Source organism: Branchiibius hedensis (assembly GCF_900108585.1).
GTDB lineage: Bacteria > Actinomycetota > Actinomycetes > Actinomycetales > Dermatophilaceae > Branchiibius > Branchiibius hedensis.
This window is the reverse complement of the sequence record NZ_UESZ01000001.1, coordinates 2,921,658-3,149,088: the sequence shown is the minus strand read 5'-3', so window position 1 is coordinate 3,149,088 and position 227,431 is coordinate 2,921,658. Positions and strand designations below refer to the sequence as shown.

The following is a 227,431-nucleotide window of genomic DNA, read 5'->3' as shown; positions in this document are numbered from 1 at the left end:
GGTGGGCCGGCGCCGCGCAGTCGACACCTACAGTTGGCGGGCCGTGGCGCGGCAGACGGTCGCGCAATACCTCGCGGCGATCTCGGCGCAACAGGGGAGTTCACGATGATCACCATCGACTACGACACGTTCGACGTGCAGCCGGGGATGAGTTTCCTGGACGTGGGTGCGGGCCAGGGCCGACACTCGTACGCCGCGCTGCGCCGGGGTGCCAACGTCACCGCCTTCGACATGAACGAGGCCGATCTGGCGGATGTGAAGTCGATGTTCGGGGCGATGGAGCTCGAGGGGGAGGTGCCTGCAGGGGCTTCTGCGACAGTGCAGCACGGGGATGCGCGGGCGATGCCGTTCCCTTCCGAGTCTTTCGACCGGGTGCTCGCGTCAGAGATCCTGGAGCACATCCACGAGGACGAGGCCGCGATCGCCGAGATCGCTCGCGTGACCAAACCCGGCGGGCGGGTCGCCGTCACCGTGCCGCGCAACTGGCCCGAGCAGGTCTGCTGGAAGCTGTCCGATGAGTACCACGAGGTCGAAGGCGGCCACATCCGGATCTATCAGGCCAGCGACCTGGTCGCAAAGCTCACGGCAGCCGGGCTCACGCCGTACAAAACGGAGCACGCGCACGCCCTGCACGCGCCGTACTGGTGGCTCAAATGCGCGGTCGGGCCGGACAACGAGAACTTCGCCACGCGTGGCTATCACAAGCTGTTGGTGTGGGACATGATGAAGGCGCCCGCGCTGACCCGGGTCAGTGAGCGGGTGTTGAACCCGGTCCTCGGCAAGAGCTTCGTCGTCTACCTGACCAAGCCGTGACCTTCGCCGTCCCTGGTGTGCTCAGCACCGAACAGGTCTGTCGCACAGGGGAGTTCATCGCCTCTCTGCAGACTGCCGACGGCGCGATCCCGTGGTTCGAGGATGGTCACGTGGATCCGTGGGACCACATCGAATCGGCGATGGGACTGACGGTCACCGGTCACCTGGTGCAGGCGGCGGCGGCGTATCAGTGGTTGATCGACACGCAACGGCCGGATGGGTCCTGGCCGATGTCGGTGCGCGACGGTGTGGTGCTGGACGCGGCTGCGGACACCAACCAGTGCGCCTACATCGCGGTCGGAGCGTGGCACTTCTACCTGGTGACCGGTCGGATCGACGCGTTGACGTGGATCTGGCCAACGGTGGAGAAGGCACTGAACTTCGTGGCCCGTGCGCAGCGACCCGACGGCGAACTGGCCTGGGCGGCAGGGGAAGACGGTGGTTTCGTCGACGGCGCTCTGCTCACCGGGTGTTCGAGTGCGTGGCAGGCGTTGCGCTGCGGTGAATTGATCGCGCACGCAGTGGGAGTGGACCGACCGCGGTGGCGCTGGTCGGCGAACGTGCTGGCCGAAGCGATCTGCGAGCGACCGGCAGTATTCCTGGACAAGTCGCGGTTTTCGATGGATTGGTACTACCCGGTGCTGGCGGGGGCCTTGCGCGGGCCTTCGGCGGTTTCGCGGCTGCGCGACTCGTGGGAGCGCTACGTGATGGCGGGCGAGGGCGTGCGCTGCGTGGACGACGAGCCGTGGGTGACTGCGGCGGAGACCGTCGAGTGTGTCGTCGCGCTGGATGCGATCGGTGAATCTGACTCTGCTTTGGAGCTTTTCGCCGATATTCAGTCACTGCGTGATGAGCAGACCGGTGGCTACTGGACGGGACGCAACGTGGTGAACGACCAGGTGTGGCCCGTGGAGCAGACCTCGTGGACAGCGGCTGCGATGGTGCTCGCCGGCGACGCACTGGTCGGTGCGACCGGTGGCGCCTCGTTGTGGCGGGACCTGGGGCTCGGCCCCTCGGCCGACCGGGGCAGGGAGGCGGTGAGTTGACCGACATGGTGCCTGCATCGTTGCCGGCGGAGGTGGCGACCGCCGTTGCCAACACCAAGGGGTTCATGCCGCAGGACGAGGGAGAGGCGTTGCACGCACACGCGCTGCGGTCCTCGCCGGGCACGTGGTTGGAGATCGGGACCTACTGCGGCAAGTCGACGCTGATCCTCGCCGACGCAGCCCGTCGATCCGGATCGTCGTTGGTGACCGTCGATCACCACCACGGCTCGGAGGAGAACCAGCCCGGCTGGGAGTGGCACGACACCGCCATGGTCGATCCGGTGTCCGGCCGGCTGGACACGCTGCCGACCTTCCGGCCGGTGCTCGACTCGGTGGCGGACGTCTGCAGCGCGGTTGTCGGCTCGACCCAACAGGTCGCGTCGTGGTGGGCATCGCCGCTCACACTGCTCTTCCTGGATGGCAATCACACCGAGGAGACCGCCCAGCACGATTACGCGGCCTTCGCGCCGTTCGTGGTGCCCGGCGGGACGCTGTTGGTGCACGATGTCTTCCCGGACCCGGCCGACGGTGGGCAGGCGCCGTGGCACGTGGTGCAGCGGGCGTTCTCCGAAGGTTTCGTCGAGATCGCGCAGCACGGCTCGCTGCGGGTTCTTCGCCGCACCTGACGCTGCTTCTTCTGCTTGCAGACTGCTAGCATGAAGTACATGGCGACCCTCTATGTGCGCGACGTGCCCGACGAGGTTGCAGAGACGCTCAAGCGACGAGCAGCAGCCCAGGGCACTTCTTTGTCGGTTTACGTAGCAACCGAACTGGTGAAGCTTGGCGCCCGGCCCTCCAACGATGAGGTCGTCGCCCGGCTTCGTCGCCTCGATCGCTCCGCAGCGCCCTCCTCCTCCGAAATCGTCTCGGTGATCCAGGCCGCGCGGAAGTGATCGTGGTTGACGCCTCCGCGATGGTGGAGGCGTTGGTTGGTCGTGCGCCGGACGATCAGTTGCTTGACCTCCTCGCCGGGGATCTGCATGCTCCCTACCTGCTCGACGTTGAGGTCCTCTCGGCGCTGCGTGGCCTCGAGCTGGCGAACAAGATCCCGGCGGCGGTCGCTGCCGTGGCGAAGGCGACGTTCTTCGAGTTCGCCGTGACTCGATACGAGACCGAGCCCCTCGCGGAGCGCATCTGGCAGTTGCGGCGTCAGTTCACCGCCTACGACGCGTCGTACATCGCGCTCGCCGAGGGTCTGGATGCGTCGCTGCTCACGTGTGACAAGAAGTTGGCCGGCCGCGGTCACACCGCGCTCGTCGTGGTCTGCTGACTTCTAATGACTAGATGCGTGGTGTCGGGAGACAGGACACTAGGTCGGTGACGAACGAGACGGGCGCTTTAAGTGGGATCGTGGTCGCGGACTTCGGCCGGGTGCTGGCGGCGCCGTACGCGACGATGCTGCTGGGCGATCTCGGTGCCGACGTCATCAAGATCGAGCGCCCCGGCACGGGCGATGAGACGCGCGGCTGGGGGCCGCCGTACACGCCGGATGGTCGCTCGACGTACTTCGAGGCGATCAATCGCAACAAGACCTCGCGCGCGCTGGACCTGAAGTCGGACGCCGACCTCGCCGCCGCCCGGGAACTGGCCGAGCGCGCGGACGTCGTCGTACAGAACTTCCTGCCCGGCACGATGGAGAAGTTGGGGTTGGGGTACGACGACCTGCGGCTGGTCAATCCCGGCGTGATCTATTGCAGCGTCAGCGGATTCGGCCAACAGTCGACCTCGCCGGGTTACGACCTGCTGATCCAGGCGACCGGCGGCCTGATGAGCGTCACGGGGCCCTCACCCGATGAGCCGACGAAGGCCGGGGTGGCCCTGATCGACGTACTCACCGGGGTGCACGCAGCGGTGGGCATCATCGCGGCGCTGTTCCACCGGGAGCGCACCGGGCAGGGGCAGCGGGTCGACATCGACCTGATGAGTACGTCGCTCGCGACCTTGGTCAACCAGGCGTCCGGTTACCTGCTGGCCGGGAACGTGCCGCGTGCGATGGGCAACGCTCACCCGTCGCTCTCGCCGTACGACGTGTATCAGGCCGCCGACAAACCGATGGTGATCGCGTGTGGCAATGACGCCCAATTCCGTTCTCTGGCAACGGTGGTCGGTGCCCCGGAATTGGCCGATGATCCTCGCTTTGTGCGGAACGTCGACCGGACGGAACATGCCGGGGAATTGACCGAGCTCCTCAACCAGCGGCTGTCAGGACGCGCCGCGCAGGAGTGGTGCGAGGCGCTCGCCGCGCAGCGGATCGCGGCCGGGCCGATCAACAACGTCGCCGACGCGTTCGCCTACGCCGAGTCGATGGGGCTCACGCCGGTGCAGGACTGCGCCGGCACGCCGGTCGTCGCCAACCCGATCAACCTGTCGCAGACGCCGGTGACCTACCGCCTCGCACCACCGAAATTGTCAGATAACTGATGCGCTGGTGGCGGCGACGTGGCCTCGCCAAAGCGGCGCGATCGGCGTACGAGCGGCTCGAACCGCATGTCTACTACCCCGGTGCCGATCGACCCGATGCGGACACTGACGATATCGAACGAGCGATGAGTCTGGCCTCGATCCAAGCTGACCTGGTGGGCACGTCGCCGAACGATGTCGTGAGTAGCGTTGCCACGCGAATCGCGGTCATCCGCAAGTTGTCCGCCCTCGGTCGGCCACTTGCAGAAGGCGCGGAGAAGCAGGCTATTCGCGACGCTGCCCTGGACCTCTACGAGGCCGATACGTCGGTAGCGTGGATCGTGCTGAACGCGCAATTGGGCGAGGCTTTGGCGGCGCCCTTGGTTGCCAGTTGGCTGGCTGGGCAGATTCCACCAGACAGCACTGATCCGCGGTCGGCAGGCGACGCGGAGGTACGCGAGCTGCTCGCTGAAACCTTCGCCGACGCTGCTGTCACAGACCTTTCGGCGCGGGAACAGTCTGACCTCGTGCTGGGCGAGCCGGTGCTGAGCACGGATCGCGCCGACCGATGGATCCAGAAGCTCGTCGACGATGTCTGGTCCGGCGAGCCGCAGCGGACGATTCCCGAAGTGAGCCGCAGGGAGCTGCGCGATCAGCTACTCCGTCGTTTCGGTACCTGACCAGTTCTCGTCGAGTGGTGGCTTACGGTGGCGCGGATCGTGCTGCGGGTGACCAGTTCGCGTCGAGTGGTGCCTTACGGTCGCTACAGCGCACCGTCAGGCGTCGGTGGAGCCGTTCGCCTGCTGCTCGGCGATCTCGGCGTGGATCTTGTCCATCGGCAGGTTGCGGACCTGCTCGATCACCTCGGCCAGCGCCCGCTGCGGCAACGCACCCGAGTCGGCGAAGACGAGGACACCTTCGCGGAACGCCATCACGGTAGGGATCGAGGAGATGTTCAGCGCGCCGGCGAGGTTCTGCTGCGCGTCAGTGTCGACTTTGCCGAAGACGATGTCGGAATGCTGCGCCGAGGCGGCCTCGAAGACGGGGCCGAACTGACGGCACGGACCACACCAGGTCGCCCAGAAGTCGACCAGCACGATGTCGTTGTCGTTGATGGTTGACGCGAAGTTCTCTTCGGTCAGCGTGGTCGTGGCCATGGCCCTGCTCCTCGTATCTGCAGTCAAAACTTCTCGCTCTTGTTCAACGTGTTCTCGCGGCAAAGATTCCCCCACATCGGCCGCACAGTGTCCGCCCAGCGGAATCACCTTTGGCTCATGCGTGGATGGCATGGTGAACTATGGGCATGTCTTCGACCGCCACCTATACCGCGATGCGCCTCACCCAGCGCGCCGCGATGTGGCATCGCTGTCGCGTTTGAGCACATCCGCTCACGTCCGAACAGCCCGGGTCCACCGCCCGGAACCCCAACCCACGAAGGCTTCACACGAAATGTCCACACCCTCGGTTTCCTCGCTCGGTATCCGTGACTTCACGGCCGAGCAGCTGATCCGGATTGCGCGCCTGTTCGCCTCCGACGACAGCCACGCCGGCCAGGTCGATCTGACCGTGACCGAGCGGCAGCGGATCTCCCTGGACTCCAACGCGCACCTTGAGGTCTGGTTGATGGTGTGGCCGGTCGGGTCGACCACCGGGTGGCACGACCATGGGCAGGCCGCCGGAGCGTACGTCGTGGTGACCGGTGAGCTGATCGAGGAGTCCCGCCGGGGTGGCTCGGTGGGCGACTTGTTGCTGGAGAAGGGTGACGAGCGGGCCTTCGGGGCGGGCCACATCCACAACATGACCAACGTCGGGGACACCCCTGCGTTGACCGTGCACGCCTACTCCCCGGGCCTGACCGAGATGACCCCGTACGAGTTGGTCGACGGCCGATTGGTGCCGGTCAACCCCTAAGCACTAGGCTGGCGGAGGCCGCGCGCCCCGTTCTGCAGCGCACGCGCCTTTGCGATTCATCCCGTCGATGCCACTGTGACGCGCTCGCACCCGCGAGGAACCGCGCCGGGCAGAACCGACCGCATCACCCTGTTCTTTCGGAGAACCTTTGTCACTCAGTACTTCTGCACGTCCTGCTGCCCAGAAGGCAACAACCTCGTTCGGCGCGCTCGGCGTGCCGGCCCCGTTGGTCGAGGTCCTCACCACCGCGGGCATCACCCAGCCGACCCCTATCCAGACCGCGACCCTGCCGGACTCCCTGGCCGGGCGCGACGTGCTGGGCCGCGGCCGTACCGGCTCCGGCAAGACCTACGCCTTCCTGCTGCCTCTGGTGGCGCGGTTGGCGGCCAGTTCCGGTCGACGTACGCCGAAACGCCCCCGGGCGCTGATCCTGGCCCCTACGCGGGAGCTGGCTACCCAGATCGACGAGGCGCTCGCGCCGCTGGCGGCGAAATACCGTCTGACCTCGCGCACCGTCTTCGGCGGCGTCGGTCAGGGCCCGCAGGTCAGTGCGATTCGCAGCGGTGTCGACGTCGTCGTCGCCTGCCCGGGCCGTCTCGAGGACCTGATGGGGCAGGGTCATGTCGATCTGTCGGCGGTCGAGATCACCGTGCTCGACGAGGCCGACCACATGGCCGACCTCGGCTTCCTGCCCGGTGTCCGCCGGATCCTCGCCAAGACGCCGCAGCGCTCGCAGCGGCTGCTCTTCTCGGCGACGCTCGACTCCGGCGTCAACCAGTTGGTGAAGGCGTTCCTGCACCAACCCGTTACGCACGAAGCCGATTCGGCGCAATCGCCGGTGTCCGCGATGAGCCACCACGTCCTGCACGTGGCCGACAAGGACCACCTGCCGGTGCTGACCGATCTGGTCGCCGCTCCCGGACGCACCGTGGTCTTCACCCGGACCAAGCACCGGGCCAAGAAGCTTGCGCGTCAACTGAATTCGATCGGCGTACCCGCAGTTGAGTTGCACGGCAACCTTTCTCAAGGTGCGCGCACCCGCTCGATGGACGCGTTCCACTCCGGCGCCGCGCAGACCTTGGTCGCGACCGACATCGCCGCACGCGGCATCCACGTCGACGACGTCGCGCTGGTGATCCACGCCGACCCGCCGGTCGAGCACAAGGCCTACCTGCACCGTTCCGGACGTACGGCGCGTGCGGGCGCCCAGGGCACCGTCATCACCCTGATGACCGACGACCAGGTGCGCGACGTGCGGGACCTGACCCGTCAGGCCGGCATCAAGCCGACCACCACTCGGGTCACCGCGGAGCACCCGCTGCTGCGCGAACTGGTTCCCGGGGAGCGGACGTTCGCTGAGCCGTCTGCGGTCTCACCGGCTGCCGCACCCGCTCAGGCGAGTGCCGGCGGCAACCGCGCGTCGGGCTCGGGCAACCGCTCCGGTGGTGGCCGCTCGGGTGGCCGCGGACGTTCTCACCGCTCCTCGGCTCAGTCCGGCCGATCGGCGTCCGGCCAGTCCGGGCGTTCGGCGTCCGGCCAGTCCGGGCGTTCGTCGTCGGGCCGCACCGCAAGTAGTTCCGGGAGCGGCCGTTCCGCCCAGCCGGCCACTCGCCGGTCGGGTGCAGCGGACTTCTCTGCGCGCCGCTCCAGCCGCGCTCGCTGAGCTAGCCCTACGCGGCCGGCTTGCTGATGTCGGCCACGGTCGCCTCGAAGCCCCGCACCAGGTCGTCGGCCTCAACCCAGAGGCTGCGACCTGGTGCGCCGGCTCCCATCGAGATCCGGCGGCCGACGATGCTCGAGTCGGCATAGACCGGCCAGTTGCCTTCTGCGCCAAACGGGGTGATGGTGCCGCGCGCGTATCCCGTTGCTGCGAGGGCGTCGTCGGCGTCGGGAAGTCGAAGCTTGTTGACCCCGACGACCGCTCGCAGCTTGGCCCAGTCGATCTGTCGGTCGCCGGGCACCAGGACCAGCAGGTAGTCACCGTCGTGTCGTTTCAGCACAAGGGTTTTCACGATGTCAGCGGTGCTGATGCCTTGTGCGTCGGCCGCCTCCTGCAGTGAGTTGGACGGCGGTCGCTCGATGACCTCGATGGCGATACCGCGATCGACGGCGTCCTGTTCAGCTCGGGAGAGATCGCTCATGGGGCCAGTATGCTTCGCGACGTCAGCCCCCGACCGTTGCAGCAGGTGAAAATGACCGACCACACGCACGCCCAAGTGCACCGGATCCGGCGCATGAGCGGCCGCGACCCCCACGAAGAAGGCCGCGTCTCCAGCCCGCTGGAGTTGCTCTTCGACCTCACCTTCGTGATCGCGGTCGGGGTCGCGGCGACCTACCTGGCCGAGGTCACCGCCGAGGGCCACATCCTGCCCGCGCTGCTCGGCTTCGGTTTCGCGACCTTCGCGATCACCTGGGCCTGGATCAACTTCACCTGGTTCGCGTCAGCGTTCGACACCGACGACTGGGTCTACCGCGCCATGACGATGGTCCAGATGGTGGGTGTCGTCATCCTGGCCCTGGGCATCCCGGCGATGTTCCAGTCGATCGAGGAGGGTCACCACCTCGACAACCGGGTGATCGTCGCGGGGTACGTCGTGATGCGCGTGGCGATGATCTCCCAATGGTTACGGGTGGCCAAGCAATCGCCGGAGTACCGGGCGACGGCGCTGCGCTACGCCAAAGGGGTTGGTCTGGCGCAGATCGGCTGGGTTGTTGTCGCGATCGTCGAACTGCCGCTCGTCCCGACGTTGTGCCTGACGACGGCGCTGACCGTCTTCGAGATGCTGGTCCCCGGCTGGGCGGAATCGACTGCCAAACCCACCCCGTGGCACCCGCACCACATCGCCGAGCGCTACTCGCTGTTCGCGATCATCGCCCTGGGCGAAGGACTGGTCGGCACGATCGCCTCGTCCACGGGCGTCCTGGGCGGTGAGCATGGTGGCCACTGGACCTGGGATGCGGTGGCCGTCGTCATCGCCGGAGTCGGCCTGACCTTCGGACTGTGGTGGATCTACTTCATCAACCCGTTCGGCAAAGTCTTGGAGCACCGGCCGCAGTACGCCTGGCTCTTCGGCTACGGCCACATCATCGTCTTCGGCTCGATCGTCGCCGTGGGTGCCGCACTGCACCTGGCCGGGCTCTACGTCGAGCACCACACCGAGTTGTCGGCGACCCAGGTCATCACCTTCATCGCGGTCCCGATCGCGATCTACATCGTGTCGATCTACGTCATCCACCTGGCCCTGCTGCCGGTGTGGTCCTGGCTCTACGCCTGGATGATCGCCTCGGCGCTGATCGTGTTGGGTCTGGCCATCGTGTTGGCGGCGGCAGGAGTGTCCGTCCCGGTGTGTCTGCTGATCGTGATGGTGGCACCGTTCATCCAGGTCGTGGGCTACGAGTGGCGCGGGCACAACTTCCAGCAGCAGGCCTTGGACGAACTATCGGATTAACCTTGCTGGATGGCTGAAGAGCTCGTCACGTGCGACATCGCTGATCAGATCGCCCGGGTGCACCTGAACCGTCCGAGCAAGCTCAACTCGCTCACGCTGCCGTTGCTGGCGCAACTGGTGCAGACTGCGCAGCGGCTGCGCGCTGATCGTTCGGTGCGGGCCGTCGTCCTGGCCGGAGCCGGCGACTCCTTCTGCGCCGGACTCGATTTTGCGTCGGTGGGCAAGGACCCCAAGAAGCTGTACCTGGGCTTCGTGCCCAACCCGATCCGCGGCACCAACCGCTTCCAGGAGGCCTGCTGGGCATGGCGCCGGCTGCCAGTGCCGGTGATCGCGGCGGTCGAAGGACACTGCTACGGCGGCGGGATCCAGATCGCGCTGGCCGCGGACTTCCGAATCACCCACCCGGAGGCGAAATGGTCTGTCCTGGAGGGTAAGTGGGGCCTGATCCCGGACATGACCGGGGTGCGCTCACTGTCCGAGCTGGTCGGGGTCGAGACGGCGAAGCGCTTGACGATGACCGCCGAGGTGATCACGGGCGCCCGCGCGCACGAACTCGGGTTGGCCGGCCAGGTCAGCCTCTCGCCGTACGACGATGCGCTGGCCCTGGCGCACCAACTCACCGAACGCTCCCCGGACGCCCTCGCCGCCGCCAAGCGGCTCTTCGACAAGGCTGGTGGGGTATCCCCGCGGCGACTCTTCGCCGCCGAGCGGCGCGAGCAACTGCCGCTTCTGCTCGGACGCAACCACAAGGCTGCCCGGGTGGCCGGCCTCAAACGTGAGACGCCGACGTACGCCGATCGCGCGCGTCGATGAGTGATGCCTGGCAACAGCTGAGCACCCGAATCGTCTACGACAACAACTGGATCCGGGTTGTCGAGGACGAGGTGATCCGACCCGACGGGTCGCCGGGGATCTACGGGGTGGTCGAGTTGCAGCATCCGGCGGTGTCGGTTGTCGCGATGACCGATGACGACGACGTGCTGCTGGTCGAGATGGACCGCTACACGGTGGGTAAGACCTTGGAGGTCGTCGCCGGCGGCACCGACGGGCAGGCTCCGGAGGTCGCGGCGGCCCGGGAACTGCTGGAGGAGACCGGCGTCGTCGCCCGGACGTGGCAACGAGTGGGGGAGTTCAACAGCCTCAACGGGGTCTGCCGCGCGTGGACGACGGTGTTCCTCGCCACGGATCTGACGAATCCGCCGCAGGAGATCTCCGATCACCAACTCGGCGAGGGCATCAGCGCGGTGCTGCGGGTGCCGTGGCCCGCGGTGATGCGCCTGATCGGCGACGGCACGATCACCGATAGCGAGAGTCAGTCGTCACTGATGCTCGCTGCCGTAGCGCTGGGCCGCGTGGGGTAGGTAGGTGCCACGGTGTGAAGGTCGACCAGCGGCTCGCCGGCGACTTCGGCAGCCTCCGACCCGAACATTGCGGCCGTCATCTCCCGATCGACGTAGGGCGTTGGGTACCAGTTCCGCTCGACGAGCTGCGTGGCGCTGAAACCGAAGTGGTCGCCGAGCCAGCTGACCGCGGGCTGTGCGGCAGGTAGGAGGGTTTCGCGCGGTAACTGTCGGGCTGCCGTTCGTGACACCTTCGCGAGCATCCGCGTCACCCCGGTCTGGGAGACACCGAGCTCCAGGGCCAGCTGCTCGTGAGTAACGCCCGTCAGGCTGGCCGCCTTGACCAGCAAGATTCGTTGCAGCCGGGCGACCTCCGCGGACCAGACGACGGATTCGTACTCGCGTCGCCAAGCGGGATCGGCACCACGCGGCATCCGGCCATCTCACAGCAACAGTGGTGTCGCGGGAGCGCGCGGCGTGGGCCGCTGTGGATAACCGGTTGGGGGCAGACTGCTGTCGCGGGCGCGACGACCAGCAACCGCAGGTTCGCGACCCCAGGTAACCGGCGGGGGCAGACTGTTTTCGCAGGCTTCATGACTTCGAGTCATGAAGGCGGCGAAATGAGTGTCCCCACTCCAGGGCCGCGAGGCCGATGGCGGCAAACTAGGGGATCAGACCGGAGCCGGAGCTCCACGGGAAGTTGATCCACCGGTCGGTGGCCTTCCAGGAGAAGTCCGGCGAAATGATCGTGGTCGGCTTGCTGTAGATCACCGCAGTGCGGATCTCGCTGGCGTGCGGTTGCAGCAACTCCACGACCAGGGCCAGCGTCTTGCCCGAGTCGACGACGTCGTCGACGATCAGCAGCTTCTTGCCGGCCAGAGCACCGGTGTCCAGCAGCGGTTCCAGCACGACCGGCTCGGGCAAGGTCTCCTCGATGTCGGTGTAGAACTCGACGTTCAACGTCCCGGCCGCCTTCACCTTCAGCGCGTAGGCGATCGCTCCGGCCGGGATCAGTCCGCCGCGGGCCACGGCGATGACCAATTCGGGCACGAAACCGGAGCCCTCGATGGCCGTAGCCAACTCCCCGGACGCTTGCCCGAACAGGTGCCAGGTCAGATTCTCGCGGTCATCAGAGGTGTCGGACACGCGCTCACGGTATCCGCAACTGGGCCTCGACCGCGCGGTGGTCACTGCCGTTGGCCGGCAGCACCGACACCTCGTGGGTCTGGACGCCACGCAGCAAGACGTGATCCAACCGGATCAGTCCGACGCCAGCAGGCCAGGTGAAACCGAACCCGAACGACGAGCCGCGCGCTTCCGGAGCGGCCGCGGACAACTCCTGGAACGACGGATCCGTCGAAGCGGCATTGAAGTCGCCCATCATCACGATCCGCTGGGATGGATCGGCTCGCACGACGGCGCTCAGATTCGCCAGCATCAGGTTGCGGTCGGCGAATTCGTTCCAGCGCACCGAGGCCATGTGCACGACGTAAACCCGCACCGTCCCCGACGGCGTGGCGACGTCAGCCCGGAAGGCGCGCGCCCAGGAGAACCCCAGGCTCATCGCCCGGGTGTTGCTGATCGGGTACTTGCTCCACAAGCCGACCGTCTGGATCGCGTAGTGGTAGCGGTACCCGCTCAGCGTGTCGGTGATCGAGGTCCGCTGCGTCGGGGTGAACTCCTGCAGCGCCACCAGATCGGCGTTCTGTGCGGCCAGGTTTCGCACCGTGGCGACCGTGTCCGGGTTCTCCGCCTGCACGTTCTGGCTGATCACGCGCAGGTTGCTGGACGAGGCGAGATCCCGGGCCGGCAGCAGGTACGGCGCGCACACCGCGAACCATGTCCCGGCCGCGACCAGCGCGGCGACGACCGCGACGATGCTGCGCCGGGCGGCCGCCCAGACCACCAGCACCAGTACAGGGATCCACAGCCAGGGCAGGAGCGTCCCGAAGACGTTGGTGATGCCACCGCGGTGCGGCAACTGGCCGTGCAACGCCACCACCAGCGCAAACAGCAGCGCGAGGATCGCGCACACCCACGCGGTACGCCGCGGCCGGGCCGGGTCGAAATCCTCCGGCAACCGCCGGGGCTGGGTCTCGATCGGGCTGGTCATCGCTCGATTCTCCCAAGGGAAACTGTGGCTGACCCCCATAGAATCGCGGCCATGGACTTCTACAACAGTTACGCGCACGGCTTCGCGCGGGTAGCTGCGTGTGCCACCCCCACCGCGATTGCGGACCCTGCCACCAACGCGGCCACGGTGATCGCACAGGCGCAGGAGTGCCACGAGAAGCACGTCGCCGTGGCGATCTTCCCCGAGCTGACCCTCTCCGGCTACGCCATCGACGACCTGTTGCTGCAGGACCCGCTGCTCGACGCGGTCGAGGCAGCCCTGGCTGACATCGTCGCGGCCAGCAACGACCTGCTGCCACTGCTGGTCATCGGCGCCCCGCTGCGGCACGGCAACCGGCTCTACAACTGCGCAGTCGTCGTACACCGCGGCCACATCCTGGGCGTCGCGCCGAAGTCCTACCTGCCCAACTACCGCGAGTTCTACGAGAAGCGACACTTCGCCGCAGGGGACCTGATCACCGGCCAAACCCTCACCTTCGGCGCCGGGGCGCCCGATCGGCGTACGTCGATCGCCGGACTTCAGGTGCCGTTCGGCACCGACCTGCTGTTCAGCGCGAGTGACCTGCCCGGGCTGGTGCTGCACGTCGAGGTGTGTGAGGACATGTGGGTGCCGGTGCCGCCGAGCTCGGTCGCGGCGCTCGCGGGTGCGACGGTCATGGCCAACATCTCCGGGTCGCCGATCACGGTCGGGCGAGCCGACGACCGGCACCTGTTGTCGCAGGCGCAGTCGGCAAGATGTCTGTCGGCATACCTGTATGCCGCTGCGGGACAAGGGGAGTCGACGACAGACTTGTCCTGGGACGGCATGACGATGGTCTACGAATGCGGTGGCCTCCTGGGGCAGACCGAGCGTTTCCCGGAGGGTCCGGTCGCCACGATCGTCGACATCGACCTGGACCGGATCCGCCAGGACCGGTTGCGCGATGGCTCGATCGACGACAACGCGCGGACATACGCCGATTGGTCCGGGACGTTCCGCACCATCGACTTCGAGGTCGCGCCGCCCGCCGGCGACCTGGGCCTGCTGCGGCAGATCGACCGCTTCCCGTTCGTGCCGGACGACCCGGCCCGGATGGCCCAGGACTGTTACGAGGCCTACAACATCCAGGTCTCCGGCCTGATGCAGCGGTTGCGGGCGATCGGTCAGCCGAAGGTGGTCATCGGGGTGTCCGGTGGTCTGGACTCCACGCACGCACTGATCGTCGCCGCACGGGCGATGGACAAACTGGGCCGGCCGCGCTCGGACATCCTGGCCTTCACGATGCCCGGCTTCGCGACCGGATCGACCTCCAAGGGGTTCGCGCACGCGCTCGGCGAAGGATTGGGGGTCACCTTCGAGGAGTTGGACATCAAACCCGCGGCGCGGCAGATGCTCACCGACATGGGGCACCCGTTCGCTGGGGGTGAGCCCGTCTACGACGTGACCTTCGAGAACGTGCAGGCCGGTCTGCGCACCGATTTCCTCTTCCGGATCGCCAATCAGCGCGGCGGCATCGTCCTGGGCACCGGCGATCTGTCCGAACTCGCGCTCGGCTGGTGCACCTACGGTGTGGGCGACCAGATGTCGCACTACACGGTCAACTCCGGCATCCCCAAGACCCTGATCCAGCACCTGATCCGCTGGGTGGTGACCGAGAAGTTCTTCGACGAGGCGGTCGGGCAGACGCTGGCCGGCATCGTCAACGCGGAGATCTCCCCCGAGTTGGTCCCCGCCGGCGAGGACGAGAAACCGCAGTCGACCGAGGATGCCATCGGGCCCTACGCGCTGCAGGATTTCAACCTCTATCACGTGCTCCGGTACGGATTCCGGCCCAGCAAGATCGCCTTCCTAGCGTGGCACGCCTGGCACGACCCGGCCCTGGGTGATTGGCCGGAGGGGATGCCGACCGATCGGCGTACCGGCTATGACCTGGAGACCATCACGCACTGGCTGGAGGTCTTCATCAAACGGTTCTTCGCCTTCAGCCAGTTCAAACGCTCCGCCCTGCCCAACGGGCCCAAGGTGGTGCACGGGGGCTCGCTGTCCCCGCGCGGCGACTGGCGAGCGCCCTCCGACGGCAACGCGGCCGTCTGGCTGGCCGAGCTGCACGAGGCCGTCCCCCGCTAGCGACGTGCTGTCCACAGGGACCGCCGCCAGTGTCGGTGCTGGCGCCTACCCTGGGTTTCATGGCCGGATTCGCAAGCACCCTGCGTGCGGCGAAGTGGTTGACCCGGCTGACCCCCGAGGACGTGCGGCGGTCCGTGCACCCCTTTGCCTACGAGCGTGGGGTCGGTTACGCCGACTCCGAACGAGTGATCGCGCTGTACGGCGAGCCGACCCGGTTGACGGCTCTGGTCGCCGGATCTGAGGCCACGCCGTACGCGGTCATCGTGGACGTTCGCGACGTCGGCCGTGGTCGCGTGAGTTGGACGTCGCGGTGTTCGTGTCCGTTGGAGACCGACTGCAAACACGTGGTCGCAGCCCTGCTGACCGCGATCGAGGTCATCGCACCGGAAGCGGCGCCACCACCGGCCCCCGATGCGTGGCGGGGGCGCGTCGAGACCTGGGTGCGTGAGGCTGCTTCCCAGGCCGAGGACAAGGTTGCGCTCGGGCTGCGGTTCGCGGTGACGTCCGGCCCGCGGGCGGGCGGTGAACTGATGGTCCTGCTGACGCCGACCCGGATGGGCAAGACCGGTCGGTGGCACAAGGAGGTCCGCTGGTCCGATATCGAGTACGACGCGTCGCGGGTCTACAACGCGACGCAAGTCCGGGCGCTGGTGGAGTTACGCAATCGCTTCCGCAACAGCAACGCATCGCGGTACGTCTATGGCGACACGATGATGCTGCAGTTCGCGGACGCCCCGGTGTGGCGCGCGTTGCAGGCGGTCGTCGACGCCGGGGTGGCGTTGGTGCCGGGATACCAGCAGGACTTCCCGATCCGGTTCGAACTGCGCGAGCGCGAGCCGCGGGTGCAGGTGCAGCGCGACCCCGACGGTGGCATCGAGTTACACGCGCAGCTCGATGCGATCGCCGGCGGCCGGTTCATCGGTCAACCGATGCATGCGGTCCTCGCCTATGACGACGACCAGGGCCTGCAGATCCTCGGCTTCGGGGCACCGGTCAGTCCGATCGTGGACGCCCTGATCCGCGACGGGTCGCTGCGGGTGCCGGCAGGCGATGCCGACGAATTCCTGCACGTCTACTACCCGCGGCTGGCTCCGCGCATCGAAACCGCCGAGCCGATCGAGGGCGAGATCGAGCAACCCGAGCCGCTGCGGTTGCGTCTCACGCTCAGTCCCGCGCCGGGTGCGGCCGACGCTCCGCCCCGGATCGGCGTCCGAGCGCACATGTTCTACGCCGGGCGGTTCGCTGAGGAGGTGAGTCTGGAGCACACCTCGATGCGGCGGGACCGGCCGATGGAGCGGGACCTGATCCAGCGGCTGATCCCCGTGTTGCAGCCACTGGGTCTGCTGGAGACGGTGGGCGGTCTGGGCTGGTGGCCGCGCGCCGAGCATGTGCTGTCCGATGAGGCGGCACTGTCCTTGATCGCTGATCTGGAGGACCTGCGCGCCCACGAGGATCTGCTGCTGGAGTTGTCCGGTGAGTTGCCGGTCTTCGAAGAGGCCGGTGCCGATCCACTGATCGAGATCGCCACCCACCAGGACCCCGACGACCCGGACTGGCTCAACCTCATGGTGACCATCACCATCGACGGGGAGTCGGTGCCGATCGGTCCGCTGATCAAGGCGCTCGCCCAGGACAAGGACGTTCTGGTCCTACCGTCGGGCACCTGGTTCACCCTCGACAAACCGGATCTGCTGCGGCTGCGGGACCTGCTGGCCGAGGCGCGCGAGATCGCCGACCGACCCAGCGGCGTCGCGATCAACCGCTATCAGGTGGGGTTGTGGGAGGAGTTGGAGCAACTGGGTGTGGTCGACGAGCAGGCGTTCGCCTGGCAGGCCACCGTTGCGGCGCTGCGCTCGCGCGGCGTCGACCTCGAGGCCACACTGCCGGACGGGCTGAAGGCCGAACTGCGGCCCTATCAACACGCCGGCTACGCCTGGTTGCACACGTTGTGGACGGCCGGTTTGGGCGGGGTGCTGGCCGATGACATGGGTCTTGGTAAAACCCTGCAAACCATCGCGTTGCTCGAATACGCCCGCGCTGCAGGGGATCTCGATGACAAACCCATCCTCGTGGTCGCGCCCAGTTCGGTCGTCGGCACGTGGGTCTCCGAAGCTGCGAAGTTCGCACCGGATCTGCGCGTCGTGCCCGTGGTGCAGACCAGTGCGCGACGCGGCGGCCAGGCCCTGGGTGATCAGATCAGCGGCGCGCACGTCGTGGTGACCTCGTACGCCGTGCTGCGACTGGACGCCGAGGCCTTCCACACCCTGTCGTGGCGGGGACTGGTCCTCGATGAGGCGCAGAACGTCAAGAACCACCAGAGCAAGACGTTCCACGCGGCCAAGCGGGTCGGCGCCCCGTTCACCCTGGCGATCACCGGCACCCCGTTGGAGAACTCACTGATGGATCTGTGGGCGATGTTCGCGCTCGCCGCGCCCGGGCTCTACCCACGGCCGGAGCAGTTCATGGCGATCTATCGCAAGCCGATCGAAAGCGGGGAGAAACCGGAGCGCCTGGACCAGTTGCGTCGCCGGATCCGGCCGCTGATGTTGCGGCGAACGAAGTCCGAAGTGGCAACTGACCTGCCGGACAAGCAAATTCAGGTGCAAAACATCACGCTCGGGACGAAGCACAGCACCATCTACCGGCGGCACCTGCAGCGGGAGCGCCAGCGCATGCTCGGCCTGCTGGAGGACCCCGAGGCCAACCGGATCGCCATCCTCGCCGCGTTGACGAGACTTCGGCAGCTGGCCCTGGATCCGAGTCTGGTGGATCAGGAGTACGCCGCCCGCGAGTTGCCGGCCAAGCTCGCCTTTCTCGTCGAGCAGATCCAGGAGGTCTCTGCCGAGGGCCACCGGGCATTGGTGTTCAGTCAGTTCACCCGCTTCCTCGGTCGCGCGCGAGACGCGCTGGAGAACGCCGGTCTGAGCACGGCGTACCTCGATGGGTCGATGACCGCCAAAGCCCGCCAGAAGGAGATCGACGGTTTCCGCGCCGGCGATCAGGCGGCGTTCCTGATCTCGCTGAAAGCCGGCGGCACCGGCCTGACCCTGACGGAGGCCGACTACGTCTTCGTGCTCGATCCGTGGTGGAACCCGGCCGCCGAGGCGCAGGCGATCGACCGGGCGCACCGCATCGGGCAGGACAAGCCCGTCACCGTCTACCGGTTGGTCTCCGCGGAGACCATCGAGGAAAAGGTGCTCGCCCTGCAAGAACGCAAACGCGATCTCTTCACGCAGGTGGTCGACGACGGCGGTGCGCTCAGCGGTGGACTGACTGCGCAGGACCTGCGCGGCTTGTTCGAGTAGGAACCTACGGATGAGAAGGTTTCTTTTCTACGGAAGTAGAAATGTGCTCCGGGTCACGTCTACAGTCGGCGCATGGCTCTCTTCTCCCACGAACGTTCCTACGCCGGCGCCCGCGTCCTGCTGACCGGTGGCTGCTCCGGTCTCGGGCTCGAACTGACCAAGCTGTTTGCCGCCGACGGTGCCCGCGTGTTGGTCGGCGACATCCACGAGCAAGCCCCCGAGGGTGTGCTGCCCGCGGGAGTCGAGTACCGCAAACTCGACATCCGCAGTGACGAACAGTGGGAAGAGACCCGCAACTGGATGGAAGCCAACTGGGGCGGCATCGACGTCCTGGTCAACAACGCCGGCATCGCGGCCGGCGGTCGCCTCGATGTCGAGGGGATGGACAACTGGCAGCGAATCGTCGACGTGAACCTCCTCGGCGCGGTCCGTGGGATCCGCACGTTCGTCCCGTTGATGAAGGCCCAACGCTCCGGTCAGATCATCAACACCGCCTCGTTGGCCGGCTTGGTGCACGCGCCCGCGATGGCCTCCTACAACGCGGTGAAGGCGGGCATCGTGGCCGTGTCCGAGACGGCCCGTTGGGAGCTGGCGCCGTACAAGATCTCGGTCTCGGCGATCTGCCCGTCGTTCTTCCGCACCAACCTGCACCACTCCCTGGAGGGCAAGGACGTGGAGATGGAGCAGACCGCGGTCAACCTGATCACCAAGGCTCCGCGCGGAGCGGCGCAGGTGGCGGCCACGGCGTACAAGAAGGTGAAGCAGGGCAAGTTCATCGTCATCACCGACCCGGACGGTCAGATCGCCTACTTCGGCAAGCGCTACTCGCCGCTGGTCTACAAGGCACTGATGCTGCAGGCAGGCCGTCGGGTGGGCTCGGGGAAGACTCCGGTGCCCCCGATCATCGACAAACTGCAGTCTCTGGGCGCGAAACGCTGAGCACATCGCTGCTGGTCAGACGCCTTTGCCGGGGCTAGTACTGGCGGTTACCAATCCGTATCTTCTACAGTGGTAGAAACGTGACTCACGTCACGAGGACCGCTGCCTCAATCCTTCCGCTGCACCGATCTCGAATCCGAGGAGAAGCCCATGTCACTGGCTACGGAGTTCCGGACCTCCATTGACGACGACGACTTCCTGGCCCGGCTGCTCAGTTCCAGCGAGCAGTTGTCCTATGACCCCGACAAGGAGATCGACTGGGCGGCGCCGCTGGACCCCACCAAGTACGGCTTGAACCCGGAGTGGAGCACGCTGTACGGGACACCGCTGTGGGACAAGATGTCCGAGCAGCAACGGATCGACCTGACCCGTCACGAGGTCGGCTCGATCATGCAGATCGGCATCTGGTTCGAGATGATCCTGCAGCAGATGATCATCCGTGATCAGTACCTCAAGGAGCCTGCCGGTCACGAGTTCCGCTTCGCCCTGACCGAGATCGCCGATGAGTGCCGGCACTCCCTGATGTTCGCCAAGACCTGCGAGAAGATGGGCATCCCGCACTACACGCCCGACCCGGTGTCCAAGGAATTGGCCCGCGGGTTCAAGGCGGTCGCCTGGGGTGAGAACGCCTACGGCGCGATCCTGGTCGCCGAGGAGATCCTCGACGTCATGCAGCGGGACTGGATGCGCGGGGAGAACGTGTTGGACGAGGTCCGCACGACCAGCAAGATCCACGTCGTCGAGGAAGCCCGGCACATGGGCTTCGCCCGGCACGAGATCCGCGAGCGGATGGAAGGCACCTGGGCGCCGCGGCAGATGCTCGCCGCGAAGGCGATCTCGATCGTGGCCTTCGTCATCGTGAAGAACCTGGTCAGCAAGGACGTCTACGAGAACGTCGGGCTGGACCGCAAGGAAGCGCTGCACGCGGTGAAGCACAACACCCATCACCAGAACCTCATGCGGTTGTCCTGCATTCACTTGATGGACTTCCTCAACGAATGCCGGTTGATCACGCCGATTAGCACGCCGTGGTACCGCGCCGTGCACATGCTCTGATCCGTACTGGCCCGAACAGAAAATCCCATGGCTTTCGTTATCACGCAGTCCTGCTGCGCGGACGCGTCGTGCGTCTCCGTGTGCCCGGTCAACTGCATCCACCCGACACCCGACGAGCCGGACTTCGGCACCACCGACACGCTGTACGTCGATCCCGCGGTCTGCATCGACTGCGGTGCGTGCGCGGACGCGTGCCCGGTCAAGGCGATCGTTCCCGCCGACATCCTGCGCGGTGACGCCCGCAGGTTCATCGACATCAATGCGCAGTTCTATGACACGCCGCGCGATGAAACCGCATGGACCGCACCGTCCTTCACCCACTCGATGGACACCGACGGCGAACCACTGCGGATCGCGATCGTCGGCTCCGGGCCGGCTGCGTCGTACACCGCGCGGCACCTGCTGACCACGACCACCTGCGACGTGGCGATCTTCGAGCGTCTGCCGATTCCCGGCGGTTTGCTGCGCGAGGGGGTTGCCCCTGATCACGGCAGCACCAAAGCCATGGCCAGTGCCTTCCGCTGGGTGTACGCGCACCCGCGCACCTCGACGTACTTCAATGTGGAAGTCGGCAAGGACATCAGCCTGGCCGAGTTGCGGCAGCGCTTCCACGCCGTCATCTACGGAGTCGGCGCGCGCGGAGCCAACACGGTCGGCTTCGTGGGCGAGGCGGACCCGGCGGTCGTGCACGCCGGCGATGTTGTCGGCTGGTACAACGGCCGCCCGAGCGAGCCCGGGGTTGCGCCCTTCGCGATGCCGCTGGATCGAGAGCGGGTCGTCGTCATCGGCAACGGCAACGTCGCCCTCGACGTCGCACGGACGTTGCTGGCTCCGGTCGAGTCTCTGGCGAACACCGACATGCCTGCCGGTGTCGTGGAGCAGTTGCGACACAGCAAGGTTCGCGAGGTCGTGGTGCTCGGGCGGCGGGCGCCGAAGTTCGCCGCGTTCACCCGCCCGGAGTTGCTGATGCTGCCGGAGACCGCCCGCTGCGACGTCGTGATCGAGGACCGGCCCGGAATCCGCGAGGAGATCGCCGAGCTCACCGAGGTGCGGCACCAGGTGCTGGCCTCGCTGCCGGTGGTGCCGATCGATCTGACCTCGCCTCCGGCGCCGGGCAAGCGCATCGTGCTGGGTTTCGACACGACCATTGCGCAGGTCGTGCAGGGGCAAGTCAGTTTGCGGCGCACCCAGGACGCCGCCGCCGGCGACGGGATGCCACCGCAGGAGTTTGCGATCGGTGCGGCGACCGTCGTTCTCGCCAATGGGTTCCGAGTGCTGCCGCAGCCCGGCCTGCCCTATGACGAGGTCACCCACCGCATCCCCCAGCAGGACGGGCGGGTCATCGACCCGAGCACCGGCACGCCGATTCCCGGCGTCTACCTGGTTGGGTGGACCAAGCGTGGCGCGGTCGGTGGACTCGGCAAGAACCGTCTTGACTCCGAATCGACCATCAACGCGGTGCTGGAAGACGCCAACGCGGGCCTGCTGAAGAAGCCGACGATGGGCTGGTTGGCCTTCCGGCGGCTGATCAACGGTCGCACCGATGTCGTCACCGCTCGCCGGGCACTGCACGTGCTCGACCGCGAGGAAAAAGCGGGCCGCAAGGTGGGTCGCCCCCGCGAGAAGTTCGTGTCGACCGATGAGTTGCTGGCCGCCTCCCGTCTGTTGCCCCGACGGGACCGTACGCCGATCGGCTGAGGGGGGTGCGTCGACAATCGCGACGGTCACCCGGCGATCAGGTGTTGCTCTGCGGTCCGATCTGGCCGTTCTGGTTGGACTGACCGTTCTGGTTCGACTGGCCGTTCTGGTTGGACTGGCCGTTCTGGTTGGACTGACCTTGTTGGTTCTGGTTGCCGCCGAAACCGCCGGTGCCACCCCCGGGAAGGTGCCGCCACCGAAGCCACCGCCACCACGCCCACCGAACTGGTTCTGCGTCGTGCCCTGGGGGACGGCGGCGGCTGCCGCGATTGCGCCGGTTGCTGACAATCCGATGGCCAGCGCGGCCACGACGGCGGTCTTCTTGCCCGACCACCGACTACCCCGACCATCACCCGCGGGCTCCGTTGTCGCTACCTGCGGTGCGCCGGCTGCCGGCGGGACGTACTGCGCGGCGTACTGCGGAGCGTTTGGGTCGGGTTGGACGTACTGGGCCGCGTACTGCGGAGCGTTCGGGTCGGGTTGGGGGTACTGGGCCGCGTACTGCGGAGCGTTCGGGTCGGGATGGACGTACGGCGCGGCGTACGTCGGCTGCCCGGTGGTCGGCTGGGGCTGGGGGGTTGGTTCGGGCGTGGAAGGGTACTGCGGCTGGCTCATCGGCGATCCTCTCGCGACTCGGGGACGGGCTCTTGCGGCCAGGTAACCGTGGCCAGCTGTGGTGTTGCTGTGGTCCCCGTAGCCCGCGGCAAAGAGTGGAATTGCGGGTGTCACGGCTCACATCGGCGGCCATAACGACCGTCACAGGAATCCCAAAGACTCGACCGCCACCGTCGTTGGCATGGAGACCGCAACCCCGACGCTGCGCAGCACCGAGCAGGCTGCCCCGGCGTCCGCACACTTCTGGACGCGGAAGGTGGACGTTGACCCGACCACCCCGCGGACCTCCCGGCTGACGCGCCTCGTGCGCGGACCTGAAGAAGACCCCCGTTGGGCCCGGCCCGCACTGCTGGCGCTGCTCGCCGCCACTGCCGTCTTCTACTTCATCAACCTGACCGCGAGCGGCTGGGCCAACTCGTTCTATTCCGCTGCGGTGCAGGCAGGTTCGTCGAACTGGGAGGCCTTCCTCTTTGGTTCCTCCGACGCTGCCAACTCGATCACCGTCGACAAACCGCCGGCCGCGCTGTGGATCATGGCGCTGTCGGTGCGCGTGTTCGGGTTGAGCTCCTTCTCGATCCTGATGCCGCAGGTGCTGATGGGTGTGGCGACGGTCGGCGTCCTCTACGCCACCGTGAAGCGATACTTCGGCCCCGCGGCCGGTCTGCTGGCCGGTGCTGTGATGGCGTTGACGCCCGTCGCGGTGCTGATGTTCCGCTTCAACAACCCCGACGCCTTGCTGGTGCTGCTCATGACGCTGGCCGCGTGGGCCACGATGCGCGCCATCGAGAAGGGTTCGATCAAGTGGATGGTCTGGGTCGGGGTGTTCCTCGGCTTCGGCTTCCTGACCAAGACGTTGCAGGTGTTCCTGGTTGTGCCGTTCCTCGGGATCGCCTTCCTCGTGTGCGCGAACACCACGCTGCGCCGCCGGATCATCGGCAGCCTGGCGGGTATCGCCGCAATGGTCGTCTCAGCCGGTTGGTGGGTGGCCATCGTTGAGCTCACCCCGGCGAGCATGCGGCCGTACATCGGCGGCAGTCAGGACAACTCGTTCCTGTCGTTGACCTTCGGCTACAACGGATTCGGTCGGTTGTCCGGCAACGAGACCGGCTCGGTCGGCGGCGGTGGTGGTGGCACCGGCGGCGGAATGTGGGGTGAGACCGGCATCTTCCGGATGTTCAGTGACTCCACGGGTGGACAGATCTCGTGGTTGATCCCCACGGCCCTGGTGCTGCTGGGCGTCGGGCTCTTCCTGCGCGGCCGTAAGCCCCGCACGGACCTGAGACGGGCCGCCTACCTGATCTTCGGGGGCTGGCTGATCGTCACCGGACTGACGTTCTCGTTCATGGCGGGCATCTTCCACGACTACTACACCGTTGCGTTGGCGCCGGCAATCGCCGCCTTGGTCGGCATGGGCGCCGTCGAAGCCTGGGAACGTCGTACGTCCCCGATCGGCTCGATCACGCTGGCGGTGGCAACGGCCGCGGCCGCTGTCTGGTCCTTCATCCTGCTGAGCCGCACCACGGAGTACGGCGACTGGCTGCGGATCGGGGTCCTCGCAGTGGGCATGGCCAGCGCCTTCCTGATGCTGGCGCTGAACTGGCTGCACCGCAAGGCAATTCCGCTGGTGCTCGCGGGTGCGGTGGTTGCCGGCTTGGCCGGCCCCGCGGCGTACAGCGTGACGACGGTGAGCGAGGCGCACACCGGCTCGATCGTGACCGCTGGCCCCAGCACCGGAGGTATGGGCGGCGGCATGGGTGGTGGCCGCGGCGGTATGGGCGGCGGCCAGGCACCGGGTGGCACGACCGGCGGCACCGGGACTCAGCAGGGCCCCGGCGGTACGACGGGGCAGGCGCCCGGCGGCGGGACCGGCACCCAGCAAGGACCCGGTGGTACGACGGGTGGCACCGGTGGCGGCACCGGCACCCAGGGCGGTGGCGGGATGGGCGGTTTGCTCAACTCGACCACTCCGAGTACTGAGGTTGTCGCTGCGCTGCAGGCGAACGCCAGCAAGTACACCTGGGTAGCGGCAGCCATCGGCAGCCAGAACGCTGCGGGTCTGCAACTGGCGACGCAGCTCCCGGTGATGGCGATCGGCGGCTTCAACGGAAGCGACCCGAGCCCGACCCTGGCGCAGTTCAAGGCCTACGTCGCCGAGGGCAAGATCCACTACTTCTACGGATCCTCGACGGGAGCCGGCTCCGGCAGCGGAAGTTCGATCGCTTCCTGGGTCGCCGCCAACTTCAAGAAGGTCACCATCGGTGGTTCCACCTTCTACGACCTGACGCAGCCCACGTCGACTAGCTCGACAAGCTCGTCGAGCACCTCAACCACCTGATACGGAAGGTGAATCTGATGAAGCGACAGTCGAATTCAGTGGGCAGCGGAGTCACCGTGCTCGATGTGGTGATCCCGGTCTACAACGAGCAGGAGCAGCTCAGCGACAGCGTCCGGACGGTGCACGCGTACCTGAGTGAGCAGTTCGCCTATCCCTTCCGGATCACGGTCGCGGACAACGCTTCGACGGACGGGACCTTGCACATCGCCCACCAGGTGCAGCGCGAGTTGCCCGGGGTCCGCGTGGTGCACCTGGACCAGAAGGGCCGGGGTAGGGCGCTGAAGCAGACCTGGCTCGGCTCGGATGCGTTGGTGCTGGCGTACATGGACGTGGACCTGTCCACGGACCTGGATGCGCTCGCACCGCTGGTCGCCTCGCTGATGTCGGGTCACTCCGATGTCGCGATCGGCAGCCGGTTGGCGCGGGGTGCGAACGTCGTGCGCGGAGCCAAGCGGGAGTTCATCTCACGCAGCTACAACCAGTTGCTGCGCACGGTGCTGCGGGTGCAGTTCACCGACGCGCAGTGCGGCTTCAAGGCGATCCGCGCCGACGTGGCCCGCGAGTTGCTGCCGCTGGTGAAGGACACCACGTGGTTCTTCGACACCGAGATGCTGGTGCTGGCGCAGTGGTCCGGCCTGCGCACGCACGAAGTCCCGGTCGACTGGTACGACGACCCGGACAGTCGCGTCGACATCCCGCAGACGGTCAAGGACGACCTGGCCGGGGTGTGGCGGTTGCTGCGGACGCGCTCGCAGTTGCGACCCGCGTTGAACCAGATTCGCGGATCGATGGGACGCGGCCGGTTGCTGCCCGTGCAGCCCGCCGCACCCACCACACTGCCGGTGGCCGTCGGTCACTAGCGGCTGCCGGTGGAGCGTTTAACCCCATAGGTAGAAGTCGAAGGTAGACTTCTACCTATGGGGTTGAACATCAAGAACGAGCGTGTTCACGAACTCGCTAAAGAGGCGGCACGTCGTACTGGCCGCACGCAGACAGGTGTCATCGAGGTCGCCCTGGAAGAGTTCCTTGCGCGCACGGAGGCTGAGCAATCGGCCGAGGCACGTCGGCGGCGTGCTGAAGAACTCATCGCCGACCTGCAGTCGATGTATGCCGGTCAGGACCTCTCGACCGACTTCTTGTATGACGACGAGACCGGTCTGCCGGCGTGATCGTTGATACCTCAGCCCTCGTTGCGGTACTCAAGGCCGAGGCTGGGTGGGAGCGGATAGTTGCAACTGTGGAGGCGGCGCCGAGTCTGCTGATGTCCGCAGCTACGTACGTTGAACTCGGGATCGTCGTTGATCGCCGAGGGGGTTCCGCGGGTACCAGGCGGGCAGACAACCTGCTTCGTTCGTGGCGGGTTGAGGTGACGGATGTGACAGTTCGGCAGGCCAATATCGCCCGCGCTGCCTATCGAGACTTCGGCAAGGGCACCGGGCACCCCGCCCAGCTCAACTTCGGAGACTGCTTCGCCTACGCGCTGGCCGTCGAGCGAGACGAGCCACTGCTCTTCGTCGGCGACGACTTCAGCCACACCGACGTTCGCGTAGCTCCGCTATAGCCTCGGCAGCGGCGGCAGCGGCAATTCGTAGAGCCACGGCTCCACGATGCGTCCGACCGGGTGCCCGGTGAAGGTCTGCGCGAACTCCACGAACTCCTGCGTCGTGGCGTTGCTGCCCTTGAACCGGTCGATCCAGCCGGCCAGCAGCGCGAAGAACGACTCGTCGCCGATGGCCGCGCGGATCGCGTGCACCGTCAACGCCCCGCGTTTGTAGACCCAGTCATCGAAGACCTGCTCCGGCCCGGGGGCGGCCAGCAGGTGCCGAGGAGTCTTGCCGGACAACTGTTTCCAGTGCAGCGCCGCCTGGTCCTGGGTCGAGCCGTGGCCGCATTCCTGGGACCACAGCCACTCGCTGTAGCACGCGAAACCCTCGTGCAACCAGATGTCCTGCAACCGCGCCAGAGTCACCGCATTGCCGAACCACTGATGCGCCAACTCGTGCGCGATCAGCCGCTGGCTGTCCCACCGGCGATCCAGCAGGTTCGATCCGAAGATGGACAACGACTGCGCCTCGAGCGGGATCTCCAGTGAATCGTCCGTCACCACAATGCGATACGAGGGGAACGGGTACGGCCCGAAGCACCGGGTGAACAGTTGCATCATCGCGGTCTGGTCGGCGAACGCCCGGTCGAACCGGGTCCGCAGCGCAGGCGGCACCACGGCGTACGTCCGGGTGGGTCCGCCGGTGACCTCGTGCTCGACGTACCGGCCGATCTGCACCGTCGCCAGGTAGGGCGCCATCGGCTCGGTCTGCACGTAACTCCATGTCGTCTTCGAGCCGTGCCGGCGCACCCCGGTGCGTGAGCCGTTGGCGACCACGAAGTACGCCGAGTTGCAGGTGACGTTGATCCGGTAGGGCGCTTTGTTGCTGGCCCGGTCGTTGCACGGGAACCAACTCGGTGCCCCGCCGGGCTGCCCGGCGACCAGGACGCCGTCCTCGAGTTCCTCCCAGCCCGCTTCGCCGACCTTGTCGCGCACGACGCTGGGCACGCCGCGATAGGCGACCGTGAACGTGACCCGATCATCCACCCGAAGCGGCGAGGACAACCGCAACCGCAATCGGTTGCCGTCGTGCCGATGCCGCTCCAACTTCACCCCGGTGATCTTCACGACCTTGAGTGCGTGCAGATCGAGCGTCAGGCCGCGCAGGTTGTCCTGCAGGGCGCGGATGGTGAGGGTGGCGCGACCGGACAGGTGGTTGTTCTCGATGGCGTAGTCGAGGTCCAGGTCGTATCTGGTGACGTCGTACGTCGTGTCGCCGTGACCCGGCAGGTAGGGATCAGCCGACGGCATCAGTCCTCCGCCCACGGGCCGATCGGGTTGCCGACCCAACGGGTTTTGTCCGGGACGGATTCCCCACGCATGACCAATGACACCGGACCGACCGTAGCGTGCCGACCCAGCCGCGCGGCGGGCAGGATCACCCCGTGGGGGCCGAGTGTCGCGCCTTCGGCGAGTTCGACGGTGTCCAGTGACAGGACCCGGTCGTGGAAGAGATGGGTCTGCACGACGCACCCCCGGCCCACGCTGGCACCTGCCCCGAGCCGGATCAGATCGGTCTCCGGCAACCAGTAGGTCTCGCACCACACGCCGCGCCCGATCCGCGAACCCATCGCGCGCAACCACAGGTTCAGCACCGGGGTGCCCGCGACGCAGCGGGCCAGCCAAGGCGCGGCCAGCATCTCCACGAACGTGTCGGCCAGTTCGTTGCGCCACACGAAGGAACTCCACAGTGGGTGCTCGCCGGCCCGCACCTTGCCGATCAGCAACCATTTGGCCAGTACGGCGAGTGCGGCCGCGACCAGTCCGCCCACCATGAGCAGTGGGCCGAGCAGGACGACCGCCCACGCCCAGCCAAGGTGCTGCTGCACTGCCCATGCCCCCAGCGCGACGCCTGCGGCCAACGCGAAGGCCAGCAGCCACGGCACGATCCGGCACACCTCGACCAGTGATCGCGCGACCTTCAGGCGGGTGGCCGGTGCGTAGGTGCGGGAGGAGTCACCTTCGTCGGCGTGCCGGCGCAATTGCATGGGCGGGCTGCCGATCCAGGACGTGCCGGACGAGGCGTGTTCCTTGCGTCCGGGAGCAGCCGAGAGTACGGCGACCAGCCCCTCCTTGGGCACCTTGCGCCCCGGGGCGGTCATCCCCGAGTTCCCGACGAAGGCCCGCTTGCCGACCCGGGACTTCTCGGTGCGCAACCAGCCGCCGCCGAGTTCGTAGGGGCCGATCAGCGTGTCGTCGGCCAGGAACGCGCGCTCCCGCACGGTTACCAGCTTCGGGATCATCAGCACGGTGGAGGCTTCGACCTCGTCGCCGATCTTCGCGCCGAGCGCGCGCAGCCAGGAGGGAGTGAGGGCGCTGGAGTAGATCGGGAAGAGCCAGCCGCGGGCTTCGTCCATCGTGCGCAGCGTGCCCCAGGCGGCCAGCGCGTGCCAGGAGTGCACCGGGTGGTGGCCGGGTGCGACGCCGGTGCCGAGGAAACGGACGAGCAGCCAGATCAGCAGGGCCAACACGATGATGCCGGTCAGGCCACCGGCCAGCAGCGCGGGGACCGCCATCGCCGCCAGCGAGCGATCCCCGACCACCGCGATCGCGACGCCAAGGCCCGCGACCGTTGCCACGACGGGCAGGAGGCTGATGACGATGGCCAGGACGCCGTACGCGATGGACCACAGCGGGCGGTGTGGTGGATGCTCGTCGGACCACGAACCGCGCGCTTTGCCCGACCGGCGGGCGGGTGCGCCACTCCAGGCCTGATCAGCCGGCACCGTCCCGAAAACGCCTGATCCTGGGGCGATTTCGCTGCGTCGACCGACGTCGCACCCGGGGACCAGCATCGAGCGGGTGCCGACCCGTGCATCACGGCGCACGGTGACCTGACCGATGTGGATGCGGTCGCCGTCCATCCAATGACCGGACAGGTCGACCTCTGGCTCAATCGAGGCACCACGGCCGACGTGCAGCATGCCGGTGACTGGCGGGATGGAGTGCAGGTCGGCATCGCGACCGATCCGGGCGCCCAACGCCCTTGCGTACCAGAGCATCCACGGGGCACCGGACAGTTTGGTGGCGCCGGTCTCGTCGGCGATCCGCTCGGCCAGCCACAGCCGCAGATGGACCTTACCGCCGCGCGGATAGTTGCCCGGCTTCACTCCGAGCAGCACGATGCGGATCAGTCCGACCGCCATCGCCATCCGGCCGAGGGGGGTCAGGAAGAGTGCCCACATCACCAGGACGAGCCAGCCGGAGGGTCGGGGTACGTCGATCGGCACGTGGCCGGCGACCAGCCAGCAGCCGAGCAGCAGCCAGGCGGCCCAGCGCAGTCCGGCCAGCCAACGGGTCCCGAAGAGGGCGAGTTGCTGCCCGGCCTGCGACTTCAGGGGAGTTGGTCGCACGGGTTTGCTGCGCAGCTGTGCGCTCGCGGACATCGAATCGAGCCGGGTGGCAAGCGATTCCACGGTGGGGTAGTCGTAGACGTCGGCGACGGTGATCTCGGGGTAGGTCTCCCGCAGCCGGGAGACGATCTGCGCCGCGGACAGGGAACCGCCGCCGAGGTCGAAGAAATCGTCGCTGGGTGAGCCGACGACAGCACCCAGCACTTCCAGCCACTGGTCGGCGACCTGTTGCTGGGAGGGAGTCAGTTCAGCGGTGCCGTCGGACTCGGCGCGCAGGGTTGCGACCGGCCAGGGGAGCGCGTCCCGGTCGATCTTGCCGGAGGTGCGAGTGGGTAGCGTGTCGACCTGCGCCAACCGCGGGACCATGGTCGCGGGTAGTTCGGCACGCAACCGGGCCATCGCGGCCGAGAGGTCGAAATCGCCTGCGACGGTGATGTATCCGACCAGGATCTTCGCGCCGGCGTCGGTCTGTCGGACTGCGGCCGCACCGCCGGCGACTCCGGGCAGCGCGGTGAGCGCCGCATCGACCTCGCCCAGTTCGATGCGGCGGCCACCGAGTTTGATCTGGTCGTCGGCGCGACCGGCGAAGAGCAGTCCGGCTTCGTCTTTGATGACGACGTCACCTGAGCGGTAGGCGCGATCCCAACCCAGGGTCGGCATCGCGGCGTACTTCTCAGCGTCCTTGGCTGGATCGAGGTAGCGCGCCAGGCCGACACCGCCGATGATCAACTCACCGGACTCGTGCTCGGGCACCGGATGCCCCTGTGCGTCAACGGCTTCCAGATCCCAGCCGTCCAAAGGCAGGCCGATCCGGACCGGCCCCTCGGCGGTCAACTGCGCGGCGCACGCGACGACGGTCGCCTCGGTGGGGCCGTAGGTGTTCCAGATCTCCCGGGTGGCGGTCGCGTAGCGGGCGCCGAGTTCGGGTGGGCAGGCCTCGCCGCCGAGGATCAGCAGGCGCACCTTGTCCAGGGCCTGCGCGGGCCACAGCGCCAGCAACGTCGGGACCGTGGAGACGACGGTGATGTCGTTGGCGACCAACCAGGGGCCGAGGTCCATGCCGCTACGCACCAAGGAGCGGGGCGCTGGGACCAGGCACGCGCCGTACCGCCAGGCCAGCCACATCTCCTCGCAACTGGCGTCGAAGGCGACGGACAAACCGGCCATGACCCGGTCGTCGGTGCCGATCGGGTGGCCCTGCAGGAAGAGGCGGGATTCGGCGTCGACGAAGGCGGCGGCGTTGCGATGCGAGACGGCGACACCCTTGGGCAGGCCGGTCGAGCCGGAGGTGAAGATGATCCAGGCGTCGTCCTCGACGGCAGGGGCGAGCACTTCGGGTCTTGCGTCGGCGGTCCGCAGGACAGTGAGCGCGAGGTCTTCGGTGAGGGTGGCGGCGACCCCTGCCTCGCCGAAGACGGTGACGGCCCGCTCGTCCGGGTCATCGGCGTCCACCGGGACGTACGCCGCGCCGGCCAGCAGGGTGCCGATGATGGCGATGTAGAGGTCGGTGGTTCCGGAGTTGATCCGGATGCCGATGCGGTCGCCGGGGCCGATACCTGCCTGGGCGAGTTGTTCGGCCAGCGCAGAGGCGGTTTCGAGGAGCTCGGCGTAGGTCAGGACCGTGTTGCCGCTGTCGATCGCGGGGGAGTCGGGGCACTCGGCGGCGGTCTCGGTGAAGATGTCCACCAGCGTCCGCGGCGGTGGGGCCAAATCCCCCGGCGAAGGGTCACGCGATCCTCCTGGCGTCGTACGGCGGCAGCGACTCCAGTCTTTCACCGCTGCCCCCGCTGATGCCGCAGGGTCCGCGAAGCGGGCAGGTCAGCGTCGCTGATTCGGGAGGGATTCAGGATGTGGGAGCCGTTTGCTGGGCAAACGGCTCCCACATCCTCGATTGCTCCCAGAACGGCGGGGCTTAGCCGTCGATGCGCAGGGCCGGGGGCTGATCGATGTCGGCCCGCGTCGCCACTCGGCTGAGGAGTTCGGTGACATCTCGATGAGCCTGCTCCGCGCCATCCGGTCCGTCGAGCATTGAGGCGGTGGAGCGCTGGATGATCGCGGTGATGTGGTGGGCGTAACGGCGGACGGTGTATGACTGACGCAGCGGCTTGCCGAAACCGCCGTCCCATCGCCCGCTGATCTCCAATACGCGGACCGGCGATTCGCGCCACCAAGTGGCCCAGCCGGGATCAGCGTCAACATGTCGCAATAACCGTTCCAGCGTGCGTCGGTATCCCCGGGGCATGCCGTTAGTCATTCCGTGACCGAGAAAGATGATCTCGTGCGGCTGCTCCGGAGCTGAGCGACCAACGCCAAGGACGGATAAACCGAGACCGGAGTTAGTGAGGGGCCTTGCTGACCCTGGCGGATCCGGCGGCCACACCGCGTCCGGCTCTGTCGGTATCAGCTGCGGCAGTGTCCACTGCACGGTGGCAGATCGGGAGTTGAACAGGCCCACCGACGGCACCGCCTCGATGGTCTCCGCGTTTGTCCATCGCAACGTGCGGGCGGAGCGTTGGAATCCTTCGATCGTGCTGAAGCTGGGGACTGCCGCAGAGCGAAGACTTTGACCTGTTTGGACGTCGACCACCTCCAGGATGGCCACGCCGAAGCCGTTGTCCTGCAGGCTGAACCGCAGCCGGGCTTGGTGCTTCCGACCGCGCGACATCTTCCAGGGGCTGTCCCAGGCGAACTGATAGCGATCAGCGATCACGGCAGCGTGCGCCTCGTTCAGCTGCTCGACATCCCAACCTCGTGCCTCACCCAGTCGCAGCATGCCGCCGTGCACGGTTTCGAGGACAAGCGCTGCACGATGGTCCATATCCAATGTCCTCGCATCCGGTGGCAGAGTCACCCTGCCGGACTCAAACTCGCTCGGGTCGACCGACATTGCCACTTCGGCATTGCCCGGATCGCCCTGCTCGATGAAGAAGCGCACACTGCTCGTCCGGTTGTAGATCTCCAACTCGCGCAGCGCCTGGCTGTAACGCTCGCACACGCGCCGTGAGGTCCGGGCGAAGGCATCGCACTCGGGTTCGCCGGGGTCCCATGGCCCAGTCTCCGGTCCGGTTGGTGGCCAGAAGTGCACGTCCCGAAGCAGCGCCATGTGCGCCAGGCTAGTCAGCCGGCAGTACCGGCGAGGGCGGGTGAATGGCGTACCCAGCGCAGTCAGTGGAGGGACACCCGTTTTGAGGGCTTCATGACTTCAAGTCATGAAGCCCTCAAACACTGTCCGCCTTCCGCGGGCTGTTTCCCGCGATATGGCAAGCGGGCAGGTCAGCCGTCGATGCGCAGGGCTGCGACCACCGGCACCGTCGTTGCGCGGCGGGCGGGCGGCAGCGCCGACACCAGCACCAAGACGACCCCAACGGCGGCAACGGTGGCGAGGAAGGTCCAGGGCGTGCCCCATACGAAACCGGTGGTCTGGAAACCGATGACGGATTGTGCGCCGATCGATCCGAAGAAGACCCCCAGAATCAATCCGAAGAGGACGGCGGTACCGGCCAGGGCAGCCGACTCCCGGGTGATCATCGAGCGGATCTGGCTGCCGGTGAAACCGACCGCGCGCAGCAGACCGATCTCCCGGCGGCGCTGGATCACCGTCAACGACATGGTCGAGATGAACCCGATCACCGAGATGACGCAGGACACCACAACGATGCCGGTCATCACGCTGCCGATCATGCTGAGCAACTGGTGGGCCAGTTCTCGGTCGGCGGGGGTGAGTTGGGTCCACCCGTCGACGGCCTTTTGCAACGCACCCATCCCGGAGGCGATCGTGGTGATGATCGCGACGCCGATGACCAGACCCATCGTGGAGCGGGTGGTTCGCTGCGGGTCTAGGACCGCATTGCGCCGCGCGATGCGGCTGGCGGGGGTCGATCCCAGCGCCCGCCCGCTGGCGGCGACCAGCCAGGGCACGACGTACCGCGCACCGATCAACAAACCGGTCGTAAAGGTGGCGGCGCCGAGGAAGGCGACCAGGAAGCCGATCCCGGCGTAGTGCTCACCGAGGTAGGCAGCGCCGAGCAGGAAGACCACCCCCGCAGCCATCACCAGCAGCGCGAAAGCCTTGCGCAAGTGTGACTCGCGACGGGTCGAGGCGGTCGGGGCCGAGACCCCGGTCATCGCCTCGGCCGGGGTCACGGTCAGCACGCGACGGGAGCCGCGCCAGCCACAGATCAACGCCACGATGGCGATCACGGCGATCGGGATGACCAGGACGACGCTGGTCAGCGGGTAATCGCGAGATGGCAGGGTGCCGCGGGCCACCAGCACGACCCGTGCGGCGGCGGTGATCGCGACCCCGAGAGCCGCTCCCCCGAGGGCAGCCACCAAGCCGATCAGACCGGTGGATCGCATCACCACCCGCCGCAGGTCAGTGGAACGGGCGCCGAGCAGTCGCAGCAACGCCAACTGCCGCAACCGGCCGGCCAGGACGGTGTCGACGGCGTTGGTGATGACCACCGCCGCGACGTAAATCGCGACGAGGTTGAAGACCAACGAAGCGATCTGCAGGGTGAAGGCCAGGTTGCCCGGGTTGTTGCCGAGCGTGGCCAACACCGCACTGGCAGAAACCAATACGCCGGCGTAGAGGCCGCACAGCGCGGCGACCAGGCCGATGGTGCCGAGGTCCCGGCCGGAGCCGAGGACGAGTTCGCGTTTCATGCTGCACCGACTTCCAGATTCACCATCAACCGGGCGATCTCCGTGGCGGGCATCGCCGGGTAGTCGCCCGCGATCCGGCCGTCGGCCACGACGAGGATCCGATCGGCGTACGACGCGGCGACCGGATCGTGGGTGACCATCAGGATCGTCTGGTGGTACTCCTGCGCGGCAGAACGCAGCAGCGCCAACACTTCCCGCGAGGTGCGGGTGTCCAGGTTGCCGGTGGGTTCGTCGGCGATGACCAGGTGGGGACGTACGGCGAGTGCCCGGGCGATCGCGACCCGCTGCTGCTGACCGCCGGACAACTCCGCGGGCCGGTGGGTGATCCGGTCCTTCAGACCGAGCACCTGGGTCAAGTAGTCGATGCGCTCACGGTCCTCGATACTCGGGGTGCGACCGGCGAGGTCGAAGGGCAGCAGGATGTTCTCGCCCGCGGTCAGGGTCGGGACCAGGTTGAACGCCTGGAAGATGAAACCGATGTGGTCGCGGCGCAGTTGGGTGCGCCGGTCGTCGGACAGTTCGTGGAACGGCTGACCGGCCAGCCACACCTGACCCTTGCTCGGATTGTCCAGTCCCGCAGCGATATTCAGCAGGGTGGACTTACCGGAGCCGGATGGGCCCATGATGGCGGTGAACTGGCTGGGGGCGATGTCGAGGCTGATGTCGGTGAGGGCGGGGACGGCACTGGACCCATCGCCGTACCAGCGATCGACGTTGCGCATCCACAGGACTGGGGGCAGTTGTTCGGTCATGTCTACGACGGTATGAAGCGCGGCCCTCATCGCGCGTCGGTCGCAGGGCGGGTCTTGGGTACATCTGTGGGCGTACATCTCCGGTTGCGACCCTTGGATGCGCGCAAGTCAACGCACGACACGCCGAAATAGGATTTTCGTAGGTCCTTGCCAGTTTTTACTCAGGCGTGTGTCACAGTTCGTCTGCGCCGGGGTCTGTCCGAAACTTTGTGTAAGTGGCTTGGCGTGACGTCCCTGGCTTTGGCTGGGGCGGAAGGAAGATCGCGTCATGTCTGATGAGCAAGCGCATGGTGAGTTGGTGGCGAGGTCGTCGGCCGAGTCGGTTGACGTTGATGATCTGGCGCAGCAGCTGGTCGCTTCGGCGGTCGAGCGGCAGGTCGCTTTGACCGGTGAGGGTGGGTTGTTGACGACGCTGACGCGGCGGGTCCTGCAGGCAGCCCTGGAGGCCGAGATGAGCGCCCACCTGGGGTATGACAAGCACGCGGTCAACGGCCGCGATGGCGGCAACTCCCGCAATGGCTCCAGCCCCAAGACGGTGCGCACCGAGATCGGGGACGTGCAGATCCAGGTTCCGCGGGATCGGGCCGGCACGTTCGAACCGCAGATCGTGCCCAAGCACCAGCGCCGCCTGGCCGGGTTCGATGAGGCCGTGATTTCGCTGTACGCGAAGGGCATGACCACCGGGGACATCGCCGCTCACCTGTCCCAGGTGTACGACACCGATGTTTCCCGGGACCTGGTCTCGCGGGTCACCGACCAGGTCCTGGGTGACATGAAGGCGTGGTCGGCGCGTCCGTTGGACGCGATCTACCCGGTGATCCTGATCGACGCGATCGTGCTGAAGGTCCGCGAAGGGACGGTCGCGAACCGTCCGGTGTATGTGGCAATCGGTATAGACCTCAACGGTTTCCGCGATGTCCTGGGGTTGTGGGTCGGGCCTTCGGGTGGGGAAGGAGCTAAGCAGTGGATGAACATGCTGTCGGACTTGAAGAATCGTGGCATCCTCGATGCGTGCATCGTGTGCTGCGACGGCCTCAAAGGGTTGCCCGAGGCGATCACGGCGACCTGGCCGGCCGCCACGGTGCAAACGTGTGTGGTGCATTTGGTCCGCAACAGTCTGCGGTACGCCTCCAAGAAGTACTGGCAGGCCATCACCCGCGACCTCAAGCGGATCTACACCGCCCCGTCGCTGGCGGCGGCCGAAACCGAGTTCGAGACCTTCGCGCAGCAGTGGGAACCGCTGTATCCGGCGATGGTGCGGATGTGGCGCAACTCCTGGACCGAGTTCATCCCGTTCCTGGACTTCCCTGTCGAGGTCCGCAAACTGATCTATACGACCAACGGGATCGAGTCGTTGAACGCCCGGTTCCGGGCAGCGACACGTCGACGGGGCCATTTCCCGGACGAGCAATCCGCGTTGAAGGTGCTCTACCTCGCGGTGTTGGAGCGGCAGAAGAACCGACCCAACCCCACCGGGCAGATCGCCGGCTGGAAGAACATCCTGAACGTACTATCCATGACCTACGGCGACCGCCTAGGTCTGAACTAGCCGATGCCACTTACACAAAGAATCAGACGGACCCTCGCCGCAACTATTATGTGCCCCTTCATAGGGAGCGGGGTACTTGAGCGATTTCTCTTCGCTGTTGCCGGCAGGAGAAAATCTGGATACTAGCCTCAAAATTTCCTGCGACCAGCAGACAGGAGGCCATCGTGGATAGGTGATCTGTTGTTGACAAGCTCGCTGTCGCCTGCCGGTGTGAGTCCGGTCCGGGTAGCCGCCAGGAGGCCCGGTAGCAGGCTGGCGGTGTCGGAGGGAAACCTGCGGTGTCGAAGCCCAGCGTCGAAAGCCCTTCAAGGGGGAGCGACTGAGCCCTGATCCACCGTTGTTGATCTGAACGTTCTGATTGTGTTGCCGTGCAGGGGGTTTCGGGTCGGGGCGTGCGAAGCTCGCCGGTCTGCCCGGCTCTTCCACTGGTGTCCTGGTGTAGCGCCCGGTCGGGCTGGGTGGTCAGATCGTTGCTGGTGGGGGTGGGCCGGGTCGCGGTCGCGGTGTCCCAGAGCGCTTCCCAGGCCGGTGTCCACGGCCAGCGCACGGGTAGGTGCAGGATCAGTGGCCGCCCGGTGGTCGCGATCAGGGCGGGCAGGTTGATGATCCCTGGCCCTTACGGTGGCCCACCGCGTCAGACGCATGCAGGAGGCGATGGCGGTGGCGCGGGCGAGGTTGAACGCGATGACCGCGCACGCGACCCACGCTGCGTTCGCGGTGTACTTGCCGCTGGGTAGGTGCGCTAGGGGCCCGTTCTTCAGTTCGGCGATGACTTGCTCGATGATCGCGTGGTCGCGGTGGCGCTGATCGGCCTCGATGATCTGAAGCCGGGAGTTGGTGATGAACGCGTGATGGCGGTATGTCGCGAATAGTTCGCCCTGGGCGGTTCGATCCCCTGCCAGGGGTTGGATCCGTTGGACGCGGCGCACGATCAACCGGCAGGCCACGTGCTGGTCTTTGGTGCGGGAGGTGAACGCGGTGAACGGCACCTCCGCGACCTCGGCATCACTGACCCAGACATCTTGTTCTTCGTGGTAGACCGCGTTCGGGTACTGGATCGGCGTCCACGCATCGTCGGCGATGGAGGCGATCGCGGCCGCGACGGCCGGGTCCATTCGGGCGGTCACGGAAAACCAGGCCCGGCCCCGGATCGCCGCACCCACGAACGCCCACCCGTAGTAGGCCGAGTCCGCCCTGGCCAGGACCTGTTACTGGCGATGGCGATGCTGTTCTTCTCTTCGCGTTCGGTCAGGACTTGGTAGAGCAGTTCGGCGCCGCGTCGGTCCAGTTCCATGTAACCCAGTTCGTCGATGATCAGCAGGTCGACCCGCCCGTAGCGGGCCATGGTTTGCGCCAGGACTTTGTCGTCGACGGCTTCGACGAGTTCGTTCACCATCGGCCGGGGTGCAGGCGAGCAGTGGAGGACGCAGTGACCGCTCCGTCCCGCCGGGCGCCACCATCGCCTGCACGGAGATATATGCTCAGTTATATTGACTGCGGACATAGGAGCAGAACGTGGCCATGACCAGCGTCGACCTGGACCCGGGGCTGCTCGAGCGCGCCCGGCAGCTGACCGGTGAGAAGTCCAACCGCGCCGTGCTCGACCTCGCACTACGCCGACTGATCGCGTCGAAGCAGAAGGGCGCGATGATCGACGGCATTGCCGAGCTGACGGACCTGCCGGCCGAGCTCGGCGCTCCCGTCGTGCCGCCGGCCACGTGACGGACTACCTGGTAGACAACTCGGTCTGGGCGAGGCTCGCGACGGGCGACCCCGGCATCACGGCCCGGCTGCGGCGAATCGAGCGCACGCCCTCGGACCTCTTCGTGACCTGCCCTCCCCAGGTGCTCGAGTTCTGCCACAGTGCCCGGGCTCCTGAGGAGCATGCTCGGTACAGGGAGGGCATCACCCTTGGCTTCCCGCTCGAGCGCGCCCCGGACGAGAGTCTGGTCCTGGATCTGCAGGCAGCGCTGTGGGGAGCCGGCCTGGTCCGCGCCGCCGGGACCGTCGACCTCCTGATCGCCGGCTACGCCATCGCCAACGACGCCACTGTGCTGGCCGCCGACCACGACTTCGACTACATCGCCCGCGTGAGCGACCTGCGGCACGAGTACGTCGCGCCGTCTGGCTGACATCGAAGGTCGGAGATGCGGCCTCGCGCGGCGGGGAGGAAAGAGAACAGGTCCGCGCCTCATCGCGAGAACATCAACTCATCAATCCGTGCTCGTAGGCATAGACCACCAACTGCACGCGGTCGCGGGCGCCGAGTTTGGTCAGGATCCGCGAAATATGCGTCTTCACCGTTGCCTCTGAAAGGAATTCGGCCGCGGCAATCTCGGCATTCGACAACCCTTTGGCCGCCTGCAGCAGGATCTCGCGTTCCCGGGCGGTGAGCGCCTCGTACTCCGGCCCCGGGGTGGCGCTGCGAGTCCGGAAGCGGGCGAACAATGCCCGCGTCGCGCCGGCGGCAACGACCTGGTTGCCCGCGGCGACCGAGCGGATCGAGGCCAGCAACATCTCCGGCTCGGCGGACTTCAGGACGAATCCACTGGCTCCCGCTTCGATCGCTGCGACCGCTGACTCGTCCTCATCGAACGTCGTGAGCACCAGCACCTTCGGCGCCGCCGCCCCGAAAGACTCGTGCAGCAAACGCGTCGCGGTGACTCCGTCAACGCCCGGCATCCGGACATCCATCAGGATCAGATCGGGCCGGGTGGCGCTGACGAGCTCGGGCACCTGCGCGCCATCGCCGGCCTCGCCGACCACCTCCAGATCATCCTGCGACGAGATGACCATCGCGATGCCGGCCCGGAACAGCGCCTGATCGTCCACCAGAGCGATGCGGATGCTCACGACTTCTCCTCCGGGATGAAAACGTCCACCTGCCAACGAGTTCCGGCATCGGCAGGTTCAGCCCGCATCATCCCGCCCGCAGCGACGACGCGCTCGCGCATCCCACGCAGACCGTGTCCATTGGTGCCGACCGGTCGGGCTCCCGCGGAATTGGTCACGCTCAGCCGGTAACCGTCGCTCCAGTCTTCGCGCACCCGTACCGGTGTGCGCAGATCACCGTGCTTGAGCGCGTTGGTCAACGACTCGGTCAGGACCCGGCTGGCAGTGGCCGTCAGCTGGGGGTCCGCACTCGGCGTACCCTCCTGGGTCACTTCCAGGCTCACCCCCGCATCGCGCAGTCGTTGGATGAGCGCATCGGGTTGGTCGAGGGTCAGGGGCGCGTCGGAGTCGTCGTCCCGCAGCCGACTGAGCAAGCCGCGGATGTCGGTCATGGCGGAGCGCGCGGTCTCCCCGATCACTGAGAGCGCCTCTTCCGCGCGGTCGGGGTCGGTACGCAACAGGTAGCGAGCGCCATCGGCCTGCGCCGCAACGACCGCCCACGAGTGGGCCACCACATCGTGCATGTCCGAAGCGATGGCGATCCGCTGCTGCTGCTGGGTGACCAGATCGCGCAACCGTCGCTCCTCGGCGCTCTGCAACTCCAAACCGATCCGATCACGGACCACCTGACGGCTCTGGTAGCGCAGGTATCCGGTGACCCAACCACCGAAGACGACCAGCGCGGTCAGGCCACCCAAGATGGCCCCGGCGATCAACCGGTGGGTCAGGTCGGTCGCGACCGCGGGCGGAGCGCCGCCCTGGACGGCGATCCAGACTGTTGCCACCACGACCGCGACCGTGCAGGCGATCAGTCCGAATCGACGTACGGCGCGATCCCGGTGCGCGCCGAGGCGGAAGGCGATCAGGGCGTAGCCGAGGTCCGCGACGTAGTTGATGTTGCCGTCCGCGACCTGCCAGATCGCCGCGATGATCGCCAAGGCGACGCTGGCCGCCAGCCAGCGCCGACGGATCGCAAGCGCGACCCCGAGCAGGATCGCGGCCGGCCAGGAGTGCAGGCCGTTGACTGCGGTGATGGCGATCGGGACCAGGCCGATCGCGATGTCGATGGCCCAGCCGCGTTTGGTGAGCGGCGCGTCCTCACCCCAGGGGTCGACCTGGAGGGTGCTGGTCATGTGCCTAGTTGTAGTGCCCCGCCAGGTTGGGTACGCGGTCTGCGGGTGAGCCACCTTTGAGCGCGGTGTGTGCGCGGTGGTGATTGTAGATGTGCAGGAAGTCCTCGTACGCGGCGGCGCGTTCGGTCTCGCTGGTGTAGGGGCGGGCGTAGGCCCACTCCTCGGTCAGGGTCCGGTTGAACCGCTCGACTTTCCCGTTGGTTTTCGGGGTGTAGGGGCGGGTGCGTTTATGGGTGATCCCATGGTCCTGCAGCATGTTCCGGAATAGGTGGGAGCGGTAACAGGACCCGTTGTCGGTCATCACCCGGTCCGTGGTGATCCCGACCTGCGCGAAGTGCGCCACCGCCCGTTGCATGAACGCGGTCGCGGTCTCCTTCTTCTCATCGGCCAGGATCTCTGAGTAGGCGTACCGGGAGTGGTCATCGACCGCGTGGTGCAGGTAGGCATACCCCCGCCCACTGCTGGAGGTAGCACGGGAGTTAGCTTTCCCCGCAGCGCGGCCATGGACCCGGTGTCCACCCCCATCGGGGATGCGGCCCAGCTTCTTGATGTCCACGTGGACCAAATCACCCGGGGCGTCGCGTTCGTAGCGCACCACCTTTCGACGACCGGCCCGTACCGGGGCACCAGTGGCCGGGTCCGTCCAGGACAACCGAAGACACCGGTACCGGGTCAGGATGCGGTGCACCGTGGCCGGATTCATCCCCAGGTGGTAGGCGATCCGGGCCGGCCCCCACCGCCGCGAAACCCGTAACCCCAGGACTCGCCGTTCCCGGCGCCTACTGGTGCGGTGCGGACATGACTGGGGCCGGCTGGGACGATCGCACATCCCCGCCGCACCATGCTGGCGGTACCGGGCCGCCCAGCGGTGCGCGGTGGTGACCGAGACCCCGAACCGGTCTGCGGCCCGCCGCAACGGCCACCCATCGTCCACCACGCACCGCGCCAGGCGCAGGCGACCAGTCGCAGAAAGCGGGGCATTAGCGTGGACCATGAGGACCTCCGGGTTTGGGGATGTGTTTGCTTCGTCGCTTCACACCTCACCCGGAGGTCTTCCTCAAGTCACGCCGACAGGCCGAGAACCGTTCCTAACGTCCCGGGGCAGTACACCTAGTGTGCGTGGGCGGTCGACTCGTGGTCCGCGTGGCTGACCGGTTCGACCTGGAAGGTGGAGTGCTCGACGTCGAAGTGGCCGGCGATGCACGCCTGCAACTCATCGAGCAGTCGCGCGGAATGCCCGTCGCTGAAGCACTCGTCCTCCACCACGACATGCGCCGACAGTGCGGGCAGACTGGAGGTCACCGTCCACACGTGCAGGTCGTGGACGCTGACGACGTGCTCCGGCTCCAGCAGGTGCGCAGTGACATCGCGTAGGTCGACCTCGCTGGGGGCGGCCTCCATGAGCACCCGGCCGCTGTCCCGGGTCAGTGCCCAGCCCGCGCGCAGCATCAGCGCGACGACCACCAGGGAGGCGACGGCGTCGGCCCGCATCCACCCGGTGAGCAGGATGACCAGGGCCGCGATCGCCGTCCCGATGAAGCCGTAAAGATCGGTGAGGACGTGCTGGTAGGCGCCTTCGACGTTGAGGCTGCTGCGGTTGGCGCGCGCCATGGACGCAGCCGCAGCGATGTTGACCACCATGCCGACGAGGGCGACGACCAGGACCAAGCCGCCGGTCACCTGGGGTGGGTCGATCAGTCGGCGGATCGCTTCGAAGCCCAGGATCACCGCGAGCACGAGCAAGGTGATGCCGTTGCCGGCGGCCGACAGGATCTCGGCGCGCTTCCAGCCGAACGTCCACTTCCCGCGGGCCGGTTGCGCCGCCAGGTGCATCGCCCACAACGCCGCGCCGATGGCCGCCACGTCGGACAGCATGTGGGCGGCGTCGGAGAGCAGGGCCAGTGATCCGGAGATGAAAGCGGTGATGACCTCACCGATCATGAACGTGCTCAGCAGCGCCAGGGCGATCCACAGGTAGCGGCGATCGGCGTCGGCGGAGATGGCGTGCGCGTGCCCGTCGTGACTATGCGCCGGGGCGGCTTCGGTCGCGCCGTGGGGGTCGGCACCGGAGCACACGCTCATGGCTCGAGTCTAGGTCGCCCTCGCCCCGTGAGTCCCGTCCGGTTCGCGGGGGCGCCCCGACCAACTGCTGGCGGTTTCGTCACTTGTCGAGGTCATCTCGGCAGATCAAGCCACGATTGCTGGCGGTTTCGTCACTTGTCGAGGTCATCTCGGCAGATCAAGCCACGATTGGTGGCAGTTTCGTCAGTTGTCTGGTTCGGCAGGCGGCTGAGCACCCGCCGCCTCGTCGCGTGCGGCCCAGTCCAACAACCTCTCCAGCCCGTACGCCGTGTCGTCGATTCCCGCGGTCAGGTCACCGACCGACGCATAACGTGCGGGCATCGTGGCGATGGTGAAATCGTCCGGCTCGGCGTCCTCTATCTCCGACCACAGCAGCGGCGCAGACACCGTGCCCCGTGGATTGCCCCGCACCGAATACGCGGCCGCCATCGTGTGATCGCGGGCGTTCTGGTTGTAATCGACGAAGACCACGTCGGAGGGCCGGTCCTTGCGCCACCACGTCGTGGTCGTCTCCGACGGGGCCCGGCGCTCGACCTCACGACCGAAGGCGAGGGCGGCGCGGCGTACGTCAGCAAATCCCCAGTCCGGGCGGATCCGGACGTAGATGTGCAGCCCGTTGCCCCCGGAGGTCTTCGGGTAACCCTCGATCCCCAACTCGGACAGCACTTCGTGGGCGACGGCGGCCACTCGGCGTACGCGAGAGAAGGGGCAGTCCGGCATCGGGTCCAGATCGATCCGCCACTCGTCCGGCGCCTCGACGTCGAAGCGGCGGCTGTTCCACGGGTGGAACTCCACCGTCGACATCTGCACCGCCCAGATCACGTCGGCGATCGAGGTGACGCACAACTCGTCCGCGGTGCGGTTCCAGCGGGGAAAATGGATCTGCACGGTTTCTACCCACGGCGGCGCGCCGGCGGGCAGCCGCTTCTGGTGCACCTTCTGCCCGCTGACCCCGGTCGGGAAGCGGTGCAGCATGCACGGCCGGTCGCGCAGCGCGCGCACGATGCCCTCGGAGACCGACAGGTAATACTGCGCCAGATCGAGTTTCGTCTCGCCGCGCATCGGGAAGTAGACCCGGGACGGGTTGGACAGCCGCACCGACTGCTCACCCGCGCTCACCTGCACGGACGGACTGGCCATACCCCGCACCGTAGACCTGCGACGATGACGACGTGCCAGCCAAACCACCCCGGACGCTGTTTTCGGTCGACGCGGTCTTCCCCAAGTTGATGCTGATGTGCACCTCGGCCATCGGCGGGATGTTGCTGGGCGTCGGGGTCCTGGTGGGCGCACTGGTCGTTCTGGGTCGGGCATCCGGCCCGTCGACCACCTTCATGTGGTGGTGTATCGGGCTGGGGATCGCCCTGATGGTGACCTCCCGGCTCCTTTTCGGCCGGTTCCTGCGGAGCTATCTGGGCGACCCCGAGCGCGGCTCTGTGGACTAGTTACCCATCGGTAGTGTGACCGGGGTAACCTTGCCGCAGTTTTCCCGGCCACGAGAGGAAGCCGCAATGGCTGCAGCCACCACCGTCCGCCAGAAGATCCACGTGACCGACGTTGCGAAGGGTTTGATCGGGATGGCTCCCGACCTGGGAACCCTCACCCGGGAAGGACCGGGGCTGCTGCTGCGCAAGCCCACGGACAAGATGTCGGTCGGGCGGATGTTCGAGAAGACCGCCGCCAAACACGGCGACCGGATCTTCCTCAAGGGCGAGGACCACGTCACCTTCACCTATGACGCCGCGAACAAGCGGGTCAACCAGTACGCGCACGTGCTGAAAGAAGACTACGGCGTCCGCCGGGGTGACGTCGTCGGGATCATGGCGCACAGCCAGGTCGAATACATCCTGATGCTGCTGGCCGCGGTGAAGCTCGGCGCGATCGCCGGTTTGCTCAACTACAACCAGCGCGGCGACGTCCTCGCGCACAGTCTGGGGCTGCTGAACTCCAAGGTGCTGTTGCTCGAAGACGGCATGCAGGAGGACCTGGCGACCGCTGGTGACGTCGGCGCGGCCCAGAACGTCCTGACGATGCCCGACCTGGCCAAACTGGCTCGCGAGAAGGGCGTGACCAACCCGCCCGACTGTGCCGCGACCGTGGCCAAGGAGCAGGCGTACTACATCTTCACCTCGGGCACGACCGGCATGCCGAAGGCGTCGGTCATGAGCCACTTCCGCTGGTTGAAGTCCTACTCCGGCCTGGGTGCGCTGGGCGTCCGGCTGAAGTCCAGCGACACCATTTACTGCCCGCTGCCGCTCTACCACAACAACGCCGTCACGGTGGCGCTGAGCTCGGCGCTGGTCAACGGCTCGGCGTTCGCCGTGGCCAAGAAGTTCTCGGCCAGCAAGTTCTGGGATGAGTGCATCAAGTACGACGCGACCGCCTTCGTCTACATCGGCGAGTTGTGCCGTTACCTGTTGGCGCAGCCGGCGAAGCCGGTCGACACCCAGCACAAGGTGCGGGTCATCGTCGGTAACGGGCTGCGCCCGGACATCTGGCACGAGTTCCAGGACCGCTTCAAGATCAAGCGGATCGCCGAGTTCTACGGCGCGTCCGAGTGCAACATCGCCTTCATCAACGCCTTCAACATCGACCAGACCGCCGGCACCTGCCCGTTGCCGTTCACCGTTGTCGAGTACGACCCGGAGACCGGTGAGGCCAAGCGCAACGAGAAGGGCCGCTTGATCAAGGTCAAGCACGGTGGCACCGGGCTGCTGTTGGCCAAGGTCAGCTCGCGGGCGCCCTTCGACGGTTACACCGATCCTTCGGCGACCGAGAAGAAGCTCTACCGCAACGCGTTCAAGGACGGTGACACCTGGTTCAACTCCGGCGACCTGGTGCACAAGCAGGGCCACCTGCACGTCTCCTTCGTCGACCGGTTGGGTGACACCTTCCGGTGGAAGGGTGAGAACGTCGCGACGACCGAGGTCGAGGCCGTGCTGGGTCGCGCACCCGGGATCGAGGAGTGCACGGTGTACGGCGTGGCCGTGCCCGGCACCGACGGCAAGGCCGGGATGGGTGCGATCGTGTTGCGCGAGGGTGACAGCTTCGACGGCGAGCAGGTGGGTAAGGCGCTCACGAGCGGACTGCCGGCGTACGCCGTGCCGCTCTTCCTGCGTGTCGTGGACTCCCTGGAACACACCTCGACCTTCAAGAGCCGCAAGGTGGAGCTGCGGGAGGCCGGGTACGGCGACATGGAGCACGAGGTCGTCTACGTGCTGACCGACGGCAAGTACGAGCCGTACTACCCGCAGTACGCCGCGGACGTCGCCGCCGCGAAGTACCCGCGGATCTGAGTTCAGCCGACGGCGGTTCAGATCCTGCGCAGTCGACCGCTGGAATCGGCGGCCAGGGTGATGGCAGCGTCGCCGACCACGGGAAGCGCGGTCGGCGACGTTCCCGCCACGTAGTGCAGCGTGGTCGGCCGGACACCGGCGGCCTCTGCCTCCGCAGCGGGGATGGCGGCGGTACCGATGAGCGCGACCGCTGCGGTGGCACACACCGCGCGGGCCGTCCGGCCGCCGCGACGACGACCGGTCGGCACCTTTGCCGTAGAAGGAGTGTGGGCGAGGGCTGGGTAACTGGTCATGGGACCAGCCTGGTGAGGGTCACTGTCACCCGTCTGTGTGGTCGTTGTGCTGACTGGAAGACTGACCACATGCGGCTATTCCTCATCCGGCACGGTCAGACGACCGCGAATGTGGCCCACGAACTCGACACGGCATTGCCCGGTGCGCCCCTGACCGAGCTCGGCCGCGAGCAAGCGGCGAACCTGCCGATTCGATTGGGGCAGGAGCGTTTTGACGGAGTCTGGTGCTCCCGCGCGCAACGCGCCCAGGACACCGCCGCAGCATTGGCGGCGGCACAAGGCCTGGTGCCGCAGGTGATGCCTGGCCTGCACGAGATCCAGGCGGGTGCCTGGGAGATGTCCGTCGACCGCACCGACTGGCTGACCTACCAGGCGCTGCTGGCGCAATGGATCCGAGGCGACCTGCAACCGCCGGTACCCGGCGGCGAGAGTGGGGCGGACGCCGTAGCCCGCTTCGACACGGACGTCGCCGTGATCGAGGCACAGGCACCGCGTCAGGCCGCGATCGTCGCCCATGGCGCGATGATCCGTCTGTGGACAGCGACCAGGGCCGTCGACGCCGACCCCGACTTCGTGGTCAACCACCCGCTGAAGAACACCGGGTACGTCGTGCTGGATGGCAACCTCGCCGACGGCTGGTCACTGCAGGAGTGGTCAGCGGCGTAACCTGCCTGCGTGACGGTCACATGGCAGGCAGCCGACCAGTACGCCGATCTGATGGGTCTGCGGGTGCGTTACCGCACGTGGGGCAACCCACACGCCAGCACGACGTACTTGCTGGTGCACGGGCTGGGCGGTTCGTTGGAGAACTGGGGTCTGGTCGCGCCGTACCTGGCCGATCACGACGGATACGTCTACGCGCTGGACCTGGCCGGTTTCGGGCAGACCGTCCCGCAGCATCACCGGCAAGCCCGGGTGGGCCGCAACGTCGAACTGGTCGAGGAGTTCCTGCGCTCGGTGGTGGGGCGTCCGGCGGTGATCGCCGGAAACTCGATGGGCGGTCTGATCTGCCTGCGGGTGGCCGGCCGGGCCAGGGTGCCGATCGGCGGTGCGGTGCTGGTGGACCCACTGATCCCACTCAGCCCCCGCCACCGCCCGCACCCGCTGGTGGCCGCGGCGTTCACGATCTACACGGTGCCGGGGGTCAACAAGGCGTTCCTGCGGATGCGGTCCGGGGAGGAGCACCTCGAGAACAACGTGCACGAGGCCCTCAAACTGGTGACCACCGACGTGGATCGGATCGACCCACAGGTGCGGACCGCGCATCTGGAGGTCGCGCGGGCGCGGCTGGGCCAGACCGGGACCGCGGAATCGTTCCTCGCGGCGGCCCACACGACGCTGCTGCACGGGCTGCGTCGGCGCGACTACACCAAACACGGTCGCTCGATCGCGGCGCCGGTGCTGTTGCTGCACGGCGACAAGGACCGGCTGATCAACGTCGGCACGGCTCGTGATCTGGCCCGACGCCACCCGGACTGGACCTACATCGAGGGTGCCGGGATCGGGCACACGCCGATGCTCGACCAGCCGGAGTGGGTCGCCGACAACATCCGGGAATGGGTCGGGGATCTGCCCGCCACCGGTTGACCCGATTTGGCCGTGCACCGGTCGTAATTGCATGGTGGTAGCCATGAGTAGTTCCGCACGGACCGTTCGATTCCCGGCTTTCGTCGCCGCGGCTGCTGTTAGCGGGCTGGCACTGGCCGCCTGTTCCGGCGGCTCCGACAACGCCTCGACGGCAGCGCCCACCACCTCCTCGCCGACCTCGACGACCGCGTTGGAGAGCACCACGTCGACCCCGAGTGCGACCACCACGAGCACGCCCCCGCCGACATCGACGACCACCGCAACGTCGCCGTCCACGACGCCGAAGCCGACGGCGACGACCTCGACCACCCCGCCCCCGTCGACCGCGTTCATCAACGCGTGCGTCACGGCGAACTCCAAGCTGAACACGGTGGTGTCGCAGTGGAACGCCGCCGTGTCCAGCGGCAACAACAGCAAGTTGGACGCGGCCGCGAAGAACTTCACGACCACCGCGACCCAACTGCTGGCCCTGCGGCAGGGCGCGGGCGATCGTCAGTTCAGCCTCAAGGTCCAGGACATTGCCAGCGAATTGGGCTCCATGGCCACCGCCCGCAAGAACAACAAGACGGTGACGACCACGGACTTCAACGCCAAGGTCACCGCACTTCGCACCTACTGCCAGTCGCGGCTGAAGGCCTGACCTCAGCCCTCAACGGTTCGGAGTCGATCCCGCGCCGTGGCCAGCGCCGCTTCGGCGTCGGCGTGACGCTGCTGCGCCGCCGTCAATTGCTCGGTGGCTGTCGCTAATTCGTCCTCAGCGGTGGACACCTGCCTTCGCAGTCGCGCCAGTCGTGCGGCGGCGCGGCGATCCGGTTCTGCTGGTCGGGGGTCGGCGACGACCTCCTGAGCGGGCGCCGCTGCGCTCCACCGGGCGACGGCATCGCTGAGATCGACCTCGCCGAAACCGCTGTAGCTCAAGGCCTTGGTCAAGCGGCCGCTACGGAGCGCGGCTGCCGCCGCCGGGTCGGCCAACGCCGCTGTGGCCGTGGCCACGACTTGCTCGCGCAGGCCGCCTGCGGGTTGTCCCAGGGCCTCCAACAGACGGTTGATCGTGGCCGTCCGCTCGTTCGACAGATCGCGCATCGCCACTGCGTCAACCCGTTGCTGGGCCTCGCGCAGGCGCTCGCCGAGCTCGCACACCTGCGCGATGACCGGGTCATCGGCCAACCGGTTGAGGGCGACGGCGGCCGCGGTTGGTCGCCGAAGGGCTTTGACGTCATCGGCCGCCTCGCTCTGGCCGGCGCTGCGCAGCCGCTTGGCCAACGCGTCGCGCTCCGGAACGAACCGCTCAACCGGGCCGGCGAAGAGGGCGGCGACGGATGCAGTGAGGTCGGTCATCCTCAGCTCCCGTCGCAGATTAGGTTGATCACATCACACGTTGCGCGCCAAGGGAGTCCCGCGATGGCTACACAAGAATTCGATGTCGTTGTTGTCGGTGCGGGACTGGCCGGTCTGGTCGCCGCCGCAGAGGCCGTGGCCGCCGGCCGCCGGGTCGCCGTACTCGACCAGGAGAACGCCAAAAACCTTGGTGGCCAGGCGTTCTGGAGTTTCGGCGGCCTCTTCCTTGTCGACACCCCGGAGCAGCGCCGGATGGGGATCAAGGACTCGTTCGACCTCGCCTGGCAGGACTGGCAGGGCAGTGCCGCCTTCGACCGGTTGGACGACGAGGACTCCTGGGCGACGAAGTGGGCGCGGGCGTACGTCGAGTTCGCCGCCGGTGAGAAACGCGCCTGGCTGAAGGAGCGGGACATCTCCTTCGTCCCCCTGGTCGGCTGGGCCGAGCGCGGCGATGGCCGCGCGGACGGGCACGGCAACTCGGTGCCACGTTTCCACATCGCCTGGGGCACCGGAACCGGTGTGGTGAAACCGTTCGCCGACCGCACGCTGCAGGCGGCCGAGGAGGGCCGGCTGACCTTCCTGCACCGGCATCGCGCGGATGAGCTGATCCTCGAGGCGGGTCGCGTCGTGGGGGTGCGGGGCGCCGTACTCGCACCGGACGATCACCCACGCGGCGAACCCAGCAACCGGGACGTGGTCGGCGACTTCGAGGTGCGCGGTGGCGCGGTCGTGCTCACCACGGGCGGGATCGGCGGCAACCACGAGTTGGTGCGGCACTGGTGGCCGCAGCGGCTCGGCACCCCGCCGGCGTCGATGATCACGGGAGTCCCGGCGTACGTCGATGGTCGGATGTTGCAGATCGCCGAAGAAGCAGGGGCGCGCACGGTCAACCGGGACCGGATGTGGCACTACACCGAGGGGATCGCGAACTGGGACCCGATCTGGCCGCAACACGCGATCCGGATCCTGCCCGGCCCGTCGTCGATGTGGTTCGACGCGCTCGGGCGGCGGCTGCCGTTCCCCTGCCTGCCCGGGTTCGACACCCTCTCGACGCTGCGGTATCTGAGGACGACACCGGACATCGCGGCGTACGACCATTCGTGGTTCATCCTGACCCAGAAGATCATCGAGAAGGAGTTCGCGCTGTCGGGTTCGGAGCAGAACCCGGACATCACGAACAAGGACTTCAAACTGCTGCTGTCCCGGGTCAAGAGCGGCGCGCCCGGGCCGGTCGAAGCGTTCAAGAGCAAGGGCGCGGACTTCGTCGTGGCGGACTCGTTAGAGGAGTTGGTCGCCGGGATGAACAAGCTCACCGATGAGCCGCTGTTGGATCCGGCCGACATCCGGCGGCAGGTCGAGGCGCGCGATCGGGAGATGGTCAACGGATACAGCAAAGACGCCCAGGTCACGGCGATCCGCGGTGCGCGCCACTACCGCGGCGACAAACTGGCCCGGGTCGCCTCACCCCACGCGTTGCTCGACCCCAAAGCCGGCCCACTGATCGGCGTGAAACTGCACATCCTGACCCGTAAGTCACTCGGTGGTCTGCAGACCGACCTGCAGTCGCGCGTGTTGCGCCCGGACGGTTCGGTCTTCGACGGACTGTTCGCGGCGGGCGAAGCGGCCGGGTTCGGTGGCGGCGGCGTCCACGGGTACAACTCGCTGGAAGGCACGTTCCTCGGTGGGTGCATCTTCTCGGGCCGCGCTGCCGGGCGGGGCGCCGCCGGCTGACCGGCGTCAGGTCGTCGCGTGCTCGATGCTGTCGAGCAGGGCATTGACGGTGGCTTCGAAGATCTCGCGGTCCTCGACGGCCAGCAGCTCTGTGGCGTGCTGGCGGGCCGCGGGATACTCCGGAGCGCGCCACAGGGCGGAGATTCCGGACCAGGCGACGGCGTCCTTCGCGCGCTGGTCAGGATCCAACGACGCGAGGACGGCGTTCATCCCCGACAAGGACAGCACCGCATCGCCGAACATCCGGTAGTAGAGCACCACTTGCTCGCGGGGCAGGCCGGTCCGGGTCAACGCATCCAGAATGAACTCGACCAATTCGCGCTCGGTGGAACCGCCTGTGGTGCGGGCGAATCCGAGGCTGAACGTCGCCGGGTAGTGCGTTGACAGATCCCAGGTCGCACGGGCCAGCTGCCATAGGCGGCCGCGCCAGCTTTCGTCATCCGCGACCGCGTGAATCGCCTCGGTGAGCGCTTCGGTGACCCGCTCGTAACAGGCCAGCACCAGGTCATCCTTGTCCCGGAAATGCCGGTAGAACGCCGTGGCGTCGACCCCGAGTTCGGCGCCGAGCCGGCGCATGCTGAGGGCGCCAGGGCCATCGCGCTCGATGACCTCGACCGCCGCGGCCAGGATCCCGTCACGGGTCAGGGCCGGCGTGCGGCTGCGTCGCTCCGTGTTCGCCTTCGGCACGTGGTTCCACTTCCCTCCGACTTGATGCCGTCAGGAAACTCTAAGCCGCGAATGTTGTCAACACCGTTGACAACAGCGTTGGAGCTGTGTTTTCTTTCCAGTCATGCAGCTCACAGTGCTTCGCGGTGGCGCGATCTTCCGGGCCGACGCGGCCACCTCCTGGGCCACTGCGATCGCCTTCGCCGGCGACCGGATCCTGGCCGTCGGTGGCGATGAGGAAGTCCGCCCCTACCTCGATCGGGCCGACGATGTCGTCGACCTGGAAGGACGGCTGGTCACCCCCGGTTTCGTCGACGCCCACGTGCACCCGGTGCAAGGCGGACTCGAGCGCGCCCGGTGCGACCTGTCCGCCGCTGACACCGCCGCCGAGTACTACGACCTGATCGGCCGCTACGCCGCAACCTGCACCAGCGCGTGGATTCTCGGCGGCGGCTGGTCGATGGCGGCGTTCGAGCGCGGTCGCCCCGATCGCAGCATCCTGGACACGCTGGTGCCGGACCGGCCGCTCTACCTGCCCAACCGGGACCACCACTCTGCCTGGGTGAACGCCCGTGCGTTGGAGTTGGCCGGCATCGATGCGCGTACGCCGGACCCCACCGGCGGGGTGATCGAACGGGACGCCGCGGGTCAGCCCAGCGGCCTGCTGCACGAGAAGGCGATGGCCCTGGTCGAGGCGTTGGTGCCGGCCGACACCGTCGATGACCTGGCCCTGGGACTGCGCGAGGCGCAGCGCTATCTGCACTCGGTCGGCATCACCGGCTGGCAGGACGCGATGGTGCAGCACCGGGGCGAACCTTCCCTGCACGACGCCTACCTGCGCGCCCAGGACGAGGGCTGGCTGACCGCGCGCGTCGCCGGCGCCCTGTGGTGGGAGGCCGCTACCACCGACATCGCGGCCGAGGTCGCGCACCTGAGCGCCATCCGCCAGCAGGCGTGGGCCGGTGCGAATCGGGCGCTCGCCAAGGAACGGCCGATCCGCTACTCACTGCCGCACGTCAAGGTGATGCAGGACGGCGTCATCGAGACCGAGACGGCCGCGATGATCGAGCCGTACCACGACCGGTGTGGTCACGCCGGGTCCGAGAGCGGGTTCAGCTTCATCGACCCGGAGGTCCTGAAGGACGTGGTGACCGCGCTCGACGCCGCCGATTTCGACGTACATTTCCACGCCCTGGGTGATCGAGCGGTGCGCGAGGTCCTCGATGCGGTGGCCGAAGCCATCGCCCGCAACGGCACGCGCGACCACCGTCATCACCTGGCCCACCTGCAGGTCGTCGACCCCAAGGACCTCTCCCGGTTCCGCGAGTTGGCCGTCGCGGCGAATCTGCAGGCGCTGTGGGCCTGCCACGAACCACAGATGGACCAGCTGACCATTCCGCTGCTGGGTGCGGACCGTTCCGCCATCCAGTACCCGTTCGGCGATCTGCTGCGCGACGGGGCCACGTTGGTCATGGGCAGCGACTGGCCGGTCAGCAGCCCCGATCCGTGGGCGGCGATCCACACGGCGGTCAACCGGATCGACCTGTCCGCGCCGGAAGGCACGGCGCCGCTCGGCAAGGACCAGGGTCTGCCGCTGGCAACCGCGCTGACCGCCTACACGGCCGGATCGTCCTGGATCACCCGCTCCACCGATCGCGGCACGCTGGCTCCCGGTCAGGGCGCCGACCTGGTTGTCCACGACCGCAATCCGTTCGCTGCCGACGTCCGGCAGATCGGTGCCACCCGGGTCCAGCGGACCTACGGCGCCGGCGACCTGCTCTACAGCGCCGAATGACTCCGCCCGTTTCATACCGAAGGATCCCAGCCATGTCCGATCGCAGCTTCACCTCCCGCGCCGCCGCCCGCCGTGCGACGGCGGTTGCCGGCGGACTCACCTGCGCCGCAGTCGTTCTCGCCGGGTGCTCCGGCACGTCATCGAGCAACGGCAGCGGCGGACCCTCCGGGCAGGCGGTCTCCACCGTGACCGCCACCAAGTACACGACGGGTACGGCGACGGCGTCGCTGGCTTCGGTCACCTGGTACGGCGGCTACCGGCCGGTGCTCTCGCTGGACCCGATCGTGCTGGCGGACTACCCGGAGGAGACCGCCATCCCGAACATGTGCGAGCCGCTGGTGCGAGTCGAACCCGACTATCAGCTCAAGCCGGGCCTGGCGACCAGCTTCGGTTTCAAGGACGACACCCATTACGTCATCACGATCCGCAAGGACGTGAAGTTCTGGGACGGCACGACGATGACCGCGCAAGACGTCGCCTACAGCCTGGGCCGCAACCTGGATCCGGCCATTGCGTCCAACTACTCCGGTGCCTTCGCGGCGGTCAGCAAGATCGAGGTGACCGGCCCCGACCAGATCACCATCACCACCAAGCATCGTGCCAACACCCTCAGCAACGCGCTGGCCACCCTCGGGGGAGCAGTCGTCGAGAAGAGTTTCGCGCAGAAGGCGGGTCGCAACTTCGGTTCCCCGTCGACGGGTGTGATGTGCACCGGTCCTTACAAGTTCACCTCCTACGACGGCACCAGCACGTTGGTCATGACCAAGAACGCCAACTACTGGGATCCCTCGCGCGCGGCGCACGCGAACACCTTCACGTTCGCCTATCCGGCCGACCCCACCGCACTGGCCAACGGTCTCACCTCGGGCAAGATCGACGGCGCGCTGACCCTGCCGAGCAACCTGGTGGCCAAGCTGCAGAACGCATCGGACGGGAAGCTGTTCGTGGGCGGTGAGGGGTCGACGCCGATCAACGTCGACTTGCTCTTCACCAAGTCGACCGGTGCGTCGACGAATCCGCAGGTGCGGCAGGCGTTGTCGAAGATGCTCGACCGGGCAGGGATCGCGAAGGCGGTCTTCGCCAGCACTGCCGACCCGCTCTACAAGGTCTCCGGCCCCGGGGTGTGGGGTTATGCGAAGGACACCTTCAAGGCGGCCTACGAGAAGTACGTCGCGCCAGCCGATCCGGCGGGGGCCAAGAAGCTGGTCGAGCAGTCCGGGGTGGGCTCCACGCCACTGGTCTTCGCCTACGCGGCCGGCGACAGTGAGAGCACCCAACTGGCGACGATCGTGCAGCAGGAGGCGCAGCAGATCGGGCTGACCATCACCTTGAAGGGGTTGCCGAACCAGCAGTACGGATCGCTCTTCTCCGATCCGAAGGCGCGTGAGCCCTACGACTTCATCCTCACCAAGAACTACGTCGAGCTGCCCGATCCGCAGCCGTTGGACCAGCTGATCGGCGGTCGCGAGGGCAACATGAACTTCAGTGGTTACAACGTGCCTGCCGTCGACGAAGCCCTCGACATGGCCGACCAGCAGACCGATCCGCAGGCGCGGGCGAAGTACGTGCTCGTGGCCGAGGAGCACCTGGCCGAGGGGCTGCCGGCGATTCCGATCGTCCAACCGCGCGCTCTGGTCTTCGAGAACAGCCGGCTGACCGGAACCACTCTCACCTTCTCGTACATGACCTCGCCGTGGGCGGCCGCGGTCGGCGGTAAGTGAGCCGCTGATGCGCCGGTTCCTGATCCAGCGACTCGTCGGCGTGGTGATCACGCTGTTCGTGGCGAGTCTGCTGATCTACCTGAGCGTCTACCTGTCGCCGGGTAGTCCCGAGCAGGTGCTCTTCGGCTCACGGCCGCCGTCGCCGCAGGTGCAAGCGCAGGTGCGCCACTACATGGGTCTGGATGAGAACGTCTTCCTGCGTTACTTCCACTGGCTCGGCAACGTCCTGCAGGGCAACCTCGGGACCTCGATCATCACCCAGCAACCGGTCGCCGATCGGATCTCCCACCCGGCCCAGATCACTTTGTCACTGGTCTCCTACGCCGCGTTTCTGATCGTGGTGTTGGGCATCGGCACCGGACTACTCGCCGCACTGCGACCGGGTTGGGTCGATTCGACCATCACCGCCGTGACCTCGGTGGCCACGGCGCTACCAGCCTTCGTGGCGTGCGGCGTGCTGACGTATGTGTTTGCGGTGCAATTGAATTGGTTCCCCAGCTACGGGCTGGGCGAGGGCGCGATCGGCTGGATCCATGGCCTGACGCTCCCGGCGGTGGCGCTGGCGATCATCGCCAGCGGGCTGGTCTCGCGGGTGTCGCGTGCCTCCGCGCGGCAGGAACTGCGCTCCGACCACGTGCAGAACGCGGTCATGCGGGGGATCAGCCGGCCGCGGTTGATCCGCAGTCACGTGCTGCGCAACGCGGCCGCGCCGATCGTGACGGTGACCGGTCTGCAGATCGCCGGCCTCGTCGCCGGAGCGGTGGTGGTGGAGCAGGCGTTCGGGCTCGGCGGCCTCGGTGAACTCTTGATCAGCTCCGTCCAGCAGAAGGATTTCCCTGTGGTGCAGGCGGTTTCGTTGATCATCGTGGCGGCCTTCATCGTGCTCAACCTGTTGGCGGACGTGCTCTCGGCGATGCTCGACCCACGGACGCGGAAGGTGGCCACCACGTGAGTGCAATTCCAGTGGCAGTCGGCACTCGGCGTACCTTCCTGACCGTCGGCCGCCCCGGCTGGGGCTGGCCGGGTGGTGCGCGGCCGGTTTCCTGCTCCTCGTGACGACCATGGCGATCTTCGCGCAGCTGTTGGCTCCGCACGACCCGGAGGCCACGGACCTGATGTCGATCTATCAGGGACCCAGTGCCCAGCACTGGCTGGGGACCGACGGCACCGGGCGGGACATCGCCTCGCGGTTGATGTTCGGTGCCCGTACGGCGCTCGCCGGCCCTGCGCTGATCATCGCCTTGTCGCTGGTCGCCAGCGTTCCCTTGGCCCTGGTGGCCGCATGGCGCGGCGGGAAGACCTCGTTCCTGATCAGTCGGCTGTTCGACATTCTCTTCGCCATCCCCGGGATCCTGTTGGCGATTCTGGCCGTCGCGATGTTCGGCACCGGCCTCACGGCGGCGGTCTGTGCCCTGGCCATCGCCTACCTGCCTTACACCGGCCGGGTGGTGCTGGCTGCCGCGCACCGGGAGCGATTCCTGCCCTACGTGCGGGCCCTGGAGGTGCAGGGCCATCCGGCGTCCCGGATCACGATCCGGCACATCCTGCGCAACCTCAGCCCGCTGATCGCCGGTCAGGCGACCGTGGCCTTCGCCTACGCGCTGATCGACCTCGCGTCGCTGTCCTTCCTCGGTCTGGCCGTGCAACCGCCAACGCCCGACTGGGGCGTGATGGTCAGCGATCGCGACGCTCTCCTGCAGGGGCATCCCATGGGCGTCATCTCCGCGGCGGTGATGATCGTCCTCACCGTCCTCTCGCTGTTCACCCTCAACACCGCGACGTCCGGGGAGGACCTGTGACCGACCCGCTCGTCGAGATCGACAATCTCGGGCTCACCATCGGTGGCCAGCCGGTGTTGCGTGGGGTCAGCCTGAGCGTCGCCACCGGTGAATCTCTCGGCCTGGTAGGCGAATCCGGCTCCGGCAAGTCGATGACCCTGCGGTGTCTGACGCGGCTGCTGCCCCCGGGCGCGAGAGCGACCGGCGAGGTGCGGTTGGCTGGCACGGACGTGCTGGGACTGCGGGAGCGGCAGCTGCGCGCGCACCGCCAGTCGATCGGAATGGTGTTCCAGGATCCACGGACGGCCATCAATCCGCTGCACACCGTTGGTAGCTACATGGTGGAGCGCGCCAAGGACAGTGGTTCCGGACTGCGGGACGCCACCGACCGGGCGCTCGATGTGTTGCAGGCGATGGGGATCTCCGATCCGCAGCGACGAATGGATCAGTACCCCTTCGAGTTGTCCGGTGGCCTGCTCCAGCGGGTGATGATCGCCTCGGTCGTGATGGAGCAGCCGCGGCTCATCCTGGCCGACGAGCCGACCACCGCACTGGACGTGACGACGCAGGCGGAGGTGCTGAGGCTGCTGGACGGCCTGCGGGAGAAGAACTCTGCCGCAATGATTTTCGTCACCCACGACCTCGATCTGGCGGCAGCGGTGTGCGATCGGATCGCCGTGATGTACGGCGGTCGGATCCTCGAGGTCGGCCCGGCAACGACCCTTCCCGACGCGGCCGTCCATCCCTACACGCGCGCGCTACTAGCTGCGCGTCCACCGTTGACCCACCGGCTCGAGACGATCCCTACCGTCCCTGGCGTTCCGGCCCCGGCCGCCCGCACTGGCGACGGCTGCCCGTTCGCGGCGCGCTGTCCGGTGGCGTTGCCGGTGTGTTCCGAAACGCTGCCCGGGATGGAGACGGTTGGCTCGTCACAGGTCCGCTGCCACCGGGCGTCCGAGGTGCAGTCCGGTGCCCTCGATGCCGAACTGCCGCTACGACTGGAGTTGCAATGACCCGTGATTCGGTCCTGATCGTCGAGCAGCTGACCAAGCGGTACGCCGACTTCACCGCAGTGGCGGACGTGTCGTTCACCCTCGGACGGGGTCGGACCCTCGCCCTGGTCGGCGAGTCGGGTGCCGGCAAGTCGACTATCGGGGCCGTCGTGACGGGGCTGACGAGCGCCACCTCGGGCCGCGTGGAACTGGTGGCGGAAGCGGGAGCTGCCGATCGGCGTACTCGACGGGGCTCGCGACTGCAGTTGGTCCCGCAGGATCCCTACTCGACCCTCGATCCCCGGCAGAGCATCGGCAGCGCCCTCGATGAGGCGGTCACGTTGGCGGGACGCATGAGCCGGGCCGACCGGTCTGCCCGCACCACGCAACTGCTCGACCTGGTGGGATTGAGCAGCGAGCACGCGCGTTTGCTGCCCCGGTCGCTGTCCGGGGGACAGCGGCAACGGGTGGCCATCGCTCGCGCACTGGCGGCTGACCCGGACGTCCTGGTGCTGGACGAGGCGGTTTCGGCCCTGGACGTCTCGGTGCAAGCGCAGGTGCTCAACGTGTTGAACCGGGTCCAGCGGGAATCGGGCACCGCCTACCTGTTCATCACGCACGACTTCGCCGTGGTGCGGCAGATTGCCGATGAGGTGCTCGTGCTCAGGGGTGGGCGAGCCGTCGAGTACGGCAGTGCCGACCAGGTGCTGGGTGCTCCCGAAGCGGCGTACACCCGGTCCCTGCTGGACGCCACGCCGCGCCCCGGCTGGCGACTGCCCAGTGCGGGGTGAACCGCGCAGCGCCTGTGGGTGATCTGCCCGTGGCAGGATCGGGGGTATGAATCAGCGGCCCCGTCGGGCGTCGGACGATGTGTCCTTCGGAATCAAGGTTGCGGCGCTGTGGTCGGTGTGCCTGCTGACGATCATCGCCTTCCTGATCGCGTTGGTGTGGCTGCTCAACTCCATCTCCCTGGTCACCATCACGGTGACCATCGCGATCATGATCACCGCGCTGCTCCAGCCTGCGGTCGCCTGGTTGGATCGGCGCGGCCTGCCGCACGCGGTGGCCGCGATCGTGGTCTACATCGTCGGCATCGCGTTGCTGGGTTTGGCGTTGTGGTTCGTGATCTCACAGATCGCGCAGTCGCAGACGAATATCGGCCAGCAACTGACCGCGTCCATGACCACCATCCGTGACTGGCTGGTCAACGGTCCGGTCCACATGTCGTCCAGCGAAGCCGACAAGTACACGATCCATCTGGGTCAGACGATCGGGCAGTACAAGAACCAGATCGCCTCCGGAGCCTGGGAGAGCGCCAACACCGCCATCGGCATCGTCTCCGGAGCGGTCTTCACCCTCTTCGCCGTGCTGTTCGTCCTGCTGGACAACGGCAAGATGTTCGGCTGGTTCGTGAAGTTCTTCCCCGACGACACCGAGGGGTATGTGTGGGCCGGCGGTGCCGCCGCCTGGCGCACCCTGACCGCCTACATGCGCAGCCTGGTGCTGCTGGCCGCCGTCAACGCCGTCGCGATGGTGCCGGTGATGATGATCGCCGGACTTCCGCTGGTGGTGCCGCTGGCCGTGCTGCTCTTCATCGGTTCGTTGGTGCCGATGGTCGGTGTCCTCGTCGCCGGAGCCGTGGTCGTCCTGATCGCTCTGGTCACCAAGGGCATCACCACGGCCATCGTGGTGGCCATCATGCTGGTGCTGATTGTGCAGCTGTTCGGCAACCTGCTCAACCCGGTGATCCTGGGCAAGGCCGTGGACATCCACCCGTTCGCGATCCTGGTCGGAGTCACCGGGGGCACGTTGCTCGCGGGGGTCTTCGGGGCCTTCGTCGCGGTGCCGTTCATCGCCGTGGTCAACAACGCCATGCGAGCGATGCGTGAGTTCAACCAGGGCAAGATCGATCCGTTGATCGAGGGCCACGTGCCCGAGGAAATCGCCGAGCACCCGCCGGTCGTGCCACACGGGCAGGAGCATCGCCTGCCCGGGCCGGACCCCGCGTGACCCAGCCGTCGCGCACCCGGGCGGCGGGCCTGCGGCTCTACCGCTGGCTGCCGTCAGTGGTCACGGCACCGATGGTGCACCTGGTGACGCCGTCCTTCACGATGGGGGCGATCGCGGTCATCGAACACGGCGACCGGATCCTTGCACTGCGCCAACTGCACCGCCGGGGTCTGTCCCTGCCGGGCGGATTAGTCGACCGGGGCGAAACGCCGCAGCAGGCCGTGGTGCGGGAAGTGCTCGAAGAGACCGGTCTGCGGGTCACCAGCGGCGCGGTGTACGCCGTGTCCGTGGCCACCCGCCGCCGCCAGGTCGACGTGATCTTCCGGATCGTCTGCGACACCGAGCCCACGATTCGCCCGGCCAGCGAGGCCGTGTCCTACGAGTGGGTCGACCCGTCGACGTGGGACCCCCAACTGGCCGACAAATCAACGCGACGGATCCTCAAAGCGCTACACGCGGCGTACGGCGATCCAGGCCCGGGCAGGGTGCTGACCGACTGATCCGGCGCTATAGATACTGGCCGGTGGAGTGACCCGGCTCGGCGGCCGGGGGTGGGGTCGAGCCCGGCGGCAGACCGCGGCGCATGGCCTGCAACTGCGCCTGCGCGGCCATCTGCTGGGCCACGATCGCGGTCTGGATGCCGTGGAAGAGGCCCTCGAGCCACCCGACCAACTGGGCTTGCGCGATCCGCAACTCCGCGTCGCTGGGTGACTCTTCGTTGAACGGCTGGGCGATCCGGTCCAACTCCTCGACGAGCTCGGGGGCCAGACCGTCCTTGAGTTCGTTGATCGACTGCTCGTGGATCTGGGCCAGGCGCTTGCGGCCGGCTTCGTCCAGCGGCGCGCTGCGCACCTCCTCCAACAACTGCTTGATCATCGAGCCGATCCGCATCACCTTGGCCGGTTGCTCGACCAGGTCCGCGGGGCTGGTGGGTTCATCAGTTCCGGTCGGCTCCTCGTTGGGGGCGACACCCATGCCGTTCTCGGTGACCACGACCACCTTGTCGTCGTCCTGGTGCACGACGCCGGAAACGGCCTGCTGCTCGTTGTCGGTCATAAGAGCCATCTTGCCGTCTTGCTGGACCGCCCTGAGTGCGTGGGTAACGCGGACGTTGACAGAATGTTGACAATATTGTTCAGATTACCGGACAACCGCGCGACGAGGAGATCCAGATGGCTGGCGATACCAGAGTGCAGGACGAGATGCGCCAGGCGATCCTGCGAGGGGACTTCGCGCCCCGGCAGCGGCTCGTCGAGGCGGAACTGTGCGACCAGTTCAACGGTGGGCGATTCGCGATCCGGTCCGCGCTGCAGGCTCTGGAGGCCGAGGGTCTCATCGAACGGCAACCAAACGTAGGCGCCCGGATCCGCGAGGTGCGCCTCGAAGAGGCGGTGGAGATCAGTCAGATCAGGATGGTGGTGGAGGGTCTGGTCGCCCGCCTAGCCGCGTCACAGGTAGACGCAACGCAGATCCGGCACCTGAAGGACATCGGAAAGCGGATGCGGTCCGCAGTGCAAGCGGGGGAGCCGACGATCTACAGCAACCTCAATGCCGAATTGCACCAGTCGCTCCGCGACATCGCCCACCACGAGACGGCGAATCGAATCATCGCCCAACTGCATGCCCAACTGGTGCGCCACCAGTTTGCACTCTCGCGGGTGCCCGGGCGTTCTTCTGTGTCGCTCGTCCAGCATTTGGACATCATTAAGGCGGTCACCGCCCGCGACCCCGACGGTGCAGAGGCGGCGATGAGGGCCCACATCGAGTCCGTGATCGAGGCGTTGCAGGGCATGGCGGGTGCCGGTTAGAGATAGCGACCCTCAGCGTGCCGAGCGCGAGTAGACGAAATTAATCTGCATTTCGTCTACAACATTGTCACCAATCCTGTTACGGTGTGAGCCACGTCTCCCAACGTGGGCAGGCGCCGGTATCGAGGAGGAACCCAATGGATGGGTTGTCAGGTGTGCAGGTGACGCGTCGAGGTGTGCTGGGCGCAGTTGCGGCTGTCACTGGCGCTGGGGCGCTCGCGGCGTGTGGTTCGAGCAGTGATTCGTCCGGGGCGTCCGGTTCCGGATCCGCTGGGACCACCGCTATCACGGTCGGGGTCATCCCCATCGTCGACGTTGCCCCGATCTATCTCGGAGTCAAGCAGGGATACTTCAAGGCCGAGGGCCTGGAGGTGAAGCTGCAGACCGCCCAGGGTGGTGCGGCCATCGTCCCCGCGGTGGTCAGTGGCCAGTACCAGTTCGGTTTCAGCAACTCGGTCTCACTAATTCTCGCCAGTTCGAAAGGCCTGAAGCTCAAGGCAGTAGCCGAAGGCGTATCCACTACGGGCGTCAGCGGCAAGGACTTCGGTGCGGTGGTTGTGAAGTCTGGCAGCTCGATTACGAACGCCAAGGATCTCGAGGGCAAGAAGATCGGTGTCAACACGCTCAACAACATCAACACCACGACGATCAACAAGGCGGTCCGCGATGCTGGTGGCGACCCCAGCACCATCAAGTACACCGAGCTCGGCTTTCCCGACATCGTGTCGGCCGTCAAGAAGGGTGACATCGATGCCGGGCAGGTGGTCGAACCCTTCCTGACCACGGCTGAGTCGCAGGGTATGACTCAGGTCGTCTCGAATTACGTGGCCACCGACCCGAACCTGACCGTGGCCATGTACTTCACGTCCCAGCAGTACGCGCAGCAGCACGCCGATATCGTCGCCAAGTTCACGACCGCGATGAACAAGTCGCTGGAGTATGCCAACAGCAACGGCGACGCGGTGCGGGACATCCTGTCGACCTACACCGACATCGACAAAGCCGTGCTTGCCAAGATCACCCTGCCCAAGTGGCCCACCGAGATCAACGACGACTCGATCTCGTTGCTGGCCGACCTGGCGGTCACCGACAAGTTGATCACGTCTAAACCCGACTTGAGCACTTTGCTCCCGTCGTGACCGGCTTAAGCGTAGGAGCGATCCCCTGCGCGGTAGGCACATTCGACTCCCTGAGGAGTAATGGGTGAGTACTCTGCAATCCCCACCGGCGTCATCGACGACGAAGGCATCCGAACCGGTCCGCCGACAGCGCGGTGGCGAGAACCGCTGGACGAACGCGAGCCTTGGCTTGGCCGGTGTGCTGGTCGTCATCGCGCTGGAAGAACTGCTGACCCGTACCGGCGTCATCGACCCCGACTACCTGCCGCCGTTCACGACGATTCTGCAGAGCCTCGGCGAACTGCTGAAGGACCCCGACTTCTGGCAGTCGTTCGCCCAGACCCTGCGCGGCTGGGCAATCGGGCTGGCGCTCGCGATGATCATCGGCGTGGCCGCCGGCCTAGTCATCGGCAGTGTCCCGGTGCTGAAGGAGTTCACCGCCTCCACCATCGAGTTTCTGCGACCCATTCCGTCGGTCGCCCTCATCCCGCTGGTTGTCCTGATGTTCGGAACGAGCCCGCAATCGTCGATCGTCCTGGTCGTCTACGCCGCTGTATGGCAGGTGCTGGTGCAGGTGTTGTACGGCGTGGCCGACGTCGATCCGGTCGCCAGGGACACCGCCCGTTCCTACCGGTTCTCACGGCTGACCACCGCGCGGACGGTGGTGTGGCCGACCGCACTGCCCTACGTCGTCACCGGGTTCCGACTGGCCGCCGCGGTGGCACTAGTGCTGGAGGTCACCGCCGAACTGGTCATCGGGGTGCCGGGTCTCGGCCGGGACATCGGGGTGGCCCAGTCGTCGAACGCCGTCGCGAAGACCTACGCGCTCGTGATCGTCGTCGGACTGATCGGGCTGGCGATCAACCTGGCCGCCCGGCTGGTCGAGCGGCGCGTGCTGTCGTGGCACCCGTCGGTGCGCAGGTTCGCGGCATGAAGCCGGGTAGCGTGAGCCGGCGCGTGCTGGCGGCCGTCGCACTGCCGATCGTCCTGATCGCGCTGTGGTGGGTGCTGACCGCCAACAGTACGAGCTTCTTCTGGCCGCCGCTGAAGGACATCCTGCAGGCGTTCCCCGACACCTGGAACGCCGACCGCTGGATCAACGACGTCGTGCCGAGCTTGACTCGGCTCGCGACCGGCTACGCCATCGCCGTTGTGGTGGGTATCGCTCTGGGAGCCGCCATCGGTCTGTCCCGGTTCGTCCGCGCCTTCACGGAACCGACCCTGGAGTTCTTTCGCGCGATTCCACCCCCGGTGCTGATCCCGGTGATCGCCCTGTTCACCGGCTACACCGGTTCCGTGTCCAAGATCGTGACCATTGCTCTGGGGTCGTTGTGGCCGATCCTGCTGAACACCGTTGAGGGAGTCCGCGGCCTGGACCCGGTGTTGATCGACACCGCGACCAGTTACCGCCTGGGCTTCTGGCGACGTATGACGTACGTCGTGCTGCCCGGAGCCAGTCCGCGCATCTTGGCTGGGGCGCGGCAGGCGCTGTCCATCGGGGTGATCCTCATGGTCATCAGCGAACTGTTCGGTGCCACAAGGGGACTGGGCGCAGCGATCGTGCAGTTCCAGCGCAGCTTCGCCGTCCCTCAGATGTGGACCGGGATCATCCTGCTCGGCGTGATCGGCTTCGTGCTGTCGCTTGTCTTCCGGGTAGTCGAAAACCGTTTGCTGGCCTGGTACTTCGGCCAGCGGAATCTCGAACGAGGAGCTTGATGTGACCAAGGAAACTCCGGCCCTGCGATTGGACCGGGTTGCGAAGACGTACCAGAGCCGCACGCGAACCGTCGAAGCGATCCGCGAGCTGACACTGTCCGTTGGCAAGGGAGAACTGGTCTGTGTCGTGGGGCCCTCCGGGGCTGGCAAGACGACGCTGTTGCGGTGTATTGCGGGTCTTCTCGAGGTCAGCTCCGGAGTCATAGAACTGGACGGGCAACCCGTTACCGGGCCTCCCGCCGGGATGGCTGTGGTCTTCCAGGAGTACGGCCGCAGTCTGTTTCCGTGGATGACCGTGCGCCAGAACGTCGAATTGCCGCTTAAGGAGAAGGGGCTCGGCAAGAGCGAGCGCAAGGCGGCCGTGGATTCGGCACTGGACGCAGTGGGGTTGGCCGATAGCGGAGATGCCCACCCTTGGCAGCTGTCCGGCGGCATGCAGCAGCGGGTGGCGATCGCCCGGGCGGTTGCTTATGAACCGAGCGTGTTGATCATGGACGAGCCGTTCGCGGCGGTGGACGCCCAGACGCGGGCCGATCTGGAGGATTTGGTGCGGTCCTTGTGGCGGCGGCTCGGGGTGACGGTCCTCTTCGTGACCCACGACATCGACGAGTCGGTCTACCTGGGGGAGCGGGTGTTGGTGCTGTCGAACCGGCCGACCGTTCTGATGGAAGACGTGCTGATCGATCTTCCGGAGGAGCGCAACCAGCTCACCACCCGATCCGACCCGAGATTCGGTGAGTTGCGTGGCCGGATCTGGGATCTGGTGCAGCGGGCCAAGAAGGGACAACGACCCGACTCCGAGGCCGATCGAGTGGTTCACGAAGCCGGCCGGGCGGAGGCGGTGTGACTGCCGACCAGCCGGTGATCCTCACCGATCCGCCGCGGGCGCAGCAACTCGTCGTCAACCAGCTCGCGACCATGGGAGCCGCCACCGTTCACGAGGCGATGGGCAGGATCGGTGCGCTCGGGCCGGACCTTCGGCCGATCCAGACCGGTGCCCGGATAGCCGGAAGTGCGGTGACGGTCCGGTGCTGGCCGGGCGACAACCTGATGATCCACGCGGCCGTGGAGCAGTGCGGACCCGGTGACGTGCTCGTAGTGGCAACGGCCGCCCCGTCGACTCACGGGATGTTCGGCGATCTGTTTGCCACGGCGCTGCGCTACCGCGGGGTGATCGGCCTGGTCATCGACGCCGGTGTGCGCGACACCGCCGATCTGCGGGAGATGGGGTTCCCGGTCTGGAGCCGCCACGTGAGCACGGAGGGGTCGGTGAAGGCGACGCCGGGCTCGGTCAACGTCCCTGTGGTGGTGTCCGGTCAGTCGATCGACGCCGGCGACATCATCGTGGCCGATGACGACGGTGTGGTCGTGGTCCGACGTGAAGCAGCCTCCGCGACCCTCGAGGCAGCCAAAGCCCGGGTCGAAAAGGAAGCCTTGACGCGCGCCGCGTTCCTACAGGGTGAGCTGGGCCTGGACCGGTATGGCCTGCGACAGACCCTGGCCGACCTTGGTGTGACGTACCGCAGCTACGGCGACCACCACGCGACGGAGCAGAGGTGACTGGCGTCCCGTGCGCCCTCATGCGGGGCGGAACCTCCAAGGGCGCGGTGTTCCTCGCCGATGATCTGCCCTCGGATCCCGTCGCGCGCGACGCACTGCTGCTGCGCATCATGGGCAGCCCCGATGTGCGCCAGATCGACGGACTTGGTGGCGCGCATCCGCTGACCAGCAAAGTGGCGGTGGTCAGTGCGGCAACCGACGACGATGCGGACCTGGACTATCTGTTCCTGCAAGTGGCGGTCGACGAGGCGGTGGTGTCGGCGTCACAGACCTGCGGGAACATGCTGGCAACGGTGCTGCCGTTCGCGGTGACCAGGCAGCTGTTCCCTGCCGGCGACCCGCATACAGTCGCGCGGGTCCGCTTCGTCAACACCGGGGACATCGCCCGGATCCGCGTCGACACCCCGGGCGGCGAGGTGACCTACGACGGGTCCACGCGGATTTCCGGCGTGCCAGGGTCGGCAGCGCCGGTGGTCGTTTCACTGGCGAGGGCCGGCCGTCCGTTGTTGCCTACCGGTCGGCCGATCGACGTTGTCGATGGTCTGCAGGCCACCCTCGTCGACGCCGGAATGCCGTCGGTCCTGGTGCGGGCCGACGATCTGGGAGTCAGCGGCGACGAACGTCCGGCAGACCTCGAAACAGCCGCGCGGCTGACCGACAGGGTAGCTCGGATCCGCGCCGAAGCGTTTGCTCTCATGGGCCTGACGGGCAGGCCGGAGACCACGACCACGCCGAAGATCGTGCTGCTGTCGGCACCGAAGGAGGGTGGCGTGATCAGCACCCGCAGCTTCATTCCCCACCGGGTGCACCAAGCCATCGGGGTGCTCGGGGCTGCCAGCGTGGCGGCGGCCGTCCGCACACCGGGAACCGTCGCAGCGCAGCTGGCGCGCTCACCGGATCGGGGTGAGGAGTTACGGATTGAGCATCCGACGGGATTCCTTGGCCTGTACGTGGAATCGGTGCCGGAGGAAGCCGGTGTAGTCAGATCCATCGAGGTGGTGCGCACCGCACGGCTCATCATGTCGGGCACGGTCTACCCCGCGCCGCTCAGAACCACTGATACGAAAGGACATTCATCATGAGCTCACCCCGGGGCCAGATCGCCCATCTCGGGTACGCCGAGCTTCGGACTCCGGACCTTGACGGCACCGTGTGGTTCTTCGAGAACATCCTGGGAATGACGACCACCTACCGCGACGACTTGACGGCGCACGTGCGCACGTTCGACGACTACGAGCAGACCAGCATCGTCATCCGGAACGCAACCACTTCAGGCATCGGCCGGCTCGGGTTGCGGTGCACCAGCGACGAAGCACTCGACGCACGGGTGGCCGACCTGGTGGCGGCTGGACGGGAGGGTCGCTGGGAGGACGGATTGGCCGGCACCGGTCGGACCTTTGTGACCAGCGATCCAGACGGTCACGAGATCGCGCTGTACTTCGACACCACCTGGTACCAAGCGCCGGAGGAACTGCGGCCGGGTCTGAAGAATCAACCGCAGGCCAAACCCAATCGCGGGGTCGGCGTACGGCGCTTCGACCACATCAACTTTCTGGCCTCCGACGTCGAGGCAGCCGCCAACTTCCATACCGAGCTACTCGGCGCCAGGGTAACCGAGCAGATCCAGATGGACGACGGCCGGATCGCCGCCCGGTGGATGACCTATACCAACAAGTCCTACGACGTCGTCTACACGGAAGACTGGACCGGCAGCAACGGGCGCCTGCACCACCTTGCGTTCGCCACCGAGAACCGCGAGGACATCCTGCGGGCGGCCGACCTGTGTCTGGACAACGGCGTGCCGATCGAGACCGGACCGCACAAACACGCGATCCAGCAGACGTTCTTCCTCTACGTTTTCGAACCGGGTGGCAACCGGATCGAATTGTGCAATCCGCTGACCCGGTTGGTGCTAGCCCCCGACTGGAAGGTCGTCACCTGGACGGAGGCTGAGCGGGCCAAGGGGCAGGCGTGGGGTCTGAAGACAATTGAGTCGTTCCACACCTACGGCACCCCACCGCTGGAAAGCGCCAAGGATTTCACGTACACCCCGGGCATCTTGTTGTGAGGGCAGTCGCGCTGATCGGTCTCGGCGAGGTCGGCCGGGTGTTCGCCGAAGAATTGCGAAATGAAGGTGTTGGCGAGCTGCAGGTGTGGGACACCGCCTTCGTCGATCCAGCCTCCCGTGCGAGTCGCAACGCGGCCGATCTCGGTCTGGCGCCCGCACCCTCTGCTGCGGCTGCCGTGACCGGGGCCGAGCTGGTCATCTGCGCAGTCACCGCCGCCAACAGCGTTCCGGCCACCGAGGCCGCTGCACCCGGCCTGGCGCCCGGGAGCTTCTTTGTCGACGTTAACTCCAGTTCCCCGGCGCACAAGCAAGAGTCCTTCGCGGCTGTCGAAGCAGTCGGCGGGCGGTACGTCGAGGTGGCGCTCATGTCGCCCATTCAGCCCCGTCGGCTCCGGTCACCGTTTCTCCCTGGCGGCCCCTACGCGAACGAATTCCTTGAAGCGGCGGCCCAACTCGGAATCGATCACGCCTCGGTCGCGTCGCAGGTGGTGGGGCGGGCGGCCGCTACGAAACTGTGTCGTTCGGTCGTGATCAAGGGGATGGAGGCGCTGGTGACCGAGTCCCTTCTGGCCGCTCGCCGATACGGCGTCGAGCGCGACGTGTTGGACTCATTCTCCAATCTGTTCCCCAAACCGGACTGGGACGAGTTTGCCGGGTACCTCATCTCCCGCACGATCGAACACGGCCAGCGGCGCAGCGAAGAGATGGCGGAGGCGGCGCAAACCGTCGCCGACGCCGGTGTCGCGCCGACGATGACGACGTCGACGGTGATGCGCCAGGCGTGGGCAGCAGACCGCGTCGACCTCGACGACCCGACCGATGTGATCCGGCTGCTGGACGCGATCCTGACCACGCTCGGGCTGAACGACGAAACACTGAGATTCCCGGAACCAGAGCACGGGCGGCCGACATGATCATCGATTGTCACGGCCATTACACGACGGTGCCTGATGCACACACGACGTGGCGGGCCGAACAGCTCGCGGCGCTGGCGAGCGGGACACCTCCACCGCCGTACCCAGGCATCACCGACGACGAGATCCGGCACTCGATCGAGGCCAACCAGTTGCGATTGATCGCCGAGCGCGGATCCGACCTGACGATCTTCTCCCCGCGAGCCTCCGCAATGGGCCATCATCAGGGTGATCTGGACAGCAACGATCAATGGGCGCAGGCGTGCAACGACCTCATCGCCCGGGTCGTCGACCTGTTCCCGGGCAGGTTCGCGGGGGTCTGTCAGCTGCCGCAGTACCCCGGCGCCGGGTTGCACCGTGCGGTCGCGGAGCTCCAACGGTGCATCGACCTGGGCTTCGTGGGCTGCAATCTCAACCCGGATCCCAGTGGCGGCCACTGGACGTCACCGCCGCTGACCGATCGGTACTGGTACCCGGTCTACGAGCGGATGTGCGAGCTCGACGTACCCGCGATGATCCATGTGTCGGCCAGTGACAACCCGGCCTTTCACGCCACCGGGGCGCACTATCTGGCGGCGGATACCACGGCGTTCATGCAGTTGCTCGAAGGGGACCTATTCACCGACTTCCCGGATCTGCGACTGATCATCCCGCACGGCGGTGGCGCAGTCCCCTACCACTGGGGCCGCTATCGCGGCCTCGCGGACATGCTGGGTAAGCCGCCGTTGACCGAGCATCTGATGGGTAACGTGTACTTCGACACGTGCGTCTACCACCAGCCGGGCATCGACCTGCTCACCGAAGTCATCGACACCGGCAACATCCTCTTCGGGTCGGAGATGGTGGGAGCGGTGCGTGGGATCGACCCGATGACTGGGCACTACTTCGACGACACGCGCCGCTACATCGAATCCGCCGCTCTCACCGACCGGCAACGAGCGGAGATCTTCAGCGGCAATGCGTTGCGCGTGTATCCGCGACTGCCCACGACAATCCGCTGACGACATTGGCCGCGCTTGGTGCGTGAACAGCGGCCCCACCGGCCTCACTGGCCGGCCGGGGTGCGACCGAGAAGGCCTGAGAACAAGGAACGGCACCCGCCCGGCACAGGCCGGGCGGGTGCTGTCTTGGCGGACGATCAGACCTGTCGCGTCAACCAGGTCGACTTAGGCCGGCACACCAGGCTCACCCCGTCGACGGTGCAGGTGGTCTGGTAGCCCTCGGAGAAGAGTCGCTGACCGACCCAGCGGTAGTCGGTGCCGGTCAGCACTCTCGGGGTGTATGCCACGAAGTTCTTCGCATCGTTGGTACTGCCCTTACCGGTCCACCGCACCTGCTGCGGGTACGGATAGACCGGCCGGGTCATGGTCACCGCACCACTGGTCTGGTCGATGCGAGACGCGATGATCTTCGTGGGTGTCCTGCCACTCTCCGTCCACGCCATGACAGGGGTCAGGACGTCGAACTGGTTGGGTCCTTCGCCGCCGCCGCAGTGTGCGACACCCGGGAACAGATATAGCTTCACGAACGAGTTCGCCCGCACCGTCCCCATCGTCTTCTTGACCGCGTCGTAGTAGGCCAGGGTGTTCTGCGGTGAGATGTGCTGGTCCTCCCAGCCGTGCCACAGCAGCAGCTTTCCGCCACTGGCCTGGAAGCCGGTCAGGTTCGGATCGAGGGAGGCCTCATAGCTGGAGGACTGCACCGCCTTCCAGAACTCCTGCGTCGTGAACTTGAAGTCGGTCAGCTGCAGGTTCGGGTTTTGGTTGTTCGGATCCACGAGGTAGCGCAGGTAGGACAAGGCGAAGTTCGCGCTCATCGGTGTCTGTCCTTGCGCCGACGGAACGAACAGTGTCCAATCCAGCTCCGAGCCCCACTCGTGGGCGATCGCGGGTTCGAGTCGGGTGCCCTTCTTGTCCGTCGCGCCGTTGTGCAGTCGCCACACCACCCCGGCCTCGGCTTTGGTGAGGCAATTGGCGGTCTGACCCTTCGCGCACACCAGTGAATACGGATCGAAGTTGCACTGAGTCGGGTTCTGCAAAAGGCCATCCTTGACGCCGTCGATGCCGTCGCACTTGGCGAGAACCGCGGCATGGATGATCGGCAACTTGTCTGCCAGCAGGATGAACTTGCCGCTCGAGTCGAGGTTGGTCAGCACGTTCCAGGCGTGGTGGATCGTGTTCTGCACCGCCATGTTGTTCGCCGGTGCGCCTGCCGCGATCCCGTCGAAGTCGTCGGGGTAGCGCTGGGCTTCCATGAGCGCTTCGCGACCACCGTCGGAGCACCCGTCGAAGTAGGAGTAGGCCGGCGCCTTGCCGTAGAACTTCTTGATGACCTTCTTGGTCACGATGGACAGGACGTGCTGACTGCGGTACGCGAAGTCAATGACTGCCTGCGGGTTGTTCAAAGCCCACGACCCGTCGTTCCCGCCTTCGTGGCCCATGTCCGTCGCCGCGGTCACGAGGCTGCCGTCGACGACGAGCGGGCAGGTGGCCCCCTGGGTGACGTTGACGTTGACGCTGCCACACAGGCCGCCGCAGCCGGTCTGAACATAACGTTGTGACCAGCCGTTCAACGGCAGATGGATCTCGAACTGGTTGGCCGGCGCGATGGTCCCCGTGACTTTGCAGTACGGCTGCGTGGTCCCAGTGGTCACCGCGGTCGATGCGGAGAACTTCACCGCGTCACCGTTGTCGTCGGTGACGTGCATGCCCAGAACGTCAGCGCACGTCACCACCGGCTTCAGGTAGTCGAGTTCGGCTAGGCCGTTGGCGGCGATGCGCGTCTTGGCGGGCGACGTGCTCGTTGCCGTGGCCGTGGCTGTCGCCGGAGCCACGGATGCGACGGCAGCGAAGAGGGCGACGATCAGCACGACGAGCAGATGCTGTCGACTGACGGGACGGGGGCGTGACCTCGTGGGATCCAGCCGCAGAAGCAATCTCATGCAGACACCTCGTTGTGTTCAATGCGCTGCCCCGGTCGAGCGGCGCCCGAAACGACCCTCGGTCGTTGTCGGGCGACACTACTCGCTACCAAAATCGTTAACAATAGCGAAAGCAAAGTCATTTACGATCTTTTACTCAGGAGATGGTGCAGCCCGGCGTTCGGCGATGAAGTCGGCGTCGGTGTCGACGCTGTTCACGAGACGACGGCGCAGGTGCTCACTGCCCCAACGATGATCGTTTGCGGCGTAGTGGCTCAGCAGCAGGTCGTGACCAAGGTCGTTGTCCAGGTCACGCCACACCGAGTGGATGTGGTTGCCAGCCGCGACCGCGTTGTCCGATTCCGCTAGCAGGGAACTCGTCGACACCCGGAAGTAGTACGACGTGTCGCGCGTAGTCCCTCCAGCCCACGCAAAGGTGAGGCGCTCCGGGGACTCGGCCTCGACCAACCGGCGGTACTGCTGGGATAGCTCCTCGGGGACCGTCTCGACGAAGTAGAGCAACAACTCCCGGGCCAGGGCCAGATCGTCCGCATTCATCTCCGCACCGTTCAGACCGGTGGGAGCAGCCTTCTCGAAGCGCAACGCCCAGCGGTCGTCGTCGTCGATCCCGTAGGCGGCGATGCCAAGGTCCACGTGGTCGGGCAACTCGATGTCACCGACCTTGGCGACCTGTCGGGTGGTGAAGTCCGCGGGCGCCTTGTCGTGAATGTGCGCCGCGGCTCGCTGCTCGGCAGAAAGGCGGCCCATGAGCTCGAATGCCATCCGCTGACTCGCGCCCATCGGGTCCAGGACACCGGCGGGGAAGGGTTGGGCACCCATCGCCATCGGTGTGACCGTCAAGAACTCCTGGCCGACGATCGTGTAGTTGAAGCCGATGTGGTGACCGATGACCCGCCAGCCCCACGTGTCTTCGAAGGCGGGTCGACCGAACCAGCTGAACAGGTATGCCTCCGGGTCGCGGAAGTCCGCAGCCCAGACGCCGAACTTGCGATCGATGACTTCCACCTCACGCAGGATGTTCTCGGTCGCCATCACGGCCAGAGCCTGGCTGTAGCCGCGCATACTCAGGCCGGCCTTCAGCAGCGAGTGCGCGAGAACCTTTTGGTGTCGGTCCAATTCGGACAGCGGGATCCCGGTGCGGTCCGGTTTGGGGATGAAGTCCCAGTCGATTCGCCGCGGGTCGTCAAAGGGGTTGTGGGCGCGGCTCTTCTGGTCGGCGGTGAAAGAACCGAGCAATGACCACGTCGTGAAGAGCATGTCGCGGATCGCGTCGGGCGCGCGAAAGGTCATGGCGCCGTTGCCAGTAGGGGTGGTCATCGTCGTACTCCATCCAGTGGTTGATGCGGGTCAGGATTGATAGGGGTCAGGGGTGAGGGTGTATTTGGTCTGCAGGTATTCGGCGATGCCCTCCGGGCCGCCTTCGCGGCCGATCCCCGAGGACTTCCAGCCACCGAAGGGCGCCGCGGCGTTGGAGACGACGCCGGCGTTCAGGCCCATCATCCCGGTCTGCAGCTGCTCGATCATCCGCTGGCCGCGCGCGAGGTCTTGGGTGAAAACGTATGACACCAGACCAAATTCGGTGTCGTTGGCGATACGCACCGCCTCCTCTTCGTCGTCGAACGCGACGATGGCGAGGACCGGTCCGAAGATCTCCTCGCCGAGGATCTCACTGCCTGGGGCGACATCGCTGAGGACGGTGGCGGCGAAGAACGAGCCCGGCCGGTCTAGCTCGGTCCCTCCGATCCAGGTCTTCGCACCGCGGTTGACGGCGTCCTGCACGAGGTGAGTCGCCTTCGCGACGGCCCGGTCATCGATCAGCGGCCCGATCGTGACGCCATCCTCGGTGCCCGCCCCGGTGCGGAAGTCGCGGACCCGGTCGACGACCCGCGCGGTGAATTCGTCGACCACGCTGCGGTGCACGATGAAGCGGTTGGCCGCCGTGCAGGCCTGTCCGATGTTGCGAAACTTGGCCGCCATCGCTCCATCCACCGCCTGATCCAGGTCGGCGTCGTCGAACACGATGAACGGAGCGTTGCCACCCAGCTCCATCGACGTGCGCAGTACGCCGTTCGCGGCCTGGGCGAGCAACCGTTTGCCGACCGGCGTGGAGCCGGTGAACGACAGTTTGCGCAGCCGCGGGTCGGCGATGATGGGTTCGGAAACAGCTGCTGCGTCAAGGGTGGGGATGACGTTGACGACGCCATCGGGCAGCCCGGCTTCCTGCAGCAGTCGTGCGAAGAGCAGGGTCGTCAACGGGGTGAGCTCGGAAGGTTTGACCACGACCGTGCACCCGGCCGCTAGCGCCGGCGCGATTTTGCGGGTCGCCATGGCCAGCGGGAAATTCCACGGAGTGATCAGGTAGCAGGGACCCACCGGGTGCTGGGTCACGATCATTCGGCCCGAACCCTCCGGCGTCGTGCCGTAGCGACCCTGCACCCGTGGTGCCTCTTCGCTGAACCAGCGCAGGAACTCCCCGCCGTAGGTGACTTCGCCGCGGGCCTCGGCGAGCGGTTTGCCCATTTCCAGGCTCATCAGCAGCGCGAACTCGTCGGCACGGTCCTGCAGCAGATCGAAGGTTCGTCGCAACAGTTCACCGCGCTGACGAGCCGGCGTGGCCGCCCAACTGTCGGCTGCTGCGCAGGCCGCATCGAGCGCGGCGGCGGCGTCCTCTGCGGTCGCGCTGGCGATGGTCTTGAGCGTGGCCCCGGTGGCCGGGTTGGTGACCGTCAGCGTGCCGTTGTCGGAGGAGCGGCGCCACTCACCGGCAACGAAGAGCCCGTCGGGAACTGCGCCAAGGAGTATGTCGAAGTCGCGAATCATGAAGTCCGTCCGTGAATCATGTTGCTGGAGTAGGGGTTTGGGCAGCGCCCTGGGCAACGCGCCAGATCGAGAGCGCCACCGCGGAGGCGACTGCCGCGACGATGCCCAAGTGCAGGGCGCTGATCCCGACGAGGCCAGTGACCGGCGACCCGATGGCGCCGCCGAAGAACTGGGCTGCACCGGTCAGTGCGGAAGCTGCGCCACTGGCAACGAGGGTGAGCTGGCCCCAACTGTGCGCGCCCGGGAATACCAGGCCCATGCTGGCGCAGTAGACGGTGCTAGCCGCCCACAGCAGTGGAGCGGGCGCGTCGACCGCCGCACCGAGCCACAGGGCCATGGCAGCCAGTAGTCCGAGTAGCAGCCCCGCGCCCATGGGGCCAGTTGGCCGACGGGTGCGGACGAGTCGGCGGAACACGGTGTTTCCGGCCAGGATCGCCAGGGCGTTGGTGCCGAACACCAGAGCGAAAACGCTTGGTGAATAACCGAACTGCTGCTCCACGACGAAGGAGACGGACGCGATGTAGGCGTAGAAGCCGATGCAGAGCACACCTAGGGACGCCGCGATCGCGGCCAGTTCGCGGTTGCGCCCGGCCGTCACCAGTGCCGACCCGACGGGCGTCGCGTGCTGGAGTCTCCGGTCGGCCGGGAGGGACTCAGGGACCAGCGCGATGAACGCGACCACAATCACCACTCCGAGAACGACCATGGCGACGAAGTCCGCGCGCCAGCCCCACCATCCGGCGATGAAGGTGCCGGCCACGGGTGACAAGATCGGCGCCAGCGCCGTGGCGATACTGAGTACGCCGATGCGACCGGCGACGGCATGCGCGTCGTGGGTGAGATCGCGCACGACGCTGCGGGCGGCGACGATTCCTGCGGCACCGCAGAGACCCGCGACCCCACGCGTCGCAACCAGCATCCAGCCGGACACCGCGAAGATGCTCACGCCAGAGGCGAGCGTCCACCCCACCATCCCGATGACGATCACCGGTCGTCGCCCGTGCCGGTCGCTGACCGGACCCCAGAACAGCTGTCCGACAGCGATACCCAGCAGACACCCGGTGATGCTGGCCTGGATCAGCCACGCCGGAGCGTTGAGGTCCTGCTGCATCTGCGGCATCGACGGCGCGTAGATGTCCATCGACAACGGTGACAACGCGGTCAGCACCGCCAGCACGAGCATGACGCTCCGCGATGAAACAAGCTGTGCCGCGGACTGTTCGGTCAGATGCGGCGTCCGGGCGGTCACGTTCCGTCGCTGTCGAGGACGGCAAGCAGGTCGCACTGGATCAGGCAGCCGCCGTCGAGGGTCGCGGCCAGGACTTGGCGCGCGGGGCGGCTGTCCGGGTCGGCGAACATGGCCAGCCACTCCCGGTTCAGGGCGTCCCGGTCGCGATAGTCCGACAGGTGGACGGTCACCTTCAGGATGTCGTCAGGGCTGCCGCCGGCGGCGCTGAGGACCGCTTGAATGTGCCGAAAGACGTTGTGGCACTGCGCAGCCAGATCCGACGGCAGGTCTCCGGTCATCGGATCGCGGCCGGTCAGAGCGCCCGTAGCGAGGAACGGCCCGATCCGGCTCGCCGCCGGGATCGGATTGGCGTGGCTGAATCCGGGGATCTCGATGCTGACCCGCCGACCCATGGTGTCAGGCCCCCTCGACGACGACGTTCTCGATGGCGCCCAGGTGCTCTATCTCGCCACGGACGACGTCGCCGACCTTGAGGAAGCGACCGGTGGGCGCCCCGATACCGGCCGGCGTCCCTGTCGCGAGAATGTCGCCCGGCATGAGCGTCATCACCTGGGTGAGGTAGGCGATCTGCTCGTAGATGTCGTAGATCATGTCGCCGGTGGTGAAGTCCTGGCGGACCTCGCCGTTAACGGTGAGCCTCATGTGCAACGCCAGCGGATCGTCGATCTCGTCGTCGGTGGTCAGCCACGGGCCGATGGGGCCGTGGGTGTCGAAGGATTTGCCCAGGGTGAAGGTGGGGCTCTTCTTTTGCAGCCAATCCCGCACGGAGACATCGTTGGCGACCAGGTAGCCGGCGATCACCGAGCGGGCGTCCTCAACGGAGACGTTCTTACACTGCTGGCCGATCACGACGCCGAGTTCGATCTCATAGTCGAGTTCGTCGGAGAGGGAGGGCTTCTCGATTCCGTCGTACGGGCCGACGATGCAGGAAACCTGCTTGTTGAACCACATCTGACTGGTCGGGATCGGTATCCCGGCCTGGCGGGCTTCCTCGGCGTGCTCGCGGTAGTTCATCCCGATACCGAGATACTTCTGCGGTGAGTCGATCGGCGGCTCGAGCGTCACGTCGTTCAGCGGGTACGTCGTGCCCTCCGCTGCCTCGATCGCAACCTTGAGGTCGGGCAGGTGAGGAAGGATCTCGCGCAGCGAGGATCCGACACCGGGGACTGCGGACAGATCGGTGATGTGGTCGCCGTCGACGCGGCCAAGGCGGCTGCGCTCGTCCGAAGGCAGGTGGAAACGGGCTATCTTCATGCGGATTCCTTCGCGGGGTTCTCGTCGTCGGCACGCTCCGAGGCCAGGGCTGGCCATTCGCGTTCGCCGTCAGGGGTCATCTGGAAGCTGAGGAATCTCCAGGCTCCGTCATGGCAGCGGCGCAGCACCTGGGTGACCGGGCCACCGAGACTGCGTTCGCCGCCCTCCTTGGTACGCAGCCGGTTGACCAGTCGTCCGGTCACGACGGCGACGTCGCCGACGACGCGGATCGTGAGCGGGCCCCGATGCATGTCGAGGTACGCCTGGTTGGTGGCTACGTGTTCCATCAGTTGTGCCTTGTTGTGGATGAGGCCGGGCGCGTGGATGTGCACGAGGCTGTCGTCGTAGAGGTCATCCAACGCGGCGATGTCGTTGCTCATCAACGCCTTTCGCCGCCGCTCCTCGACGGCGAGGATCTCGTCCCGGACCTGCTCATCGGCGTACTGCACCCGTGTCATATCAAGCCTTCGTAAGAGCCGCCGTCTAGTTGCAGGTTTTGGCCGGAGATGTAACCTGCCTGGGCGCTGCAGAGGAAGGCGCACGCGTCGCCGAACTCATCCGGTGTGCCAAGCCGTTGTGCCGCGATGGTGGAGGCGATCTGGCGGTAGGCCTCGTCGCGATCGATCCCCTCGCGCTCCATCCGTCGCTGGGCCATGAACTCCTGACGTGGTGTGTCGATGCGTTCCGGCAGCAGGTTGTTGACCGTCACGTTGTCCTTGGCGACCTCCTTGCTCACCGACTTGCTGATGGCGGTGAGGGCGGCGCGCGCCGACGTGGACAGCCCCATGTCTGCAGCGGGACTCTTCACCATGGCCGAAGTGATGTTCACGATCCGACCGAAGCGACGTGCGCGCATACCTGGGATGTAGGCGCGCATCAGGTCGACGGCGGGTACGGCGTTGGCCCGCAAGGCGGCAATCAACGCCGTCTCGTCCCAATCGGCTAGCTCACCTGGTGGCGGCCCGGCGTTGTTGGTCACCAGGATGTCGACGTTTGGGTAAGCGCCCACGATGGTGGATCGGCCATCGGTCGTCGTCAGGTCAGCGCCCACCGAATCGACTTGTGCACCAGGGATGTCCGAGCGCAAGCGGCTCGCGGAGGCGGCTGCCCGTTCGGCGTCCCGGCCGTTGAGAATGACCGCGACGCCCTCGCGGGCCAAGGAACGAGCACACGCGTAGCCCAGCCCCTGGGCCGACGCGGCGACGAACGCCACGCGACCGGAGATGCCAAGATTCATCGGTCACCCGACCAGCGCGTCCGCAGACCGGAAGCCGGTGGTCTCTCCCGCCTCATGGCCGGGACGAGGCTGGCCGACCAGAGCGTGATACTTGCTGAAGATGGCGTCGGCTTCTGCGAGCGGCAGCACTTCCTCCACGTTGGCGAACGGTTCGCCGTCGGTGCGCTCGGCCACCATGCGGCGGATGACTTCGTACCCCTCACCACGGTTGGCCATGACGATGCGGTTGACCACGGTGAGGCGTTCGTCCTCATAGGCCTGCAGTGCAGCCTCGGGATCCTCGATGGTCGCCAACTTGTCCGCGATGACGCCGGCGTCCACCAGTGCTTGACACCAGCCGTTGCCGCCCCGCGGGTACATCGCGTGGGCAGCGTCACCGGCGAGGGCGACGCGGCCATCGACCCAGCTGTCGAGCGGGTCGTGATCGATCAGCGGCATGAGGTAGACCTCGCGCGCGTTCTTCATCAGCTCCTGTACGTCGAGGAACGGCAGCTTGGTCGTGTCGTAGTAGTGCAGGATCTCCTCGACACCGCCGGTCTGGTTCCAGTCCTCGACGGACTCGTCGCGGGTGGCCTCCACGACCCAGTTGATCAGGGTCTTACCGCTGCCTTCGAAGTCGTTGGCGATCGGGTAGATGATCATGCTGGAGACGCGCGGGTCGCCGATGTGCAGGATGGTGCCGCCGGTCTTGAACGGTTCGGTCAGGGTCGTGCCACGCCACATGGTGATGCCGGAGTACGCCGGCGTTGCACTCTCCGGGTGCATCTGGGTGCGGACGGCCGACTTGATGCCGTCGGTTGCGATGACCACGTCGGCCGTTACCTGGCTGGACGTCCCGTCGATGTGTTGCAGATCGACGGTCACCTTGCCCGCGTCTTGTGTGTAGCCGAGGCAGCGGGCCCCGAGGACGACCGAGTCTGCACCGAGCCGCTCCAGCACGGTGCGGTAGAAGAGCATCTGCAGGGCACCGCGGTGCACGAAGCGCTGCTCGTGCAGATAGCCCATGTGCGTGCCGCACAGCTCGGCGTAGATCTCCTGGCCGTGGTTGTTGTAGAAGATCGACTCCTGCGCGTCCACCGAGATGGCGCGGAACTCCTCGAGCAGGCCGAGGTCGTCGATCTCCTTGGTGCCATAGACCTTGGTGTCGATCCCGACGCCAAGGGGCTTGAGTTCAGCGATCGCTTCGTAGATCTTCGGCCGGAATCCCTTCTGGTGCAGTCGCAGAGCCGTGGCCAGCCCACACGGGCCGGCTCCGATGATGGCGATGTCGAGCATGGCTGTCCTCTTGTTTCGTTGTCGATCGTGAGTTGGTCACGATCAGGTGGTGATGGGCGGCTCGCTGTCGGGTGCCGTCCACTGCGGGAACACTTCGTGCAACAGACGCAGGGTCGCGTTCCAGGCTCGCGCAGCACTTCGGGCGTTGTACCCGATGACGTCGTTCGGCGGTGCGGACTCCAGGGCCACACTGCTGAAGGCGTGTTTCGTGTCGCTGTAGAGATCCAGTTCCCACTCGACCCCCGAGGCTGACAACGACTGCACCAACTGTTCGCGCTGAGATGCGGTGGCCATCGGATCATCGGCGCCGCAACACAACAGCACACTCGCGCCCGCCAGCCATCCGTCGGTCTGCGTGGGGTCGCCCCACGGAGCCAAGAGATCCAGACCGGGATGAATGGCTATGACACCCCTCAGGCGACCACCTGTGCGCAGGTACTCCAGCGCCGAGGAACCGCCGAAGCAGTACCCCAGGGCAACTGGCGGACCGGTGATCTCTGGCTGTTGCGACGCTGCTTCGGCGGCGGCATCAATGCGGGCCAGCCAGGTCGACCGGTCCTGCAGCATGGTGCCGATCATCGTCTCGGCGTCGCGGGGCGAGGAGAAGGTCTGGCCGTCACCCCAGACGTCAGCCGCGAAGACCGACGTGCCCAACCGGGCCAGTCGGTCCGCGATGGCTCGCATGTCTCGGGTCAGTCCGAAAGCGTCGTGGATGAGCAGAACCGCAGGGCCCGGCTGAGGCAGGTCCGCTGCAGTGACGAGGTAGCCCACCAGTTCGACGCTGCCGCAGCGATAGGTGACGTCCCGTTGGTTGAGCTGGGTCATGGGGCGCTCCTCTCCGTCGACGATGGTGTGGCCAACTTCACGTATGTGAGCCCTGCCACGGTGACGGTATCGTACATGATTTGGTAACGACAAGCGGATCGCCGAATTTGACAGAAGCTCCCCGATCTCCCCGAAGTGCCCGGATTTCCCCGAGATCACGGGCATTTTGCGATCTACCTCACATGAGATCCAGGAGGAATGAGATCCAGATCACCCATAGCGGTTGCGTTGGGAGCAAGATCATGTATATGATTTCGCACACACCGGTCCCGGAGAGCCGCCGTCGCGGCGGAAACTCCCGGCGTACCGGACCGATCGACAAACCCCGACCAGCGCCTGCGGGCGGCGGGGCAGGACAGGAAGAAGCGATCGCATGACCCAGACCGTTGCGCCCGACCCGACCAACCAGGGACCGGTGAACCTCAACGAGACCCCGCATCACCGGCCGGGCCGGCTGATGGCGGTGAGCACGCGGTTCGCTCTGCTGGGAGTGTGGGCGTTGCTCGCCATCGTCTACGCGCTGGTCGTTCCGGACACGTTCCTCACCGCAGGAGCGTTCAAGACGATCTTCGGCAGTCAGCAGGCGCTGGTCTTCCTGACCGCGGGTCTGCTCTGCACGATCCTCGTCGGCGAGTTCGTCGACATGTCCGTCGCCTCAAACTTCGGTTTGGCCGCCATCCTGGTCACGGTCCTGAACGTGAACCACGGCTGGAACGTGTGGCTGGCTTCGCTGGCCGCCATCGTCGTCAGCACACTCGTGGGGGTCGTCAATGGGTGGCTGGTGGTCAAACTCGGTGTCAACACGATCGTGGTGACCCTGGGAATGGGAACGTTCCTTCTCGGAATTGCCCTGTGGGTCAGCAACCTGACCCCCGTCTCCGGTCTGCCGGAGTCTTTCCAGAACATCGCCAACACCCAGGTGCTGGGGCTGCCCGTCAGCTTCTTCTACGGCATCGCACTGATGTTGGTGTTCGCCTACGTATTGAAGTTCACCCCGCTCGGTCGCAACATGCGCTTCGTCGGAGAGAACCGCGAAGTCAGCCGGCTCGCCGGAGTGCGGGTGACGTGGGTGCGCATGGGGGCGTTCATCGCCGCCGGGCTGATCGCCGGTGTCGGGGGAGTGCTCACCGCGGCCGCGACCGGAGGTTTCGACCCCAACGTGTCGCAGGCATACCTTCTGCCGATGTTCGCCGCCACCTTCCTCGGCACGGCGGTCATCGAGCCGGGACGGTTCAACCCGATTGGCACCTGGATCGCCGTCTACTTCCTGGCAACTGGCGTGCTCGGACTGCAACTGATGGGCGCCACGTCGTGGGTGACCAGCGTCTTCTACGGCGGAGTGCTGGTGGTCGCCGTCACTCTGACCACTTTGCTCCACGCTCGATCGCGGGCTCGATGAGTACTAGCTCAGGCCCCGCCAATTTCATTGCGACACAACGAAATCGATTCCAGTTCACCGCTTTATCAACCATCTCAGGAGAATTCATGAACACCACCTTCCGTCGCGGCAAGGTCGCCGCGATCGCCGCCGCCTCGACTGTGCTCGTCGCTGGTGTAACCGCCTGCGGTAGCAGCAGCGACAACAGCGGTGGCTCCGGCACCGCGACCACCGGCGGCAACGGTTCGGCGCTGGCGGCTGAGGTTGCGAAGCTGGAGAAGCCGCTGGACAAGTACCCGGTGCCGACTGCCCCGATCAGCAACGTCGCGTCGCTGAAGGGCAAGACCGTGTACTACGTACCGATCACGATGCAGTCGCCCCAGTTCAAGGTCACTCTCGCTTCAGTCACCGCCGCCTTCAAGACGGTGGGGGTGAATGTGCAGTCCTGTGACGGGAAGGGCACGCCCACCGATGTCGCAGCGTGCATTACCCAGGCGACGGACCAGAAGGCAGCTGCGATCATCACCGACGCGATTCCGTACGTGATCGCTGCCAACGCATTCGACGCGGCGCAGAAGGCCGGCATCCCCGTCGTGATCAGCAACCAGGTCTCCAGCGACGACGCCCACCCGGCATCGAAAACCCTGGCCTACATCCCGGCCGGTGGATCGGGAATGCAGGAAGCTCTCGCCAAGTGGGTCACCGTCGACTCCGGGGCCAAGGCGAACATCTTGATCAACCAGGGCACCGACGGTCCTGCTCCGGCGGTCTTCGTGGCGGCTGGCCAGGCCGTGTACAAGAGCCAGTGCCCGAACTGCGTCGTCACGATCAACAAGGTTTCCTCGGCCAACTTCTCTCTCATTCCGTCCTCGACGAGTTCGGCTCTGCTGAAGAACCCCAACGTCAACTACGTGGAGTCGCAGTTCGAGCAGTACCTCCAGCCCACCCAGACCGGTGTGCAACAGGCGGGCCGCACCTCGGACGTCAAGGGGCTGACCGGTTCGGTGCAGCTGGGCGGACTGCAGCAGTTGAAGTCCAAGAACTTCCTTTACGCTGCTGCCGGCCAAGCGTCCTCCTTCCAAGGCTGGGTGGACGCCGATGCCGTGATGCGGCTGGTGCTCGGCGACGAGCTCCCGAGCTACACCATCCCGGTACGCCTGTTCACCCGTGACACGGTCAACTCGATCACCCTGAGCTCCGCCGCCGAAGAATCTGGGGAGTGGTACGGCCCGACGACCTTCACCGAGGACTTCAAGAAGTTGTGGGGCGTCTCGTGACCGGTTCCGCAGCGGAGACAGCTAGGCTCCACGTCGAGGGTTTGAACATGACGTTCGGGACCTCGCGCGTTCTCAAGGACGTGACGCTGGAAGTCGCGCCCGGGGAGATCCACGGCCTCATCGGGCAAAACGGATCGGGTAAGTCCACGCTGGCCAAGGTGCTGACGGGGCTCTACGACCCGGACTCAGGCACCCGTCTGAGTGTCGACGGGATAGACCTCAGCCTGCCGGTTCGGCCGAGCGAGTCGAGGGCGCGCGGCGTCGCAGTGGTGCACCAGAGCCTGGGCCTCGTCCCCGAGGCAAGCGTCCTGGAGAACATGCGCCTGGGGCGGTTGAAGGGATCGCGATTCCTTCGCAAGATCGACTGGGCGGCGGAACGCGCAGACGCCGAGCGGGTGTTCGAGCGACTGGGTCGGTCGGTGCCGTTGGACGTCCCGGTCGCCACCTTGCGTGAGGACGAACGTGCCACCGTCGCCATCGCCCGAGCTTTGCAGGACGTGCACCCTGGCGAAGGGCTGATCATCTTCGATGAGTCCACTCGCGCGTTAGGGCGCAAGGCGCTCGAGCACTTCTTCGGAATGCTGGATGACATCGTGGCAACGGGCACAGCCTGCTTGTTGATCACCCATCGCCTCGAGGAAATCGTGGACGCCGCCGATCGGGTGACGATCCTGCGCGACGGCCGGGTCATCGAGGGAGGGCGTGCCGTGCGGGGAATGAGCGAAGCCGACCTCACCGCGCTCATGCTCGGCCGGGACCTGATCAACATCGAGAAAACGCCCGCCCCGGACGTGGCAACTGCAGAAGCGGTGCACATCGAGGATCTATCGGGTCGCGGTGTCCAGGGCGTGGGTTTTGCGGTGGCGGCCGGAGAGGTTGTGGGTCTGACCGGATTGGGTGGCTCAGGGTACGACGATGTGCCCTACCTGCTGACCGGTGCGACCCCTGCCGATTCGGGAAGGATCTCGCTTCCCGACGAGACCATCGACGCATCGAAGCTGACACCATCGGCGGCCATCCGAGCAGGTATCGCGCTGGTTCCCGAGGGCCGTGACTACAGCGGTCTGGCGATGGCGATGTCGGTGAGCGAGAACACGACGTTCCCGCAGACCGCCCGACGGTCAAGGAGTTTGCGGCCGTTCAACGCTCGAGATGAGAAGGCACTGGTCAGTGGGTGGATCGAACGCCTAGACGTTCAACCACCCGATCCGCACAAGATCGTCGGGACACTCAGCGGCGGCAATCAGCAGAAGGTTTTGCTCGCCAAATGGCTGGCAACCAAGCCGCAGCTGTTCGTCCTGCACGAACCCACCCAGGCGGTCGACGTCGGCGCCCGACACACCATCGTCGAAACCATCCGCCAGGCAGCAGCCCAAGGCTGCGCCGTGGTCGTGTCCGGTTCGGACGAGAATGAACTGGCCCTGCTGTGCGACCGGATCCTGGTTTTCAGCGAGGGCGAGATTCGTAAGGAACTCGGCGGCGACAGCACGCCCGATGACATCGTCAACGCCATCTACGCCACCGGTTCGCGCACCAAACTGCGGCAGCGGCGACAAGCAAGCTGACCGCGCCGTACCCGCTCTTCATATCCCACTAACTCACTGACGCAAGGAAACTGAGACACATGCCAGTAGTCGACATCAACATCCATCACCTGCCCGAGGATCTGTTCACCAACGAGAAGATGCTCAACGGGTTCCTCGACTCCGCTCCTCGCGGTTTCGGTGAGATTGCCCGAGTGATCGAGATGGACTCGGGCAAGAAGCAACTGATCCTGGAGAAGCCGGCCGGTTATCAGAACCTCAACTACGTCGAGGGTGACTACTCGGCCGAGGCCAAACTCGCCGCCATGGATGAGGCCGGTGTGGATTACGGGATCATGCGCGTGCCGGTCTGGCAGGAATGGTTGGGGCTCGAGACCTGCCGGGCGGTCAACGACAACGCCTTCGAGATCGTCAAACGCTCGGAGGGCCGGTTGTTCTCCACCGCGTGCGTGCCGCCGTGGGGTGGCAAGGAGAACATCTACGAGCTCGAGCGCTGCGTGAACGAGCTGGGCGCCGTCGGTGTCCAACTGGCCTGTCACTACGGGCAGCTCTACCTCGACGACGAGGTCTTCGAGCCCTACCTGAAGGTCATCGAGAAGCTCGACATCCCGGTGATCGCGCACCACACGCCGCTGCCGGTGGAGTGGAAGTCGGTCATCGACTACACCAACCTGCGCCGTGAGTACGGTCGGATCATCGACCAGGGCGTCGCCGTGGGCCGCGAACTGTTCAGCGGCATGTTCGACCGGATGCCCGGACTGCGGTTCATTCACACGATGTTCGGCGGCAACTGGTTCGCTAACGCGGCGTTGCTCACCCCGCACGGATCCAACAAGAAGGAGGCCATGCAGCGCCTCGATCCGACCAGCGGCAAGAAGATCCAGGAGTACCTGGAGCGCAACATCTACTTCGACATGACCCACCCACACTCGTGGGGCAAGGACCAAGTTGAGTGCGCGATCAAGGTCAGCGGGGCCGACCACTACCTGTTCGGTTCGTCCTTCCCGGTCTTCTACGGCTGGATGAGCCAGGGCGTCAGTTTCATCCAGCACGAGTTGGACATCAGCGATGCTGATCGCGACCTGCTGCTCTACGGCAACGCCAAACGGCTGTTCAATCTGCCCATCTGAGCCCAGAACAACAAAGGAGGAGGTTGAGGTGACGCATCAGTCCCAGGGCGAGGACATCGACGGATTCTTCACGACCGCGCGCACCAGCGGGCGGGACACCGCCGTGGAGCTTCCGACCGATGGATACCAGAACTACCTGTTCGACCTGGACGACCCGCAGGTGGCCGCATATCGCGGAATGACTTACGAGGAGTTCACTCGCGACCGGCAGTCCGCCCAATTCCTTCGCGACCTGCTGGACTACTGGGATTCCCAGCTGGCCGAACCGTTCGTCGGGATCACCACGGACGGCTCGGTCCGCGGGGGTGTTTACGGGTCGGCCGGTGAGTACGACGGGTCCGACCAGGCAGCGCGAGCGGCCGCCCGCACTGCACTCACCGTGCTGGACGACGGGGTGCGGGAGCGGTTCGAGCATCCGATCGACGCGCAGGAATGGCGCTCGTGGAGCAACCCGGAGTTCGTTTTTCACCGCAACGGATTGCGGCTCGAGGACCTGCCCGGTGACCAGGTTGACGCCATCCTGGCGATGGTCCAGGCCAGTCTCAGCCCCGCGGGCTACGAGCGCGTCATCGGCGCGATGGACCTCAACGGGTACCTGGGCGAACTGACCGGGCTGCCGACCATCATGAACAACCGCAGCTACTGGGTCTCGCTGTTCGGCGACCCGACTGGGGAAAATCCCTGGGGTTGGCAGCTTTTCGGCCATCACGTCGCGGTCAACTGCATCTGGGTCGGCGGTCGGTGCGTCATCGCCCCGGTCTTCATCGGGGCCGAGCCGGCGCTGTCCGACGTCTACCCTCCGCTCTTCGCGGCGCGGGAGCAGACAGCGATCGAGCTGGCGTCCTCGCTGACCCCGCAGCAGCGTGCACGGGCCGTGGTTTACAACTCGGTCCTTGATCCCGCGATGCCAGAGGGTCGGCTGCATCCGGCCGACGAGCGCCACGTTGGGGGAGCCTTCCGGGACAACCGGGTGGTGCCGTACGAAGGCATCCCGGCAGGGGAACTGACGAGCGAGCAGCAGGCGCTGCTACGCAGCATCGTCGAGGATTTCCAACTACTCCTACCGGAGGATCAGCGCGCGCTCACCATGGCCGACTACGACGCCCAGCTGGGTGACACGTGGTTCAGCTGGTACGGCGCCACTGACGGGTCACAACCGTTCTATCTGCGGATCCAGAGCCCCGTCGTACTTGCCGAACTCGACCATCACGCGGGGGTATGGCTCACCAACCGACTCCCGGCGAGGTTCCACGTGCACACCACGCTGCGCCTTCCGAACGGCAACGACTACGGGCGTGCCTACCTGGCGGAATGGGATGAACAGCATGACCGCCGATGATTCGTATACGATCCTGCACAGCGATCGCCGAAACGAGGAAGCCATGACGGGAACCGGCTCTGCGGGCCTCCCGCCGCACCTGCGGGAGCGACTCGAACGTGCACCGGTCGCTGGCCTGTCAGCGCAGTTGCGCAAGCGGGGACTCAACAACGTCGTCATCGAAGGCGTTCGCCCGCTGGTGCCCGGTCAGAAGCTGGTCGGCACTGCACGGACGCTGCGGTTCGTCCCGAACCGAGAAGACCTGTTCGACACCCACGGGGGTGGATACAACGCACAGAAGCAAGTGTTCGACTCCGTGGCCACCGGAGAGGTCATCGTGATCGAGGCGCGCGGTGACGTCACGTCGGCCACCCTGGGAGACGTGCTGGCCACCCGCGCGCAGGTCCGCGGAGCTGCTGGCATCGTCACCGATGGCGGTGTGCGCGACGCGAGTACTGTCGCCGGCCTTCCGATCCCGGTCTACTGCGCGGGCAACCACCCGGCGGTGCTGGGTCGCCGGCACGTGCCGTGGGAAGGCGGCGGCACGGTCGCCTGTGGTGGGACGACCGTGCAACCGGGTGACGTGATCGTCGGCGATGACGACGGCGTCATCGTGATCCCACCCGCGCTGGCCGACGAAGTCGTCGACGCCACGCTGGCCCAGGAAGACGAAGACGCCTGGATTGCAGAACGGGTCGCCGAAGGCAACCCCATCGACGGACTGTTCCCGATGAATGCCGAGTGGAGAGGCAGGTACGCCCAATGGCGCGAAGCGCAGTGAGCGGTGCTGCGGCACAGACGAAGTCGCAGCGTGCCTACGAATGGATCCGCGAACGTATCGTCAACCAGCACTTCACGCCCGGCTACCGATTGGTCCTGGGGACGATCGCTGCTGAGCTCGACATGAGCATGGTGCCGGTCCGCGAAGCGGTGCGACAGCTCGAGGCGGAAGGGCTGGTGACGTTCGAACCCAACGTCGGGGCGCGGGTCGCAATGATCGATGACACCGAATACCGCTACGCGATGCAGGCGGTGACGATCCTGGAGAGCGCGGCCACGGCGCTGGCGGCCCGCAGCCTGACGGTCGACGATCTGCGCCGCGCACGCTCCATCAACGAGTTGATGGTGGAGAGCCTCGACCGGTTCGATCCTCGGATCTTCAGCACGTTGAACCAAGAGTTCCACGCGATTCTCTATTCCAAGTGCACCAACCCGCGGCTGCTGGAGATCCTGAACACGGAGTGGGCCCGCCTGGGACACATGCGTGACTCGATCTTCGCGTTCGTCCCCGAGCGCTCGCGGGAATCGGTGCGCGAGCACGAGGACATTGTCGCGCTGATCGAACGCGGCGCGAGCCTGCACGACATCGAAGAGGCGGTCCGCCTCCACCGCAGCGGCACGCTGCGGGCCTACATGACTCACGAGCATCCGGGGGAAACCCTCGGTCAGCTCATCATCTGACCTCCCGATCCACCGAATCCAGGCGCACCCGTCAAGTGCGGCTGGCGGATCCGCACACCCCGCAACACCTCGCGTCAGCCGGTGCTGCCCAGAAAGAAGGCCCCATGCTTCCCGCCCAGACGATCACCGCGATCGCCGACGAACTGGCAGACGCGACACACACCCGCGGAACGGTGGCCAGGATCACCCAGCGCTATCCCGAAGCGACAGTTGATGATTCATACGCGATCCAGAGTGTCTGGCGCGACCGCAACCTCGCCCAAGGCCGGCGCCTGGTCGGACGCAAGATCGGTCTGACCTCGCGGGCGATGCAGCAGGCGACCGGGATCAGTGAACCCGATTACGGCGTGATCTTCGAGGACACCGTCCATGAGAACGGGGCGCAGCTGCGCCACGCCGACTTCACCAACGTACGGGTGGAGGTAGAGCTCGCGTTCGTGCTCGGCAGCTCGCTGAAGGGGCCGAACTGCACGGTGTTCGACGTGCTGCGCGCGACGGAATACGTGACCCCGGCGTTGGAGATCCTGGACTCTCACGTTGAACTCGAGGGCCGGACCATCGTCGACACGATCGCCGACAACGCGGCGTACGGCGCGATGGTGCTCGGCGGCCGACCGGTCCGACCTGACGCGATCGATCTGCGCTGGATCTCCGCCCTGCTCTACCGGAACGCCGTCATCGAGGAGACCGGGGTCGCGGCCGGCGTGCTCAACCATCCCGCCTCCGGGGTGGCGTGGTTGGCCAACAAACTGCACCAACACGACACCTCGCTGGACGCTGGCGAGATCATCCTCGCAGGTTCCTTCACGCGTCCCGTGTGGATCAGTGCGGGTGACTCGGTGCTGTGTGATTACGGCGAAATGGGAACGGTGACATGCCAATTCGACTGACGCCGACGTTGCGGAGCCGACTCGAGTCGGCGCACCGACCCCTGGCCGGAATGTGGGTCTGCTCTGCGAGTCCGCTCGTCGCCGAGATTTGCGCCGGCAGCGGTCTCGACTGGTTGCTGATCGATATGGAGCACGGTCCCAATGGCCTCGGATCGGTGCTCGCGCAACTGCAGGCGGTTGCCGCCTATCCGATCACTCCGGTCGTCCGGGTGCCATCAGACGACTCGACCGTCATCAAGCAGGTGCTCGATCTGGGCGCCCAGTCCATCCTGGTCCCGATGGTGTCTTCCGCGGAACATGCGGCGAATGTGGTTGCGGCAGCGCACTATCCGCCGCTTGGCCGCCGTGGCGTCGGATCAGCGCTGGCACGATCCGCCCGGTGGAACCGGATTCCCGACTACCTGACCTCGGCGGCTGATCACGTGTCGGTCTTTGTGCAGATCGAGTCGGTGGAGGGAGTCGAGGCGGCCGCTGAAATCGCCGCAGTGTCAGGCGTGGACGGAGTGTTTGTCGGTCCGTCAGACCTGGCTGCATCCATGGGTCTGCTTGGTCGGCAGACTCACCCCGACGTTGTGAGCGCTGTGCGTACGACGTTCGCAGCCGTCCGCAGTGCCGGAAAACCTGTGGGGGTGAACGCTTTTGATCCGGCGACGGCGCGTGCCTACCTGGCCGATGGTGCCGCGTTCGTCCTGGTCGGAGCCGACGTCGCGATGCTGGCCCGCGGTTCCGAACAGTTGGTCGCTGACTTTGCTGGTACCTCACCCGGCTTCAGAGAAAGCTACTGACTATCTGCTGCCGGCGCGGCGACGGTCCTAGACCGTGAGCAGGATCTTGCCGATGTGCTGCGACTCCTGAAGGGCGCGGTGCGCCCGAGCCGCATCTTCCAGCGGGAAGGTCTCGGACACGATCGGGCGGATCTTCCCCTGCGCGATCAACGGCCAGACGTGCTCGCGAACCTCGCCGACGATGGCTGCCTTCTGCGCCAGGCTGCGTGAACGCAGACTGGTCGCGGCGACCGTGCCCCGCTTGACCAGCAACTGGTTGATGTCGAGCTCGGCTTTGGTGCCGCCCTGCAGGCCGATGATCACCAGGCGACCGCCGTCGGCGAGGGCGGTGACGTTGCGGGACAGGTATTTCGCGCCGATGACGTCCAGGATGACGTCGGCGCCACCGGCCTCCTGGATGACCTCGACGAAGTCCTGCTCGCGGTAGTTGATCAGGATGTCCGCGCCCAGCGCGGCGCACGCGTCGAGCTTCTCCTGGGACCCGGCGGTGACCGCAATCCGCGCGCCGAGTTGCCCCGCGATCTGGATGGCCATCGTGCCGATCCCGCTGGAGCCACCGTGCTGCAGGAACAGATCGCCGGTCTTCAGATGGGCCGTCATCACGATGTTCGACCAGACCGTGCAGGCGACCTCCGGCAGCGCGGCGGCGTCCTGCAGGCTGACGCCCGCCGGGACCGGTAGCACCTGGCCGGCCGGGACGACGACCTGCTGCGCGTACCCCCCGCCGGCAAGGAGCGCACACACTTCGTCGCCGATGACCCACCCTGCCGCGGCCTCGCCGACCGCGGTGATGGTGCCGCTTACCTCGAGCCCGGGCACCTCCGAGATGCCCGGCGGAGGCGGGTAGAAGCCCTGTCGCTGCATCAGATCCGCTCGGTTGACGCCCGCCGCGGCCACCTCGATGAGAACCTCACCCGGCCCAGGGGTCAGGTCGGGCACCTCACTGACCGTGAGTACGTCTTCGTCACCGAATTCCGGAATCGTGATCGCGCGCATATTTCGAGACTACGTGGGTGAGCGACGCCCCAGGCGACGGGACAGGTCTGCTGCCGATCGGCGTACGTCGATCGCTGCCTTCTCGGGGTCACTCACCTGACCGACGGGATAGGTGAGCGCGATCCCGGCTACGGGGAAGTCGTTGTGGTCGAGCACGGCGGCCGCTACGGACGCGAAACCAGCTGTGACAGAGTCGCTTTCGATCGCAATTCCACGCTGTCTCACCCCGGACAGGAGGCTGCGCAGCTGCGTCAGCGAGGTTGGTCCGAGCCCGTTGCGTTGCGCGAACGAGTCGCGGTCGGGGTACAGCGCACGCACCTGCGCGGCCGGCAGGGCTGCCAGCATCGCCAACCCGGAGGCGGTGACCGTCGCCGGCAACCGGACGCCGACGTCGGTGACCAGGGAGGGTCGTCGAGGCGCACGTTCCTCGATGACGTAGAGCACGTCGCGGCCGTGCAGGACGGCGAGGTGCGCGTTGTGCGTGGTGGCGTCGACCAGGCGGGTCAGGATCGGTCGGGCGATGCGCTGCAGCGGGGCCTGCCGGCTGTAGGCCGAGCCGAGTTCGAACGCGGCGACTCCCAGCCCCCACCGGCGGTCCTCGTCGAGATGGACGACGAAGCCGGTCTCCTTCAGGACGGTGAGGACGCGATAGGTGGACGAGCGCGGTAGGTCCAGCGCTCGCGCGATGGCGGCAGCGGGGAGGGGCTCGGCACGTCGGGCGAGCAGCTGCAGGACAGCGATCGCGTGCGCGGCGGCGGGTGCGGCCATGATCGGACTGTCTCACATATGAGACAACTCTGGGCGGCAGGGGGTGGGTTTTGCCTAACGCGGCCGCTGCAATAGAAGACATGAGCCTCGTGGATACCCAGATCGTGACCGTCGGCGTCGGACCGGTGAGCCGGGACGATGTCGTCGCGGTGGCCCGACACGACGCCCGCGTGGAGATCGGCGACGACGCGCTGAGCGCCATGGCCGACAGTCGCGCCGTGATCGAGCGCCTCGCCGACGACACCGTGCCGCACTACGGCGTCTCGACCGGATTTGGCGCTCTGGCCACGCGACACATCCCGTTGGATGACCGCAAGCAGTTGCAGCGCAGTCTGATCCGGTCGCACGCGGCGGGCAACGGGCCGGAGGTCGAGCGCGAGGTCGTCCGCGCCACCATGCTGCTGCGCCTGTCCACCCTCGCCACCGGCCGCACGGGCGTCCGTCCGGTCGTCGCGCAGACCTACGCCGCGCTGCTGAACGCCGGCATCACGCCGGTCGTGCACGAGTACGGCTCCCTCGGCTGCTCCGGTGACCTCGCGCCGCTGGCCCACTGCGCGCTCGCGGTGATGGGGGAGGGCGTCGTGCGTGACGCGTCGGGCACCCGGCGGGACACCGCCGATGCCCTGCGCGAGGCCGGCATCGAGCCGGTCGAGCTCGCCGAGAAGGAGGGCCTGGCGCTGATCAACGGCACGGACGGCATGCTCGGCCAGCTCAGCCTCGCACTGCATGACCTGGCCCGGCTCGTCACGACTGCTGACATCACCGCCGCGATGTCGGTCGAGGCGCTGATGGGCACCGACAACGTCTTCGCCGCGGACCTGCAGGCACTGCGTCCGCAGCTGGGTCAGGGTGCGAGTGCAGAGAACATGCGAAAGGTCCTGAGCGACAGCAAGATCCGCGAGTCACACCGCCTGACCGATGAGTGCCCGCGGGTGCAGGACGCCTACTCCCTGCGCTGCGCGCCCCAGGTCGCCGGTGCGGTACGGGACACGATGGCGCACGCTGCGCTCATCGCGGACCGCGAACTCGCCTCTGCTGTAGACAATCCCGTCGTCACGCTCGACGGTCGCGTCGAATCGAACGGCAACTTCCACGGTGCGCCGGTTGCCTACGTGCTGGACTTCCTGGCGATTGCCGCCGCCGACCTGGCGTCGATGAGCGAGCGACGGACCGACCGCTTCCTGGACGTCTCGCGCAACCACGGCCTGCCGGCCTTCCTCGCGGACGACCCCGGGGTGGACTCCGGGCTAATGATCGCCCAATACACCCAGGCAGCAATCGTGTCCGAGCTCAAGCGCCTGGCAAACCCGGCGAGTGTCGACTCCATCCCGAGCAGTGCCATGCAGGAGGACCACGTCTCCATGGGCTGGTCGGCCGCGCGCAAACTGCGCCGGGCAGTCGACGGCCTGAGCCGCGTCCTGGCCATCGAGTGCCTCACGGCATCCCGCGGCCAACAGTTGCGGGCGCCGCTCACCCCGGCACCGGCGACGGGCGCGGTCAGCCAGGCACTCGGCGTACCTGCGGGTCCGGACCGGTTCCTGGCCCCGGACATCGAAACTGCAGTTGAACTCGTGCAATCCGGGGGCGTCGTCGATGCCGCCGAAGCCCACACCGGACCGCTGAACTGAAGGAGATCACCATGGAAGGCGCACGCCCCGTCCGCGCACCGCGCGGCACCACCCTGACCGCGCAGTCGTGGCAGACCGAAGCCCCGATGCGGATGCTGATGAACAACCTCGACCCCGAGGTGGCCGAGCGACCGGACGACCTGGTCGTCTACGGCGGCACCGGTCGGGCCGCGCGTGACTGGCGTTCCTTCGACGCCATCGTGCGAACCCTGCAGGGCCTGAAGCAGGACGAGACGCTGCTGGTGCAGTCCGGCCGCCCGGTCGGGGTCATGCAGACCCACGAATGGGCGCCGCGCGTGCTCATCGCGAATTCGAATCTCGTTCCGGACTGGGCGAATTGGCCCGAATTCCGCCGGTTGGAGCACCTCGGTCTGACGATGTACGGACAGATGACCGCGGGGTCCTGGATCTACATCGGCACCCAGGGCATCGTGCAGGGCACCTACGAGACGTTCGCGGCGGTCGCGGAGAAGCGCTTCGGTGGGACGCTCGCGGGCACTCTCACGTTGACCGGTGGTTGTGGTGGCATGGGCGGTGCGCAGCCGCTGGCCGTGACGCTGAACGACGGTGCCTGCCTGATCGTCGACGTCGACGAATCGCGGCTGCGGCGCCGGGTCAAGGACCGCTACCTCGACGAGGTCGCTTCGGACTTGGACGACGCGATCGAGAAGGCCGTGGCGGCGCGCACGCAGCGCCGGGCCTGGTCGGTCGGTGTGGTCGGCAACGCGGCTGAGATCTTCCCGGAGCTGTTGCGCCGTGGGGTGCCGATCGACATCGTGACCGACCAGACCAGTGCGCACGACCCGTTGTCCTACCTGCCCGAGGGCATCGACCTGGAGGACTGGAGCGAGTACGCCGAGAAGAAGCCGGCCGAATTCACCGACCGTGCCCGTGCGTCGATGGCCAAGCAGGTCCAGGCGATGGTGGAGTTCCAGGACGCCGGCGCCGAGGTCTTCGACTACGGAAACTCGATCCGCGACGAAGCCCGCCAGGGTGGTTACGAGCGGGCCTTCGAATTCCCCGGTTTCGTCCCTGCCTACATCCGGCCGCTCTTCTGCGAGGGCAAGGGCCCGTTCCGCTGGGCGGCGCTGTCGGGTGACCCCAAGGACATCTACGCGACCGACAAGGCCGTGATGGACCTCTTCCCGGACAACGACCGGTTGCAGAAGTGGATGCGTGGCGCCAAGGAGAAGATCGCCTTCCAGGGTCTGCCCGCCCGGATCTGTTGGCTGGGTTACGGCGAGCGGGACAAGGCCGGTCTGGCCATCAACGACCTGGTGGCCCGTGGTGAGGTCAGCGCGCCGATCGTGATCGGCCGCGACCACCTGGATTGTGGTTCGGTGGCCTCGCCGTACCGGGAGACTGAGTCGATGCTCGACGGCTCGGACGCGATCTCGGACTGGCCGCTGCTGAACGCGATGGTCAACACCGCCTCGGGTGCGACCTGGGTGTCCATCCACCATGGCGGCGGTGTCGGCATCGGCCGCTCGCAGCACGCCGGTCAGGTGTCTGTCGCGGACGGAACCCCGTTGGCCGCGCAGAAGTTGGCCCGGGTGCTCACCAACGACCCGGGGATGGGTGTCATCCGGCACGTCGACGCCGGCTACGACATCGCCGAGAACGTTGCGGCAGACAAGGGCGTTCGCATCCCGATGCGCGAAGGCGTCTGATGACGTTCGCCGCCCTCTGGTCGTCCATTCTGGAGGTGGGCCGCGCCCCGTCCGGTGGCTATCGCCGGTTCGCCTGGACCCGCGAAGACCACACGCTGCGTGAGTGGTTCGCCGGCGAGGCTGCTTCCCGTGGGCTTTCGCTCACCGAAGACAGGGCCGGCAACCAGTGGGCGTGGTGGGGATCGCCCGGGCGAGGCGACGGTGTGGTGCTCGGCTCGCACCTGGACTCGGTGCCGGACGGCGGAGCGTACGACGGCCCGCTGGGTGTCGTGTCGTCGTTCGCGGCCGTGGACCAAGCCCGGGCCGACGGTTTCGAGCCCGGGAAGCCGGTCGCCATCGTCAACTTCGGTGACGAGGAAGGTGCCCGGTTCGGGGTGGCCTGTGCGGGCTCACGCATCATCACCGGTGCGATGACCGCAGCGCAGGCGGCGGGCCTGTCGGACTCCGACGGCGTCAGCATGGCGACGGCCCGACGGAAGGCGGGCGTACTCAGCGATATCGGACCCGACCCCGAAACCCTCTCCCGCATCGGCTGTTTCGTGGAACTGCACGTCGAGCAAGGCCGTGCCCTGGTCTTCGAGGACGCCGTCGTCGGGGTGGGTACGTCGATCTGGCCGCACGGTCGGTGGCGCATCTCAGTGCCGGGCCGGGCCAATCACGCAGGCACCACGGCTCTGGTCGATCGGGACGATGCGCTCCTCAAGGCCGCGGCGCTGGTCCAAGCGGCGCGCTCGGCGGCTGAGTCGAACGGGTGCGTCGCCACGGTCGGACGGTTGGACGTCCAGCCCGGCGGGGTCAACGCGATCGCCGAACACGTTGACGTGTGGCTGGATGCCCGCGGCGCGTCCGCTGCATCAGTGACGGCGTGCGTTGCTCAACTTGAGGCGGACGCACAGGCGCTGGGGGCGACCCTGCACCGCATGTCCTGGACCGACGACACCCCGTTCGATCCAGCGCTGGCGACGCGCCTGTCCCAGTTGCTCGGGGCGCCGATGCTGTCGACCGGAGCCGGCCACGACGCCGGGATCCTGGCGAATGCGGGCATTCCGACCGCGATGCTCTTCGTGCGCAACCCGACCGGTGTGTCGCACGCACCCGATGAATTCGCGTCCGAAGAGGACTGTCTCGCAGGAGTTTCCGCGTTGACCCGGGTGCTGAAGGACCTCGCCGCATGACCTCGTACTGGGCGTCGAGGGCCTGGCTTGCGGACGGTATCCGTGAGCGGGTGACCTTCGAAGTGTCAGAAGGCGTCTTCACCGCGATCACCCCGGAGAGCGATTCGGGCGACGCCTACCTGTTGCCCGGTCTGGTGCTGCCCGGCTTTGCCAACGACCACAGCCACGCCTTCCACCGGGCACTGCGCGGTCGCACCCATGCCGACGGTGGCACCTTCTGGACGTGGCGTACGGCGATGTATTCGATTGCTGCCCAGTTGGATCCGGACTCCTACTACCAGCTGGCCCGTGCGACGTATGCCGAGATGGTGTTGGCGGGGTACACCTCGGTCAGCGAGTTCCACTATCTGCACCACGGGCCGGATGGCGCGCCGTACGCCGATCCGAACGCCATGGGGCAGGCGCTGATCCAGGCGGCGCAGGACGCCGGGATCTCCATCACGCTGCTCGACACGTGCTATCTGCACGGTGGTCTCGGCCCAGCTGGTTACCTCGAACTGGACCACGTGCAAACGCGATTCGCCGACGCGAATGTGTCCGCGTGGGCGGAGCGGGTCAGCCAGCTGAAGTCAGATGATGGCGTGTCGATCGGGACGGCGGTGCATTCCGTCCGCGCGGTGACGCCTGCGGAACTGGCTGAGTTGCGGCAGCACGCTCCGCACGTCCAGCAGGGCACTAACGCTCACCACATCCACTTGTCGGAGCAGCCGGCCGAGAACGACGCGACGTTGGCCCACTTCGGGCGCACGCCTACCCAACTTCTCGCGGACGCGGGACTGGTCGATGCCGATCTCACGGCCGTGCACGCGACGCACCTGACCGAGGAGGACATTGCACTGTTGGGTGGGGCAGGCACGACAGCATGTTTCTGCCCGACGACCGAGCGCGATCTTGCTGACGGCATCGGACCCGCGCCGGAGTTGGTGGCCGCAGGCGCACGACTCAGCCTGGGTTCGGACCAGCACGCGGTGATCGATCCGTTCGAAGAGATCCGCGGACTGGAGATGAACGAGCGGTTGCGTAGTCTGCGCCGCGGGACCTTCACTCCGATGCAGTTGCTCGACGCTGCAACGACCGGCGCGACCTTCCGTGGCTGGCAACACTGCGGGCCGCTTCAGGTGGGCAACCTGGCGAATCTTGTTGCTGTCCGGACGGGTTCGCCTCGCACGGCAGGCTGCTCGGACGAGCAGCTCATCTTCGGTGCCACCGCAGCTGACGTCGACACGGTCGTGGTCCGCGGCGAGATCAAGGTCGCTGACGGGCAACACGTCCTCGGCGACGTCGGGCAGTTGCTGGCCGACGCGATCGGCCCGCTATGGGACTAGATCCGTCAGGCGACAGCGAGCACTGTCGCAACAACGCCGAGCAGCGGCGGCGTGAGTTGGATCAGCGCAGCTTTCGCTTTCGAGGGGGAACTGAGCAGCAGCACCAGTCCCGCTGCCACCATCGATCCGGCGCCGGCAAGGATCAGCGCCACAGCGATGCCCTGGTCGCCAACCAACCAGATCACCGCGCCGACCGCCGCCACGATCGCCAGGAAGAGGTTGTAAAACCCCTGGTTGTAGGCCAGCTCGCGGGTCTGTTCGGCCTGGGCCTGACTGAGTCCGAACGTGGCGCGGGTGCGGGCCGAAGTCCAGGTGAGCGACTCCATGGTGAAGATGTAGACATGCAGCAGTACGGCGACTGCCACGGCGATCAGCGCCACGATCCGCATACCGACCAGCCTAGGGGGCAGGTATGAGCACCCTCATCCACGACATCGGGGAGTTGTTCGCCGCCGACGGGATCCGGCAGGATGCTGCGGTCGTCGTCGATGACGGTCGCATTGCCTGGATCGGCGACTCGGCTGACGCGCCCGCAGCCGACAGGGCCGTCGATGTCGGCGGCCGCGCCGTCATCCCCGCCTTCGTCGACAGCCACACCCACCTGATCTTCGCCGGTGATCGGTCCGCCGAGTTCGCAGCCCGGATGACTGGTACGCCGTACGACGGGGGCGGAATCGCCGTCACTCGTGCGGCCACCGTCGGCGCCAGCAACGACGAACTGCGAGCGCTGCTGGCCGGGCGGATCGAAGAGTCCCGTGCCCAGGGGACGGGCACGATCGAGATCAAGTCCGGCTATGGCTTGTCGGTCGAGCAGGAAGCGCGGCTCCTGCGCATCGCGCGCGAGTTCACCGATGAGACAACCTATTTGGGTGCACATGTGGTGCCTCCGGAGACGGGTCGGGACGAGTATGTGCGGTTGGTGACGGGCGAGATGCTCGCCGCGTGCGCGCCGTACGCCAAATGGATCGACGTCTTCTGTGAGCCGCACAGTGCACACGCCTTCGACGGCGACGAGGCACGGGAAGTTCTGACCGCCGGCCGGGTCGCGGGTCTGGGTCTGCGGGTGCACGGTGGCCAACTGGGGTACGGGCCGGGGGTGCAGCTGGCGGTAGAACTGGGTGCGGCCAGTGTCGATCACTGCACGTATCTGAGCGATGAAGACGTCGCGGCGTTGGCCGGGAGCGACACGGTCGCCACTCTGTTGCCGGGGGTGGAGTTCAGCACCCGGTCGCCCTATCCGGACGCGCGCCGCCTGATCGACGCGGGTGTCCAGCTGGCGCTGGCCACGGACTGCAACCCGGGCACCTGCTACTCCAACTCGATGCCGTTCATGATCGCGGTGGCGGTGCGCGAGATGGGGATGACGCCGCACGAAGCGCTCTCGGCGGCCACAGCGGGGGCGGCAAAAAGCCTGCAGCGCAACGATATCGGCACTATCGCGGTCGGTCAGGCGGCGGACGTGACGGTCCTGGACGCGCCGACGTACCTGCATCTGGCCTATCGGCCAGGCGTCCCGATCGCCCGTCGTCTGACGCTCTGCTCAGCCTCAGTGGGCTGCGCTGAAAGTCCTGGACGAGGTGCTCCGCCCCTGACCAGGACCTTCACGCATCCCAAGCGTTAAACAATCTGGCGCGCAGCGCATTAGCCCTCTAAAACGCGAGAACTTCGATGTGACACCGCGGCCCGGTCGCTCGTGCGATGCGCGCGTCCGCTGTGAGGAAAGTGCAGTCAAGAAGCTCGGCGAGCGCAACGTACGAAGCGTCGTACGTGGATAGGTTGCTCCGCAGTTCCCAGCACCGCTGAAGGAGCGGGAGGTGGTCTGCGCGGTCAACAGGTAGATCGTGAAGGTCTGTGATCGCGGCTGCTGCGCGCTCGGGGTCGAGTTTCCCGGCGAGCGTGAGTCCGCGCCATGCGGACGTGACCTCGATGTCGACCAGGGCTGGGGCAGCGAGGTCTTCACCTGTCAACCGGGAGCGGACCCGGACACCGGCTTCATTGTCCGAACCCAACGCGACTGCTAGGACAGGTGCGTCAACGACCAGCACGCCCAGTCCGAACTGCGCTGGCAGCGTCGTCGAGATCGAACGAGCCCCCCGTCCGGCGTGCGGCGCGTTCCAGGACCTCGTTGATCGTGGGTCGAGACGCCTCCTCGATCAGCTTGGTGCGCAGGTATTCCTGAAGCGACTGGTGCGCGTCAGCGGCACGTTGACGCAACACCGCGTGGGTTTCTTCGGGGACGTTTTTGATCTGGACGCTGGGCACGAGTCCAGTGTGACACGATTGGCGCCATTATGGCGCCAATCGTGTCACGGGACGGGAGCGGGCCAGGTGTTGCGCGGCGGTTCAACTCCGTCGTACGCTCGAGATAGAACGAAACCGTTTCGTTCTATCGGAGCGGTCGAGAGATCGGCTGGGAAGGGAAATGGCGGTGGGTAGCGAGCAAGGTCCGGCGGTTGCGAATCGTCCTCGGGTCGAGGGTGATCGCGAAGCGGAGATCTTCCAGGGAGTCCTGGAGGTGTTGATCGAGCTGGGTTACGACCGGCTCACGTTCGACGCCGTCGCTAGTCACGTCCGGGCCAGCAAGGCCACGTTGTATCGCAAGTGGCCAACGAAGGCCGAGTTGGTGGTTGCCGCCGTCGAACACCTCAAGTCCTCGTCACAAGAGCACGGGCAGATCCCCGACACCGGCAGTCTCGAGGGCGATTTCACCGTCGAGTTCTGTGAGGCTCCGGACTACAACGAAAGCAGTTCGCAGGTTTTCCGATCCATCGTGCCCGCGTTGCACCGGGATCCGGAGCTGACCCGCCTGTTCAACGAGCGCTTCATCGCACCGCGCCGTGCGCTGATCCGGGACGCAATGGAGCGAGCCCAAGCGCGCGGCGAGATCGGCGCTTCGGCCGACCTCGACGTACTGGCCGCAATCGTTCCGGCCGCCATCACGCTGGAAGTGATGACGTCGGGCGAAGCACCAACCCCCCAATTCATCCAGACCGTTATCCGTGAGGTTTTTCTGCCTGCGTGCCGGGCGTCCATCGAGTCCTGACGCCACCCACGACTGAGTCCGGCGACGTTGCCGGGCGGCCCTTGGGGCCACCACAACACCAACCCCTGTCCTAGCTGTCGGCTGCCCACTTCCGGGTACGTCGAGCGATCGCCCCTGCCCGATTGCGGGCGCTGAGAAAGGAAAGCCATGTCCACTTCGGTTGTCGAAGAGAAGGACGAGGAGCGCGACACTCCTCGTCACACAAACCTGACCGTGGCGCTCATCGTGATCGCGATGGCCCAACTGATGATCGTGCTGGACGCCACGATCGTGAACATCGCCACCCCACACATCCTGACCGCGCTGGACTTCACCCAATCCAGCGTCCAGTGGGTCGTCACTGCGTACGCATTGTCCTTCGGCAGCCTGCTGCTCCTCGGTGGTCGGCTGGGCGACTTGTTCGGTCGACGGCGGATGTTCGTCATCGGTGTCGTCGTCTTCGCCGCCGCCTCGCTGATCGGCGGTCTGGCCCCGAACGGTGCTCTCCTGCTCGCCGCCCGGGCGTTGCAGGGAGCAGGCGCAGCGTTGGCCTCACCCGCGGCACTGGCCCTGATCAACACCACCTTCCCGGCGGGTAAGGAGCGCAACCGGGCGATGGCCGTCTACGCGGCGATGTCCGGCGCCGGCGCCGCTGTTGGCCTCATCCTCGGCGGAATCTTGACCGAATGGGACTGGCGTTGGACGTTTTTCATCAACGTACCGCTCGGCCTGATCGTCGCCCTCCTGGCGCCGCGCGTCCTGGTCGAGTCCGAAGGTAACGACGGATCGCTGGACATCTGGGGTGCGGTTGCCGCGACGGTCGGCCTGTTCGGGATCGTCTATGGTCTGTCCCACGCGGGTCAGCAGGGCGCGTCCTGGGGTGATTTCGAGACGATCTTCCCGCTCATCGGCGGACTGGTCGTCCTCGCGATCTTCGTGCTGATCGAGAACCGGGTGAAACACCCGCTGTTGCCGATGCGAATCCTGGCCGACCGCACCCGCGGAGTCTCACTCTTCGTGATGCTCATCGTGGGCGCGGCGATGTTCTCGATGTTCTTCTTCCTCGGTCTCTACATCCAACAGGTGCTCGGTTACTCACCGATCAAGTCCGGCTTCGCCTTCCTACCGTTCAGCGTCGGGATCGTGGCTGCGGCTGGCCTTGCGTCCAACCTGGCCGGCCGGGTTGACCCCCGCTGGCTCGCCGGCGCCGGTGGCATCCTGACCACCGTGTCACTGTGGGGCATGACGCACCTGACCGTCGATAGCACGTACGCCGCGCATCTCCTCCCGTGGATCACGATCATGGGATTCGGGATGGGTTTCATCTTCATCCCGCTGACGCTGACTGCGACCGCGGGCGTCGATCAGAACGACTCTGGTGCGGCCGCATCCAGCCTGAACACCGCCCAGCAGATCGGTGGTGCGGTCGGAATCGCCGCTCTGACGACGGTGTTCACCCACTTCGCGACCCAGCGCGGTGTCGAGTTGGCGGCCGCTGGCAAGGCAGCAATGGCCAAGGCAGCGGCGGCCGGGCAGACGCCCACCCAGGAACAGATCGCCGCAGCCACCCACCAGATCCAACTGCAGGCGCAGACCTATGGCTCGACGCACGCCTTCTGGGCCTCGGCGATCATGGTCCTCATCGGCACGGTGGTCGTGATGGGTCTGTTGACCATCAAGCACACCGAACTGGCCGAAGAGGAAGCGGCGATGGTCGTCGTCTGAGCAGCACGCAGTTGCTCGGTCCGATGCCTGCCACCGCGACGATGTAGACCACCTCGTCGCGGTGGCACGCTCTTATACGCGAAGCCGAATTCTTTTGGTGTAGCTGCGAACTGAGCACGCGCTCGCCCGGCGACCAGGTGGGTCAGGCGCACGACTGGTGGCTTCGATGCCGCGGGTGCGCACGACGTACCTGTCGGCATTGCCCGTGACCTGTAGATCCGGGTGCTCCTTGGCGTAGTTGCACCGCGCGCAATCCCCGGCGGCGTTGTGCACGCACGTCTCGCCGCCCTGAGCAACCGGCTGGACGTGATCGATGTGCTTGATCTGCGCCCCGCAGAACGGGGTCCGGCACACCTGGTCGCGCAACCGCACGAACGCGGCCAGGAGCCCCGGGAAGGCGCGGGCGCGCGAGTCCATCGCCACCAACTCGCCAGTCTCCGGCACCGTGAAGACCCGCCGGATCAGTCCACCGACCGCTTCGTGCTCCGCGAGGAACTCGCGCACCACATCGGCCGGGATCGGTCCGAATCCGTCCAGGTGACCTTCAGCGTCCCCGGTGAGCGACTCCATCGGCACCAGAAGGTGGACAGCGACAGAGGGTTTGGTGTCTCTTGCGCGCTGCTCGCCAGGCTCCGTTTCAGACGCAGCCGCGGGCGCCATTGTGGGAGCGAGTCGCGCGGGGCGGCCGGTGATGCGCTCGACGAGCGCGTCCGCCATCAACTGACCCTTGCCGCGGCGGTCATCGGGACCTGCCGGTCCTGCGCCATTCAGTGCCGCCTGGCAGGCCACTCCGTCAGCCATGGGCAGCAGCGCGGTGAGCAGCGTCATGCAATCCGGCGCAGGTCGCAGTGAGACCCGCCGCTCCCGCTCTGCCTTGGCGCGACGGGCTACGAATGCCTCAGGATCCGCGCGGTACGCCGCGGCCCGAGCCGCGCCGGCCAGTCTCCGATCCGACGTCTTGCCCAACAGGTGCTTGATGGCGTCATCGACGGTCTGCCGGTCGGCCAGCGACAAGAACGCGGTCTCGGCCACCAGTTGGGTTGCCTGCCATTCGCCGATGACACCAGCCCGGAGTGCCGCTGCGGTGTGCGGCATCTCGTCCATTGCCCGGGAGACACCGAGGAAGCGCGTGCCCAGCCGCGGGCTGATCCGCCGGGCCAGACCCAGTTGGCTACCAACCACCCGGGCCGTCTCGTTGGCGTCGATGCCGCGCGCTTGATCGGCGGCCGTCTGGGCGTCATGCAGGGAGACCGTCAGCTGCGCCTGGGCGGAGGTGGCGGCGTTCTTGCACTCCTCCAGCGCGCGGATCATCTGCAGCGCGACATCAGGATCGGAGGTCAGTGGCTCGCTGGTCAGGGCAGCACGGGACGCATCAATTTCAGCAAGACCCAGCACCATCGAACCCCCTTTCGGAAACCGCGAGTCCCCACTCGCGTCGGTCGCACCATTGAGCCCATCATACCGAACATATGTCCAGCTTGGAAAGGCCTGTGCACAACCCGGATTGGACGGAAGTGACTGTGGCACAGACGAATACGGCATTTCGGATGATGGGGCGAGAAGACTACTAAGAGCTACCGACAGCCTCTGAGAGTGCTCCGGGACTCAGCCCTCGACCAGGCGCCTGCGAGCAGCACTAGGTCAGCTCATCGCGGCGGTCAGCGAGGTAGGTCTGCTCCGCAGGGTTCGAGGTCAACGAGATGGCCCGGTCGTAGGCAGCGATCGCTTCGGCGGAACGTCCGAGCCGGCGCAACAGGTCGGCACGCGTCGCGTGAAACGCGTGATACCCGTCCAACGGCAAGTCCGACAACAGCGCCAATCCCACTGCAGGACCGTCGAGTTCGGCGACAGCGACCGCGCGATTCAGCGCAACGATCGGCGAGGGCTCCAGCCGCAGCAATCGGTCGTAGAGCGTCACGATCTGCGACCAATCAGTCGCGGCGGCAGATGGCGCGTTGGCGTGAATCGCACCCAGAGCAGCCATGAGTTGATAGCGACCGGGCGGCGGCCCACCCGCCGCGACCGCCGCCAACCTCGAGCGCACCAAGGCCGTGCCTTCGGAGATCAACGAGGAAGACCACAGCGAGCGATCCTGCTCCGCCAAGGTGACCAGCGACCCGGCCGAAACCCGCGCTGCCCGACGGGAATCCGTCAACAACATCAGCGCCAACAGTCCGGTGACCTCGCCATCTGAGGGCAGCAAAGCGTGCAGCAACCGGCCCAGCCGGATCGCCTCGTCACTCAGATCCGACCGCAACGCCAATGCGCCACCAGAAGCCAGATAGCCCTCGTTGAAGATCAGATAGACCACCGCCAGCACACCGTCGAGCCGCGGGCCGAGGGCATCTGAGGTCGGCACCGCAAACGGAATGTGCGCCTTCTTGATCTTTGCCTTAGCGCGCGTAATCCGTTGCGCCATGGTTGTTTCCGGCACCAAGAACGCCGCTGCGATCTCCCCGACAGTCAACCCGCCGATCAGCCGCAACGTCAGCGCGACCCGCGCCGGCATGGCCAGAGCGGGGTGGCAGCAGGTGAAGATGAGTCTCAGCCGGTCATCGACAATAGGTCCGGTCGGCTGGGGCGGTGAGTCGTCGTACGTCATGACCGCCTCCTGTTCCTTGGGTGCGCGCTGGGACTCCCGGCGCACCCCGTCCAGCGCGATCCGGGTCGCCGTCGTCGTGAGCCAGCCGCCGGGGTTCGGCGGTACGCCGTCGGAGGGCCACCGCTCGACCGCGCGGGCGAAGGCTTCGGCGGCCGAGTCCTCCGCAATGTCCAGCGAGCCGAATCGGCGGGCCAGCCCCGCAACCACCCGCGCCCATTCCTGACGGTGGGCGCGGGTGATCGCGTCGTCGACCTCACTCACTGATCGATCAGGGCCTTGATCGACTCCTCGGTGTTGAACGGACGCACCTCGACCTTCCCGCGGCACGCCTTCGACCCCTGCGCCGCCAGGTCCAGGGCAACGTCCAGATCGGGTACGTCGATCACCCAGAAGCCGCCGAGGTGTTCCTTGGCCTCCAAGTAGGGACCGTCCTGCAACACCGGCGTCGAGCCCCGGCCATCGACGGTGGTGGCGGTGGCGACCGGCTCGAGGCCGTCCGCGAAGACGAAGTAGCCCTTCTCGATGAGGGTGTCGTTGAAGGCGCCGGTGTCAGCGAACGCCTGCAGCATGTCCTCCTTGGAGGGGTAGTCGCCGAATTCGCCCCGGTCGGCCGGGCCGTAGACAGACATCAAGTACCTAGGCATGTTTCAGAACTCCTTGTCGTGGTTGGTTACATCCTGTCCACGAACGGCGCCGCACGGATACGACATGTTGGAGGTCGCCAGTCTGAGCGCTGCGGGTTAGGCTTACCTATGTGAGTGACGCTGCGCGTATCGAGCCGGCCCCGGAGCTGGTCGAGATCGCGCACGCCTGCATGGACTTCGCGCGAGAAGGCGATGCAACCCGACTCGCGGCGTACGTCGACAACGGAGTTCCGGTCGACCTCACGGATGCAGCGGGCAACACGCTGCTCATGCTGGCGGCGTACCACGGCCACATCGCGGCCGTCTCGGCACTGGTCGAGCGGGGGGCGGACGTCAACCGGCGCAACGATCGTGGTCAGACGCCGCTGGCCGGAGCCGTTTTCAAAGGCGAGGACACCGTGGTGTGGCGGTTGCTCGAAGCCGGTGCGGACATTCACGCCGGGTCGCCGTCTGCCGCCCAGACAGCGGAGATGTTCGGTCGCGGCGACCTGCTGAGTTAGCTCTTCGCCCGCAGTTTTGCGACCGGCGGAGCTGGCCTGCCGGTGGACTTCTCGTAGAAATCGGCTGCCTTGCGGTCCACGAACGTCTTGGTCACCGCCATGACGGCGGCCGAAACTCCGGCGAAAACGAGTGCCTCGGCCGCCGACGATGACGGGTCCTTGGCAGCTAGGGGCATGGGCTTGCCGGTGACGGCCTTCCAGCCGCCTTTGGTCACGACCCTGGCGATCCGTGAGGCGACCACGCCGCTTGCGACCGCAACCAACTTCCAGCCGATGCCCTTCATGCTGCCTCCTTGTCACGGGGGTGAACTTGATCCGACCCTAGTGTGATCGGCGGCACCCCCACGAGTGGTTCAGCGCAGTCGTTGATGGATGTCCTCGGACATCCGCACGACCGAGTAGTAGAACTCCAGGGTCATCCGGGCCAGGGCCAAGTAGACCAACGCGACCAGCGCGCCAAAGATCAACACGATGAAGAAGCCGAGCCATTCGCCGCTGGCCAGCATGGAGATCAGTGTCCCGACCCACGCCAGGGCGATGACGATGGTGATGACGATGTAGACGATTCGCACGATCTTCGGAGTCGCGAACGTGTTGAACGAGAAATCGAACAGCGAACGCAGGCCGCCGGCGAGATCGTCCTGTTGTGCTCCGAAGGCGCCGCCGTACTGCGCGGCGCTGGGGTCGACCGGTTGCTGGTACGCCGGCTGTTGGTAGGGCTGTTGCGGATTCGGCTGCTGCGGCGGCTGGTACGGCTGCTGGAAGGGGTCGTTGGGCGGGGGCTGCTCGGACATGAGACCTCGATCATGGGGAGTGGACTGGTCCGTCCAGCCTGTCAAGGGACTGTCTGCGCGCAGTTGCGCCACGCCGAGCGCTACCCTGGATCCCACGACAGGGGAGCGCACCAGGCGCTGAGAGTGCGGGGCGGCCCGCAGACCCTCGAACCTGATCCGGTTAGTACCGGTGGAGGAAGTCGAGCCCCTTCTCGATGACCGAGGAGGACGTCATGTCACCTACCTATGCCCGTACGTCGATCGCTGCCGTGATCGCAACCCTCACCTTGGCGGGGTGCTCACTGAGCAACTCCGGCGACGGCGGATCCACCCCCAGCGGCACCGCCTCCAGCAGCGTCAAGAACACCACGGTCACTTTGGTCACGCACGACTCGTGGGTTGCGGACAAGGCGCTGCTGGCGAAGTTCACCGCGCAGACCGGCTACACCGTCAAGGTCATCGCCAGCGGTGACGCCGGTCAGGTTGCCAACAAGCTGGTGTTGACCAAAGGCAACCCAACCGGTGATGTGACCTTCGGGATCGACAACACCTTCGCCACCCGGGTCGTGGATTCCGGTGCGCTGGAGCCGTATTCGCCCAAGGATCTACCCGCCAGTGCACAGCAATTCGCGCTGTCCGGAGAGGCGGGCAAGGATCTGACGCCGATCGACTTCGGCGACGTCTGCGTCAACGTCGACAACGCCTGGTTCACCAAGAAGGGACAGACCCCGCCGGCCAGTTTCGCGGATCTGATCAAGCCGGAGTACAAGAACCAGTTCGTCACCCCGGCCGCGTCCTCCTCCTCGCCCGGCATGGCCTTCCTGCTGGCCACGATCGCGAAGTACGGCACCGACGGTTGGCAGGACTACTGGAAACAGCTGATGGCCAACGGCGCCAAGCTGACCAGCGGCTGGAGCGATGCGTGGAGCGTGGACTACACCGCCGGTGGTGGCAACGGATCGCGGCCGATCGTGCTGTCCTACAACACCTCCCCGGCGGACACGATCAAGGACGGCAAGGCCACCACGTCCGCGCTGCTGGACACCTGCTTCCAGTCGGTGGAGTACGCCGGCGTCCTGGAGCGGGCCAAGAACCCCGACGGGGCGAAGGCATTCATCGACTTCATGCTCGGTGACGACTTCCAGAAGGCGCTGCCCGAAGCGATGTACGTCTTCCCGGTCAACACCTCGATCCCGCTGCCGGCGACCTGGCAGCAGGCGGCGAAGGTGCCCGAGAAGCCGCTGACCGTCGATCCAGCCGAGATCACCAAGAACCGCGACACCTGGTTGCGGCAGTGGCAGGACGTGACTTCGTAGTGCCCCGCGCGCGGGCGGTAGTGGGCTGGGGGGTGCTGGCCGCCGTACCCCTGCTGTTCCTCGTCGTCTTCTTCCTCGTCCCCGTGACCGGCATGATCGGCCGCGGGCTGCGGCCGGATGGTGTCTGGGATCTGGCGGGGGCGTGGGAGGTGCTCACCCGCGCCCGCACCGCGAAGGTCATCGGCTTCACGCTCTTCACGGCGGTGGTGGGCACGGCGATCACCGTCGCACTCGGCGTACCCACCGCCTATTGCCTCTACCGCCTGCGGCTGCCCGGTGCAACACTGCTGCGCGGCCTTCTGGTGATGCCGTTCGTGCTGCCGACCGTGGTCGTCGGTGTCGCCTTCCGGACCCTGCTCGCGCAAAACGGCCCGCTGGGCTGGCTGGGTCTGGACGGCACCCCGACCGCGATCATCGCCGCCCTCGTCTTCTTCAACCTGTCCGTCGTGATCCGGGTGGTGGGTACGGCGTGGGCGGGCCTTGACCCGCGACCCGAGCAGGCCGCGGCATCCCTGGGTGCATCGCCCGGCCAGGTGTTCCGGACGATCACCCTTCCGTCCTTGCGGCCCGCGATCATCTCGGCGACCAGCGTGGTCTTCCTCTTCTGCGCCACGGCGTTCGGTGTCGTCCTGACGCTGGGCGGGGTGCGGTACTCGACCATCGAGACCGAGATCTACCTGCTGACCACGAATTTCCTTGATCTGCAAGGGGCGGCGGTGTTGTCGATCCTGCAGTTCGTGATGGTCCTGGTGCTGCTTGCCCTGGTCGGGCGAGTCCGCCGCACGGGCGCCGCCACCAGCGCCGTGCCCACCCCCACGCGGATACGCCGCAGCGATGCCGGTGCCCTCGTGGCGTTGGCCGCGAGCGTCCTGCTCGTCATCACTCCGCTCGCCACCCTGGTGGCCAGATCGCTACAGGTGCAGGGTAATTGGAGCCTGGACAACTACCGGGGTCTGACGGCCGTGACGGGGGACAATGCGCTTCCCGTGACGGTGTGGCAGGCGTTGTCGACCTCGTGGCGGATCGCCATCGATGCCTCGGTGCTGGCTGTCGGTCTCGGTCTGATCGTCGCGGTCCTGGTCTCCCGCAGGCCGCGGTCGCGATCGGCGCGCCGGATGGTCGGTCTGCTCGACGGTGTCTTCATGCTGCCGCTGGGGATCTCCGCTGTCACAGTGGGTTTCGGGTTCTTGATCACGCTGGACAAACCCCCCTTCGATTTCCGTGACAGTGTCTGGTTGATCCCGGTCGCCCAGGCCATGGTGGCCTTGCCGCTGGTGGTCCGCACTCTCGCACCGGCCCTGCGCACGGTCGACCAGCGTCAGCGTGAAGCGGCGGCTGCGCTCGGCGCCAGTCCGCTGCGGGTCGCACTGACGGTCGATGTGGTCGCCGCGTGGCGGCCGTTTCTTGCGGCGATCGGATTTGCCCTCGCCGTCTCCTTGGGTGAGTTCGGGGCGACCAGTTTCCTGGCCCGGCCGGACGATCCGACGCTGCCGGTCGCGATCTACCAGTTGATCGGACACCCGGGGGCGGCCAACTTCGGGATGGCCCTTGCCGCGTCGGTCGTGTTGGCGGCGGTGACCGGGGCGATCATGGCGGGTGTGGATCGACTGGGCGGGCGGACGACCTTGTGAGCGGCCTTGAAGTCCGTGACGTGAGTGTCGCGTTCGACCAGACCCGGGCACTCGACGACGTCAGCCTCGAGGTCGGCACCGGCCGCATCCTGGCCGTTCTCGGACCTTCCGGCTGCGGCAAATCGACGCTGCTACGGGTGATCGCCGGTCTGCAGCAACCGGATCGCGGCCGCGTGCTCTTCGATGGTCAGGACATCACCCGGGTGCCGACCCATCGGCGCGGCTTCGCATTGATGTTCCAGGACGGACAGCTCTTCGACCACTTGTCAGTCGGCGCTAACGTGGCCTATCCGCAACGACGGCAGGGTGTTTCACGTCGGGATGCCAATGCCCGCGCTGACGAACTCCTTGATGTCGTCGGCCTCGCCGGGTTCGCTCGCCGCTCCCCGCGCACGCTGTCCGGCGGTCAGCAACAACGAGTCGCGCTCGCTCGCGCGCTCGCCGCCGAACCGCGTCTGCTGTTGCTCGACGAACCACTCTCGGCTCTCGACCGTGACCTGCGCGAGCGGCTGGCCGTTGACCTGCGCCAGATCCTCACCGCGACCGGCACCACCGCGCTCTTGGTGACCCACGACCACGGCGAAGCCTTCACGCTCGCCGACGACGCGGTGCTGCTACGTGCGGGGCGGGTCGTGCAGCACGGTGCGGTGGCCGACCTGTGGCGCGATCCCGTCGATGAGGACGCAGCCCGGTTCCTCGGCTACCGGACGGTGCTCACCGGAGAGCCCGCGATCGTCGTACGCCGAGTGCTGGGGGTGGCCGGGGACGGTCCGGTTGCGCTGCGCCGGGGGGCGTTGCGGGTGAGCAGCGGAGCTGGTCAGCTCACCGGGATCGCCGGCCGATCGGCGTACGGCGCGGACGAGGTCACGGTCGAAGTGGACGTGCCCGGACTGGGCGGACTGCCGGTGGCGGCGGACGTTGCACCCCCGCCGGGTGCGAGCGTCGGGATCGACGTGCTGCCAGCACAGGTCGCTTTGCTCACGGTTCACAGGACGGCCACCTAGAATCCACCGGTGGCGATCTCCGAGCAGCGTGACCTCGGAGACGAAGCTGCCCTCGAAACCGGTGTCGCGTCCGGAGTCGATCTGACGACTCTGCGCCGACTGGGCGTTGCCGCCTACCTGGTGGTGCTCGCCGCGTACTGCGTAGTCGTCGGGCTACCCCTCGACCGGGCCGGAATGACGCTGTGGATCGTGGCCGGTCTGTCGGTGCTGTGCATTGGTCGGGGTTGGCGGGCGTGGCGGATGACGCTGCTGGCCTGGTTGCCCTTCGAGGGGGTGCTCCTGGCCTACGACTACAGCTACGGGTTTGCTGGCCGGTTCAACGGTGAACTCGACGTGATGGGCTATCCGATGCAGGGAGCGACCAATGCGCTCGGGATGCCGCTGCACACGACCTTCCCGATCGAGGCCGACCGGTGGCTGCTCGGCGGAACTCTGCCCGGGCAGTGGTTGCAGGAGCACCTGCGGGCGAACGGGCCGATCAGTTGGATCAGCATCCCGGTCACGCTGACCTACCTGTCGCACTTCGTTGTCACCCCGTTGGTGGCGGTGGCGTTGTGGATCTGGGACCGCAGTCGATTCCTGAAGTGGGTGCGGGCGGTCGTGAGTCTGGCCGTCGTCGGGCTGAGCACCTACCTGCTGTTCCCGATGGCGCCACCGTGGTTGGCTGCCCAGCAGGGACTGATCCCGGGGTGGACGGTGCTGCGGGCCAACGGTGACGGCTTCCAGTTCATGGGGTTGCGCATCGCCCAAGAGGTGCTCACCGACGGTCAGGACCGCTCGAACCCGGTCGCGGCGATGCCCTCGTTGCACATGGCGTTTGCCACGCTCACCGTGCTGTTCTTCTGGTCCTCGGTGCGCCGCTCGCTACGTCCGTTGTTGCTGCTCTATCCCGCGATGATGGGTTTCACCCTGCTGTACTCCGGTGAGCACTATCTGATCGACGAGATCGCCGGAGTGCTGGCCGCGCTGGCGGTGACCGCGTTCTGGTGGCGGGTGGATCGCTGGCGCGAGGAGCGCCGGTCAGGCCGGGAAGTGGCGGACGGTCAGCGCTTGCTCAGCACGCCCGAAGGGCCCGGACTCGTCGCTGAGGGTGCTCGAAGTGAGACCGAGGCCGTTGGGGCCGAACGAGACTGAGGTGTCGAGCCCGAGCCAGGACGGTTCCGGTTGGCGGATGAGGTGGATCGTCAGATCGACGTTGGGGAACATCATGTCGGTGGGCCGGACGCGGGTGGCGATCCCGTTGGCCAGGTCGACCAGCGAGATGGCCGCGGCGGTGGGGCTGAACGGCTCATCGGCCACAACGGTGTGCGGGGTGCGGGCCCACACCTGACGGCGTCCGGATCGGCCACCAGGCAGCGCCACGGTTTCGATGGAGGCGAGGAAGCCACCCTTCCATTCCGCCAGTGCGTCGTACGGTTCGCCGTGTTCCGGGCCCGCGGGCATCGCGGGAAGCTCCACCCCGGAGACGCCGGCCACGTCGTCGCTGACCGCCAACCGCCAGGCGCGTGCCCGGATCCGCGGGCGACCCTCGATGAGCACGGTCGCCTCCACCAGTTCGATGGTCCGGCCCGGCCGGATCGTCTCGACGGTGACCGTGGTGGCCGCGAGCGGGATCAGGCCGAGAATCTCGAAACTGATCCGCGACAACTGGACATCTGCGCGGGGTTGGTGCTGGTCGATGGCGTGGGTGATCAGGCCCGCAACCGGTGACATGTGTTGCTCATGGTCGTTCCACGCACCCTGCACGTGCCGGGTGGGCTGGTACGTGTCGGCGCTGACGCGGTCGTAGTAGCTCACGGTCGCGAGGCTACGCGCGGCCACCTTCACCGGCTCGTCGGGAGTCGGTAAATCGACGGTAAGCAGTTCGGCACGGTTTGCTCCGGACAACCTGGGAAAACACTGGGAAAGCTGGCGCGGCAATCATTTTCGCCAGCACAGTGATCGCACCTATCCCTTTCCCCCGAGGAGAGCATCACCATGCGTAAGACCCCCCTGGCCGCCACGCTGTTCGCTCTGGCTACCGCCGGAACGATGAGCGTGGCACTGCCGTCGGCGGACGCCGTCACCACCGCGAAGGCGTCCGTCACCCAGGTCCACTCCTGTTCCACCACTCCGAAGGCCGGCTACGCGTCGTGCTACGCGATCCACCTCACCAATCCCACGACGGGCAAGTCGGTGAACGCTCGCGGCGCCGCGATCACCCCGAACGCGATCTCCGGCAAGACCCCGTCGGACATCCAGAGTGCCTACAAGCTCTCCGGTCTGACGTCGGGTGGGCGCACCGTGGCCATCGTCGACGCCTACGGGTACCCCAACGCGGAGCGCGACCTCGGCGTCTATCGCAAGCAGTTCGGCCTGTCCGCCTGCACCAAGGCCAACGGGTGCTTGACCATCATCAGCCAGACCGGCTCGACCACCTCGCTGCCCGCCACCAACGTGGGCTGGGACCAGGAGCAGGCGCTCGACCTCGACGCGGTCTCCGCCGCGTGCCCGGACTGCAAAATCGTTCTGGTGCAAGCGAAGACGGCGTCGTTCGCCAACCTCGGCACCGCGGTCAACACGGCCGCCAAGCAGTCGGGTGTCGTCGCGATCTCCAACAGCTACGGCGGCGGTGACGCCCAGGACACGACGTACGCCAAGTACTACAAGCACTCCGGTATCGCGGTGACTGCCTCCACCGGTGACGACGGTTACCAGGGCGCCAGCTACCCGGCCTCCTCGCAGTACGTCACGGCCGTGGGTGGCACCTCGTTGAACACCTCCTCGAACGCCCGGGGCTGGACCGAATCAGCCTGGAGTGACGCAGGATCCGGCTGCTCGTCGTACAACACGGCTCCGGCCGGTCAGAGCTCCTCGGTGACCAACTGCTCGGGTCGGGCGATGGCCGATGTGTCCGCGGTCGCCGACCCGAACACCGGCTTGGCGGTCTACGCCCCGACCAGCGCGACCGCATCCAGTTGGTCGCAGTACGGCGGCACTTCGTTGTCATCGCCGATCGTCGCGAGCGTCTACGCACTGTCGGGCAACACCTCCGGCTACGCCAACACCAAGCCCTACGCGGCGACCTCGGGGCTGTTCGACGTGACCTCGGGTTCGAACGGCACCTGCAGCTACTGGTGCACTGCGGGAACCGGCTGGGACGGCCCGACCGGCCTCGGCACCCCGAACGGGGTCAGCGCCTTCTGATCTGACCCGCAACCCTCGTCGGCCCCGCAGCGCGCGCTCATGCTGCGGGGCCGACGGCTGCCCGCGTGTAGATCTGATACCCCCTGGGGGTATTATGAGGACATGGCCGCAGTTGATCAGGACATCCGCCTCGACATCGATGGGATGACGTGCGCTTCGTGCGCGATGCGGATCGAGAAGAAGCTCAACAAGATTGACGGTGTGCAGGCCAGCGTCAACTACGCGTTGGGTACGGCGAGTGTGCACGCCCCAGCGCAGGTGCCCCTCGAGCAGTTGGTCCAGACCGTCGAGGCCGCTGGTTACGGTGCTTCGCTCCCGCGCCCGGCCTCCGCGCCGGTCGACGAGACGCACGACCTGCGCCGACGGCTGATCATCACCTGGGTCCTGGCGGCGCCGGTGATCGTGGTCTCGATGATCCCGGCCTGGCAGTTCCCGGGCTGGCAGTGGGTCGCGCTGGCTCTCACGGTGCCGGTTGTGCTCTGGGGCGGCTGGGGATTCCATCGGGCCGCCTGGAAGAACTTGCGCCACCGCACCGCCACGATGGACACGCTGGTCTCCGTCGGCACCCTGGCTGCCCTGGCGTGGTCCCTCTACGCGATGATCTTCGGCCACGCCGGCATGATCGGGATGCACCACCACTTCTCGGTGATCGTCGAGCCCCACGAGGCGGCTGACTCGATCTACCTGGAAGCGGCCGCCGGGGTCACGGCGTTCCTGCTGCTCGGGCGCTATCTGGAAGCCCGCTCCAAGCGCGCGGCCGGTGCCGCCGTGCAGGGCCTCCTGCAACTCACAGCTGACGAGGTCCTGATCGAGCGTGACGGGTCGTCGCAGACGATCCCGTTGTCGCAGTTGGTGGTGGGCGATGTGTTCCGCGTGCGACCGGGGGACCGGGTCGCCACCGACGGAGTGATCCTCGACGGCCGTGCCGGCATCGATGCATCCGCCGTGACCGGCGAGAGCGTGCCGGTCGAGGTCGGAACGGGCGACCGTGTCATCGGTGGCACCCTCGCGGCCGGTGGCAGTCTGCGCGTGCGCGCCACCGCGGTCGGCGCAGACACCGAGTTGTCCCGGATCGCGGCGCTGGTCGAGCAGGCGCAGACCGGCAAGGCCTCGGTCCAGCGGTTGGCGGACAAGGTCGCGGGCATTTTCGTGCCGGTGATCCTGGTGTTGGCGCTCGCGACCCTGCTGGGTTGGTGGCTGCTCGGCGGGGACCTGACGCGCGGCTTCACCGCCGCCGTCGCCGTACTCGTCATCGCCTGCCCCTGTGCCCTGGGCCTGGCGACGCCCGTGGCCCTCCTGGTCGGCACGGGACGCGGCGCTCAACTGGGCATTCTGATCCGTGGCCCGCAGGCGCTGGAGCGGGCCGATGCGATCGGGACGGTCGTGCTGGACAAAACCGGCACCCTGACCGACGGCCGGATGAGTCTGGTCGAGGTCTGGGCCGCCGATGGCGACGAGCAGCACGTACGCCGTGTGGCCGCCTCCCTCGAGCAGGGCTCGGCCCATCCGATTGCGACCGCCATCTGCGGCGGCGTCACCGATCCGCTCCCGGTGCGTGACTTTCACAGCTACGACGGCGCCGGCGTCGGCGGGGTCGTCGATGGGCGCCCGGCGCTGCTCGGTCGGGTGGGGTGGCTGCGGCAGCGCGGGATCGACGTACCTGCGACTGTCGCGGACCGGGTCGATGCGCAGGCCGGGTTGGGCCGCACGGCTGTGGTGCTCGCCGTTGGCGGTCAGGTGTGCGGGGTGCTCAGCGTGGCCGACCAGATCCGGGCCACCTCGGCTACAGCGATCCGTGGATTCAAGGCCCTCGGGCTGCACCCGGTCATGATGACCGGCGACCACCAAGGAGTGGCCGACGCCGTCGCGCTGCAGCTGGGGATCGACGAGGTCTACGCCGGGGTCTTGCCACAGGAGAAAGCGGCGCACGTCGCGGCGCTGCAACGAGGCGGCCAGCAGGTCGCGATGGTTGGTGACGGGGTCAACGACGCCGCCGCGCTGGCTACGGCCGACCTGGGCATCGCGATGGGTTCGGGAGCGGACGTCGCCAGTGATGCCGCCGACCTCACGCTGCTGCGGACCGATCCGGTGGTCGCAGTGGATGCCGTGCGGTTGTCCCGGGCAACCTTGCGGATCATCCGACAGAACATCGCGTGGGCCTTCGCCTACAACCTGGCGGCGGTGCCCCTGGCCATGTCGGGGCGGTTGGGGCCGATGGTCGCCGGTTTTGCGATGGCCGCGTCGTCGGTCCTGGTCGTTGTGAACTCACTACGCCTCAGGAGTTTCCGCTGATGAGAGACTGTCTGCGGGCTGTGTAGCGAGTATCACGTGGATGGACATCGTTCATCGCACTGTGCGACGCTCGCCCGGGCGGGGCATCTGATGGGGGTCGCGCGATGCTGGTTGCAATCGAGGGAAAGTAGCGCAATGGCGGCGATTCGACGGTTCGAGCACGCGGTCGCGGTGCGGGTGGTGGCCGCGATGGCACTGGTGGTGGCCCTGGTCGCGACCATGAGCCTGGCCACCGCTGCGCAGGTGGCTGCGGCCGACCCGACCGCGACGATGCAGATGGCCAAGACCGCCCAGGTCGACGGCGAACTCACGCCGGGCACCGAATTCCTCTACACCATCACCGTCGCGTGTTCCTCGGTCGCCGTGGGCGGCTGTGAGAACTACGTCCTGACCGACCCGTTGCCGCAGTGGATCGAACCCGCCGGCGATGTCACCGTCGACAACCAGCCGTCCACCGTGACCGTCAGCCCGGACAACGTCGTGCGCGTCGACGTCAACCAGGCCCTCGGCGGCGGCAAAACGGGCCTGAAGTCGGGCGACACCCTCACCGTCACGATCCCGGTGCGGCTGTCTGCTGACGCCCCGGCGAGCGTCAACGGCAAGACGATCACCAACACCGCCACCTCGACCGCGGACAACGCGACCCAGCAGTCCGATTCGGCGGACGTGACGCCGGTCGTGACTACCGAGATCGACGCCACCACGACGAAGTCGATCGAACCGTCGGGTGCCTCAGCCAAACCCGGGACGACGGCAGACGTCACGCTGACCGGTAGGAACCATTCGAACGTTCCGGTCCACGAAATGGTCGTGCAGGATCCGGTCAACCCGGTGGCCGCTCCGAACCCGTTCACCTACCTCGGGGTCACCGCTCCGCTTGGTGAGGTCACGATGCCCGCGGGCGCTGACCAGGTCGTGGTGTGGGCCTATGTCAACGGCGACTGGGTCGAAGGCGCCCCGGGTCCGCCGGCGGCGCTGCCGGCAGGAGTCGACCCCCGCGAGGTCACCGGCCTGCGGTACGTCTTCACCGACACCACCGGAGACGGCATCGCACCGGGCGCCACCGCCACCATCCCGTTCACCGTCGAACAACGCGACAACGTCACCACCCTGGACGGCCCGGTCACCGTCACGAACGACGCGCAGACCACGGTCACCACGCAGGACGGCCAGACCAAGACCTCCGATCCTGCGGACGACAGCTACGTGATCACCCCGCCGCAGCTGAGCGCCGACGTCACCAAGACCTTTACGCCAGCCACCGTGCACGCCGGGGACCCGAGCACCGTCACGATCGGTGCCACCAACTCCTCGAACGTCCCCGTTGACTCGCTCACCATCAAAGAGCCGTCCGGCGCCACGAACCCGTTCGAGGGTGACAATCCGCTCACCTTCACGGGTTTCACCGATGGTGTCGCCTGGCCCAGCGGAGCCACCCAGGCGGCGATCACCTACACCGGTCCGGGGTGCTCGGGTCAGCCGTTGACCACCACCGAACCGAACACCCTGCCCGATCCGCCTGCCGGGTGTACGCCGACCGGTTTCACGGTGACCTTCACCGGCACGATCGAGGCGGGCGCGGAGGCAACCCTGCCGTTTACCGTCGACACCGACTCCGAACAGAGCGTGGACTCGCTGACCCACGGCAACCAGGTGAGTGCCCAGACCGGCCTGGACGGGGCCACGAGCGACCCGGCCACCGCTGACGCCACGCTGGTCACGCTGGCCGACCGCATCGCGACATCGACCACGAAGCGGATCACTCCCAACCAGATCCCGGCCGTGCCCGGCCAGGACGTCACGACCGGTTTGACCGGCACCATCAAGGCCTTCCCGGACTCCACCGTCGATGCCCGGAAGGTCGTGGTCCAGGATCCCGAAGATCCGACGGCGAGCCCGAACTTCTTCGACACGTTCCGACCCACCTCGGTGGACAGCACGGAGATCAACGAGTGCGCGCAGTTGACCGTGAATTACTGGAACGGCACGGCGTGGCTGCCCGTGCCCGGCATGGTCGCGCTGCAGGGTCCCCAGCGGTTCTCCGGCAAGCTGCCCGCGGACATCGACGCGCACGGCCTGCAGTTCGTGTACACGCCCGCTGCGGGCTGCACGGGTTTCCCGCCCGGCACCTCCTTCTCACCCAACTTCACCTCGAAGGTGCGCCCCGAGGTACCCAACCAGGACGCCACGATCAGCAACTGCGCCGGCACGGATGGCAGCGCCCCGACGGTCAGCACGCCCGCCCACTCCCAGGGCTGCGCCGAAGTGGACCTGAAGCACGTCGAGCCGGGCGAAGCCGACCTGCTGACGAAGAACTGGGACGACCCGGCGAACGTGGCCGAGCGTTCCGGCGATGAGCGCGGTGCGACGCTGCACTGGTCGACCGGTGGCTTCTCCGACTTCGAGAAAGTCGTCATCAGCGATGTGCCGAACCCCTCGGCACCGATCCAGGATTCGGTCTTCGACTCCTTCGACCTGGTCCGCATCGACCCGATCTCGGCGTCGGACGACCCGCTGTTGAAGTACGACCAAGTCGCCGGCGTCGAGTTGTACATCAACGGGCAATGGGTCGAGGCGTCCGCAGATCCCTGCCCCGCCGCCTGTGACGGGACCTTCCCGGGGTACACCCTGACGGCCGCGGAACGCGCTGACGCCACCGCCTTCCGGCTGACCTACGTGGAGTCCGACACCAACCGCACCGGCGCCGTCGGCACCCCGGCCGTCGGGTCGGGTGTCGCTCGATCCAGTGGTGACAACCGCACGATCCACCCGGTCTTCGCGGTACGCGACGTCACCCGGCACACGCCCGCAGTTCCGGTGCTGTCCACGACCGACTTGAACACCAACCAGGCCGGTCTTGTCAGCAACACCGCGGGAGCCGACGCCTACTTCCCCGGCGACACCACCCCGTCGTACTCCGACCGGGCCAGTGACGACATCACCATCGTTCCGGCCAACCTCCAGGTGGATCTGACCAAGACCTGGGATGGCGGTCCGCTGGGTGTGCCCGCTGCAGGAACGGCGGCTGAGAAGTACCCGTCCGGAGTGGTCACCCTCGAAGCGACCAACAAGTCGTTGTCGCGGCTGGACACCCTGACCATCAGCGAGCCCACCGGCACGTCCAACCCGTTCGACACCTTCGACCTGACCGGCTTCGAGACGATCACCGAACCCGCTGACATCGGCGCCTCGGACGTGACGATCTCCGTGCACTATGCGGACGGTGCACCGGACCGCACGTTCACGCGGCAGGAGGCCCTGGACGCATCGCCCAGCGATTTCGAGGGCGCGATCGGTTTCGACATCGTCTACACCGGCCGGATCAATTCCGCCACCGACCAGATCCGCGGTGCCCACAACACGGCAACCGTGGCGTTCGACACGCGGCTGCGCCCGACGCATCGGGCCGACGGATCACCCGTCACGGCGCCCGCCACCATCACCAATGAGGCCACCACCACGGGCAAGGACCTGGTCGACTTCCCTGACGACACGAAGACCGCCTCGGACAAGGACAGCGCCGCCATCGCCCTGGTCCCCGGTTCCTTGACCGTCCAGGCCGGTAAGACCATCAATCCGGCCAGCCAGGTGGAGGGCGACAACTCACCCGTCGCCGTGACTCTCAGCGGCCAGCCCAAAGGCCCGGCGCGAACCGTGAAGATGGTCGTCCAGGACGACGCACCGACGTTCTGGAACCAGTACGACTTCACCGGTTTCTCAGCCTTCTCCTTCACCAACCCGATCAACCAGGTCCGGGTCGATGCGCTGACCGGCGGCACCTGGAGTGTCGTGGACGGTCAACCCGTCCTGACCGGCGCGACCTGGAAGATCGGCGACCCGGGCAGCACCCTGGCGCTGCCCGCGGGCGTGACACCGGCGCAGGTCCAAGGACTGCGGTTCACCTTCACGCGCGCCGACGGTAAGAACTGGGAAAACCCGGCAACGCCCAAGCAGAACGTCACGTTCCAGGTGACCCGGCGCGCCACGCTGCAGACCGGCGGCCCGGTCCTCACCGACGAGAAGGGCAACACGCCCGCACCGGGTGAGACGCAAGCCGGCCGGGCCAGTGACCAGGTCGACGTACTGGCCACCAGTTCGGCACTGGACGGCGACGGGGTTCCGATCGCGGCGCAGGACGACGCCGCGGCGCACATCGACTACCTGCACCTGAACAACGCGGTGCAAATCACCAAGAACCCCAAGGGCAACACCTACCAACCCGGCATTCCGTTCACCTACACCGTGACGGTCAAGAACACCGGCAAGGCACCGATCCAGAACCCCGTGATCATCGACGCCATGCCGACCGACGCCGAGGGCGCCCAGTTGGTCTTCAACCCGGACGTCGCAGAGGGTGATCGGTACACCTACACGCTGGCGCCGCCGTCGACCGCGGACACCGCGATGCCGATCGAGTCGACCGACGTGTCGGTGGCTCAGGTGTCCGATGGCCAAGGGGCGCCGACATCGCTGACCTTCACGTTCCCGCAGGGCTCGATCCTGCAGCCGGGCGAGACCTACACCATCGCGTTCTCGGTGACCACGCGACCAGGGTTGGCCGCCAAGACCACGTTCACCAACAAGGTCGGCATCACCGCGGACCGACCGTGGGACACCTGCTCCGGCACCCTGGATCCCACCACCGGCGCCTGCACCACGACGGCCGCCAACACCATCGGCGAGGGAGCGGCGATCGGGGTGTCCAAGCGGGTCAAGGCCGAGGACTCAGACACCCTCGGGGTGATCACCGACCCGGCGTTGACGAAGGTGACGCACCGGGTTTGTCTGCCCGACGCCGATGGGTTCTACGGCACGCCGTGTGTCCCGATCACCAAGCCGGGCGGCCAGATCACCTGGCGCGCGAAGTACGTGAACACCGGCAACGAATCGCAGGACCGCATGGTCGCGATCGACCGGTTGCCCAAGCCGGGTGACACCGGTTCGACCAACAGCCTCGCCCGCGGCTCGCAGTGGCGACCGATCCCGGCCGGGCGGCCGTCGCTGGTCAGCGGTAACTCGACGGAGTTGACCGTCTACTACACGACCTCTGACAACCTGTGCCTCGATGACCTGACGCAGGTCAAGCCGGACGCCTGCCCGGCGGGGGCGTGGACACCGTGGGCGGAGGGAACGACCCTGCCGGACGATGTCCTGCAGTCCATCACCGCCTTCCAGTTCATCTACACCCCGAGCAAGTCGTTCATCGGGCCGTTGAGCGGGTTCAGTGTCGACATTCCGCAGACGGCGCCCGCCTTGTCGCCGACCGCTGGTGCGGACACCATCGCGTTCAACACCACGGGAGCCCGAGCCGAGGCAGTGCGCGCCAACGGCACCGTCCACACCACGCTGACCACTGAACCGGCGCGGGTCGGGGTGTCGCTTGCGACCGGACCCGTGCAGGTCGAGAAGGTGGTCACCGGCGCCGCTGCCCAGTACGCGCCGGACTCCTTCACCGCCACGCTGCACTGCACGTCGGTCGGTGTGGACGTCGATCTCGGCGACAAGGCGACGTTGACCTTGAAGCCGAACACTCCGGTGACGGTCAAGGATCTGCCCTACAACGCCGACTGCTGGGTCACCGAGTCGGGCGACGGCGGCCAGACCAGTTCGAGTTCGACGCACGTGACGATCACTCGCGACGAGCAGAACGTGCCCATCATCACGCTGACCAACGTCTACGACGAAGCCTCCCTCGTGGTCAGCAAGCACGTGACGACGACGGCCACGGATCAGGACGGCTCGCCCATCACCTATGGCCCGTTCCAGATCGCGGTCGAGTGCACCTTCCTCGGTCAGCCGGTCTACGCCAAGGGTTACTCGGCCGACGAGCCGATGCAGGTCACGCTGGACGACGGTCAATCGCACACCTTCACGGGATTGCCGGCAGGATCGACCTGCACCGTGACCGAGTCCGATTACACCGGGGCGAGCGTCAGCTACCAGACGACGACCGGGGACGACACCTCAGCCACCGGCACCGGCACGCTGGCGCCGGACGGATCGGACGGGTCTGCCCAGAACACGACTGAGGTCACCAACACCTTCGACAGCGGCTCGCTGCTGCTCACCAAGAAGGTCGAGGGCGACGCAGCGTCGACGTACGGTGCAGGTCCGTTCACGTTCCACCTGGTCTGCACCCTTGACGATCACGCCGGCGGTGCCGAACAGCCGCGGACGGTGTACGAAACCGACCTCACCCTGGGCGGTGACGAACCGTTGCAGACGTCGGTCGAGCACATCGCCACCGGTGCCCAATGCACGGTCACCGAGACCGACGCCGCAGGGGCGACCAGTTCCAGCCTGGATCCCGAGGACGGCACGGTCACCATCGGTGGCTCGCAGGCCGAGGTCGCCGCTGTGACCGCGACCAACACCTTCGAGGCGGGCTCACTGGCCGTCACGAAGACGGTCGAGGGAGCTGCGAAGGACTACGCCGCCGCATCCTTCCCGGCCGAGGTCACGTGCACCGCGGACGGCAAGACACTGCCGGGCTTCCCGCGGCAGATCACGATCACCCCGGGTGAGACGACCACGGTCGACACCCTGGTCGGTGCCTCGTGTGTCGTGCGGGAGACCAACCAGCACGGCGCGACCGGGGTGACCTACGACCCGGCCGATCCGGAGAATCCGGACCAGAGCAAGCCGGTGGTCATCGGGCCCGCCGATCAGGACCCCGTCCAGGTGGGCATCGTCAACGAGTACCGCGCCGGTGGTCTGCAGATCCTCAAGCAGGTCGAAGGCCCAGGCTCTCCGGAGGCGTCGGTCGGACCGTTCGTCTTCTCGGTTGTCTGCACCTTCGACGGCGCGCAGGTCTACGACCACGAGGTCACGCTGACCGGTGACGGCACCAGCGCGGAGCTGAAGTCCGAGGTGCTCAGCCCGTTGCCGGTCGGCGCCCAGTGTGTGGTGCGCGAGACCGACAACGGCGGTGCGGATACCACCCCGGCGCCGGTCACGGTCACGATTCCCGACGTGGACGACGCGGGTGTGGCCCAGGTCGTCACGGCCGGCTTCATCAACGAGTTCTCCGCCGGGACGATTGCCCTGGCCAAAGAACTGGCCGGCGACAACGCGCAGAGCGCTCGCGACAAGGTCTTCACCGTGCAACTCACCTGTCAGATCGAGACGCCGAGTGGTGATCGGGTGACGCTCTTCTCCGACGCGGTTGCGATCAAGGGCGGTCAGGTGCTGACTCCGACCGATGCGGACGGCAACGAGTTGAAGCTGCCCCGCGGCACCCACTGCTTCGCGCAGGAGACCGACGCCGGGGGAGCGACCTCTACCGAGGTCAGCAACGGCTCGTACGAGGACGCGGTCGTGGTCGGCACCTCCGATGAGATGCAGCAGCTGACCATCACGGTGACAAACACCTTCACCAAACCCCCGGTACCGCCGACGCCGCCTCCGACGACGACGCCCACAACGCCGCCGACGACGACGCCACCCACCACCGCGCCGACGGCTCCGCCCTCCTCGACGACGCCCCCGGCGCCGACGACGACGCCGACCGGCACCCCGCCGCCGTCGGTCTCCACCGGTGGCCACGTCGGGTCGACCGGCAACCCCTGGGCTCTAGGGGTGGCTGGCATCGCTCTACTGTTCGCTGCCGGAGCCACCACGATGCTGGTGTCGCGCCGTCGCAAGGAGCAGTGAGCCCGCGGCAGGGCGCCGCACGACGGCGGGGCAGGGCGGTCACTTTCGCTCTGGTCGCCGTCGTGATCGGCGCCCTTGCCGTTGGCGGGTTCAGCCTTCGGCAGTACGTCGCGGGACCCGACCCGACGCCTGGCGCGCTCACCGACATGAACGGTTCGGTCGTCGTACCGGATGATCCGCCGGACGTGCAGGGGGCGCAGGTGCGTCCCACCGGAGAACGGTTCCGAGCGCCGGACCAGGGGCTCGACGTACCGCTGGAGTCGATGGAGGTCACGGCGGGGGTGATCAATCCCCCGTCATTCACCGCCGCGTTCCTGATCCGGCAATACGGACAGCCTCGCGACCCCGCGTCGGGGCTGAGCGTGGTGACCATGCACGCGGTGTACGGCGGGCGCAGCCCGGGCAACTACCTGTTCTCGATGGCGCCCGATGACTCGCACGCGGTGATCCGGGCCGGGGATCCGGTGATCGTCGAAGGGGTGGCCTACACCGTGAGCTCGACGATGGTCATCGACAAGGTCGCGGCCACCGAATCGCAGCGGATGTGGAGCCGGTGGCAGGAGCGGGGCAACGAGTTGATGATCATCACGTGTCTGCAGCGCGCCGGACAGGGCAGTCTGCACGCGGTAGACAACCTGGTGGTGTTCGCCCAGCGCGACGCCGCCAGAGCTGGGACTGCCAAACGTTGATTAAGGTGCCGCGCAGCGCACTACGAGTGCCGGTGGTGACGGGCGGCGCGGCCCACGATCAGCAGCGCGAGACCGACGGCGAACACGCAGGCGTACACCGCGAGCCCGGCGAACAGCAACGGACGCAGACGCTCCGCGACGTCCGCGGGGATGCCGGGGAAGATCGACACGACACCCAGGACGACCCCAGCGGGCACCAGCACCATCAACAGAGATAGGCAGGCTGCGGTGATCGTCGCCCCGAGTTCCAGGGCGGCGTTCGCCGTACGCGCCGGATGGCTCACCACGCGGGTCATAGCGGCAGTTTGGCAGTCGGCGTGACGACAATCCCAGGACGTGCCTAGACCAAAAGGTGTAGATCTGTCACCCCTTTACCAAGTGTTTGCCAGTAGTCCACCGCAGCGGCCGCTGGCGGCAGATACGTAGACTGTCGATCTTGTGAGGATGCGTGGCGCGCTGGCCGATACCCGACCGTTGGCCGTACCCGCCTATCGCCGTCTGTGGCTCGCGAACATCGTCACGGTCATTGGTGCGCAACTCACGGTCGTGGCGGTACCCGCCCAGATCTACGCGATCACCGGTAGCTCGTTCTACGTCGGACTGACCGGCGTCTTCGGGTTGGTTCCGTTGATCATCTTCGGGTTGTACGGCGGCGCGCTGGCCGACGTCATGGACCGGCGCCAACTGCTGATGATCACGACGGTCGGCCTCATCGTGATGAGTGCGCTGTTTTGGGCGCAGGCCGAGTTGGGTTGGTCGAACGTCTGGCTGATCCTGCTGATCTTCGCAGCGCAGCAGGCGTTCTTCGCGGTCAACCAGCCGACCCGCAGCGCTCTGCTGCCACGGATCATCCCCGCGGACCTCCTGCCGGCCGCGAACTCGCTGAACATGACGGTGATGCAAGCGGGGGCGATCGCCGGTCCGCTCGTCGGCGGCGCGTTGATCCCCGTGCTGGGCTACGCGGCGCTGTATCTACTGGACACGCTGTGCCTGTTCGCCACGCTGTGGGCGGTCTTCAAACTGCCGCCGTTGCCACCGCTGGAGAAGGTCGGCCGTGCGGGGCTGCGGTCGGTGCTAGAGGGCTTTGCCTACCTCCGTGGCCACACGGTGCTGCTGATGTCGTTCGTCGTCGACATCATCGCCATGGTGTTCGGGATGCCGCGGGCGCTGTTCCCGCAGATTGCGCACGAGAGCTTCGGCGGACCCATCGACGGCGGACTGGCCTTCGCGCTGTTGTTCGCCGCGATCCCACTGGGCGCGGTGGTCGGTGGCGTCTTCTCCGGTTGGGTGTCGCGGGTGTCGCGACAGGGCGTGGCCGTGGTGGTAGCGATCATCGTGTGGGGTCTGGCCATGACGGTCTTCGGACTGGCCGTCTGGCGGGCCTCGGGCAGCATCGGCGTCGCGTTCTGGGTCGCCTTCGTCGCGCTCGCGATCGGCGGCGCCGCCGACATGGCCTCGGCCGCCTTCCGCTCCACGATGCTGCAGCAGGCGGCAGCCGACGACGTGCGTGGCCGGTTGCAGGGCGTCTTCATCGTGGTGGTTGCCGGCGGCCCGCGGATCGCCGATGTGGTGCACGGTGGTGCGGCGGCCGTGGTCGGCACAGCGGCCGCTGCGACCGGTGGTGGGGTCCTCGTCGTGGTGCTGGTCGTCGCGGTGACCCTCGCAGTGCCGGCGTTCGTGCGCTACCGGGTCGCTCCGGCGCCGGCCATCTGAGCTGGCTGCACCGTTTTCACCATCACGCAGTTCTTCAGGCCCTTGGGCCGGTCGTAGGTGAAGCCGAGCCGCTCGTACATCCGCCGCGTGCCGTTGTAGAGGAACGAAGCGGACAGCTTCTTGGTCTGGTTGCTCAGATCGTGCGGGTAGCTCTCGACCCGTCCGCCGCCCGCCTGCGCGATCAGGTCGAGGGCGCCGGTGATCGCCAGTTCGCTGATGCCCTGTCGCCGGTACCGCTTGTCAACGAAGACGCAGGTGATCCGGTAATCGGGGTCCTGGGTCTTGGTGGCGTCGTACTGCTTCTTGTGGTGCAGGGTGGGCAACTCGACCGGGGTACCGAACTCGGCCCAGGCGATGGCTTCCTCGCCGTCCATCACCAGCGCCGCGTGGGCGGCGCCCTGCTCCACGTAGGACTTCTTCAGCGCCCGATTCGCGTCGGCACCCTGCCCTCGCTCGGGACCGTCGGGGTGGAACCAGATACACCAGCAGCCGCCGAAGATGCCGTTGTGCCGCTGGACCAGGGCGTCGAACGCCGGCCACGTCTGCGGACTCAGAGCGGCAATGGCGTACGACGGGTCACCGGCCATGCTCCAGGGTAGCCAGCGCTCGTCCCCCCAAGGTGGGGCTTATCGGTCTGGTGTGGACTGCCCTGCCGCTCAGCAGCCGTCGTCGCCCGGCTGGACCACGTTGTCGCCCGTGCGGTGCAATTCGGCGCGGGCGAACAGGAACATGACGCCCAACCGGAACGGGGATGAGTAGGACACGTAGTCGACGCAGCCGCCTTGGTGCAGGCCACCGATGACGCCGGTGATGCGAGCGGACTGCCCGCTGCCGGTGACGAAGGCGGAACCGCTGCTCCCGCCGACGTAGCCGCCACACTCGAACATCGGGTAGCCGCTCTGCCGCAACACCCGCTGGGTGCAGGTGATCGGCCGGTCTCCACTGCCCCCGTTGTACGCCGTGACCGTCGTGACCGTGCCAGGTGCGGCTGCCGTGGCGAGACGGACACCTCCGGTCACCTGCTGGATTCCCACGCTGTGCCCGCCGCGTGTCTGCTTCGCGAGGCGCAGGATCGCGATGTCGGCCAGTGGGCTCTGCTTGCTCTGCCACAGCGGGCGGACGTAGGCGGCCGTGACGTGCCACACGCCGTACGGTGCCTTGCCCTTGTCGTAGGCCGGCACGAACGTCCACCCGGCGCCCGTCCCGGCCAGGCAGTGGGCCGCGGTGATGACCAGATCCTGCGTGGGACTGGCCAACACCGTTGCGGTGCAGGTGTGTTGGCCACCGGAGTTGGGAGCGAACAGGGCACCGACGGTCTTGGTGGGCGCAGTTGTATGCGACTGCGGGATGTTTGATGGCATGGCTTCGGCTCGCACCTGCGCCCCCGGGGCGACCAGCAACAAACTGGACAGCGCTGCGCAGGCGAGCACGGCTCGGACTCTGCGATTCATAACGAAAGTGTATCGGGGCTGAAAGCCATTGTGGGGCAACGAGATTCAAGTGTCAGTGCGCTGGATCTTTGCTGAACGTCGGCCGTGCGGCGGCTGTGTTCGCCAGGGGCTGCGGTTTGCCAACCGTTGTCGTCGGGGAGTTAAATAGTCCGCGCGGAATATTTGATGCGGACTAATACGGGACGGGAGGGCTGATGGCGGCGTTGACACCATTGGCCATCGCCATGCTGGCGTTGCTGCGCGAACGCCCGATGCACCCCTACGAGATGCATCAGACGTTGCTGGAGCGCCATCAGGACCGGGTGATGAAGGTCCGGCCGGGGTCTCTCTACCACACGATCGAGCGGTTGCACTCGGACGGCCTCGTCGCGGTGAAATCCGTTGAACGGGAAGGGAATCGACCCGAGCGGACGACCTACCGCATCTTGCCTGCGGGGGAGCGCGCACTCACCCAGCGAGTCGCTGACCTGCTGCACGAGTGGGGGACGGACTACCCCTCCTTTCCGGTGGCGATCGGCGAAGCGCACTTCCTGCCGAAGGAGACTGCTATCAGCAGCCTGAAGGAGCGCATGGCGTTGATCGAGCGAGATCTGGCGGTCATCGAGAACGGCCAGCACGAAGCCACCAAACGGGGCGTCGATCCCGTTGTCCTGCTGTCCGGCAACTACTTGCACCACATGCTCAGCGCCGAGCACGACTGGCTCGTGCGCACCATCGAACTCATTGAGACTGAGGAGTACTCATGGCCGAACAACTAGCTGACCGGCGGGGTGTGGAGCCCTCCGCGCCAGCGAATCCGTGGCCGGCCCTGTGGGCGATGGTCATCGGGTTCTTCATGATCCTGGTCGACTCGACCATCGTCACGATCGCGACGCCCGTCATCCGCGAGAAGTTGCACACGGACTACAACAACGTCATCTGGGTCACCAGTGCCTACCTGTTGGCGTACGCCGTGCCGCTGCTGATCACCGGACGCCTGGGCGACCGCTTCGGTCCGAAGAAGATCTACCTGATCGGTCTGACGCTCTTCACATTGTCGTCGTTGTGGTGTGGTCTGACCGATTCCATCTCGATGCTGATCACGGCCCGCGTCGTGCAGGGTCTGGGTGCATCGCTGATGACGCCGCAGACGATGGCGGTCATCACGCGAACGTTCCCGCCGACCTCGCGCGGGAAGGCCATGGCGCTGTGGGGTGCGACTGCCGGTGTGGCGACCCTGGTGGGGCCCATCCTGGGCGGCATCCTGGTCGACGGTCCCGGGTGGGAGTGGATCTTCTTCATCAACGTGCCGGTCGGCGTCATCGGCTTCGTGTTGGCGATGCGCCTGGTCCCGGAGCTGGAGACGCACTCCCATCAGTTCGACTGGCTGGGCGTCGTCCTGTCCGCCGCCGCCATGTTCCTGATCGTTTTCGGTATCCAGGAGGGCCCGACGTACGACTGGGGCACCATCAGGGGCTGGATCTCGGTCCCGCTGCTGATCATCGTCGGTCTGGTGCTCTTCGCGGTCTTCATTTTCTGGCAGGCGGTCAACAAAAACGAGCCGCTCATCCCGCTCAGCCTCTTCAAGGACCGCAACTTCTCGCTGTCCAACCTGGCCATCGCCTGCGTGTCTTTCTGCATCACCGCCTTCGCATTCCCCTTCACGCTGTGGGCGCAGACGGCGCGTGGTTGGACGCCCACTCAGTCGGCTCTGCTGATGGTGCCGATGGCGTTGATGACCGGATTCCTGGCGCCGGTCGTCGGCCGACTCACCGACCGGGTGCATCCGCGGATCCTGGCCTCCACCGGGTTCCTGGCCTCGGCAGTCGCCCTGATCTGGTTGACGTTCGTGGTCAATACGACGTCCGCGGTCTGGGAGATCCTGGCGACGATGGCGCTGTTCGGCCTGGGTAGCGCGTTCCTGTGGGCGCCGCTGGCGGCGACCGCCACGCGCAACCTGCCGATGAGTGCCGCCGGTGCGGGTTCGGGCGTCTACAACGCGACCCGTCAGGTGGGTGCGGTGCTGGGCAGTGCCGCGATCGCCGCGGTGCTGTCCGCTCGGTTGACCGCGAATCTGGGCCCGATGGCGTCGGCGGCCAACTCCGCCCAGGAGGCGCCGGGGACCAAACTGCCGCCGCAGGTGGGCGTGCCGTTCTCGACGGCGATGTCCCAGTCGTTGTGGTTGCCGGTGATCGCGTTGCTGGTCGGGTTGGTCATCTCGATGTTCTTCGAAGCGCCGGGCCACCGGGTGACGCGTACCCAGGGCAAGCACGCGGCGGGCGGCGTCAAGCACGAGGCGGGTACGCCGAGTGCCGGGCCCGCGCCCGAACCGGCCGCCTGACGTAGCGCGACAGATGCGCGGGTTATCGACAGGTGCGCGGCTTACAAGCCGCGCACCTGTTGGTAACCCGCGCGTTTCTACGCGGCCGCCTCCGCGAGATCCTCCGCCGGATGCTCCTCGACGCTGTGCGAGTTGGTGAGCGTCAGCGCACCCGCGGCAGCGACCACGCCGACGACGATCGCCAGCACGGTGAACAGGATCCGCTCGCCGCGGAAGAACGACGCGACCAGCTCGGAACTCCACGTGCCTTCCGGCAGGACCTGGGTGACGAGGACGGCGATCAGGGTGCCGACGATCGCCGTACCCACACTGGTGCCGACTTCCTGAGCGGTGTCGTTGAGCGCGGCGGCGATGGAGGTCCGGTTGGCGGGCATCGCGTCGACCAGGGCGACCGCGCAGATGGTCATGACGGTCCGCAGCCCGATGGTCATCACCACCATCGACACCGCGATGGCCCAGTAGTTGTGCTCGACACCCCAGGCCAGTCCGGCCAGCCCCGCGGCCAGGAAGCCGGCGCCGGCGAGACAGGCCATCCGGTGGCCGAACTTCTTGGCCAGACCCTCGGAGATCGGCGTCGCCAGGATCATGGTGAGGATCATCGGCAGGTTCGCCAGGCCGGCCCGCATCGGACTCCACCCCCAGGCGTACTGGAAGTGGAGGATCAGGGCGAACATCACCCCGGCCATGGCGATCGAGGTGCCGACCTGCGCGATCGCCGCACCGCGCACGGGTCCGCGGGAGAAGTAGGACAGGTCGAGCATCGGCTCAGCGGCCCGGCGCTCGCGCACGATGAATCCGACCAGCGCGGCGACCGCGGCGACGAAACAGACCAGCGTCAGCGGTGCGGTCCACCCGTGCTCGACGCCGCTGGTCAGGCCGTAACACGCCAGTCCGATGGTGGCGATGGAGAGTACGGCGCCCGGCAGGTCGAGTGCGTCACTCGTGAGGCCGCTGGGGTCATCCGCCGGCACCCCGGCCCGTACGCCGAGCCACGCGATGAGTGCGATCGGTGCGTTGACCAGCAGAAGCCAGTGCCACGACAGGTGGGTCAGGACCGTCCCGCCGAGGATCGGACCGAGGATGAAGCCGGACATGCCGACGACCATCATCACGGTGATCGCGCGCATCCGGAGGGTCTGGTCGTCGAACAGCCGGAAGACCAGCGAGTTGGTGACCGGTGCCATGGCGGCGGCCGCCAGGCCGAGCGCGGCACGTAGCGCGATGAGTTGGCCGCTGGTGTTCACGAAGGCGACTCCGAGGCTGATGATCCCGAACGCCGCGAGGCCGTAGGACAGGACGCGACGGCGCCCGAACCGGTCCGCGCTGGAGCCGGCCGTGAGTAGTAGGCCGCCGAAGGTGAGGGAGTAGGCGCCGGTCACCCACTGCAGAGACGTGGTGTCGGCGTGCAGGTCGCGACCGATGGTCGGCAGCGCGATGGTCAACAGGGTGTTGTCGACCATCTCGACGAAGAAGGCCAGGCACAGGGCGGCCATCGGGATCCACGCCGCCCGCAGCGAGGGGTACGTGCGCGGCCCCGCGGTGGGGATCGTGGTCATGGGGCGCTCCTGGGGGTCAGCGTTCGAGTATCGAACGACGTTCGGTTATGGAACGCGGTTCGATAATAGAACCATGTTCGATCCGACCGCAACTGAGACTCTCCCGTGTGGTGGGATGGGTGCCGTGACCAGCCAGCCGACCCGCCCCGCCGCCCGCCGCCGGCGCGCCTCGCACTCCTTGGAGTCGGTGCTCACCGAGGCAGTGGCGATCCTGGATGACGGCGGTGGCTCGGCGCTGACCTTCCGCGCGTTGGCCGCCCGGCTCGGCGGTGGCGTCGGCAGCATCTACTGGTACGTCTCCAGCCGCGACGAATTGCTCGACCGCGCAGCCGATTTCGCGATGGCCGACGTGGTGACGGCGATCGAACCGGTCGCCACCGACGATCCGATCGACGACATCCGCACGATCGCGATCGCGACCTTCGACGCCATCGTCGACCGGCCCTGGCTCGGCGCGTACCTGATGCGGGACACCGTCGTGCAGACGAACTCGCTGCAGATCTACGAGAAGATCGGCCAGAACGTCATGCGCCTGGGTCTGACCCCGCGGGAAGCGTTCCACGCGACCTCGGCTGTCGTCGGATTCGTCATCGGCACCGCCGCCGACATGGGTCAGGAGCTGCCCGAGGCCGTGTTGTCCGGGGAGTTGGACCGGGACATCTACTTGGCCCGCGCGGCGCAGCAGTGGCGGGACCTGGATCCGGACCAGTTCCCGTTCATCCACTACATCGTCGAGGAATTCGCGGTGCACCAGGACGTCGAGCAGTTCTGCGCCGGTCTGGAGCTGATCCTGGCGGGGCTGAAGCTGCAGGCAGCGGGCTGAGCGTGGCCAGCACCTTCCCCTCCGACGGCCCGCTGGTCGGTCGCGTCGTGCGCCTTGAGCGCCTGAGCGAGGCGGACATCGACGAGCTGCACCAGTTGATGGCCGACCCGCGGGCGTTCACCAGTGGCGCCTACCCGTTCGAAACCGCGCACACCACACGGGAGCAGACCGCGTCCTTCGTCGAGTCCCGTCTGGCCGACAGCGCGAGCGTCCCGTACGCCGTGCGGCTGCTGGACGGCACCCTCGCCGGCACCAGTTCGCTGCTGGAGATCGACCTGGCCAACGAGAAGACGCACATCGGCTCGACGTTCTACGGCCGCGACTTCTGGGGCACCCAGGTCAACCCGGACGCCAAGCTGCTGCTGCTCGGGCACGCGTTCGACGAGTGCGGGTTCGGCCGCGTCAAAATCCAGACCGACCACCGCAACGAGCGGTCGCGCGCGGCTATCGCCCGGCTGGGGGCGACGTACGAGGGGACGCTGCGACGCGACGTACGTCGATTGGATGGTTCCTGGCGCGACACCGTGGTCTTCAGCGTGCTCGCTGACGAATGGCCGGATGTTCGCGAGCGGTTGAGGCGACGCCTCGACTAGGTTGCAGAGGTGCGCAGCTTTGGTTGTCCCCAGTGTCGGATCAACATCTCGTTCGAGACGCTGAACTGTTGGTCGTGCGGCGCAAAGGTGGGGTTCCACCCGCCGACCCACCGGTTCTACGTCATCGATGACGACGCGGCCGACGTCGACGGCGTCAGCTGGGAAGAATGCGCCAACCGCCGGGAGTGGGCGTGCAACTGGTTGGTCGACCCAGCAACCGGTCGAACGATGTGCGATTCAGCCAGATACATCCGCGGTCGGCCATCCGCCGACGAAACGGCGGCGTTGGAGAAGCTGGCCGACACCGCGCACTGGCTGCGGCGGTTGATCTACCAACTCGACCACCTCGGTCTGCCGCTGGAGAGCTACCACGACAAGGAAGGCGCGCTGGCCTTCGACATGTTCTCCAGCATCGCGCTGGGCCATCCGGTCACGATCGGTCACGCGAACGGAGTGATCACGATCGACCTGGCCGAGTCGCTCGACGACCGTCGCGAGCGACTGCGGATCCAACTGGGTGAGCCGTATCGGACCATGTTGGGTCACCTGCGACACGAGGTGGGCCACTACTACGAGAGCATCCTGGTCGAGAAGCCGGGCGGTGAGTTGTTGGACGAGTGCCGAGAACTCTTCGGCGATGAGCGGGCGTCCTATTCCGATGCGATCAAACACCACTACAAGTACGGCGCGCCGCAGGATTGGCGCGACTCCTACATCTCCGAGTACGCGACCATGCACCCCTGGGAAGACTTCGCTGAATGCTTCGCGCATTATCTGCACCTCACCGACACCATGGAGACGGCCGGTGCCAGCGGGATGATGCTCAGCACGGCGCGGATCAACGACTACGACGGACCGCCGATCTCACCCCGATTCGACTATGGGCCAGAGCATTTCGAGGTGATGCTGGAGGACTGGTTCTGGGTCAAGACGTTCTTCAACCGGATCAACCGGTCGATGGGGGACCGTGATCTCTACCCCTTCGAGATCAACGATGTGGTCGCCCGCAAGCTGGCCTTCGTGCACAAGGTCGTGACCTCAGCCAAGCGTCCGGTCCAGCAACCCGCGTAGCGTCCGCATCGCCCGCTGCGCACTCGCTTCGTCGTACGACGCGGTGTCGGCCATCGTGTACCCGTGCGTCGCGCCGGGGTAGACCTCGTTGATCGCGGTCAGGCCGGCATCGCTCAGCGTGGTCCCGAGTATCTCGACCGCCTCCGGCGCCATCGATCGATCGTTGTCGGCGTGGCCGTAGGCGAATTCCGCTCGGGCAGTAGGGATCCGCAGGTGCGGACTGTCTTCATCGTCGGTCACGATCCCGCCCCCGTGGAACCCCGCCGCGGCAGCGACGAGTTGTGGGTGATCACCGGCCGCGATGGTGGCGAAGCGCGCACCCATGCAGTAGCCGACGACGCCGATCGACCCCTCGCTCACCTCCGGGCGGTCAACCAGGGCCGCGACGAAGACAGCAGCATCTTGGCTCATCCGTTCCGTGGTCAATGTGCCCAGTCGCGGTCGGACCCCGGTGAAGAACGCCTCACGTTTCTCCGCAGTGTCGAGCGGGCCGTCGGGGGAGGTGTCCTGCGCACTGCCGAACCGGAAGAACACGTTGGGCGCCAGCACCGTGTAGCCCCAGGACGCGATCTGCGCCGCCATGGACTGGATCTGCGGCCGTAGACCGATCGCGTCCATGAAGAGCAGCACTCCCGGCGCCGGCGCATTCGGCCCGACTTCGAGGTAGGCCTCGACGGGACCGTCTGGGTGCTCGACCGTAATCATCACCGGTCTATCTAATCGTCAGCGGTAGTCGGCCCACACCCGCCGGGAGGTTCCGTCCACGGTCATCCGGCCGCCGTACGGCACGATCCACTGCGGCCTCGTGTGCCCGAACGGGACGCCGACCACGACGACCGCGTCGGGGTTGTACGACGTGATGAGCTCGACGGCCACGTCGGACTGCTCCTGGCGACGCCGAGCGCGAGTGGCGGAGTCGGCGAGTCGATGATGTTCGGAAGTCGGTGGCCGCGCGACAAGCACTGCTGCGCTCCGAGCCAGCAGCCCTCGCTCGCCCAGCGCACGGACGATCCAACCGAATTCCCCTGCGGGGATTAGTTCTTCGGACGTTTCCAGCACCCGCCCACCGCCAGGGCTGGGTCGGCTCCCGATCGCCGTACGTGGTGAGGGCACGCGGATCGAGCCAGTCGATTCCGAAGTCCTCCGACTCACCCGGCTCGGTGAGTTCGAGTCGTTCGCCGGTCAGCAGCGCGGCGCGCAGGCTCGCGACGTGGATCGGGTCCACCGCGGGCCCGGGGCCGAGCTGCACCTGCGTCGACCCGCCGTAGAAGCCGGCGATACCGCGCTGCCACAGCCAGTTGAGGATGTTCGTGTTGTCGCTGTAGCCCAGGTACGGTTTCGGATCCGCTTGTGCCAGTGACAGATCCAGGTGTGGCACCACGGTGATCTGGTCCTCGCCGCCAATGCTGGCCAGGATCGCGCGGATGGACGGGTCGGCCAGTGCGGCGTTGAAGTCCGCGGCCCGGTCCGTCGCGGAGGCACCGAGCTGCCGCGTTGTCGGGTACTCAACCGGGATCAGATAGGAGGCTGCCCGGGCGCCACACCACCGGGTTTTGCAGCCATGATTGTTCGGTGCCAGCGAACCTCACGATCCGCTCTGCCGACCCCGAGCTGGACGCGTGGGGGTGCGCGCGGATCTACGCGCCGTACGTCACGGACACGGTCGTCTCGTTCGAAGCCGACCCGCCGTCCGCTCCGGAGATGGCCCAACGCATCGGCAGCGCCATCGAATGGCTGGTCGCCGTCCGCGGCGAGGACGTCGTCGGCTATGCGTACGCCGTGCAGCACCGTCAGCGCGCGGCGTACCGATTCGCCTGTGACGTCAGCGTTTACGTGCATCGCGACAGTCATCGATCGGGCGTCGGCAGCGAGTTGTACCGCCACCTGTTCGAGCGGTTGGAGCAGCGCAACTACCGGACGCTGTGCGCCGGGATCACCATGCCGAACGAGGCCAGCGAGGGTCTGCACACCTCGCTCGGCTTCACCCGCGTCGGTGTCTATCAGGCGATCGGCTGGAAGTTCGGCGCCTGGCACGACACGTTGTGGATGCAGAAACACCTCGGCGGCTCGGGTCCGCCCGTCGGCGAACCCGGCTGACCGACCGCAAGGTAGTTAACAGTTCTATTACGGATGTGGCGCAGCTCACTGCCTCGGTATATGTTGTCGGACACAACAAACCTGGCGGCGGTCCTGGGAAGGGCCGCAGCCTCCTGAAAGGTAGTGAAATATGCGCAAAGGTGCGCTGAGCGCGGCGGTCTTCGCCGCCTCCGGTGTCATGGCGCTGGCCGCCTGTGGCAGCAGTTCCTCGTCCTCCTCACCGTCGGCTACCGCGGGAGGCGGCGGCACGTCGGCCGGTGGGACGACCTCCGCCACCAGTTCGGCCGCCGGCGCGAGCGGCACGGTCGACGGAAAGGGCGCCAAGGTCGGCATCATCCTGCCGGACCGGACGACGTCCAACCGGTGGATCTCCACCGACCCCGACGCCCTCGCGGCCCGCTGCAAGGCCGACAACCTGGACTGCGACATCCAGAACGCGAACAACTCCGCGACCACCATGGCCACCCAGGCCGACACCATGATGAACAACGGTGTGAAGGTCCTCATGCTGGTCAACCTCGACTCCGCGTCCGCCGCGAAGATCGAGCAGAAGGCCAAGTCCAAGGGCATCATCACGATCGACTACGACCGCCTCACCCTCGGTGGCGACGCATCGCTCTACGTGTCCTTCGACAACGTGAAGGTTGGCGAGTTGCAGGGTCAGACCCTGGTGCAGTGCCCGCAGGTCAAGGGCAAGTCGTCGGTCAACTACGTCGAGTTGAACGGTGCGCCCACCGACAACAACGCCACGCTGTTCGCGCAGGGCTACAACAGCGTGCTGTCCAAGCAGCCGGGTTGGAAGAAGCTGGCCGACCAGTCCATCGCCAACTGGGACAACACGCAGGCGGGCATCACGTTCACCTCGATGTACCAGAAGAACCCCGACATCCAGGCTGTGATGGTTGCCAACGACGGTATGGCCGGACCGGTCATCGCTGACCTCGCCAAGCAGAAGAAGGCTGGTGCTGTTGCGGTTTCGGGTCAGGACGCCACCGTTGAAGGTCTGCAGCGGATCATGCAGGGCACCCAGTGCTTCACGATCTACAAGCCGTCGGTGGGCGAGGCCAACCCGGCGGTCGACGCCGCGGCCAAGTTCGCGACCGGCCAGTTGCCGACCACGACCGCGACTGTGACGGACACGGAGACCGGTCGCAAGGTGCCGGCCATCCTGGCGACGCCGATCGCGATCACCCAGGCCAACGTCGCGCTGCCGATCAACGACGGCTACACGCCGAAGGCGACGACCTGCGCCAACACGTTCGCCGAGTTGTGCACGAAGTTCGGAGTGAAGTAACTCCACCGCACGAGTGGGTCGGATCGGTTGGTCCCGCGGCCAACCGATCCGACCCACGAACTCCCTGACGGCAGAAGGAATTCATGTCAGACACCCCTGTCCTGCAACTGCGGGACATCAACAAGAGCTTTGGCGCGGTCCACGTGCTGCGCGACGTCGACTTCGAGGCGTACGCCGGCCAGGTGACCGCGCTGGTCGGTGACAACGGCGCCGGCAAGTCCACCCTCGTCAAATGCATCGGCGGGACCTACTCCATCGATTCCGGCGACTACCTGTTCGACGGAAACCCGGTCTCCGTGCACGGACCGCGTGACGCGGCAGCCCTCGGCGTCGAGATCGTCTACCAGGATCTCGCGCTGTGCGAGAACCTCGACGTCGTCCAGAACATGTTCCTCGGCCGCGAGCAGATGCGTGGCATCTCCATGGACGAGGACTCGATGGAAGTCGCCGCGAGTGACGCGCTGAAATCATTGTCCGTGCGCACCCTGAAGTCGGTCCGGCAGCGGGTTTCGAGCCTGTCCGGTGGCCAGCGGCAGACCGTCGCGATCGCCAAAGCCGTTCTGTGGCAGGCGAAACTGGTCATCCTGGATGAGCCGACCGCCGCCCTCGGCGTCGCACAGACCGAGCAGGTCCTCAATCTCGTCCGCCGTCTGGCCGACTCCGGCGTTGCGGTGGTCCTGATCTCGCACAACATGAACGACGTCATGCAGGTCGCCGACAAGATCGCGGCCCTCTACCTCGGCCAGACCGCCGCCATCGTCGACGCCAAGGACGTGACCACGACCCAGGTGGTGGAGCTGATCACCACCGGCCGCTCCGGCGAGATCGGTCTGCCCGCCCCCACTTCCGTAGGAGCTGCTTCCTCGTGACTACCGAAACCCCCACGACCAGAGATGAACTGGCGCTCGCAACCGTCCCGACCAGCGACCTGAAGTCGTTCATCGGTGGTTACATCACCCGGATCCGCGGCGGCGACATGGGCTCACTGCCCGCGGTCGCGGCCCTACTCGTCCTGGTGCTGATCTTCTCGATCTTCGACAGCGGCTTCTTCTCCCTCAGCAACCTGTCATCCCTCACGACGCAGGCCGCTCCGGGAATCCTGCTGGCAATGGGTCTGGTCTTCGTCCTGCTGCTCGGCGAGATCGACCTGTCCGCCGGCACCACCTCCGGCGTGGGCGCCGGGATCATCGCGGTGCTGCTGTTCCACCAGTGGCCCTGGCCGATCGCCCTGCTCGTCGCGTTGGTCGTCGGTGCGCTCATCGGTCTGTTCATCGGAGTCATGCGCGCCAAACTGCGCGTGCCGTCCTTCGTGATCACCCTGGCACTGTTCCTCGGTTTGCAGGGCGTACTCATCCTGATCATGAACACGGTCGGTAGCAGCGGAGCGCTGTCCTACCACCAGCCCGTGCTGGATGCGCTCGAGAACGAATTGATGCCGGTCTGGTTGGGCTGGGCCCTCGCGATCCTCGTCGTGCTCGGGTACGCCGCCGTGGTGCTGAACCGGCTCCGGGGCCGACGGGCCCGCAACCTGGCCACCGAGCCGACCGCGGTCACCGCGCTGAAGATCGGGGCGACCGCAGTGGTCGTCCTCGGCGCGACCTTCCTCTACAACATCAACCAGAACTCGGGTGCCGCCCCCGGCGTCGCCACCGTCGACGGCAAGCTCGTCCAGGTCGCGCCGCCGACGCTGCAGGGCATCCCGTGGGTGGTGCCGCTGATCCTGGCGCTCGTGCTCGTGTTGGCGTTCGTGCTGAACCGCACCCGTTACGGCCGGCACATCTACGCCGTCGGCGGCAACGACGAAGCCGCCCGCCGGGCCGGTATCCGGGTCGACGCCGTGCGCATCTCGGTGTTCGTCATCTGTTCCACCATGGCGGTCATCTCCGGTCTGGTGCTCGGTTCACAGAGCGGCGTCAGCCAGCAGACCGGTGGCGGCAACACCCTGTTGCTGGCCGTGGGTGCCGCAGTCGTCGGTGGGACAAGCCTGTTCGGCGGCAAGGGCAAGATCACCGACGCGGTCGTCGGTGGCCTGGTGGTCGCCGTCATCATCAACGGCATGTCCGACCTGATCCAGAGCAAGAACAACGCGGCCTGGCAGATGATCGTCACCGGTGCCGTGCTGGCCCTGGCAGCAACGGTCGACGCCCTGAGCCGTCGGCGGGCGGGCGCGACCGGACTCGGCTGACGTACGTCGATACGCTGGGCCCGCGATGAGCACCGTCATTCGGTCGGTTGCCCGACCCGAGCAGATCCGTAAGCACAACCTTGGCTTGTTGCTGCGCCATCTGCACCAGGTCGGTTCGATCTCCCGCAGTGAGCTCACGACCGCTACTGGCCTGAACCGCAGCACCATTGCCGCGCTCGTCGGGGAACTCGCCGAGCGCGGCATGGTGGCTGAGCACCCGGATCCGGCCAAGTCGGGCGCCGGCCGACCGTCGTACGTCGTGACCGCCCTCCCGCAGGCAGCTCACGTCATCGCCGTGGACCTGGACGTCCGCACGGTGACGGTGGCGGCGGTGGGGTTCGGCGGCCAGGTGCGTGCCCGTCGTACCTGGAATCATCCGGTGAAGCACCCCGCGCCCGAGGACGTCGCAGACGCCATCGCTCAAGCAGCCGATGAACTCGGGTGTGAGGCAGCCGGATCGCGCTGCGTGGGGCTGTGCGTCGGGGTGCCGGGAATGGTGCGCACCCACGACGGTTGGGTGCTCAACGCACCGAACCTTCGCTGGCACGGTGTCCCGTTCGGTCAGCTCATGCGCGATCGACTCGGTCGTGAGGTGCATCTGGTCAACGACGCCGATCTGGCCGCGTACGCCGAGCATCTGCGCGGCGCGGGCCGCGGGTACGACGACTTGGTGTGCGTGCTGGGCCGCAACGGCGTCGGCAGCGGAGTGCTCGTGGGCGGCCGGCCGTTGCACGGTGCCACGGGGTACGCGGGCGAGATGGGCCATGTGGTGATGGACCCCAAAGGCCGGCGTTGCCACTGCGGCAACCGGGGGTGTCTCGAGCAATACGCAGGCGCCCCAGCCCTGTTGCGGGCCAGTCGCCGCGGAGGACTTGTAGCTGGCGACGTCGAGGAACTCTTCGCGCGCTTCGATGGCGGCGATCAGGTGGCCGCACGGGTGCTCGGCGAGGTGGCCGACTGGGTCGGCGTGGCCACCGGCAACGTCGTGACCTTCCTGGAGCCCAGCGCCGTGGTCTACGTCGGCCATCTCGGCGAGGTCATCCGGCGCTGCGCGCCGGCCGTTGCCCGACGTGTCGCGCGCGGCGCGACGGCGGACGCGTCCGCACCGGTGGCCCTCCTGCCGGGCGTGCTCGAGGAGCCGATCCTGGTGGGTGCGGCCGAGCTCGCCTTCGAGGATCTCTTCGCCGGAGACCTTTCGATCCTCTGACCTGGAAATTGCCTCGCGTCGCCCACGGCGTGGCCGTTACCGTCGCGACATGCAGGTGGACTTCTTCACGGACGCAACGGACTTCCTGGCGGTCGCGGGTGACTACCTGGCCGCGGACCCGGTGCGGCTGAGTGTGCTGGCCACGAACGCCGAGCGAGGCGCCATGCTCCCGCCCGAGCCGGTGGACTGGCCACGGTGGTACGCCGTGGTGCGAGATGGTGCCTCGATCGTCGGGGTCGCGATGCGGACACATCCGGCGGGTGAGCACTCGGTGTGGTTGGGCGGACAGCCGCAGGCCGCTGTCAGTGCGCTCGTGGCCGCCCTCCTCGCGCGAGGTGAGACCGCCTTGGCGGCGAACGGTGAGTTGCCTGCTGTGCAACAGTTCGCCGATGCGATGGCCAGCGCAATCGGGGCAGTGGCCGTGCAGGACGTGCCGACGCGGCTGTGGGAGTTGACCACCGTGAAGTGGCCGCAGCAACCGGCGGGGTCGCTGCGGGAAGCAACCACTGATGACGTCGATCGGCTGTTGCCGCTGCTGGCCGGGTTCATGGCGCAAGCGGCCGAGCAAGCCGCGCGGCCGCTGCATCCGGGAGAGACCTTCGTGGCCACTGCGCAGGAGGTGCGGGAGCAGCTGCAGGTGGGCCGGCGCTATCTGCTCTGGGAGGTCGACGGCCAGATCGTGCACCTCACCGGGATCAACGTGCCCGCCTTCGGGTCCGCTCGCATCGGTCCGGTGCTGACGCCAAAACCGTTCCGGGGCAAGGGGTACGCCGCGTGGGTGGTCGCGACCGCCGGCCAACAGATCCTCGACGCGGGGCTGCGGGCCTGCCTCTACACCGACGTCACGAACCCGGTCTCCAACGGTGTGTACGCCCGGATCGGATTCGAAGCGCTCGCCGACTCTGCGGAGTATTCGCTGGTCACGACGCCATAGGCTCGGGCCATGGGCAACGAGGTCTACGTCATCACCGGCGGCACGCGCGGCATCGGCGCTGCCACGGCACGGCAACTGGCGCGAGTGCAGGGTCGGACTCTGATCCTCGCCTACCGCTCCGATGCCGACGCCGCGGACCGGATCGTCGCCGAACTGGACGCACCCGGCTCGCCCGTGATCGCCGTACAGTGCGATGTCGCCGACCCTGCCGCGATCGAGACACTGTTTCAGACCGTCGACGAGTACGGCGACCTGGCCGCTGTTGTGAACAGCGCCGGGATCGTGGGCCGGCAGAGCTCCTTCGTCGACATTGACGCGGATCGCTGGCGGAACATGCTGCAGGTCAACGTCATTGGTACGGCACTGTGCTGTCGGGAGGCGGTCCGGCGGATGCGCGAACGGCCGGTCGGCGCCCGGGCGATCGTCAACATCTCCTCCAAAGCCTCGGTGCTGGGCTCGCCGAACGAGTACGTCGACTACGCCGCGAGCAAGGGTGCGGTCGATTCGCTGACCCGTGGCTTGGCGTTGGAGGTTGCTGCCGAAGGGATCCGGGTCAACTCGATCCGGGCCGGGATTATCGACACCGAGATCCACATCCTCGGTGGCGAACCGCGGCGCGCCGACCGGGTCGGGCCGATGCAACCGATGGGCCGGGCCGGAACCGCTCAGGAGGTCGCCGACGCCGTGACGTGGCTGCTGTCGGACCGGGCGTCGTACGTCACCGGCACCTTCATCGACGTCTCCGGGGGTAGGTAGGACCAGCAACGGGAGGTAGCCTCACGACACGTGAGCGAGAACGTGGTGAACGCCGCTGCTGCGGGAGACTTCGAACTGGCCGGGCGCCCGGTCAACCGGATCGGTTTCGGGGCGATGCAACTGCCCGGGCCCGGTGTCTTCGGGCCGCCCAAGAACAAGGACGCCGCGATCGCCGTCCTGCGGCGAGCGGTCGAGCTCGGGGTCAATCACATCGACACCGCTCAGTTCTACGGCCCGGACGTCTCCAACGAGTTGATTCGCGAGGCGCTGCACCCCTACTCCGAGGACCTGTCCATCGTGACCAAGGTCGGTGCCCGCCGCGACGGTGAAGGCAACTGGGTCCCGGCGCAGACCCCGCAGGAACTCCGGGACGACGTCGAGGCCAACCTGCGCACGCTGGGGCTCGAGCAGATCGCCGCCGTGAACCTGCGCCGGATGGATGAGCACGAGGGCCACGACGTGGTGCCCATCGAGGACCAGTTGTCTGAGCTGGCCGCGCTGCGCGACGAGGGCAAGATCGGCGGCATCGGGGTCTCGACCGTTGACCTGGACACGGTCAACCTGGCCATCGCCGAAGCCGAAATCACCTGCGTCCAGAACGCGTTCAGCCTGGTCGACCAGTCCGATGCGCCCGTCCTCGAGCGCTGCGCCGCCGCCGGCATCGCCTACGTGCCCTACTTTCCGTTGGGTTCTGCCTTCCCGAACATGCCCAAGGTCGTCGACGATGCGCGGGTCCAGGAGATTGCCGCGGCCCATGGAGTCTCACCGGCGCAGATCGGCCTGGCGTGGCTGCTGGCCCGCTCGCCGAACATCTTGTTGATCCCGGGCACGTCGTCGGTGGCGCACCTGGAGGAGAACCTTGCGGTGGGTGCGATCACCCTCACGAAGGAGCAGTTGAGCGTTCTCGCCGGGTAGGGAGCGCGGCGTGCCATGACCGGAAATCGCTGCCCGGTCCGTCACAGTGGGAGCCGTGGACGGACGGGTGAAGGCCAGGGCAGCGGCTGCGTGGTTGTTCATGGCGCTCCGCGTCTGCCTGGTGGTGCTGTTGGCGGCAGCCTTGTTTGTGATCGTTCCCGTGCGCGGCGACGGCTTCGCCACGGACTGGCAGTGGTTGCTGATCTTCGTGGCGGCGATGTCGCAGCTCATCGCGATGGCCGTCTGGGTGATCCGGCACGCCCGATACGCCGTCGTGCGCTCGATGGAAGCGTTGCTGGTGATCATCGCTGTCTTCCTGGTCTTCTTCGCCCGGCTGTATCTGTCCGGGTCGGAGGCCGATCCGAGCGCGTTCTCCGTCCGCCTGGACCACGTGTCCGCGGTCTACTTCACCGTCGCGACCTTCACCACGGTCGGATACGGCGACATCACCCCACGCACCGACGCCATGCGATTGGCCGTCACGATCCAGATGCTGTTGAACCTGATCCTGCTCAGCGGTGTCGCGCGGTTGATCTTCACGGCCGCTCGTCGTCGGCCGGCCGCCTCGCACGCGGAGGTCAAAAGCCCGTCAACGTGACCGGTGTGTCCGGCGGCCCTTCATCGCGGAGTCGCACCAGCAGCGTCGGGAGTGATCGCGGGCTGAACGTCGCTGTGCTGCGGGCAATTTCGTCGGGCGACCACCACCGCACCTCGTGGACGTGCTCGGCGCGGAGCTGATCCTCGCTGAACCCCGGTCGTGGTTCGAAATGCGGCACGCGCAGCAGATGGATGTGGTCGACCTGGCCGTCCCATTGGCCCATCGGGAAGTGGGCGGTCTTCGTCCACAGTTCGGGGCCGAGCTCGGCGAGTTCCAATCCCACTTCTTCACGCAGCTCTCGTTGGAGCGCCTGCAGCGCAGACTCGCCGGGTTCGATGCCCCCACCGGGATACGCCCAGAACTCGGTGACGCCCCCAGGGTTGTCCCAGCGGAAACGCAACAACAACACGTTGTCGTCCTCGTCGAGGATCAGTGCCCGGACGCTGTGCCGCATCCGGGGTTCGGCGAGCCGGGGAAGCAGCTTCCGGGCCAGCGGGGCGAGGCGGTCACCCAGGGCGTCCGCCTCGGCCAGCGTGAACCACCGTGCTTCGGCGATCTCCGCGGCCGCCGTCACCGGCTGATCAAGGTGCAGCCGGAAGACCTGGGAGTGCAGCACGTGGCCCGGTTCGTTGGCCGTGTCCGTGGTGAAGTCGCCGACCGGGTCGAGCGCTGCTTCCGGTACGTCGATCTGCAGCTCCTCCTGCAACTCCCGTCGCAGCGCGGCGACTGCCGTCTCTCCGGGTTCCGGCTTGCCGCCGGGCTGCATGAACACCTGCGAGGTTCGCTTACGCACCAACAGGATCCGGCCTTGCGGGTCCGTCGTCAGAGCAGCTACCACGCGGATGATGGGAGCAGGCTGATTCACAGACACCAGGCAACGGTAACGGGCTCAGGCCAACGCGGCAGCCAGCTGTTCGTCGGTCAGCTGCCGATCGGCGTACACCAACCTGATGGCCTGCGGATCGGGGTTACCCGCGTCCGGCGCCCGGTGTTGCAGCGACAGACCGACCTTGCGCGCGACGTTCGCCGATGCGGTTTTGTGCTCCAGCAGGTCAGCAGAGACTCCGTCTGCGCAGGTTCGGTGTGTCGAAGGCTGGGGAAGTGCTGCCAGACAAGGGGATCGGAGTAGATGGTGAACAGCTCCGGGAGATCCGCCGCGACAGGTTCGGCCAACTGCAGTCGGTCTGTCATCGTCACAGGACGGTCCTAGGCGGGCGCGGCGACGGGCTTCATCGCGGTGCGGCTCAGCAGCCGGGTGGTGATGGTCGCCGCGATCGCACTGCACGCCATGATCGCCGCGAGGACCAGCACCTGGAACCGGCCGGCCTCCAACGGTGACAGACCGCCGAAGATCGCTCCGACGAAAGCCCCTGGGAGAGTTACCAGTCCGGTGGTCCGCGTCTGGTCGATCGAGGGTACGAGGGCGTGGTAGGCGGCGGTGCGGGCGACGTGCAGGTTGGCCTGGGACGGCCGTGCGCCGATTGCGAGCCAGCCCTCGATCTGGTCCCACTGGTCGATAGAGGACTGCCGGAACGAACGGCCGGCCAACGTCGTACACGTCATCGAGTTGCCGATGACGATCCCGGCGATGGCCAGGGCGTACCGAGGAGTCGCATCCAATGCACCGGTCACGAAGACCACGGTCAAGGCGACCAGGACCCCACTCAGCATCGCGGTGCCAGCGACCGGGATCTGGTGCGGACCGCCGAGGCGGCCGGCCGCAGTCCAGATCGCGATGCCGGCCATGACGGCCAACGCGAGAGCAACACCCCACCACGACGTGATCAGCCCACCGAGGACCACCGCGAGGATCGCCAGTTGCACGACCCCGCGGGCAATAGCCAGCACCGGTGCGAGCGGATGCGGCAACCGGTTGGCCCAGAAGACGGCGGCGCTGATCGCGGCCAGGATCGCAACGGCGACCAGCGAGGCGACCAGGTGTTCGGCGTGCGGCACAGTGCGGTCAGTCCCGCGTGCCGACGGCCAGCCAGGCCACCACGTGGTGCGGCCCGGGCGACGTCGGCAGCAACTGTGCGCAGCGTCGCCGCAGCGACTCGCGTTGCGCTGGGTCCAAGGTCAGCAGGTACGCCCCGGCCGGGCCGACGCCCAATTCGTAGGGCTGCCACCAGGATTCGAAGCTGTCGAAGGACAGGTCCACGGCCAGTTCGGTGTCGATGACCGAGTTGAGTCCGGCATGACGCAGCAGCGACGCCAGCTCGCCGGCACTCGTGCCGAGTTGCCCCGACTCGTCCGGGACGTTGTCGAACAGCTCGTTGGCCGCTTGCCAGAAGATCGACAGCGGGGATCGGCCGCCACCGAAATCCCACACCGACGCCGCGACCCGACCACCGGGCCGCGTCACCCGGCACATCTGCGCGATGCCGCCATCGGCATCGGTCATGAACTGCACCACCAGTTGGGCGATGACCAGGTCGAAGTCGCCGTCGGCGAACGGCAGCGATTCGGCGGACGCCAACCGCACGTCGGTGTCGGGCAGGCGCTCCCGTAGCGCAGCCACGAACGGCGGCGACGGATCGACCGCGGCCACGGCGTCTGCGCCGAGGAGGTCGGCGAGACGGTGGACCACTGCGCCGCTCCCGGCGCCGACGTCCAGCGCGCGTTGGCCGGGGGTCGGCACGAGAAAGGCCAGGAGCTGGTCAGCCAGCGGATCGGCGTACCGGCCCATGAACGCCTGGTAGGCGTCCGCGGCCACCTCGAAGGTCACGCATCCAGCATGGCCGAAGTCTGCACGCCGCGCACCCGGCGGCCGGCACGCAGCGGCAGCCACACACCCAGGGCCACCAGCGCCATCGCCAGCGGCACGTGCAGCGCAGTCAGACCGTCGTCACCGTTGTCGGTGATCTGGCCACCCAGGTGCGCCTCGCCGGCGACGGCGAGCACCAACACGATGCTGCCGATCCAGAGCGGGCGGTCACTGCGCAGCCGCAGCGTCACCCACGCCGCGGCGGCGAGCGAGCACAGCAACGTGGCCCACGCCCCGAGGTCGTGCACGTGGACCCAGGAGTCGGAGCGAGGGTCCGTGGACAAGAAGAGCCCGGCCCACAGGCCCTGGAGCACGATGAGCAGGGCGGTCAGTCCGAGCAGGGTGGTGGCAATCAGCCAGTCGCGTTTCGTGGTCACCCAGCAACCGTGCGGTTCGCCCTCGACGCCTGGCAACGAATCCGGGCCAGATGTAGACCGATCTCCGATGGGGTCGATCGCCACCTATGACCCAGGTCGTAGGGGCCCTCCGACGCAAGTACGCCGCGACAGGCCCGGTCTGCCGGTTACGGTCAGAGGGTGAGCAGTGAGAGCCCTGTCGCGACGGCCGCGCACCGGCTGGGCACGCTGTCGCCATCGGCCCGCGACGGGTTGCTCGCGCTCGGGTGCTTGCTCATCGGCCTGCCCGAGGTGATCGCGCACGGTGGCTGGAACCTCAAGGTTGTGGTCGCGCTCGTGGCCATGAGCGCACCCGTCCTGGTCCAGAGCCGTTATCCCGTAGCGGTTTTCGCGGTGCTATCGGTCTTCGCTGCGGTGCAGTGGTGGCTCGACGTGCGCGTGCTCAGCGACGTGTCGTTGCTGGTGGTGCTCACGACGTTGGTCGTGCGGCGTATCACATGGGCCGTCGTTGCTGCGGTCGTCATCCTCGAGGTCGGCGTGATCCTCGCCGTGCTGAAGTGGTCGAAGCACTCGTTGCTGCTCGGCATCCTGCTCAACATCGCGATCCTCGCCGCGGTGCTGCTGGGGGTCTACCTGCGGGAACGCTCAGCGCATCTGGCCCAACTCACCCAGCGGGCCGAGCAACTCGAACGAGCCCGGATCGCCCGTGACATGCACGATGTGGTCGGGCACCACCTGGCGGTGATGATCGCGCTCGCCGACGGTGCCCAGGTCGCCATCGAGCACGGCCAGCGGCCGGAGGAGGCGCTGCGCCAGCTGTCGGCTACCGGACGCCAGGCGCTGGCCGAGACCCGTTCTCTCGTCACGGTGTTCGCCTCTTCCACCGCCGATGTCCCGGCCGGTCTGGAGCAGATCGCGGCCCCGATCCGACTGGCCGGTGTACCGGTGCGGGTCCACGTCGACGGGCCGGCCGCGCCCGGCCCCGGTGACGTCGATGAGGTGGTGCGGCGCGTCGTACAGGAAGCACTGACCAACACCCTCAAACACGCGCAACGTCCGGCGAGCGTCGAGGTCACCGTCACGTACGCCGAGCCACAGGTCACCGTCGACGTCACCGACCGCGGCGCCCGGCGCCCGCTGTCGCACCCGGCCGGTCGTGGCATCTCCGGAATGGCCGAACGGGTTGCCGCACAGGGCGGTAGGTTCACGGCTGGACCACATGACGATGGTTGGCGGGTGCACGCCACGCTGCCCGTGAGCACACGATGATCCGGCTGCTGCTGGCGGACGACCAGCCCTTGTTGCGTCTGGGCTACCGGATGGTGCTCGACGCTGAGCCGGACCTGACGGTCGTTGCCGAGGCAGGCACGGGCCGCGAAGCGTTGGTGGAGGTGCGCCGGCACAACCCCGATGTGGTGCTGATGGACGTGCGGATGCCGGAGATGGATGGCATCGCGGCGACCGCCGAGATCACCCGAACGGCACCGCAGACCAAGGTCATCATCCTGACGACGTTCCAACTCGATGAGTACGTGTTCGCCGGATTACGCAGTGGCGCAGCGGGTTTCCTGCTGAAGGATGTGGAGCCGCCGGCCTTGGTCGCGGCCATCCGGGCGGTCGCCGGCGGAGAGGCCGCTCTCTCGCCGCAGGTCACCCGCACCATGCTCGACGCCGTCGCGGATGCGTTGCCCGATCCGCGCACCGAAGCGGAGCGCCGCCGGATCACCCAGGCGTTGACTGCCCGGGAACTCGAAGTGTTGGGACTTGTCGCGTCGGGTATGACCAACCCCGAGATTGCGGCGCACCTGTTCCTGTCCGAGGGCACGGTGAAGGTGCACATCGGTCGCATCCTGGCCAAGCTGGAACTGCGCGACCGCGTCCAGATCGTCATCCTGGCCTACCGTGCGGGTCTGATTGGTTGAGTACGACCAGGGTCGTAGCCCGCAGCGGGCAGGTTCGGCCCGCTGGCTGATGTGCTGCGACCGGTCAGCCGCCTACTGTCCGTGAGGTGTCCGGCCCCTTGATCAAAGTTCCGACGATCGATCGCGACTTCTGGATCCTCAAGTTGCTCACCACGGCAGGTGGTGAGGCGCTGTCGGACTACCTGGCCGGTCGCAGTGTCGTCCTCGCCGGTGTCGTCGGAGTGCTTCTGCTGGTGCTCGGGGGAGCGCTTCAACTTCGCACCCGCAGCTACCAACCCGTGCCGTACTGGCTCTTCGCCGCCGCGATCGCGGTCTTCGGGACGATGCTGGCCGACGGAATGCACGTCGTCCTCGGGGTGCCCTACCCGGTCACGTCCACCGTCTACGCCGCCGCGCTGGCACTGGTCTTCCTGTTGTGGCACCGCGCGACCGGCACCATCGACATCCACACCGTGACCGCGGGACGGCCCGAGGTGTACTACTGGTGCGCCGTCGGTGCCGCTTTCGCACTGGGTACGGCGCTGGGTGACTTCGCCGCCTTCAGCCTCGGCCTGGGCTACCTGGCGTCCGCGGTGCTGTTCGGAGTGCTGTTCGCGGCGACCCTTCTGCTGCACCACCGCGCGCGGTGGGGTGTGACGGTGACCTTTTGGTCGGCGTACGTGCTGACCCGCCCGTTCGGTGCCTCGGTCGCCGACTATCTGGGCAAGCCGGCCGGTCACGGCGGTGGTCGCGGCTGGGGTGACGGCCTGGTCGCACTCGGTTTGTTCGCAGCTTTCACCCTCATGCTGATCCGGGTCGCGAACCGGTACGAGGGCGTGGCCCATCTGGTGAGTTCGAGCGATGAAAGCGTGTGATGACCGACCTGAGCTATCCCCAGGCGCTGGTGATGGGTGCCATCCAGGGCGTCGCCGAACTCTTCCCCGTCTCCAGCCTGGCCACTCGATCCTGGTGCCGGCGTGGATCGGCGGCAGTTGGTCGGATCTGGTGACCCAACAGTCAGCACGCGGCCACACGCCGTACCTCGCCTTCATCGTGGCGCTGCACGTCGCGACGGCACTGGCACTGATCGTCTTCTACCGCAAGGACTGGGTCGCGATCCTGGCCGGCGTCGGCGATCTGGCCCGCGAGCGCCGACTGACCACGCCCCGGTCCCGGTTGGCGTGGTGGCTGATCCTCGGCACGATCCCGGTGTGCCTCATCGGGCTGGCACTGGACAAGTCGTTACGAGTGGTGTTCGCCAAACCGCTGTACGCCGCAATCTTCCTGACCCTCAACGGTTTTCTGCTGCTCGCGGCGGAATTGCTGACCCGCAGGGCACGGGGCCGCGGTCTGGCGCTGCGCGACCTTGGCTGGGTCAATGCCACCATCATCGGCGCCTCACAGGCGATCGCCCTGTTGCCCGGCTTCTCCCGATCGGGCGCCACCATCTCGACCGGGCTGTTGCGCGGACTCGATCACGAGAAGGCGACCCGGTTTGCCTTCCTGCTGGCCACGCCGGTGATTCTGGCGGCCGGTGTCCTGAAGATCCCGGAGCTCTTCGGCCCCGAGGGCCAGGGCATCGGCGGGCAGATCCTCGCGGGTTCGATCGTCGCGTTTGTGTGCGCGTACTTGTCCACGAGGTTCCTGACCCGCTACTTCCACACCCGCACGCTCTACCCCTTCGTCGTGTACTGCCTGATCGCCGGGGGTATCAGCATCCTGCGGTTCGCCTGACGCCACAGCAGGCGCACAGTTCGTTACAAGGACGGCCCCTGCGGAGCTGGTCAGGCTGTGCGTTGTGAGCAGTGACGTGATGCCCGATCAGCGGGTGCGCCACGCCGTCCAGCATCCCGCGGTCGGGTCGGGGCGGGTGGCTGCGCAGGTCAGCCTCGCGCTCGCGTGGCTGGTCATGCTCGGCGTCACCGCGTTGTGGGTCAGCGGTGGCGGCATCCAGGAGGCGGGGTCGTCGGCGACCGGCTTCTTCACCAGCCTCGGCCGACTGACCGGGCTGCTCGCCTCAGCGGCTCTGCTGATCCAACTGGTGATGATGAGCCGCGTGCCCTGGCTCGAACAGGCCTGGGGTCAGGACGAACTCGCCCGTGGTCACCGCCTGGTGGGGTTGACCAGTTTCACCGGGATGCTCGTGCACATCGTCTTGATCACCATCGGGTACGCCGCGGCGCAGCCCGCGCAGGTGTGGTCGACTGCCGTGGATCTCACCCTCAACTACCCGGGCATGCTGCTCGCCGTCGCAGGCACTGTCGCGCTGTGCCTGGTCGTCTTCACCTCGATCCGCGCTGCCCGGCGACGGCTGCGGTACGAGTCGTGGCATCTGATCCACCTCTACGGCTATCTCGGTGCCGGTCTGGTGTTGCCGCACCAGCTATGGAGCGGGCAGGACTTCCTGACCTCGCCGGTCGCGACGGTGTTCTGGTGGGGGTTGTGGGCACTCACTGCCGCGCTGTTCCTGGTCTTCCGGGTGGTGGTGCCGCTGTGGCGGTCGTGCCGGGCCTCGCTTCGCGTGCTCGCGGTCTACCCCGACGGGCCCGGCATCGTCAGCGTGGTCGTTGGTGGTCGTGGTGTGCGGCAACTGCGGGCCCGGGGAGGTCAGTTCTTCCAGTGGCGGTTCCTGGATGGTCCGGGTTGGACCCGCGCCAACCCGTTCTCTCTGTCGGCCGCACCCCGACCTGATTCAATGCGGTTCACTGCCGCGGTGGTGGGGGACGGCACCGCGCGATTGGCGACGCTGCGACCCGGCACGAAGGTGCTGATCGAGGGTCCGTACGGCCGGATGCACCCCGGTGCCCGGACTCGTCGCGACACCCTGCTCATCGGCGCCGGCGTCGGGATCACTCCGTTGCGGGCGCTGCTGGAGGCGCTACCCCACGACGGGGGTGCCGTCACGATCGTGCAGCGCGCCCGCTCGGAGCCCGAAGCGGTGCTGGCGAGCGAGATCAACCAACTAGCCCGGTCTCGCGGAGCCCAGCACTACTTGCTCCTGGGCCACCGGATTCCGGGTCGCGACAGTTGGCAACCCGCCTCGCACGCAGCCTGGTCCGACGTCGACGCGCTGCGGGCGCTGTGCCCGGACATTGCCGAGCGCGACGTCTTCGTCTGCGGGCCGGGTGCGTGGACCGATGCGGTGTTGCGCGCTCTGCGCCGGGCCGGTGTGCCTGCAGCGCAGGTGCACTGCGAAAGGTTCGAGATCTGATGCGCCGAATCACCTTCTGGCTGATGGGCACTGTGACCATCCTGGTGTTGCTGTTCAGCTACCGCACATCGACCGTGGGCGCCCAAGCCGTCGCCCCGCAGACGTCGGTGACCCAGGCGGCCGCACCCTCGAGTCCTGGTACCAGCGCGAGCGGCACCTCGCCGTCCGGCGGTGCCACCTCGTCCGAGACGGCGACGTCGGCGTCTTCGTCGGGTACCTACACCGGTGACGTTGCCCAAACCCGTTGGGGGCCGGTGCAAGTCGCGATCACCGTGGCCAGCGGCAAGATCACCGCGGTCGACGTTGTGCAGTACCCCAACGGCAACGGTCGCGATGAGGAGATCAACGCCCAGGCGCTGCCGATCCTGAAGCAGGAGACGATCTCGGCGCAGAGCGCGCAGATCGACACGGTCTCCGGTGCGACCGTCACCTCGGACGGTTACCTCAGCAGCCTTCAGTCGGCGATCGACAAGGCCGGTCTGGGGTGAACCCACCGCGGGTCTGGGTCGAGCAGATCATGGGCTTGCCCATCTCCCTGCACGTGCGGACCGAGCAAGGGCCCCGGCCGGATCTCGAGGAGGCCGTCGGCACGATGTTCGCCACGCTGCGGCGCTTTGATCAGGTGTTCAGCACCTACCGGGCCGACAGCGACCTGATCCGGGTACGCCGCGGTGAACTGGATCTGCGCGAAGCGCACCCCTGGCTGGTGCGAGCCCACGACCTCACCGACGAGGCGGTCGCAGCGACCGGTGGTCTCTTCGCGACGGAACTCACCGGCCCGGACGGCAGCCGCGGCTGGGATCCCACCGGATTGGTGAAGGGATGGGCTCTCGAGCGGGCGGTCGATGCGTTGCGGGAGGTTCCCTCGGTCAGCTTCTGCTGCAACGGTGGTGGCGATGTCGTGTGCGGGTTGGGTGCGCGCAGCGAGCACCTGCGCGCCCCGTGGCGGGTCGGCCTGCAGGATCCGCATGACGTCGGCAGCGTCGCGGGCGTCGTCGAGGTGGAGACCGCTGCGGTGGCGACTTCCGGCAACAGTGCGCGAGGTCGGCACATCGTCGATCCGCGCACCGGTTCGTTCGTGGACCGCCCCGGCAGTGCCACGGTGAGTGGGCCGTCGTTGATGTGGGCCGACATCTGGGCGACTGCGTGTTTCATCGACCCCACTGCACTCCAGCGGGCGGTGCGGGACGGCGGGCGGCGATGGTCGGCGTACCGGAGCCTGGAACTGCCCTGAGCGGGCTCCCAGGTTTCATTAAGGTAGGGCCATGCCAGCCGGTCTTTCCGTTGCCGACATCCTCGTGGGCGTTGTGCCTCTCCTGGCCGCGATGGTCACGGTCGGGATCTTCCGCTGGCGGCGCAAGGACGAGATCTTCACCGACGTCACGCCCGGGCTCACCCCTGGCATCGGGGCCTCGGATCGCACCGAGCGGGTACGTCGAGGGGTTGAGTACGCCGGGCCCGTCGCCGTCCGCTTCAACGCCCCCGACAACTCCACCCCGGCACTGTCCGGGACGGTCATCGACGGGATCGTGCACGGCCGGGACCTGACCGCGACGCTGGTCGATCTGGCGTTGCGCGGCATCGTCACGCTGGAGAAGGAGACCAACCTCAAGGGCAAGGACGACTGGCGGATCACCCGCACCGGGGTCGGGCAGGACACGATGGCCGAGCATGAGCGGGTGCTGTTGGACGCGCTGCTGGCAGGTCGCAGCAGTGTGCTCCTCGGGTCGCTGCGGCAGGCCGACGTCGCCCAGCGCTGGCGCAAAGCGGAGATCGCCGTCTACCGGGCGGTGGTCGATCGCGGCTGGTATCGCAAGCATCCGCGCGCACGCAACGGCCTGCTCAGCTTCCTCGGTGTGCTGCTCATTCTGATCGGGTGCGGTGCCGGCCTGGTGTCGGCTGTCGCCGAAAACCATTGGCAGTGGCTGCCATTGGGGATCGGCTTCGGCGTGGGTGGCGTCCTGCTCATCTGGCGAGGCCGTGGCCGGACGCCGCGGACCGCCCTGGGATCAGCGGCCCGCATCCAGGCGCTGGGCTACGAGGAGTACCTCAAGACCGCTGAGGCCGGCCAACTCAAACACGAGGAACTGGCCGGCGAGATCCGCTCGATGCTGCCGTATGCCGTCGCCTTCGGTGTGGCGCCGCACGTGGCGCAGGTGCTGGGCGATGCGTTGCGCTCGGCACGGATCGCGGAGGGCTCCGAGGCGGCGCTCGGGATGGCGCTGGATGCGGCCGCCGACCCCGGAATCTTCTATCTGATGGACGGATTGGTCGATCTGGTGGGCTCCGTCGACTTCTCGGCGTTGGCCGATGTCGACCCGGGTGATGCCCTGTCCGGGTTGCTCGATGGCTTCGACGGTTTGGGTGACGCGCTGTCCAGCCTCGGCGACGGCATCGGTGACCTGGTCCCGGGCGACGGTTGTCTCGATGGGTGCGACGGCTGCGACCTCAGCTTCTGATTCAGACCACGAGACGCTGCTGCCAGTCCGCCGGTAGATCCAGCGGTCCCCAGTCGGCGGGCGGCTCCCAGGTCGGCCAATCGGATTCGACCGGGACCCCGTCCTTCTCGACGAGTGCCTTGACGCGCGCGAAGTTGGCGCGGATCTGCACGGCCTCGGCCTCGGTGAAGCGGCCGTCGAGCACTTCCTGCTCGAAGAGTTCGACGTCCTTCTCCGCCACGGTCCCATCCGGGCTGATCACCAGGTCGAGTTCTTGGTCGGAGCCGTCGATGCCGCCCTCGAACCGTTCGATCGGTCGGATCACGTCGATGTACCAGCACTCGAACTCCCGGTCCGGCCCATTCCAGAAGACCGTGGTCTGCCAGGGCTCGCCGGTCTTCACGATCGTCAGCGCACCGTGACCGGTCCAGCGGTCGTGACCCCTTGCCTTCCAGGGGTGTTCGCCCAACGGGTGTGGCTCAGGGAAGCCCATCTGGGCTCCGGGTGGGATGTAGGTGACCAGGCGGTCGCCGGTGTCCTGCACGACGTACTCGCTGGTCACCAGCCACACGACGCCGTGATGGATCTCCCGGGTCAGGATGACGTCGCCGAACTGCCACCGGGTCCCTGTGTATCGCTGCACGCCTGCGACGTTACGAGACGGCCTTCGTGACCAGTGCAGTGAGGGCCTTCTCCACCGTCGGTGTCCACTCCAGCAGCGCATACGTGGTGGGCCACAAGTCACCGTCGTCGAGCTTCGCAGCATCCTCGAATCCCACGGTGGCGTAACGCGTCTTGAACTTCGCCGCATCTTTGAAGAAGAGCACGATCTTTCCCTCGGCGTTGGTGTAGGCGGGCATGCCGTACCACGTCTTGCAATCCAGATCGGGCGCCACCGAAGTCACCAGCACGTGCAAGCGTTCGGCCAACTCGCGGTCGGCTGGCTGGAGCTCGGCGATCTTGTCGAGCACCTGCTGCAGGCCGTCGGCCTTCTTGGCGCCCTTCTTGCCCTCGGCGCGCAGTTCGGCCGCGCGTTCCTTCATCGCCGCGCGCTCTTGCGCGCTGAATCCCTCGCTCATCGTCTCAGTTCCCTTCGTGGTCAGGCTTGTTGGATGCGCAGCAGGTTGCCGGCCGGGTCGCGGACTGCTGCATCTCGCACGCCCCAGAATTGGTCGGTCGGCTCCTGGACGACCTCTGCACCGGGTGCGGCCGCGAGGCGGTCGAAGAGTTCGGCCAGATCGTCGGTGCGGAACTGCACAGGGCTCAACTCACCCTTGGCCAACAGGGTGGCCAGGGCCTCGCCGTCCTCCTTCGAGCGACCGGCCTGCGGTTCGGACAGGACGATCTGCAGCGTCGGGTCGTCGGGGGAGGCGAGGGTGATCCAGTGGAAGCCGCCGTTCTCGACCTCGTTCTGTACGTCCAGCCCGAGCGCATCCCGGTAGAACGTGGTCGCGGCGGCGGTGTCGTCGACGTAGATGTGGACCAGGGCCAAGGAAGTGCTCATGGCCGCAACGCTAGAGCGTCGCCGGCTGCGGCGCTTCTTCGAAACTGCTCGATCGCGAGCGGGGCGTCTTGCGGGGCCGGGTCAGGATCCGCGCTTCGCACGGCGGCACCGCACGCAACCCGTCGTGATCGCTTTCGCGGTAACCGGACGGGGTCTGCCCGACGATCTGGGCGAATTTCGCCGAGAACGATCCGAGACTGGTGCACCCCACCATGAAGCAGACGTCGGTGACGCTCAGATTTCCCTGTCGCAGCAGGGCTTTGGCCCGTTCGATGCGGCGGGTCATCAGATACGAATAGGAAGTCTCGGCGTACGCCTCTTTGAACCGTCGGCTGAAGTGGGCAGGCGACATCAGGGCCGTCCGGGCCAATTGAGGTACGTCGAGTGGCTGGCGAAACTCGCGATCCATCCGGTCCCGGGCGCGCCGGAGCCGCTTGAGTTCGTCGAGGTCCACTCCCATCGGGCCATTCTGGCCGATCGACGCCGGTCAGGGCCGCCACGCGGAATGTTGCGCTGTGATTGCGGGTAGGCGGTGCTGTCGGCAGAATCTCGGAATGACGACTGCGACGCCGGCTGGTGCGGATGCCCCGAAGAAGGGCGCGATCACCGTCGCGTCGGCCACGGCCATCGGGGTCGGCGGCATGATGGGCGCCGGCCTCTACACCCTGGTCGGTCTGGCAGCGACCACAGCAGGGGTCTGGATCCCGGTGGCCTTCCTGGTCGGTGGGTTCGTGTCCCTGTTCAGCGTCTACTCCTACGCCAAGCTCGGTGCGAAGTTCCCCAGCCGCGGCGGTGCGGCGGCGTTCCTCATCCGATGCTTCGGCGACGGACTGATCGCCGGCGGGTTGAACATCTTCCAGTTCCTGGGCTGGATCATCGCCATGGCGCTGTACGCCGCCGGTTTCGCCGGATACGCCCGGGATCTGCTGCCGTTCGACACCCCAGATTGGTCGGGCAAGGTCATCGGTGTGGCGCTGGTGGTCGTGCTGGTCGGGGTCAACATGATCGGTTCCAAACTCGTCGGCCGCTCCGAGTTGTTCGTCATCGGCATCGAGTTGGCGATCATCGCGATCTTCGTGGTGGCGTCCTTCTTCAAGGCGGACCCGGACCGCTTCCACCAAGTCGGCGGCGACGGCGTGATCGGGATCCTGTTCGCGGCCGGTCTGCTGTATGTCACCTACGAAGGCTTCGGAGTCGTCACCAACTCCGCCGGTGACATGAAGAACCCGGCCAAGGAACTGCCGCGGGCGATGTACCAGGCGCTGGCCATTGTCATCGTGGTCTACGTCCTGGTCAGCGCACTGATCGTGATGTTGCTGCCGTTGTCCGGGATCGTGGAGAACCAGGGACACGTCTTCGCCGAGGCCGGCCGGGCGGCCCTTGGCCACGTCGGCTTCGTCGTCATCGGAGCCGCCGCGTTGCTGGCGACTGCCTCCGGTGTCAACGCCACCCTCTTCGGCGACGCCAACCTGGCGTTCACCGTGGCGAAAGAGGGCGAGATGCCCGAGGACTTCGCCCGAGGGGTGTGGCACAGCGGCACCTGGGGTCTGTTGATCGCCGGCGGCCTGACCTGCGCCTTCGTGGTCTTCTTCCCGTTGTCCGCGGTCGGTCAGATGGCCAGCCTGGCGTTCCTGATCGTCTACGGCACCGTGAGCCTTGGCCATCTGCGGCTGGCCGATCAGACCGGTGCCAAACGGTGGCTGCTGTGGCTCGCGGTGATCTTGAACCTGGCGTTGTTCTGTTTGCTGCTGGGCTACGCCATCCATACCGGCCCCGCGAGCACCTGGATCACCTTGCTGGTCGTGCTGGTGTTCAGTTTCGTGGCCGAATACGTCTACCGGCGCATCACCGGCCGCCACCTGACGCTGCACCCGCCGCGCTTCTAGCCAGAACTGCCCGACGACCCGGCCACGATTGGCACGGGATTGCGCGACCCGGCCACGATTGGCACGGGATTGCGCGAGATCGCCCCTCAACCCAGCAATCGCGTGCCGTCCGGCCGAACGACTCGCAAACCCGTGCCAACTGCGGTAGCGCTGTTATCCACACCAGCGTCTGACGTCCGTCGCGTTATCCACCGCGTCGGCAAGCGGTGTGGCGACGGGCGTCCGGAGGCGACACCGTGGTGGCATGTCTGAGCTCATCTCTGCCGATCTGTTCGAGGGTCCGTTCACGACACAGCAGGCGCTCACAGCCGGCATCACCTACGCAATGCTGCGCAGCGCGAAGTTCGAAGCGGTCTTCCCCGGCCGAGGTGTATGGTCTCGAGCCCGCGTGCCGCGCGACCTGAGGTTCTGGCTCGAAGCCGACCGGCTCATCCTCCCCCAGGATGCTGCGCTCAGTCACACGACAGGACTGCTCGCCTATGGCGTGCCGTTGTCCGCAGTCGGGCCTCGCCATTGGTCGACCGCGACCACCGTGCGCACCGCCATGCCGCTCTCGTTGCACCGCGTAGTTGACCTGGGGCCGGTACGTCGAGTGCGGGGTTTCCGGGTCGTGGATCCGTCGCGCTGCCTGCAGGGCGCCGCGCCGAGTCTTTGCCTGTTGGACATCATCCGCATCGGCGATTGGCTGCTCACCAAGAAGCTGATTACGCGTCCTGAGTTGCGAGCTTCCAGCAAGGTTGCGGGCGCGGCCCGGGTGCGTCAAGCAGAGTGCTGGATGCGGGTGGGCTCGGAGTCGTTTCGCGAAACCAGCGTCCGTACGATCCTGCGCTTGGCCGGGCTGCCTAACCCCCAGGTAAACCCGAACATCGTTGACGCGCAGGGTAATTTCGTGGCGCGCGGCGACCTGCCCTATCCGCAGTGGAAGGTGCTCGTGGAGTACGACGGTTGGCATCACGAGCGGTCTGCAAGCCAGCGGCAGGAGGACATCGAGCGTCGCGAAAAGTTGGACAGATTGGGGTGGCGCAGCGTTGTCCTCACATCGCGGGACCACGATGATCCGCCCGCGCTGGTCAACCGGGTGTGGACCATGTTGAAGCTGCAGGGTTACCGCGGACCGGCTCCACTGTTCGACCACGAGAGGTGGGCCAGGCTCACGGAAGTGCCGCGAAAGTCTGGCTCTCGGGTGTCTGGATCACGCACGTCCGCGCCGAGTTCTGACACGGGATTGTCCATTCAAGCTGCGACTGGCACGCGATTGCGCGATACCGCGTGAATCTGCGCGATCTCCTGCCAACCGCCCTTGGAGACAGCAATCCCGTGTCACTCGCCGAGTGCGAACCCCGTGCCACTTGTCAGCAGCTGTAGGTTCTCGCGATTCCTGACAGTTTCGCGAGGCTCTGACCAGCGCACCGACATCTCGGGTGTCACCGTTCCGTCTCAGCAAAATGTCATCATCCGCAGCAGAGCTTTCTGTCGAGGTCGCAGCGGCAGGCTCTGTGGAGCGCGTCTGCATCAGGCGGAAACTTCGTCGACTCCGAGTTCCCTGAGGAGGGCTCGCACTCTTCGTTTGATGTCGTCGCGGATGGGCCGGACGGCTGCGACGCCTTGCCCGGCTGGGTCATCGAGTGTCCAGTCCAGGTATTGCTTCCCGGGGAAGATCGGGCAGGTGTCGCCGCAGCCCATCGTGATCACCACGTCGGATGCTTGCACGGCTTCGGGGGTGAGGATCTTCGGGCTCTCGGCCGAGATATCGATGTCGTCTTCGAGCATCGCCTCGCGAACTGCTGGGTTGATCGAGTCAGCGGGGGCTGATCCGGCGGAGCGGACTTCGACTGCGCCACCGGACAGGTGGTGGGTGTAGGCGGCTCCCATTTGGGATCGTCCGGCGTTGTGCACGCAGACGAAAAGCACGGACGGGCGCTCGGTGGCTTCGGTCATTCGCGGACTCCTCGGTCATTGCGTAGGTCAGAGGATCTGACGCAGCAGGGTGGTGACGCGGGCTTGGATGTCGTCACGGATTTCACGGACAACCTCGATGGGCTGGTCGGCTGGGTCAGCGACGTCCCAATCTTCGTACCGTTTGCCGGGGAAGACGGGGCAGGTGTCGCCACAGCCCATGGTGATGATGACGTCAGCGGCCTGCATGACGCTGTCGGTCAGTGGTTTGGGATAGGCGGTCCCGAGCGCGATCCCTCGCTCACGCAGGGCCTCAACGACGACGGGATTGATCTCCCCAGAAGGTGCTGACCCGGCAGAGCGGACGTGCACTTTCCGTGCTGACAGGTGCTCGGCCAGCGCGGCAGCCATCTGCGAGCGTCCGGCGTTGTGAACACACACGAACAGAACTTCGGGCACCTTCTTGGCGACGCGGCCTTCGGCTTGGGCGGTGGCCATCAGTTGCTCACGGGCCTGCCGGGCGACAAGCACGGGCAGGAAAGTATGGACGGTGGAGCGAGGGGCGAGTAGGTCCCACGCCTTGTTGACGGCGTCGTCGATGGTGTCCTCGTCGAAGACGCCGGCATAGGAGTAGTTCATGTCGTCAATGAGTTGTGGAACGACGGTTTCGCGGTCAGGTAGATGCATGAGGGCTCCCGTTTTGAGGTCAAACAGGTTGACGGGTCGAGGTGGTGAGGTGTCGCAGAGCGTCGGGGCCGTACGGTTCCTCGGCGAGCATCGGGATGATTGCTGTGCGTCGGGCGAGTTCGGTGATGCGTTCAAGTTGTTGGTGTTCGGCGGCAGCGCGTGCCCGCAGCAGCGGGGATGTCGGTCTGGCCGCGGCGAGGGACGCGTTGACGACCCACGCCCACGGATGGATTCCGGCTCGTTGGAGGTCGTCTTGCAGCTCGGTAGCTTCGAGGACGGGGGTGGTGTCCGGCAGCGTCACGATGATGACCTTGGTCAGGTCAGGGTCGCGGAGCCGCATCAGCGGTGTCGTGTAGGTACCGGTTTCGCCCATGCTGCGTGCAATGTCGCGGTGGTAAGACCCGGTAGCGTCCATGAGCAGCAACGTGTGACCGGTTGGGGCCGTATCCATGACGACGAACTGGCGGCGGGCCCGGTTGACCAGGTGAGAGAACTGCCCGAAGACTGCGACTTCTTCGGTGCAGGGTGACAGCAGGTCTTCGACCAGGCGTGCTCGACCGGCCTCGTCGAGCTGGTTGCCTTTGCTGGCCAACACCTTGTCCCGGTACTCCTGGGTCGCGACGTGTGGGTCAATGCGGGACACCGTGAGGTTGCCGACGACCTCGTGATCAAGCACTTCGTCAAGGTGCGCCGCGGGGTCGGTGGTGGTGAGGTGGACGGTGTGCCCGCGATCAGTAAGAGCGATTGCGATGGCCGCAGCGACGGTGGTCTTCCCGACGCCGCCTTTGCCCATGCACATGATCAGGCCGTGGTCGGTCGTGGCGATTTCGTCGATCAGAGTGGCGAGCGAGCCCAGATCGACCGGCTGCTCGTCTTCGATGCCATCCACGACCTCGGCAGCATCCGTGCGGAGCAGCGCGCGTACCGCGTCGATACCGACGACAGTGCGTGCGCGCAGTGGCACCGTGGTCAGCGGCAATCGGCGTAGTGCCTCGGGCATCGCTGCGATTGCGCGGTGCTCACGTTCGCGGACGGCGTCGGCCAAGGCGTCGGCCTCACCCACGTCGCCTGCGGGAAGGAGGGCGTTGATGACGAGGTGTTGCTCGGTGATCCCGATCGTCGCTAGTTCGGTGCTGGTGCGGGCTGCCTCACGCAGAGTGGACTGTTGGGCACGGGCGACCAGCACGAGCCGGGTTTGAGCGGGGTTGGCGAGCCTACGGACAGCGTCGGCGTACACGGCGCGGGTGCGGTCCAGCCCGGCCATCGGTCCGAGGCACGACGCATCACCCTTCCCGGCATCCAGGAATGAGGTCCACTCACCCGGCAGTTGCAGCAACCGGATGGTGTGGCCGGTGGGTGCGGTGTCGAATACGACGTGGTCGTACCCGGCGATCCGTTCGTCATCGGCGAGGTAGGTGGTGAACTCGTTGAACGAGGCGATCTCGGTGGTGCACGACCCTGACAACTGTTCGGTGATCGAGTCCAGGGCGGTTTGAGGCAACACGTCGCGGACCGGGGCGATGATCTTCTCCCGGTAGGCCTCAGCAGCCTCGTTGGGGTCGATCTCCAGCGCGTCCAGGCCGGGTGCCTGAGGCACCGCTGTGATCTGGTCACCGACGGTGAGGCCGAAGACCTGACCGACGTTGGACGCTGGGTCGGTCGACACGAGCAACACCCGCCGGCCCTGGTCCGCCAAGGTGACAGCGGTGGCGCAGGCCAAAGACGTTTTACCGACACCGCCCTTGCCGGTGAAGAACACGAACCTGGGCAGCTCGGTCAGGTATGGAAACGAGGTCATCAGGCGGGTTCCTTTCAGCAGCAACCGGCTTCGGCGTCTGGGCCGCACCCACCACGTGGTGTGGACGCGGTCAGGCCGAGATCGGTCACGCCAGTAGGCAGTTTGCTGGACGAGGTGATGGCAGCAAACCTGGTCAATTCCGCCCGGCTGGGATAGCGGCCCGTCACAACAGTGACGCCGTCGACCGTGGTCAGCGGCAGACCGGCTGATCCTGCGACGCGCAGGAAGTCTGCGACTGCCGGGTCCGCGGTGAACGCGGTCGGGTCATTGGCCAGGTTGTGCCGTTGGAGATCGGCACCCTGGTTTTGCAGGTGGTCCAGGTCGGCGGTGAATCGGACGAGGTCGTCGTCCAGTTCGGGCCCACAGACCCCCGTGTTGCAGCACAGAGCGGGTTCGTACACCCGCACGACCGGTACGGCGGGCCCAGTGAGTTCGGCGATAAGCGCGTCAATGCGGTCGGCGATGTCGTCACGGATCAAACGCATCCGCTCGATCCCGTCGATGCCTCGCGCCGATGGTTCATCGGTGCTCCAGACCTCGATCGACCCGGCCATGCCCTCAATCGGGTCGACAGTGGCTTCGCTGCCCAACACCACGACGCGATCCACACGGCGCAGCAAGCCTTCGTCGATCAGCTTTGGATGCTGATCGGCCATAGACCCGCCGCTTTCTTCAATGACCTGAGCGGACAACCCATTGACCGCGTCGCCTGGGTGGGTGCCGGCGGAGTGCACTTCGATGGACTCCCCAGCGCGGTGGCGCATCAGGGCGGCAGCCATTTGCGACTTGCCACCGTTCTTCACGCAGACGAACAGCACGGAATGGCGGTCAGCCATGAGAGGCCTCCGGGGCGATAGCAGGGGTGGGGGTGAACCGGGAGCGCAGAGCAAGGGCCACATAGACGAGAGCGACGAGCACCGGCACCTCGATGAGTGGTCCGACGACTCCAGCGAGAGCCTGGCCGGACGTGACACCAAAGGTTGCGATCGCGACGGCGATGGCTAGTTCGAAGTTGTTCCCGGCGGCGGTGAAGGCGAGAGTGGTGGTGCGTTCGTAGCTCATTCCCAGGCCCCGGCCCAGCAGGTAACCGCCGCCCCACATCAATACGAAGTACGCCAGCAGCGGCAGCGCGATCCGGGCCACGTCGAGCGGCTTGGAGGTGATGTTGTCGCCTTGCAGAGCGAACAGGATCACGATTGTGAACAGCAGCCCGTACAGCGCCCACGGGCCGATCTTCGGTAGGAATGATCGCTCGTACGCTGCGCGGCCCCATCGCTTTTCACCGATGCGGCGACTGAGGTATCCCGCCAGCAACGGCACACCGAGGAAAACCAGCACCGAACCAGCGATGTGCCACGCAGAGATGTCCAGGTTGGCTTGGTCGAGGCCGAGCCATCCAGGCAGCACCGACAGGTAGAACCATCCGAGTGCGGCGAACGCAATCACTTGGAAGACCGAGTTGATCGCAACCAGCACAGCCGCGGCTTCGCGATCGCCGCAGGCTAGGTCGTTCCAGATGATGACCATCGCGATGCACCGAGCCAGGCCCACGATGATCAACCCGGTGCGGTATTCGGGCAGGTCAGGAAGGAAGATCCACGCCAGAGTGAACATCAGCGCGGGGCCGACCACCCAGTTCAGCAGCAGACTCGACCCCAACAGGCGACGATCGCCGGCGACCGTGTCGAGCCGGTCGTAGCGAACCTTCGCCAGCACGGGGTACATCATCACCAGCAACCCCAGAGCGATCGGGAGGGAGACGCCTTCGACCTCGACTGCACTGATCGCCGACCCGATGCCCGACACGATGCGGCCGAGCAACAGGCCGGCGATCATCGCGGCGATGATCCACACCGGTAGGAACCGATCCAGCGTCGACAGTTTCGTGGTGACCGTGGCCCGCTCGGTGGACGAGTCGATCTGTTGCACCTGCGTCATGCCCGCACAGCCCGAACGATCGCGGCTTGGGCGAACTCGTGCACAGCGTGGGTGTAGCGGATCTCGACCTCAGTCCACCCGGTGCTCTCTAGAGCTTGGCGGTAGTCGGTTTCGGTCAATGCGCCCGCGATGCAGCCAGTGAAGGCGGTCATGTCAGCCCGGGTGACCTCGTCCATATTGTCGGCTGCGATTACGTCGGACACCGCGAAACGACCGCCCGACTTGGTGACTCGAGCGGCTTCGGCGAGTACAACGTTCTTGTCGGCGGCCAGGTTGATCACACAGTTGGAAATCACCACATCGACGGTGGCGTCCGGCAATGGGATGTCTTCGAGGTAGCCCTTGATGAACTCCACGTTCTGGACACCGGCCTCGGTCGCGTTGCGACGCGCAAGCTCAAGCATCTCGTCGGTCATGTCCAGGCCGATCACTCGACCAGTAACACCCACCCGGCGGGCGGAGATCAGCACATCACCACCGGCACCGGACCCGAGATCCAGCACAGGGTCACCCGCGTGCAAGTCGGCGACAGCTGTGGGTACCCCACAGCCCAGCGAAGCGTCGACCGCCGCGCCGCCTTCGCCCGCGAGGTCTGCGTCGTACAGGTCGGAGCCGAACACGACAGTGCCGTCACCGGTGACGTTGCCGTCGTACACGCTGGACCCGCAGCACCCACCGGCGGATACCGAGCGGGCCGACTCGGCGTACCGCTGCCGTACCTGTTCGCGAATGTCGGCCTGGTCGGCCATGTCACAACCTCCACTGAATCGATAACTGTCGATACAGTGGAGCCTGGCGCATTGCTTCGACATTTGTCAATATGGGGTCATGACGAACTCCGCGCCCGCTGTTGAACCAGGCTGCTGCGTCCCTAGCGACGTCGCGGGGATGTGTGCTGCCGACGCCGAGGACACTGCGGCGCTGCTCAAAGCAGTGGCCGATCCGGTGCGCCTACGCCTGTTCACCCGGATCGCAGCAGTGGACGACTCACTATGCGTGTGCGACATCCAAGACGTCGGCGTCTCACAGCCAACGGTTTCCCACCACCTGAAGAAGCTGCGCGAGGCTGGCCTGGTGGATTGCGAACGGCGTGGCACCTGGGTTCACTACTGGCCTACCGAATTGGGCGCTCGTCTCAGCCGGGCCGTCACCTCGTTGGCGGGCGAGCACATCGGTGCATGAGTCAGGTCTGGGCGCGGCCCGAGCCGGTTCTGTCCACTGAGTTACTGAGCACGGCTGCTGCGATCAACGGCAAAGCCGTCGCTTCGGCATTCGGAAACCGCCCACGCCAACCCCGGCGATGCATCGCCGGGGTTGGCGCTGAGGTGGAGGTGGGCTCGAAGTACCAGTGGACGCGCTGGTTCCCCGCTTCACACGTGTGAGTGATGAGCGAGCGAATGAAGGCGGGACAGTCGGCTGCGGTGATGTCATCACGTAGGACCTGCCGGCGGGCGCTGCGTAGGAAGTGCAGCCATTCCGGTCGGTTGGGCTCAACACCCAGCACGTCACGGTGGTACTCATGAAGCCAGTTAGCCACCTCGTTTTCGTCCAGGTCTTCTTCGCAGGATGCAAGGACGGCATCGATGGCCTGCCGACGCACGAGCGCGAGGTCAGACCGTTCTGCGCGCAGGCTGTGTTCCTGGATCGCCCGACCCTGTGGAAGAGCGCAGGCGGGGTTGCTTCAAGGCGGGGCCCACGTCAGCGGGCCGCCATCTTCTTCACCGGCAGCGTCCTCGATGCAACGCCGGATCTCTTGGAGCAACGCGGTGACTTCTGGTCGATCCACGAGCGATACATGACGGTCCGCGTGCTCGTTCGGCCCGACTCGTGCCAATTTAGTGTGTCGGCCAGGTTGTGCCAGTCGCAGCGAGAATCTCGGCCGCGAGTGGGTTGAGCGGATCGGCGGCGACGTGCTGGTGACCGGCGATTCGCACGGTGATCTGCTGCAACGGGCGCAGGGTTCGCACGATACTTTTGATGCTGATCCCGGTCTGCTGCTGGAGGTGTCGGCTGATCGCGAGGGCGGCGAACACGATGGTCAGGTGGGCTTCGATGGCGTCGCGGTCGTCATGGAAGATCGGCCGGGCTCTCAGGTCGGTTTTGGACATCCGGAACGAGGCTTCTACCTGCCACAGGTCGTGGTACTTCGCGATCACCTCGGCTGCGGGCATCGTGGCGTTGGGGATGTTGGTGACGTAGCCCTTCAACCCGACCAAGCGCCGAGCCCGATCCAAACCTGATTGATCCAATTCGGTTGCGCCGTCGATGGTTTTGACGAACCGGGGCTTTTTGGGTGCCCGTTCCCCATCGACCACGGCCTGCGCGCGTTGCTGCTGGATCGTCAACGTCTTGGCGTCCCGGACAGCGCGTTTACGGGAGTACGCCCACGCCGCCCGCCACGACAACGGATTGTCCTGCCGGTCCCACACCGGTTCGGCGGCTTTGTTGGGGTCGTTCTCCGCCTTCGCTGCGGCGCTGACCCGCCGTGGGGTGATGGTGTCGATGACCTGCCCATCAGCGAACGCATCCCCGCGCCAGTGGAAGTGCTTAGCCAGGTCACCGGGGGCTTTGACGACCCGGGAGCCGACGATGAACCGCAGGTTCGCCTCATCGAGCTTGCCCAGGTTCTCCGCCGATAACATGCCGGCGTCGGCGACCACCACCATGTCGGCCAGGCCGTGCCGCTCTTGGAACTGGGTCACGATCGGCACGATCGTGGCGGTCTCGGCCTGGTTGCCCTCATAGCAGCCGATCTCCAACGGGAACCCTTGGCGGTCCACCAGCAACCCGACCACGATTTGTGGATCGACCCGGCGTTCTTTTGAGTATCCGACCTTGCGTAGGTCGTCTTCCTGCTCAGCTTCGAAATACAACGTGGTCACGTCGTACAGGCACAAGCTGAGATCTCCTGCGGTAGTGGCGTGTTCGAAGCACGCAGTCGCCAGGGTGTCGCGGTACTCGGCGCTGGCGCAGCGTTTCAGGGAGCGGAACATCGTGCGCAGCGACGCGTGTTCGACGCCGATCTCGTCCAGGACACGCACCGTGTCCGCTTTGGAGGTCGTTCGATGATCCGGGCCAACACGAACTCCCGAAACGCGGCATCGCCGAGCGCGTCGAACCCCAAGGCGGTGTAGGCCTGCGACAGGACCTCCCACAGGACGGCGCTGGTCTTGCCGGTAATCACGCCCTGACCAGCCGGGACAGCTCCAGCGCTCAGGTCCAGTTCGCCCTGCCCGGGGTGAAGACGCTGCCGAGCAACCTGCACCAGCACCGCTAGCTCTTGGGCGGTGTGCGCAGAGCCGAGGTGTTCCAGCACCTTGTCGCGTCCATCGACGCGCTGCGCGATCTGCACGGCGGTCGCGCCCGAGGCGGTCTTGACCTTCCGCACGAACACCACGACCCCAGAATATCGGCCCGATTAGTGTGTCAAAACCTGCAACCGCAACGCCCTGACCAGCACCGATGACTCGCCGACCGCGAAATCCCGCTCAAGTGGCACGAGTCGGGGGGCCCACGTCAGCGGGCCGCCATCTTCTTCACCGGCAGCGTCCTCGATGCAACGCCGGATCTCTTGGAGCAACGCGGTGACTTCTGGTCGATCCACGAGCGATACATGACGGTCCGCGTGCTCGTTCGGCACCGAGGGGATGCCAAGGGGTGCAGGTGCCAAGCGAACGTCGCCGCCGGTGTATGTCGCCCAGAACAGCCGCGCCCATTCGCGCGAATCGATCCCTGGAACTGGGCTTCCTGCTTGCGCCACGATGCGGCTGGTGCAGGATTGAACCCATTCACCGTCGAAGGTTCGTAGCCGACGCTTGTGATAGTCGATGGGCGGAGGATCGGCAGCGAGCCGCACCGCCACTTCCTCTAGTTCTTGATGCAGCGTGTCCCACAGGTCCCGCTTTTGTAGCCATCGCAAACGTGCCGGGGGTCTGGTTCGAAATGAGGCCGGTAGTTGGTTCTCGATCGCGAGATACTGCCAGGAGCGGTTAGACCCAAGTCGTCCCAACAACAGGGCGTCTGTGGCTCGATCAAGGTCGTCCTTGCGCAGATGCTCGGAGATTGTGCCAGGCCAAAGCATCTGCGGTATCCACGCCAGCGACAACTCCCGCTCTCTCGGGGTCAGGCCCTGGTTCGGGCGTCGCGTCGCATCTGTGGGGTAACCCGGTCGTCGACTGGCCGTCCGGTACGTCAACTGCTTGCTTGGGGACAACGTGGCGACGTTTGCGCTCAACACGATGTGGGTCAAGATCGGGTTGTGTGTTGTGTGGGCTGCCGCACGGCTCGCGTACAACGGAGCCTGGCGACTATGCCGCCCGAGAGCCCGAAGCAAGTGTTCGTTCGCTGCGAACGGGTCGGTTTCGCTCAGGATCGCCACGCCGTCGTACATCCTGCTCACCTGCCACTGCGGATCGGCACCCAGCGAGTAGGGGCTGCCGCCGTCACGCGGGTCAGACGCACTCAACACTTCGAACAGGAGTGCCAGGACGTCGGGGAATGGGAACTCCTGGTCAAAGAGCGGCCATCGAATGTCAGTCTGGGCGTCGGCATCAATCAGTCGATTGATCAACTGCTGGGTGTTCACGGCGGACTTCGAGGCGACCCCTTCATCGGTGACGCTGTTACGGAGGTCGAAACCACACCGTGGGATCCTTCGCCGTGGTCCCTTCTGAACACCCTTCAGCAGGCGTGCACACTCCCAGCCTGGCGCAGAACTGTCGAGCCACGCACGCGACGACCACGGTCTCCCAGTGCATCCAGGGCATTCGGTGCGCAGATACGCCTCGTGCTCCAGACAAACCATCGACAAGGGTTGCTGCCAAAGGTGCTTCCACCCACCGCCTCGATCGGCGAGGCATTGTGGACAGAACCGTGACCCGGGCTTGTTCCGCGCGTGCAACGGTCGGTACTCCGTGAAGTATTGGTCGAGGGCCGCCTTCGAAGCCAGGCTCAGCGCACTTGGTTCAAAGAGTCGCTGCTGCGGTAGACCCAGCGCGTCGCAGAGTGCCTCGTGGTGACCGGCCAGTCCCGACTGGAAGTTCTGAAGTGTCCATGCGCTCACGGTGATGCCCATGGATGCGAACAGGGAACGCACCCCCATCTGGTACCGGTGAGCGAATCTGACCGCCCAACTGGCAGCAGGCTCATCGTCGAGGGGCAGCACCGCGATTGGTAGACGTTGTGGATCGAACCCGGCAACGACGGGGCGAAGCTCACCGCTTGAGGATGCGCCCCCGTGTTGCGGTGAACGCTGCGCGTTAGCCGGCGCGGGCACTGGTCTCTGCTGCGTTGTCACCGGTGGCAGCGGCGAGCACCTCGGCAGTGATTTGTTCGACCCCGCTGCGGATCGCGACATAGCTGGCACGATCCAGCAGGTTGGTCAGTGACCCGATGTGGCCCTGGGTGCGGCGATGGAGTTCTTTCGCGTGACTGACCAACATGCCGGGTGCGGCGTTGAGAAGGATCAGATGACTTTCCAAGGTGGACAAAAGCTGGACCCACGCTCGAAATCCCGCGTCGGAGCTGATCGAGAACGGGGCAATCGGCACTCTGGTCGACCGCCGAGACGTCTGAGCGTAGGACGCGTCCTCTCCGATCAGTCCTTCGTCGAAGAAGCGTTTCTCTGTCAGTCGCACACCCACGTAGATGAACGTGACCGGCATCTCGTTCGCGAGGCCTTTGAGGTGGTTGCTGACGTCGCGACCGTTGCGGTGCTTGAAATCGATGAAGTGAATGTCATCGATGATGATCAGCTGAGTTTCGCAGGATCGCACGCAGTCCACCGCCAGAGCGCCCAGCCGTGACGTGCTCGCACGCGTCGCGCCCGGATGGCCGTAGAACGACAGGATCTTCTGGTTCAACCCTTTCAGGGTGATGCCCGCATCCAACGGCACGAACGCCACAGGAAGCCGCTGGTGATCCGCCTGCGTGGAAGGGCCATGGCGTCGAAGAGTGCGCCGGTGAAATTCACGCGCGTAACGCGTCGCGATCGTGGTCTTCCCCAGCGCTGGTGCGGCATCGATCACCACCGAGCCGCGCAGACGGTCGCCATCACGGCGATTGGACGCCATGACCTGCTCGATGACCTCGAACGCATTGCTCAATTGGGCTGTCTTCACCGCGGGTGGGTTCGCGTTCCACACCATCCGCGCTTCGTCATAGTCCTCACGTTCATCCTCCGAAAGCCCTTGAAGCTCGCTCATGGTCAGTCGGTCGAGCGAGGGGCGCGCTGCCGACTGCGCGAACGCGTCCCAACCATGCTTCGTCGCCATGTTGAACCGCTTCGGCTCGTTGTCATGCAGCCACTTCGCCCAGGTGTTCATTCGTCGAACACCTGAAACGCCTCACCATCGGGATGGTTGGCGTAGTACTGGTCGAACACATCAAGGTCGTCGACGACGTTTCGCGACCCACGATTCCGAAGGTGAGCGGCTAGATCAATCACATCCGGGATATCGCTCTCGGATGAATCGAGCTGCCCTCGATGATCACTGGTTGACGCAGCAAGCCGCTGGGCGACGTTCTTCTCGCGACGACTCGTCACCGCCTTCTTGCTGTACCGATGCAACAAATCGCCCAGAGCCGCCGGCGCGTCTACATGGCGGTCCGTGTGGCGAGACAACTCGCGGGTGTAGTCGGCAGCCTCAGCACTTAGTGGGCTCTCCAGTCCCGATGCGTGTTCCCACGCGAGAGAGTGCCATGTGAGCGTTGCAGGGTCTTGGAAATAGACGGCCCTGACGTCATCGCGATCCACCATGATCGGCCATTTTCCCGCGTGGACACCGCCATGGGCAGACTTCGTCATTCGATACAAGTTGAGGCCTGAACCGTCATAACGTCGCCCATCGACCTCAACGCCGTAATGCTGAATCGTACGCCAGGCGACGTCCAGGAACTCCATCCGCAGGTCGTCCGAGGACGGTAGCCGTAGCAATCCCGCTGCTGATATTCCTCGCGCAAACATCTCCGTGGGCGAAAGCTCGACGTTGGGCAGGATGGGGTCACACAGGCCCTGATGCGGAGAGTGATGGTAAATCCCAACCCACTCGCGGATGATGGCTTCCAGGTCGCTGACGAAGTAGAACGTCTCGCGCTCAACGTTCTTGCCGCGTGAGTAGATGTCCGGCCCCTTGTACGCCGGTAGGTGTTCAAGGAGTTGCTGCCGAAGGGTACGGAAGAACCGCTCTATTGTCGGCTTATCGGTGGGTTTGTGTGGGATCGCTGGCTGAATGTTGATGCCCAGCCGCTGACAGACCGAGCGTGTGTGGTGAGACAGATAAACCTTGCCGTGGTCGACCACGATCGTGTCCGGAAGCGCGCCCGTGTCCTGGGTGAGGATCGACTCAGGTACGCCCGCGTACGGTCCGCAGCCTTCGCCGATTTCGCTGACTGGACCCCAGGTCTGAGGGGTGACAACTTGGTACAGCACCGCAGCTACGTCGTGGGACTTCGTGGAGATTGGCCGCAGTGCAAGACCCAAGATGCACCGCGAGTAGAGATCCATCGCCACGGTCAGCTCTGTGTTAACCCACCGATTAGTGACGGGCTCCATCGCGAAGACGTCCAACCGTGTGGTGTCGAGGACGACATACTGTCCCGGCCGGTCAGCGCGTAGACGGCCCATAGCGCCCTGAGGACGTTCGGCGACTGAACGCCTCTGCTTCGCAGCCCCGAACGTGTATCGCCCCTTATCGAGTTCTCGGAGGCGCTTGTATGCAACAGCGCGAGAGGGGACAACACCGTCAGGATGGAGGTTGAGGAAAAGCGCGTTTGCCTTAGCGATCACAGTTCCGCGCGTGGGGTTCGATTTGTCTCGAAAACTCGCCAGTGATTCTCTGCATGCCAAATCCCACTCGGGGCTCACCGCAGAGGTTCGTTTCTTGAGTAGGCGACTGTCGAGCAAACCGACCACGCCACAGTCGAGATAGCGCTGTCCTCGACGATATGCAGTCCGAACCGCAATCCCGAGCTCGTCGGCCGCAGCCTCATAGCGGTCGTTAACACTCTTTTCCGAAGATGACGCGATCAATCGTTCGTAGACCTCGGCCTCACGCTCGATCGCGGAGCGTTGCTTGGTCGTCAGTGATCCGAGCCGGATGGCGTCGAGTTCGGCTCGCTCTGATGGCTGCGAAGATGTGCTGAGCGGGCTCGCGAGGCCAACGAGTGCGGGTGCATGCACCCGCACCAGCCTCTCGGCCGAGCGCAACACGACGTTCATGCCGTCTAGTTCGACGACAGTCCACGCGGCTCCCGCGTACCACATCTGTTGGCCCACAGATGTGTCCAAGACTTCAGCCGTCATGCAGCAGCACCTTCCTGAACACGCAGCAAGGAGCCCGAGCTGAGCGGGCGGCTGAGTTCAATCGTCACGTGACCGGACCAGATGAGTGCGGCGAGGGCAACTTGCAGCGAGGAGTCCCGTCCATCAGCTGAGGTGGCTGCACCCCAGGTCAGACCGTCTCGGACTACCTGTCGCGCTCGAACAAGTGCTTCGGCGGGCAGTCGGTCGGGGCGTCGTCCAACCGCAAGGAACTTGATGTTCCTCAGAACATGGGGGTCGGCCCCACTGAACACCTCGTATCCCCAGCCGCGCTCATCACACCACCGACGAGTCCAGTCGAACTGCGCTTTCACTTTGGGAAGATCCAGGAACGCGGAGGGCTTCACGTCGACAACCGTGACCCTGTGATCCGGTGACATCAGCATGAGGTCTGGAACGTGGGACCTCACGACGTCACCGTCGCTTCCTATGGCCTGGAACGGCTGAGTGGTGAGGCTGCCCACCGCAGGATCGAAATCGGCGAGCCAGAGTCGGTCCAGTTCCAACAGGCTTTCGTAGACGTGCACCCGCCCCGTCGTCGCGGACCAAAAGAACCCCGGATAGCTGGTGCGCCCGGGGTACGAGGGCGGCGTCCGGATTGGTAAGCCACCGACGATGGCGTCAGGTCGTGCGAGGTCAAGGGGCGTCTCGACCTCGTCCCCGGCTGCGGTGCAGTACCTCAGCGTGATCCCATGCGCCGCCATGGCCACGATCCTGCATCACTGACACGTTGGGAAGACTACTGACACGCCGCTGACAAGAAGTCGAGACTACTGACAAGTTATGCGAGAACCGACAGCAGCAGCATCCTCAAAGTTAGTGGCGACACGGGAACAAACCGGCCGGGATCAAAGTTGAGTCTAGTGAACGCAACTTTAGCGAGTAGGGGTTTGACAACTCCTGCAAAGCGGAGTTGAGTCGGAACCAGTCAACCTCGCATCGTGAGGGGCCCGGGAACCGGCTCCTCGGCGTACTGGATATCAACGAAACAAAGGAGCACCACTCATGGCTCGTGCGGTAGGCATCGACCTCGGCACCACCAACTCAGCTGTCGCTGTCCTGGAGGGCAACGACCCCGAAATCATCGCCAACGCCGAGGGCGGCCGCACCACGCCGTCCGTTGTCGCGTTCGCGAAGAACGGCGACGTTCTGGTCGGCGAAATCGCCAAGCGCCAGGCCGTCACCAACGTCGACCGGACGATCCGCTCGGTCAAGCGCCACATGGGCACCGACTGGACCACGGAGATCGACGGCAAGAAGTACACGCCGCAGGAGATCTCGGCCCGCATCCTGATGAAGCTGAAGCGGGACGCCGAGTCCTACCTGGGCGAAGACGTCACGGACGCGGTCATCACGGTGCCGGCGTACTTCGACGACGCCGAGCGCCAGGCCACCAAGGAGGCCGGTGAGATCGCGGGTCTGAACGTCCTGCGCATCATCAACGAGCCGACCGCTGCGGCCCTGGCCTACGGTCTGGACAAGGGCAAGGAAGACGAACTCATCCTGGTCTTCGACCTCGGTGGTGGCACGTTCGATGTGTCCCTGCTGGAAGTCGGCAAGGACCCCGAGGACGGCTTCGCGACCATCCAGGTGCGCGCGACCAGCGGTGACAACAAGCTCGGTGGTGACGACTGGGACGACCGGATCGTCCAGCACCTGCTGACCACGGTCAAGAACACGACCGGTGTCGACCTGTCCAAGGACAAGATCGCCATGCAGCGGCTGCGCGACGCAGCGGAGCAGGCCAAGAAGGAACTGTCCTCCAGCACCAGCACCAACATCTCGCTGCAGTACCTCAGCATGGGTGAGAACGGCCCGATCCACCTGGACGAGACGATCACCCGCGCTCAGTTCGAGCAGCTGACCAAGGACCTGCTGGACCGCACCAAGGCGCCGTTCAACCAGGTCATCAAGGACGCTGGCATCAAGGTCGAGGACATCGATCACATTGTGCTCGTGGGTGGTTCGACCCGGATGCCCGCCGTGGCCGACGTCGTCAAGGAACTCACCGGAGGCAAGGAGCCCAACAAGGGTGTCAACCCCGACGAGGTCGTCGCGGTCGGCGCCAGCCTGCAGGCCGGTGTGCTGAAGGGTGAGCGCAAGGACGTCCTGCTGATCGACGTGACCCCGCTGAGCCTGGGCATCGAGACCAAGGGTGGGCTGTTCACCAAGCTGATCGAGCGCAACACCGCGATCCCGACGAAGCGCTCGGAGGTCTTCAGCACCGCTGAGGACAACCAGCCGTCCGTGGAGATCCAGGTCTTCCAGGGTGAGCGCGAGATCGCCAAGGCCAACAAGCCGCTGGGCAACTTCGAGCTGACCGGTATCGCCCCGGCCCCCCGTGGCATTCCGCAGATCGAGGTCACCTTCGACATCGACGCCAACGGCATCGTGCACGTGTCCGCCAAGGACCGCGGCACCGGCAAGGAGCAGTCGATGACGATCTCCGGCGGGTCCGCCCTGCCGAAGGAAGACATCGACCGCATGGTCCGCGAAGCCGAGGAGCACGCCGCTGAGGACAAGCAGCGTCGTGAGGAGACCGAGGCCCGCAACACCGCGGAGAACCTGGTCTACTCGACCGAGAAGTTCCTCGCCGACAACGGCGACAAGGTTCCGGCCGAGACCAAGGACGAGGTCACCAAGACCGTCGAGGACCTCAAGGCTGCGCTGAAGGACGAGAACACCTCCGCGGCTGACATCTCGGCCAAGACGACCGCCGTCAACGAGGCGTCCCAGAAGATGGGTGCAGCGATGTACGCCGCGTCCCAGGCTGAGGCCGAAAGTGCCTCTGCTGCGGGCGAGTCCACGGACTCCGCGGAAGGTACGCCGAGTGGTGACGACGACGTGGTCGACGCCGAAGTGGTCGAAGACGACGAGGACACCAAGTGACGGACTCCGTCAACCCGGAAGCCTCGGACCCTCGCGACAGCGAGGAGTCCGAGGCCACCGGGCCGGTGGTCCGTGACAAGCGGCGCCTCGACCCGGAGACTGGCGAAGTGCGGCAGCCCGAGCAATCGGCTGCCGACGTGAAAGCGGCGGAGGCCGCCGCATCGACTGACGGACTTCACCCCGACACGCTCCTCGCGCAGGAGCGCCTAGAGGATCTGCAGCGGTTGCAGGCGGAGTACGTCAACTACAAGCGGCGGGTCGACCGGGACCGCGACACGCACCGCGAAGCCGGTGCGATCGGGGTGCTGGACTCCATGCTCCCGGTGCTGGACGAGATTCATCTGGCTCGCCAACACGGTGACCTGGAGGGTTCGCCCTTCGAGAAGATCGCCGACAAGCTCGACACGGTGTTGGCCAAGCACGGCTTGGTGCAGTACGGCGCCGTGGGCGACCCGTTCGATCCCACCGTGCACGAGGCCCTGATGCACATCCAGGCCGAAGTGCCCGAGGGTTCCGAGGGCACCACCGTCGTGCAGGTGATCCAACCGGGTTACAAGCTGGGTGACCGCGTCCTGCGACCTGCGCGGGTTGCAGTCGCAGATCCGGCGTAGTTCATTGACACACAAAAACATTCATCAGAAGGGAGGCGTCGGACATGGCTAGTCAGGACTGGTTCGAGAAGGACTTCTACGCCACGCTCGGCGTCCCCAGCGATGCCAGCGAAGCCGACATCAAGAAGGCGTACCGCAAGCTCGCCCGCAAATACCACCCGGACCAGAACTCCGGTGACGAAGCGGCCGAGCGCAAGTTCAAGGAGATCGGCGAGGCCAACCAGGTGCTCTCCGATCCCGAGCAGCGTCAGCAGTACGACGCGGTGCGGCAGATGGCCCGTGGCGGCCCCCGCTTCACAGCAGGTGGCCCCGGTGGCGCGGCCGGCGCTGGCGGTGCCGGGTTCGAGGACGTCTTCTCCTCGATGTTCGGCGGCGGTGGCGGCGCGGGCGGTCAGAACGTGCGCTTCTCCACCGGTGGCGGTGGTGCCCAGGGCATCAACCTGGAGGACCTGTTCGGTGCCTTCAGCGGTGGACAGGCCGGCGGCTCAGGCGGATTCGGTGGTTACCAGCCCCGGCCGCAGCGGGGCGCGGACCTGGAGGCCCGCACCACGATCACTTTCCGGCAGGCAGCCGAGGGCGAAACGCTCTCCCTGCAGACCGGCGACGGCGAGACCATCAAGACCCGGATCCCCGCTGGGGTGAAGGACGGTCAGACCATCCGGTTGCGCGGCAAGGGTCAACCCGGCCCGGGCGGTGCTGGCGATCTGCTGTTGCAGGTCAGCGTCACGCCGCACCCGGTCTTCGGTCGCGACGGCAACAACCTGACCCTCGACCTTCCGGTCACGTTCGCTGAAGCCTCTTTGGGAGCAACGGTTTCCGTTCCGACCCTGGACGGCAAGCCGGTCAAGGTGAAGGTCGCTGCGGGCACCCCGTCCGGTCGGGTCCTGCGAGTCAAAGGCCGCGGGATCAAGGCCAAGTCGGGTACTGGGGATCTGCTCGCCAAGGTGCAGGTCGTCGTACCGCAACGTCTGACTGATGAAGCCAAAGCCGCAGTCGAGGCCCTGGCCAAGCAGGAAGAGGGGGTCAACCCCCGGGCGGAGCTGGAAGCGCAGGCCGCGCGATGAGCTTCACCCCCCCGCACGACACCCCGGTCTACGTCATCTCGGTGGCCGCCGAACTGGCCGGTATGCACGCACAGACGTTGCGGCAGTACGACCGGCTCGGTCTGGTCACCCCCTCGCGCACGCAGGGCGGTGGTCGGCGCTACTCACCGCGCGACATCGCCCTGCTGCGGGAGATCCAGCGGCTCTCCCAGGAGGAGGGCATCAGCCTGGCCGGGATCCAGCGGATCATGCAGTTGGAGCACCAGGTCGAAGCCTTGCAGGACAAGGTCGGTGAGCTCACCGAGCGACTGGCCGCGCTGCAGGCGGGCACCCGGATCTTCGCGGCCGGACCGGACGGTCAGATCGTCGAACTGCGTCCGGGCGAGCGTCCGCTTCGGGCGGCGCGCAGTACGGCGTTGGTCAGCTGGCAACCGCAACGCTGAGGTGCGCCACGAGGGGCTGGGTTCCATCCGGAACCCAGCCCCTCGGCGTACCTGCGTGCTCAGCTGGAAACCGTCTCGGCCAGCTTCGCCAACGAGTCGTCCAACTCCTCCTGGGAGATCAACGGGAAGAGGTTCTTGGCGAGCAGTTCCTTGTCGGTCACCTTGCTCCAGTCGTAGGTCAACGTGACCTCGGTCTGATCCGGACCCTGGGCATCCAACTCGTAGACCCATTCCCAGCCGGGCGGTTCCTGGCCGGCGGGGGCGGTCTGCCACGCGATCAACTTGTCCTTGGCGAATCCGTTGATGTGGTTGTCGGTTTGGTACTCCCCGCCCATGTGGTCGCCTTCCATGTTCATCGTGAAGACGTCACCGACCTCCTTGACGCGGTCGCCGTGCGCGAGACTGCGCACGAAGCCGGAGGTGTCCAGTTCGACGTGCCGGTGTGGGTTGCTCAGCACGTCGAAGATCTCGGCGGCCGAAGCGTCGATGGAGCGGCTGGCGCTCAACTTCTTCTCATCACTCATGGCTCCAACCTCGCGTGCTCCTGGGTGTGGAGCAACCTCTGATCGGGGGCCCGCCCACGTGGCAGAATCGGCGCTCATGACGATCGAACTGACCCGCCGCGCGACCCTGGCGGGCGGCTTGGCGGGCGGCTTGGCGCTGCTCGGGTGGGCGGCGACCGAGCCGGCGGGAGCGGCGGTCGCGCCGAAGGTGACGTACTACCCGGTCACCTCCTCGCGGGTCGCCGTCCTGGTCAGCGGGGTCACCGGGTCGGTCCGCGTGCAGACTCTGGCCGGTCAGGTGCTGGGGCGGGGGACTGCCCTTTCCGGTGCGGCGATCGTGTCAGCCACCGTGCCCGCCAATACCACGACGCGGCTGGCCGTCGTGACCTCGACTGGGATAGTGCAGCTTTCGGCCTCCACGACGACCGCTGCGTTGAACGCCTCGCTGTGGCGGGTGGCCAACAAGCGCATCGCGCTGCCGTCGAGTTTCGCGCCCGCCCTGGTCACGGCGACCGGCTCATTCCGGTTGCGCCGGGACTGCGCGGCGGCCTACGGATATCTGCGGCAAGCGGCAGCCCGGGCCGGTCACCCCACCGGTTTCACCAGTGCCTACCGGTCCTACGCAGGGCAGTTGTCGCTCTATAACTCCTACGTCCGATCGCTCGGCCCGGCGGGCGCGGACCGACAATGCGCGCGTGCGGGCCATTCCGAGCACCAACTCGGACTGTCGATCGACCTCAAGGGATCTGTGGGCACGTCGGCTCTGGCGCAATGGATTTCAGCGAACGCGTGGCGGTACGGCTTCATCGTGCGGTACCCGAGGACGGCGACGGCGGTCACCGGCTTCGAGTGGGAGCCGTGGCACGTGCGCTACGTCGGCCTTCCGCTCGCCGCAGATTTCACCCGCCGCAAGGCAGCAGCCCTCGAGACCTACTTCGGTCTGCCGGCGGCTCCGACCTACTGAAGCTGACCGGACCGCTGCTGGGAAAGTCCTGACAAGTTCCTGCCAGTTCCGTGTTCCAACCTGTGAGTTCTCTATCGCCGCCGCCTCCTCGTAGATAGTGTTCGACGGTCGAGGAAGGGGGTCCGGCCGATGCGGACAAGGTTGGAGAATCACTGGGTCGCAATGCTCGTCCTCGCGGCGATGGCGATCGTTGGGAGCTTGGTCACGCCGACGGCATCGGCTTCCAGCCCACCGAAAGCGACTGCCGCACCGGCGCTTTCGACCGCATTTGTGCCCATCACGCCCACGCGCATCGTGGACAGCCGCTCCGGGGTCGGCGTCCGTCGTGGCGTGGTCCCGGCGGGTGGCGCGGTGACCTTCCAGGTGACGGGTCGCGGCGGTATCGAAGCCGGTGCGACGAACGTGGTTCTCAACCTCACGGTCGTCTCGCCGGCCGCGTCCGGGTGGGGCACGGCGTACCGCGCAGGGGTCGCCCGGCCAGGCACATCGAACCTGAACTTCATGGCGGGGCGGACAACGGCGCGGCAGGTGATGGTGGCCCCGTCGGCCTCCGGCCAGGTCACCGTCTTCCTCTCCGCCGCAGCCCAATTGATTGTCGACACCCAGGCATACACGCCCGTGGACGGGACGGGGTACCGGTCCGCGACACCGACCCGACTGCTGGACACCAGGTCCGGGGCGCCGTACGCGGCGAACTCGACCCGCTCGGTCCGGGTGCTCGGCCGCGGCGGGGTCCCCACGAGCGGGGTGCGTGCCGTGGTCCTGTCGGTGATCGGCACGCGATCCACCGGCAACGGCTGGCTGACCGCCTATCCGCACGGTGTCGCCCGCCCTGGGGTCTCCAACCTCAACACGGCGACCGGTCTGACCGCATCGACCCAGGCCCTCGTCGCGCCCGGCAGCAACGGCGCGATCGACCTCTACTCCGCAGGCCGCACTGATGTCGTTGTCGACCTGGTGGGCTACGTGGCGGCGGGCAGCAACTTCGTGCCGGTGACCCCGGCGCGGGTGATGGATCAGCGCACAGGCACCGGATCGACGTACGGGAGCAACTTCACGGTGCGGGCTCCGGCGGGCGCTGTCGCGGCGTTCGTCAACCTCACCGCTGTCGGCACCGCCAGCGGTGCCTTCACTTTGCAACCGGGCGGCACGCCGGTCAGCGGCGGCACCAGCACGCCGTCGGTGTCCCACGTCAACTTCAGCGCGGGACGCGTCTCCTCCAACCCGGTCCTGATCGGGCTGGGCGTGGGCTCCGACGCCGCTCTCGACGGATACAGCACCTCAGGGGCCAAGGCGATCGTGGACGTCTTCGGTTACCTGGTCTCACCGGTCTCAGCCGCACTCACCGCAGGCGCATCCACCACGATCCCGGCGAGTTACCCGTACGGCATGTCGTGCCCGACGGACGGATCTTGCGCTCTGCTCGATTATTTCGGTCGGGTGCACTTCTCCCAGCCGGACGGAAGCTGGCGGGCCACCACAGTGCCGAGCCAGTCGTTGCGGGCCATCGCCTGCTCATCGGCCGACCACTGCGTAGTCACCGACGAAACGCATGAGTACGTATGGGACGGGTCGACGTGGACGACGGCACCGGGCAGTGCCGCCGTGGTCGCTCCGGTCCTCGCGTGTGCCAGCGACCAGCAGTGCGTCCTGGTAGGCAACAAGCAAGGCTTCACCAGCAGTGACGGCCTGACCTGGACCGCCGTGCCGGCACTGGCCAATCTGGATCAGCCGACCATCTCCTGCTCTTCGTCGACGGCCTGCCTGGTCGCCGATAGAGCAGGTATCCAGGTGCAGTGGGACGGTTCCTCTTGGGTCAGGTCCGCCGCCAAAGCGCCTGCCAACGTGGATTCGCTCAGCTGCGCGGGATCGACCTGCGTGGCGGTGACAACGGTCGGTGGCCTGTGGTCGCGCGCCGCCGACGGGATGTGGAAGCAATCGGGCAGCTACACATCGGATGCGCCGGTCGGTGTGCACTGCCTGAGCAACGGCCGCTGCCTGGCAGTCGGCGGCTCGCTGGACAAGGTGTACGACGGGTCGTCGTGGTCGGACATCAATACCTCCGGCGAACGCGCGACAACGCTGGACTGCACCGCCCAGGAATGCACGGTCGGCTGGGCGTCGGGACGGTTCTCCCGATGGGATGGCACTGCCTTGGCCGCCGCGTTCCAACCCGTGCAGTGGTGGCTGGGTGCGCGGACCCTCGCGTGCGCGTCGCAGACCACCTGTTTCACGGCGAGCGGCAGTTGGATCCAGAAGTGGGACGGTTCGCAGTGGTCGGGCGCTATGCAAAATGTGGGCAAGATCGGCTGCCTGTCAGCAACGCTGTGCTTCAGCGCTGATGGCCAGCAATGGACGCCGGCCACCGGCTGGACCTCCTCGGGGCAACCGGCCGGCTCCTGGGGGCAGATGTGGTGCGAACCTGGCGGGATGTGTGCCATGCGCACGAGCACGGCCGTCTACGCGACCGCCGGCCACGGCTGGATCCGTCTCGGTGACCTGCCCGATGTACAAAATCTGGTCGGGGTGTCGTGCCCGACGACCTCCTGGTGCATGCTCCAGGGCGACTACGGAGCGTCCGTGGTGTGGCGCGGGTCGGGATTCCAGCCCGCCGGAGGCGCGATCGACGGCAATCACGCGGTGGTGTCGATGGTCACCTGCACCTCCAGCACGTGGTGCGTCGCCACCGCGACAGGTGGGTCAGCGGTGGTGTGGAACGGTCGCGAGTGGCACCAGAGCAAACTGCCCTCGGTGGGAATCTCGCCGCTGAATTTGCCCTACGTGCACTGCGATTCGGCCACGTCCTGCATCGTGGGGGATCCGAACGGCGCGGTCAGCGTGTGGAACGGCCGGTTCTGGTCGCAGCCGATCGCAGCGGACGTCACCGGCTTCGACTGCGTCGGTGCGTGGTGCATGGGAATGAGTGGAGTTCGCTCCACCACTCTTACCCCGTTCACGTACGCCGCGGGCTAACCGTTCCTCGCCTCGTGGCGAACCCGCAGTGCATCGCCGGAGTGCCTGCGGGCGAGCCGCTTCATCCCGTCTGCCGGGCGGATCAGTTCGGGCCACTTCGCTGTCAAAGTGTCGCCCTCGCGGACGCCGCTGACCCGTCGCCTGATCAACGGCACGACTTCACTGCGGACCCAGCGCGATTCGTCGCGCACGGTCTTCAGCGTCAGTCGCCGCTCGAACGGGGAAAACTCAGGCAGCTTCAGCGTGTGCGGAATCCCGAGCTCGGCCAGCACCGCACCGGCCATCACCTTGTGCCCGGGTCGGGACATGTGAATCCGGTCGAAACTCCACAGCCGGCGATCGCCGAACTCGGCCATCTGGTCGTGGTCGATCAGGATGGCGTTCATGTCACGCGCGATATCGCGAACCGTACTGTTGTAGAAAGCAATCCGGCGCCGCACGGGCTCGAGGATCGGGCCCCGGGTGGCGTCGTACGCGGTGAAGAGAATCAACTGGCCCCCCGACGTCTGCAACCGGCGCACGGTGTCCTCGTACAGGTCCATCACCGCAGCCATGTTCACCCGCGCGGTCAGGATGTCATTCCCGCCGGCATAGAACGTGATCAGCGTCGGCCGCAGCGACAACGCGCGGTCGACCTGCTCATCGACGACTTCTCTGAGGTACTTGCTGCGGATGGCGAGGTTCGCGTAGCGCCAGCGATCGTCGTACCTGCCCAATTGGCGCGCCATTCGGTCGGCCCAGCCCCGGACACCGTTGGGGTAGAGCGGGTTTGGGTCACCCACCCCCTCGGTGAACGAGTCACCGACCGCCACGAACCTTCTGCGCATCGTGGGCAGGGTAGATGCCCGGGGCAAACGCGAGGTGTCGCGCGGATGACCGGCGTGCAGCCTGGCAGGCTTGGTCCATGGCCGAATACCTCCTGGTTTTCCCCGAACGTGACGACGCCGACGCCGTAGCCGAAGAACTGCGCGATGACGACTTCGCCGAGGTGCGGGTGATCCGGGAGGCGCTCGCGGGGAGGACGACAGCGAGGACCACGACTGGGCGGTCTACGTGCGCGTCGAGACCATCGAAGACCCGACGAGTGCAGTGGCCCAGGCGCTGATCGAGCGGTTCGAGGCCACCGCTGCGGAGAAGGGTGGCTGGCTGGACCAGCACGTGCGGTGAGTCTGGCCGAAGCACTGCTGCTCCTGACCGCCGGATTCTTCGCCGGCCTGGTCGGGTTCGTCACCGGTCTGGCTTCGCTGGTGTCCTACCCGGCACTGCTAGCCGTCGGCCTGCCGCCGGTCGCCGCGAACGTCACCAATACCGTCGCCCTGGTCGGAGTGGGTGCGGGTGCCCTGGCCAACTCGGGCCGGGACGTCTTCAGCTACCACCGTCGGCGGCTGGTGGTGTGGGCGTCGTGCTCGATCGTCGGGGGCCTGGTCGGTGGGGTGATCCTGCTGCTGGCACCGGCGGACTCGTTCGCGGCGATCGTGCCGTTCCTGGTCGCACTGGCCGCCCTAGCGCTGCTGCTCCAACCGCGGATCCGGGCGCTAGCGCGAGGTGGCGACGCGCCGCGGGCCTTCGCCGTGACGCTGCTCGCAGTGTCGGTCTACGGCGGCTACTTCGGCGCAGGGGCCGGGGTGATGTTCCTGGCCGCGATGCTGCTGTTCACCTCCGAATCGATCGTGCTGGCCAGCATCATGAAGAGCTTCCTGCTCGGCCTGTCCAACCTGGTCGCCGCCATCTACTTCGCAGTCAGCGGGCCCGTGCACTGGCTGCCCGCCCTGGCGATGGGAGCGGGGGCGGTGGTCGGTGGCTACGCCGGGCCACCCGTCGTACGCCGAGTGCCGGCTGATCTGTTGCGCTGGACGATCGCGGCGGCCGGCTTCGGCCTGGCGATCTGGCTGTGGGTCTCCCGGTGACCTATGCCGTGATCCGGATGGCCACACGCGGCGCCTTCGGCGTGCGGCGGACGAACGAGACGGCCGACTCCACGGCCATGAACAGGCGGTACTCGACGCCGTACTTCGCCTTCAGCAGCGCAGCGACGTGGTCGACGGTGGCCGGGTCGGTGTCGATGACGGCCGTGGCCGGGACTGGCACGGCATCGTCAGCGACCTTGCCCTGTCGGCCGCACTCGACGACTTCGACCCGCGAGGTGTGCCGCAATCGCTTGAGCTTCGCCGTCCCCTGGGGAGTGAACGCCACCAACGAATCACCGTCGCGGGCGACCCAGACCGGTGTCCCGACACCTTCGCCGTTCTTGCGAAACGTCGTCAACCGGATGAAGTGCACATCGCCGAGGGCGAGCAGATCGCTCATGCTGTCCAGTGAATCATCTGGGTCGGACAGGCCGTAGAAATCCGAAGTTGAGCGGAATAGGCTCAACTCTGAGCAGGTTGAACTTCATAGGACGTACGTCGACCGGTGCCTTTCATGGGAAGTCACGGGCCGCCGTACCAGCACTCAACAGACGTACTTGAAGGAGAACCATCACCGTGGATCTGCAATTGACCACCAAGGCTCAGGAGGCCCTCAGCGGCGCGGTCCAACACGCGACCGCCGCCGGGAACCCCCAGGTCGAGCCCGTCCACCTGCTGCTCGCCCTGGCCGAGCAGACCGACACCACGACCGGCCCGCTGCTCGAAGCGACGGGCACTTCCGCCTCGGCGGTCATTTCGGAAGCGCAGCGACTGATCGGCCAGTTGCCCCGCAGCACAGGCGCTTCCGTCGCCCAACCGTCGATGACCCGCGAGCTGCTCAACGTGCTCGAGCGCGCCCGCCAAGAGATGACGGCGATGGGCGACACGTTCACCTCGACCGACCACCTGCTGCTGGCGCTGGCCCGCACCGGTGGCTACGGCCTGAACGCCGACGCGCTCGCGGCCGCCATTCCGCAGACTCGCGGTGGCGCCAAGGTCACCACGCAGGACCCCGAAGGCGCGTTCGACGCCCTGGAGAAGTACGGCACCGACCTGACCGCCGTGGCCCAGGAGGGCAAGCTGGACCCGGTCATCGGCCGCGACCAGGAGATCCGTCGCGTCGTGCAGGTGCTGTCCCGGCGGACCAAGAACAACCCGGTCCTGATCGGCGAACCCGGCGTCGGCAAGACCGCTGTCGTGGAGGGCCTGGCCCAACGGATCGTGACCGGCGATGTCCCAGAATCGTTGCGCGGCAAGCGATTGATCAGCCTCGACCTCGGCGCGATGGTCGCCGGTGCGAAGTACCGCGGTGAGTTCGAGGAGCGCCTCAAGGCGGTCCTGGAGGAGATCAAGAACTCCGGCGGACAGGTCATCACCTTCATCGATGAGTTGCACACCGTCGTGGGCGCTGGCGCGACCGGTGACAGCGCGATGGATGCGGGCAACATGCTCAAGCCGATGCTGGCCCGCGGTGAGCTGCGCCTGGTCGGTGCGACCACGCTGGACGAGTACCGCGAGCACATCGAGAAGGACCCGGCGCTGGAGCGTCGCTTCCAGCAGATCTACGTGGGCGAGCCGTCCGTCGAGGACACCATCGCGATCCTGCGCGGCCTGAAGGAGCGCTACGAGGCGCACCACAAGGTCGCGATCGCCGACTCGGCCCTGGTCGCCGCGGCATCGCTGTCCGACCGCTACATCACGTCACGACAGTTGCCGGACAAGGCGATTGACCTGATCGACGAGGCCGCGTCGCGACTGCGGATGGAGATCGACTCCTCCCCGGTCGAGATCGATGAGCTGCGTCGTTCTGTCGACCGGTTGATGATGGAGCAGTTGCACCTGGAGAACGAGACCGACGACGCGTCGAAGGCGCGCCTGGCCAAGCTGAAGGCCGACCTGGCGGACAAGGAGGAGCAGCTCGCTGCCCTCAACGCCCGCTGGGAAGCCGAGAAGGCCGGCCTGAACAAGGTCGGTGAGCTCAAGGCCCAGATCGACGAATTGCGCACGCAGATGGACAAACTCGAGCGCGATGGCGACTTGGGTGGTGCTTCGAAGATCCGCTTCGGCGACCTGCCGGACCTGGAGCACCAGCTTGAGGAGGCGCAGGCGGCGGAGGCCAGCGGCTCCACCGCCGGTGCTTCCGGGGCAGGACCCATGGTCAAGGACGAGGTGGGCGCCGACGACATCGCCGACGTCATCTCCTCCTGGACCGGGATCCCGGCCGGGCGTCTGCTCGAAGGCGAGACCGAGAAGCTGCTGCGGATGGAAGACGTCCTGGGTGAGCGGCTGATCGGCCAGAAGACTGCCGTCCAAGCCGTGTCGGACGCCGTACGTCGTTCGCGGGCAGGGGTTTCCGACCCCGACCGGCCGACGGGTTCGTTCCTCTTCCTTGGGCCTACGGGTGTCGGCAAGACCGAGTTGGCCAAGTCGCTGGCGGACTTCCTCTTCGACGACGAGCGGGCGATGGTCCGCATCGACATGTCGGAGTACTCCGAGCGGCACGCCGTCGCGCGGCTGATCGGTTCGCCACCCGGTTATGTCGGATACGAAGAGGGTGGTCAGTTGACCGAGGCGGTCCGTCGCCGGCCCTACTCGGTGGTCCTTCTCGATGAGGTCGAGAAGGCGCACCCGGAGACGTTCGACATCCTGTTGCAGGTCCTCGACGACGGTCGCCTGACCGACGGGCAGGGCCGCACGGTCGACTTCCGCAACGTCATCCTGGTGATGACCTCCAACCTCGGCTCGCAGTTCCTGATCGACTCCACCTTGACGCCGGAGGCGCAGAAGGAAGGCGTCATGGCTACTGTCCGTGGGACATTCAAGCCGGAGTTCCTCAACCGGCTCGACGAGATCGTCATCTTCGACCCGCTCAACAAGGAAGAGCTGGAGCAGATCGTCGACCTGCAGGTGGCGTCGTTCAGCAAGCGGCTGGCCGATCGTCGGATCACTCTGTCGGTGACCGACGCGGCGAAGCAGTGGCTGGCCGACGAGGGTTACGACCCGGCCTACGGTGCCCGGCCGTTGAAGCGGTTGGTGCAGAAGGAAGTCGGCGACCAGTTGGCCAAGGAGTTGCTGTCCGGCGAGGTCAGCGACGGGGACACGGTCATCGTGGACCATCCCGAAGGCAGCGACGGCTTGGTGCTGACTCCGCAGGAGGTACTGGCCTGATCGGACTTTTGTAGCTGTAGCGACACAGGATCTCGAGATTCATGTCGCTACGGCTTCAAAAGTGTCAGCCCAGTGAGTGCGGTCACCACGTCGTCGGTGGCCTCATAGGTCAGCATGTGACCCTTGCCGTCCAACTCCACCAGCGACGCCGACGGCAGCTTCTTCACGATCCGCTGCGCCAGCACCGGCGGGGTCAGCTTGTCCTTGCTCCCGACCAGCACCGTCGTCGGAATGGCCGCGAAGTCCGGCAGCACGGCGTACTCGTCATGCTCGGTGATCGCCTTGATGAACCCGGCCATCACACAGGTCCGTGTCCGGCGGATGTCGGCCAGCGTCGCGTCGATCGCGGACTGCGAAGCGCCGCGGCCGAACAGCATCGGCACCACCCGGTCGGCGCGCGTCGCCGGGCCCATCCGGAACGGCACGTGCGCCAGTGCCGTCCACACCTGCTTCTCCGCCGGCAGCCCGAGTCCGCGCAGACCGCCCGCGGCCGTCGCCACGAACGCCACGCGACGTACCCGCCCGAGGGAACCACCCCCTCCGGCGTACGCCATGAGGGTCATCCCACCCATCGAATGGCCGCCGAGGACCAGGTCGCCGCTGGGCGCCGCCGTCGAGATCACGAACTCCAGGTCCGAGCCCAACTGGCGCAACGTCTCCTGGCCGGTGCCGCGCAGGAAACCGTGCCCCAGCTCGGAGTCGCCGTGCCCGCGTTGGTCGTAGGCCACGATCCCGTACGCCGAGGGCAAAGCCTCGATGACCGGTAACCACGCACGGTGGGTCAGGCACCAGCCATGGGCCAGTACGACGGTCGGCGCGTCACCGGTCGCCGCTCGCGTGAACGCGGCGAGGGTCGCGCCGTCGGCGGCGGTGATGGACATCGGCTGCAGGTCGACGGACAACAGGGCTCCCATCCAGATCAGTGACGTAGCTCACCCTACCCGTGGGTAAGATCCCCGGCATGCGCCGCCGGACTCTGTTGATCGGTGCGCTGACACTGGTCGCGGGATGCAACTCGGCACGTCCGGCTCCCCGCAGCACCGCCGACCCCAAGACCCTGCTCGCGGCGGCCAGAGCCAACCTCAACGCGGCCTCCGGCGTGCACATCGACATGGTCGGGGCCGACATTCCGAAGGACATTTCGGCGGTGCTGACCGCTCGCGGCGACGGCGCGCCAACGCCGGCCTGGAAGGGCCGGATCAAACTGCAGACCAAGGGTGTCGAGGTGTTCATCCCCATCGTCGCGATCAAGGACGACGTCTGGGCGACGCTGCCCTGGAACGACCACATGACCAAGATCGACCCGGCGCACTACAAATCACCCAACCCGGCCATGTACTTCGACAAGGACAAGGGCCTCAGTTCGCTGCTCGCGGTGGTGCGCGACCCCGCGATCGGCGACAGCCGACGCAGCGGTGACACGATCCTGCAGACGGTCATCGGCACGGTGCCGGCCAGCGAAATTCGCCGGGTTCTGGGCGTGGGTGCGACCACCGGCAGTTACGACCTGACCTTCGGGATCGACGACGCCAACCGGTTGATCACGCTGCGGATCGAGGGGCCGCTCTTCAAGGACACGACCTGCCGGTATGACGTCACGTTCAGCAAGTACGGCGAGCGCGTGGCGATCGATCCGCCGGAGGTCGGGTGAGCATCCCCGGGGCTACTCGCGGGTATGGTGGCGGGATCATGCGTCGTAGATCACTTCTTGCCAGCGTTGCCGTCCTTGCTGTTGCCGGTGGACTGACCGGCTGCACCTCCAGCAGCGGACCCAAACCGACCGACGCGGCGCAGACGCCGACCCAGTTGCTGGCCAAGGCGCGGGACACGATGAACGCCACGAGCGGCGTACACGTCGACATGGTCGGCAAGGACATCCCGAAGGACACCAACGCGGTCCTGAGCGCCAAGGGCGACGCAACCCCTGCGACTCCCGCATGGCAGGGCAACGTGAACCTGCAGTTCAACGGCACGGCGTTGCAGGTGCCCGTCGTCGCGATCAAGGACGACATGTGGGCGCAGATCTTCGGCAGCGAGCAGAAGATCGACCCGGCCAAGTACAAAGTGCCGAACCCCGCGGGCTTCTTCGACAAGGAGCATGGCCTGGGTTCGTTGTTGGGCAAGGTCACCGACGCGAAGTTCGGCGATGAGAAGCGCGTGGGCAAGGTCATCGTGCAGACCGTGAGCGGCAGCATCTCTGCCGCCGAGGTGCACTCGGTCTTCTCCATCGGCCCGTCGACCGGTAAGTACGACTTCACCTTCGGTGTCGACGAGAGCACCAATCAGCTACTCACCATGACCATCAACGGCCCGTTCTACTCCAACGCGAATGCGAGCTATGACGTCAGTTTCGACTCCTACGGCCAGACCGTCGACATCAAGGCACCCTAAGGGACTGCTGGCGACGGCATCGATCGCCGTCGCCCTGGCTGCGGCCGACACCTACGTCGTCGTCCTCGCCATCACGGACATGATGTCCGGAGTTGGCCTCTCGATCGATGAGTTGCAGAAGGCAACGCCGATCATCTCCGGCTTCCTGCTGGGGTACGTCGCCGTCCTGCCGCTGATCGGCCGGTTGTCCGACCTGGTCTCCCGGCAACGAATCCTGTTGCTGTGCTTGGGCATTTTCGTCATCGGCTCGTGCATCACCGCGCTCGCGACCGACCTGCCGACCCTGATCGGTGGCCGCGTCGTGCAGGGCATCGGTGGTGGTGGCCTGGTGCCGGGGACCCTCGCGCTGGTCGCTGACCTGTGGCCGCGAGGCAAACGAGGTACGCCGCTGGGCATCGTCGGTGCCGTCCAGGAGTTGGGCTCGGTGCTGGGTCCGCTGCTCGGTGCCCTGATCCTGGTGGTTGCTGACTGGCGAATGATCTTCTGGGTCAACGCAATTCTCGGTGTAGTGCTCGCCTTCTCGATCCGCGCGATCGGTGGCCCGCAGCCGCTCGCGGACAGCACGCGGAAGGTTCCGCTGTGGTGGGGGTGGCTGACCGGGCTGGTGACTCTGGTCGCCGTGGTGCTGTTCTGGCTGGCGTTGGCCGCGCCCGACGTCCTGGCCCAATCGGTGCAGTGGTGGGGTGCCGCCTTCGTCCCGTACGGCGATCACACGGCTCGGTTGTTCACTCCCATTGGCGTGTGGGCCACGATCGCGATCGTCCTGGCGATAGTGCTCTCGGCGCGGTACTGGTGGCCGATCCTGCGTCAGGTCGACCTGGTCGGTGCGCTGCTGATGGCGGTCTTCCTCGGCTGCATCGTGCTGACCTTCTCCACGACGAACCCCGAGAAGCAGGTCGTCGGCCCGATGGGTCTGTGGCTGCTGCCGGTTGCGGTCGTCGCAGCGGTTCTCTTCGTGGTCCGCCAGCGGACGGCCGCTGTACCTCTGATCACCAAGGGCACTGTGGTCGGCCGGGTCATCCCGGCGCTCATCGCCTCGCTGCTGGTGGGTGCCTCGCTGGTGGCGGTCATCGTCGACGTGCCGCTGCTGGCCCGCCTGACCAGTGACGGCGGGGAGACCGAAGCCGCCTTCGTGCTGGTGCGCTTCCTGTTCGCAGTGCCGGTCGGTGCGCTGATCGGTGGCTATCTGCTGCGCCGATTCGGCCCGGCCCAGATCGCCTTGGTCGGCCTGGTTCTCGCTGGTCTGGGCCTGATCATCATGTCCACCTGGGGATTCGGCTCGCTGGAGTCGTGGGTGTCGTGGCCGGTACTGATCCTGGTCGGCCTGGGCTTCGGCGCCGCGATCGCCCCGGTCAACGATGCGGCGCTCGCGGACGCCACCGAGGAGGCACACGGTGTCGTGTCCTCGCTGGTCGTGGTGTGCCGGATGATCGGCATGGTCCTGGGACTGGCACTGCTGACGGCGATCGGATTGCACCGCTTCTACGCGCAGATCGAGTCCATGAGCAATCCGTCCGTGCGGCAACTCGCCGAAGCGGGAGTCGTGCAGTGCCAGACGGTGTTCCTCGGTGCGGGCGTCCTGGCGCTCATCGCTGCGGGCGTGTGCTGGTTCTTGGGTCGGGAGCGGATCGCGGTGCCCGAGGACGCGACCCCGTTCCTCTGATTCAGACCCGTCGTTGGAACAAGTTTCTTCAGCTGTTGGTACCGGGGCTCTCCCAGCCAGAAACCGCGATGGCCGAAGCGGTTAGGTCGGGGTTGTACCTCCACCCTTCGTGAGCGCGTCCGGGCCGGCGATGTCGTGGCAACCTCCGGGCTCACCTGGGTTGGGCCTCGGGTTCAGCTGAACTGGAAGTCGACCAGGTTTGCTTTGCGGACCCGCCGCTCGTACTCCGCGACCGACGACGGCCACACCCGGTTGACGGCATCCGGACCGAACGCGCTGCGCTCCAAGCGACGGTCCAGTTCCGTGCGCAGGGCGGGGACGACCTGCGGGCGCACTTGCACCGTGTTCACGTGTCGCCGGTGCGCCTCGGTCAACACCCTTGTCACTAAATCGATCTGGGCCTCGTAAACCGGGATCACCGACGTCCACGGGACCTGCGTGTTGGGTCCGCCGAGCAAGAACAGGTTCGGCAGATCGGGCAGGGCCACGCCGAAGTACGACGACACCGGGCCCGCGAAGCGCTCGGCCAGCCCCGCGCCGCCAGCGGCCCGTACGTCGATCAGCCGCAACGCGCCGTACGTCTCGAATCCGGTGGCCAGGACGATCACGTCACACGGATGCTGCTGGCCATCCGAGGTGAGAACCGCTGTCCCCGTGACGGATTCGATGGATGAGCTCACCACGGATACGTTGGCGGCGGCCAGCGCCGGTAGGTAGTCGTTGCTGTGCACGACGGTGCTCTCGCCGAGCCGGTCGGTTGGCGTAAGCGTGGCGCGAAGCGCCGGGTCAGTCACGCTGCGAGCCAGATAGGTGGCGGCCAGCTTCTCCTGGGCCCGCAGCAACGACGGCCGGGTGGTGTAACCGACACCGGAGGCTTCCGCGGTCGCCCGCAGCTTCAACCGGTGCGCCTTCATCAGCCACGGTCGGTGCTCGTAGGCGTTGGCCAGCCCATCGGCGTACCCCGGGTCCAGATGCGGCAGCACCCACGACGCATGTTGCTGGAAGACGGTGACCTCCGCGGCGTCGCCCACTAGCTGCGGGATCAGTTGGCTTGCTGCACAACCGGTTCCGATGACGGCGATGTGCTCCCCGACGATCGGGACCGCGGGATCCCAGGAGCTGGTGTGCATGACCGCACCCTCGAACGACTCGAGCCCGGGCAGGTGCGGCAGGCGCGGATCGCCGTACGTTCCCACGGCCAGGACCAGGTGTTGCCCGGTCAGTTGCTCGATCTCGCCCTCGTCGGTGACGATCGAGCACTCCCAGCCCTCGCCGGTGAATCGCGCGGCCTGCACCGTGGTGTTGAACCGGAGCTGCGGCAGCACGCCGTAGTGCTCGGCGCAGTAGGCCAGGTAGTCCTGGATCTCGTCGCCGGGCGCGTGCGCGCGGGACCAGAGCGGATTCGGCTCGAACGAATAGGAATACAGATGGGCGGGGGAGTCGGCGGTCACCCCGGGATACCGGTTGTCGCGCCACACGCCGCCGAGGTCGCCCGCTCGCTCGAGCACGACGTACGAGCGTCCGGCCTGTTGCAGGGCGATGGCCATCCCGAGCCCGGCGAACCCGGCTCCGACGACAACAACGTCCACATCGGCCATGGCACCACGTTAGTTCCCGACCCGGGTCACACCGCGAAGGTGGCCGGGGCAGAATGAAGGTGACCCAACTCACAGGGAGACGATCATGGAGTTTCCGCTCACCGTCCGCGACTTCCTCGACCGAGCCGTGACGGTCTACCCCGACCGTGTCGCAGTCGTCGACGAACCCGACCAGCCCGCACCGCCGTTCGGTGGCGGTGAGTTGACCTACGCGCAGCTGGACCAACTCGCTCGCAACCAGGCAGCCAACCTCGACCGCCTGGAAGTGCCGGTCGGTGGCCGGGTCGCGATCATCTCCCAGAACAGCGCCCGCATGCTCACCTCATTCTTCGGGGTCTCCGGCTGGGGACGGGTCCTGGTGCCGGTGAACTTCCGCCTGTCCGTGGCCGAGGTCGAATACATCATCGAGCACAGCGGGTCCGAGGTCGTCATGATCGACCCCGAGTTGCAGCCGCTGATCGAAAACATCACGGCCAAGCACGTTTTCGTCCTCGGCCGCGACGACGAGCAGATCTGGGGCGCGACGGGAGCCGATCCGGTGCCGTGGGCGGGCGACGAGCGGGCGACCGCGACGATCAACTACACCTCGGGTACGACGGCCCGCCCCAAAGGCGTGCAACTCACCCACCGCAACAATTGGCTCAACGCCACCGTCTTCGCGCTGCACGCCAGCGTCACCGATCGGGATGTCTATCTGCACACGCTGCCGATGTTCCACGCCAACGGTTGGGGGATGCCGTACGGGATCACCGGACTGGGCGGCAAACACATCGTGCTGCGCAAGGTCGATGGGGCCGAGATCCTGCGCCGGGTGGAGAAGTACGGCGTGACCTTCATGTGTGCCGCGCCGGCGGTGGTGACCGCCGCGCTGGATGCTGCGCGCGATTGGGACGGTCCGATCCCGGGACGTGACACCACCCGCATCGTGGTGGCCGGTGCCCCGCCGCCCACGCGCGTCATCGAGCGGGTGCGCGAGGAACTGGGCTGGGAGTTCATCCAGATCTACGGCCTCACCGAGACCGCCCCACTGCTGACGATGTCCCGGATGCGGGCGGAGTGGGATGACCTCGATGCGAGTGAGCAGGCGAAGAAGTTGGGTCGCGCTGGGGCTCCGGCACTCGGCGTACGGATCAAGATCGACGAGACCGGTGAGGTGCTCGCGCAGAGCAACCACAACCTCGACGCCTACTGGGACAACCCGGGGGCGACGGGGGAGGCGCAGGCGCAGAACTGGTTCCACACCGGCGACGGCGGCACCTTCGAGGACGGCTATCTGACGATCGCCGACCGCAAGAAGGACGTGATCATCTCCGGTGGTGAGAACGTCTCCTCCATCGAGGTGGAGGACGCGATCATCTCCCACCCCGCGGTCCGCGAGGCGGCCGTCATCGGTATCCCGGACGAGAAGTGGGGCGAGATGGTGACCGCTCTCGTCGTGGTCGAGACCGAGGTGAGCGAGGAAGAGCTCATCGCGCACTGTCGCACCCGGTTGGCGGGATACAAGCTGCCCAAGAAGGTCGAGTTCCGGGACGAATTGGCCCGTACGGCGACCGGCAAGTTGCAGAAGTTCAAGCTGCGGCAGCCGTACTGGGAGGGTAAGTCCAAGCAGGTGAACTGACCGCCCGCGATCGGCGTACGTCGATTGCCAGGTAACTCCCAGCTGCCCACTTCACCACGGGGTCACCACGCGCGCAGACACTGAGCCATGAGCACTGCCGAACGCGCCCGGTCCCGTGGACTGGAAACCCGGTCCATCGACTACGTCCCGTTGTCCGAGCGGCACGGTCGCGCCTCCCAGCTGGGGCCGCTGTGGTTCATGTGCAACGCCCAACTGGCCACGCTGGCAACGGGTTTGATCAGCATCACCGGGGGCGGCAACCTGATCTGGTCGTTCATCGCGATTGTGATCGGGGTGTTGATCGGCACGATCTTCATGGCCGCGCACTCCTCGCAAGGTCCGCAACTCGGCCTGCCGCAGATGATCCAATCCCGCCCGCAGTTCGGCTACCGCGGCGCGCTGCTGGTGTGGCTGTTCGCCTACATCCAGTACGCCGGGTTCAACATCTTCAACACCGTCCTGGCGGGAGAGTCGATCGGCGGCGCGATCAGTGAGAGCCAATCCGACAACCATCTGTGGCTGTGGATCGTGACGATCGTCGCCGTCGGCATCGCGCTGGTCGGCTACGACCTGATCCACACGGTCGAGAAGTATCTGATGGTCCTGACCATGATCGTGCTCGCCCTGATCACCATCTCGGCGCTCGTGCATCTGCGCGTCCCGCCTGGGCAGTTCGACCTCGGTGGTTTCCATGCGGCACCGTTCTTCGGCCAGGTCGGGGTGGCGGCCGGCTACCAGATCTCCTGGGCGATCTACGTCTCGGACTACTCCCGCTACCTGCCCAAGGACACTCCGACCCGCAGCACCTTCAACTGGACGTTCTGGGGCAGCGCCCTGGGCGGTCTGTGGGTGATGTTCCTCGGCTCCTACATCGCCACCTCGGCCAAGGACATCGGCGAGAACACCGTCGTGGACCTGAAGAACGTCGCGCAGCAACTGTTCTCCGGCTTCGGTCCGATCGCGCTGGTCGTCTTCGGTCTCGGGTTGATCTCGGTGACCGCCTTGAACATGTACGGCGGATCGCTCACGTTGATCTCGTCCATCGACAGCTTTACCGCCATCAAGCCGACCCTGCGGATCCGGATCGTGACGATCGTCATCACGGCTGTGTTGTCGCTGGTCTTCGCCCTCGCGGCGACGGCGGACTTCCTCAGCGATTTTGAGGACTTCCTGCTGCTGATCCTGTACCTGTTCATCCCCTGGACCGCCGTCAACCTGACGGACTACTTCATCGTGCGGCGCGGGCACTACGCGATCGCGGAGATCTTCAAGCCGGACGGTATCTACCGGGTGTGGGCCTGGCCGGGCATCGTCGCCTACCTCCTGGGTTTCGCAGCGATGGTCCCGTTCTTCTACATCGGCGACTTCTATGAGGGTGCGGCGGCGAAGGCGATGGGCGGCGTGGACATCTCGATGTTCATCGGGCTACCGGTTGCGGCCGTTGCGTACTGGCTGTTCACCAGACACCTCGACCTCGCCGGCGAGGAGGAGCTGGCCCGGCAGCAGGCTGACGAGATCGAGCAAGCGGCTGCTGCGCACCAGTTGCCGTGAGCCCGCAGCTGGTCAGATGAGTCGCGCCAGGTGGGCCTCGAAGCGGGCGTCTGGATCGGCGTACAAGACTTCACCAGCCGCGATCACCAACGGGACGTCGTCGCCCAGCGCCGCGGTGCGGTCCGCCAGGGAGTAGCGCCGGTCGCCCGCGGACTGGGCGCGCTCCTGCTCCTCGATCACGAAGCCAGTCACGAACGCCGTCACCAGTTCGGTGGCCAGGACCACTTCTTCGAGTGAAAGCCCCTCAGCCACAGCGGTCTGCAGCATCGGCTCCTGGGCGCGCAACACGCTGACATCGGTCAACCGGGTCCCGCTGAAGGTGCGAGCGCCATCGCGATGAGCCAGGTATTCGGCGCGCAGCGCCCGTGCGTAGGAGGCGAGCGATCGCGGCCAGGGCCCGGGACTGATGCGCGCCATCACCCGGCGCTGGATTTCGGTGCCCATCTCGTCGAGGAGTGCCTGCTTGCTCTTCACGTGCCAGTAGAGCGCGGGCGCCTTCACGTCCAGCCTGGCCGCCACGTTGCGCACCGTCACCGCATCGATTCCGCCGTCGTCGAGGACTTCCAGGGCCGCGTCGACCACCGTTTGCTTCGTCAGTCCTCGGGCCACCTTGACAGTTTAACAAAGTTAAGCGCACGATGGAGAGGTAACTGAACTTAGTTAAGGACACTGGTGATGAGAGCAGCTATCGTCGAGCAAGCCGGCCACGACCCGATCAGCGGTGACTTCCCCGAGCCCGAACCGATCGACGGTGAGCAGGTTTTCGAGTTGGTTGGCGCCGGGGTGCACCAGGTGGTGCGCTCGCTGGCGTCGGGCCGGCACTACGGCAGCAGCGGCCGCTATCCCCAGCTGCCGGGTGTAGACGCCGTCGCCCGTACGTCGGGCGGAGACCTGGTCTACACCGGGCACGTGCGCGCGCCGTGGGGCACGATGGCGCAACGGATGGCCGCTCGCCTCGCGATTCCGGTCCCCGTCGGTGCCGACCCGTTGGCAGTTGCGGCCGGTATGAATCCGGCCGGTTCGGGATGGTGGCCGCTGAAGACCCGGCACAACGAACTTGGCTGCCTTGGCACCGTCTGGGTGCTGGGTGCCACCGGCATGTCCGGGCGGCTCGCGGTGCAGGAGGCTTTTCTGTTGGGTGCCGCACAGGTCGTGGCCGTCGGTCGCAACCAGGCAGTTCTCGAGCAACTCCGGGCAACGGGTGCCGTGACCGTCGACCTCGGGGATCCAGACGCGACAACGCAACTCGGCGAGACCGGCGACCCGGAGATGGTGCTCGACTACGTGTGGGGCGACGTGGCGCAACTCGCCTTCGCAGCCTTGGGTCGCACTGGTCTGCACGAGGACACCGCCGACATCTCCTACGTCCAGATCGGCTCGCTCGCCGGCGCTGAGGCGGCCGTTCCCTCGACCCTGCTGCGCTCGCGGCGCCTCCGACTCAGCGGCAGCGGCGCCGGTTCGGTCTCAACCCAGCAGATGCTCCAGCAACTCCCGGAGCTGATCGGACACATCGCCGCAGGGCGGCTGGAGGTGCCCTACACGGCGTACCCGATTGCGGAAGTTGAGCGGGCTTGGTCGCACACGGGACCGACGCGGGCGGTTGTCATACCCGGCTCCTAAGGTGGTGAGGTGCGCATCGCGACCTGGAACGTCAACTCCATCCGCTCCCGCATCGACCGGGTGGTCGGCGTGCTGGAGCGGCACGACCTGGACGTCCTGCTGCTGCAGGAGACCAAGTGCCGTGACGACCAGTTCCCCTCGATGCCGATCGATGCGCTCGGCTATCAGATCGCGCACCACGGTCTGAACCAATGGAACGGCGTCGCGATCATCTCCCGGGTGGGGCTGGATGAGGTGCAGGTGGGCTTCCCGGACATCCCGACGTACGGCGATCCGGCCGTCAGCGAGGCCCGCGCCATCGGTGCGACCTGCGCAGGCGTCCGGGTCTGGTCGCTCTACGTGCCCAACGGGCGTGAGGTCGGCCATGAGCACTACGCCTACAAGCTGGACTGGTTGGCCAAGCTGCGTGACGCGGCGAGTGGTTGGCTGGCGCAGGACAAGGACGCCCAGGTGATCCTGGCTGGTGACTGGAATATCGCACCCACTGACGAAGACGTTTGGGATCCGGCCTTTTTCGAGGGCAAGACGCACGTGACCCCACCGGAGCGAGCGGCCTTCGAGGCCATCGTCGATGCTGGGTACGCCGATCTGGTCCGGCCGTACACCCCCGGCCCGGGGGTTTACACCTACTGGGACTACACGCAGTTGCGCTTCCCCAAGAAGCAGGGCATGCGGATCGATTTCGCGCTGGGGACCCCGGCTGTGCAAGCGCGCGTGACCGATGCGTTCATCGATCGCGAGGAACGCAAGGGCAAGGGCGCCTCCGATCACGCGCCGGTCGTCGTCACCCTGGACTGACCGTCCCAGATGCGCGACTTGTCGACAGATGCGCGGGTTATAGGTCGCGCAGGTGTCGACAACCCGCGCATTTGCCGCGCACACCTAGAATCGGCCGTATGCCCACCGCCCTGATCACCGGCGCCAGCTCCGGCATCGGCCGCGAATTCGCCGACCAACTCGCCGCCCAGGGTCACGACCTGGTGATCGTGGCCCGGCGCGAACCCGAGCTGCTGCAGGTCAAGTCCGAGATCGAGACCGCCAACCAGGTGAGCGTCGAGATCCTGGTCGCCGACCTCAACGACAGGGCCCAACTTCAGACGGTCGCCGACCGGCTGGCCGACCAGAGCCGGCCGATCGACGTACTGGTGAACAACGCCGGGTTCGGGTTGGCCAAACCGTTCCTGGACAACCCGGTCGAGGATGAGGAGCGCCTGCTCAACGTCCTCGTGCGCGCGACTCTTGTGCTCAGCCACGCCGCCGGCAACGCCATGCGCGGGCGCAAAACCGGCCGGATCATCAACGTCTCGTCGGTCGCGGGCTGGATGGCCTCCGGCACGTACGCCGCGGCGAAGTCCTGGGTGACCGTCTTCAGTGAGTCCCTGGCGGGCCAACTCAGCGGCACCGGTGTGACGGTCACCGCGGTATGCCCCGGTTTCGTGCACACCGACTTCCATTCCTCCGGTGACATCGACCGCAGCAGTACCCCCGATTTCATGTGGGTGCCGTTGAAAGACGTTGTGTCCGAAGGACTTGCCGCCGCAGACAAAGGTAAGACCATCAGTGTGCCCGGTGCGCAGTACAAGGTCCTCACGACCCTGCTGCGCGCCGCACCCCGCCCGTTGATCCGCAGCCGCCGGATCGCCTCGACCCACCGCAACCAGGAGTAGAGACCACGTGACCGAGATCGCCACGGATATCGCCGCCGACCGGACCCAACTGCTCGATCACATCAAGAACGACGCGATCGTCTGGGGCAAGGTCACGCTCTCCAGCGGCAAGGAAGCCGACTACTACGTCGACCTGCGCCGAATCACCCTGTCCGGTAAGGCCGCTCCGTTGGTCGGCCGGGTTATTCGCGAGCTCACCAAGGACCTTGACTACGACGCGGTCGGCGGCCTGACGATGGGCGCGGACCCCGTCGCCACAGCCACCATGCACGCCGCCGCGGGTGCCATTGATGCGTTCGTGGTGCGCAAGTCGGGCAAGGCGCACGGTCTGCAGCAGCGGATCGAAGGGCCCGCGATCAAGGGTCGGCGGGTGCTGATCGTCGAAGACACCTCCACCACAGGCGCTTCCGCGCTCGAAGCCGTCGCCGCGGCTCGCGAGATCGGCGCCGAGGTGGTCGCCGTCGCGGTCATCGCCGACCGCTCCACTGGCGCCAAGGAACGCGTCGAAGCCGAGGGCGTGCCGTACCTGTTCGCCTACGGCCTGGGCGAGCTCGGTCTGGCCTGAGCGTGGCGCTCGTATCGCTGGATCTGCGCGGCCGCCGCGTCGTCGTTGCGACCGGTGGTGCGCGAGCGGGCGCCCGAGTCCGCGAACTGCTGGCCGACGGGGCGCTGGTCGAGGTCATCGCATCGACGATCGGTGCCGACCTGACCCAGGCCTACGCCGACCGGACCTTCACCTGGACCGCTCGTCCCGTCGCTGCCGACGACCTCGACGGGGCTTGGCTGGTCAGCGCACCCGACGCGGACGCCGACGCACGCGAGCAACTCAAGGCGTGGTGCGACGCGCGCGGCATCTGGTTCGAAATGGTCCAGAGTCATGCCCAGCCCGAGGCAGGTACGCCGATCGCCCCGGCCCCAGCGCACTCCACCGAGGCGGCACCCGGGTCGGTGACTCTGGTCGGCGGCGGTCCTGGGGATCCGGACCTCCTGACGCTGGCCGGCTGGAAGGCTCTGCAGCATGCCGACGTCGTGGTGACCGACCGGCTTGCGCCCGTGAGCGCCGTACCTGCAGCCACGGAGATCATCGACGTCGGCAAGACGCCCTACCACCACCCGGTCCCGCAGGCGGAGATCAACCAGATCCTCGTCGACAGAGCCCGGCAGGGGCAGCGGGTCGTCCGACTCAAGGGCGGTGACTCCTACCTGCTGGGACGAGGCGGCGAGGAGGTGCTCGCCTGCCGCGCGGCCGGCGTACCGGTGCTGGTCGTCCCGGGCATCACCTCGGCGTTCGCCGGTCCGGCCGCGGCGGACATCCCGGTGACGCACCGGGCAATGTCGCACGGGGTGCTGGTGATCTCCGGACACGACCAGATCGAGCCGGAACTGTTGGCCCGCTGGCCGCACACGATCGTCGTACTCATGGGCATGGGCAGGTTGCGGGAGTTGGCTGCTGGCCTGATCGGCGCCGGCCGGGCTGCCGACACGCCGGTCGCCGTCGTGCACCGAGCATCGACTCCCCAGCAAAAGGTTGCGGACGGAACCCTGGCCACTATTGCCGACGTTGTTGCAGAAAGTGCGATCGGTAACCCGGCGGTGATTGTTGTTGGAGAAGTGACCCGGGTGCTTCGTGCCCACTAGAGTCGAGCTACCTACCCTGGAAGGGAACTGCTCATGATCTTCCTGCTGATCATCCTCCTCCTGATCCTGGCTGGCGGTGCCTTCGTGCTCGGCCAGTACAACGGTCTGGTCAAACAGAAGAACCTGGTGCAGGAGTCCTGGCACCAAGTCGATGTCGAGCTGAAGCGTCGGCACGACCTGATTCCCAACCTGGTCAACACCGTCCAGGGCTACGCCCAACACGAGAGCGGCACGCTGCAGGACGTGATGAAAGCGCGCAGCGCTGCGATGAACGCCGGCAGCCCGCACGAGGCCGCTGCCGCTGAAGGCGAACTGAGCCAGGCGCTGGGTCGGTTGATCGCGGTGTCGGAGGCCTACCCCGATCTGAAGGCGAACCAGAACTTCATCGCCCTGCAGAACGAGTTGACCGCCACCGAGGACCGCATCGCATCGGCGCGGCGTTACTACAACGCCAACGTGCGCGAGTTGAACACCAAGATCGAGACCGTTCCCTCGAAGTTCTTCGCCGGGATGGCCGGGGCCACGCGCGCCGACTACTTCGAGGCCGAGGACGCCGCGCTGGAGACCCCGAACGTGCAGTTCGGTCCGGGTGGGGCCTCCGCGGCGCCGCAGGTCAGCTTCGACCCGAACGCGGGTCAGTTGCCGGCCTCGACCCAGCCGCCGGCTGCGACCCAGGCACCGCCGGCCGCCGCTCCCGAGCAGATCCCGACCCCGGAGCCGCAGGCGCAGCCGGTGCAGCAGCCCCAGCAGCCGCCGCAGCAGCCCTACGGTCAGTAAGAACCCTCATGACAACGGCCCCCGAGATGGGGGCCGTTGTTGTTGTGGGGTCACACCTGCTTGCTCATCTGCACCGCGTTCTCGACGAAACCGAGCGAGCGGTAGAGCGCCCGCGCAGCGGTGTTCCCGCCGAAGACGTTGAGCTGCAACGAGGTCAGACCCTTCTGGCGGGTCCACTCCTCGGCCGCGAGCATCAGGGCGCGGCCGTACCCGCGGTTGCGCACCTGCGGGTCCACCTCGATGTCGTAGATCCAGGCGTACTCCTCGTCGCCGTGAGAGCGCACTGACATCCACAACACGCCGATGCGCTGGCCGTCCACGTCCCGGGCGATCATGATCTCGTTGCCGTCGATCGGGTGGATGCCGTCGGGGACCAGCCCGCTCCAGGTGGCATCCGAATTGGCTTGCGCAGCAGCCTCGCTGAGCCCGCCTTGCTCGATGAGGTCACGCAGGTAGGAGACCTTCTGCTGGGCGATGAACTCGACCAGTTCGTCGTCGCTCGCGGGGGTGAGGGTCAGGCTGGGCAAGTTGGCCATGAGGTCCAACCTAAAGGGGCGAGGGGCGCTAGAGGCGGCGCAGCACCTGGTCGGCGATTTGCTCCAGGTGATCCAGGTCCTGCAGGTCCAGCACCTGTAGGTACACCCGGGAGATCCCGGCGTCGGCGAACGCCGCCAGTTTCGCCAGGATCTGCTCGGCCGTCCCGCCGAGCCCATCCCTGACAACGTCGTGGGGTGAGCGGCCGATCGCCTCGGCCCGCTTGGCCAGCTGCGCGTCCGTCGCGCCGAGACACACGACCTGCGCCACGGAGTAGGTCATCGACTCCGCGGGCCGGTCGGCTGCCGCGACCGCCGCGCGCACCCGGTCCAGGATCGGGACCACCTCGTCGAGGTTGTGGAACGGCACGTTGAACTCGCTCGCGTACGCCGCGGCCAGGGCTGGCGTGCGCTTCTTGCCGGTGCCGCCGATGATGACCGGGATGGCAGGCTGCGTGGGCTTGGGGAGGGCAGGTGAGTCGGTCACCTGCAGGTGCGTGCCGGCGTGCGTGAAGGTCTCACCGACCGGGGTGGACCACAGACCGGTGATCACCGCGAGCGCCTCTTCGAGGCGGTTGAACCGCTCACCCAGGGGCGGGAAGGGGATCCCGTACGCCGCGTGCTCGGCTTCGAACCAGCCCGCACCGTAGCCGAATTCGACCCGGCCGCCGCTCATCTGATCGACCTGGGCCACCGAGATGGCCAGCGGGCCGGGGTGCCGGAAGGTTGCCGAGGTGACCAGGGTGCCCAGCCGGATGCGGTGGGTCTCGCGGGCGAGCGCGGCCAGGGTGAGCCAGGCGTCGGTCGGGCCGGGTAGGCCGTCCCCGCCCATGCTCAGGTAGTGGTCGGACCGGAAGAACGCGTCGAAACCGAGGAGTTCGGTGGCTTGGGCGACCTTCAGCAGGTCGTCGTACGTCGCGCCTTGTTGGGGTTCGGTGAAGATCCGCAGGTCCATACGGCCAGATTAGGCCGCGGGGTCGGCCGTCTTCGCGCGGCGGTGCTTGACCCACTCGTAGATCATCGGCAGCACGGACAGGAACACGATCACCAGGATGGCCAGGTCGATGTTCTTGCCCAGACTGGGGAACGCCTTGCCCAACAGGGCTCCCGCGAGCACCACGACGACGACCCAGAGGACCGCGCCAACGGCCGACCAGGTGAAGAACCGGCGGCGCTCCATCTGCCCCACACCGGCGACCAGGGTGATGAAGGTGCGCACAATCGGCACGAATCGGCCGATCACCAGGGCCTTGTTGCCATGTCGTTCGAAGAAGGCGTGCGTCTGGTCGATGTATTTGCGTTTGATGAACCGCCCGTTGCGGTCGTAGATCGCCAGCCCGACGGCCCGGCCGATCTCGTAGCCGACGACGTTGCCGGCGAACGCGGCCACGATCAGTGCAGGGATCGCGAACCAGAACGACACACCGATCTTGTCGGTGGCGATGAACAGTCCGATCGCGAAGAGCAGCGAGTCACCCGGCAGGATCGGAAAGAGCAGACCGCACTCGATGAAGACGATCAGCATCGAGATCCAGAAGAACGCACCGCCGAACTGATCCAGCAGGTAGTTGGGGTCCATGAAATCCGGGCCGAGGCTGTGCATCACGGCGTCAGGATACGTGGCGACCCTGCTGATCCCTGGCCGTCGGCTGTGCGGCGAGCCGGGGCGAGTTGCATCGGCGTACGCCGGGTGGTCGCCTCAGTGCGCGACCGGACGGCCACCGGGGACCGGGTCGGTGCCTGCTTCGATCCGGATGATCACCTGTTTCGAGGTCGGGGTGTTGCAGGCTGGGTCGACGGCGGCACGGGGCACCAGCACGTTGGCTTCGGGAAAGTACATCGCCGCGTGTCCGGGCACGGTCGGGTAGGACACGGCCCGGTAGCCGCGCAGCACGCGGTCGGGTTCCCCGGGCCATTCACTGAAGACATCGACGGTCTGCCCCTCGGTCAGGCCACGCTCAGCCAGATCGTCGGGATGCACGAAGACCACGAACCGGCCGTCCTTGATGCCGCGGTAGCGGTCGTTGAGCGAGTAGATCGTGGTGTTGTGCTGGTCGTGGGCGCGCATCGTCTGCAGCAGTAAGCGCCCGTGCGGCACGTCGATGGCTTCGGTGGTCTGCACCGTGAACTGCGCCTTGCCGCTCTTCGTCGGGAACGTCCGTGAGTCCCGCGGCGGGTGCGGCAGGATGAACGACTTCTGTTTGCGCAGTCGTTCGTTGAAGTCCTCGAAACCCGGGATGGTGCGGCTGATCGCGTCGCGGATGGTGTCGTAGTTGTCCTGGAAGGATTGCCAGTCGATGCGCGGCCGTGACGAACCCAGGACCCGCTTGCCGAGTTCGCACAGCACCCACACGTCCGAGCGCAGGTCATCGGAGATCGGGCGCAGCTCGCCGTGGCTCATGTTGATCCGACACACGGTGTCCTCAGCGGTGACGATCTGCGGACCGTCGGCCTGGACATCCCGCTCGGCCCGCACCAGCACCGGCAACAAGAGGGACGCCTTACCGGTCACCACGTGCGACCGGTTGAGTTTGGTGGCCACCTGCACGGTGAGGTCGGCCTGGCGGATGCCGTCCTCGGCGCGCGCGGAGTCGCTCATCGCTGCGACCAGGTTGCCCGCGAAGCTGACGAAGACCTTGACCTTGCCTGCGTCGATGGCGTTCATCGCGGCCACGGAGTCCAGACCGTTCTGCGTGGGCGGGGTGAAGCCGAACTCCTTATTCAGCGCCGCGGCGAAGGCGGCTGGCAGCTTGTCCCAGACGCCCATGGTCCGGTCGCCTTGCACGTTGCTGTGTCCACGGACCGGCGAGGCTCCGGCGCCGGGTTTGCCGATGTTTCCTTTCAGCAGCAACAGATTCATGATATCGGCGATGGTCGCGGCGCCCTGCTTCTGTTGGGTGATGCCCAGGGCCCAGGTGATGATGGTGGCGTTGCTGTCGATGTAGCGCTGGGCCAACTCGTCGATCTGCGACTGGTGCAGGCCGGTGGCTTGCAGGATTTCCCGGTCGTCGATGGCCAGGATGGCGTCGCGGTAGGCCTCGAACCCGCTGCAGTACCGGTCGATGAAGTCGTGATCCAGCACCGTCCCCGGGGCGGCGGCCTCCGCCTGCAGCACGGCCTTGGCCACCGCTCGGATCAGGAACTGGTCACCGCCGGAGCGGATCTGCACGAACTGGTCGGCCAGCGTGGTTCCCTCCCCGAGCAGGCCGGAGATCTGTTGCGGATTCTTGTAGCGCAGCAGCGACGCCTCCGGAAGTGCGTTGACCGCGACCATCTGGGCGCCGCCGTGCTTGGCGTCCTCCAACGCGTTCAGCATCCGCGGGTGGTTGGTCCCCGGGTTCTGACCCATCACGATGACCAGGTCGCACATGCCGAAGTCGTCGTAGTGCACCGACGATTTGCCGACCCCGATCGCGGGAACCATCCCCGCGCCGGTCGCCTCGTGGCACAGGTTGGAGCAGTCCGGCAGGTTGTTGGTGCCGAAGGCGCGCGCGAACAACTGCAACAGGTATGCGGGCTCGTTCATGATCCGGCCGCTGGTGTAGAACACCGCTTCGTCGGGGGAGTCCAACCCCCGCAATGCGTCGGCGAGGGTGTCCAGCGCGTCATCCCAGGAGATCGGCGCGTAGTGGTCTGAGCCAGCTGCCTTGTAGACCGGCGTGGTCAGCCGGCCCTGCTGGCCCAGCCAGTACTCACTCTTGTCGAGCATCGAGGTGAGGCTGTGCTCGGCCCAGAAGCTGTCTTGGATGACGACCGGGGTCGCGTCCCAGACGATGTTCTTGATGCCGTTCTCGCAGAACTCCAGCGCCTTCGAATGGTCCGGGTTCGCCCAGGCGCACGAGGGGCAGTCGAAGCCCCTTTTGTGGTTGATCGTCAGCGAGACCTCGGTCGTGCGCTCGACGCCGATGTTGCCCAGGGCCGCGACAAGGGACTTCTCCGGAGCTTCGATCCCGACCGCGAATTTCGCCGGTCGCGACACCTCGAGGTCCTTGTCGGAGAAATCCTCGGTGCGGGCTTTGCGGTGCATCGGGCACGCTCCTGACTGTTAGCTGGGACCGTCAACCCCAGCTTTCCACGACGTGGCGCGCGAGCACACGCGATTGCCTGGAGGTCAGAGCCCTGAGGTGCGCTGGCCCCGGGTCGACCAGACCCGCCACCCGATCAGACCCGCAGCGAGCGCGAGTACGCCGATCACCAGGGCGATCATTGCTGTGGGCTGGTCGCCGCTGGATGCGGGCGTGCTGGCCGCGGACGGTGAGGCTGCCTGGCAGGCGGGAGCCTCGGCGGCACCGCTGCCGCTCGCGGGTCCGGTGTAGCGGAAAGAGATGGACGTTGACACCGGGTGACCGTCAGCCGACACGATCCGCCAGGTGACGACGTACGTCCCGCTCGGTCCGAGGGCCACCGGCACGCTGACGTCCCGGTCGATCGAGGTGGCACACCCGGTTTCGTAGTGCTTGCCGTCCGGGCCGACGACCTCGACCTGGGGCCGGGACGGCTGGCTCAGCACGATGTCGTTGAAGCTCAGCGTCACCTTCGACAGCGAGGTGCTCACCGTCGACCCGTTCGCCGGGTTGCTGGACACCAGGAAGTCGTGCGCGCTCGCCGGCGCCACGACGCCGAATCCGAAGAGCAAGGCCAACAGGAGTACGCCGATCGGCCGGGTGATGCGCATGGTTCAGCCGCGCGGGCGCCGGGTCAGCGCCCACACCGCGGCGACCAGTCCGGCGGCGCCGAGCACGATGCCGCCGACCCCGAACCAGCGGGCGGTGTTGTCACTGGTCGCCTGCTCCGCCACCTGCGAGGCGGACACCGTCGGCTTGTTGATCGTCGGCTGCGGATCTGGCGGGGTGTCGTTGACGTAGAGCACCGGGGCAGGGTGCTCCGGCTCTTGGCTACCGGTCGGTGCCTGGTTCCAGTTGACGACCGAGCCATCCGAATACGTCTGGTGTGCGGGCAGTTCCAGCTTGCCGGTGTCAGGCACCGGTCCTACCGAGATGGCGAAGGTTTGGAATTGGCCGGGCTTGATGGCGGCGTCGGCGCTCGCGATCCACACCAGTTTCGTCGGTGCTTCGGTGATCTCGCCGTCGTCGGTCTTCACGGGCGTCGCCAGCTTGCTGGTCGTGACCGTGGTCGTCCAGCCGGTGACCGGCTGATAGGAGACGGAGCCGAACGGGTGGTCGGTCGGCAGGTCGACCTCCAGTTTGGTGGTCGAGGCGGTCGCAGACTCGGTCGGCACCTTGAAGGTCAGGGTCACGTAGGACCCGGGCGTTGCGGTGTCTGGCGTGACCCGGACGTGCGCTTCGGCGGCCGCACACGAGGTGGCCAGCACGAGGGCGGCGGTTCCGGCGGTAGCCAGGGATCGACGTACAGCAGACAGGGGCATGGCATGCACTCTACAACATGTAGAATTAGCGTCTCGTGCTGGCTCGTAGCCGGTTGGCCCGCAGGTCCAGGCCGCCGTCGGGTAGGTACGTGCCGGTCGCATCCAACGCATCGGCGACGGTTGTCGTGCCGTGCGTGCGTGCGGCGGCGTCGTCGGCGAGAAGCTCGGTCAAGAGGTGGATGGCGTCGCTGAATCGTCGGGCGGCAGTGAAGCGGGGGAAGCAGGCGAGGTTGAGCGCGGCGAGCTGCAGCAGAAGTCCGTGGTGGCCACGTTGGTGCGCGCGTTCGTGGGCGACCACCGCGGCTAGATGTTCGCCGCTCAGCGCCGCGGCCAGATCCTGGGAGATCAGGATGGCTCCGTCCCGGTGGTGCCCGTAGGACATGGCCACGGGCTGAGAGGACCGCACGAGTGTCACCCCGTAGGGCTCTGTCATGGCCGTCGCCGAAGCGCGGAGCACCGAGGTGTCCCACCGTTGCTGAGCTGCGAGGTCGGTCATCGCGTAGTACCGGGTAGCCACCACCGCCAGAAGGCATCCAACAAGGACCGTGGTGCACCAGGCGAGCAGGTGTATCGCGACGCTGAGTGCCACCGGGCTCGTGGAGTCCCGCACGACCTGAGCAGACACTCCGGCCAGCAGAGCCAGCACCACGAAGACTCCGCTGAGCCAGGTGCCCAACCATGCCGCCACCGCAAGCCGTGGGTGACGTAACGCCCACGGTCGAGGTCGCAGCGCCCATGGCGCAATCAGGGTGGGGGCGAAAAGGACTGCGGCGATAGCCAACAGGGCGGTCATGGCCTGGACAGCTTCCGCAGGGTGTCCAGGTCCTGCTCGCTCAGCGAACCGACGAAGTGGGTCAACGCCGAGTTGCGGTCAGCAGAACTCTCCAGCAGTCGCGCCATGGACGACGCAACGTGCTCCGACTGGGCTTGGCTCGCCCGGAACACTGCACCGCCGGGAGCGCTCGTGCGCGCAACCAGGTCCTTGTCCTCCAGTCGGGACAGGACCGTCAGCAGCGTCGTGCGAGCGGGGCGTCGCTGCTGCGTGAAGGCCGACTCCAACTGAGCACTGGTCAGCCCGCCCGGGTTGGACCACAACAGCTGCATGACCTCGGCCTCCAGATGGCCTCGCTCGCGACGCGACACGGTCTCTCCTTGGTGCCGTTGGTTGCCGGATCTGGGGCAGCGTACCAACGCATTCGACGTCATGTAGAGCGTCTCGACAGGTAATCTCGCGTTATGAAGATCCTGCGTGCCGGACTGGCGCTGTCGCTCCCTCTTGCTGTGTCCCTTGCCGCCTGCGGCTCCCCAAGGACGCGGCCACGTCCACCGCTCCCGCGGGCGGGGGCTCGAGCATGACCGACGGTGTCGCCACCCAGAAGACGTCGGCCATGACTGCGTGCACGAAGGACACGATGGACACCGTCACCAAGGGCCAGTTGACGATCGGGACGGACAACCCGGCGTACCCGCCGTGGTTCATCGACAACACCCCGAGCAACGGCAAGGGCTACGAGTCGGCGGTGGGGTTCGCGATCGCCAAGCAACTGGGCTACTCCGACAGTGAGGTGAAGTGGATAACCGTTGCCTTCAACAACGCGATCACCCCGGGCAAGAAGAACTTCGACTTCGACCTCAACCAGGTCTCGATCAGTGCCGAACGGGAGAAGGCGGTCGACTTCTCCAGCGGCTACTACGACGTCACGCAGACCGTCGTGACCTACAAGGGTTCGCCCATCGCCTCGGCCAAGACCGTCGCCGACCTCAAGGGCGCCAAACTCGGCGCCCAGGTCGGGACCACGTCGTACAACGCGATCACCAACCAGATCAAGCCGACTGCGCAGCCGTCGGTCTTCGACACCAATGACCTTGCCGTGCAGGCGCTGAAGAACCACCAGATCGATGGCATCGTCGTGGACCTGCCGACCGCCTTCTACATGACCTCGGCCCAGTTGACCGATGGCGTGATCGTGGGGCAGTTGCCGGTCGTCGGTCAGCCGGAGCAGTTCGGCGCTGTGCTGACCAAGGGTTCGCCTCTGACGCAATGCGTTTCGATGGCTGTGGACGCGCTGCGTAAGGACGGCACCCTGGAGAAGCTGCAGACCACCTGGCTGGCTTCGCAGGGTGCGCCGAAGCTGACGGAGTGAGTTCGGCGGCTTCGACGGACCCCTGGGTACCGTCCGAGATCGAGCAGCAGCGGCGCGCGTATCGCGCGTCACGACAACGGCGTTCGGGTGTTATCGCGATCGTCAGCACGGTTGTGGTGCTCGCGGTGGCCGCTTTGCTCGTGGTCAACTCGCCGGGCTGGGACCGGACCCGGGAGACGTTCTTCTCCTGGGAGGACGCCAAGAAGTCCTTCCCCTCGGTGCTGTCGGGTCTGTGGCTGAACATCCGGGTCATGGTGATCTGTGGGATCTGTATCGCCATCTGGGCGACGTTGATCGCGGTGATGCGGACGCTGCGCGGGCCGGTGTTCTTCCCGTTGCGCGCGTTCGCGGTGGGCTACACCGACGTCTTCCGTGGGTTGCCCATGCTGTTGGTGCTGTTGCTCCTTGGGTACGGCGTGCCCGCCCTGAACCTGTCCGGCGTCCCGGACTCCTTCCTCTTCTGGGGGTGCGTCGGGCTGGTGCTGAGCTACTCGGCGTACGTCGCGGAGGTCCTGCGCGCCGGCATCGAGTCGATCCATCCCTCGCAGCGGATGGCGGCTCGTTCGCTGGGCTTGTCGTATCCCCAGACATTGCGGCATGTCGTTCTACCGCAGGCGGTTCGGCGGGTTCTGCCCGCTTTGATGAACGACCTGGTGTCGCTGCAGAAGGATTCATCCCTACTGTCGGTGCTGGCCGTGGTGGACGCGTTGCGCGCGGCGCAGATCTATTCGGCGTTGACCTTCAACTACACGTCGTACGTCGTGGCGGGGCTGCTCTTCTTGTGCCTCACCATCCCGATGGCCCGGCTGACCGACTGGTACGCGCGGCGTCAGGGGTTCCAGTCGACAGGCGGTTTGCTGTGAGCGCCGACCGAGCCGAGGAAACGAGCGAAGCGAGGCCCGGAGGCGAGGCCAGAGGCGCGACAAAGGGTGCTATGACGGACTCGTTGTTGTCGGTCCGCCACGTACGCAAAGCGTTTGGTGACCACGTGGTCTTGCGGGATGTGTCGCTGGAGGTGCGGCCGGGGGAGTGCGTCGTGCTGATCGGCGCGTCCGGATCGGGTAAGTCGACCCTGCTGCGTTGCGTCAACCTGTTGGAGACGGTCGACGACGGCGTGATCGAGTTGGCGGGGGAGGACATCACCGATCCGCGGGTCAACGCGGACTCCGTGCGATCCCGGATGGGGATGGTCTTCCAGTCCTACAACCTCTTTCCGCACCTGTCGGTGGTGGACAACATCACGTTGGCGCAACGCAAGGTGCATCGTCGCCCGGCGGCCGAGGCCACGGAGGCGGCGCACGCGATGCTGTCGCGAGTCGGTCTGGCGGACAAGGCAAAAGCGCGCCCCGACGATCTGTCCGGCGGGCAGCAACAGCGGGTCGCCATCGCTCGCGCGATGGTGTCGTCGCCGTCCTTGCTGCTGCTGGACGAGGTCACCTCGGCCCTGGATCCGACGCTGGTTGGGGAGGTGCTGGACCTGCTGGTGCAACTGCGGGAGGAGGGGATGACGATGATCCTCAACACCCACGAGATGGGATTCGCGAAGGCGGTCGCCGACGAGGTTGACTTCCTGTGCGACGGCGAGATCGCTGAATCCGGTCCCGCCGCAGCGGTTCTGGACGATCCGCAGGATGAACGCACGCAGCGATTCCTGTCCCGCATCCTGCACTGAGCGGCGCGGACTGCTTGGCCTGTTTCGCCATCGAACTGTGCGAGGTGGTGCTTAGCGGTGGGCGTAAAGGTCACGCAATAGACAGACCTCGGCACCGTGATGGATGACTTCCCGGTGGATGTGGGTCAGCAGATCGGCCATCGGGTAGTCCGCGAACGGTCCCTCGGCCGGTCCGCACGGCTGCGCCAGCCCCTCCTCGCCCAGCGCGGACGCGCCGGCCAGCCACCCGGCGTACGCCGCATCCAACTGTTCCAACGCCTCGTCGGCTGACCCGGGGTAGGCCCATGTCGCCGCGTCGCACGGGGGACCGCCGAAGTGGTCCTGGGTGCGCTGACCCAGCACGCTGGTCGTGATGTGGGCCAGCCGCCAGGCGATGGTCGTCACCGGCGGCGGGTCGGCGGTGAAATCCAGGTCATCGGCGCAGTCGATCCGGAAGGGTCCGCTGCCCAGCTGCGGCCGGTCGGCGTCGGCGGGGCGAATCGACCAGCAGCCGGCAACCGGCTCCCAGAAGTACTCCTCGTCGGTCAACCCAGCCAGCCGCGGCCGCAGCGGAAACTCCCAGTGATAGCGAAGCTGGTCGACGAGCACCTTGTTCCAGTCCATATGCTCACACTGCCTCGGCTGTTGCTTCTGCCCGTCGCCAGTGCTTCATCCATTCGGTCTCCGGCCAGTTCTGGTCAGCGGCCAGTAGTTCGTACATCGTTGCGCCGTCGATGGATTCACGGATGATGTCGGCGTGACCCGCATGGTGGGCGACCTCCTCGACAATGTGCAGGACAGCCCACCGGACGTCCCACGCGTCCAGGTCCGCCGGCCACCACGGGGCATCGGAGGGCACCGGCACCTTCGCGCCGAGATCGACCTGCGGTAGGAGTTGCTGGGCCCGCTCCAGCGCACCGGTCAACTCCGCGCGCAGCGAGTCGCCGGTGTCGGTGTCGGCCCGGCGGAAGTCGGCGCCGTACTCTTCGGCGGCTTCCTCGTCGGAGCCCCGCGCGGGTTCGCCTGGGGCGGCCTCGATCCGGTCCAGCCAGCCCTGCGTGCAGCGCGCCACGTGCTTGACGATCGCGCCGACCGACAGGGCAGATGCGGTGGGAGTGGTCCACAGCTCCTCGTCGGTCAACCCGTACGCCGCGCCTCGGACGGCGAGCAGCTGCTGCTCGACGTATCCGGTGAGCATCGCGTTCTCGTTGCTGGTCATCGGTGCGTGCATCGCCATGGCGATCTCCTTCGCTCGGTGGGTGGTTCCATGGTTGCGGCCCTAGCGGACACTTTCTGTCCGTTATCTCCCGCATGATGGAGATATGGCCGCGACCACAGCCCGCCTTCTGCGCCTACTCACCTTGCTGCAGAGCCGCGCCGTCTGGACCAGCGAGGAGTTGGCCGAGGAACTGGCCATCACCACCCGATCGGTACGTCGCGACGTCGAGCGGTTGCGCGACCTGGGGTATCCCGTGCGGGCCAGCCGCGGGGTCGGTGGCGGGTATCAACTGGGTGCTGGGCGGGCGCTGCCACCGCTGTTGCTGGATGAGCGAGAGGCGGTCGCGGTAGCCGTCGCTCTGCGGCTCGCCGCGGGAGGTGCCGTGGCCGGCATCGGGGAGGCCGCCGTACGCACCATGGTCAAACTGGACCAGGTGCTCCCGGCAACTGCGCGCGCCCAGGTCGCCGCGGTCCACGACGCAACGACGACGCTGGACGCATCGGCGCCGACGGTTGACCCGGACGACCTCCTCACGGTGTCCCGCGCGATCCGCGACGACGTCCAACTCCGCTTCGACTACTCCGCGGCGACGGGCGCCACCAGCCAACGACGGGCCGAGCCGTATCACCTCGTCGTCAGTGGATCACGTTGGTACCTGGTCGCGTTCGATCTCGATCGGGACGACTGGCGCTCGTTCCGGCTGGACCGGATGAGCGCGGTCCTGGCCAGCACGTTCACCTTCCGGCCGCGTGTGGCACCCGACCCCGCGACCTACATCCAGCAGGCCACGACCCAGCGGTGGGCGGTGGCCGCCCGGCTGCGGGTGCCTATTAGCGCGGAGGATCTGCGACCCAGGGTGTCTCGTTGGGCGCAGGTCGTCGATTTGGGCGGTGGGGTCAGCGAATTGCGGGTCTCCGCAGACTCGTTCGATGACCTGGCCGCCTGGTTGATGCGGTTCGACGAACCATTCGAGGTGATCGAACCGGAGGAGCTGAAGGCGGCGTTCGGTCGCCTGGGTCAGCGCGCCGTAGCCCTGGCGACCTGAGGTGTATCGTTGGTGTATGACGCGCACCAACATCGATATCGATGATGCGCTCGTTTCCGAGGCCATGCGTCGGTACGGGCTCACCACCAAGAAGGCGGCGGTTGATCTGGCGCTACGTCGGCTGGTGGGGCCGCCGATGACCCGCGACGAGGCGTTGGCGTTGGAAGGAATCGGCTGGGAAGGCGATCTTGCGGTCATGCGTAACGATGCGCCAGAGCTTCTGTGACCACGCTCGTTGACAGTTCCGTCTGGATCGAGTTCTTGCGGCGCACGGGTTCACCGGCCAACCTATGGCTGCGTAGTCAACTCGGTACTGCGGAGTTGGCAGTCACCGAACCGGTGGAGCTGGAGGTGCTGGCTGGCCTCAACGAGCGGAATGTCGCAGCCACTGAATTGATGCTCGGGAGCGCGGTGCGGCTAACGGTCGCACCGACTCAAGACTTCCACGCTGGTGCGGCCATCTACCGGCAGGTGCGGCGCACGGGCCGAGCGGTGCGCAGCGTCAACGACTGTTTGATCGCAGCTGTCGCGCTGCGACATGGCGTTCCGATCGCCTATCGGGATGCAGACTTTGACGTGATCGCCGAGGTCACCGGGCTTGAGGTGGTGCGGCTTTGAGCGCCGACCGAGCCGAGGAAACGAGCGCAGCGAGGCCCGGAGGCGAGGCCAGAGGCGCGACAGAAGGGGTGACGATCGTCGGTGTAGGTCCGTGGGAGGGTGCGTGGCCGTGTGACCCGAGGTACGACGAGGGGTTGCTCGCCGAGGGTGACGCGCGCAACGTGGTGGACAAGTACCGCTACTGGACCCAGGAAGCGATCGTCGCCGACCTCGACCTGACGCGGCACGACTTCCACGTCGCGGTCGAGAACTGGGGCCATGATTTCAACATCGGATCGGTCATCCGGACCGCAAACGCGTTCAACGCCAAGGCGTTTCACATCATCGGCAAGCGGCGCTGGAATCGCCGTGGTGCGATGGTCACCGATCGCTACCAGCACGAGTACCACCACGCCACCGTGGACGACCTGGTCACGTGGGCCGGTGAGTTGCCGCTGATCGGCATCGACAACCTCCCGGGCAGTACGCCGATCGAGACCGCCACGCTGCCCCGCGCCTGTGTCCTGGTCTTCGGTCAGGAGGGGCCGGGCCTGTCGCCCGAGATGCAGGCGGCGTGCGAAAAGGTCCTGCACATCGAACAATTCGGCTCGACCCGCTCGATCAACGCCGGGGCTGCGGCCGCGATCGCCATGCACACTTGGGTCATGCAGCACGTCTACGGCCGGTCATGATCGACGCTGGACTGTGCCTGTCGTGCCAGCACGCGCTGCTCCGACCGACCAACCGCGGCACGACCTATCTGCGGTGCGCTCTGGCGGCGACCGACGACCGCTTCGCGAAGTATCCGCGGCTACCGGTGACGGATTGTGCTGGTTTCGAGCCGGGGCGCAGCCTTCAGTGAGTAGATCCCGGTCCCGGTGCCGCAGAGGTAGGTGCGGTGGACGTGGGGGTTTGGGTCGGCGTACCCGCAACGAGGTCGGCCAGGTCCAATCCCCAGTTGCCCCAACGATTCTCGAACGCCGAGTCGCGCGCGACGGCCCGCTGCAGCTTCTTGGGCGAATAGCGCTTGGCCCACTTCGAGCGCGGCCGGGCCAGGCGCAGGGCGCCCCACCATGCCACCGGCGGGATGAAGGCACCGATCACGGCGCTGGTGTACTTGCCTTTGGCCACGCAGGCGATCAGACAGAAGGCGTGCACCGCCAACACGATCAGCACCGCGAGGCGGCCGCCACCAGGGTCGGAGTACTCCGAGAACGGCTGGATGCCGACCAGGAGTAGACCCATGACGGATGCGGTCAGGGCCACCACCTGCACCGACAGTTGACCCTGCTTGGACCAGTAGACGTCCTGCAGGTGCAGGATCAGCGCAAACTCATCGAGGACCAGGGATGCGCCGACCCCCACGAGCACAGCGCTGATCTCCGCCGCGGGCGGGTGACCGGCCGCCGCGACGGAACTGATCCCGCCGACGACCAGCAGAATGATCCCGGGGACGGCGTGATGGATGTGCACGCCGCCGGACACGTTGTTGCGAAACGGTCCTTTGCCGGCCCTGATCAACCGGGTGATGCCGCGCGTGATCAAGAACGTCGTGATGAACGCTGCGAACAACAGCAGCAGGGCCATCCGCTGGTCCACGAACAGATGAACCTCGTGGATCCGGCCTTCGGACAACGGACCTGACCAACCGCCCCAACGATGCGACCCTGGCATGGCTCCGAGTGTACGAGCAAGAATTCCGCGCAGATGTGTCGAATTCCGCCTGGCCGACTCGTCATGGTGGTGTCAGATCATTGAACCTGAGGAGTTGCCGTGACCAAGTACCTGATCCTGATCGCCTACGAGCCCGCGGCCTGGGCGGACGCGGACGAGCCGACCCAGGCCCGCTTCCACCAGCAGCACCTGGCCTTCCACCACAGCGTCGGTGAGCACCTGCTGGCCGGGGAAGCGCTGGCGGGAACCGATACCGCAACCACCCTGCGCGGCGCGGAAACACTGACGGACGGACCGTTCGCCGAGACCGCCGAAATGATCGGCGGCTTCTACCTGGTCAGGGCCGACGATCTGGACCAGGTGGTTGCGTGGTGCCGGCTGCTGCCGCCGGAGTACGCCCTGGAGATCCGACCCTGCGTCCAGATCGACGGCTTCGACTGATGGAGCCGGTCGAGCAACTGCTGCGTGACGAGTGGGGTCGGCTGCTGGCCCTGCTCGTCGCCGGCAGTCGGCGTCTTGACCTGGCCGAGGATGCGCTGGCGGCCGCCTTCGAAGAGGCGACCCGTCGCTGGCCGATCGACGGTACGCCGAGCAACCCCTCCGCGTGGTTGCTCACCACCGCGCGACGCAAGATCGTCGATGTCATCCGGGCGGAGACGACGCACGCCAGAAAGCAACCACTCATCGCCATGGATGAGCGTAATCGGCTGCACGACAACGAACTAGCGCAACAAGACAGCCTGCTTCGCTTGGTGCTGCTCGCGGCGCACCCGGCCCTCGCGCCGGAGGCCGGTGCGGCGCTCACGCTGCGGATGGTCCTGGGTATCTCCGCACCTGACATCGCCCGGCTCTTCCTGGTCACCGACGCCACCATGGCCGCGCGCCTGACCCGGGCGCGCAAGAAGGTGGTCACCGCCGGAATCCCGATGGCACTGCCCGCTGCCGATCTGTTACCCGCACGGTTGGAACAGGTAGCGATCGTCGCCTATCTGGCCTTCACCGCCGGCTACGCGCCGAGCAGCGGCGACCAAGTGGTGCGGGCGCGACTCGCCGGAGAAGCCATCCGTCTTGTCCGATTGGTGCGGGCCCAAGGCCGGGTCGTCCGCGACCACCCGACGCTGGTCGCGCTGCAGGCTCTGATGCTGTTGCAACACTCCCGTCGTGACGCTCGGGTGAGCCCCGACGGCGACCCCGTTCTGCTGCCGGATCAGGACCGATCACGGTGGCACTACGACGAGATCGACGAGGGTCTTTCGCTGCTGAGGCAGCCCGCAGCGGGAGCGTCCCCACTGGCCCGGTCCTACCGACTACAAGCTGCCATCGCGGCCTGCCACGCAACCGCTCGCAGCGCATCTGCCACCGACTGGGGCCGGATCTGCGCCTTCTACGAAATGCTTGACGAACTCACCGGGTCACCTGTCGTGCGGTTGAACCGCGCCGTGGCGGTCGCCGAACACCTCGGACCGGCCGCTGGATTGGCGTTGCTGGACGACCTCGCGCACCAACTCCCGGGCAACTACCGCCTCGCCGTCACCCGGGCCGAGTTGTTGGCCCGCAACGGTCAATCCCGCGCTGCACGATCGGCGTACGCCGAGGCCCTGGACGGATGCGCGAATGACGCGGAACGGCGCGAATTGGTCCGGCGGATCGACCGATTGGAGGGTTGAACGCGGCTGCCCGGTCGCGCGCGGAGTGGTTGGATAGGAAGCGACACGAGCCAGCTACCTGCAGGAGACGCAATGCCGATCGCCACCCCCGACGTCTACGCCGAGATGCTTGACCGGGCGAAGAAGAACGGATTCGCCTACCCGGCGATCAACGTGAGCAACAGCCAGACCCTGAACGCCGCCATCAAGGGATTCGCCGACGCCGGCAGCGACGGCATCATCCAGGTTTCGACCGGTGGCGCGGAGTATTTCTCCGGCCAGGGCGTCAAGGAGATGGTGACCGGTGCGCTGGCCTTCTCCGCCTTCGCCCATGAGGTTGCCAAGAAGTACGACGTGAACATCGCGCTGCACACCGACCACTGTCCCAAGGACAAGCTGGACACCTTCGTGCGGCCGCTGCTCGCCGCGTCGATCGAGCGGGTCACCGGTGGCGGACTGCCCTACTTCCAGTCGCACATGTGGGACGGCTCCGCGGTGCCGCTGGAGGAGAACCTGCAGATCGCCGAGGAACTGCTGGCCCAGTGCAAGCAGGCCCACGTGGTCCTGGAGATCGAGGTCGGCGTGGTCGGCGGTGAAGAGGACGGCGTCGTCGGCGCGCAGGACGAGAAGATGTACTCCACCCCCGAAGACGCACTCGCCACGGCACGCGCGCTCGGCACCGGTGAGAACGGCTACTACATGACCGCGCTCACCTTCGGCAACGTGCACGGCGTCTACAAGCCGGGCAACGTGAAGTTGCGTCCGGCGGTGCTGAAGGCCGCCCAGGACGCGGTGCACACGGAGTTCAACACCCCGGACGACAAGCCGTTCCACCTGGTCTTTCACGGCGGCTCGGGCTCCGATGAGGCGGACATCAAGGAAGCGGTGTCCTACGGCGTCGTGAAGATGAACGTCGACACTGACACCCAGTACGCCTTCACCCGGCCGATCGCCAGCTGGATGATCGGCAACTACGACGGTGTCCTGAAGATCGACGGCGAGGTCGGCGACAAGAAGAAGTACGACCCGCGCGCTTGGGGTAAGGCCGGCGAGAACGGCATGTCCGCTCGCGTAGTCGAGGCCTGCGAGGCATTGGGATCCGCGGGTACGCATGTTTAGAGCGCCGACCGAGGTGAGGAAACGAGCGCAGCGAGGCCCGGAGCCGAGGGAAGAGGCGCGACCAGATGAATAATTTGCTCGGCGTCCCCGAGACCCGCCTGCCCGAAGACCCGGCGGCGCTGGCCCTGGCCGAGGGTGAACTGCCCGAGCAGGTCGCCGAGAACTACCCCTCGTCGAGTCTGGTGTGGGCGGCCTTGGCCGAGCATGCGCTCGCCGAGCACCACAACGTCGAGGCCTACGCCTACGCCCGCACCGGCTACCACCGGGGCTTGGACGCGCTGCGCAAGGCCGGCTGGCGGGGGCAGGGCCCGGTCCCGTGGGAGCACGAACCCAACCGGGGCTTCCTGCGCTCGTTGGCCGCGTTGTCCCGGGCCGCGGGAGCGATCGGGGAGACCGACGAAGAGCGCCGGTGCGCCGACTTCCTGCGGGACTCCTCGGCGTTGGGCGCGCGCGAGTTGGGTCTTTAAGTACGTCGATGGCTCGCCTGACCGCACTGGAGATCGGCCCCGACGGGGAGAGTCTGTATCGGGCAGTGTTGCGGCAACCCCGCCTGGCCCTTGACCGGCATCGCGAGGTCCTGGGCTGGTCGCTGCCCCAGGTCAGTGCGGCGTTGGAGGAATTACGCGCACACCGGCTGGTGCGGGTCGGCGCGGAGACCGGACTGATCGCCGATCATCCGCGCGCCGCACTGGAACGGGTCGTCTCGGCACAGGAGGCGCAGTTGGCGACCCGGCGGCAGGAGCTCGCCCGCGTCCGTGACGCCATCGACGCGTTTGTCGCGGATTACACTGCAGGGCAAACGCTTTCGACGACAACTCTGCCATCACGCGAGCATGTCGAAGCGGCTGATGTGGAGGCCACCTACGAGCATCTGCTGGCTGCTACTGCCGGCGAGGTGCGTTGTTGCGGGCTGTCTCCGGCAGGTCCCGGTGTGGCCGCGCAGTTGGCCAGCGGACGCGCCGTGCGGTGGTTGCACGGTGCCGCGGACGGCCCGGTCGAGGCCGGTGAGTTCGACTTGCGGATCGCCGCCACGTTGCCGACCCGGTTCGTCTGTTTCGGCGTCGACGTTGCCCTGAGTGCCGCCGAATGGGGTTCTCCCGGCGGCGATTTCGTCGTTCTTCGGGATCCGGTGGTCGTGGCTGCGTTCGTCGAACTCTTCGACCGGCTGTGGGCGACCGCGGCGCCGGTGGCCATCGGAGAAGACGCGCAGGCCAGCGGCGTGCTGGACCTGATGCGACAAGGGCTAAAGGACGAAGCGATCGCGCGGGCCCAGGGCGTGTCGTTGCGGACCGTGCGTCGGCGGATCGCCTCCCTGATGGCCGAGCACGGTGTCGACACCAGATTCCAGTTGGCGCTGAAACTGACCGAGCGCGAGTCGGGCGATGAGGACTGACGGGCTGCTGCTCGCTGCCGGTGCCGGTCGTCGGATGGGGCAACCGAAGGCCCTGGTGCGTGACCCCGATGGCACGTCCTGGCTGTTGCGCGCAGTGCAGACGTTGCAGGACGGCGGCTGTTCTCACGTGGCTGTGGTCCTTGGCGCCGCGGTCGAGGAACCAACTGAACTGCTCGACGGGACCGGAGCGTCGGTGATCGTCGCGACGGATTGGGCTGACGGCATGTCCGCCTCACTGCGAGCCGGCCTGCACGACCTCGATGATGCCGCCGACGCGGTCGTTGTCACCCTGGTTGACCTCCCCGACGTATCCGCTGCGGTGGTGCGCCGGGTGCTCGGCGGATCGGGCATGTCGTTATCTGGCGTAGGCGACGTCTCTGGTTTGGGCGGCTCGTCCGGCGTGGGCGACACGAACCCGGTGGGCGTGGCCACCCTGCGCCGAGCGGCGTACCAGGGCACGCCCGGACACCCGGTCGTCCTCGGTCGGCACCACTGGCAACCGGTGATCGACAGCGCGGTCGGCGATCGCGGCGCACGCGACTATCTGGCGCAGCATGACGTCGAACTCATCGAATGCGGCGATCTGGCCACCGGCCGCGACGTTGATTCACCTCATTGACTCCCCGGCCCACCTGACTACTCGGCGTTTCCTATTGGCGCCGCGGGGTGTCGTGGTAGCTGGGCAGGTTGCGCATGAAGTCGTGGATCACGGCTTTCGTCACGGGCATCCGTGCTGTGCTCGGTCGCCGGGCCCGCCGCCGGTGGACGAATCTCGGCGGTTGAGGCGGCAGCGTTATCGCAGGTGGTGGCGCCGGTCCGCCTGGTGGGGCGGGTGGGTAGCTGTGGGCGGTCACCAGTCCGATGGTGTGGGTGGTGTGCTGCGCGCTGCCGGTGACGACGTTGCCGGGGAGTTGCTTGGTGTAATTGCAGTGTTCGCACGTCCCGTCGCCGTTGCTGGCGGTCGTGGGTCCCCCGCGGGCGGCGGCCCGGATGTGGTCGATGTGGCGGATGGCGGATTCGCAGAACGGTGTGCGGCAGTGCTGGTCTCGTAGCCGGATGAACTCGCGTAGGAGGCCCGTGTAGGTGCGCGATCGGGATTCCATACTGACCAGGTCCCCGGTGTCGGGAGCGGTGAAGATACGCCGGATCTGCGGTTCGACGTCGGGGTGGGCGCTGATCAGGTCCCGTGCCAGGTCGCCGGGGATGTTGCCGTATCCCTGCAGGTAAGCGTCGCCGTTCGCGGTGAGCGCGTCCACCGGGATCAGCAAATTCACCGTCACGGCAGTCGGGCTGCGCCCAGGGGCGTGCCCGGTGATCCCGGCGACGAGCGCGTCGGCCTGCGCCTGGCGCCACTGCTCGCGGCGGGTTCCGCTCAATCCCCATCGGCCGGGTTGGGCGGCGGCGTCCGGGCTTGCCACGGCAGTGTCGGCGGCGGCTTGCAGGGCTTGCACGCAGGTCAGCCCGTCGCGCAGCGGTAGCAGCGCAGACAGTCGCAGCATTGCATCGGGGGCGGATCGAAACGACACGTGCCGGTCGGCGATCGCCTTCGAATGCCGGGCGGCGATTTCGTCGGGGGCGATGCGCGCGGCAGCGGCCCGGGCGGCTTCGCCGAGGCCACGGTCACCCAGGACTGGCCACCGCTGACGCACCTGGTCGGCGACCTCGGAGCGTTGCGTGCTGCTGAGACCATCGGTCTCCCGGACCAGGATCGCAGCCTGGGTTTCGCCGAGTTCGCCGGCGCGCATTCCGGCGAGCACCTGCGGCAGATCCTGGGTAAGGACGAGGGCTTGGTGCACGAGCCGCTGCCCGGTGATGGGGTGCCGCCGCCGGGCGAGCGCCACCCCGGCACCGGTGACCCGCCGTGCCAGTCCCGCAGCGTTTGCCTGCCCGCCGAGGCGGGTAGCGGCGGCGTCGACGGCCTGCGCGGTCAGCTCGATCTGCCGGGCGCTGATCGCGTGGTGCAGCATCTCCAGTTCCTGGATCAGCAGCTCGTTGATCTGGGACGAAACATACTGTCCTGCAGTGCTGTTCACCTGGGATCGCCAGGATCGAACCAGTGACAGCGCGGCCAATTCGGCCTCGTCCAGCACCTCGGTTTCGTCCATGGAAGAACGCTATCGGGAGGGTCTGACAGTCACCGCCGAGCAGTCCCGGGTCAGACGTCGAACTCACCAGTGAGGATGCGGACAACCAGGGGCCAACGATCGGCGGCGTAATCTGCGTCACATGCAGTTCGACACCCCTGCCCAGGTGGCCGACGGTCTGGAGCAGGACGGGTACCTCAGCGACGATGCGCTGGCGACGGCGACCTATCTGGCGCTGCGGATGCAACGCCCGCTGCTGCTGGAGGGTGAGCCGGGCACCGGCAAGACCGCGCTGGCCGAGACGCTGGCGGGTGTGCTCGACGTACCGCTGGTGCGGATGCAGTGCTACGAGGGGATCGACGCCACCCAGGCGCTCTACGACTGGGACTTCCCGCGCCAGATCCTGCACCTGCGCGCTCTCGAAGCAGCCGGGGGAGCCGACCCCGAAGAGGCGGAGAAGAGCCTCTACGACCCGCGCTTCCTCCTCGCGCGCCCGGTGTTGCAGGCGCTGCAGGAGAGCCCCGCCGTGCTCCTGGTCGACGAAATCGACCGCGCCGACGATGAATTCGAGGCATTCCTGCTCGAAGTGTTGTCGACCTACCAGGTCACCATCCCGGAGTTGGGCACGATCCGCGCGGCGAGCCCGCCGGTCGTCGTACTCACCTCCAATCGCACCCGCGAACTGCACGACGCCCTCAAGCGCCGCTGCCTCTATCACTGGATCGATCACCCGGGGCTCGAGCGCGAGGTGCAGATCGTCCGGACCCGGGCGCCGGAGGTGTCCGAGGCGTTGGCGCGCCAGGTCGTTGCGGTCACCCAGCAGGTGCGCGGCCGCGGCGACCTGCTCAAACCCCCCGGGGTGGCCGAGACCATCGACTGGGCCAGGGCGCTGACCTATCTGGGTACGACGGACATCGACCTGGCAGCCGCGTCTGCCACTTTGGGGGCGCTGGTCAAATACCGCGAAGACTCCGAAAAGGTCCGCCACGCCCTCGATCAACTGTTGAGGGCGTGATGCGCCAGGGCGATGAGATCTTGCTGGCCTTCGGGCGGTCGTTGCGCGCGGCCGGCGTCGCAGTCACGCACGACCGCCAGCAGCAGTTCCTCGAGGCGGTCGCCGAGCTGGGCATGGACGACCAGCGATGCACCTACCTGGCGGGCCGGGCCACGCTGTGCTCGGGGCCGGAGGACTTGGAGCGGTACGACCAGGTCTTCACCGCCTTCTTCGGCCCGGACGGTCTGCCCCGGCCACGTCCGGCGCAGCGCAGCGGGGTGACCTATGCGACGGGCCTTCCCGACGCCGAAGCCAATGGTGCGGGTGACGCCGAAGGGCAGGACGTCGTACGGGCCATGGCCAGTAACGCGGAGGTGCTTCGGCAACGCGACGTCGCCACCCTGTCGGCGGCCGAAAGGCACCGACTGGCAGGCATGTTCGCCACGTTGCACCCCCGGCCCCCGGTGCGGCGCAGCGCTCGACAACGCCCCTCGGTTCGCGGTCGCGTCGACGCGGCACGCACCCTGCGGTCGTCGTTGCGGTGGATGGGTGAGCCGGCAGCCGTCCACTGGCGGCGACGCAGCGTCCGCCCGCGCCGGGTGGTCCTGCTGATCGACGTGTCCGGTTCGATGAGCGGGTACGCCGATGCGCTGCTGCGGCTGGCCCACCGGCTGACGCAGTCGTTGCGAGTCCAGGGCGGCACGGTCGAGACCTTCACGGTCGGCACCCGGCTGACGCATCTGACCCGGGCGATGCGGGTGCACGACGCGGAGCGGGCGCTGGTGATCGCGGGGGAAGCGGTTCCCGACTGGTCCGGCGGCACGCGGCTGGGTGAGACGTTGAAGGTGTTCGGCGATCGATGGGGGCAGCGCGGCCTGGCGCGGGGCGCGGTCGTCGTGGTCTTCAGTGACGGCTGGGAACGCGGCGACCCGGGCCTGCTCGGTGAGCAGATGGCCCGGCTCTCCCGCATCGCGCACCGCGTGATCTGGGTGAACCCGCACCGGGGGAAGGCGGGCTACCAGCCGGTGCAACAAGGAGTGGTTGCCGCGCTGCCGCATTGCGACCATTTCGTGGCCGGGCATTCCCTGGCGACCTTCGCCGAGGTGACGCGGGTGATCGCTGATGCGTGACGTACTGCCGCAACTGCTGGACTGGTGGTCCGCCGGTGAGAGCATCGGGGTCGGCACCGTCGTGGCGACCTTCCGGTCCGCGCCGCGCCCACCGGGGGCCTCGATGCTGGTCGGGCCGGACGGCTCGGCGGTCGGCTCGGTGTCCGGGGGCTGCGTCGAAGGCGCGGTCTACGAACTGGCCCAGGAGGTGGTCACCTCCGGGGTGCCCGTCCTGCAGCGGTACGGCGTCTCCGACGATGACGCCTTCGCCGTCGGACTGACCTGCGGCGGGATCCTCGACGTCTACGTGGAGACGATCAACCAGGAGACGTTCCCGCAGCTGGGTGACATTGCCGCTGACATCGAAGCCGGTCGACCAGTGGCGTTGGGCACCGTGATCGAGCACCCCGACCCGGCCCGGGTGGGGCGCCGGCTGATCATCCGTCCCGACGCCGCGACCGTCGGAAGTCTGGGCTCGTCACGCGCCGACGACGCGGTGCACGACGACGCGCTCGGGCTGCTGGCAGCGGGTGCCAACGCCACCCTCACCTACGGGCCGGACGGCGAACGTCGCGGTGAGGGTATGCGGGTCTTCATCTGGTCCTTCGCGCCGCGCCCGCGGATGCTGGTCTTCGGGGCGATCGACTTCGCGGCAGCCGTCGCCAAGGTCGGCAGCTTCCTTGGCTACCGCGTCACCGTGTGCGACGCCCGGCCGGTCTTCGCGACCCGGTCCCGCTTCCCGGATGCCGATGAAGTGGTGGTCGACTGGCCGCACCGCTATCTGGCCGCCGAGGCCGCGGCCGGTCGGATCGACCCGCGCACCGTCATGACCGTGCTCACCCACGACCCGAAATTCGACGTCCCGCTACTGGAAGTGGCACTGCGCCTGCCCCAGGTCGCGTACGTCGGGGCGATGGGTTCGCGTCGCACCCACGAGGACCGCTTGGCGAGGTTGCGCGAGGCAGGGCTGGAGGACTCGGAGATCGCCCGGCTGTCCAGTCCGATCGGGCTCGATCTGGGGGCACGGACCCCCGAGGAAACCGCCGTCAGCATCGCCGCCGAGATCATCGCCGGGCGATGGGGCGGCTCGGGACAACCACTCGCCACCGGCCATGGCCGCATCCACCGGGCGCATCCCACCGGAGTGTGATCCACGTCACTGACCGCGTGTTAGCCTGAGATGCAGGGGATTTCGGGCGTCGCACAGGGGGCCGGGTGGCACGTAGCCAGTTGCAATCGCGACGCGTCGCGGCCGTGCGCGCATGGACCGCGTTCGTGGGGGAGGCCGACGATCCGGTCACGACCGCGCGACCGGAAATCATTGACAGCTGGGCCCGTTCGGCCGCGTCGCTCACTCCCGACGTGCGGGAGGCGCCGCTCGCCGACGAAGCGGAGACCGCGGCGTACTGGAATGCCTCTCCGCTGCAGGCGGCCGTCGAACGCATCCAGGCGGAGTTGCGGCGGACCGCGGAGGACGGGGACCTGGTCGTCGCGGTGACCGATCCGCAGACCCGGATCCTGTGGACCTACGGCGGCCGGGTCATGCGCCGCAAAGCCGAGAGCGTGAACTTCGTCGCCGGCGCGCGGTGGGACGACCAGTCGGCCGGCACCAACGCTTTGGATCTGGCCAACCGGTTGGCCGAGCCGTCCATGGTCTTCAGTGCCGAGCACTACGCCTCCATGGTGCACAACTGGGTGTGCTGGGCGGCGCCGGTGGTCGACCCGTTCACCGGCGCGCAACTGGGCGTCATCGACCTGTCGACGACCTGGGATCGCACCCACCCGATCGGTCTGGCGACCGCCCGGATGATGGCCCGGCTGATCGAGGCCGCCCTGCCCAAGTCGCGCTCGCACCCCGGCCTGGTCGACCTGGAGGAGCCCACCGAACCGGGTCTGGTCATGCGGCTGCTGGGCACCGTCGAGACGTGGCTGGACGGGCAGCGACTTCTGCTGAGCCGCCGCCAGACCGAGATCCTGGCGCTGCTGGCGCTGCACCCGGAGGGTCTGTCCCTGGAACAACTGCATGCGCTGGTGTACGGCGATCTGGCCGT

At 66.8% G+C, this 227,431-nt stretch carries 219 protein-coding genes, 5 pseudogenes and 1 riboswitch (2 of these 225 only partly in view); of the genes and pseudogenes, 137 read left to right on the top strand and 87 right to left on the bottom strand.

The features are described 5' to 3' along the window. The 8 genes from DR843_RS15255 to DR843_RS15220 all read left to right on the top strand — a co-directional run. A protein-coding gene (locus DR843_RS15255; protein WP_109687170.1) for a glycosyltransferase family 4 protein crosses the window boundary here: on the top strand, window positions 1-109 show its final stretch. It extends 1,139 nt beyond the left edge of the window; the window shows 109 of its 1,248 coding nt (coding positions 1,140-1,248); its start codon lies off the left edge, out of view; the stop codon is at window positions 107-109. After that, window positions 106-813 carry a class I SAM-dependent methyltransferase gene (locus tag DR843_RS15250; protein ID WP_109687168.1) on the top strand — a complete coding sequence of 236 codons (708 nt, stop codon included), beginning with the start codon at window positions 106-108 and terminating at the stop codon, window positions 811-813. Before DR843_RS15255 ends, DR843_RS15250 begins: the two co-directional genes overlap by 4 nt. Continuing rightward, window positions 810-1,859, top strand: a complete 1,050-nt coding sequence (locus tag DR843_RS15245) for a prenyltransferase/squalene oxidase repeat-containing protein (RefSeq protein WP_109687166.1) — start codon at window positions 810-812, stop codon at window positions 1,857-1,859. The genes DR843_RS15250 and DR843_RS15245 overlap by 4 nt, the downstream gene beginning before the upstream one ends. Before the next feature lie 5 nt (window positions 1,860-1,864). Next, complete coding sequence (locus DR843_RS15240; RefSeq protein ID WP_211310335.1) at window positions 1,865-2,485, top strand: class I SAM-dependent methyltransferase; 621 nt, start codon at window positions 1,865-1,867, stop codon at window positions 2,483-2,485. A 30-nt stretch (window positions 2,486-2,515) separates the two neighbouring features. Then, complete coding sequence (locus tag DR843_RS15235) at window positions 2,516-2,752, top strand: FitA-like ribbon-helix-helix domain-containing protein (protein ID WP_245934147.1); 237 nt, start codon at window positions 2,516-2,518, stop codon at window positions 2,750-2,752. 2 nt (window positions 2,753-2,754) lie between these two features. Beyond that, window positions 2,755-3,129, top strand: coding sequence for a type II toxin-antitoxin system VapC family toxin (locus DR843_RS15230; protein WP_245934146.1), 375 nt, complete (start codon window positions 2,755-2,757; stop codon window positions 3,127-3,129). A 47-nt stretch (window positions 3,130-3,176) separates the two neighbouring features. Next, entirely contained in the window at window positions 3,177-4,280 is a 1,104-nt protein-coding gene (locus DR843_RS15225) for a CaiB/BaiF CoA transferase family protein (RefSeq protein ID WP_109687160.1), read from the top strand. A 155-nt stretch (window positions 4,281-4,435) separates the two neighbouring features. Beyond that, the gene (locus DR843_RS15220; RefSeq protein ID WP_146202595.1) at window positions 4,436-4,939 is read left to right on the top strand and encodes a hypothetical protein; all 504 of its coding nucleotides are present in this window, start codon (window positions 4,436-4,438) and stop codon (window positions 4,937-4,939) included. 96 nt (window positions 4,940-5,035) lie between these two features. On the opposite strand, the gene trxA is transcribed toward DR843_RS15220, so the two are convergent. Next, window positions 5,036-5,416: a thioredoxin gene (gene trxA, locus DR843_RS15215; protein ID WP_109687156.1), complete on the bottom strand. Its 381-nt coding sequence runs from the start codon at window positions 5,414-5,416 to the stop codon at window positions 5,036-5,038. A 292-nt stretch (window positions 5,417-5,708) separates the two neighbouring features. On the opposite strand from trxA, the gene DR843_RS20135 reads away from it, so the two are divergent. Both DR843_RS20135 and DR843_RS15205 read left to right on the top strand, forming a co-directional pair. Continuing rightward, window positions 5,709-6,170: a cysteine dioxygenase gene (locus DR843_RS20135; protein WP_170119886.1), complete on the top strand. Its 462-nt coding sequence runs from the start codon at window positions 5,709-5,711 to the stop codon at window positions 6,168-6,170. A 148-nt stretch (window positions 6,171-6,318) separates the two neighbouring features. After that, window positions 6,319-7,833, top strand: coding sequence for a DEAD/DEAH box helicase (locus tag DR843_RS15205; protein WP_109687154.1), 1,515 nt, complete (start codon window positions 6,319-6,321; stop codon window positions 7,831-7,833). A gap of 7 nt (window positions 7,834-7,840) precedes the next feature. Here DR843_RS15205 and DR843_RS15200 read toward each other — a convergent pair whose 3' ends face one another. Beyond that, window positions 7,841-8,311, bottom strand: coding sequence for an aminoacyl-tRNA deacylase (locus DR843_RS15200; RefSeq protein ID WP_109687152.1), 471 nt, complete (start codon window positions 8,309-8,311; stop codon window positions 7,841-7,843). A gap of 51 nt (window positions 8,312-8,362) precedes the next feature. Between DR843_RS15200 and DR843_RS15195 the strand changes: the two genes are divergently transcribed. The 3 genes from DR843_RS15195 to DR843_RS15185 are packed head-to-tail and all read left to right on the top strand — an operon-like array spanning window position 8,363 to window position 10,980. Continuing rightward, entirely contained in the window at window positions 8,363-9,619 is a 1,257-nt protein-coding gene (locus DR843_RS15195) for a low temperature requirement protein A (RefSeq protein WP_218564414.1), read from the top strand. A gap of 9 nt (window positions 9,620-9,628) precedes the next feature. After that, complete coding sequence (locus tag DR843_RS15190) at window positions 9,629-10,432, top strand: crotonase/enoyl-CoA hydratase family protein (RefSeq protein ID WP_109687150.1); 804 nt, start codon at window positions 9,629-9,631, stop codon at window positions 10,430-10,432. Next, entirely contained in the window at window positions 10,429-10,980 is a 552-nt protein-coding gene (locus tag DR843_RS15185) for an NUDIX domain-containing protein (RefSeq protein WP_109687148.1), read from the top strand. Before DR843_RS15190 ends, DR843_RS15185 begins: the two co-directional genes overlap by 4 nt. On the opposite strand, the gene DR843_RS15180 is transcribed toward DR843_RS15185, so the two are convergent. The 3 genes from DR843_RS15180 to DR843_RS15170 form a co-directional block, all read right to left on the bottom strand. Next, window positions 10,932-11,393 carry a hypothetical protein gene (locus DR843_RS15180; RefSeq protein WP_109687146.1) on the bottom strand — a complete coding sequence of 154 codons (462 nt, stop codon included), beginning with the start codon at window positions 11,391-11,393 and terminating at the stop codon, window positions 10,932-10,934. The genes DR843_RS15185 and DR843_RS15180 overlap by 49 nt on opposite strands. Window positions 11,394-11,622: 229 nt before the next feature. Then, complete coding sequence (locus tag DR843_RS15175; RefSeq protein ID WP_109687144.1) at window positions 11,623-12,105, bottom strand: phosphoribosyltransferase; 483 nt, start codon at window positions 12,103-12,105, stop codon at window positions 11,623-11,625. A gap of 4 nt (window positions 12,106-12,109) precedes the next feature. Next, entirely contained in the window at window positions 12,110-13,072 is a 963-nt protein-coding gene (locus tag DR843_RS15170; protein WP_170119885.1) for an endonuclease/exonuclease/phosphatase family protein, read from the bottom strand. A gap of 51 nt (window positions 13,073-13,123) precedes the next feature. Between DR843_RS15170 and DR843_RS15165 the strand changes: the two genes are divergently transcribed. The 9 genes from DR843_RS15165 to DR843_RS15120 all read left to right on the top strand — a co-directional run bounded on the left by DR843_RS15165 (window position 13,124) and on the right by DR843_RS15120 (window position 26,708). Beyond that, on the top strand, window positions 13,124-15,199 hold the full coding sequence (locus DR843_RS15165) for an NAD(+) synthase (RefSeq protein WP_109687140.1): 2,076 nt from the start codon (window positions 13,124-13,126) through the stop codon (window positions 15,197-15,199). A gap of 59 nt (window positions 15,200-15,258) precedes the next feature. Then, window positions 15,259-18,504: a DEAD/DEAH box helicase gene (locus DR843_RS15160; RefSeq protein ID WP_109689039.1), complete on the top strand. Its 3,246-nt coding sequence runs from the start codon at window positions 15,259-15,261 to the stop codon at window positions 18,502-18,504. Between the two features lie 72 nt (window positions 18,505-18,576). Further along, complete coding sequence (locus DR843_RS15155) at window positions 18,577-19,443, top strand: SDR family NAD(P)-dependent oxidoreductase (RefSeq protein ID WP_109687138.1); 867 nt, start codon at window positions 18,577-18,579, stop codon at window positions 19,441-19,443. A gap of 150 nt (window positions 19,444-19,593) precedes the next feature. Beyond that, a complete protein-coding gene (locus tag DR843_RS15150; RefSeq protein WP_109687136.1) occupies window positions 19,594-20,499 on the top strand; it encodes an AurF N-oxygenase family protein in 906 nt (301 codons plus the stop codon). Window positions 20,500-20,526: 27 nt separating this feature from the next. Continuing rightward, window positions 20,527-22,197, top strand: a complete 1,671-nt coding sequence (locus DR843_RS15145; RefSeq protein WP_109687134.1) for a 4Fe-4S binding protein — start codon at window positions 20,527-20,529, stop codon at window positions 22,195-22,197. A gap of 796 nt (window positions 22,198-22,993) precedes the next feature. After that, window positions 22,994-25,147 carry a glycosyltransferase family 39 protein gene (locus DR843_RS15135; protein ID WP_109687130.1) on the top strand — a complete coding sequence of 718 codons (2,154 nt, stop codon included), beginning with the start codon at window positions 22,994-22,996 and terminating at the stop codon, window positions 25,145-25,147. A gap of 17 nt (window positions 25,148-25,164) precedes the next feature. Beyond that, the gene (locus tag DR843_RS15130; RefSeq protein ID WP_109687128.1) at window positions 25,165-26,007 is read left to right on the top strand and encodes a dolichyl-phosphate beta-glucosyltransferase; all 843 of its coding nucleotides are present in this window, start codon (window positions 25,165-25,167) and stop codon (window positions 26,005-26,007) included. Window positions 26,008-26,064: 57 nt separating this feature from the next. Beyond that, window positions 26,065-26,316, top strand: a complete 252-nt coding sequence (locus DR843_RS15125) for a type II toxin-antitoxin system VapB family antitoxin (protein ID WP_109687126.1) — start codon at window positions 26,065-26,067, stop codon at window positions 26,314-26,316. Next, on the top strand, window positions 26,313-26,708 hold the full coding sequence (locus DR843_RS15120) for a type II toxin-antitoxin system VapC family toxin (RefSeq protein ID WP_109687124.1): 396 nt from the start codon (window positions 26,313-26,315) through the stop codon (window positions 26,706-26,708). Before DR843_RS15125 ends, DR843_RS15120 begins: the two co-directional genes overlap by 4 nt. Here DR843_RS15120 and DR843_RS15115 read toward each other — a convergent pair. The 5 genes from DR843_RS15115 to DR843_RS15095 all read right to left on the bottom strand — a co-directional run bounded on the left by DR843_RS15115 (window position 26,703) and on the right by DR843_RS15095 (window position 35,520). Continuing rightward, the gene (locus DR843_RS15115; protein WP_109689037.1) at window positions 26,703-28,001 is read right to left on the bottom strand and encodes a M1 family metallopeptidase; all 1,299 of its coding nucleotides are present in this window, start codon (window positions 27,999-28,001) and stop codon (window positions 26,703-26,705) included. The two genes, DR843_RS15120 and DR843_RS15115, sit on opposite strands and share 6 nt — an antisense overlap. Continuing rightward, window positions 28,001-31,789 (bottom strand): Pls/PosA family non-ribosomal peptide synthetase, encoded by a 3,789-nt coding sequence (locus DR843_RS15110; protein ID WP_342767188.1) that lies wholly within the window; start codon window positions 31,787-31,789, stop codon window positions 28,001-28,003. The genes DR843_RS15115 and DR843_RS15110 overlap by 1 nt, the downstream gene beginning before the upstream one ends. 226 nt (window positions 31,790-32,015) lie before the next feature. After that, a complete protein-coding gene (locus DR843_RS15105) occupies window positions 32,016-33,206 on the bottom strand; it encodes a hypothetical protein (protein WP_146202594.1) in 1,191 nt (396 codons plus the stop codon). A gap of 170 nt (window positions 33,207-33,376) precedes the next feature. Next, window positions 33,377-34,768, bottom strand: coding sequence for an ABC transporter permease (locus DR843_RS15100; RefSeq protein ID WP_109687118.1), 1,392 nt, complete (start codon window positions 34,766-34,768; stop codon window positions 33,377-33,379). Continuing rightward, entirely contained in the window at window positions 34,765-35,520 is a 756-nt protein-coding gene (locus tag DR843_RS15095) for an ABC transporter ATP-binding protein (RefSeq protein WP_109687116.1), read from the bottom strand. The genes DR843_RS15100 and DR843_RS15095 overlap by 4 nt, the downstream gene beginning before the upstream one ends. A 268-nt stretch (window positions 35,521-35,788) precedes the next feature. On the opposite strand from DR843_RS15095, the gene DR843_RS15090 reads away from it, so the two are divergent. Then, the gene (locus DR843_RS15090; protein ID WP_172461486.1) at window positions 35,789-37,069 is read left to right on the top strand and encodes an IS256 family transposase; all 1,281 of its coding nucleotides are present in this window, start codon (window positions 35,789-35,791) and stop codon (window positions 37,067-37,069) included. Window positions 37,070-37,374: 305 nt separating this feature from the next. On the opposite strand, the gene DR843_RS15085 is transcribed toward DR843_RS15090, so the two are convergent. Then, window positions 37,375-38,196, bottom strand: coding sequence for a hypothetical protein (locus tag DR843_RS15085; RefSeq protein ID WP_146202593.1), 822 nt, complete (start codon window positions 38,194-38,196; stop codon window positions 37,375-37,377). A gap of 38 nt (window positions 38,197-38,234) precedes the next feature. Next, window positions 38,235-38,465: pseudogene (locus DR843_RS15080) on the bottom strand (ATP-binding protein); the annotation flags it as partial. A gap of 125 nt (window positions 38,466-38,590) precedes the next feature. On the opposite strand from DR843_RS15080, the gene DR843_RS15075 reads away from it, so the two are divergent. Further along, window positions 38,591-38,791 carry a type II toxin-antitoxin system VapB family antitoxin gene (locus tag DR843_RS15075; protein ID WP_245934239.1) on the top strand — a complete coding sequence of 67 codons (201 nt, stop codon included), beginning with the start codon at window positions 38,591-38,593 and terminating at the stop codon, window positions 38,789-38,791. Then, window positions 38,788-39,201 (top strand): PIN domain-containing protein, encoded by a 414-nt coding sequence (locus DR843_RS15070; RefSeq protein ID WP_109687110.1) that lies wholly within the window; start codon window positions 38,788-38,790, stop codon window positions 39,199-39,201. The genes DR843_RS15075 and DR843_RS15070 overlap by 4 nt, the downstream gene beginning before the upstream one ends. Before the next feature lie 73 nt (window positions 39,202-39,274). Here DR843_RS15070 and DR843_RS15065 read toward each other — a convergent pair whose 3' ends face one another. The 5 genes from DR843_RS15065 to ligD form a co-directional block, all read right to left on the bottom strand. After that, the gene (locus tag DR843_RS15065) at window positions 39,275-39,922 is read right to left on the bottom strand and encodes a response regulator (RefSeq protein WP_109687107.1); all 648 of its coding nucleotides are present in this window, start codon (window positions 39,920-39,922) and stop codon (window positions 39,275-39,277) included. After that, window positions 39,919-41,094: a sensor histidine kinase gene (locus DR843_RS15060; protein ID WP_109687106.1), complete on the bottom strand. Its 1,176-nt coding sequence runs from the start codon at window positions 41,092-41,094 to the stop codon at window positions 39,919-39,921. Before DR843_RS15060 ends, DR843_RS15065 begins: the two co-directional genes overlap by 4 nt. 4 nt (window positions 41,095-41,098) lie before the next feature. After that, window positions 41,099-42,088 carry an IS481 family transposase gene (locus DR843_RS15055; protein WP_109684423.1) on the bottom strand — a complete coding sequence of 330 codons (990 nt, stop codon included), beginning with the start codon at window positions 42,086-42,088 and terminating at the stop codon, window positions 41,099-41,101. Window positions 42,089-42,204: 116 nt separating this feature from the next. Then, window positions 42,205-43,176, bottom strand: a complete 972-nt coding sequence (locus DR843_RS15050) for a cation diffusion facilitator family transporter (RefSeq protein WP_109687104.1) — start codon at window positions 43,174-43,176, stop codon at window positions 42,205-42,207. Between the two features lie 183 nt (window positions 43,177-43,359). Then, window positions 43,360-44,316 (bottom strand): non-homologous end-joining DNA ligase, encoded by a 957-nt coding sequence (gene ligD, locus DR843_RS15045; protein ID WP_109687102.1) that lies wholly within the window; start codon window positions 44,314-44,316, stop codon window positions 43,360-43,362. A gap of 32 nt (window positions 44,317-44,348) precedes the next feature. On the opposite strand from ligD, the gene DR843_RS15040 reads away from it, so the two are divergent. Next, a complete protein-coding gene (locus DR843_RS15040; RefSeq protein WP_109687100.1) occupies window positions 44,349-44,621 on the top strand; it encodes a hypothetical protein in 273 nt (90 codons plus the stop codon). A gap of 66 nt (window positions 44,622-44,687) precedes the next feature. After that, a complete protein-coding gene (locus tag DR843_RS15035; protein WP_109687098.1) occupies window positions 44,688-46,472 on the top strand; it encodes a long-chain-acyl-CoA synthetase in 1,785 nt (594 codons plus the stop codon). A 17-nt stretch (window positions 46,473-46,489) separates the two neighbouring features. Here the strand turns inward: DR843_RS15035 and DR843_RS15030 are convergent, their stop codons facing one another. Beyond that, window positions 46,490-46,765 (bottom strand): hypothetical protein, encoded by a 276-nt coding sequence (locus DR843_RS15030; protein WP_146202592.1) that lies wholly within the window; start codon window positions 46,763-46,765, stop codon window positions 46,490-46,492. 69 nt (window positions 46,766-46,834) lie between these two features. Here DR843_RS15030 and DR843_RS15025 point away from each other — a divergent pair, with 69 nt between their 5' ends. From DR843_RS15025 to DR843_RS15015, 3 genes are read left to right on the top strand one after another with little or no spacing between them, the layout of a single operon-like run. Continuing rightward, a complete protein-coding gene (locus DR843_RS15025) occupies window positions 46,835-47,431 on the top strand; it encodes a histidine phosphatase family protein (protein ID WP_109687096.1) in 597 nt (198 codons plus the stop codon). 9 nt (window positions 47,432-47,440) lie between these two features. Next, complete coding sequence (locus DR843_RS15020; protein ID WP_109687094.1) at window positions 47,441-48,352, top strand: alpha/beta fold hydrolase; 912 nt, start codon at window positions 47,441-47,443, stop codon at window positions 48,350-48,352. Window positions 48,353-48,395: 43 nt separating this feature from the next. Continuing rightward, on the top strand, window positions 48,396-48,992 hold the full coding sequence (locus tag DR843_RS15015; RefSeq protein WP_109687093.1) for a hypothetical protein: 597 nt from the start codon (window positions 48,396-48,398) through the stop codon (window positions 48,990-48,992). Window positions 48,993-48,994: 2 nt separating this feature from the next. Here DR843_RS15015 and DR843_RS15010 read toward each other — a convergent pair whose 3' ends face one another. Then, window positions 48,995-49,690: a hypothetical protein gene (locus DR843_RS15010; protein WP_109687091.1), complete on the bottom strand. Its 696-nt coding sequence runs from the start codon at window positions 49,688-49,690 to the stop codon at window positions 48,995-48,997. Between the two features lie 63 nt (window positions 49,691-49,753). Between DR843_RS15010 and DR843_RS15005 the strand changes: the two genes are divergently transcribed. Continuing rightward, window positions 49,754-51,421 (top strand): FAD-binding dehydrogenase, encoded by a 1,668-nt coding sequence (locus DR843_RS15005; RefSeq protein WP_109687089.1) that lies wholly within the window; start codon window positions 49,754-49,756, stop codon window positions 51,419-51,421. 6 nt (window positions 51,422-51,427) lie between these two features. Here the strand turns inward: DR843_RS15005 and DR843_RS15000 are convergent, their stop codons facing one another. Continuing rightward, complete coding sequence (locus tag DR843_RS15000) at window positions 51,428-52,108, bottom strand: TetR/AcrR family transcriptional regulator (RefSeq protein ID WP_109687087.1); 681 nt, start codon at window positions 52,106-52,108, stop codon at window positions 51,428-51,430. A 103-nt stretch (window positions 52,109-52,211) separates the two neighbouring features. Here DR843_RS15000 and DR843_RS14995 point away from each other — a divergent pair, with 103 nt between their 5' ends. From DR843_RS14995 to DR843_RS14960, 8 genes are read left to right on the top strand one after another with little or no spacing between them, the layout of a single operon-like run. After that, a complete protein-coding gene (locus DR843_RS14995; protein ID WP_109687086.1) occupies window positions 52,212-53,882 on the top strand; it encodes an amidohydrolase in 1,671 nt (556 codons plus the stop codon). 32 nt (window positions 53,883-53,914) lie between these two features. Beyond that, a complete protein-coding gene (locus DR843_RS14990; RefSeq protein WP_170119884.1) occupies window positions 53,915-55,603 on the top strand; it encodes an ABC transporter substrate-binding protein in 1,689 nt (562 codons plus the stop codon). Window positions 55,604-55,610: 7 nt separating this feature from the next. Beyond that, a complete protein-coding gene (locus tag DR843_RS14985; protein WP_109687082.1) occupies window positions 55,611-56,555 on the top strand; it encodes an ABC transporter permease in 945 nt (314 codons plus the stop codon). Window positions 56,556-56,613: 58 nt separating this feature from the next. Beyond that, a complete protein-coding gene (locus DR843_RS14980; protein WP_342767200.1) occupies window positions 56,614-57,402 on the top strand; it encodes an ABC transporter permease in 789 nt (262 codons plus the stop codon). Further along, entirely contained in the window at window positions 57,399-58,394 is a 996-nt protein-coding gene (locus DR843_RS14975; RefSeq protein WP_109687078.1) for an ABC transporter ATP-binding protein, read from the top strand. The genes DR843_RS14980 and DR843_RS14975 overlap by 4 nt, the downstream gene beginning before the upstream one ends. Further along, window positions 58,391-59,164, top strand: a complete 774-nt coding sequence (locus DR843_RS14970) for an ABC transporter ATP-binding protein (protein ID WP_109687077.1) — start codon at window positions 58,391-58,393, stop codon at window positions 59,162-59,164. The genes DR843_RS14975 and DR843_RS14970 overlap by 4 nt, the downstream gene beginning before the upstream one ends. A 46-nt stretch (window positions 59,165-59,210) precedes the next feature. Further along, window positions 59,211-60,383, top strand: coding sequence for an AI-2E family transporter (locus DR843_RS14965; RefSeq protein WP_109687075.1), 1,173 nt, complete (start codon window positions 59,211-59,213; stop codon window positions 60,381-60,383). Then, window positions 60,380-60,883 (top strand): NUDIX hydrolase, encoded by a 504-nt coding sequence (locus DR843_RS14960; RefSeq protein ID WP_281268874.1) that lies wholly within the window; start codon window positions 60,380-60,382, stop codon window positions 60,881-60,883. The genes DR843_RS14965 and DR843_RS14960 overlap by 4 nt, the downstream gene beginning before the upstream one ends. A gap of 7 nt (window positions 60,884-60,890) precedes the next feature. On the opposite strand, the gene DR843_RS14955 is transcribed toward DR843_RS14960, so the two are convergent. Then, window positions 60,891-61,439 carry a bacterial proteasome activator family protein gene (locus tag DR843_RS14955; protein ID WP_109687073.1) on the bottom strand — a complete coding sequence of 183 codons (549 nt, stop codon included), beginning with the start codon at window positions 61,437-61,439 and terminating at the stop codon, window positions 60,891-60,893. Between the two features lie 116 nt (window positions 61,440-61,555). Here DR843_RS14955 and DR843_RS14950 point away from each other — a divergent pair, with 116 nt between their 5' ends. The 10 genes from DR843_RS14950 to DR843_RS14905 all read left to right on the top strand — a co-directional run bounded on the left by DR843_RS14950 (window position 61,556) and on the right by DR843_RS14905 (window position 70,568). After that, complete coding sequence (locus DR843_RS14950) at window positions 61,556-62,191, top strand: GntR family transcriptional regulator (RefSeq protein WP_109687071.1); 636 nt, start codon at window positions 61,556-61,558, stop codon at window positions 62,189-62,191. 161 nt (window positions 62,192-62,352) lie between these two features. Further along, entirely contained in the window at window positions 62,353-63,330 is a 978-nt protein-coding gene (locus DR843_RS14945; RefSeq protein WP_245934145.1) for an ABC transporter substrate-binding protein, read from the top strand. 64 nt (window positions 63,331-63,394) lie between these two features. Continuing rightward, a complete protein-coding gene (locus tag DR843_RS14940) occupies window positions 63,395-64,243 on the top strand; it encodes an ABC transporter permease (protein ID WP_211310257.1) in 849 nt (282 codons plus the stop codon). Beyond that, window positions 64,240-65,025 (top strand): ABC transporter permease, encoded by a 786-nt coding sequence (locus DR843_RS14935; RefSeq protein ID WP_109687067.1) that lies wholly within the window; start codon window positions 64,240-64,242, stop codon window positions 65,023-65,025. Before DR843_RS14940 ends, DR843_RS14935 begins: the two co-directional genes overlap by 4 nt. Window position 65,026: 1 nt before the next feature. Continuing rightward, a complete protein-coding gene (locus DR843_RS14930; RefSeq protein WP_425451566.1) occupies window positions 65,027-65,872 on the top strand; it encodes an ABC transporter ATP-binding protein in 846 nt (281 codons plus the stop codon). Continuing rightward, a complete protein-coding gene (locus DR843_RS14925; protein ID WP_172461501.1) occupies window positions 65,869-66,585 on the top strand; it encodes a 4-carboxy-4-hydroxy-2-oxoadipate aldolase/oxaloacetate decarboxylase in 717 nt (238 codons plus the stop codon). The genes DR843_RS14930 and DR843_RS14925 overlap by 4 nt, the downstream gene beginning before the upstream one ends. After that, window positions 66,582-67,667 (top strand): PrpF domain-containing protein, encoded by a 1,086-nt coding sequence (locus DR843_RS14920; protein ID WP_109687066.1) that lies wholly within the window; start codon window positions 66,582-66,584, stop codon window positions 67,665-67,667. The genes DR843_RS14925 and DR843_RS14920 overlap by 4 nt, the downstream gene beginning before the upstream one ends. Then, complete coding sequence (locus DR843_RS14915) at window positions 67,664-68,653, top strand: VOC family protein (protein WP_109687064.1); 990 nt, start codon at window positions 67,664-67,666, stop codon at window positions 68,651-68,653. Before DR843_RS14920 ends, DR843_RS14915 begins: the two co-directional genes overlap by 4 nt. Next, on the top strand, window positions 68,650-69,567 hold the full coding sequence (locus tag DR843_RS14910; protein WP_109687062.1) for an NAD(P)-dependent oxidoreductase: 918 nt from the start codon (window positions 68,650-68,652) through the stop codon (window positions 69,565-69,567). The genes DR843_RS14915 and DR843_RS14910 overlap by 4 nt, the downstream gene beginning before the upstream one ends. Further along, complete coding sequence (locus tag DR843_RS14905) at window positions 69,564-70,568, top strand: amidohydrolase family protein (RefSeq protein ID WP_109687060.1); 1,005 nt, start codon at window positions 69,564-69,566, stop codon at window positions 70,566-70,568. The genes DR843_RS14910 and DR843_RS14905 overlap by 4 nt, the downstream gene beginning before the upstream one ends. A gap of 137 nt (window positions 70,569-70,705) precedes the next feature. On the opposite strand, the gene DR843_RS14900 is transcribed toward DR843_RS14905, so the two are convergent. The 10 genes from DR843_RS14900 to DR843_RS14855 all read right to left on the bottom strand — a co-directional run bounded on the left by DR843_RS14900 (window position 70,706) and on the right by DR843_RS14855 (window position 81,168). Beyond that, on the bottom strand, window positions 70,706-72,508 hold the full coding sequence (locus tag DR843_RS14900) for a tannase/feruloyl esterase family alpha/beta hydrolase (RefSeq protein WP_170119883.1): 1,803 nt from the start codon (window positions 72,506-72,508) through the stop codon (window positions 70,706-70,708). Between the two features lie 132 nt (window positions 72,509-72,640). After that, the gene (locus DR843_RS14895) at window positions 72,641-73,825 is read right to left on the bottom strand and encodes a DUF3500 domain-containing protein (protein WP_109687058.1); all 1,185 of its coding nucleotides are present in this window, start codon (window positions 73,823-73,825) and stop codon (window positions 72,641-72,643) included. 30 nt (window positions 73,826-73,855) lie between these two features. Then, window positions 73,856-75,328, bottom strand: a complete 1,473-nt coding sequence (locus DR843_RS14890) for an NAD-dependent succinate-semialdehyde dehydrogenase (protein ID WP_109687056.1) — start codon at window positions 75,326-75,328, stop codon at window positions 73,856-73,858. 16 nt (window positions 75,329-75,344) lie between these two features. Continuing rightward, entirely contained in the window at window positions 75,345-76,577 is a 1,233-nt protein-coding gene (locus DR843_RS14885; protein WP_109687054.1) for an MFS transporter, read from the bottom strand. Next, complete coding sequence (locus DR843_RS14880) at window positions 76,574-76,969, bottom strand: RidA family protein (protein WP_109687052.1); 396 nt, start codon at window positions 76,967-76,969, stop codon at window positions 76,574-76,576. Before DR843_RS14880 ends, DR843_RS14885 begins: the two co-directional genes overlap by 4 nt. Before the next feature lie 4 nt (window positions 76,970-76,973). Then, window positions 76,974-77,831: a fumarylacetoacetate hydrolase family protein gene (locus DR843_RS14875; RefSeq protein WP_109687050.1), complete on the bottom strand. Its 858-nt coding sequence runs from the start codon at window positions 77,829-77,831 to the stop codon at window positions 76,974-76,976. Then, window positions 77,828-78,289 carry a nuclear transport factor 2 family protein gene (locus DR843_RS14870; protein WP_109687048.1) on the bottom strand — a complete coding sequence of 154 codons (462 nt, stop codon included), beginning with the start codon at window positions 78,287-78,289 and terminating at the stop codon, window positions 77,828-77,830. The genes DR843_RS14875 and DR843_RS14870 overlap by 4 nt, the downstream gene beginning before the upstream one ends. Beyond that, window positions 78,286-79,068: an SDR family oxidoreductase gene (locus tag DR843_RS14865; protein WP_109687046.1), complete on the bottom strand. Its 783-nt coding sequence runs from the start codon at window positions 79,066-79,068 to the stop codon at window positions 78,286-78,288. Before DR843_RS14865 ends, DR843_RS14870 begins: the two co-directional genes overlap by 4 nt. 3 nt (window positions 79,069-79,071) lie before the next feature. Continuing rightward, window positions 79,072-80,343 (bottom strand): FAD-dependent monooxygenase, encoded by a 1,272-nt coding sequence (locus DR843_RS14860; protein WP_109687044.1) that lies wholly within the window; start codon window positions 80,341-80,343, stop codon window positions 79,072-79,074. Between the two features lie 42 nt (window positions 80,344-80,385). Then, window positions 80,386-81,168 (bottom strand): dienelactone hydrolase family protein, encoded by a 783-nt coding sequence (locus DR843_RS14855; protein WP_170119882.1) that lies wholly within the window; start codon window positions 81,166-81,168, stop codon window positions 80,386-80,388. A gap of 373 nt (window positions 81,169-81,541) precedes the next feature. Here DR843_RS14855 and DR843_RS14850 point away from each other — a divergent pair, with 373 nt between their 5' ends. The 9 genes and pseudogenes from DR843_RS14850 (at window position 81,542) to DR843_RS14810 (ending at window position 90,951) form a co-directional block, all read left to right on the top strand. Continuing rightward, window positions 81,542-82,567 carry an ABC transporter permease gene (locus tag DR843_RS14850; protein ID WP_109687040.1) on the top strand — a complete coding sequence of 342 codons (1,026 nt, stop codon included), beginning with the start codon at window positions 81,542-81,544 and terminating at the stop codon, window positions 82,565-82,567. Between the two features lie 86 nt (window positions 82,568-82,653). Further along, entirely contained in the window at window positions 82,654-83,823 is a 1,170-nt protein-coding gene (locus DR843_RS14845) for a sugar ABC transporter substrate-binding protein (RefSeq protein ID WP_109687038.1), read from the top strand. Window positions 83,824-83,870: 47 nt separating this feature from the next. Beyond that, window positions 83,871-85,388: a sugar ABC transporter ATP-binding protein gene (locus DR843_RS14840; RefSeq protein WP_109687036.1), complete on the top strand. Its 1,518-nt coding sequence runs from the start codon at window positions 83,871-83,873 to the stop codon at window positions 85,386-85,388. A gap of 59 nt (window positions 85,389-85,447) precedes the next feature. Beyond that, window positions 85,448-86,497, top strand: coding sequence for an amidohydrolase family protein (locus DR843_RS14835; RefSeq protein WP_109687034.1), 1,050 nt, complete (start codon window positions 85,448-85,450; stop codon window positions 86,495-86,497). 28 nt (window positions 86,498-86,525) lie between these two features. Next, a complete protein-coding gene (locus DR843_RS14830; RefSeq protein ID WP_245934143.1) occupies window positions 86,526-87,836 on the top strand; it encodes a DUF3500 domain-containing protein in 1,311 nt (436 codons plus the stop codon). Window positions 87,837-87,858: 22 nt separating this feature from the next. Next, window positions 87,859-88,596: pseudogene (locus DR843_RS14825) on the top strand (RraA family protein); the annotation flags it as partial. Further along, entirely contained in the window at window positions 88,578-89,276 is a 699-nt protein-coding gene (locus DR843_RS14820) for a GntR family transcriptional regulator (RefSeq protein ID WP_109687029.1), read from the top strand. The pseudogene DR843_RS14825 and the gene DR843_RS14820, both read left to right, overlap by 19 nt. Window positions 89,277-89,380: 104 nt before the next feature. Continuing rightward, a complete protein-coding gene (hpaH, locus tag DR843_RS14815) occupies window positions 89,381-90,166 on the top strand; it encodes a 2-oxo-hept-4-ene-1,7-dioate hydratase (protein ID WP_109689023.1) in 786 nt (261 codons plus the stop codon). Continuing rightward, on the top strand, window positions 90,151-90,951 hold the full coding sequence (locus DR843_RS14810; protein WP_109687027.1) for an HpcH/HpaI aldolase family protein: 801 nt from the start codon (window positions 90,151-90,153) through the stop codon (window positions 90,949-90,951). Before hpaH ends, DR843_RS14810 begins: the two co-directional genes overlap by 16 nt. 27 nt (window positions 90,952-90,978) lie before the next feature. On the opposite strand, the gene DR843_RS14805 is transcribed toward DR843_RS14810, so the two are convergent. Both DR843_RS14805 and DR843_RS14800 read right to left on the bottom strand, forming a co-directional pair. Continuing rightward, window positions 90,979-91,947 (bottom strand): NAD(P)H-quinone oxidoreductase, encoded by a 969-nt coding sequence (locus DR843_RS14805; protein WP_109687025.1) that lies wholly within the window; start codon window positions 91,945-91,947, stop codon window positions 90,979-90,981. 9 nt (window positions 91,948-91,956) lie between these two features. After that, window positions 91,957-92,715, bottom strand: a complete 759-nt coding sequence (locus DR843_RS14800) for an IclR family transcriptional regulator (protein WP_109687023.1) — start codon at window positions 92,713-92,715, stop codon at window positions 91,957-91,959. A gap of 80 nt (window positions 92,716-92,795) precedes the next feature. Between DR843_RS14800 and hutH the strand changes: the two genes are divergently transcribed. From hutH to DR843_RS14780, 4 genes are read left to right on the top strand one after another with little or no spacing between them, the layout of a single operon-like run. Beyond that, complete coding sequence (gene hutH / locus DR843_RS14795; RefSeq protein ID WP_109687021.1) at window positions 92,796-94,343, top strand: histidine ammonia-lyase; 1,548 nt, start codon at window positions 92,796-92,798, stop codon at window positions 94,341-94,343. 11 nt (window positions 94,344-94,354) lie between these two features. Next, a complete protein-coding gene (gene hutU, locus DR843_RS14790; RefSeq protein WP_109687019.1) occupies window positions 94,355-96,013 on the top strand; it encodes a urocanate hydratase in 1,659 nt (552 codons plus the stop codon). After that, the gene (locus tag DR843_RS14785) at window positions 96,013-97,188 is read left to right on the top strand and encodes an allantoate amidohydrolase (protein WP_109687017.1); all 1,176 of its coding nucleotides are present in this window, start codon (window positions 96,013-96,015) and stop codon (window positions 97,186-97,188) included. The genes hutU and DR843_RS14785 overlap by 1 nt, the downstream gene beginning before the upstream one ends. After that, window positions 97,185-98,513 carry a formimidoylglutamate deiminase gene (locus tag DR843_RS14780; protein ID WP_109687015.1) on the top strand — a complete coding sequence of 443 codons (1,329 nt, stop codon included), beginning with the start codon at window positions 97,185-97,187 and terminating at the stop codon, window positions 98,511-98,513. Before DR843_RS14785 ends, DR843_RS14780 begins: the two co-directional genes overlap by 4 nt. A gap of 5 nt (window positions 98,514-98,518) precedes the next feature. Here DR843_RS14780 and DR843_RS14775 read toward each other — a convergent pair whose 3' ends face one another. Continuing rightward, complete coding sequence (locus tag DR843_RS14775) at window positions 98,519-98,902, bottom strand: DUF1304 domain-containing protein (protein WP_109687013.1); 384 nt, start codon at window positions 98,900-98,902, stop codon at window positions 98,519-98,521. A gap of 23 nt (window positions 98,903-98,925) precedes the next feature. Between DR843_RS14775 and hutI the strand changes: the two genes are divergently transcribed. Then, the gene (gene hutI / locus DR843_RS14770; RefSeq protein WP_109687011.1) at window positions 98,926-100,134 is read left to right on the top strand and encodes an imidazolonepropionase; all 1,209 of its coding nucleotides are present in this window, start codon (window positions 98,926-98,928) and stop codon (window positions 100,132-100,134) included. Between the two features lie 28 nt (window positions 100,135-100,162). Here hutI and DR843_RS14765 read toward each other — a convergent pair whose 3' ends face one another. Together DR843_RS14765 and DR843_RS14760 are read right to left on the bottom strand one after the other, a co-directional pair. After that, window positions 100,163-100,558: a type II toxin-antitoxin system VapC family toxin gene (locus tag DR843_RS14765; protein WP_109687009.1), complete on the bottom strand. Its 396-nt coding sequence runs from the start codon at window positions 100,556-100,558 to the stop codon at window positions 100,163-100,165. Continuing rightward, window positions 100,545-100,775, bottom strand: a complete 231-nt coding sequence (locus DR843_RS14760; RefSeq protein WP_109687007.1) for a FitA-like ribbon-helix-helix domain-containing protein — start codon at window positions 100,773-100,775, stop codon at window positions 100,545-100,547. The genes DR843_RS14765 and DR843_RS14760 overlap by 14 nt, the downstream gene beginning before the upstream one ends. Window positions 100,776-100,941: 166 nt before the next feature. Here DR843_RS14760 and DR843_RS14755 point away from each other — a divergent pair, with 166 nt between their 5' ends. Together DR843_RS14755 and DR843_RS14750 are read left to right on the top strand one after the other, a co-directional pair. Next, complete coding sequence (locus DR843_RS14755; protein WP_170119881.1) at window positions 100,942-101,556, top strand: TetR/AcrR family transcriptional regulator; 615 nt, start codon at window positions 100,942-100,944, stop codon at window positions 101,554-101,556. 147 nt (window positions 101,557-101,703) lie between these two features. After that, window positions 101,704-103,260, top strand: coding sequence for an MFS transporter (locus DR843_RS14750; RefSeq protein ID WP_109687003.1), 1,557 nt, complete (start codon window positions 101,704-101,706; stop codon window positions 103,258-103,260). Between the two features lie 72 nt (window positions 103,261-103,332). Here the strand turns inward: DR843_RS14750 and DR843_RS14745 are convergent, their stop codons facing one another. The 3 genes from DR843_RS14745 to DR843_RS14735 all read right to left on the bottom strand — a co-directional run bounded on the left by DR843_RS14745 (window position 103,333) and on the right by DR843_RS14735 (window position 106,506). Then, window positions 103,333-104,658, bottom strand: coding sequence for an HNH endonuclease (locus DR843_RS14745; RefSeq protein WP_109687001.1), 1,326 nt, complete (start codon window positions 104,656-104,658; stop codon window positions 103,333-103,335). A gap of 238 nt (window positions 104,659-104,896) precedes the next feature. Continuing rightward, entirely contained in the window at window positions 104,897-106,123 is a 1,227-nt protein-coding gene (locus DR843_RS14740; RefSeq protein ID WP_109686999.1) for an RNA polymerase sigma factor, read from the bottom strand. Further along, entirely contained in the window at window positions 106,120-106,506 is a 387-nt protein-coding gene (locus tag DR843_RS14735) for a YciI family protein (RefSeq protein WP_109686997.1), read from the bottom strand. Before DR843_RS14735 ends, DR843_RS14740 begins: the two co-directional genes overlap by 4 nt. A 170-nt stretch (window positions 106,507-106,676) precedes the next feature. Here DR843_RS14735 and DR843_RS14730 point away from each other — a divergent pair, with 170 nt between their 5' ends. Further along, entirely contained in the window at window positions 106,677-107,006 is a 330-nt protein-coding gene (locus tag DR843_RS14730) for an ankyrin repeat domain-containing protein (RefSeq protein ID WP_211310332.1), read from the top strand. Here DR843_RS14730 and DR843_RS14725 read toward each other — a convergent pair. Together DR843_RS14725 and DR843_RS14720 are read right to left on the bottom strand one after the other, a co-directional pair. Continuing rightward, entirely contained in the window at window positions 107,003-107,290 is a 288-nt protein-coding gene (locus DR843_RS14725) for a DUF4235 domain-containing protein (protein WP_109686993.1), read from the bottom strand. The two genes, DR843_RS14730 and DR843_RS14725, sit on opposite strands and share 4 nt — an antisense overlap. Before the next feature lie 69 nt (window positions 107,291-107,359). Further along, window positions 107,360-107,800, bottom strand: coding sequence for a DUF4282 domain-containing protein (locus DR843_RS14720; protein ID WP_109686991.1), 441 nt, complete (start codon window positions 107,798-107,800; stop codon window positions 107,360-107,362). Window positions 107,801-107,889: 89 nt separating this feature from the next. Further along, window positions 107,890-107,995, top strand: a riboswitch (TPP riboswitch). Window positions 107,996-108,012: 17 nt separating this feature from the next. Between DR843_RS14720 and DR843_RS14715 the strand changes: the two genes are divergently transcribed. From DR843_RS14715 to DR843_RS14700, 4 genes are read left to right on the top strand one after another with little or no spacing between them, the layout of a single operon-like run. Further along, window positions 108,013-109,095, top strand: a complete 1,083-nt coding sequence (locus tag DR843_RS14715) for a thiamine ABC transporter substrate-binding protein (protein ID WP_109689021.1) — start codon at window positions 108,013-108,015, stop codon at window positions 109,093-109,095. Then, window positions 109,095-110,726, top strand: coding sequence for an ABC transporter permease (locus tag DR843_RS14710; RefSeq protein WP_245934142.1), 1,632 nt, complete (start codon window positions 109,095-109,097; stop codon window positions 110,724-110,726). Before DR843_RS14715 ends, DR843_RS14710 begins: the two co-directional genes overlap by 1 nt. Further along, complete coding sequence (locus DR843_RS14705; protein WP_109686989.1) at window positions 110,723-111,730, top strand: ABC transporter ATP-binding protein; 1,008 nt, start codon at window positions 110,723-110,725, stop codon at window positions 111,728-111,730. The genes DR843_RS14710 and DR843_RS14705 overlap by 4 nt, the downstream gene beginning before the upstream one ends. Before the next feature lie 9 nt (window positions 111,731-111,739). Beyond that, window positions 111,740-112,864: a phosphatase PAP2 family protein gene (locus tag DR843_RS14700; protein ID WP_109686987.1), complete on the top strand. Its 1,125-nt coding sequence runs from the start codon at window positions 111,740-111,742 to the stop codon at window positions 112,862-112,864. Here the strand turns inward: DR843_RS14700 and DR843_RS14695 are convergent. After that, a complete protein-coding gene (locus tag DR843_RS14695; protein ID WP_245934141.1) occupies window positions 112,751-113,527 on the bottom strand; it encodes a thioesterase family protein in 777 nt (258 codons plus the stop codon). The two genes, DR843_RS14700 and DR843_RS14695, sit on opposite strands and share 114 nt — an antisense overlap. A 180-nt stretch (window positions 113,528-113,707) precedes the next feature. Between DR843_RS14695 and DR843_RS14690 the strand changes: the two genes are divergently transcribed. The 4 genes from DR843_RS14690 to DR843_RS14670 all read left to right on the top strand — a co-directional run bounded on the left by DR843_RS14690 (window position 113,708) and on the right by DR843_RS14670 (window position 125,550). After that, window positions 113,708-114,916 carry a S53 family peptidase gene (locus DR843_RS14690; RefSeq protein WP_211310256.1) on the top strand — a complete coding sequence of 403 codons (1,209 nt, stop codon included), beginning with the start codon at window positions 113,708-113,710 and terminating at the stop codon, window positions 114,914-114,916. 102 nt (window positions 114,917-115,018) lie between these two features. Next, window positions 115,019-117,208: a heavy metal translocating P-type ATPase gene (locus DR843_RS14685; RefSeq protein ID WP_109686985.1), complete on the top strand. Its 2,190-nt coding sequence runs from the start codon at window positions 115,019-115,021 to the stop codon at window positions 117,206-117,208. 135 nt (window positions 117,209-117,343) lie between these two features. Next, entirely contained in the window at window positions 117,344-124,861 is a 7,518-nt protein-coding gene (locus DR843_RS14675) for a DUF5979 domain-containing protein (protein WP_146202591.1), read from the top strand. After that, window positions 124,858-125,550 carry a class F sortase gene (locus DR843_RS14670; RefSeq protein ID WP_109686980.1) on the top strand — a complete coding sequence of 231 codons (693 nt, stop codon included), beginning with the start codon at window positions 124,858-124,860 and terminating at the stop codon, window positions 125,548-125,550. Before DR843_RS14675 ends, DR843_RS14670 begins: the two co-directional genes overlap by 4 nt. A 20-nt stretch (window positions 125,551-125,570) precedes the next feature. On the opposite strand, the gene DR843_RS14665 is transcribed toward DR843_RS14670, so the two are convergent. After that, a complete protein-coding gene (locus tag DR843_RS14665; protein WP_109686978.1) occupies window positions 125,571-125,846 on the bottom strand; it encodes a hypothetical protein in 276 nt (91 codons plus the stop codon). 148 nt (window positions 125,847-125,994) lie between these two features. Here DR843_RS14665 and DR843_RS14660 point away from each other — a divergent pair, with 148 nt between their 5' ends. Next, window positions 125,995-127,263 (top strand): MFS transporter, encoded by a 1,269-nt coding sequence (locus tag DR843_RS14660; RefSeq protein ID WP_109686976.1) that lies wholly within the window; start codon window positions 125,995-125,997, stop codon window positions 127,261-127,263. On the opposite strand, the gene DR843_RS14655 is transcribed toward DR843_RS14660, so the two are convergent. Both DR843_RS14655 and DR843_RS14650 read right to left on the bottom strand, forming a co-directional pair. Then, the gene (locus tag DR843_RS14655) at window positions 127,233-127,850 is read right to left on the bottom strand and encodes a GNAT family protein (RefSeq protein WP_109686974.1); all 618 of its coding nucleotides are present in this window, start codon (window positions 127,848-127,850) and stop codon (window positions 127,233-127,235) included. The two genes, DR843_RS14660 and DR843_RS14655, sit on opposite strands and share 31 nt — an antisense overlap. A 69-nt stretch (window positions 127,851-127,919) precedes the next feature. Next, the gene (locus DR843_RS14650; RefSeq protein ID WP_109686972.1) at window positions 127,920-128,714 is read right to left on the bottom strand and encodes a trypsin-like serine peptidase; all 795 of its coding nucleotides are present in this window, start codon (window positions 128,712-128,714) and stop codon (window positions 127,920-127,922) included. A gap of 194 nt (window positions 128,715-128,908) precedes the next feature. Between DR843_RS14650 and DR843_RS14645 the strand changes: the two genes are divergently transcribed. Next, the gene (locus tag DR843_RS14645; protein ID WP_109686970.1) at window positions 128,909-129,472 is read left to right on the top strand and encodes a PadR family transcriptional regulator; all 564 of its coding nucleotides are present in this window, start codon (window positions 128,909-128,911) and stop codon (window positions 129,470-129,472) included. Then, window positions 129,457-131,034 carry a DHA2 family efflux MFS transporter permease subunit gene (locus DR843_RS14640; RefSeq protein ID WP_109686968.1) on the top strand — a complete coding sequence of 526 codons (1,578 nt, stop codon included), beginning with the start codon at window positions 129,457-129,459 and terminating at the stop codon, window positions 131,032-131,034. The genes DR843_RS14645 and DR843_RS14640 overlap by 16 nt, the downstream gene beginning before the upstream one ends. Before the next feature lie 77 nt (window positions 131,035-131,111). Here DR843_RS14640 and DR843_RS14635 read toward each other — a convergent pair whose 3' ends face one another. Continuing rightward, entirely contained in the window at window positions 131,112-132,590 is a 1,479-nt protein-coding gene (locus DR843_RS14635; RefSeq protein WP_109686966.1) for an MFS transporter, read from the bottom strand. A 73-nt stretch (window positions 132,591-132,663) separates the two neighbouring features. On the opposite strand from DR843_RS14635, the gene DR843_RS14630 reads away from it, so the two are divergent. Genes DR843_RS14630 through DR843_RS14620 form a run of 3 tightly spaced genes read left to right on the top strand, consistent with a single transcriptional unit; the run spans window position 132,664 to window position 135,077 of the window. Continuing rightward, a complete protein-coding gene (locus DR843_RS14630) occupies window positions 132,664-133,413 on the top strand; it encodes a TetR/AcrR family transcriptional regulator (protein ID WP_245934140.1) in 750 nt (249 codons plus the stop codon). 2 nt (window positions 133,414-133,415) lie between these two features. After that, window positions 133,416-134,006, top strand: a complete 591-nt coding sequence (locus DR843_RS14625) for a GNAT family N-acetyltransferase (protein WP_109686965.1) — start codon at window positions 133,416-133,418, stop codon at window positions 134,004-134,006. A 9-nt stretch (window positions 134,007-134,015) separates the two neighbouring features. Then, window positions 134,016-135,077, top strand: coding sequence for a zinc-binding metallopeptidase family protein (locus DR843_RS14620; RefSeq protein ID WP_109686963.1), 1,062 nt, complete (start codon window positions 134,016-134,018; stop codon window positions 135,075-135,077). Here DR843_RS14620 and DR843_RS14615 read toward each other — a convergent pair. Both DR843_RS14615 and DR843_RS14610 read right to left on the bottom strand, forming a co-directional pair. Next, on the bottom strand, window positions 135,045-135,782 hold the full coding sequence (locus DR843_RS14615; protein WP_109689011.1) for a dienelactone hydrolase family protein: 738 nt from the start codon (window positions 135,780-135,782) through the stop codon (window positions 135,045-135,047). The genes DR843_RS14620 and DR843_RS14615 overlap by 33 nt on opposite strands. Window positions 135,783-135,800: 18 nt before the next feature. Then, window positions 135,801-136,656, bottom strand: a pseudogene (locus DR843_RS14610) (LD-carboxypeptidase). Between DR843_RS14610 and DR843_RS14605 the strand changes: the two are divergent. The 9 genes from DR843_RS14605 to DR843_RS14565 all read left to right on the top strand — a co-directional run bounded on the left by DR843_RS14605 (window position 136,650) and on the right by DR843_RS14565 (window position 145,063). Beyond that, entirely contained in the window at window positions 136,650-137,174 is a 525-nt protein-coding gene (locus DR843_RS14605) for a GNAT family N-acetyltransferase (protein ID WP_109686961.1), read from the top strand. The pseudogene DR843_RS14610 and the gene DR843_RS14605 sit on opposite strands and share 7 nt — an antisense overlap. 130 nt (window positions 137,175-137,304) lie before the next feature. Then, entirely contained in the window at window positions 137,305-138,468 is a 1,164-nt protein-coding gene (locus DR843_RS14600) for a sugar ABC transporter substrate-binding protein (protein WP_109686959.1), read from the top strand. Window positions 138,469-138,551: 83 nt separating this feature from the next. Next, window positions 138,552-139,337, top strand: a complete 786-nt coding sequence (locus tag DR843_RS14595) for an ATP-binding cassette domain-containing protein (protein ID WP_109686957.1) — start codon at window positions 138,552-138,554, stop codon at window positions 139,335-139,337. Then, a complete protein-coding gene (locus DR843_RS14590) occupies window positions 139,334-140,653 on the top strand; it encodes a sugar ABC transporter permease (protein ID WP_211310255.1) in 1,320 nt (439 codons plus the stop codon). The genes DR843_RS14595 and DR843_RS14590 overlap by 4 nt, the downstream gene beginning before the upstream one ends. Before the next feature lie 25 nt (window positions 140,654-140,678). Then, window positions 140,679-141,860, top strand: a complete 1,182-nt coding sequence (locus tag DR843_RS14585; protein WP_109686956.1) for an ROK family transcriptional regulator — start codon at window positions 140,679-140,681, stop codon at window positions 141,858-141,860. A gap of 49 nt (window positions 141,861-141,909) precedes the next feature. Then, window positions 141,910-142,794, top strand: a complete 885-nt coding sequence (locus tag DR843_RS14580; protein ID WP_109686954.1) for a GNAT family N-acetyltransferase — start codon at window positions 141,910-141,912, stop codon at window positions 142,792-142,794. Window positions 142,795-142,803: 9 nt separating this feature from the next. Further along, window positions 142,804-143,550, top strand: a complete 747-nt coding sequence (locus tag DR843_RS14575) for an SDR family oxidoreductase (RefSeq protein ID WP_109686952.1) — start codon at window positions 142,804-142,806, stop codon at window positions 143,548-143,550. Window positions 143,551-143,580: 30 nt separating this feature from the next. Next, window positions 143,581-144,465 carry an aldo/keto reductase gene (locus DR843_RS14570; protein WP_281268864.1) on the top strand — a complete coding sequence of 295 codons (885 nt, stop codon included), beginning with the start codon at window positions 143,581-143,583 and terminating at the stop codon, window positions 144,463-144,465. 55 nt (window positions 144,466-144,520) lie between these two features. Continuing rightward, window positions 144,521-145,063: a potassium channel family protein gene (locus DR843_RS14565; protein WP_109686950.1), complete on the top strand. Its 543-nt coding sequence runs from the start codon at window positions 144,521-144,523 to the stop codon at window positions 145,061-145,063. Here DR843_RS14565 and DR843_RS20605 read toward each other — a convergent pair. The 4 genes from DR843_RS20605 to DR843_RS14535 form a co-directional block, all read right to left on the bottom strand. Further along, window positions 145,044-145,934 (bottom strand): NUDIX domain-containing protein, encoded by an 891-nt coding sequence (locus DR843_RS20605; RefSeq protein ID WP_245934139.1) that lies wholly within the window; start codon window positions 145,932-145,934, stop codon window positions 145,044-145,046. The genes DR843_RS14565 and DR843_RS20605 overlap by 20 nt on opposite strands. 335 nt (window positions 145,935-146,269) lie before the next feature. Further along, window positions 146,270-147,019, bottom strand: a complete 750-nt coding sequence (locus tag DR843_RS14545; protein WP_109686948.1) for an ABC transporter permease — start codon at window positions 147,017-147,019, stop codon at window positions 146,270-146,272. A 7-nt stretch (window positions 147,020-147,026) separates the two neighbouring features. After that, window positions 147,027-147,788 carry a class I SAM-dependent methyltransferase gene (locus tag DR843_RS14540; protein WP_109686946.1) on the bottom strand — a complete coding sequence of 254 codons (762 nt, stop codon included), beginning with the start codon at window positions 147,786-147,788 and terminating at the stop codon, window positions 147,027-147,029. Next, window positions 147,785-148,204 carry a hypothetical protein gene (locus DR843_RS14535; protein ID WP_109686944.1) on the bottom strand — a complete coding sequence of 140 codons (420 nt, stop codon included), beginning with the start codon at window positions 148,202-148,204 and terminating at the stop codon, window positions 147,785-147,787. Before DR843_RS14535 ends, DR843_RS14540 begins: the two co-directional genes overlap by 4 nt. Window positions 148,205-148,363: 159 nt before the next feature. On the opposite strand from DR843_RS14535, the gene DR843_RS14530 reads away from it, so the two are divergent. The 9 genes from DR843_RS14530 to DR843_RS14495 all read left to right on the top strand — a co-directional run bounded on the left by DR843_RS14530 (window position 148,364) and on the right by DR843_RS14495 (window position 155,754). Next, entirely contained in the window at window positions 148,364-149,452 is a 1,089-nt protein-coding gene (locus DR843_RS14530) for a sensor histidine kinase (protein WP_109686942.1), read from the top strand. Further along, entirely contained in the window at window positions 149,449-150,105 is a 657-nt protein-coding gene (locus DR843_RS14525) for a response regulator (RefSeq protein WP_109686941.1), read from the top strand. The genes DR843_RS14530 and DR843_RS14525 overlap by 4 nt, the downstream gene beginning before the upstream one ends. An 86-nt stretch (window positions 150,106-150,191) precedes the next feature. Next, entirely contained in the window at window positions 150,192-150,959 is a 768-nt protein-coding gene (locus DR843_RS14520) for a COG4705 family protein (protein ID WP_109686939.1), read from the top strand. Next, complete coding sequence (locus tag DR843_RS20800) at window positions 150,959-151,093, top strand: hypothetical protein (RefSeq protein WP_281268862.1); 135 nt, start codon at window positions 150,959-150,961, stop codon at window positions 151,091-151,093. The genes DR843_RS14520 and DR843_RS20800 overlap by 1 nt, the downstream gene beginning before the upstream one ends. Continuing rightward, a complete protein-coding gene (locus DR843_RS14515; RefSeq protein ID WP_245934138.1) occupies window positions 151,090-151,818 on the top strand; it encodes an undecaprenyl-diphosphate phosphatase in 729 nt (242 codons plus the stop codon). The genes DR843_RS20800 and DR843_RS14515 overlap by 4 nt, the downstream gene beginning before the upstream one ends. A gap of 64 nt (window positions 151,819-151,882) precedes the next feature. Further along, window positions 151,883-153,295, top strand: coding sequence for a ferredoxin reductase family protein (locus tag DR843_RS14510; protein ID WP_245934137.1), 1,413 nt, complete (start codon window positions 151,883-151,885; stop codon window positions 153,293-153,295). Next, window positions 153,295-153,783: an FMN-binding protein gene (locus tag DR843_RS14505; protein WP_109686937.1), complete on the top strand. Its 489-nt coding sequence runs from the start codon at window positions 153,295-153,297 to the stop codon at window positions 153,781-153,783. The genes DR843_RS14510 and DR843_RS14505 overlap by 1 nt, the downstream gene beginning before the upstream one ends. Beyond that, window positions 153,780-154,529: an FAD:protein FMN transferase gene (locus tag DR843_RS14500; protein ID WP_109686935.1), complete on the top strand. Its 750-nt coding sequence runs from the start codon at window positions 153,780-153,782 to the stop codon at window positions 154,527-154,529. The genes DR843_RS14505 and DR843_RS14500 overlap by 4 nt, the downstream gene beginning before the upstream one ends. Window positions 154,530-154,560: 31 nt before the next feature. Further along, window positions 154,561-155,754 carry a DUF2207 domain-containing protein gene (locus DR843_RS14495; protein WP_109686933.1) on the top strand — a complete coding sequence of 398 codons (1,194 nt, stop codon included), beginning with the start codon at window positions 154,561-154,563 and terminating at the stop codon, window positions 155,752-155,754. Between the two features lies 1 nt (window position 155,755). Here DR843_RS14495 and DR843_RS14490 read toward each other — a convergent pair whose 3' ends face one another. From DR843_RS14490 to DR843_RS14475, 4 genes are read right to left on the bottom strand one after another with little or no spacing between them, the layout of a single operon-like run. Next, on the bottom strand, window positions 155,756-156,376 hold the full coding sequence (locus DR843_RS14490; protein ID WP_170119880.1) for a ribonuclease FAU-1 family protein: 621 nt from the start codon (window positions 156,374-156,376) through the stop codon (window positions 155,756-155,758). A gap of 10 nt (window positions 156,377-156,386) precedes the next feature. Then, complete coding sequence (locus tag DR843_RS14485) at window positions 156,387-156,812, bottom strand: iron chaperone (protein WP_109686931.1); 426 nt, start codon at window positions 156,810-156,812, stop codon at window positions 156,387-156,389. A 20-nt stretch (window positions 156,813-156,832) separates the two neighbouring features. Beyond that, window positions 156,833-157,237, bottom strand: a complete 405-nt coding sequence (locus DR843_RS14480) for a VOC family protein (RefSeq protein WP_109686929.1) — start codon at window positions 157,235-157,237, stop codon at window positions 156,833-156,835. Between the two features lie 10 nt (window positions 157,238-157,247). Beyond that, complete coding sequence (locus tag DR843_RS14475; RefSeq protein ID WP_109686927.1) at window positions 157,248-157,697, bottom strand: helix-turn-helix transcriptional regulator; 450 nt, start codon at window positions 157,695-157,697, stop codon at window positions 157,248-157,250. 94 nt (window positions 157,698-157,791) lie between these two features. On the opposite strand from DR843_RS14475, the gene DR843_RS14470 reads away from it, so the two are divergent. Beyond that, window positions 157,792-159,123, top strand: a complete 1,332-nt coding sequence (locus DR843_RS14470) for an APC family permease (protein WP_109686925.1) — start codon at window positions 157,792-157,794, stop codon at window positions 159,121-159,123. A 244-nt stretch (window positions 159,124-159,367) separates the two neighbouring features. Continuing rightward, complete coding sequence (locus tag DR843_RS14465; protein WP_109686923.1) at window positions 159,368-160,396, top strand: hypothetical protein; 1,029 nt, start codon at window positions 159,368-159,370, stop codon at window positions 160,394-160,396. A 239-nt stretch (window positions 160,397-160,635) separates the two neighbouring features. Here the strand turns inward: DR843_RS14465 and DR843_RS14460 are convergent, their stop codons facing one another. From DR843_RS14460 to arsM, 6 genes are read right to left on the bottom strand one after another with little or no spacing between them, the layout of a single operon-like run. Next, the gene (locus DR843_RS14460) at window positions 160,636-161,061 is read right to left on the bottom strand and encodes an arsenate reductase ArsC (protein WP_109686921.1); all 426 of its coding nucleotides are present in this window, start codon (window positions 161,059-161,061) and stop codon (window positions 160,636-160,638) included. Between the two features lie 27 nt (window positions 161,062-161,088). Then, window positions 161,089-161,706, bottom strand: a complete 618-nt coding sequence (locus DR843_RS14455) for an arsenate reductase ArsC (protein ID WP_109686919.1) — start codon at window positions 161,704-161,706, stop codon at window positions 161,089-161,091. A gap of 19 nt (window positions 161,707-161,725) precedes the next feature. Then, the gene (gene arsA, locus DR843_RS14450) at window positions 161,726-163,504 is read right to left on the bottom strand and encodes an arsenical pump-driving ATPase (protein WP_109686917.1); all 1,779 of its coding nucleotides are present in this window, start codon (window positions 163,502-163,504) and stop codon (window positions 161,726-161,728) included. Between the two features lie 14 nt (window positions 163,505-163,518). Further along, complete coding sequence (gene arsD / locus DR843_RS20870; RefSeq protein ID WP_109686915.1) at window positions 163,519-164,340, bottom strand: arsenite efflux transporter metallochaperone ArsD; 822 nt, start codon at window positions 164,338-164,340, stop codon at window positions 163,519-163,521. Further along, window positions 164,333-165,442 (bottom strand): ACR3 family arsenite efflux transporter, encoded by a 1,110-nt coding sequence (gene arsB, locus DR843_RS14440; protein WP_172461500.1) that lies wholly within the window; start codon window positions 165,440-165,442, stop codon window positions 164,333-164,335. Before arsB ends, arsD begins: the two co-directional genes overlap by 8 nt. Next, a complete protein-coding gene (arsM, locus tag DR843_RS14435; RefSeq protein ID WP_109686914.1) occupies window positions 165,439-166,191 on the bottom strand; it encodes an arsenite methyltransferase in 753 nt (250 codons plus the stop codon). The genes arsB and arsM overlap by 4 nt, the downstream gene beginning before the upstream one ends. A gap of 79 nt (window positions 166,192-166,270) precedes the next feature. Between arsM and DR843_RS14430 the strand changes: the two genes are divergently transcribed. After that, on the top strand, window positions 166,271-166,624 hold the full coding sequence (locus tag DR843_RS14430; RefSeq protein ID WP_109686912.1) for an ArsR/SmtB family transcription factor: 354 nt from the start codon (window positions 166,271-166,273) through the stop codon (window positions 166,622-166,624). A gap of 1 nt (window position 166,625) precedes the next feature. On the opposite strand, the gene DR843_RS14425 is transcribed toward DR843_RS14430, so the two are convergent. From DR843_RS14425 to DR843_RS14400, 7 genes and pseudogenes are all read right to left on the bottom strand, one after another. Then, window positions 166,626-167,042, bottom strand: a complete 417-nt coding sequence (locus DR843_RS14425) for a hypothetical protein (protein WP_109686910.1) — start codon at window positions 167,040-167,042, stop codon at window positions 166,626-166,628. A 235-nt stretch (window positions 167,043-167,277) separates the two neighbouring features. Continuing rightward, window positions 167,278-168,839 (bottom strand): annotated as a pseudogene (locus DR843_RS14420) (IS1634 family transposase). A 21-nt stretch (window positions 168,840-168,860) separates the two neighbouring features. Continuing rightward, complete coding sequence (locus DR843_RS14415; protein ID WP_245934136.1) at window positions 168,861-170,027, bottom strand: hypothetical protein; 1,167 nt, start codon at window positions 170,025-170,027, stop codon at window positions 168,861-168,863. A 249-nt stretch (window positions 170,028-170,276) separates the two neighbouring features. Beyond that, a pseudogene (locus DR843_RS20940) lies at window positions 170,277-170,798 on the bottom strand (TniQ family protein); the annotation flags it as partial. Beyond that, window positions 170,701-171,765: a TniB family NTP-binding protein gene (locus tag DR843_RS14410; protein ID WP_109686908.1), complete on the bottom strand. Its 1,065-nt coding sequence runs from the start codon at window positions 171,763-171,765 to the stop codon at window positions 170,701-170,703. The gene DR843_RS14410 and the pseudogene DR843_RS20940, both read right to left, overlap by 98 nt. After that, window positions 171,762-173,744 (bottom strand): DDE-type integrase/transposase/recombinase, encoded by a 1,983-nt coding sequence (locus DR843_RS14405; protein ID WP_109686906.1) that lies wholly within the window; start codon window positions 173,742-173,744, stop codon window positions 171,762-171,764. Before DR843_RS14405 ends, DR843_RS14410 begins: the two co-directional genes overlap by 4 nt. Continuing rightward, a complete protein-coding gene (locus tag DR843_RS14400; RefSeq protein ID WP_109686904.1) occupies window positions 173,741-174,466 on the bottom strand; it encodes a TnsA-like heteromeric transposase endonuclease subunit in 726 nt (241 codons plus the stop codon). The genes DR843_RS14405 and DR843_RS14400 overlap by 4 nt, the downstream gene beginning before the upstream one ends. 301 nt (window positions 174,467-174,767) lie before the next feature. Here DR843_RS14400 and dnaK point away from each other — a divergent pair, with 301 nt between their 5' ends. From dnaK to DR843_RS14380, 4 genes are read left to right on the top strand one after another with little or no spacing between them, the layout of a single operon-like run. Beyond that, complete coding sequence (dnaK, locus tag DR843_RS14395; RefSeq protein ID WP_109686903.1) at window positions 174,768-176,651, top strand: molecular chaperone DnaK; 1,884 nt, start codon at window positions 174,768-174,770, stop codon at window positions 176,649-176,651. Continuing rightward, on the top strand, window positions 176,648-177,262 hold the full coding sequence (locus DR843_RS14390; RefSeq protein ID WP_109686901.1) for a nucleotide exchange factor GrpE: 615 nt from the start codon (window positions 176,648-176,650) through the stop codon (window positions 177,260-177,262). Before dnaK ends, DR843_RS14390 begins: the two co-directional genes overlap by 4 nt. 44 nt (window positions 177,263-177,306) lie before the next feature. Continuing rightward, window positions 177,307-178,326 carry a DnaJ C-terminal domain-containing protein gene (locus DR843_RS14385; RefSeq protein WP_109686899.1) on the top strand — a complete coding sequence of 340 codons (1,020 nt, stop codon included), beginning with the start codon at window positions 177,307-177,309 and terminating at the stop codon, window positions 178,324-178,326. Then, the gene (locus DR843_RS14380) at window positions 178,323-178,748 is read left to right on the top strand and encodes a heat shock protein transcriptional repressor HspR (protein WP_109686897.1); all 426 of its coding nucleotides are present in this window, start codon (window positions 178,323-178,325) and stop codon (window positions 178,746-178,748) included. Before DR843_RS14385 ends, DR843_RS14380 begins: the two co-directional genes overlap by 4 nt. Before the next feature lie 59 nt (window positions 178,749-178,807). Here DR843_RS14380 and DR843_RS14375 read toward each other — a convergent pair whose 3' ends face one another. Continuing rightward, entirely contained in the window at window positions 178,808-179,272 is a 465-nt protein-coding gene (locus DR843_RS14375) for an SRPBCC family protein (protein WP_109686895.1), read from the bottom strand. A 76-nt stretch (window positions 179,273-179,348) separates the two neighbouring features. Here DR843_RS14375 and DR843_RS14370 point away from each other — a divergent pair, with 76 nt between their 5' ends. Further along, window positions 179,349-180,215 carry a M15 family metallopeptidase gene (locus DR843_RS14370; RefSeq protein ID WP_109686893.1) on the top strand — a complete coding sequence of 289 codons (867 nt, stop codon included), beginning with the start codon at window positions 179,349-179,351 and terminating at the stop codon, window positions 180,213-180,215. A 270-nt stretch (window positions 180,216-180,485) separates the two neighbouring features. Then, window positions 180,486-183,188, top strand: coding sequence for a hypothetical protein (locus DR843_RS14365; protein WP_109686891.1), 2,703 nt, complete (start codon window positions 180,486-180,488; stop codon window positions 183,186-183,188). Here DR843_RS14365 and DR843_RS14360 read toward each other — a convergent pair. Further along, complete coding sequence (locus tag DR843_RS14360) at window positions 183,185-184,015, bottom strand: SGNH/GDSL hydrolase family protein (RefSeq protein ID WP_109686890.1); 831 nt, start codon at window positions 184,013-184,015, stop codon at window positions 183,185-183,187. The two genes, DR843_RS14365 and DR843_RS14360, sit on opposite strands and share 4 nt — an antisense overlap. Window positions 184,016-184,351: 336 nt before the next feature. On the opposite strand from DR843_RS14360, the gene DR843_RS14350 reads away from it, so the two are divergent. Then, a complete protein-coding gene (locus DR843_RS14350) occupies window positions 184,352-185,095 on the top strand; it encodes a sulfite exporter TauE/SafE family protein (RefSeq protein WP_109686889.1) in 744 nt (247 codons plus the stop codon). A gap of 1 nt (window position 185,096) precedes the next feature. Here DR843_RS14350 and DR843_RS14345 read toward each other — a convergent pair whose 3' ends face one another. Continuing rightward, complete coding sequence (locus DR843_RS14345; protein ID WP_109686888.1) at window positions 185,097-185,495, bottom strand: PPOX class F420-dependent oxidoreductase; 399 nt, start codon at window positions 185,493-185,495, stop codon at window positions 185,097-185,099. A 176-nt stretch (window positions 185,496-185,671) separates the two neighbouring features. Here DR843_RS14345 and clpB point away from each other — a divergent pair, with 176 nt between their 5' ends. Next, window positions 185,672-188,263: an ATP-dependent chaperone ClpB gene (gene clpB, locus DR843_RS14340; RefSeq protein ID WP_109686886.1), complete on the top strand. Its 2,592-nt coding sequence runs from the start codon at window positions 185,672-185,674 to the stop codon at window positions 188,261-188,263. 47 nt (window positions 188,264-188,310) lie between these two features. Here clpB and DR843_RS14335 read toward each other — a convergent pair whose 3' ends face one another. After that, on the bottom strand, window positions 188,311-189,177 hold the full coding sequence (locus DR843_RS14335; protein ID WP_109686883.1) for an alpha/beta fold hydrolase: 867 nt from the start codon (window positions 189,175-189,177) through the stop codon (window positions 188,311-188,313). Between the two features lie 47 nt (window positions 189,178-189,224). On the opposite strand from DR843_RS14335, the gene DR843_RS14330 reads away from it, so the two are divergent. From DR843_RS14330 to DR843_RS14320, 3 genes are read left to right on the top strand one after another with little or no spacing between them, the layout of a single operon-like run. After that, a complete protein-coding gene (locus tag DR843_RS14330) occupies window positions 189,225-189,914 on the top strand; it encodes an LppX_LprAFG lipoprotein (RefSeq protein WP_146202589.1) in 690 nt (229 codons plus the stop codon). Window positions 189,915-189,952: 38 nt separating this feature from the next. After that, the gene (locus DR843_RS14325; RefSeq protein WP_109686879.1) at window positions 189,953-190,654 is read left to right on the top strand and encodes an LppX_LprAFG lipoprotein; all 702 of its coding nucleotides are present in this window, start codon (window positions 189,953-189,955) and stop codon (window positions 190,652-190,654) included. Beyond that, window positions 190,602-192,317, top strand: a complete 1,716-nt coding sequence (locus DR843_RS14320; protein WP_109686877.1) for an MFS transporter — start codon at window positions 190,602-190,604, stop codon at window positions 192,315-192,317. The genes DR843_RS14325 and DR843_RS14320 overlap by 53 nt, the downstream gene beginning before the upstream one ends. 173 nt (window positions 192,318-192,490) lie before the next feature. Here DR843_RS14320 and DR843_RS14315 read toward each other — a convergent pair whose 3' ends face one another. Continuing rightward, window positions 192,491-193,915 carry a flavin-containing monooxygenase gene (locus DR843_RS14315; RefSeq protein ID WP_109686875.1) on the bottom strand — a complete coding sequence of 475 codons (1,425 nt, stop codon included), beginning with the start codon at window positions 193,913-193,915 and terminating at the stop codon, window positions 192,491-192,493. Between the two features lie 85 nt (window positions 193,916-194,000). On the opposite strand from DR843_RS14315, the gene DR843_RS14310 reads away from it, so the two are divergent. After that, window positions 194,001-195,533: an AMP-binding protein gene (locus tag DR843_RS14310; protein WP_109686873.1), complete on the top strand. Its 1,533-nt coding sequence runs from the start codon at window positions 194,001-194,003 to the stop codon at window positions 195,531-195,533. Between the two features lie 87 nt (window positions 195,534-195,620). Further along, window positions 195,621-197,084 carry a purine-cytosine permease family protein gene (locus tag DR843_RS14305; protein ID WP_109686871.1) on the top strand — a complete coding sequence of 488 codons (1,464 nt, stop codon included), beginning with the start codon at window positions 195,621-195,623 and terminating at the stop codon, window positions 197,082-197,084. Window positions 197,085-197,096: 12 nt separating this feature from the next. Here the strand turns inward: DR843_RS14305 and DR843_RS14300 are convergent, their stop codons facing one another. Beyond that, window positions 197,097-197,693 (bottom strand): TetR/AcrR family transcriptional regulator C-terminal domain-containing protein, encoded by a 597-nt coding sequence (locus tag DR843_RS14300; protein WP_109686869.1) that lies wholly within the window; start codon window positions 197,691-197,693, stop codon window positions 197,097-197,099. A gap of 66 nt (window positions 197,694-197,759) precedes the next feature. Here DR843_RS14300 and DR843_RS14295 point away from each other — a divergent pair, with 66 nt between their 5' ends. The 6 genes from DR843_RS14295 to DR843_RS14270 all read left to right on the top strand — a co-directional run bounded on the left by DR843_RS14295 (window position 197,760) and on the right by DR843_RS14270 (window position 202,786). Beyond that, a complete protein-coding gene (locus tag DR843_RS14295) occupies window positions 197,760-198,704 on the top strand; it encodes a zinc-binding alcohol dehydrogenase family protein (RefSeq protein WP_109686867.1) in 945 nt (314 codons plus the stop codon). Between the two features lie 9 nt (window positions 198,705-198,713). Next, window positions 198,714-199,502 carry an exodeoxyribonuclease III gene (locus DR843_RS14290; RefSeq protein ID WP_109686866.1) on the top strand — a complete coding sequence of 263 codons (789 nt, stop codon included), beginning with the start codon at window positions 198,714-198,716 and terminating at the stop codon, window positions 199,500-199,502. Window positions 199,503-199,600: 98 nt separating this feature from the next. Then, complete coding sequence (locus DR843_RS14285) at window positions 199,601-200,371, top strand: SDR family NAD(P)-dependent oxidoreductase (protein ID WP_109686864.1); 771 nt, start codon at window positions 199,601-199,603, stop codon at window positions 200,369-200,371. Between the two features lie 16 nt (window positions 200,372-200,387). Next, window positions 200,388-200,936, top strand: coding sequence for an orotate phosphoribosyltransferase (gene pyrE / locus DR843_RS14280; protein WP_425451580.1), 549 nt, complete (start codon window positions 200,388-200,390; stop codon window positions 200,934-200,936). Between the two features lie 2 nt (window positions 200,937-200,938). Then, window positions 200,939-202,009, top strand: a complete 1,071-nt coding sequence (gene cobA, locus DR843_RS14275; RefSeq protein WP_211310253.1) for a uroporphyrinogen-III C-methyltransferase — start codon at window positions 200,939-200,941, stop codon at window positions 202,007-202,009. A 33-nt stretch (window positions 202,010-202,042) separates the two neighbouring features. Beyond that, entirely contained in the window at window positions 202,043-202,786 is a 744-nt protein-coding gene (locus DR843_RS14270) for a LemA family protein (RefSeq protein WP_109686858.1), read from the top strand. 50 nt (window positions 202,787-202,836) lie between these two features. On the opposite strand, the gene DR843_RS14265 is transcribed toward DR843_RS14270, so the two are convergent. The 8 genes from DR843_RS14265 to DR843_RS14230 all read right to left on the bottom strand — a co-directional run bounded on the left by DR843_RS14265 (window position 202,837) and on the right by DR843_RS14230 (window position 209,848). Next, window positions 202,837-203,322: a GNAT family N-acetyltransferase gene (locus DR843_RS14265; protein WP_109686856.1), complete on the bottom strand. Its 486-nt coding sequence runs from the start codon at window positions 203,320-203,322 to the stop codon at window positions 202,837-202,839. A gap of 28 nt (window positions 203,323-203,350) precedes the next feature. Continuing rightward, complete coding sequence (locus DR843_RS14260) at window positions 203,351-204,274, bottom strand: LLM class F420-dependent oxidoreductase (protein WP_109686854.1); 924 nt, start codon at window positions 204,272-204,274, stop codon at window positions 203,351-203,353. Window positions 204,275-204,283: 9 nt separating this feature from the next. Then, window positions 204,284-204,922, bottom strand: coding sequence for a DedA family protein (locus tag DR843_RS14255; RefSeq protein WP_109686852.1), 639 nt, complete (start codon window positions 204,920-204,922; stop codon window positions 204,284-204,286). A 96-nt stretch (window positions 204,923-205,018) separates the two neighbouring features. Beyond that, complete coding sequence (locus tag DR843_RS14250; RefSeq protein ID WP_109686850.1) at window positions 205,019-207,346, bottom strand: FdhF/YdeP family oxidoreductase; 2,328 nt, start codon at window positions 207,344-207,346, stop codon at window positions 205,019-205,021. A gap of 84 nt (window positions 207,347-207,430) precedes the next feature. After that, window positions 207,431-207,994 carry a copper resistance CopC family protein gene (locus tag DR843_RS14245; RefSeq protein WP_109686848.1) on the bottom strand — a complete coding sequence of 188 codons (564 nt, stop codon included), beginning with the start codon at window positions 207,992-207,994 and terminating at the stop codon, window positions 207,431-207,433. Between the two features lie 3 nt (window positions 207,995-207,997). After that, window positions 207,998-208,705, bottom strand: a complete 708-nt coding sequence (locus DR843_RS14240; RefSeq protein ID WP_109686846.1) for a YcnI family copper-binding membrane protein — start codon at window positions 208,703-208,705, stop codon at window positions 207,998-208,000. 25 nt (window positions 208,706-208,730) lie between these two features. Further along, window positions 208,731-209,498: a M56 family metallopeptidase gene (locus tag DR843_RS14235; RefSeq protein ID WP_109686845.1), complete on the bottom strand. Its 768-nt coding sequence runs from the start codon at window positions 209,496-209,498 to the stop codon at window positions 208,731-208,733. Beyond that, on the bottom strand, window positions 209,495-209,848 hold the full coding sequence (locus tag DR843_RS14230; protein WP_170119878.1) for a BlaI/MecI/CopY family transcriptional regulator: 354 nt from the start codon (window positions 209,846-209,848) through the stop codon (window positions 209,495-209,497). The genes DR843_RS14235 and DR843_RS14230 overlap by 4 nt, the downstream gene beginning before the upstream one ends. A gap of 209 nt (window positions 209,849-210,057) precedes the next feature. On the opposite strand from DR843_RS14230, the gene DR843_RS14225 reads away from it, so the two are divergent. From DR843_RS14225 to DR843_RS14215, 3 genes are all read left to right on the top strand, one after another. Then, a complete protein-coding gene (locus DR843_RS14225; protein ID WP_109686841.1) occupies window positions 210,058-210,849 on the top strand; it encodes an ABC transporter substrate-binding protein in 792 nt (263 codons plus the stop codon). Continuing rightward, on the top strand, window positions 210,846-211,712 hold the full coding sequence (locus DR843_RS14220) for an amino acid ABC transporter permease (RefSeq protein ID WP_109686839.1): 867 nt from the start codon (window positions 210,846-210,848) through the stop codon (window positions 211,710-211,712). The genes DR843_RS14225 and DR843_RS14220 overlap by 4 nt, the downstream gene beginning before the upstream one ends. Before the next feature lie 71 nt (window positions 211,713-211,783). Continuing rightward, window positions 211,784-212,521 carry an amino acid ABC transporter ATP-binding protein gene (locus DR843_RS14215; protein WP_109686838.1) on the top strand — a complete coding sequence of 246 codons (738 nt, stop codon included), beginning with the start codon at window positions 211,784-211,786 and terminating at the stop codon, window positions 212,519-212,521. A gap of 51 nt (window positions 212,522-212,572) precedes the next feature. Here the strand turns inward: DR843_RS14215 and DR843_RS14210 are convergent, their stop codons facing one another. Continuing rightward, window positions 212,573-213,124, bottom strand: coding sequence for a DinB family protein (locus DR843_RS14210; RefSeq protein ID WP_109686836.1), 552 nt, complete (start codon window positions 213,122-213,124; stop codon window positions 212,573-212,575). A 4-nt stretch (window positions 213,125-213,128) separates the two neighbouring features. Then, window positions 213,129-213,737, bottom strand: coding sequence for a mycothiol transferase (locus tag DR843_RS14205; RefSeq protein ID WP_109686834.1), 609 nt, complete (start codon window positions 213,735-213,737; stop codon window positions 213,129-213,131). Between the two features lie 85 nt (window positions 213,738-213,822). Between DR843_RS14205 and DR843_RS14200 the strand changes: the two genes are divergently transcribed. From DR843_RS14200 to DR843_RS14185, 4 genes are all read left to right on the top strand, one after another. Further along, window positions 213,823-214,764: a helix-turn-helix transcriptional regulator gene (locus DR843_RS14200; protein ID WP_109686833.1), complete on the top strand. Its 942-nt coding sequence runs from the start codon at window positions 213,823-213,825 to the stop codon at window positions 214,762-214,764. 16 nt (window positions 214,765-214,780) lie between these two features. After that, a complete protein-coding gene (locus tag DR843_RS14195) occupies window positions 214,781-214,990 on the top strand; it encodes a type II toxin-antitoxin system VapB family antitoxin (RefSeq protein WP_109686831.1) in 210 nt (69 codons plus the stop codon). Next, window positions 214,987-215,382, top strand: a complete 396-nt coding sequence (vapC, locus tag DR843_RS14190) for a type II toxin-antitoxin system VapC family toxin (protein WP_109686829.1) — start codon at window positions 214,987-214,989, stop codon at window positions 215,380-215,382. Before DR843_RS14195 ends, vapC begins: the two co-directional genes overlap by 4 nt. 68 nt (window positions 215,383-215,450) lie before the next feature. Continuing rightward, window positions 215,451-216,053, top strand: a complete 603-nt coding sequence (locus DR843_RS14185; RefSeq protein WP_109686827.1) for a TrmH family RNA methyltransferase — start codon at window positions 215,451-215,453, stop codon at window positions 216,051-216,053. A 163-nt stretch (window positions 216,054-216,216) separates the two neighbouring features. On the opposite strand, the gene DR843_RS14180 is transcribed toward DR843_RS14185, so the two are convergent. Further along, a complete protein-coding gene (locus tag DR843_RS14180) occupies window positions 216,217-217,035 on the bottom strand; it encodes a hypothetical protein (protein ID WP_211310252.1) in 819 nt (272 codons plus the stop codon). Between the two features lie 99 nt (window positions 217,036-217,134). Here DR843_RS14180 and DR843_RS14175 point away from each other — a divergent pair, with 99 nt between their 5' ends. The 6 genes from DR843_RS14175 (at window position 217,135) to DR843_RS14150 (ending at window position 221,812) form a co-directional block, all read left to right on the top strand. Continuing rightward, window positions 217,135-217,476, top strand: coding sequence for a YciI family protein (locus DR843_RS14175; protein WP_109686824.1), 342 nt, complete (start codon window positions 217,135-217,137; stop codon window positions 217,474-217,476). Then, the gene (locus DR843_RS14170; protein WP_109686822.1) at window positions 217,476-218,702 is read left to right on the top strand and encodes an RNA polymerase sigma factor; all 1,227 of its coding nucleotides are present in this window, start codon (window positions 217,476-217,478) and stop codon (window positions 218,700-218,702) included. Before DR843_RS14175 ends, DR843_RS14170 begins: the two co-directional genes overlap by 1 nt. Window positions 218,703-218,774: 72 nt before the next feature. Then, window positions 218,775-219,800, top strand: coding sequence for a class II fructose-bisphosphate aldolase (gene fbaA, locus DR843_RS14165; protein WP_109686820.1), 1,026 nt, complete (start codon window positions 218,775-218,777; stop codon window positions 219,798-219,800). A 65-nt stretch (window positions 219,801-219,865) separates the two neighbouring features. After that, window positions 219,866-220,267: a DUF3151 domain-containing protein gene (locus DR843_RS14160; RefSeq protein WP_109686818.1), complete on the top strand. Its 402-nt coding sequence runs from the start codon at window positions 219,866-219,868 to the stop codon at window positions 220,265-220,267. A gap of 8 nt (window positions 220,268-220,275) precedes the next feature. Beyond that, window positions 220,276-221,193 (top strand): helix-turn-helix domain-containing protein, encoded by a 918-nt coding sequence (locus DR843_RS14155; RefSeq protein WP_109686816.1) that lies wholly within the window; start codon window positions 220,276-220,278, stop codon window positions 221,191-221,193. Further along, a complete protein-coding gene (locus DR843_RS14150) occupies window positions 221,183-221,812 on the top strand; it encodes a nucleotidyltransferase family protein (protein ID WP_109686814.1) in 630 nt (209 codons plus the stop codon). The genes DR843_RS14155 and DR843_RS14150 overlap by 11 nt, the downstream gene beginning before the upstream one ends. 31 nt (window positions 221,813-221,843) lie before the next feature. On the opposite strand, the gene DR843_RS14145 is transcribed toward DR843_RS14150, so the two are convergent. Next, entirely contained in the window at window positions 221,844-223,298 is a 1,455-nt protein-coding gene (locus tag DR843_RS14145) for an HNH endonuclease (protein WP_109686812.1), read from the bottom strand. A gap of 121 nt (window positions 223,299-223,419) precedes the next feature. Between DR843_RS14145 and DR843_RS14140 the strand changes: the two genes are divergently transcribed. From DR843_RS14140 to DR843_RS14125, 4 genes are all read left to right on the top strand, one after another. Then, the gene (locus DR843_RS14140; protein WP_109686810.1) at window positions 223,420-224,292 is read left to right on the top strand and encodes an AAA family ATPase; all 873 of its coding nucleotides are present in this window, start codon (window positions 223,420-223,422) and stop codon (window positions 224,290-224,292) included. Continuing rightward, complete coding sequence (locus DR843_RS14135; RefSeq protein ID WP_109686808.1) at window positions 224,292-225,401, top strand: vWA domain-containing protein; 1,110 nt, start codon at window positions 224,292-224,294, stop codon at window positions 225,399-225,401. The genes DR843_RS14140 and DR843_RS14135 overlap by 1 nt, the downstream gene beginning before the upstream one ends. Then, window positions 225,394-226,530 (top strand): XdhC family protein, encoded by a 1,137-nt coding sequence (locus DR843_RS14130; RefSeq protein ID WP_109686806.1) that lies wholly within the window; start codon window positions 225,394-225,396, stop codon window positions 226,528-226,530. The genes DR843_RS14135 and DR843_RS14130 overlap by 8 nt, the downstream gene beginning before the upstream one ends. A gap of 104 nt (window positions 226,531-226,634) precedes the next feature. Next, window positions 226,635-227,431, top strand: the 5' portion of a protein-coding gene (locus tag DR843_RS14125) for a sigma-54-dependent transcriptional regulator family protein (protein ID WP_211310251.1). It continues 397 nt past the right edge of the window; only the first 797 of its 1,194 coding nucleotides appear in the window; the start codon lies at window positions 226,635-226,637; its stop codon lies beyond the right edge, outside the window.

Bases quoted from the DNA above. Each gene is read 5' to 3' on its own strand.
- DR843_RS14870 (WP_109687048.1), bottom strand. From the start codon at position 78,289: ATGACACGGGTGCAGTACGCCGATGAGCAGGTCCGGGACGAGATCCTC.
- DR843_RS15035 (WP_109687098.1), top strand. From the start codon at position 44,688: ATGGCTGCAGCCACCACCGTCCGCCAGAAGATCCACGTGACCGACGTT.
- DR843_RS14935 (WP_109687067.1), top strand. From the start codon at position 64,240: ATGAAGCCGGGTAGCGTGAGCCGGCGCGTGCTGGCGGCCGTCGCACTG.
- DR843_RS14895 (WP_109687058.1), bottom strand. From the start codon at position 73,825: ATGACCACCCCTACTGGCAACGGCGCCATGACCTTTCGCGCGCCCGAC.
- DR843_RS15010 (WP_109687091.1), bottom strand. From the start codon at position 49,690: ATGACCGACCTCACTGCATCCGTCGCCGCCCTCTTCGCCGGCCCGGTT.
- hutI (WP_109687011.1), top strand. From the start codon at position 98,926: ATGAGCACCCTCATCCACGACATCGGGGAGTTGTTCGCCGCCGACGGG.
- DR843_RS14160 (WP_109686818.1), top strand. From the start codon at position 219,866: ATGAATAATTTGCTCGGCGTCCCCGAGACCCGCCTGCCCGAAGACCCG.
- DR843_RS15165 (WP_109687140.1), top strand. From the start codon at position 13,124: ATGGACTTCTACAACAGTTACGCGCACGGCTTCGCGCGGGTAGCTGCG.
- DR843_RS15100 (WP_109687118.1), bottom strand. From the start codon at position 34,768: ATGAAACGCGAACTCGTCCTCGGCTCCGGCCGGGACCTCGGCACCATC.
- DR843_RS14470 (WP_109686925.1), top strand. From the start codon at position 157,792: ATGACGACTGCGACGCCGGCTGGTGCGGATGCCCCGAAGAAGGGCGCG.
- DR843_RS14475 (WP_109686927.1), bottom strand. From the start codon at position 157,697: ATGGGAGTGGACCTCGACGAACTCAAGCGGCTCCGGCGCGCCCGGGAC.
- DR843_RS14295 (WP_109686867.1), top strand. From the start codon at position 197,760: ATGAGAGCAGCTATCGTCGAGCAAGCCGGCCACGACCCGATCAGCGGT.
- DR843_RS14525 (WP_109686941.1), top strand. From the start codon at position 149,449: ATGATCCGGCTGCTGCTGGCGGACGACCAGCCCTTGTTGCGTCTGGGC.
- DR843_RS14215 (WP_109686838.1), top strand. From the start codon at position 211,784: ATGACGGACTCGTTGTTGTCGGTCCGCCACGTACGCAAAGCGTTTGGT.
- arsB (WP_172461500.1), bottom strand. From the start codon at position 165,442: ATGACGCAGGTGCAACAGATCGACTCGTCCACCGAGCGGGCCACGGTC.
- DR843_RS14965 (WP_109687075.1), top strand. From the start codon at position 59,211: ATGAATCAGCGGCCCCGTCGGGCGTCGGACGATGTGTCCTTCGGAATC.
- hutH (WP_109687021.1), top strand. From the start codon at position 92,796: ATGAGCCTCGTGGATACCCAGATCGTGACCGTCGGCGTCGGACCGGTG.
- DR843_RS14130 (WP_109686806.1), top strand. From the start codon at position 225,394: ATGCGTGACGTACTGCCGCAACTGCTGGACTGGTGGTCCGCCGGTGAG.
- DR843_RS15185 (WP_109687148.1), top strand. From the start codon at position 10,429: ATGAGTGATGCCTGGCAACAGCTGAGCACCCGAATCGTCTACGACAAC.
- DR843_RS14335 (WP_109686883.1), bottom strand. From the start codon at position 189,177: ATGGGAGCCCTGTTGTCCGTCGACCTGCAGCCGATGTCCATCACCGCC.
- DR843_RS14875 (WP_109687050.1), bottom strand. From the start codon at position 77,831: ATGAAGATAGCCCGTTTCCACCTGCCTTCGGACGAGCGCAGCCGCCTT.
- DR843_RS14400 (WP_109686904.1), bottom strand. From the start codon at position 174,466: ATGGCGGCGCATGGGATCACGCTGAGGTACTGCACCGCAGCCGGGGAC.
- DR843_RS14900 (WP_170119883.1), bottom strand. From the start codon at position 72,508: ATGAGATTGCTTCTGCGGCTGGATCCCACGAGGTCACGCCCCCGTCCC.
- DR843_RS14685 (WP_109686985.1), top strand. From the start codon at position 115,019: ATGGCCGCAGTTGATCAGGACATCCGCCTCGACATCGATGGGATGACG.
- DR843_RS14860 (WP_109687044.1), bottom strand. From the start codon at position 80,343: ATGCTCGACATCGCCATCATCGGAGCCGGCCCGTGTGGGCTGGCCACG.
- DR843_RS14330 (WP_146202589.1), top strand. From the start codon at position 189,225: ATGCGCCGCCGGACTCTGTTGATCGGTGCGCTGACACTGGTCGCGGGA.
- DR843_RS14385 (WP_109686899.1), top strand. From the start codon at position 177,307: ATGGCTAGTCAGGACTGGTTCGAGAAGGACTTCTACGCCACGCTCGGC.
- DR843_RS14615 (WP_109689011.1), bottom strand. From the start codon at position 135,782: ATGATTACGGTCGAGCACCCAGACGGTCCCGTCGAGGCCTACCTCGAA.
- DR843_RS14645 (WP_109686970.1), top strand. From the start codon at position 128,909: ATGGCGGCGTTGACACCATTGGCCATCGCCATGCTGGCGTTGCTGCGC.
- DR843_RS14585 (WP_109686956.1), top strand. From the start codon at position 140,679: ATGAGCACCGTCATTCGGTCGGTTGCCCGACCCGAGCAGATCCGTAAG.
- arsD (WP_109686915.1), bottom strand. From the start codon at position 164,340: ATGGCTGACCGCCATTCCGTGCTGTTCGTCTGCGTGAAGAACGGTGGC.
- DR843_RS14720 (WP_109686991.1), bottom strand. From the start codon at position 107,800: ATGTCCGAGCAGCCCCCGCCCAACGACCCCTTCCAGCAGCCGTACCAG.
- DR843_RS14405 (WP_109686906.1), bottom strand. From the start codon at position 173,744: ATGACGGCTGAAGTCTTGGACACATCTGTGGGCCAACAGATGTGGTAC.
- DR843_RS20135 (WP_170119886.1), top strand. From the start codon at position 5,709: ATGTCCACACCCTCGGTTTCCTCGCTCGGTATCCGTGACTTCACGGCC.
- DR843_RS14660 (WP_109686976.1), top strand. From the start codon at position 125,995: ATGCGTGGCGCGCTGGCCGATACCCGACCGTTGGCCGTACCCGCCTAT.
- fbaA (WP_109686820.1), top strand. From the start codon at position 218,775: ATGCCGATCGCCACCCCCGACGTCTACGCCGAGATGCTTGACCGGGCG.
- DR843_RS14255 (WP_109686852.1), bottom strand. From the start codon at position 204,922: ATGCACAGCCTCGGCCCGGATTTCATGGACCCCAACTACCTGCTGGAT.
- hpaH (WP_109689023.1), top strand. From the start codon at position 89,381: ATGCTTCCCGCCCAGACGATCACCGCGATCGCCGACGAACTGGCAGAC.
- DR843_RS14140 (WP_109686810.1), top strand. From the start codon at position 223,420: ATGCAGTTCGACACCCCTGCCCAGGTGGCCGACGGTCTGGAGCAGGAC.
- ligD (WP_109687102.1), bottom strand. From the start codon at position 44,316: ATGGCCAGTCCGTCCGTGCAGGTGAGCGCGGGTGAGCAGTCGGTGCGG.
- DR843_RS15135 (WP_109687130.1), top strand. From the start codon at position 22,994: ATGGAGACCGCAACCCCGACGCTGCGCAGCACCGAGCAGGCTGCCCCG.
- DR843_RS15030 (WP_146202592.1), bottom strand. From the start codon at position 46,765: ATGACCAGTTACCCAGCCCTCGCCCACACTCCTTCTACGGCAAAGGTG.
- DR843_RS14735 (WP_109686997.1), bottom strand. From the start codon at position 106,506: ATGCCTAGGTACTTGATGTCTGTCTACGGCCCGGCCGACCGGGGCGAA.
- DR843_RS15025 (WP_109687096.1), top strand. From the start codon at position 46,835: ATGCGGCTATTCCTCATCCGGCACGGTCAGACGACCGCGAATGTGGCC.
- DR843_RS20800 (WP_281268862.1), top strand. From the start codon at position 150,959: ATGACCGACCTGAGCTATCCCCAGGCGCTGGTGATGGGTGCCATCCAG.
- DR843_RS14235 (WP_109686845.1), bottom strand. From the start codon at position 209,498: ATGACCGCCCTGTTGGCTATCGCCGCAGTCCTTTTCGCCCCCACCCTG.
- DR843_RS14785 (WP_109687017.1), top strand. From the start codon at position 96,013: ATGACGTTCGCCGCCCTCTGGTCGTCCATTCTGGAGGTGGGCCGCGCC.
- DR843_RS14715 (WP_109689021.1), top strand. From the start codon at position 108,013: ATGTCACCTACCTATGCCCGTACGTCGATCGCTGCCGTGATCGCAACC.
- DR843_RS14970 (WP_109687077.1), top strand. From the start codon at position 58,391: ATGACCCGTGATTCGGTCCTGATCGTCGAGCAGCTGACCAAGCGGTAC.
- DR843_RS15115 (WP_109689037.1), bottom strand. From the start codon at position 28,001: ATGCCGTCGGCTGATCCCTACCTGCCGGGTCACGGCGACACGACGTAC.
- DR843_RS15195 (WP_218564414.1), top strand. From the start codon at position 8,363: ATGACCGACCACACGCACGCCCAAGTGCACCGGATCCGGCGCATGAGC.
- DR843_RS14905 (WP_109687060.1), top strand. From the start codon at position 69,564: ATGATCATCGATTGTCACGGCCATTACACGACGGTGCCTGATGCACAC.
- DR843_RS14810 (WP_109687027.1), top strand. From the start codon at position 90,151: ATGCCAATTCGACTGACGCCGACGTTGCGGAGCCGACTCGAGTCGGCG.
- DR843_RS14430 (WP_109686912.1), top strand. From the start codon at position 166,271: ATGACGAACTCCGCGCCCGCTGTTGAACCAGGCTGCTGCGTCCCTAGC.
- DR843_RS14805 (WP_109687025.1), bottom strand. From the start codon at position 91,947: ATGCGCGCGATCACGATTCCGGAATTCGGTGACGAAGACGTACTCACG.
- DR843_RS14485 (WP_109686931.1), bottom strand. From the start codon at position 156,812: ATGAGCGAGGGATTCAGCGCGCAAGAGCGCGCGGCGATGAAGGAACGC.
- DR843_RS14495 (WP_109686933.1), top strand. From the start codon at position 154,561: ATGCCAGCCGGTCTTTCCGTTGCCGACATCCTCGTGGGCGTTGTGCCT.
- arsM (WP_109686914.1), bottom strand. From the start codon at position 166,191: ATGGCCGACCAGGCCGACATTCGCGAACAGGTACGGCAGCGGTACGCC.
- DR843_RS14650 (WP_109686972.1), bottom strand. From the start codon at position 128,714: ATGAATCGCAGAGTCCGAGCCGTGCTCGCCTGCGCAGCGCTGTCCAGT.
- DR843_RS14225 (WP_109686841.1), top strand. From the start codon at position 210,058: ATGACCGACGGTGTCGCCACCCAGAAGACGTCGGCCATGACTGCGTGC.
- DR843_RS14820 (WP_109687029.1), top strand. From the start codon at position 88,578: ATGGCGCGAAGCGCAGTGAGCGGTGCTGCGGCACAGACGAAGTCGCAG.
- DR843_RS15240 (WP_211310335.1), top strand. From the start codon at position 1,865: ATGGTGCCTGCATCGTTGCCGGCGGAGGTGGCGACCGCCGTTGCCAAC.
- DR843_RS15005 (WP_109687089.1), top strand. From the start codon at position 49,754: ATGGCTACACAAGAATTCGATGTCGTTGTTGTCGGTGCGGGACTGGCC.
- DR843_RS14890 (WP_109687056.1), bottom strand. From the start codon at position 75,328: ATGATTCGCGACTTCGACATACTCCTTGGCGCAGTTCCCGACGGGCTC.
- DR843_RS14345 (WP_109686888.1), bottom strand. From the start codon at position 185,495: ATGAGCGATCTGCTCGCCCTCGGCGATGTGCACTTCATCCGGTTGACG.
- DR843_RS14380 (WP_109686897.1), top strand. From the start codon at position 178,323: ATGAGCTTCACCCCCCCGCACGACACCCCGGTCTACGTCATCTCGGTG.
- DR843_RS15050 (WP_109687104.1), bottom strand. From the start codon at position 43,176: ATGAGCGTGTGCTCCGGTGCCGACCCCCACGGCGCGACCGAAGCCGCC.
- DR843_RS14725 (WP_109686993.1), bottom strand. From the start codon at position 107,290: ATGAAGGGCATCGGCTGGAAGTTGGTTGCGGTCGCAAGCGGCGTGGTC.
- DR843_RS14270 (WP_109686858.1), top strand. From the start codon at position 202,043: ATGATCTTCCTGCTGATCATCCTCCTCCTGATCCTGGCTGGCGGTGCC.
- DR843_RS14240 (WP_109686846.1), bottom strand. From the start codon at position 208,705: ATGCCCCTGTCTGCTGTACGTCGATCCCTGGCTACCGCCGGAACCGCC.
- DR843_RS14325 (WP_109686879.1), top strand. From the start codon at position 189,953: ATGCGTCGTAGATCACTTCTTGCCAGCGTTGCCGTCCTTGCTGTTGCC.
- DR843_RS14575 (WP_109686952.1), top strand. From the start codon at position 142,804: ATGGGCAACGAGGTCTACGTCATCACCGGCGGCACGCGCGGCATCGGC.
- DR843_RS14655 (WP_109686974.1), bottom strand. From the start codon at position 127,850: ATGGCCGGTGACCCGTCGTACGCCATTGCCGCTCTGAGTCCGCAGACG.
- DR843_RS14370 (WP_109686893.1), top strand. From the start codon at position 179,349: ATGACGATCGAACTGACCCGCCGCGCGACCCTGGCGGGCGGCTTGGCG.
- DR843_RS14195 (WP_109686831.1), top strand. From the start codon at position 214,781: ATGACGCGCACCAACATCGATATCGATGATGCGCTCGTTTCCGAGGCC.
- DR843_RS14410 (WP_109686908.1), bottom strand. From the start codon at position 171,765: ATGAACACCTGGGCGAAGTGGCTGCATGACAACGAGCCGAAGCGGTTC.
- DR843_RS15105 (WP_146202594.1), bottom strand. From the start codon at position 33,206: ATGGCGCTGCTTCGGGACGTGCACTTCTGGCCACCAACCGGACCGGAG.
- DR843_RS14265 (WP_109686856.1), bottom strand. From the start codon at position 203,322: ATGGCCAACTTGCCCAGCCTGACCCTCACCCCCGCGAGCGACGACGAA.
- DR843_RS14210 (WP_109686836.1), bottom strand. From the start codon at position 213,124: ATGGACTGGAACAAGGTGCTCGTCGACCAGCTTCGCTATCACTGGGAG.
- DR843_RS14745 (WP_109687001.1), bottom strand. From the start codon at position 104,658: ATGGTGCTGGGTCTTGCTGAAATTGATGCGTCCCGTGCTGCCCTGACC.
- DR843_RS14880 (WP_109687052.1), bottom strand. From the start codon at position 76,969: ATGGGTCGGCGGGTCAGCATCGAGATCCCCGGATTCAGCCACGCCAAT.
- DR843_RS14480 (WP_109686929.1), bottom strand. From the start codon at position 157,237: ATGAGCACTTCCTTGGCCCTGGTCCACATCTACGTCGACGACACCGCC.
- DR843_RS14455 (WP_109686919.1), bottom strand. From the start codon at position 161,706: ATGCATCTACCTGACCGCGAAACCGTCGTTCCACAACTCATTGACGAC.
- DR843_RS14780 (WP_109687015.1), top strand. From the start codon at position 97,185: ATGACCTCGTACTGGGCGTCGAGGGCCTGGCTTGCGGACGGTATCCGT.
- DR843_RS14985 (WP_109687082.1), top strand. From the start codon at position 55,611: ATGCGCCGGTTCCTGATCCAGCGACTCGTCGGCGTGGTGATCACGCTG.
- trxA (WP_109687156.1), bottom strand. From the start codon at position 5,416: ATGGCCACGACCACGCTGACCGAAGAGAACTTCGCGTCAACCATCAAC.
- DR843_RS15150 (WP_109687136.1), top strand. From the start codon at position 19,594: ATGTCACTGGCTACGGAGTTCCGGACCTCCATTGACGACGACGACTTC.
- DR843_RS15155 (WP_109687138.1), top strand. From the start codon at position 18,577: ATGGCTCTCTTCTCCCACGAACGTTCCTACGCCGGCGCCCGCGTCCTG.
- DR843_RS14315 (WP_109686875.1), bottom strand. From the start codon at position 193,915: ATGGCCGATGTGGACGTTGTTGTCGTCGGAGCCGGGTTCGCCGGGCTC.
- DR843_RS14855 (WP_170119882.1), bottom strand. From the start codon at position 81,168: ATGACCCAGCTCAACCAACGGGACGTCACCTATCGCTGCGGCAGCGTC.
- DR843_RS15200 (WP_109687152.1), bottom strand. From the start codon at position 8,311: ATGAGCGATCTCTCCCGAGCTGAACAGGACGCCGTCGATCGCGGTATC.
- DR843_RS14730 (WP_211310332.1), top strand. From the start codon at position 106,677: ATGGACTTCGCGCGAGAAGGCGATGCAACCCGACTCGCGGCGTACGTC.
- DR843_RS15090 (WP_172461486.1), top strand. From the start codon at position 35,789: ATGTCTGATGAGCAAGCGCATGGTGAGTTGGTGGCGAGGTCGTCGGCC.
- DR843_RS14675 (WP_146202591.1), top strand. From the start codon at position 117,344: ATGGCGGCGATTCGACGGTTCGAGCACGCGGTCGCGGTGCGGGTGGTG.
- DR843_RS14155 (WP_109686816.1), top strand. From the start codon at position 220,276: ATGGCTCGCCTGACCGCACTGGAGATCGGCCCCGACGGGGAGAGTCTG.
- hutU (WP_109687019.1), top strand. From the start codon at position 94,355: ATGGAAGGCGCACGCCCCGTCCGCGCACCGCGCGGCACCACCCTGACC.
- DR843_RS14635 (WP_109686966.1), bottom strand. From the start codon at position 132,590: ATGACCACGATCCCCACCGCGGGGCCGCGCACGTACCCCTCGCTGCGG.
- DR843_RS14305 (WP_109686871.1), top strand. From the start codon at position 195,621: ATGAGCACTGCCGAACGCGCCCGGTCCCGTGGACTGGAAACCCGGTCC.
- DR843_RS14320 (WP_109686877.1), top strand. From the start codon at position 190,602: ATGACGTCAGTTTCGACTCCTACGGCCAGACCGTCGACATCAAGGCAC.
- DR843_RS15095 (WP_109687116.1), bottom strand. From the start codon at position 35,520: ATGACCGAACAACTGCCCCCAGTCCTGTGGATGCGCAACGTCGATCGC.
- DR843_RS14640 (WP_109686968.1), top strand. From the start codon at position 129,457: ATGGCCGAACAACTAGCTGACCGGCGGGGTGTGGAGCCCTCCGCGCCA.
- DR843_RS15190 (WP_109687150.1), top strand. From the start codon at position 9,629: ATGGCTGAAGAGCTCGTCACGTGCGACATCGCTGATCAGATCGCCCGG.
- DR843_RS15180 (WP_109687146.1), bottom strand. From the start codon at position 11,393: ATGCCGCGTGGTGCCGATCCCGCTTGGCGACGCGAGTACGAATCCGTC.
- DR843_RS15075 (WP_245934239.1), top strand. From the start codon at position 38,591: ATGACCAGCGTCGACCTGGACCCGGGGCTGCTCGAGCGCGCCCGGCAG.
- DR843_RS15160 (WP_109689039.1), top strand. From the start codon at position 15,259: ATGGCCGGATTCGCAAGCACCCTGCGTGCGGCGAAGTGGTTGACCCGG.
- DR843_RS14250 (WP_109686850.1), bottom strand. From the start codon at position 207,346: ATGCACCGCAAAGCCCGCACCGAGGATTTCTCCGACAAGGACCTCGAG.
- DR843_RS14955 (WP_109687073.1), bottom strand. From the start codon at position 61,439: ATGACCGACAACGAGCAGCAGGCCGTTTCCGGCGTCGTGCACCAGGAC.
- DR843_RS14630 (WP_245934140.1), top strand. From the start codon at position 132,664: ATGTTCGATCCGACCGCAACTGAGACTCTCCCGTGTGGTGGGATGGGT.
- DR843_RS14205 (WP_109686834.1), bottom strand. From the start codon at position 213,737: ATGGCGATGCACGCACCGATGACCAGCAACGAGAACGCGATGCTCACC.
- DR843_RS14750 (WP_109687003.1), top strand. From the start codon at position 101,704: ATGTCCACTTCGGTTGTCGAAGAGAAGGACGAGGAGCGCGACACTCCT.
- DR843_RS14800 (WP_109687023.1), bottom strand. From the start codon at position 92,715: ATGGCCGCACCCGCCGCCGCGCACGCGATCGCTGTCCTGCAGCTGCTC.
- DR843_RS15250 (WP_109687168.1), top strand. From the start codon at position 106: ATGATCACCATCGACTACGACACGTTCGACGTGCAGCCGGGGATGAGT.
- DR843_RS14580 (WP_109686954.1), top strand. From the start codon at position 141,910: ATGCAGGTGGACTTCTTCACGGACGCAACGGACTTCCTGGCGGTCGCG.
- DR843_RS14180 (WP_211310252.1), bottom strand. From the start codon at position 217,035: ATGCCAGGGTCGCATCGTTGGGGCGGTTGGTCAGGTCCGTTGTCCGAA.
- DR843_RS15170 (WP_170119885.1), bottom strand. From the start codon at position 13,072: ATGACCAGCCCGATCGAGACCCAGCCCCGGCGGTTGCCGGAGGATTTC.
- DR843_RS14460 (WP_109686921.1), bottom strand. From the start codon at position 161,061: ATGACCGAAGCCACCGAGCGCCCGTCCGTGCTTTTCGTCTGCGTGCAC.
- DR843_RS14170 (WP_109686822.1), top strand. From the start codon at position 217,476: ATGGAGCCGGTCGAGCAACTGCTGCGTGACGAGTGGGGTCGGCTGCTG.
- DR843_RS14145 (WP_109686812.1), bottom strand. From the start codon at position 223,298: ATGGACGAAACCGAGGTGCTGGACGAGGCCGAATTGGCCGCGCTGTCA.
- DR843_RS14690 (WP_211310256.1), top strand. From the start codon at position 113,708: ATGCGTAAGACCCCCCTGGCCGCCACGCTGTTCGCTCTGGCTACCGCC.
- DR843_RS15125 (WP_109687126.1), top strand. From the start codon at position 26,065: ATGGGGTTGAACATCAAGAACGAGCGTGTTCACGAACTCGCTAAAGAG.
- DR843_RS14465 (WP_109686923.1), top strand. From the start codon at position 159,368: ATGTCTGAGCTCATCTCTGCCGATCTGTTCGAGGGTCCGTTCACGACA.
- DR843_RS14200 (WP_109686833.1), top strand. From the start codon at position 213,823: ATGGCCGCGACCACAGCCCGCCTTCTGCGCCTACTCACCTTGCTGCAG.
- DR843_RS14865 (WP_109687046.1), bottom strand. From the start codon at position 79,068: ATGAATCTTGGCATCTCCGGTCGCGTGGCGTTCGTCGCCGCGTCGGCC.
- DR843_RS14950 (WP_109687071.1), top strand. From the start codon at position 61,556: ATGGCTGGCGATACCAGAGTGCAGGACGAGATGCGCCAGGCGATCCTG.
- DR843_RS14845 (WP_109687038.1), top strand. From the start codon at position 82,654: ATGAACACCACCTTCCGTCGCGGCAAGGTCGCCGCGATCGCCGCCGCC.
- DR843_RS15015 (WP_109687093.1), top strand. From the start codon at position 48,396: ATGAGTAGTTCCGCACGGACCGTTCGATTCCCGGCTTTCGTCGCCGCG.
- DR843_RS14915 (WP_109687064.1), top strand. From the start codon at position 67,664: ATGAGCTCACCCCGGGGCCAGATCGCCCATCTCGGGTACGCCGAGCTT.
- DR843_RS15235 (WP_245934147.1), top strand. From the start codon at position 2,516: ATGAAGTACATGGCGACCCTCTATGTGCGCGACGTGCCCGACGAGGTT.
- DR843_RS14840 (WP_109687036.1), top strand. From the start codon at position 83,871: ATGACGTTCGGGACCTCGCGCGTTCTCAAGGACGTGACGCTGGAAGTC.
- DR843_RS15060 (WP_109687106.1), bottom strand. From the start codon at position 41,094: ATGACCAGCACCCTCCAGGTCGACCCCTGGGGTGAGGACGCGCCGCTC.
- DR843_RS14135 (WP_109686808.1), top strand. From the start codon at position 224,292: ATGCGCCAGGGCGATGAGATCTTGCTGGCCTTCGGGCGGTCGTTGCGC.
- DR843_RS14990 (WP_170119884.1), top strand. From the start codon at position 53,915: ATGTCCGATCGCAGCTTCACCTCCCGCGCCGCCGCCCGCCGTGCGACG.
- DR843_RS14595 (WP_109686957.1), top strand. From the start codon at position 138,552: ATGTCAGACACCCCTGTCCTGCAACTGCGGGACATCAACAAGAGCTTT.
- DR843_RS15055 (WP_109684423.1), bottom strand. From the start codon at position 42,088: ATGGTCCACGCTAATGCCCCGCTTTCTGCGACTGGTCGCCTGCGCCTG.
- DR843_RS14505 (WP_109686937.1), top strand. From the start codon at position 153,295: ATGCGCCGAATCACCTTCTGGCTGATGGGCACTGTGACCATCCTGGTG.
- DR843_RS15145 (WP_109687134.1), top strand. From the start codon at position 20,527: ATGGCTTTCGTTATCACGCAGTCCTGCTGCGCGGACGCGTCGTGCGTC.
- DR843_RS14600 (WP_109686959.1), top strand. From the start codon at position 137,305: ATGCGCAAAGGTGCGCTGAGCGCGGCGGTCTTCGCCGCCTCCGGTGTC.
- DR843_RS14360 (WP_109686890.1), bottom strand. From the start codon at position 184,015: ATGCGCAGAAGGTTCGTGGCGGTCGGTGACTCGTTCACCGAGGGGGTG.
- DR843_RS14285 (WP_109686864.1), top strand. From the start codon at position 199,601: ATGCCCACCGCCCTGATCACCGGCGCCAGCTCCGGCATCGGCCGCGAA.
- DR843_RS14150 (WP_109686814.1), top strand. From the start codon at position 221,183: ATGAGGACTGACGGGCTGCTGCTCGCTGCCGGTGCCGGTCGTCGGATG.
- DR843_RS14775 (WP_109687013.1), bottom strand. From the start codon at position 98,902: ATGCGGATCGTGGCGCTGATCGCCGTGGCAGTCGCCGTACTGCTGCAT.
- DR843_RS14835 (WP_109687034.1), top strand. From the start codon at position 85,448: ATGCCAGTAGTCGACATCAACATCCATCACCTGCCCGAGGATCTGTTC.
- DR843_RS14310 (WP_109686873.1), top strand. From the start codon at position 194,001: ATGGAGTTTCCGCTCACCGTCCGCGACTTCCTCGACCGAGCCGTGACG.
- DR843_RS14995 (WP_109687086.1), top strand. From the start codon at position 52,212: ATGCAGCTCACAGTGCTTCGCGGTGGCGCGATCTTCCGGGCCGACGCG.
- arsA (WP_109686917.1), bottom strand. From the start codon at position 163,504: ATGACCTCGTTTCCATACCTGACCGAGCTGCCCAGGTTCGTGTTCTTC.
- DR843_RS14375 (WP_109686895.1), bottom strand. From the start codon at position 179,272: ATGAGTGATGAGAAGAAGTTGAGCGCCAGCCGCTCCATCGACGCTTCG.
- DR843_RS14850 (WP_109687040.1), top strand. From the start codon at position 81,542: ATGACCCAGACCGTTGCGCCCGACCCGACCAACCAGGGACCGGTGAAC.
- DR843_RS15130 (WP_109687128.1), top strand. From the start codon at position 25,165: ATGAAGCGACAGTCGAATTCAGTGGGCAGCGGAGTCACCGTGCTCGAT.
- DR843_RS14245 (WP_109686848.1), bottom strand. From the start codon at position 207,994: ATGCGCATCACCCGGCCGATCGGCGTACTCCTGTTGGCCTTGCTCTTC.
- dnaK (WP_109686903.1), top strand. From the start codon at position 174,768: ATGGCTCGTGCGGTAGGCATCGACCTCGGCACCACCAACTCAGCTGTC.
- DR843_RS14260 (WP_109686854.1), bottom strand. From the start codon at position 204,274: ATGGACCTGCGGATCTTCACCGAACCCCAACAAGGCGCGACGTACGAC.
- DR843_RS14665 (WP_109686978.1), bottom strand. From the start codon at position 125,846: ATGACCCGCGTGGTGAGCCATCCGGCGCGTACGGCGAACGCCGCCCTG.